Origin of the sequence: Streptomyces sp. MNU89 (assembly GCF_020982505.1) — a bacterium.
Lineage (GTDB): Bacteria > Actinomycetota > Actinomycetes > Streptomycetales > Streptomycetaceae > Streptomyces > Streptomyces xinghaiensis.
In genome coordinates this window covers 391,347-622,032 of sequence record NZ_JAJKLL010000001.1, presented here as the reverse complement: position 1 = coordinate 622,032, position 230,686 = coordinate 391,347, and the positions used below count along the sequence as shown (strand labels likewise).

175 protein-coding genes, 12 pseudogenes and 1 riboswitch (2 of these 188 only partly in view) are annotated in these 230,686 nt (G+C 74.4%); of the genes and pseudogenes, 99 read left to right on the top strand and 88 right to left on the bottom strand.

Annotation, left to right across the window (positions count from 1 at the left end; translation table 11 throughout):
• On the bottom strand, positions 1-180 hold the 5' portion of the coding sequence (locus tag E4N63_RS02700) for an ABC transporter ATP-binding protein (RefSeq protein WP_230239794.1). 1,602 nt of this gene lie to the left of the window's left edge; only the first 180 of its 1,782 coding nucleotides appear in the window; it begins with the start codon at positions 178-180; its stop codon lies beyond the left edge, outside the window.
• The gene (locus E4N63_RS02695; protein WP_125623165.1) at positions 177-2,048 is read right to left on the bottom strand and encodes an ABC transporter ATP-binding protein; all 1,872 of its coding nucleotides are present in this window, start codon (positions 2,046-2,048) and stop codon (positions 177-179) included. The genes E4N63_RS02700 and E4N63_RS02695 overlap by 4 nt, the downstream gene beginning before the upstream one ends.
• Before the next feature lie 102 nt (positions 2,049-2,150).
• Here E4N63_RS02695 and E4N63_RS02690 point away from each other — a divergent pair, with 102 nt between their 5' ends.
• Both E4N63_RS02690 and E4N63_RS02685 read left to right on the top strand, forming a co-directional pair.
• Entirely contained in the window at positions 2,151-2,873 is a 723-nt protein-coding gene (locus tag E4N63_RS02690; protein ID WP_230239793.1) for a L,D-transpeptidase family protein, read from the top strand.
• 157 nt (positions 2,874-3,030) lie between these two features.
• A complete protein-coding gene (locus tag E4N63_RS02685; protein WP_230239792.1) occupies positions 3,031-4,974 on the top strand; it encodes an ABC transporter ATP-binding protein in 1,944 nt (647 codons plus the stop codon).
• Between the two features lie 13 nt (positions 4,975-4,987).
• Here E4N63_RS02685 and E4N63_RS02680 read toward each other — a convergent pair whose 3' ends face one another.
• Positions 4,988-6,073 carry an FAD-dependent oxidoreductase gene (locus E4N63_RS02680; protein WP_230239791.1) on the bottom strand — a complete coding sequence of 362 codons (1,086 nt, stop codon included), beginning with the start codon at positions 6,071-6,073 and terminating at the stop codon, positions 4,988-4,990.
• 65 nt (positions 6,074-6,138) lie between these two features.
• Here E4N63_RS02680 and E4N63_RS02675 point away from each other — a divergent pair, with 65 nt between their 5' ends.
• Positions 6,139-6,561: a secondary thiamine-phosphate synthase enzyme YjbQ gene (locus E4N63_RS02675; protein ID WP_019706154.1), complete on the top strand. Its 423-nt coding sequence runs from the start codon at positions 6,139-6,141 to the stop codon at positions 6,559-6,561.
• 116 nt (positions 6,562-6,677) lie between these two features.
• Here the strand turns inward: E4N63_RS02675 and E4N63_RS02670 are convergent.
• The 5 genes and pseudogenes from E4N63_RS02670 to E4N63_RS02650 form a co-directional block, all read right to left on the bottom strand.
• Positions 6,678-6,899: pseudogene (locus tag E4N63_RS02670) on the bottom strand (helix-turn-helix domain-containing protein); the annotation flags it as partial.
• A gap of 119 nt (positions 6,900-7,018) precedes the next feature.
• Positions 7,019-7,513, bottom strand: coding sequence for an Lrp/AsnC family transcriptional regulator (locus E4N63_RS02665; protein WP_125623169.1), 495 nt, complete (start codon positions 7,511-7,513; stop codon positions 7,019-7,021).
• A gap of 89 nt (positions 7,514-7,602) precedes the next feature.
• Entirely contained in the window at positions 7,603-8,943 is a 1,341-nt protein-coding gene (locus tag E4N63_RS02660) for a HAMP domain-containing sensor histidine kinase (protein ID WP_230239790.1), read from the bottom strand.
• 7 nt (positions 8,944-8,950) lie between these two features.
• Complete coding sequence (locus E4N63_RS02655) at positions 8,951-9,604, bottom strand: response regulator transcription factor (RefSeq protein WP_125623171.1); 654 nt, start codon at positions 9,602-9,604, stop codon at positions 8,951-8,953.
• A 575-nt stretch (positions 9,605-10,179) separates the two neighbouring features.
• The gene (locus E4N63_RS02650; RefSeq protein WP_230239789.1) at positions 10,180-13,026 is read right to left on the bottom strand and encodes an AAA family ATPase; all 2,847 of its coding nucleotides are present in this window, start codon (positions 13,024-13,026) and stop codon (positions 10,180-10,182) included.
• Positions 13,027-14,543: 1,517 nt separating this feature from the next.
• On the opposite strand from E4N63_RS02650, the gene E4N63_RS02645 reads away from it, so the two are divergent.
• The 17 genes from E4N63_RS02645 (at position 14,544) to E4N63_RS02565 (ending at position 60,458) form a co-directional block, all read left to right on the top strand.
• A complete protein-coding gene (locus E4N63_RS02645; protein ID WP_228430353.1) occupies positions 14,544-15,539 on the top strand; it encodes a ParB N-terminal domain-containing protein in 996 nt (331 codons plus the stop codon).
• Positions 15,540-16,199: 660 nt separating this feature from the next.
• Complete coding sequence (locus E4N63_RS02640) at positions 16,200-18,161, top strand: ABC transporter ATP-binding protein (protein WP_230239788.1); 1,962 nt, start codon at positions 16,200-16,202, stop codon at positions 18,159-18,161.
• A 91-nt stretch (positions 18,162-18,252) separates the two neighbouring features.
• Positions 18,253-26,097: a non-ribosomal peptide synthetase gene (locus E4N63_RS02635; protein WP_230239787.1), complete on the top strand. Its 7,845-nt coding sequence runs from the start codon at positions 18,253-18,255 to the stop codon at positions 26,095-26,097.
• Entirely contained in the window at positions 26,094-30,722 is a 4,629-nt protein-coding gene (locus E4N63_RS02630) for a non-ribosomal peptide synthetase (protein ID WP_230239786.1), read from the top strand. The genes E4N63_RS02635 and E4N63_RS02630 overlap by 4 nt, the downstream gene beginning before the upstream one ends.
• A gap of 35 nt (positions 30,723-30,757) precedes the next feature.
• Complete coding sequence (locus E4N63_RS02625) at positions 30,758-35,179, top strand: non-ribosomal peptide synthetase (RefSeq protein WP_230239785.1); 4,422 nt, start codon at positions 30,758-30,760, stop codon at positions 35,177-35,179.
• Positions 35,180-35,253: 74 nt separating this feature from the next.
• Positions 35,254-44,658 carry a non-ribosomal peptide synthetase gene (locus E4N63_RS02620; RefSeq protein WP_230239784.1) on the top strand — a complete coding sequence of 3,135 codons (9,405 nt, stop codon included), beginning with the start codon at positions 35,254-35,256 and terminating at the stop codon, positions 44,656-44,658.
• Positions 44,659-44,669: 11 nt separating this feature from the next.
• Positions 44,670-51,377, top strand: a complete 6,708-nt coding sequence (locus E4N63_RS02615; RefSeq protein WP_230239783.1) for an amino acid adenylation domain-containing protein — start codon at positions 44,670-44,672, stop codon at positions 51,375-51,377.
• Positions 51,374-51,601 (top strand): MbtH family protein, encoded by a 228-nt coding sequence (locus E4N63_RS02610; protein WP_230239782.1) that lies wholly within the window; start codon positions 51,374-51,376, stop codon positions 51,599-51,601. Before E4N63_RS02615 ends, E4N63_RS02610 begins: the two co-directional genes overlap by 4 nt.
• A gap of 89 nt (positions 51,602-51,690) precedes the next feature.
• A complete protein-coding gene (locus tag E4N63_RS02605) occupies positions 51,691-53,025 on the top strand; it encodes a cation:proton antiporter (protein WP_230239781.1) in 1,335 nt (444 codons plus the stop codon).
• A 233-nt stretch (positions 53,026-53,258) separates the two neighbouring features.
• Positions 53,259-54,761, top strand: coding sequence for a tryptophan 7-halogenase (locus tag E4N63_RS02600; RefSeq protein WP_125623740.1), 1,503 nt, complete (start codon positions 53,259-53,261; stop codon positions 54,759-54,761).
• Between the two features lie 10 nt (positions 54,762-54,771).
• Positions 54,772-55,953 carry a cytochrome P450 gene (locus tag E4N63_RS02595; RefSeq protein WP_230239780.1) on the top strand — a complete coding sequence of 394 codons (1,182 nt, stop codon included), beginning with the start codon at positions 54,772-54,774 and terminating at the stop codon, positions 55,951-55,953.
• Between the two features lie 7 nt (positions 55,954-55,960).
• Positions 55,961-57,193: a cytochrome P450 gene (locus E4N63_RS02590; protein ID WP_230239779.1), complete on the top strand. Its 1,233-nt coding sequence runs from the start codon at positions 55,961-55,963 to the stop codon at positions 57,191-57,193.
• A gap of 50 nt (positions 57,194-57,243) precedes the next feature.
• A complete protein-coding gene (locus E4N63_RS02585) occupies positions 57,244-57,519 on the top strand; it encodes a ferredoxin (RefSeq protein WP_230239778.1) in 276 nt (91 codons plus the stop codon).
• Positions 57,519-57,842 carry an acyl carrier protein gene (locus E4N63_RS02580; protein WP_043461134.1) on the top strand — a complete coding sequence of 108 codons (324 nt, stop codon included), beginning with the start codon at positions 57,519-57,521 and terminating at the stop codon, positions 57,840-57,842. The genes E4N63_RS02585 and E4N63_RS02580 overlap by 1 nt, the downstream gene beginning before the upstream one ends.
• Positions 57,843-57,845: 3 nt before the next feature.
• Positions 57,846-59,225 (top strand): AMP-binding protein, encoded by a 1,380-nt coding sequence (locus E4N63_RS02575; protein ID WP_230239777.1) that lies wholly within the window; start codon positions 57,846-57,848, stop codon positions 59,223-59,225.
• A 58-nt stretch (positions 59,226-59,283) separates the two neighbouring features.
• On the top strand, positions 59,284-60,057 hold the full coding sequence (locus tag E4N63_RS02570) for a phosphosulfolactate synthase (protein WP_125623745.1): 774 nt from the start codon (positions 59,284-59,286) through the stop codon (positions 60,055-60,057).
• Positions 60,054-60,458 carry a VOC family protein gene (locus E4N63_RS02565; protein ID WP_230239776.1) on the top strand — a complete coding sequence of 135 codons (405 nt, stop codon included), beginning with the start codon at positions 60,054-60,056 and terminating at the stop codon, positions 60,456-60,458. Before E4N63_RS02570 ends, E4N63_RS02565 begins: the two co-directional genes overlap by 4 nt.
• 54 nt (positions 60,459-60,512) lie before the next feature.
• Here the strand turns inward: E4N63_RS02565 and E4N63_RS02560 are convergent, their stop codons facing one another.
• Both E4N63_RS02560 and hppD read right to left on the bottom strand, forming a co-directional pair.
• Positions 60,513-61,586 (bottom strand): alpha-hydroxy acid oxidase, encoded by a 1,074-nt coding sequence (locus E4N63_RS02560; protein ID WP_230242312.1) that lies wholly within the window; start codon positions 61,584-61,586, stop codon positions 60,513-60,515.
• Between the two features lie 115 nt (positions 61,587-61,701).
• The gene (hppD, locus tag E4N63_RS02555; protein WP_230239775.1) at positions 61,702-62,802 is read right to left on the bottom strand and encodes a 4-hydroxyphenylpyruvate dioxygenase; all 1,101 of its coding nucleotides are present in this window, start codon (positions 62,800-62,802) and stop codon (positions 61,702-61,704) included.
• A gap of 381 nt (positions 62,803-63,183) precedes the next feature.
• On the opposite strand from hppD, the gene E4N63_RS02550 reads away from it, so the two are divergent.
• The 8 genes and pseudogenes from E4N63_RS02550 to E4N63_RS02515 all read left to right on the top strand — a co-directional run bounded on the left by E4N63_RS02550 (position 63,184) and on the right by E4N63_RS02515 (position 72,960).
• On the top strand, positions 63,184-64,533 hold the full coding sequence (locus E4N63_RS02550) for a PLP-dependent aminotransferase family protein (RefSeq protein WP_230239774.1): 1,350 nt from the start codon (positions 63,184-63,186) through the stop codon (positions 64,531-64,533).
• Positions 64,530-65,492: a prephenate dehydrogenase gene (locus tag E4N63_RS02545; protein ID WP_230239773.1), complete on the top strand. Its 963-nt coding sequence runs from the start codon at positions 64,530-64,532 to the stop codon at positions 65,490-65,492. Before E4N63_RS02550 ends, E4N63_RS02545 begins: the two co-directional genes overlap by 4 nt.
• 196 nt (positions 65,493-65,688) lie before the next feature.
• Entirely contained in the window at positions 65,689-66,270 is a 582-nt protein-coding gene (locus E4N63_RS02540; RefSeq protein WP_125623750.1) for a hypothetical protein, read from the top strand.
• Positions 66,267-67,688, top strand: coding sequence for a peptidoglycan-binding protein (locus E4N63_RS02535; RefSeq protein WP_230239772.1), 1,422 nt, complete (start codon positions 66,267-66,269; stop codon positions 67,686-67,688). The genes E4N63_RS02540 and E4N63_RS02535 overlap by 4 nt, the downstream gene beginning before the upstream one ends.
• Positions 67,685-68,461 carry an ABC transporter ATP-binding protein gene (locus tag E4N63_RS02530; protein WP_125623751.1) on the top strand — a complete coding sequence of 259 codons (777 nt, stop codon included), beginning with the start codon at positions 67,685-67,687 and terminating at the stop codon, positions 68,459-68,461. The genes E4N63_RS02535 and E4N63_RS02530 overlap by 4 nt, the downstream gene beginning before the upstream one ends.
• Positions 68,458-69,702 carry an ABC transporter permease gene (locus E4N63_RS02525; protein WP_374112666.1) on the top strand — a complete coding sequence of 415 codons (1,245 nt, stop codon included), beginning with the start codon at positions 68,458-68,460 and terminating at the stop codon, positions 69,700-69,702. Before E4N63_RS02530 ends, E4N63_RS02525 begins: the two co-directional genes overlap by 4 nt.
• 351 nt (positions 69,703-70,053) lie before the next feature.
• Positions 70,054-70,485 (top strand): annotated as a pseudogene (locus E4N63_RS02520) (PPOX class F420-dependent oxidoreductase); the annotation flags it as partial.
• Positions 70,486-71,448: 963 nt separating this feature from the next.
• Positions 71,449-72,960 carry an FUSC family protein gene (locus tag E4N63_RS02515; RefSeq protein WP_230239770.1) on the top strand — a complete coding sequence of 504 codons (1,512 nt, stop codon included), beginning with the start codon at positions 71,449-71,451 and terminating at the stop codon, positions 72,958-72,960.
• Positions 72,961-73,291: 331 nt separating this feature from the next.
• Here the strand turns inward: E4N63_RS02515 and E4N63_RS02510 are convergent, their stop codons facing one another.
• The 5 genes from E4N63_RS02510 to E4N63_RS02490 all read right to left on the bottom strand — a co-directional run bounded on the left by E4N63_RS02510 (position 73,292) and on the right by E4N63_RS02490 (position 78,986).
• Positions 73,292-74,236 (bottom strand): sirohydrochlorin chelatase, encoded by a 945-nt coding sequence (locus E4N63_RS02510; RefSeq protein WP_125625778.1) that lies wholly within the window; start codon positions 74,234-74,236, stop codon positions 73,292-73,294.
• A 106-nt stretch (positions 74,237-74,342) separates the two neighbouring features.
• On the bottom strand, positions 74,343-75,548 hold the full coding sequence (locus E4N63_RS02505) for a BadF/BadG/BcrA/BcrD ATPase family protein (RefSeq protein ID WP_230242310.1): 1,206 nt from the start codon (positions 75,546-75,548) through the stop codon (positions 74,343-74,345).
• Between the two features lie 408 nt (positions 75,549-75,956).
• Positions 75,957-76,634 (bottom strand): uracil-DNA glycosylase, encoded by a 678-nt coding sequence (locus tag E4N63_RS02500; RefSeq protein ID WP_230239769.1) that lies wholly within the window; start codon positions 76,632-76,634, stop codon positions 75,957-75,959.
• Between the two features lie 57 nt (positions 76,635-76,691).
• Positions 76,692-77,798 carry a sialidase family protein gene (locus E4N63_RS02495; protein WP_125625780.1) on the bottom strand — a complete coding sequence of 369 codons (1,107 nt, stop codon included), beginning with the start codon at positions 77,796-77,798 and terminating at the stop codon, positions 76,692-76,694.
• 90 nt (positions 77,799-77,888) lie between these two features.
• On the bottom strand, positions 77,889-78,986 hold the full coding sequence (locus E4N63_RS02490; protein ID WP_125625781.1) for an NADH:flavin oxidoreductase/NADH oxidase: 1,098 nt from the start codon (positions 78,984-78,986) through the stop codon (positions 77,889-77,891).
• A 118-nt stretch (positions 78,987-79,104) separates the two neighbouring features.
• Here E4N63_RS02490 and E4N63_RS02485 point away from each other — a divergent pair, with 118 nt between their 5' ends.
• Complete coding sequence (locus E4N63_RS02485; RefSeq protein ID WP_125625782.1) at positions 79,105-79,485, top strand: helix-turn-helix transcriptional regulator; 381 nt, start codon at positions 79,105-79,107, stop codon at positions 79,483-79,485.
• A 78-nt stretch (positions 79,486-79,563) separates the two neighbouring features.
• Here the strand turns inward: E4N63_RS02485 and E4N63_RS02480 are convergent, their stop codons facing one another.
• Positions 79,564-80,214 (bottom strand): DUF305 domain-containing protein, encoded by a 651-nt coding sequence (locus E4N63_RS02480; RefSeq protein ID WP_125625787.1) that lies wholly within the window; start codon positions 80,212-80,214, stop codon positions 79,564-79,566.
• 154 nt (positions 80,215-80,368) lie between these two features.
• Between E4N63_RS02480 and E4N63_RS02475 the strand changes: the two genes are divergently transcribed.
• Positions 80,369-81,844 (top strand): LVIVD repeat-containing protein, encoded by a 1,476-nt coding sequence (locus E4N63_RS02475; RefSeq protein WP_125625783.1) that lies wholly within the window; start codon positions 80,369-80,371, stop codon positions 81,842-81,844.
• Here E4N63_RS02475 and E4N63_RS02470 read toward each other — a convergent pair.
• The 6 genes from E4N63_RS02470 to E4N63_RS02445 form a co-directional block, all read right to left on the bottom strand.
• Positions 81,835-82,473, bottom strand: a complete 639-nt coding sequence (locus E4N63_RS02470) for a TetR/AcrR family transcriptional regulator (RefSeq protein WP_125625784.1) — start codon at positions 82,471-82,473, stop codon at positions 81,835-81,837. The two genes, E4N63_RS02475 and E4N63_RS02470, sit on opposite strands and share 10 nt — an antisense overlap.
• A 153-nt stretch (positions 82,474-82,626) precedes the next feature.
• Positions 82,627-83,322, bottom strand: coding sequence for an HAD family hydrolase (locus E4N63_RS02465; protein WP_230239768.1), 696 nt, complete (start codon positions 83,320-83,322; stop codon positions 82,627-82,629).
• A 7-nt stretch (positions 83,323-83,329) separates the two neighbouring features.
• Positions 83,330-83,938, bottom strand: a complete 609-nt coding sequence (locus E4N63_RS02460; protein WP_308188631.1) for a phosphatase PAP2 family protein — start codon at positions 83,936-83,938, stop codon at positions 83,330-83,332.
• Between the two features lie 156 nt (positions 83,939-84,094).
• Positions 84,095-85,060: a M56 family metallopeptidase gene (locus E4N63_RS02455; protein ID WP_125627084.1), complete on the bottom strand. Its 966-nt coding sequence runs from the start codon at positions 85,058-85,060 to the stop codon at positions 84,095-84,097.
• A 120-nt stretch (positions 85,061-85,180) separates the two neighbouring features.
• Positions 85,181-85,855 (bottom strand): DUF5134 domain-containing protein, encoded by a 675-nt coding sequence (locus tag E4N63_RS02450; RefSeq protein WP_125627083.1) that lies wholly within the window; start codon positions 85,853-85,855, stop codon positions 85,181-85,183.
• Between the two features lie 186 nt (positions 85,856-86,041).
• Positions 86,042-86,434 carry a VOC family protein gene (locus tag E4N63_RS02445; RefSeq protein ID WP_125623456.1) on the bottom strand — a complete coding sequence of 131 codons (393 nt, stop codon included), beginning with the start codon at positions 86,432-86,434 and terminating at the stop codon, positions 86,042-86,044.
• 116 nt (positions 86,435-86,550) lie between these two features.
• On the opposite strand from E4N63_RS02445, the gene E4N63_RS02440 reads away from it, so the two are divergent.
• Complete coding sequence (locus E4N63_RS02440) at positions 86,551-87,114, top strand: GNAT family N-acetyltransferase (protein ID WP_125623457.1); 564 nt, start codon at positions 86,551-86,553, stop codon at positions 87,112-87,114.
• 35 nt (positions 87,115-87,149) lie between these two features.
• Here the strand turns inward: E4N63_RS02440 and E4N63_RS02435 are convergent, their stop codons facing one another.
• Positions 87,150-87,833, bottom strand: coding sequence for a glycerophosphodiester phosphodiesterase family protein (locus tag E4N63_RS02435; RefSeq protein WP_125623458.1), 684 nt, complete (start codon positions 87,831-87,833; stop codon positions 87,150-87,152).
• Positions 87,834-88,192: 359 nt separating this feature from the next.
• Between E4N63_RS02435 and E4N63_RS02430 the strand changes: the two genes are divergently transcribed.
• The 4 genes from E4N63_RS02430 (at position 88,193) to E4N63_RS02415 (ending at position 92,196) form a co-directional block, all read left to right on the top strand.
• On the top strand, positions 88,193-89,593 hold the full coding sequence (locus E4N63_RS02430; protein WP_125623459.1) for a DUF6421 family protein: 1,401 nt from the start codon (positions 88,193-88,195) through the stop codon (positions 89,591-89,593).
• A gap of 26 nt (positions 89,594-89,619) precedes the next feature.
• Positions 89,620-90,390, top strand: a complete 771-nt coding sequence (locus tag E4N63_RS02425) for an SDR family NAD(P)-dependent oxidoreductase (protein ID WP_230242306.1) — start codon at positions 89,620-89,622, stop codon at positions 90,388-90,390.
• Positions 90,369-91,487, top strand: a complete 1,119-nt coding sequence (locus E4N63_RS02420) for a low specificity L-threonine aldolase (RefSeq protein ID WP_374112664.1) — start codon at positions 90,369-90,371, stop codon at positions 91,485-91,487. Before E4N63_RS02425 ends, E4N63_RS02420 begins: the two co-directional genes overlap by 22 nt.
• An 85-nt stretch (positions 91,488-91,572) precedes the next feature.
• Positions 91,573-92,196 carry a transglutaminase family protein gene (locus E4N63_RS02415; protein WP_125623460.1) on the top strand — a complete coding sequence of 208 codons (624 nt, stop codon included), beginning with the start codon at positions 91,573-91,575 and terminating at the stop codon, positions 92,194-92,196.
• Positions 92,197-92,241: 45 nt separating this feature from the next.
• Here the strand turns inward: E4N63_RS02415 and E4N63_RS02410 are convergent, their stop codons facing one another.
• Complete coding sequence (locus E4N63_RS02410; protein ID WP_125623461.1) at positions 92,242-92,970, bottom strand: 1-acyl-sn-glycerol-3-phosphate acyltransferase; 729 nt, start codon at positions 92,968-92,970, stop codon at positions 92,242-92,244.
• A gap of 326 nt (positions 92,971-93,296) precedes the next feature.
• Here E4N63_RS02410 and E4N63_RS02405 point away from each other — a divergent pair, with 326 nt between their 5' ends.
• The 4 genes from E4N63_RS02405 (at position 93,297) to E4N63_RS02390 (ending at position 96,391) form a co-directional block, all read left to right on the top strand.
• Entirely contained in the window at positions 93,297-93,644 is a 348-nt protein-coding gene (locus E4N63_RS02405; protein ID WP_228430359.1) for a thioredoxin family protein, read from the top strand.
• A gap of 201 nt (positions 93,645-93,845) precedes the next feature.
• Positions 93,846-94,352, top strand: coding sequence for a flavin reductase family protein (locus tag E4N63_RS02400; protein WP_125623463.1), 507 nt, complete (start codon positions 93,846-93,848; stop codon positions 94,350-94,352).
• 235 nt (positions 94,353-94,587) lie between these two features.
• A complete protein-coding gene (locus tag E4N63_RS02395; RefSeq protein ID WP_039820823.1) occupies positions 94,588-95,373 on the top strand; it encodes an electron transfer flavoprotein subunit beta/FixA family protein in 786 nt (261 codons plus the stop codon).
• Positions 95,374-95,428: 55 nt separating this feature from the next.
• A complete protein-coding gene (locus tag E4N63_RS02390; RefSeq protein ID WP_125623464.1) occupies positions 95,429-96,391 on the top strand; it encodes an electron transfer flavoprotein subunit alpha/FixB family protein in 963 nt (320 codons plus the stop codon).
• 175 nt (positions 96,392-96,566) lie between these two features.
• On the opposite strand, the gene E4N63_RS02385 is transcribed toward E4N63_RS02390, so the two are convergent.
• A complete protein-coding gene (locus E4N63_RS02385; RefSeq protein ID WP_268271119.1) occupies positions 96,567-97,550 on the bottom strand; it encodes a LacI family DNA-binding transcriptional regulator in 984 nt (327 codons plus the stop codon).
• A 200-nt stretch (positions 97,551-97,750) separates the two neighbouring features.
• Here E4N63_RS02385 and E4N63_RS02380 point away from each other — a divergent pair, with 200 nt between their 5' ends.
• Positions 97,751-98,722, top strand: coding sequence for an ROK family protein (locus E4N63_RS02380; protein WP_230242304.1), 972 nt, complete (start codon positions 97,751-97,753; stop codon positions 98,720-98,722).
• A gap of 244 nt (positions 98,723-98,966) precedes the next feature.
• Positions 98,967-100,001, top strand: coding sequence for an NUDIX hydrolase (locus tag E4N63_RS02375; protein ID WP_125623466.1), 1,035 nt, complete (start codon positions 98,967-98,969; stop codon positions 99,999-100,001).
• Here the strand turns inward: E4N63_RS02375 and E4N63_RS02370 are convergent.
• The gene (locus E4N63_RS02370) at positions 99,942-100,673 is read right to left on the bottom strand and encodes an MBL fold metallo-hydrolase (protein ID WP_230239766.1); all 732 of its coding nucleotides are present in this window, start codon (positions 100,671-100,673) and stop codon (positions 99,942-99,944) included. The genes E4N63_RS02375 and E4N63_RS02370 overlap by 60 nt on opposite strands.
• Positions 100,674-100,826: 153 nt before the next feature.
• Between E4N63_RS02370 and E4N63_RS02365 the strand changes: the two genes are divergently transcribed.
• Positions 100,827-101,111 (top strand): hypothetical protein, encoded by a 285-nt coding sequence (locus E4N63_RS02365; RefSeq protein ID WP_230239765.1) that lies wholly within the window; start codon positions 100,827-100,829, stop codon positions 101,109-101,111.
• A gap of 73 nt (positions 101,112-101,184) precedes the next feature.
• On the opposite strand, the gene E4N63_RS02360 is transcribed toward E4N63_RS02365, so the two are convergent.
• Positions 101,185-102,564 carry a dipeptidase gene (locus tag E4N63_RS02360; protein ID WP_230239764.1) on the bottom strand — a complete coding sequence of 460 codons (1,380 nt, stop codon included), beginning with the start codon at positions 102,562-102,564 and terminating at the stop codon, positions 101,185-101,187.
• 318 nt (positions 102,565-102,882) lie between these two features.
• On the opposite strand from E4N63_RS02360, the gene E4N63_RS02355 reads away from it, so the two are divergent.
• Positions 102,883-104,040 carry a geranylgeranyl reductase family protein gene (locus E4N63_RS02355; RefSeq protein WP_050364566.1) on the top strand — a complete coding sequence of 386 codons (1,158 nt, stop codon included), beginning with the start codon at positions 102,883-102,885 and terminating at the stop codon, positions 104,038-104,040.
• A gap of 184 nt (positions 104,041-104,224) precedes the next feature.
• On the opposite strand, the gene E4N63_RS02350 is transcribed toward E4N63_RS02355, so the two are convergent.
• Entirely contained in the window at positions 104,225-104,725 is a 501-nt protein-coding gene (locus E4N63_RS02350) for a DinB family protein (RefSeq protein WP_125623471.1), read from the bottom strand.
• Positions 104,726-105,003: 278 nt separating this feature from the next.
• Between E4N63_RS02350 and E4N63_RS02345 the strand changes: the two genes are divergently transcribed.
• The 6 genes from E4N63_RS02345 (at position 105,004) to E4N63_RS02320 (ending at position 113,069) form a co-directional block, all read left to right on the top strand.
• The gene (locus E4N63_RS02345; protein ID WP_227956934.1) at positions 105,004-105,231 is read left to right on the top strand and encodes a hypothetical protein; all 228 of its coding nucleotides are present in this window, start codon (positions 105,004-105,006) and stop codon (positions 105,229-105,231) included.
• A gap of 288 nt (positions 105,232-105,519) precedes the next feature.
• Entirely contained in the window at positions 105,520-107,058 is a 1,539-nt protein-coding gene (locus E4N63_RS02340; protein WP_125623472.1) for an MFS transporter, read from the top strand.
• 219 nt (positions 107,059-107,277) lie between these two features.
• Positions 107,278-107,988, top strand: a complete 711-nt coding sequence (locus tag E4N63_RS02335) for a Crp/Fnr family transcriptional regulator (protein ID WP_125623473.1) — start codon at positions 107,278-107,280, stop codon at positions 107,986-107,988.
• A gap of 153 nt (positions 107,989-108,141) precedes the next feature.
• Positions 108,142-111,315, top strand: a complete 3,174-nt coding sequence (locus E4N63_RS02330) for a hypothetical protein (protein ID WP_230239763.1) — start codon at positions 108,142-108,144, stop codon at positions 111,313-111,315.
• Positions 111,312-112,445: a hypothetical protein gene (locus E4N63_RS02325; protein ID WP_125623476.1), complete on the top strand. Its 1,134-nt coding sequence runs from the start codon at positions 111,312-111,314 to the stop codon at positions 112,443-112,445. Before E4N63_RS02330 ends, E4N63_RS02325 begins: the two co-directional genes overlap by 4 nt.
• A gap of 3 nt (positions 112,446-112,448) precedes the next feature.
• A complete protein-coding gene (locus tag E4N63_RS02320; RefSeq protein WP_228430360.1) occupies positions 112,449-113,069 on the top strand; it encodes a Pycsar system effector family protein in 621 nt (206 codons plus the stop codon).
• Positions 113,070-113,105: 36 nt separating this feature from the next.
• Here E4N63_RS02320 and E4N63_RS02315 read toward each other — a convergent pair whose 3' ends face one another.
• A complete protein-coding gene (locus tag E4N63_RS02315) occupies positions 113,106-114,407 on the bottom strand; it encodes an MFS transporter (protein WP_125623477.1) in 1,302 nt (433 codons plus the stop codon).
• A gap of 17 nt (positions 114,408-114,424) precedes the next feature.
• Here E4N63_RS02315 and E4N63_RS02310 point away from each other — a divergent pair, with 17 nt between their 5' ends.
• Complete coding sequence (locus E4N63_RS02310; RefSeq protein WP_125623478.1) at positions 114,425-115,660, top strand: ROK family protein; 1,236 nt, start codon at positions 114,425-114,427, stop codon at positions 115,658-115,660.
• 63 nt (positions 115,661-115,723) lie between these two features.
• On the opposite strand, the gene E4N63_RS02305 is transcribed toward E4N63_RS02310, so the two are convergent.
• Positions 115,724-116,299, bottom strand: a complete 576-nt coding sequence (locus E4N63_RS02305; protein WP_230239762.1) for an ATP-binding protein — start codon at positions 116,297-116,299, stop codon at positions 115,724-115,726.
• A 183-nt stretch (positions 116,300-116,482) separates the two neighbouring features.
• Positions 116,483-116,812, bottom strand: coding sequence for a hypothetical protein (locus tag E4N63_RS02300; protein ID WP_125623480.1), 330 nt, complete (start codon positions 116,810-116,812; stop codon positions 116,483-116,485).
• A gap of 170 nt (positions 116,813-116,982) precedes the next feature.
• Here E4N63_RS02300 and E4N63_RS02295 point away from each other — a divergent pair, with 170 nt between their 5' ends.
• Positions 116,983-118,119, top strand: a complete 1,137-nt coding sequence (locus E4N63_RS02295; RefSeq protein WP_308188630.1) for a PLP-dependent cysteine synthase family protein — start codon at positions 116,983-116,985, stop codon at positions 118,117-118,119.
• A gap of 69 nt (positions 118,120-118,188) precedes the next feature.
• Here E4N63_RS02295 and E4N63_RS02290 read toward each other — a convergent pair whose 3' ends face one another.
• Positions 118,189-119,043 (bottom strand): DeoR/GlpR family DNA-binding transcription regulator, encoded by an 855-nt coding sequence (locus E4N63_RS02290; protein WP_125623482.1) that lies wholly within the window; start codon positions 119,041-119,043, stop codon positions 118,189-118,191.
• 236 nt (positions 119,044-119,279) lie between these two features.
• Here E4N63_RS02290 and E4N63_RS02285 point away from each other — a divergent pair, with 236 nt between their 5' ends.
• Positions 119,280-121,667, top strand: coding sequence for a hypothetical protein (locus E4N63_RS02285; protein WP_230239761.1), 2,388 nt, complete (start codon positions 119,280-119,282; stop codon positions 121,665-121,667).
• A 32-nt stretch (positions 121,668-121,699) separates the two neighbouring features.
• Here E4N63_RS02285 and E4N63_RS02280 read toward each other — a convergent pair whose 3' ends face one another.
• The 3 genes from E4N63_RS02280 to E4N63_RS02270 form a co-directional block, all read right to left on the bottom strand.
• A complete protein-coding gene (locus E4N63_RS02280; protein WP_230239760.1) occupies positions 121,700-124,147 on the bottom strand; it encodes a right-handed parallel beta-helix repeat-containing protein in 2,448 nt (815 codons plus the stop codon).
• Between the two features lie 157 nt (positions 124,148-124,304).
• On the bottom strand, positions 124,305-125,141 hold the full coding sequence (locus tag E4N63_RS02275; RefSeq protein WP_230239759.1) for an MOSC domain-containing protein: 837 nt from the start codon (positions 125,139-125,141) through the stop codon (positions 124,305-124,307).
• A 67-nt stretch (positions 125,142-125,208) separates the two neighbouring features.
• A complete protein-coding gene (locus E4N63_RS02270) occupies positions 125,209-125,691 on the bottom strand; it encodes a DUF6643 family protein (RefSeq protein ID WP_125623486.1) in 483 nt (160 codons plus the stop codon).
• Between the two features lie 302 nt (positions 125,692-125,993).
• On the opposite strand from E4N63_RS02270, the gene E4N63_RS02265 reads away from it, so the two are divergent.
• Positions 125,994-127,292 (top strand): TerD family protein, encoded by a 1,299-nt coding sequence (locus tag E4N63_RS02265; protein ID WP_230239758.1) that lies wholly within the window; start codon positions 125,994-125,996, stop codon positions 127,290-127,292.
• A 43-nt stretch (positions 127,293-127,335) separates the two neighbouring features.
• Here E4N63_RS02265 and E4N63_RS02260 read toward each other — a convergent pair whose 3' ends face one another.
• Entirely contained in the window at positions 127,336-128,541 is a 1,206-nt protein-coding gene (locus tag E4N63_RS02260; protein ID WP_230239757.1) for a glycosyltransferase, read from the bottom strand.
• Between the two features lie 133 nt (positions 128,542-128,674).
• Between E4N63_RS02260 and E4N63_RS02255 the strand changes: the two genes are divergently transcribed.
• On the top strand, positions 128,675-129,463 hold the full coding sequence (locus tag E4N63_RS02255; RefSeq protein WP_230239756.1) for a glutamate racemase: 789 nt from the start codon (positions 128,675-128,677) through the stop codon (positions 129,461-129,463).
• Positions 129,464-129,465: 2 nt separating this feature from the next.
• Here E4N63_RS02255 and E4N63_RS30400 read toward each other — a convergent pair whose 3' ends face one another.
• Positions 129,466-130,581 carry an O-antigen ligase gene (locus E4N63_RS30400; protein WP_125626859.1) on the bottom strand — a complete coding sequence of 372 codons (1,116 nt, stop codon included), beginning with the start codon at positions 130,579-130,581 and terminating at the stop codon, positions 129,466-129,468.
• 176 nt (positions 130,582-130,757) lie between these two features.
• On the opposite strand from E4N63_RS30400, the gene E4N63_RS02245 reads away from it, so the two are divergent.
• Genes E4N63_RS02245 through E4N63_RS02235 form a run of 3 tightly spaced genes read left to right on the top strand, consistent with a single transcriptional unit; the run spans position 130,758 to position 134,376 of the window.
• Positions 130,758-131,237 carry an NUDIX domain-containing protein gene (locus E4N63_RS02245; protein WP_125626858.1) on the top strand — a complete coding sequence of 160 codons (480 nt, stop codon included), beginning with the start codon at positions 130,758-130,760 and terminating at the stop codon, positions 131,235-131,237.
• A 56-nt stretch (positions 131,238-131,293) separates the two neighbouring features.
• Positions 131,294-132,127: a 3-hydroxybutyrate dehydrogenase gene (locus E4N63_RS02240; protein WP_125626857.1), complete on the top strand. Its 834-nt coding sequence runs from the start codon at positions 131,294-131,296 to the stop codon at positions 132,125-132,127.
• The gene (locus tag E4N63_RS02235; RefSeq protein WP_230239755.1) at positions 132,112-134,376 is read left to right on the top strand and encodes a helix-turn-helix domain-containing protein; all 2,265 of its coding nucleotides are present in this window, start codon (positions 132,112-132,114) and stop codon (positions 134,374-134,376) included. Before E4N63_RS02240 ends, E4N63_RS02235 begins: the two co-directional genes overlap by 16 nt.
• A 123-nt stretch (positions 134,377-134,499) precedes the next feature.
• Here the strand turns inward: E4N63_RS02235 and E4N63_RS02230 are convergent, their stop codons facing one another.
• Positions 134,500-135,900, bottom strand: coding sequence for an MFS transporter (locus E4N63_RS02230; RefSeq protein WP_125622234.1), 1,401 nt, complete (start codon positions 135,898-135,900; stop codon positions 134,500-134,502).
• Between the two features lie 225 nt (positions 135,901-136,125).
• Between E4N63_RS02230 and E4N63_RS02225 the strand changes: the two genes are divergently transcribed.
• From E4N63_RS02225 to E4N63_RS02215, 3 genes are all read left to right on the top strand, one after another.
• Entirely contained in the window at positions 136,126-136,698 is a 573-nt protein-coding gene (locus tag E4N63_RS02225) for a TetR/AcrR family transcriptional regulator (protein ID WP_125622236.1), read from the top strand.
• Between the two features lie 154 nt (positions 136,699-136,852).
• The gene (locus tag E4N63_RS02220) at positions 136,853-138,037 is read left to right on the top strand and encodes an acyl-CoA dehydrogenase family protein (protein ID WP_043466125.1); all 1,185 of its coding nucleotides are present in this window, start codon (positions 136,853-136,855) and stop codon (positions 138,035-138,037) included.
• Positions 138,037-138,795, top strand: a complete 759-nt coding sequence (locus tag E4N63_RS02215) for an SDR family NAD(P)-dependent oxidoreductase (protein ID WP_125622238.1) — start codon at positions 138,037-138,039, stop codon at positions 138,793-138,795. Before E4N63_RS02220 ends, E4N63_RS02215 begins: the two co-directional genes overlap by 1 nt.
• Positions 138,796-139,010: 215 nt before the next feature.
• Here the strand turns inward: E4N63_RS02215 and E4N63_RS02210 are convergent, their stop codons facing one another.
• Both E4N63_RS02210 and E4N63_RS02205 read right to left on the bottom strand, forming a co-directional pair.
• Positions 139,011-139,538 carry a hypothetical protein gene (locus E4N63_RS02210; protein WP_230239754.1) on the bottom strand — a complete coding sequence of 176 codons (528 nt, stop codon included), beginning with the start codon at positions 139,536-139,538 and terminating at the stop codon, positions 139,011-139,013.
• Between the two features lie 181 nt (positions 139,539-139,719).
• Positions 139,720-140,193 carry a hypothetical protein gene (locus tag E4N63_RS02205; RefSeq protein ID WP_230239753.1) on the bottom strand — a complete coding sequence of 158 codons (474 nt, stop codon included), beginning with the start codon at positions 140,191-140,193 and terminating at the stop codon, positions 139,720-139,722.
• Positions 140,194-140,705: 512 nt separating this feature from the next.
• On the opposite strand from E4N63_RS02205, the gene E4N63_RS02200 reads away from it, so the two are divergent.
• The gene (locus E4N63_RS02200) at positions 140,706-141,971 is read left to right on the top strand and encodes a cellulose-binding protein (protein ID WP_230239752.1); all 1,266 of its coding nucleotides are present in this window, start codon (positions 140,706-140,708) and stop codon (positions 141,969-141,971) included.
• Between the two features lie 118 nt (positions 141,972-142,089).
• Here E4N63_RS02200 and E4N63_RS02195 read toward each other — a convergent pair whose 3' ends face one another.
• Positions 142,090-143,016 (bottom strand): F510_1955 family glycosylhydrolase, encoded by a 927-nt coding sequence (locus E4N63_RS02195; protein WP_230239751.1) that lies wholly within the window; start codon positions 143,014-143,016, stop codon positions 142,090-142,092.
• A gap of 175 nt (positions 143,017-143,191) precedes the next feature.
• Positions 143,192-144,415: a PP2C family protein-serine/threonine phosphatase gene (locus E4N63_RS02190; RefSeq protein ID WP_230239750.1), complete on the bottom strand. Its 1,224-nt coding sequence runs from the start codon at positions 144,413-144,415 to the stop codon at positions 143,192-143,194.
• A 929-nt stretch (positions 144,416-145,344) separates the two neighbouring features.
• Positions 145,345-145,559: riboswitch (cyclic di-AMP (ydaO/yuaA leader) on the top strand.
• A gap of 72 nt (positions 145,560-145,631) precedes the next feature.
• Between E4N63_RS02190 and E4N63_RS30905 the strand changes: the two genes are divergently transcribed.
• Positions 145,632-146,630 carry a transglycosylase family protein gene (locus E4N63_RS30905; RefSeq protein WP_308188629.1) on the top strand — a complete coding sequence of 333 codons (999 nt, stop codon included), beginning with the start codon at positions 145,632-145,634 and terminating at the stop codon, positions 146,628-146,630.
• A gap of 97 nt (positions 146,631-146,727) precedes the next feature.
• Here the strand turns inward: E4N63_RS30905 and E4N63_RS02175 are convergent, their stop codons facing one another.
• Complete coding sequence (locus E4N63_RS02175) at positions 146,728-147,576, bottom strand: alpha/beta fold hydrolase (RefSeq protein WP_125622251.1); 849 nt, start codon at positions 147,574-147,576, stop codon at positions 146,728-146,730.
• Between the two features lie 972 nt (positions 147,577-148,548).
• Here E4N63_RS02175 and E4N63_RS02170 point away from each other — a divergent pair.
• Complete coding sequence (locus E4N63_RS02170) at positions 148,549-148,929, top strand: hypothetical protein (protein ID WP_230239749.1); 381 nt, start codon at positions 148,549-148,551, stop codon at positions 148,927-148,929.
• A 139-nt stretch (positions 148,930-149,068) separates the two neighbouring features.
• Here the strand turns inward: E4N63_RS02170 and E4N63_RS02165 are convergent, their stop codons facing one another.
• The 6 genes from E4N63_RS02165 to E4N63_RS02140 form a co-directional block, all read right to left on the bottom strand.
• Positions 149,069-149,455 carry a hypothetical protein gene (locus E4N63_RS02165; RefSeq protein ID WP_019708163.1) on the bottom strand — a complete coding sequence of 129 codons (387 nt, stop codon included), beginning with the start codon at positions 149,453-149,455 and terminating at the stop codon, positions 149,069-149,071.
• Between the two features lie 152 nt (positions 149,456-149,607).
• Complete coding sequence (locus E4N63_RS02160; protein ID WP_230239748.1) at positions 149,608-149,946, bottom strand: hypothetical protein; 339 nt, start codon at positions 149,944-149,946, stop codon at positions 149,608-149,610.
• 98 nt (positions 149,947-150,044) lie between these two features.
• On the bottom strand, positions 150,045-151,529 hold the full coding sequence (locus E4N63_RS02155) for a cell wall metabolism sensor histidine kinase WalK (RefSeq protein WP_125622255.1): 1,485 nt from the start codon (positions 151,527-151,529) through the stop codon (positions 150,045-150,047).
• Positions 151,526-152,233 (bottom strand): response regulator, encoded by a 708-nt coding sequence (locus E4N63_RS02150; RefSeq protein ID WP_125622257.1) that lies wholly within the window; start codon positions 152,231-152,233, stop codon positions 151,526-151,528. The genes E4N63_RS02155 and E4N63_RS02150 overlap by 4 nt, the downstream gene beginning before the upstream one ends.
• A gap of 55 nt (positions 152,234-152,288) precedes the next feature.
• Complete coding sequence (locus tag E4N63_RS02145) at positions 152,289-153,017, bottom strand: ABC transporter permease (protein ID WP_228430363.1); 729 nt, start codon at positions 153,015-153,017, stop codon at positions 152,289-152,291.
• A 143-nt stretch (positions 153,018-153,160) separates the two neighbouring features.
• Positions 153,161-154,075 carry an ATP-binding cassette domain-containing protein gene (locus E4N63_RS02140; RefSeq protein WP_125622261.1) on the bottom strand — a complete coding sequence of 305 codons (915 nt, stop codon included), beginning with the start codon at positions 154,073-154,075 and terminating at the stop codon, positions 153,161-153,163.
• A gap of 214 nt (positions 154,076-154,289) precedes the next feature.
• Between E4N63_RS02140 and E4N63_RS31375 the strand changes: the two are divergent.
• Positions 154,290-154,364: pseudogene (locus E4N63_RS31375) on the top strand (SAM-dependent methyltransferase); the annotation flags it as partial.
• Here the strand turns inward: E4N63_RS31375 and E4N63_RS02135 are convergent.
• The 3 genes and pseudogenes from E4N63_RS02135 to E4N63_RS02125 form a co-directional block, all read right to left on the bottom strand.
• Positions 154,363-154,611: pseudogene (locus E4N63_RS02135) on the bottom strand (SAM-dependent methyltransferase); the annotation flags it as partial. The pseudogenes E4N63_RS31375 and E4N63_RS02135 overlap by 2 nt on opposite strands.
• Positions 154,612-154,892: 281 nt before the next feature.
• Positions 154,893-155,099 (bottom strand): DUF397 domain-containing protein, encoded by a 207-nt coding sequence (locus tag E4N63_RS02130; RefSeq protein WP_230239747.1) that lies wholly within the window; start codon positions 155,097-155,099, stop codon positions 154,893-154,895.
• Positions 155,096-155,992 carry a helix-turn-helix transcriptional regulator gene (locus E4N63_RS02125; protein WP_230239746.1) on the bottom strand — a complete coding sequence of 299 codons (897 nt, stop codon included), beginning with the start codon at positions 155,990-155,992 and terminating at the stop codon, positions 155,096-155,098. The genes E4N63_RS02130 and E4N63_RS02125 overlap by 4 nt, the downstream gene beginning before the upstream one ends.
• A 209-nt stretch (positions 155,993-156,201) precedes the next feature.
• Between E4N63_RS02125 and E4N63_RS02120 the strand changes: the two genes are divergently transcribed.
• The 5 genes from E4N63_RS02120 (at position 156,202) to E4N63_RS02100 (ending at position 162,691) form a co-directional block, all read left to right on the top strand.
• Complete coding sequence (locus E4N63_RS02120; RefSeq protein ID WP_125622267.1) at positions 156,202-156,525, top strand: Rho termination factor N-terminal domain-containing protein; 324 nt, start codon at positions 156,202-156,204, stop codon at positions 156,523-156,525.
• 80 nt (positions 156,526-156,605) lie between these two features.
• Positions 156,606-159,239: a molybdopterin oxidoreductase family protein gene (locus E4N63_RS02115; protein ID WP_230239745.1), complete on the top strand. Its 2,634-nt coding sequence runs from the start codon at positions 156,606-156,608 to the stop codon at positions 159,237-159,239.
• 2 nt (positions 159,240-159,241) lie between these two features.
• Positions 159,242-159,709, top strand: a complete 468-nt coding sequence (locus E4N63_RS02110) for a hypothetical protein (RefSeq protein ID WP_230239744.1) — start codon at positions 159,242-159,244, stop codon at positions 159,707-159,709.
• Positions 159,706-160,251 carry an HPP family protein gene (locus E4N63_RS02105; protein WP_230239743.1) on the top strand — a complete coding sequence of 182 codons (546 nt, stop codon included), beginning with the start codon at positions 159,706-159,708 and terminating at the stop codon, positions 160,249-160,251. The genes E4N63_RS02110 and E4N63_RS02105 overlap by 4 nt, the downstream gene beginning before the upstream one ends.
• A 220-nt stretch (positions 160,252-160,471) precedes the next feature.
• On the top strand, positions 160,472-162,691 hold the full coding sequence (locus E4N63_RS02100) for an NADP-dependent isocitrate dehydrogenase (protein ID WP_230239742.1): 2,220 nt from the start codon (positions 160,472-160,474) through the stop codon (positions 162,689-162,691).
• A 200-nt stretch (positions 162,692-162,891) separates the two neighbouring features.
• On the opposite strand, the gene E4N63_RS02095 is transcribed toward E4N63_RS02100, so the two are convergent.
• On the bottom strand, positions 162,892-163,923 hold the full coding sequence (locus E4N63_RS02095) for a hypothetical protein (protein ID WP_230239741.1): 1,032 nt from the start codon (positions 163,921-163,923) through the stop codon (positions 162,892-162,894).
• A gap of 140 nt (positions 163,924-164,063) precedes the next feature.
• On the opposite strand from E4N63_RS02095, the gene E4N63_RS02090 reads away from it, so the two are divergent.
• The 4 genes from E4N63_RS02090 (at position 164,064) to E4N63_RS02075 (ending at position 167,807) form a co-directional block, all read left to right on the top strand.
• Positions 164,064-164,897 (top strand): TetR/AcrR family transcriptional regulator, encoded by an 834-nt coding sequence (locus E4N63_RS02090; RefSeq protein WP_230239740.1) that lies wholly within the window; start codon positions 164,064-164,066, stop codon positions 164,895-164,897.
• Positions 164,898-165,417: 520 nt separating this feature from the next.
• Positions 165,418-165,678 carry a hypothetical protein gene (locus tag E4N63_RS02085; RefSeq protein WP_043466162.1) on the top strand — a complete coding sequence of 87 codons (261 nt, stop codon included), beginning with the start codon at positions 165,418-165,420 and terminating at the stop codon, positions 165,676-165,678.
• A 19-nt stretch (positions 165,679-165,697) separates the two neighbouring features.
• Positions 165,698-166,375: a response regulator transcription factor gene (locus E4N63_RS02080; protein ID WP_039818088.1), complete on the top strand. Its 678-nt coding sequence runs from the start codon at positions 165,698-165,700 to the stop codon at positions 166,373-166,375.
• A gap of 22 nt (positions 166,376-166,397) precedes the next feature.
• The gene (locus E4N63_RS02075) at positions 166,398-167,807 is read left to right on the top strand and encodes a HAMP domain-containing sensor histidine kinase (RefSeq protein WP_230239739.1); all 1,410 of its coding nucleotides are present in this window, start codon (positions 166,398-166,400) and stop codon (positions 167,805-167,807) included.
• Between the two features lie 42 nt (positions 167,808-167,849).
• Here the strand turns inward: E4N63_RS02075 and E4N63_RS30900 are convergent, their stop codons facing one another.
• The 4 genes from E4N63_RS30900 to E4N63_RS02055 form a co-directional block, all read right to left on the bottom strand.
• On the bottom strand, positions 167,850-168,182 hold the full coding sequence (locus E4N63_RS30900; protein WP_230239738.1) for a peptidoglycan-binding protein: 333 nt from the start codon (positions 168,180-168,182) through the stop codon (positions 167,850-167,852).
• Entirely contained in the window at positions 168,179-168,403 is a 225-nt protein-coding gene (locus tag E4N63_RS02065) for a hypothetical protein (protein WP_230239737.1), read from the bottom strand. Before E4N63_RS02065 ends, E4N63_RS30900 begins: the two co-directional genes overlap by 4 nt.
• A gap of 284 nt (positions 168,404-168,687) precedes the next feature.
• Positions 168,688-169,161, bottom strand: a complete 474-nt coding sequence (locus E4N63_RS02060; protein ID WP_125622281.1) for a hypothetical protein — start codon at positions 169,159-169,161, stop codon at positions 168,688-168,690.
• A gap of 83 nt (positions 169,162-169,244) precedes the next feature.
• Positions 169,245-170,201 carry a hypothetical protein gene (locus E4N63_RS02055; protein WP_125622283.1) on the bottom strand — a complete coding sequence of 319 codons (957 nt, stop codon included), beginning with the start codon at positions 170,199-170,201 and terminating at the stop codon, positions 169,245-169,247.
• A 375-nt stretch (positions 170,202-170,576) separates the two neighbouring features.
• On the opposite strand from E4N63_RS02055, the gene E4N63_RS02050 reads away from it, so the two are divergent.
• On the top strand, positions 170,577-171,608 hold the full coding sequence (locus E4N63_RS02050; protein WP_125622285.1) for a helix-turn-helix domain-containing protein: 1,032 nt from the start codon (positions 170,577-170,579) through the stop codon (positions 171,606-171,608).
• Between the two features lie 27 nt (positions 171,609-171,635).
• Here E4N63_RS02050 and E4N63_RS02045 read toward each other — a convergent pair.
• From E4N63_RS02045 to E4N63_RS02005, 9 genes and pseudogenes are all read right to left on the bottom strand, one after another.
• Positions 171,636-172,754: pseudogene (locus tag E4N63_RS02045) on the bottom strand (glycoside hydrolase family 43 protein); the annotation flags it as partial.
• 218 nt (positions 172,755-172,972) lie between these two features.
• A pseudogene (locus E4N63_RS02040) lies at positions 172,973-173,464 on the bottom strand (CotH kinase family protein); the annotation flags it as partial.
• A gap of 293 nt (positions 173,465-173,757) precedes the next feature.
• A complete protein-coding gene (locus tag E4N63_RS02035) occupies positions 173,758-175,602 on the bottom strand; it encodes a CotH kinase family protein (RefSeq protein ID WP_308188627.1) in 1,845 nt (614 codons plus the stop codon).
• 240 nt (positions 175,603-175,842) lie between these two features.
• On the bottom strand, positions 175,843-176,676 hold the full coding sequence (locus tag E4N63_RS02030; RefSeq protein ID WP_230239736.1) for a polyphosphate polymerase domain-containing protein: 834 nt from the start codon (positions 176,674-176,676) through the stop codon (positions 175,843-175,845).
• Positions 176,673-177,314 carry a DUF4956 domain-containing protein gene (locus E4N63_RS02025; protein WP_125622291.1) on the bottom strand — a complete coding sequence of 214 codons (642 nt, stop codon included), beginning with the start codon at positions 177,312-177,314 and terminating at the stop codon, positions 176,673-176,675. Before E4N63_RS02025 ends, E4N63_RS02030 begins: the two co-directional genes overlap by 4 nt.
• Positions 177,315-177,996: 682 nt before the next feature.
• Positions 177,997-179,145, bottom strand: coding sequence for a PP2C family protein-serine/threonine phosphatase (locus E4N63_RS02020; protein ID WP_185831084.1), 1,149 nt, complete (start codon positions 179,143-179,145; stop codon positions 177,997-177,999).
• A 339-nt stretch (positions 179,146-179,484) separates the two neighbouring features.
• Positions 179,485-180,012 (bottom strand): ATP-binding protein, encoded by a 528-nt coding sequence (locus E4N63_RS02015; RefSeq protein WP_230239735.1) that lies wholly within the window; start codon positions 180,010-180,012, stop codon positions 179,485-179,487.
• A gap of 158 nt (positions 180,013-180,170) precedes the next feature.
• Positions 180,171-180,764: an ALF repeat-containing protein gene (locus E4N63_RS02010; protein ID WP_230239734.1), complete on the bottom strand. Its 594-nt coding sequence runs from the start codon at positions 180,762-180,764 to the stop codon at positions 180,171-180,173.
• Positions 180,765-180,979: 215 nt separating this feature from the next.
• Positions 180,980-181,561 carry a GNAT family N-acetyltransferase gene (locus E4N63_RS02005; protein WP_230239733.1) on the bottom strand — a complete coding sequence of 194 codons (582 nt, stop codon included), beginning with the start codon at positions 181,559-181,561 and terminating at the stop codon, positions 180,980-180,982.
• 351 nt (positions 181,562-181,912) lie between these two features.
• Here E4N63_RS02005 and E4N63_RS02000 point away from each other — a divergent pair, with 351 nt between their 5' ends.
• The 8 genes from E4N63_RS02000 to E4N63_RS01965 all read left to right on the top strand — a co-directional run bounded on the left by E4N63_RS02000 (position 181,913) and on the right by E4N63_RS01965 (position 190,463).
• Positions 181,913-182,752, top strand: coding sequence for a helix-turn-helix transcriptional regulator (locus tag E4N63_RS02000; protein ID WP_230239732.1), 840 nt, complete (start codon positions 181,913-181,915; stop codon positions 182,750-182,752).
• Entirely contained in the window at positions 182,749-182,961 is a 213-nt protein-coding gene (locus tag E4N63_RS01995) for a DUF397 domain-containing protein (protein ID WP_230239731.1), read from the top strand. Before E4N63_RS02000 ends, E4N63_RS01995 begins: the two co-directional genes overlap by 4 nt.
• A 160-nt stretch (positions 182,962-183,121) precedes the next feature.
• Positions 183,122-183,826 carry a hypothetical protein gene (locus E4N63_RS01990; protein WP_230239730.1) on the top strand — a complete coding sequence of 235 codons (705 nt, stop codon included), beginning with the start codon at positions 183,122-183,124 and terminating at the stop codon, positions 183,824-183,826.
• A 201-nt stretch (positions 183,827-184,027) separates the two neighbouring features.
• A complete protein-coding gene (locus E4N63_RS01985) occupies positions 184,028-185,239 on the top strand; it encodes an MFS transporter (protein WP_230239729.1) in 1,212 nt (403 codons plus the stop codon).
• Between the two features lie 224 nt (positions 185,240-185,463).
• Entirely contained in the window at positions 185,464-185,676 is a 213-nt protein-coding gene (locus E4N63_RS01980) for a hypothetical protein (RefSeq protein ID WP_230239728.1), read from the top strand.
• Between the two features lie 270 nt (positions 185,677-185,946).
• Positions 185,947-186,864: an aminoglycoside phosphotransferase family protein gene (locus E4N63_RS01975; RefSeq protein WP_125622307.1), complete on the top strand. Its 918-nt coding sequence runs from the start codon at positions 185,947-185,949 to the stop codon at positions 186,862-186,864.
• 537 nt (positions 186,865-187,401) lie between these two features.
• The gene (locus E4N63_RS01970; protein WP_308188626.1) at positions 187,402-189,465 is read left to right on the top strand and encodes a stealth family protein; all 2,064 of its coding nucleotides are present in this window, start codon (positions 187,402-187,404) and stop codon (positions 189,463-189,465) included.
• Between the two features lie 623 nt (positions 189,466-190,088).
• The gene (locus E4N63_RS01965; protein ID WP_185831085.1) at positions 190,089-190,463 is read left to right on the top strand and encodes a peptidase inhibitor family I36 protein; all 375 of its coding nucleotides are present in this window, start codon (positions 190,089-190,091) and stop codon (positions 190,461-190,463) included.
• Between the two features lie 117 nt (positions 190,464-190,580).
• On the opposite strand, the gene E4N63_RS01960 is transcribed toward E4N63_RS01965, so the two are convergent.
• A complete protein-coding gene (locus E4N63_RS01960) occupies positions 190,581-191,294 on the bottom strand; it encodes a DUF2202 domain-containing protein (protein ID WP_230239727.1) in 714 nt (237 codons plus the stop codon).
• 195 nt (positions 191,295-191,489) lie between these two features.
• Between E4N63_RS01960 and E4N63_RS01955 the strand changes: the two genes are divergently transcribed.
• Together E4N63_RS01955 and E4N63_RS01950 are read left to right on the top strand one after the other, a co-directional pair.
• On the top strand, positions 191,490-192,188 hold the full coding sequence (locus tag E4N63_RS01955; protein ID WP_125622314.1) for a response regulator transcription factor: 699 nt from the start codon (positions 191,490-191,492) through the stop codon (positions 192,186-192,188).
• On the top strand, positions 192,178-193,782 hold the full coding sequence (locus tag E4N63_RS01950) for a HAMP domain-containing sensor histidine kinase (protein WP_230239726.1): 1,605 nt from the start codon (positions 192,178-192,180) through the stop codon (positions 193,780-193,782). Before E4N63_RS01955 ends, E4N63_RS01950 begins: the two co-directional genes overlap by 11 nt.
• A gap of 24 nt (positions 193,783-193,806) precedes the next feature.
• Here E4N63_RS01950 and E4N63_RS01945 read toward each other — a convergent pair whose 3' ends face one another.
• Together E4N63_RS01945 and E4N63_RS01940 are read right to left on the bottom strand one after the other, a co-directional pair.
• The gene (locus E4N63_RS01945; protein ID WP_230239725.1) at positions 193,807-194,319 is read right to left on the bottom strand and encodes a hypothetical protein; all 513 of its coding nucleotides are present in this window, start codon (positions 194,317-194,319) and stop codon (positions 193,807-193,809) included.
• Entirely contained in the window at positions 194,316-196,313 is a 1,998-nt protein-coding gene (locus E4N63_RS01940; protein WP_230239724.1) for a copper resistance protein CopC, read from the bottom strand. The genes E4N63_RS01945 and E4N63_RS01940 overlap by 4 nt, the downstream gene beginning before the upstream one ends.
• A 380-nt stretch (positions 196,314-196,693) precedes the next feature.
• Here E4N63_RS01940 and E4N63_RS01935 point away from each other — a divergent pair, with 380 nt between their 5' ends.
• Positions 196,694-197,494 carry a hypothetical protein gene (locus E4N63_RS01935; protein WP_230239723.1) on the top strand — a complete coding sequence of 267 codons (801 nt, stop codon included), beginning with the start codon at positions 196,694-196,696 and terminating at the stop codon, positions 197,492-197,494.
• Positions 197,488-198,204, top strand: a complete 717-nt coding sequence (locus E4N63_RS01930; RefSeq protein ID WP_230239722.1) for a DUF1775 domain-containing protein — start codon at positions 197,488-197,490, stop codon at positions 198,202-198,204. Before E4N63_RS01935 ends, E4N63_RS01930 begins: the two co-directional genes overlap by 7 nt.
• Positions 198,205-198,321: 117 nt before the next feature.
• Here E4N63_RS01930 and hypE read toward each other — a convergent pair whose 3' ends face one another.
• The 12 genes and pseudogenes from hypE to E4N63_RS01875 all read right to left on the bottom strand — a co-directional run bounded on the left by hypE (position 198,322) and on the right by E4N63_RS01875 (position 209,989).
• Positions 198,322-199,365 carry a hydrogenase expression/formation protein HypE gene (hypE, locus tag E4N63_RS01925; RefSeq protein ID WP_125622323.1) on the bottom strand — a complete coding sequence of 348 codons (1,044 nt, stop codon included), beginning with the start codon at positions 199,363-199,365 and terminating at the stop codon, positions 198,322-198,324.
• Positions 199,362-200,456: a hydrogenase formation protein HypD gene (gene hypD, locus E4N63_RS01920; RefSeq protein WP_230239721.1), complete on the bottom strand. Its 1,095-nt coding sequence runs from the start codon at positions 200,454-200,456 to the stop codon at positions 199,362-199,364. The genes hypE and hypD overlap by 4 nt, the downstream gene beginning before the upstream one ends.
• An 82-nt stretch (positions 200,457-200,538) precedes the next feature.
• Positions 200,539-201,858, bottom strand: a complete 1,320-nt coding sequence (locus E4N63_RS01915) for a Ni/Fe hydrogenase subunit alpha (RefSeq protein ID WP_125622327.1) — start codon at positions 201,856-201,858, stop codon at positions 200,539-200,541.
• Entirely contained in the window at positions 201,855-202,763 is a 909-nt protein-coding gene (locus E4N63_RS01910; protein WP_230239720.1) for an oxidoreductase, read from the bottom strand. Before E4N63_RS01910 ends, E4N63_RS01915 begins: the two co-directional genes overlap by 4 nt.
• 1 nt (position 202,764) lies before the next feature.
• Positions 202,765-203,574 (bottom strand): FAD/NAD(P)-binding protein, encoded by an 810-nt coding sequence (locus E4N63_RS01905; protein WP_125622348.1) that lies wholly within the window; start codon positions 203,572-203,574, stop codon positions 202,765-202,767.
• Between the two features lie 80 nt (positions 203,575-203,654).
• A complete protein-coding gene (locus E4N63_RS01900; protein ID WP_230239719.1) occupies positions 203,655-204,926 on the bottom strand; it encodes a 4Fe-4S dicluster domain-containing protein in 1,272 nt (423 codons plus the stop codon).
• A 70-nt stretch (positions 204,927-204,996) separates the two neighbouring features.
• A pseudogene (locus E4N63_RS31370) lies at positions 204,997-205,380 on the bottom strand (universal stress protein); the annotation flags it as partial.
• 40 nt (positions 205,381-205,420) lie between these two features.
• A pseudogene (locus E4N63_RS31365) lies at positions 205,421-205,672 on the bottom strand (universal stress protein); the annotation flags it as partial.
• Positions 205,673-205,924: 252 nt separating this feature from the next.
• Complete coding sequence (locus E4N63_RS01890) at positions 205,925-206,236, bottom strand: HypC/HybG/HupF family hydrogenase formation chaperone (RefSeq protein ID WP_230239718.1); 312 nt, start codon at positions 206,234-206,236, stop codon at positions 205,925-205,927.
• A gap of 24 nt (positions 206,237-206,260) precedes the next feature.
• Positions 206,261-208,844: pseudogene (locus E4N63_RS01885) on the bottom strand (carbamoyltransferase HypF).
• 6 nt (positions 208,845-208,850) lie between these two features.
• Positions 208,851-209,579 (bottom strand): hydrogenase maturation protease, encoded by a 729-nt coding sequence (locus E4N63_RS01880; RefSeq protein WP_374112662.1) that lies wholly within the window; start codon positions 209,577-209,579, stop codon positions 208,851-208,853.
• The gene (locus tag E4N63_RS01875; protein WP_125625655.1) at positions 209,576-209,989 is read right to left on the bottom strand and encodes an STAS domain-containing protein; all 414 of its coding nucleotides are present in this window, start codon (positions 209,987-209,989) and stop codon (positions 209,576-209,578) included. The genes E4N63_RS01880 and E4N63_RS01875 overlap by 4 nt, the downstream gene beginning before the upstream one ends.
• A 379-nt stretch (positions 209,990-210,368) precedes the next feature.
• On the opposite strand from E4N63_RS01875, the gene E4N63_RS01870 reads away from it, so the two are divergent.
• On the top strand, positions 210,369-211,118 hold the full coding sequence (locus tag E4N63_RS01870) for a universal stress protein (RefSeq protein ID WP_230239717.1): 750 nt from the start codon (positions 210,369-210,371) through the stop codon (positions 211,116-211,118).
• A gap of 75 nt (positions 211,119-211,193) precedes the next feature.
• Here E4N63_RS01870 and dhaK read toward each other — a convergent pair whose 3' ends face one another.
• Positions 211,194-212,186 (bottom strand): dihydroxyacetone kinase subunit DhaK, encoded by a 993-nt coding sequence (gene dhaK, locus E4N63_RS01865; RefSeq protein ID WP_125625653.1) that lies wholly within the window; start codon positions 212,184-212,186, stop codon positions 211,194-211,196.
• Positions 212,187-212,473: 287 nt separating this feature from the next.
• On the opposite strand from dhaK, the gene E4N63_RS01860 reads away from it, so the two are divergent.
• The 4 genes and pseudogenes from E4N63_RS01860 (at position 212,474) to E4N63_RS30380 (ending at position 216,952) form a co-directional block, all read left to right on the top strand.
• Positions 212,474-213,199: a hypothetical protein gene (locus tag E4N63_RS01860; RefSeq protein ID WP_230239716.1), complete on the top strand. Its 726-nt coding sequence runs from the start codon at positions 212,474-212,476 to the stop codon at positions 213,197-213,199.
• A 1-nt stretch (position 213,200) separates the two neighbouring features.
• On the top strand, positions 213,201-213,707 hold the full coding sequence (locus E4N63_RS01855; RefSeq protein WP_125625651.1) for a phage holin family protein: 507 nt from the start codon (positions 213,201-213,203) through the stop codon (positions 213,705-213,707).
• Complete coding sequence (locus tag E4N63_RS01850) at positions 213,674-214,360, top strand: DUF3618 domain-containing protein (RefSeq protein ID WP_125625650.1); 687 nt, start codon at positions 213,674-213,676, stop codon at positions 214,358-214,360. The genes E4N63_RS01855 and E4N63_RS01850 overlap by 34 nt, the downstream gene beginning before the upstream one ends.
• 388 nt (positions 214,361-214,748) lie before the next feature.
• Positions 214,749-216,952, top strand: a pseudogene (locus E4N63_RS30380) (tetratricopeptide repeat protein).
• Between the two features lie 244 nt (positions 216,953-217,196).
• Here the strand turns inward: E4N63_RS30380 and E4N63_RS01825 are convergent.
• Positions 217,197-217,685, bottom strand: a complete 489-nt coding sequence (locus E4N63_RS01825; RefSeq protein ID WP_230239714.1) for an MSMEG_6728 family protein — start codon at positions 217,683-217,685, stop codon at positions 217,197-217,199.
• Between the two features lie 386 nt (positions 217,686-218,071).
• Here E4N63_RS01825 and E4N63_RS01820 point away from each other — a divergent pair, with 386 nt between their 5' ends.
• Together E4N63_RS01820 and E4N63_RS01815 are read left to right on the top strand one after the other, a co-directional pair.
• Positions 218,072-219,760 (top strand): NAD(P)/FAD-dependent oxidoreductase, encoded by a 1,689-nt coding sequence (locus tag E4N63_RS01820; RefSeq protein ID WP_230239713.1) that lies wholly within the window; start codon positions 218,072-218,074, stop codon positions 219,758-219,760.
• A 674-nt stretch (positions 219,761-220,434) separates the two neighbouring features.
• Positions 220,435-220,899 (top strand): ATP-binding protein, encoded by a 465-nt coding sequence (locus E4N63_RS01815; RefSeq protein ID WP_230239712.1) that lies wholly within the window; start codon positions 220,435-220,437, stop codon positions 220,897-220,899.
• Positions 220,900-220,981: 82 nt separating this feature from the next.
• On the opposite strand, the gene E4N63_RS01810 is transcribed toward E4N63_RS01815, so the two are convergent.
• On the bottom strand, positions 220,982-221,752 hold the full coding sequence (locus E4N63_RS01810; protein ID WP_230239711.1) for a class I SAM-dependent methyltransferase: 771 nt from the start codon (positions 221,750-221,752) through the stop codon (positions 220,982-220,984).
• Between the two features lie 58 nt (positions 221,753-221,810).
• Complete coding sequence (locus E4N63_RS01805) at positions 221,811-223,613, bottom strand: serine hydrolase domain-containing protein (RefSeq protein ID WP_230239710.1); 1,803 nt, start codon at positions 223,611-223,613, stop codon at positions 221,811-221,813.
• A 233-nt stretch (positions 223,614-223,846) separates the two neighbouring features.
• Here E4N63_RS01805 and E4N63_RS01800 point away from each other — a divergent pair, with 233 nt between their 5' ends.
• The gene (locus tag E4N63_RS01800) at positions 223,847-224,377 is read left to right on the top strand and encodes a VOC family protein (protein ID WP_125623451.1); all 531 of its coding nucleotides are present in this window, start codon (positions 223,847-223,849) and stop codon (positions 224,375-224,377) included.
• Positions 224,378-224,498: 121 nt separating this feature from the next.
• Positions 224,499-225,038, top strand: a complete 540-nt coding sequence (locus E4N63_RS01795; protein ID WP_125623450.1) for a type 1 glutamine amidotransferase domain-containing protein — start codon at positions 224,499-224,501, stop codon at positions 225,036-225,038.
• Positions 225,039-225,273: 235 nt separating this feature from the next.
• On the opposite strand, the pseudogene tnpA reads toward E4N63_RS01795, so the two are convergent.
• A pseudogene (tnpA, locus tag E4N63_RS01790) lies at positions 225,274-225,598 on the bottom strand (IS200/IS605 family transposase).
• A 77-nt stretch (positions 225,599-225,675) separates the two neighbouring features.
• Between tnpA and E4N63_RS01785 the strand changes: the two are divergent.
• Together E4N63_RS01785 and E4N63_RS01780 are read left to right on the top strand one after the other, a co-directional pair.
• Positions 225,676-226,950, top strand: a complete 1,275-nt coding sequence (locus E4N63_RS01785) for a transposase (RefSeq protein WP_230239709.1) — start codon at positions 225,676-225,678, stop codon at positions 226,948-226,950.
• A gap of 23 nt (positions 226,951-226,973) precedes the next feature.
• Positions 226,974-227,213, top strand: a complete 240-nt coding sequence (locus E4N63_RS01780; RefSeq protein ID WP_125623448.1) for a DUF397 domain-containing protein — start codon at positions 226,974-226,976, stop codon at positions 227,211-227,213.
• Between the two features lie 124 nt (positions 227,214-227,337).
• On the opposite strand, the gene E4N63_RS01775 is transcribed toward E4N63_RS01780, so the two are convergent.
• Both E4N63_RS01775 and E4N63_RS01770 read right to left on the bottom strand, forming a co-directional pair.
• On the bottom strand, positions 227,338-228,084 hold the full coding sequence (locus tag E4N63_RS01775; protein WP_125623447.1) for a leucine-rich repeat domain-containing protein: 747 nt from the start codon (positions 228,082-228,084) through the stop codon (positions 227,338-227,340).
• 94 nt (positions 228,085-228,178) lie between these two features.
• Positions 228,179-228,854: pseudogene (locus E4N63_RS01770) on the bottom strand (pyridoxal 5'-phosphate synthase).
• Positions 228,855-229,291: 437 nt separating this feature from the next.
• On the opposite strand from E4N63_RS01770, the gene E4N63_RS01765 reads away from it, so the two are divergent.
• Positions 229,292-229,792 (top strand): hypothetical protein, encoded by a 501-nt coding sequence (locus E4N63_RS01765; protein ID WP_125623445.1) that lies wholly within the window; start codon positions 229,292-229,294, stop codon positions 229,790-229,792.
• 310 nt (positions 229,793-230,102) lie between these two features.
• Positions 230,103-230,686, top strand: the start of a protein-coding gene (locus tag E4N63_RS01760) for a glycoside hydrolase N-terminal domain-containing protein (protein WP_230242300.1). It continues 1,870 nt past the right edge of the window; only the first 584 of its 2,454 coding nucleotides appear in the window; the start codon lies at positions 230,103-230,105; its stop codon lies beyond the right edge, outside the window.

Sequence of the window (230,686 nt, the reverse complement as noted above, 5' to 3'; positions counted from 1 at the left end):
GCCCACCATGGAGGCGGTCACCGCGACGGCGTTGACCGCCACGAGCAGGGCGAACGCCCGCCGGTGCCGCCGCAGCAGCTCCCGCACATAGCCGCGGACGGTCGCGGGGGAGCCGACCGGCAGGGTGGTCGCCGACTCCGGTGCCGCCGGGTCGTACGCCGGGGGTGCCACACCGATCATGCCGTCTCCTCGATGCCCGTCCGGGCGGTCCGCGCCGCCGGGCCGTTCCGGTGGTGTGCCGCTGCCGCGTGCGGCGGTCTCTCCTCCGCGCCGCGGGTGACGACGGCGCGGTACCCGGGGTGCGTGCGCAGCAGTTCGCGGTGGGTGCCGGCCGCGGCGGCCTCCCCGCCGGGCAGGAACACCACCCGGTCGGCCCGGTCCAGCAGCAGCGGACTGGAGGAGAGGACCACCGTCGTCCGGCCCGCGCGCAGCCTCCGCAGCCCGTCGGCGATCCGCGCCTCGGTGTGCGAGTCGACGGCGCTCGTCGGCTCGTCCAGTACCAATACCTCCGGGTCCGTCACCAGCGAGCGGGCCAGCGCCAGCCGCTGCCGCTGCCCGCCGGAGAGCGAACGCCCGCGTTCGGTGATCCGCGCCTCCCGCGGGTCACCGGAACCGGGCCCGGTGGCCTGGGCGAGCGCGGCCAGGACGTCATCGCACTGGGCGGCGTCGAGAGCGTCCCCCGCGGTGACCGTTCCCCGCGACGGAACGTCGAGAAGCTCCCGGAGAGTGCCGGACAGCAGCACCGGGTCCTTGTCCTGGACGAGGACGGCCGTCCGGGCCTCCTCCAGCGGGAGTTCGTCGAGCGCGGCCCCGCCCAGCAGGACGGACGGCCGGTCCGGTTCCTCCTCCCGCTGCGGGGCATGCCCGCCGAGCCGGTCGGCGAGCCGCCCGGCCACGTCCGGGTCACCGCAGACGGCGACGGTCAGCAGCCCGGCCGGCGCGTGCAGCCCGCTCACCGGGTCGTACAGATCGCCGGTCAGCGGCCCCCCGGCGCCCCCGGCACCCCCGGCGGGGTCCGCTCCACCGGACGCGGTGTCCGGGCCGGCCGGACGGGTCCGGCGCAGCGCCAGCACGCGCGCGGCGCGCTTCGCCGAGGGCTTGGAGAAGGAGTACGCCATCGCGATCTCCTCGAAGTGCCGGAGCGGAAAGAGCAGGAAGGTCACCGCGCCGTAGACGGCGACCAGTTCACCGAGCGAGATCCGCCCCTCCCGGGCCAGCGTGACGCCGTGCCAGACCACCGCGATCAGCAGCAGCCCCGGCAGCAGCACCTGCACCGCGCTGATCAGCGCCCACATCCGGGCGCTGCGCACGGCGGCGCTCCGCACCTCCTGGGAGGCCCGCCGGTAGCGGTCCAGGAACAGCTCCTCGCCGCCGATGCCGCGCAGCACCCGCAGCCCGGCCACCGTGTCCGAGGCCAGCTCCGTGGCGCGGCCCGCCTTCGCCCGCTGGGCGTCGGCCCGGCGGGTGGCGGGCGGCAGCAGTGGCAGCACGGCCAGCACGAGCAGCGGTACGCCCACGGCCACGACCACACCCAGGGACGGCTGGGCCACGAGCAGAACCGCGCAGACGCCGACCGTCGTGACGGCGGCCGCGGTGAAGCGGGAGAGGGCCTCCACGAACCAGCCGATCTTCTCCACGTCACCGGTCGACACCGCGGTGATCTCGCCCGCCGCGACCCTCCGGGTCAGGGTGGAGCCCATCTCGGCGGTCTTGCGGGCGAGCAGCTGCTGCACCCGCGCGGCGGCGGTGATCCAGTTGGTGACGGCGGCGCGGTGGAGCATGGTGTCGGCCACCGCGATCACCGTGCCGAGCAGGGCGATCAGCCCGCCGGCCAGCGCCAGCCGTCCACCGGAGCGGTCCACCACGGCCTGCACGGCGACACCCACCACCAGCGGCACCGTGGCCAGCCCGGCCATGTGGAGCGTGCCCCACCCCAGGGACTTGAGCTGGCCGCCCAGTTGCCGCCTGCCCAGCCACAGCAGGAAGCGCCCGCCGGACCGTACGTCCGGGGAGCCCGGGTCGGTGTACGGAAGATCGTGGATCTGCATGACGTCCCAGGGGGTCGGTGTCGGCGGGCGGGGGCGTGGCAAGAGTCGCGTTCGCGCCCGCTCGGCTTCAACCGGTTTTCCGGCGGGTGGGACGATGGGGCCATGTGCATCACCGGTACCCAGCGGACCACGGCCGCGGCCCTGACGGCCGCCGCCCTCCTCACCGGCTGCGGTGCGGCGGGCGGTGGAGCCCCGCGCGCGGACGGGGAGCGCCCCGCCCGCGGCGCCTCGCCCGCGGCCGACCCGACCCGGCTCCCCGGGGTCGGCGACCGGCTCCACGCCCGGGTCCCGGAGAGCTCCCGGCAGGCCGTCGTCGTCTACGGCGAGGGCCGGGACTCCGCCGACGCCGAGGCCGTGCTGTACACCCGGAAGGGGGAAACCTGGGACCGCACCCGCGCCTGGCCCGCCCACAACGGCAAGCGCGGCTGGACGCCGGACCACCGCGCGGGCGACAAACGCAGCCCCTCCGGAGTGTTCACGCTCTCCGACGCAGGCGGCGTGCTGGCCGACCCCGGCGCGAAACTGCCGTACACCCGCTCCGCGGCCTTCGCCGCTCCCCGCTCCTGGGCGAAGACGCACTGGCACGACTTCGACTACGTCATAGCCATCGACTACAACCGGGTGAAGGGCACCCCTCCGAACGACCCGAACCGCCCCCGGGGCGAGGACAAGGGCGGCTACATCTGGCTGCACCTGGACCACGGCAGCGGCACCTCCGGCTGCGTCAGCCTCCCGAAGACCGGGATGGAGTATCTGCTCCGCACGCTCGACCCGGAGGCGGATCCGGTGGTGGTGATGGGGGAGAAGAACTACCTGAAGGGCTGACGGGCGCGGCCCCGGCCGGGGGCCGGAGGAAGCCGCCGACGCGCCCGCGGCCGTCGGGTTAGGCTCCGAAAGCCGTCGCCGGGCCCGCTCCCGGGCCCGCCGCCCGATCACCCGCGGAGGCTCCGCTGGCCGGAACACCAGCATCGCGAAGGAACCCATGCGCCACCACGACCTGAGCACCGGACCCGACGGCCAGTGGACCCCGCCGGTGCCCGACTCGGAGCGCCCGGTCGAACTGCGGCGCGTGCTGCGCCTGTTCCTCCCGTACCGGGGCCGGCTGGCGGTCGTCGGGCTGCTCGTCGGCGCCTCCTCCCTCGTCTCCGTGGCCACGCCGTTCATGCTGCGCGAGATCCTCGACACCGCGATTCCGGAGGGCCGCACCGGGCTGCTGAGCCTGCTCGCCCTCGGCATGCTGGCCGCCGCCGTGGCCGGGGGCGTCTTCGGCGTGCTGCAGACGCTGATTTCGACGACCGTCGGCCAGCGGGTGATGCACGATCTGCGCACCGCCGTCTACGACCGGCTGCAGCGGATGCCGCTCGCCTTCTTCACCCGCACCCGCACCGGGGAGGTCCAGTCCCGGATCGCCAACGACATCGGCGGGATGCAGGCCACCGTCACCTCCACGGCCACCTCGCTGGTCTCCAACCTCACCAGCGTCGTCGCCACCGTCGTGGCCATGCTGGCCCTGGACTGGCGGCTGACCGTGGTCTCCCTGCTCCTGCTGCCGCTGTTCGTCTGGATCAGCCGCCGCGTCGGACGGGAGCGGAAGAAGATCACGGCGCAGCGGCAGAAGCAGATGGCGGCGATGTCCGCCATGGTCACCGAGTCCCTCTCGGTCAGCGGCATCCTGCTCGGCCGGACCATGGGGCGGGCGGACTCCCTCGCGGACCAGTTCGCCGGCGAGTCCGAACGGCTGGCGCGGCTGGAGATCCGCTCCAGCATGGCGGGCCGCTGGCGCATGGCCGTCATCGGCGTCGTCATGGCCGCCATGCCCGCGATCATCTACTGGGCCGCCGGGATGGCGCTGCGCGGGGGCGGACCGCAGATCTCCATCGGCACGCTCGTGGCCTTCGTCTCGCTGCAGCAGGGCCTCTTCCGGCCCACGGTCAGCCTGCTGTCCACCGGGGTCCAGCTGCAGGCGTCACTCGCCCTCTTCCAGCGCATCTTCGAGTACCTCGATCTGCGGGTGGACATCACCGAACCGGAGCAGCCGGTACATCTGGAGCGGGTGCGCGGCGAAGTGCGCTTCGACGGCGTCGAGTTCCACTACGACCGGGACGGCGCGCCGCCCACGCTCTCCGGCCTCGACCTCACCGTCCCGGCCGGCGGCAGCCTCGCCGTGGTCGGCCCCACCGGCTCCGGCAAGAGCACGCTCGGCTATCTCGTCCCGCGCCTGTACGACGTCACGGGCGGCCGGGTGCTGCTCGACGGCACCGACGTCCGCGACCTCTCCTTCGACACCCTCGCCCGGGCCGTGGGCGTCGTCTCCCAGGAGACGTACCTCTTCCACGCCTCGGTCGCCGACAACCTCCGCTTCGCCAGGCCGGGGGCCACCGACGAGGAGATCCGCGACGCCGCCCGGGCCGCCCAGATCCACGAGCACATCGAGAGTCTCCCGGACGGCTACGACACCCTCGTCGGTGAACGCGGCTACCGCTTCTCCGGCGGCGAGAAGCAACGTCTGGCCATCGCCCGGACGATTCTGCGCGACCCGCCGGTCCTCATCCTCGACGAGGCCACGAGTGCCCTCGACACCCACACCGAGCAGGCCGTGCAGCGGGCGATCGACGAACTCTCCGCACGGCGTACGACGATCACCATCGCCCACCGGCTCTCCACCATCCGCGAGGCGGACCAGATCGTGGTCCTCGCCGGCGGGCGGATCGCGGAACGCGGCACCCACGCGGAACTCATGGCCCGCGGCGGGCGCTACGCGGCCCTCGTCCGGCGGGACGCCGAAACGGCACGGGGCCCGGGCGCCGGGGACGCCCCTGCCACCGCCGGAGAGGGAACCGAAGCCGCCGCCGCGGCCGGTGCCCCCGGTCCCACCGCCCGGAGCGGCCCGGACCCCGCGGCCGCTCCGGTGGCCGCCGGCCCCTGAACGGACGGGCCGCTCAGCCGGCGGCCCGCGCCGGTGTCTCCAGCAGCCGCCGCACCTCGCGCACCGCCGCCCGCCCGTACCGGTTGGCGCCGATGGTGCTCGCCGACGGCCCGTAGCCGACCAGATGGACCCGCGGGTCGCGGACCGAGCGGGTGCCCTCCAGCCGGATGCCGCCGCCCCGTTCGCGCAGGCGCAGCGGTGCCAGATGGTCCAGGGCCGCGCGGAAGCCGGTGGCCCAGAGGATCGAGTCGGCCGCGGCCGTGCCGCCGTCGTCCCAGGCCACGCCCTCCGGGGTGATCCGGGTGAACATCGGACGCGGTTCCAGCACGCCGCTCTCCCGGCCGCGCCGCACCGCCTCGTTCATGACCAGACCGGTCACCGACACCACGCTTCGCGGCGGCAGTCCGGCCCGCACCCGCTCGTCGACCAGGGCGACCGCCTCCCGGCCGCGCCGTTCGTCGAACGGCCCGTCCCGGAAGACCGGCGGGCGCCGGGTCACCCAGAGCGTGTCCGCCACCTCGGCGATCTCCAGCAGATGCTGGACGGCGGAGGTGCCGCCGCCCACCACGACCACCCGCTCACCCGCGAAGTCCTCCGGTCCCCGGTAGCCGGCCGTGTGGAGCTGCCGTCCGCGGAAGGTCTCCGCGCCCGGGTAGTGCGGCAGGAACGGGCGGTCCCAGGTGCCGGTCGCGTTGACCAGCGCCCGCGCCGACCAGTCGCCGTCGTCCCGGGTGCGCACCAGCAGCCGTCCCCCGGCGCCCTCGGACACGGAGGCGACGTCCACCGGCCGGCGCACCCGCAGGTCGAACGCCCGCTCGTAGCGGGCGAAGTAGTCGCCGATGACCTCGGAGGACGGCCGGTCCTCCGGAGCGTCAACCAGCGGTAGCCCCGGCAGGTCGTACATGCCGTGCACCTTGCCGTACGTCAGGGACGGCCAGCGGAACTGCCAGGCGCCGCCGGGCGCGGGGGAGTGGTCCAGGACGACGACGTCGCGGTCCGGGGCGAAGCCGGCGCGCCGCAGGTGGTACGCGGCTGACAGACCGGCCTGCCCGGCGCCGACGACGGCCACGTCCACGTACCGTGTCTCCACATCCGTCATGGCTCGGACAACGCCACGGGGCCCCGGAGTCTTCCCCTCCGGGCCCGGTCGGCCAGGATGGGGGCATGTCCGATGCCTTTCACACCCGCACGATCGACATCGCCACCGGCTCCGCGGAGACGGTCCACGACCTGACGGGGGCCTGCGTGGAATTCCTGCGCACGTCGGCCTCGGGGCGCGACGGTCTGCTCAACATCTTCGTGCCGCACGCCACCGCCGGGATCGCGATCCTCGAAACCGGCGCGGGCAGCGACGACGACCTGCTCGCCACACTGCACGACCTGCTGCCCGCCGACGACCGGTGGCGGCACCGGCACGGCAGCCCGGGGCACGGCCGCGACCACGTCCTCCCCGCCCTCGTGCCGCCGCACGCCACGCTGCCGGTGGTCGGCGGACGGCTGGAGCTGGGCACCTGGCAGTCGGTCTGCCTGGTCGACACCAACAGGGACAATCCGGAGCGTCAGGTCAGGCTGAGTTTCCTGGGCTGACCAAGAGCGCCCCGGGCGGCCGGCCGTTCCTCCGCCTCACGCTGCGGCGCCCCGACGCCGCCGGGCGCGACGCGCCGGACGGTCCGTCGGCGTCGCCCCGGGGGCCGGTCGGGCGGTGGGACGAGATCTCCTCGCAGCCGCCGGGCACGAAGCACCAGCTCCAGTTCGAGGCGGCGGTCCGGGTCGTCCAGGTCCTCGCCCCACAACTCACGGAGCTGTTTCAGCCGGTAGCGCACGGTCCGCGGGTGGACTCCGAGCCGGGCGGCCACCTCCGTGGCGCCCCCTCGTGTTTCCAGCCGGGCCGGCGGGGTCTCGGCGAGACGGCGGGCGTGCGGTCCGTCTCGCTTCGCAAGGCGGCACCCCGGGGCGCCCGGACGAGGCCGACCCCCGGCTCTGCTACCGGTGTCCCCCTGTCCGGCCGCACGGCGCAGCCGGGGCCGCAGGGTGGACGGCAGGCTCAGCCGGCGCGGTCCGCGGCCCGGCGCAGCGACTCCACCAGCGGCCGCGCCCGGTACGGCACCCGCTCGCGCAGCGCGACGTCCGTGCGGGTCCGCACCACGCCCGGGAGCCGGATCAGCCGCTGGATGACGTCCTCCAGGTGGCCGTTGTCGCGGGCGACGACACGGGTCAGCAGGTCTCCGCCACCGGTGACCGAGAACGCCTCGATGATCTCCGGGATCTCCGCCAGGGCGTCGCCGACGTCCACCAGATGCCCCTGGGTGACCTCGATGTGGACGAAGGCCAGCACGGGATGGCCGAGGGCGGCGAACGACAGCCGGGGCCCCTCGTCGTGGATCACCCCGTCCCGCTCCAGCCGGTCCAGCCGGGCCTGCAGCGTTCCGCGGGCCACCCCGAGGATCCGGGCGTACTCCCGCACACTCGTCCGCGGCTGCTCCAGCAGCAGTTCCAGGATGCGGGCGTCGAGCGCGTCGGGGGCCTTCGGCGAAGCCATGGGCCGCGGATCCCTTCCGGTCGGTGACGGAGCCCGCCGACTGTACCCGCCTGCCGCGGGCGGGGGCACGGACCGTCAGCGGCGGGCACTCAGCGGGGCCGCGCCGGGTCGGCCCGCCCTCCGGGCCACGGCGGTCCGGCCGGGAGCCTGCCGCCCTGTGCCGCCGCGAGAGCCGGACGCCGGGTGCCGACCCGGCCCAACCCGTCCGCCCGCAGGGGGAACGCGACCTGCACGACGAGACCGCCGCCGGGCCGGGCCCGGGCGGCGAATCCGGCATCGTGGGCGATGGCGATGGCCCGGACGATGGACAGGCCGAGACCGTGGTGGCCGTCGTCGGCCGTCCGGCCGAGCCGCTGGAACGGCTCGAACAGCCGCTGCACCTGCTCCGGCGGTACCTCGGGCCCGGTGTTGGCGACCGAGACCAGGGAGCGTCCGGTCGCGGTGCCGGTCGTGATCTCGACCAGCCCGCCGGGCACGTTGTAGCCCATGGCGTTCTCGACGAGGTTGGCCACCAGCCGCAGGACGAGGGCCGAGTCACCCGTGGCGGGCGCCGGTTCGAGCGCCGTCCGCACCCGCAGCCCCCGCCGCTCGGCCTCCGGCCGGGAGGTGTCCGCGACCTGCCCGGCGAGGACCGAGAGGTCCAGTGGCTCGCGGTGCTCCAGGCCGTGTTCGCTGCCGGACAGGGTGAGCAGTGACTCCAGCAGGCGCGCCTGCTGTTTGCTGATCTCCAGCAGCCGTTCGAAGTTCGACCGGAACGACTCCACGGTCGCTTCCCGGTCGATGAGGGCCTCCTCCAGCAGCGCGTGCTCCAGGGTGAGCGGAGTGCGCAGCTCGTGCGCCGCGTTGGCGACGAAGCGCTTGTGCGAGTCCAGTGCCGTCTCCAGGCGGCCGAGCAGCCCGTCGACCGTGTCGGCGAGATCCTTCAGCTCGTCGGCGGGCCCGGTGACGCCCAGCCGCGCGTGCAGATTGCGGGCGGAGATCCGCTGGATGGTGCCGGTCATCGTCCGCAGCGGCCGCAGCACCCGCCCCGCGACCAGCCAGCCGAGCAGTATCGAGATCACGGCCGTGATCGCCAGCGCTATCCCCGACTGCACCAGCAGATGGTGCATCTCCGCCTGGTGCTGGCGCAGCGCCTGGTCCCGCAGCTCGCGGGTGACGGCGTCGAGCAGGCCGGAGGAACCGCCGTCCGGGCGGCCCAGGGTCAGACCGCCCTCACCGCCCGGTACCGGCAGGGTGCCGGTACCCGTCCGGGCGAGGACGTACTTGGCGGGGGAGTGACTGACCAGCAGATACGTGATCGTGAGCAGGACCACGCCGGAGGCCACGAACAACACCCCGTACAGCAGGGTGAGGCGGACGCGGACCCGGCGGGGCAGCAGGCGGCGGACGGCTGAGGTGAGGGACGGGGGGAAGCGCGGAGGACGTCGCATGGGCTCCTCAGATCCGGTAGCCGCCCCGGGGAACGGTCTCGATCACGGGTGGATTGCCGAGCTTCGGACGCAGGCGGTTGATCGTCGCCTTGACCGTGGTGGTGAACGGATCGGTCGCCTCGTCCCAGACCCGCTCCAGCAGTTCCTCGGCCGACACCACCCGGCCCTGCGCGGCGAGGAGGTACTCGAGCACCGCGAACTCCTTCGGGGTCAGTGCGAGGCGCTCCCCGGCGCGGGTGGCGATCCGCTGCGCGGGGTCGAGCCGCAGATCGCCGTGGACCAGGACCGGGGGCAGCGCGGGCTGCGAGCGCCGGGCGAGGGCACGGATGCGGGCCACCAGCTCGGCGTAGGCGAAGGGCTTGGGGAGGTAGTCGTCCGCGCCGATGCTGAGGCCCTCCACCCGGTCGGCGATCGTGCCGGACGCGGTCAGCATCAGCACCCGGGCCTGCGCCGGCTGGGCCGCCAGCTTGCCGCACACCTCGTCCCCGTGCACACCCGGCAGGTCCCGGTCGAGCACGACGACGTCGTAGTCGACCACCATCGTGCGCTCCAGCGCGTCCGAGCCGTCGTGGACGACGTCGACCGCCATCCCCTCCCGGCGGAGGACCCGGGCCACTGACTGTGCGAGTTCGGTGTGGTCCTCGACCACCAGCACTCTCATCGCCCACCCCCCGTACGACGCGTCACGGCCGAAGGGCGGGGCCGCCGGAAACCGATCATGATGGAGCAGACTGCCCGATCGCAGGTCACACACCGGTCACAGCATCCGGTGGCGGGTCCCCGGCCACCCGTCGCTCCGGGCGGCGGCGGCCTGCGGGCTGCCCGTCCTCGCGGCCCCGGACGGCAGCCTACCGCCGGCGGCGAGACCCCGTGCGGGGTCCGAGGCCATTTCCCGGTCACAGACTTTCGGACCGCGGTGTGACCGCCCACCTCGTAGACAGGATCCGCAACGCACCACCACACCCGGTTCCGCGACGAGGAGTTGGAGGCCGTGGATACCCAGGGGCAGAGCCGGCAGGGGAAGGGCGGGGAGAGCGGCCGGCGCGCGGCGCCGGTCGCGCCGGGCGGTGTGCCCGTGGGGCGCACGGAACGGTCCACGGCATGACCGCGGGCTCCCTGCTCCCCGTTCTCGTGGCGGTGGCCGTGGCGTTGGCGGTGCTGGTGGCCCTGGTCTCCGGCGGCGCGGCCGGGGCGCGCGGGCGCGGTGGCCCGGGCGCCCCGCATCAGCCGCACCGGCTAGACCGCGTTCAGCTGGTCGCAGGTGCTGCCGCCGCAGGGTCCCCCGGCTCCGTCCGGCGCCCCGCCCGGGGTGAGCTTCCCCGCCAGATCCGCCCGGCGCTGGACGGCGAGCTTGCGGTACGCCCGGGTCAGATGCTGCTCGACGGTGCTGACCGTGATGAACAGCTTGTCGGCGATCTGCCGGTTGGTGTGCCCGCGGGCGGCGAGCGTCGCCACCCGCAGCTCCGCGTCGCTGAGCTCGACGTGCCCCCGCCGGGGGGCACCGGACGGCTCCGGCCGTCCGGCCGGAAGGGCGCCGGCCGCCGCGGCCACCCGCGGGGCGGGGACGCCGCACTCCCGCGCGAGCTGCTGTGCCCGGCGTGCCAGCGACCGGGCCCGGCCGCGCTCCCCCAGTTCGCGGTGGGCGCGGGCCAGATCGTCCTTCACCCGGGCCAGTTCCAGCCGGTGACCGCGCTCGCGCAGGATCTCCGCGGCCTCCTCCAGGAGCGGCATCCGGTGCAGCGGGTCGAGCGTCCCGGCGAGCACCCGCAGGGACACCCCGCGGGTCCAGGCGCGCCCGGGGCCCACCATGGCCAGCTGTTCCTCCGCCAGGGCCCGGGCCGTGGCGGCGTCACCCAGCGCCAGATGGCCCTGGGCGGCATCCGTGCGCCACGGCACCAGCGCGGGCAGGTCGAACCCCCAGCGGGCCATGAGGTAGCCGCACCGGACGAAGTCGTCGAGCGCGGCGTACGGGCGCCCGGCGGCGAGGTGGTGGAAGCCGCGCGCCCGGAGATGGAGCAGGCCGTCGGGCGTGTGGAACGCCGGGTCCGGCACCGGGACGCCGAGCGGGCCGGCCGCCTCGTCGAGCCGGCCCATGGCGGTCTCGGCGTGGACGACGGTGGCCACCGGGCCGGCGACGGCCACTCCCCATCCCTCCGGGGGGACCAGGGCGAGCGCCGAACGGGCCGACTCCGCCGCGGCGGCCAGCCGTCCCAGCCTGAGGTCGATCCGCGCCCGGACGGAGGCCAGCAGCGCCTGCCACATGGGGGCGCGGCGGGCGGCCGCTTCACGGGCCAGGGCCTCGCACCAGAAGGACGCCCTGTCCAGGCGGTCGGTGAGCACGAGGGCGTTCAGGGCGACGACGAGCGCCGTGACGGTGTGGTCGTCCAGCCGGGTGCCCTGCAGGATCTGCTCGGCCCCGGCCACCGCGTCCTCACCCGCCCCGTCCAGCACCGCCCTCATCAGGTTCGCGGCCCGCTGACGGGTGGTGCGCGCCGGGACGGGATCCCGGGGCCCCGCACGGCCGGGCCGTACCCGGACCGGGGCGGTGAACCCCGGGAAACCGTGCACCATCCAGCGCCGGATGTCGTCGGGCCCGTACCGGCCGCCGCCCTCGGTACGGCCGGGGGCGCGGCTCCGCTCCACGGCGCCGAGGACGTCCAGGGCCCGGTCCACGTGACCGAACCAGAGCAGGTGCCCGACGAGTTCCTCGGTGTGCCGGGGACCGAGGCGGCCCTCGAGCGCGGCGGTGGTGAGCTCGGGCAGGTGCTGGGCGGCGGTGGCCGGGTTGACCCGCCATCCGGCCCGGGTCATCGCGGCCCGGATGGCCGGGGACCGCTGCCCGTCGGCGCAGGTGTCGCGGGCAACGCGGAGGCACGCGAGGGCCAGGTCCACCTCGTCGCCGTCCAGGGCCCGTTCGGCCGCCTCCAGGAGGGTGGGCAGTGCCCAGGGCGCGTCGACGGGCTCCGCGAGGATCAGGTGGCGGACCACCGCGGTCGCCGCCTCGCCGTGCTCGTGGAGCACCTGGGCGGCGCGGGCCTCCAGCCGGGCGCGGTGGGCGGGTTCCATGCTCTTCAGCGTCGCCGCCCGGCCCGCCTCGTGGCGGAACCATCCGGTACTCAGCAGTCCGGTCTCGGTCAGCGCACTCAGCCCGCGCCGGGCCGCTTCGCGGCTGACGCCGAGCACTTCCGCCACCAGTTCGGTCCGCGAGGCCTGCGGCCCGAGCACCGCCAGAGCCCAGGCGGTCCGCCGGGCCGATACGTCGCTGCGGTACAGGCAGGTGGTGACGGCCTGTTCGAAGGAGTCTCCGGGCACCGGGGGGACGGACCTGCCCGCGGTCCCCGCGGCCGAGGCACGGTGGTCCTCCAGCAGCGCCCGGGTCAGCAGGGGGTTGCCTCCGCCGAGCCGGTGGAGGTCCGGGACGGGCGGGCACGACCGCCACCCGGACCGGCCGTAGGCGGAGACCATTTCGGCGACTCCCCTCCGCCGGAGCGGGCCGAGCCGGATATTCCGGCACCCCGGCAGGCGCAGTAATTCGACGTGCAGACGCCTGTTCCCGGTGGGGTAACCGCTGTTCTCCCCCAGGAGCACCAGAATGCGCGCGGCGTCCAGCCGGCGGGCCAGGTACTGAACACATTCCAGTGAATAGGTGTCGGCGTGGTGTACATCGTCGATTCCGATCACCACCGGCCTTTCCCTTGATTTTTCCAACAGGATTCCGCAGAGCTGGGGAATCGCGTTCCGCACCACGGCGGGCAGTCCGCCTCCGGCCGGCCGCGCCGGCGCGGTCACCGTGACCAGGTCCAGCAGCCGTGCCGCCCGCTGGGCACCGGGGGCCGGCAGATCGGCGCCGAGCAGCAGCTGTCCCATCACCCCCAAGGGCAGGTCGCGCTCCACCTCCGACGCCGTGGCCTGCAGAAAGAGTGCACCGGCGGCGGTCGCCCGCTCGCCGAAGGCGCGCAGGAGCGCGGTCTTCCCGGTGACCACCGCGCCGCTGACCAGCAGCACTCCGCCGTGCCCGGCCACACAGGAGCCGAGCATGTTCTCCATGATCGATAATTCCGCACCGCGATCCACCAAGTCCATGAGCCGACTTCTCCCCCGCACGGCTGATTCTTGGAGTGTCCAGATGGCGAGCCGGTTCCTCTTTCGGCCCGTACCGGCCACCTGCGTGATGATTCTGCCATATCAAAAAATCGTTCACCAGGATATTTGCCCAATGGTGCGGCATGGCCGTTATAAAGACGTCAAGCGTGATCGGAATTGCGCGTACCGTATCGGCCGGGGCCTGTTCTTATTGCGAGACGGAGGCCAATCGACCGCCGAAAGCGATGCACTGCTCGATATCCGGACGGGCGGCGGAGTGGCGGGCCGGCCGGCGCTGCCGTGCCCGCTCTCCGGCTCCGGACCCGCGGTCGCCGGACCCGCGCCCGGCACGCCCGGGAGGACCGTAACCGGAATCTCCGGAACCCCCGGGGTCACCGCTGCGCGGTGGCCGTCACGCAGGCGCTCCCGCCGCCGCCCGCCCGGCCGCCGCCCGCTCCGGCCGTGGCGCGATTCCCGTTCCTCCGGGTCCCCGCGAGCGCCGGCCCCTGCGCCCTCCGGAGTGAGCGCGTACGGGAGTGTGAGAACACGGGGAGGAATTCCGAATTCCGCCCCGCTCCTCCTCCCCGGGGCTGTGTGCGGGCGGCGCCGAATACGCGGCGCGGCGGTGTGGTCCGCTCCGGCGGGAATCCGCTCGTGCGGAAAGGGGGACATGCCCTTCCGGTCCGCCGGTCGATACCGCTGTGCCGGCCGGCGGCCGTCGCGGGGCCCGGGCGGAGCGCGCCGGGGCGCGTGCCCCGGGGACATTTCCCGGGCCGGAGCGGCGCTTTCCCGGTGGAGCGGCGCGCCGGCTGGGGTGCCGGGGCGGGGACCGGTAGGGGTCGGTAGGGGTGCCCGGCCCTCCGTGGGCTCCGTGGATGAGGGGTACCAGGCCGGAAAGGGCGTTGTTAGGGTGAGCGTGCTCCGCTCGGGGAAAACGTTCCGCTTCACGGGAACGGAAACGAGCTGAGGGGAAAGGAATGGGGGATGGACACCGGCGGGAGGAATTCCGCCGCGGGACAGGGGGACCGGCTTCGCGGACACCGTGATCGGTGGTGTGGGGAAAGCATTTCCGCACACCCGGTACCGCCGGAGAACCAGCGGTCCGGTCGCCGGAGCGCGCACCGCGTTCCCGGTCCCGGCGGACGGCCGGCGACGGAGGACGGACGCGGCGCCCGCCGCGGTGGCGGTACGGAAGCGGAATCCGTGGCGGCCGCAGGACCGGCCGGTGCCGCCCGGTGGCCGGGGGAGCGGACGGGCGGGATCCCGTCCCGCGGGCGGTGTACCGCTGACCGGCGAACTCCGTACCGGGACCTGCCGGTTCCGGCCACGGCCGGGCCACGCGGTGCGGCAACGCGGAAGCCGGGCTCCGCCGGGAGGCAGGGACGCCGTCCGGCTCCGGAACGGCGGGCGGCGACGCCGCCCCGCCGGCCGGAGGGAGGCCCCCGCGATGCGGTGTGCGGCCCGGGGGCCGGCGTACCCGCGCGACGAGTGAGATCGCAACACGAGGGGGAGTTGGGTTGGCACTGACCGGGCACGCGCAGATCGACCAACTGATGGTCGTCGAAGTCGAGATCAGCTCGCTGTCGACGGCCGGCTCGCCGCGGACCTCCGGAGCGGATCCGGAGCACGTGGAAACGCTGGCGGAGGTGCGGACCCCGCTGCCGCCCATCACCGTGCACCGCTCGACGATGCGGGTCATCGACGGGCTGCACCGGGTACGAGCCGCCGAACTCCGGGGGCAACGCAAGATCGCGGCAAGGTTCTTCGAGGGGGACGAGGCCGATGCCTTCGTCCTCGCCGTGGAATCCAACGTCACCCACGGTCTGCCGCTGACGACGGCGGACCGGAAGCGCGCGGCCGGGCGCATCATCGCCTCGCATCCGCAGTGGTCGGACCGGATGATCGCCTCGGTCACCGGCATCGCCCCCGGAACGGTCGCGGAGATCCGCAGGCGCCGGCCCGAGGGCCGGGTCGGCGAGGTGAGCCGTATCGGGCAGGACGGCCGGGTCCGCCCGGTCAACGGGACCGAGGGCCGCAGGCTGGCCAGCCGGCTCATCGCCCAGGACCCGAGCCTGTCGCTCCGTCAGGTCGCGCGGGCCGCGTCCATCTCCCCGGAGACGGTCCGCGACGTACGGAACCGGATGATGCGCGGCGAGGATCCGCTGCCGGGGCCGCGGCGCGGGAACGGGAAGCGGGCGAGCGGCACGGAGGTCCCGGCCGCGGGCCGGGGCGGACTCCGCCCCGCCGCGGTGGCCTGCCGGAACCCGGTCCAGGACCGCGCGGCGGTCCTGGACCGGCTCAGGGCGGACCCCGCGCTGCGGTTCAGCGAGACCGGGCGCACCTTGCTCCGGCTGCTCACCGTCCACATGATGAGTCCCGAGGAATGGGACGCGATCATCGAAAAGGTTCCGCCGCACTGCGGTGGCGTCGTGGCCCGGCTGGCGGGCGAATGCGCCGAGATGTGGGCGGAGTTCGCCCAGCGGGTCGAGCGCAAGGTCGCCGAGACGGCATAGCCGTCCGGGTGTCCGAGTGAGAAATCTGCCCGGTTGGACAGCGGCGGCGGGCATCCGGGCGGGCGCTCCGCCCGCCCGCTCCGCCCGTCCAGCGGGCGGGACTTGCACCACTTCCGGGGCTCTGAGAAAGTCCCTCAGCGCGGCGCCGTCCATCTCACAGCACCGTTTTCCGGTGGCTGCGCCCGCGGAATTCCCTCCGTCCCACGGAAAAGCGCGACGTGCGGCATCCGGCCCCCCGGACCGATAATCCGGGGGGAATGCACGGCCGTTCTCACTCTTCGGTCCGGCCGGTCCCACCCGTTCCTCTTTTCGCCGGCGTGGTACGGCCCTGTTCGTTCCGTCTTGTTCTTCCAGCCCGTCCGGCATACCTGGCCGGCGGTAAATGCAGAACGGTATGGTCCTTCGTGCGGGGGGACCGATGGAAGCAATTGATCGCTGTGTTGTTACCGGCCCCGTTCCGGCCCACCGTCACCGCGGACCGCAGGCCCGCGGACCATTCCGTGACATGGCAGCCAAGAGAGCAGAAGAGCCGACGCAGGAGGTTTCCGTCGCGTGTTGATAACCCAAGGTCCTGGTGGCCCCACTGTCGGGGGGCCGCATTCCGCCGCGGCGCAGAAACAGACGCTCCGACCGGGGACCGTGCGCAGGGCGCTGGCTTATATGAGGCCGCACCGGAGTGCGCTGTTCCTGCTGCTGGCCGTCACCGCGGTGGATTCCCTCATCATCGTGTCCACACCGCTGCTGCTGAAGAAGATCATCGATGACGGCATCCTCAGGGACGACATGGCCGTGGTCACGACCATCGCCCTCGTCGTCGCCGGACTCGCCGTCGTCGACGCCTTTGCGCAGCTCGGGCAGAGCTACATCTCCGGGCGCATCGGACAGGGCGTCAGCCACGATCTGCGGGTCGAGACGTTCAAACACGTCCAGCGGCAGCCGATGGCGTTCTTCACCCGGACCCAGATCGGTCTGCTCGCCAGCCGGCTGAACGGCGACGTCATGCTGGCGCAGCAGGCTCTCAGCACCCTGCTGACCTCGGCGACCAGCGTGCTGACCGTGGTCCTCGTACTCGCCGAGATGTTCTATCTGTCCTGGCTCATCAGCCTGATCGCCGTGGGCATGCTGCCGCTGTTCGTCATCCCGGGCATCTACGTCGGACGGCGCCTCCAGCGCTACTCCCGCGAGCAGATGCAGGCCAACGGCGAGCTGGGCGGCATCATCAGCGAACGCTTCAACGCGGGCGGCGCCATGCTCGCCAAGCTCTACGGCCGCCCGCGCGAGGAGGCGGACGCTTTCGAGACCCGGGCGCGCACCGTGCGCGAGGTAGGGGTGGTCTGGACGGTCTACAGCCGGCTGTCGTTCATCTTCATGGCGCTGCTCGCCTCGCTCACCACCGCGCTCGTCTACGGCGTCGGCGGCAGCCTGGTCCTGAACGACGTCTTCCAAATCGGCACGCTGGTGGCGCTGGCCGCTCTGCTCGGCCGGCTCTACGGGCCGATCACCCAGCTCTCCGCCATGCAGTCCAACGCGCTGACCGCGATGGTCAGTTTCGACCGGCTCTTCGAGATCCTCGACCTCAGGCCGCTCATCGAGGAGAGCCCGGACGCCGTGGCCCTGCCCGCGCCGGACGGCGGGCCCGCGCCGGAGATCGAGTTCGAGGGGGTGTCGTTCCGGTATCCGCGCGCCGGCGACGTCTCCCTGGTCTCCCTGGAGTCCAGCGCGCTCTCCCCGGCCGAGCGGGAGAAGGAGACGGCGGAAGTCCTCCACGACCTCAGCTTCCGGGCGCCGGCCGGCAAGCTCACGGCCCTCGTCGGCCCGTCGGGCGGCGGCAAGACGACCACCACCCACCTGGTGTCCCGGCTCTACGACCCCACCTCGGGCACCGTCCGCATCGACGGCCACGACCTGCGCGACGTCACCCTCGACTCACTGCGCGACGTTGTGGGCGTGGTCAGCCAGGACGCCCACTTCTACCACGACACGATCCGGGCGAACCTCCTCTACGCCCGGCCCGAGGCCACCGAGCGGGAACTGCTCGACGCCTGCCGGTCCGCGCGGATCGGCGATCTCGTCGCCTCGCTCCCGAGCGGCCTCGACACCGTGGTCGGCGACCGCGGATACCGGCTCTCGGGCGGGGAGAAGCAGCGGCTCGCCCTGGCCAGACTGCTGCTGAAGGCCCCCTCCGTCGTGGTGCTCGACGAGGCCACCGCGCACCTGGACTCCGAGTCCGAGGCGGCCATCCAGCGGGCGCTGACCACCGCGCTGCGCAACCGGACCTCGCTGGTCATCGCCCACCGGCTGTCCACCATCCGCGAGGCCGACCAGATCCTCGTCATCGACGGGGGCCGGGTGCGCGAGAGCGGGACGCACGAGGAACTGCTGGCGGAGGGCGGGCTCTACGCCGAGCTCTACCACACGCAGTTCAACCGGCCGGGCACCAACGGCACCGGCCCCGACGGCGGGGGACACGCCCGCGAGGCGCTGGTTCCCGCACCGGTTCCCGGGGACGGCGACCTCACGGCCCGTCAGCCGGTCGTCGGAGGCTCCCTCGCCCTGGGCGGAACCGTGCCGCCGGGGGCCGGCGGCGACCTCGTCGTCCGCCGCCATTCCGAAGAGCACTAGCGCCTTCCGGCCGACCGCGGGGCCGGCCGGAAGGCGCCGACGACCGGCGAAGACCGACGAAAAGCAGCGGGCACCCGCTGAAGGGGGAATGATGAACGGCCAGGAGAATTCCACCCTGCCCCTGTCCGAATGCCAGGAGGGAATCTGGCTGGCACAGCGGATAGAGAGCTCACGAGGGCTCTATCACATCGGGCAGCACATCGAAATCCTCGGCCCCGTGGACACCCGGGTCTTCGAACTCGCGTTGCGCCGGGCCGTCGAGGAAACCGACATTCTGCGGGTACGTTTCGTGGAGGATTCCGCGGGCCGGGTTTCCCAGTGGATCGGCCCCCCGCCGGAATGGAACATGCCGGTCGTCGACCTCAGCGGGGAAAAGAATCCGTGGCAGGCCGCCGGGACATGGATGCGCGGCGAGCTGGGCCGGGTGAACGATCCCACCGAGGGCGGACTCTTCGCTCATGCGCTGTTCACACTCGCGGCCGACCGCCATGTCTGGTACCAGCGCTACAACCATCTGCTGATGGACGGCTTCGCCTGCTCCCTGATGGGGCGGCGCGTCGCCGACCTCTACACGGCGATGCTGCGCGGAGCGCCCTTACGGGCACCCGGATACGCCCCGCTCGGCGAACTGCTGGCCCAGGAATCCGCCTACCGTGCGTCCGAGCAGTGCGCACGCGACCGGCGGTACTGGCACGACCGCTTCGCCGACCGCCCGGATCCGGCGGCCGTTCCCGGCCACCGGCCGGCCGCCGCCCCCGGCGGCGTCGTCCGTGCCACGGGCCATCTGCCGCCCCCCGTGGTGGCGGCCCTGCACGCGGCCGCGGCCGGCGCGAAGGTGAGCTGGCCCCGGTTCCTCGTCGCCGCGGTGGCGGCCTTCACCAGCCGGATGACCGGTGCGGACGAAGCCGTGCTCAGCATCCCCGTCGCCGGACGCACGAGCGCCCAGGCGCGGCGGACCCCCTGCACGATGGCGAACATGCTGCCGTTCCGGCTGCCCGCCGGCCCCTCGGCGAACCCGGCCGAACTGGCGCGGGAGGCGGAGCGGGAGGCCACCGGGCTCCTCGGGCACCAGCGCTTCCGGGGTGAGCGGCTGCGCCAGGAGCTCGACTGGCCGAGTGGGGGCCGGTGGCACTTCGGACCCTCCGTGAACATCCTGCCCCTCGGTGCCAACCTGCGTTTCGGGGAGTGCCGGGGGATCGTCCGCGACCTGTCGAGCCGGCGCGTCGAGGAAGTGGGCGTAGTGGTCAGCGGCTGGTCGGACGACCGGGGCATGGCGGTCGCCCTGGAGGCCAACGCGGCGCACTACGACGAGGACTGGGCGCGTGCGGGCCACCGGTCCCTTCTCTCGTTCATGGAGCGGGTGGTCGCGGACCCGTCGGTACCGGTGGGCCGGATCGGTGTGCTGGACGCGGCCGGACACGGGCGGATCGTCGGGGGCTGGAGTGCGACGGCGGGTGAGCCGCCGGGGCTGTCGGTGCCGGAGCTGGTCGCGGCGCGGGCGCGGACGGCGCCGGACGCGGTGGCCGTTGTCGATGGCGAACGGTCCTTGTCCTACGGCGAGTTGGACGGGGCGGCGGGGCGCCTCGCGGCGTATCTCTCCTCGCTGGGTGTGGGGCGTGGTGAGCGTGTTGCGGTGGTGATGGAGCGGTCTGCGGATCTGCTGGTGGCGTTGCTCGGGGTGTGGAGGGCCGGTGCGGCGTATGTGCCGGTGGATGCGGGTTCTCCGGTGGAGCGGGTGGCGTTCGTGCTGGAGGACGCCGCTCCGGTGGTGGTGCTGTGCTCGGAGGCGACGCGGGGTGCGGTTCCGGAGGACGCGGCCGTGCGGGTGCTGGTGCTGGACGACGCGGCTGTGGTGTCCGAACTCGCTGCCGTGGAGGTGCCGTTGTCCGTCCCGGTGGGTGCCGGGGATGTGGCGTATGTGATGTATACGTCGGGTTCGACGGGGGTGCCGAAGGGTGTGGCGGTGCCGCACGGCAGTGTGGCGGCGCTGGTCGGTGAGCGGGAGTGGTCGGTCGGGCCGGGTGACGCGGTGCTGATGCACGCCCCGCATGCCTTCGACGTATCGCTGTTCGAGGTGTGGGTGCCCCTGGCCGCGGGTGCGCGGGTGGTGGTCGCCGAACCGGGCGCGGTCGATGCCGCACGGCTGCGGGAGGGCGTCGCCGGTGACGGGCTGACGGCGGTGCACCTGACCGCCGGTTCGTTCCGCGTCCTCGCGGCCGAGGCGCCGGAGTGCTTCCGGGGGCTGCGCCAGGTGCTGACCGGCGGTGACGTCGTGCCGCCGGAGGCGGTGGCGCGGGTGCGGGAGGCGTGCCCGGAGGTTTCGGTGCGGCATCTGTACGGGCCCACGGAGACCACGCTCTGCGCGACCTGGCACGAGCTGGATCCCGGTGACGTGCTGGGGGAGGTGCTGCCGATCGGCCGTCCGCTGCCCGGCCGGCGCGCCTTCGTGCTCGACGCCTTCCTCCAGCCCGTACCGCCCGGTGCGGTGGGGGAGTTGTACGTCGCCGGGCCCGGCCTCGCCCGGGGCTACTGGGACCGGCCGGGCCCGACGGCCGAGCGGTTCCTCGCCTGCCCGTTCCTCCCCGGCGAGCGGATGTACCGCACCGGTGACCTGGTCCGCTGGACCGGCACCGGCGAGCTCCTCTTCGTGGGCCGCGCGGACGGCCAGGTCAAGCTGCGCGGGTTCCGGGTGGAGCCGGGCGAGGTGGAGGCGGCCCTGGCCACCCACCCGGCCGTCGCGCAGGCGGTGGTGGTGGCCCGGGAGGACCGTCCGGGTGAGCGCCGCCTGGTCGGCTACGTCGTCGCGGAGGGAACCGGCGCCTCGGACGGGACCGGAGCCCCCGACCCGCGGGCCGTGCGCGAGCATGCCGCCGGTGTGCTGCCGGAGTACATGGTCCCGGCCGCCGTCCTCGTCCTGGACGCGCTCCCGGTCACCGCCAACGGCAAGGTGGACCGCAGGGCGCTGCCCGCCCCGGACTTCGCCGAGCGGGTCTCCGGCCGTGCGCCCCGGACCGCCGCCGAGGAGACGCTGTGCCGGCTCTTCGCCGAAGTGCTGGGCCTGGAGCGGGTCGGCGCCGAGGACAGCTTCTTCTCCCTGGGCGGGGACTCGATCATGGCGATGCAGCTCGCCGCCCGCGCCCGCCGCGCCGACCTGCTCTTCACGCCGCAGGACGTCTTCGAGCACGAGACCCCCGCCGGCCTGGCGGCGGTGGCCGCCGCCGGGTCGCTCCCCGTGGAGTCCGGGCCCGCCGGCGGCCACCGTGCGGGCGCCGGCTCCCTCCTGGCGTCCCTGCGCCCCGGCGAACTCGACGACCTGCGGGCCAGGGCGCCCGGCCTGGTGGACGTCTGGCCGCTGTCACCGCTGCAGGAGGGCATGCTCTTCCACGCCACCTCCCACGACCGGGGCCCGGACGTGTACACCAGCCGGCGCATGCTGGCGCTGGACGGGCCGCTGGACACGGACCGGCTCCGGGCGTCCTGGCAGACGCTGCTGGACCGGCACGAGGTGCTGCGCGCCGGTTTCCACCGGCGCGAGTCCGGAGAGACCGTGCAGGTCATCGCCCGGGACGTGGCGCTGCCCTGGCGGGAGGCCGACCTGTCGCACCTCCCGGAGGACGCCGCCCGGGAGGAACTCGCTCGGCTCGCCCGCGCCGAGCGGGCGGAACGTTTCGACCTCGCGGCCGCCCCGCTGCTGCGGCTCCTGCTGGTCCGTCTCGGCGCGGACCGGTACCGCCAGATCATCACCGCCCACCACACGCTCATCGACGGCTGGTCCATGTCCGTCCTCTTCACCGAGCTGGCCGAGGTGTACGCGGCCGGCGGCGACGGGCGGGCGCTGCCGGCGCCGGCCTCGTACCGGGAGTACCTGGCCTGGCTGGAAGGGCAGGACCGGGACGCGGCACGGGAGGCCTGGCGGGCGGAGCTCGCGGACACGGCGGAGCCGACCCTGGTGGCACCCGAGGACCGGGTGAGCACACCGGTGCTGCCGGAGCCGGTGTCCTTCGAGTTCACCGAGGAGCTCACACGCGGCGTGACGGAGCTGGCCCGCACCCACGGGGTGACCGTGAACACCGTCATGCAGGCCGCCTGGGCCCTGGTGCTGGCACGCCTGGTGGGGCGCACCGACGTGGTGTTCGGCACCACGGTGGCCGGCCGTCCCGCGGACCTGCCCGGGGTCGAGTCGGCGGTCGGCCCCTTCATCAACACCCTGCCGGTGAGGGTCGGACTGGTGCCGGAGCAGCCCGTCGCGGAGCTGCTGGCCGGCCTCCGGGACCGGCAGGTGGCGCAGATGGGCCGGCAGTTCACCGGGCTCCGGGAGATCCGCCGGCTCGCCGGCCCCGGCGCCGTCTTCGACACGCTCGTCGTGTACGAGAACCTGCCCCGGACGGCGCGGGACACCGCCTCCCCGGCCATCCGTCCCGTCGGGGAGCCCACGGACATGGGCCACTTCCCGCTGGCGCTGATCGTGGTGCCCGACGAGCGGCTGCGCGGCCACCTCGTCCACCGCCCGGACGTGGTCGGTCGGGGCCGTGCCCGGGAACTGGTCTCCTGGCTGACGCGGGTGCTGGAACGGATGACGGCGGACCCGGCGTCCCCGGTGGGCCGGGTCGGCGTCCTGGACACGGCAGAGCGCGCCCTCGTCCTGGACGCGTGGAACCCCCCGGCCACGGCGGAACCGGACGTGCCGGCACCGGAACTGTTCGCCCGTGCGGCCGCGGCCGTGCCCGGCGCGGTGGCGGTCGAGGACGGCCGCCGCTCCCTGACCTACCGCGAACTCTCGGCGGAGGCCGGGCGCCTGGCGCGCCACCTGGCCGGCGCGGGCGTGGGCCCGGAGACCCGGGTCGGCGTCATCGCGGACCGTTCGGCGGAACTCGTCACGGCCCTGCTGGCGATCTCCCTGGCGGGCGGCGTCTACGTGCCCATGGACCCGGGCCACCCCCCGGCCCGGCTGCGCCTGATGCTGGACGATGTCGCCCCGCCGGTGCTGCTGTGCACCCGGCCCACCCGCGCCCTGGTGCCGGAGGCGTTCCCCGGCCGCATCGTGGTCCTCGGCGAGGCCGGCGCCGCCCGCGCGGCGGCCGGGCGTACCGGCGGTGACGGCCCGGGCGCCTGGCGCCCGCCACGGCTGAGCCCGGCGAACGCGGCCTATGTGATCCACACCTCCGGGTCGACCGGAACCCCCAAGGGCGTGGTCACCTCCCACCGCGGACTGGCCAACCTCGTGGCCGTCCACATCGAGCGGTACGCCCTCGGCACCGGCAGCCGGGTGCTGCAACTGCTCTCGCCCGGCTTCGACGTCTCGATGGCCGACATCTGGCCGGTGCTGTGCGCGGGCGGGCGGCTGGTGCTGGCCCCGCCGGGACGGCTCCACGCGACCGGTGAGGAACTGGTCCGGCTGATGCGCGACCGGCGGATCACCCGCGTCGCGATGACCCCGACCCTGCTGGCACAGCTCCCCCCGGAGGACCTGCCCGACCTGCGCACGCTGGTCCTCGGCGGCGAACCCGCGCCCGAGGACGTGCGCCGGCGCTGGTCGGCCGGCCGGGAGATGTACAACGAGTACGGGGTCACCGAGGCGACCGTCACCTCCACCCTGCACCGGACCCCGGACGGCCCCGGCACGCCGCCGATCGGCCGCCCCGTCGGCAACACCCGGGCCTATGTGCTCGACGGCTTCCTGCAGCCCGTACCGCCGGGCACGGCGGGCGAGTTGTACCTCGCGGGCGCGGGCCTGGCCCGCGGCTACCTGGGGCGGGCGCGACTGACGGCCGAGCGGTTCGTGGCCTGCCCGTTCGTCCCCGGGGAGCGGATGTACCGCACCGGTGACCTCGCGCACTGGACCGCCGACGGCCGGCTCGTCTACGCGGGCCGCGCCGACGCCCAGGTGAAGGTCCGCGGCTTCCGCGTGGAACTCGGCGAGATCGAGGCGGCCCTCTCCGCTCACCCGGCCGTCGAACGGGCCGTGGTCGTGGCCCGCGAGGACCGTCCGGGCGAGCGCCGCCTGGTCGGCTACGCGGTCCCGTACGGGGGTGCGGTGGACGGGCAGTCCCTGCGCGAGCACCTCGGCGGGACGCTCCCGGAGTACATGGTGCCCGCGGCCGTGGTGACCCTGGACGCGCTGCCGGTCACCGGGCACGGAAAGATCGATACGAAGGCCCTGCCCGCCCCGGACCTCACCGGGAACGCCTCCGGACGGGCACCGGAAAGCCACGCCGAGAAGATCCTGTGCGCCCTGTTCGCCGAGGTGCTGGGAGCCGAACGGGTCGGACCCGACGACAACTTCTTCCGGCTCGGCGGGGACTCGATCACCTCGATGCAGCTGGTGAGCCGCGCCCGGCGCGAGGACGTGGTCTTCACCTCCCAGGACGTGTTCGAGCACGAGACCCCCGCGGGACTCGCGGCGATCGCCCGGTTCGGCGACCGTGCCGGGGCCGGCCCGGACCACGGCGTCGGCGAGGTGGAGTGGACCCCCGTCATGCGGCAGCTCGGTGAGCGGGTGACCGGCGGCGCGTTCGCCCAGTGGGTGGTGCTCGGGTCCCCGGCCGGGCTGCGGCAGGATGCCCTGGTGGCCGCCGTGGCCGCGGTCCTCGACACCCACGCCATGCTGCGCCTCCGCGTGCTCCCGGGCGAGGACGGGCCGCGCCTGCTGACCGGCGCACCCGGATCGGCCGACGCCGCGGGCCTGGTCACGCGCGTGGACGCCGCCGGGACCGCGGCCTCCGGCCTGGACGCGCTCGCCGGACGAGTGGCGCGCGACGCGGTGGCGCGCCTGGACCCGGGCGCCGGCGCGGTGTTCCGGGTGGTGTGGGTGGACGCCGGACCGGAGCGGACCGGGCGGCTCGTGCTGGTGGCGCACCACCTCTCCGTGGACGGAGTGTCCTGGCGCATCCTCGCCCCCGACCTGCGGGCCGCGTACGAGGCGGCCGAGGCCGGCCGGAAACCGGGACTCGAACCCGTCGCCACCTCCTTCCGGCGATGGGCCGGCCTGCTCGCCGCCCAGGCCGCCCAACCGACCCGGACCGCCGAACTGGCGTCCTGGACCGCCCTCCTCGACGGCGTCCGGCCGCCCCGCGGCATCGGTGCGCCGGACCCCGTACGGGACACCGCCGCGACGGTGCGCCGCCGGACCCGGGTGGTGCCCCCGCGGCAGGCGCGGACTCTGGTGAGCCGCGCCCCGGCGGTCTTCCACTGCGGTGTGCACGACATCCTGCTCGCCGCCCTCGCCGCCGCCGTCGCCCACTGGCGGCAGGACAGCGGCACCGCGCTGCTCGTCGACGTCGAGGGCCACGGGCGCGAGCCGCTCGACGGCACCGACGTGCTGCGCACCGTGGGCTGGTTCACCGGCGTCCACCCCGTGCGGCTGGACACCTCCGGCACCGACCCGTCCGAAGTGGCGGCCGGCGGCCCGGCGGCCGGCGCGCTGCTGAAGGCGGTCAAGGAGCAGGCGCGCGCGGTGCCCGGGGACGGGCTCGGCTACGGGCTGCTGCGCCACCTCAACCCCGCCACCGGCCCGGTGCTGGCCGGACTGCCGAGCCCCCGGATCGGCTTCAACTACCTGGGCCGCTTCCCGGCCGGCACACGGTCCGACGCGGTGAAACCGTGGCAGATGGCCGGCGAGACGGCGATCGGCGGCTCCGCCGACCCCGGCATGCCGGCGGTGCACGCCCTCGAAGCCGGAGCGGCCGTCCGGGACACCGCCGACGGCCCCGAACTCGTCATCACGCTCAGCCGGCCCGCAGCCGTGCTGGACGACGCGTCGGCCGACCGGCTGGGACGGCTCTGGCTGGACATGCTCGCCGGGCTGGCCGCTCACGCCGTCGACCCCGGAGCGGGCGGACACACCCCCTCCGACTTCCCGCTCCTCGACCTCGCGCAGGACGAGGTCGAGCAATTCGAAGCGATAGCAGCCCAGCTCGAAGGAGGTCTGTCGCTGTGAACTCACCGGCCGCGGCCAAAGGGTCCGCACTCGCGGAGGTCTGGCCCCTCTCGCCCCTGCAGGAAGGGCTGCTGTTCCACGCCGACTTCGACGCCCAGGGGCCCGACGTCTACACCGTGCAGACGGTCCTGGCCATCGGCGGACCCCTGGACGCCCGCCGCTTCCGCGCCGCCTGGGAGACGGTGGTGGCCCGGCACGCCGCGCTCCGCGCGAGCTTCCACCGGCGCAGGACCGGCGAGGCGGTGCAGATCATCCCCCGGGAGGTGACCCTGCCCTGGCACGAGACCGACCTGTCGGACCTGACCGCCGCCGACGCGGAGACCCGGGTCCGGCGGCTGGCCGGGAGCGAGCGTGACCGCCGGATCGACCCGGCGGTGGCACCGCTGCTGCGGCTGCTCCTCGTCCGGCTCGGCGAGGACCGGCACCGCCTGGTGATGACCAGCCACCACCTGCTGATGGACGGCTGGTCCATGCCTCTGCTGCTCAACGAGCTCACCGCCGTCTACGCGGCCGGTGACCAGGCGGCCCGGCCGGCGCACCCGGCCTCGTACCGCGAATACCTGGCGTGGCTCGGCCGGCAGGACAAGGAGACGGCCCGGGACGCCTGGCGGACGGAACTGGCCGGGGCCGACGAGCCGACGCTGGTCGCCGGGCCGGGGAACACGGCCCGGGTCGGGGCGCCCCCCAGAAGAAACGCGTTCCGGATCCCGGAGAAGACGGCCGGTGCCATCGGGGACCTGGCCCGCCGGCACGGGCTGACGGTGAACACCGTGCTCCAGGGGGCCTGGGCCCTGGTGCTCGCACGGCTCACCGGCCGGACCGACGTGGTGTTCGGCGCCACCGTCGCCGGGCGGCCCCCGGAACTGCCGCGCGTCGAATCGATGATCGGGCTGTTCATCAACACCCTGCCCGTCCGGGTCCGGCTCGACGGCTCCCGGTCCCTGCTGGAACTCCTCACCCGGGCGCAGGAGCACCAGTCCGCGCTCATGCCTCACCAGCACCTCGGGCTCGCGGAGATCCAGGGCCTCGCCGGTCCCGGCGCCGTCTTCGACACGCTCATGGTCTACGAGAACTACCCGCGCCCGCCCGCCGCGGAGTCCGCCACGGCCGAGACCCTCACGCTCACCGTGGCAGAAGCCCGCCAGGCCACCCACTACCCGCTGACGGTCGGCGTCCTGCCCGGTGAGCGCTTCCGCGTGGACGTGACCTACCGGCCGGACCTCGTCGGTGAGGAGATCGGCGAGGCAGTGGGCGGATGGCTTGTGCGGATCCTGGAGCAGATGGCCGCGGACCCGTCGGTGCCGGTGGCACGGCTGGACATGCTGCCCGCGGACGCACGCGGGCTGGTGCTGGAGGGCTGGAGTGCGACGGCGGGTGAGCCGCCGGGGCTGTCGGTGCCGGAGCTGGTCGCGGGGCGGGTGCGGGAGGCGCCGGGTGCGGTGGCGGTGGTGGATGGTGAACGGTCGCTGTCGTACCACGAGTTGGGTGCGGCGGCGGGGCGTCTGGCGAGGTTTCTCTCTTCGCTGGGTGTGGGGCGTGGTGAGCGTGTTGCGGTGGTGATGGAGCGGTCTGCGGATCTGCTGGTGGCGTTGCTCGGGGTGTGGAGGGCCGGTGCGGCGTATGTGCCGGTGGATGCGGGTTCTCCGGTGGAGCGGGTGGCGTTCGTGCTGGAGGATGCGGCTCCGGTGGTGGTGCTGTGCTCGGAGGCCACGCGGGGTGCGGTTCCGGAGGACGCGGCCGTGCGGGTGCTGGTGCTGGACGACGCGGCTGTGGTGTCCGAACTCGCTGCCGTGGAGGTGCCGTTGTCCGTCCCGGTGGGTGCCGGGGATGTGGCGTATGTGATGTATACGTCGGGTTCGACGGGGGTGCCGAAGGGGGTGGCGGTGCCGCATGGTGGTGTGGCGGTGCTGGTCGGTGAGCGGGAGTGGTCGGTCGGGCGGGGTGACGCGGTGCTGATGCACGCGCCGCACGCGTTCGACGTGTCGCTGTTCGAAGTGTGGGTGCCGCTCGCCGCCGGAGGCCGTGTGGTCGTGGCGGAGCCCGGCGTGGTGGACGCCCAGCAGGTGCGTGAGCACATAGCCGGCGGTGTGACCGCGTTGCATGTGACGGCTGGTTCGTTCCGGGTGCTGGCGGAGGAGTCCCCGGAGTGTTTCCGGGGGCTGCGTCAGGTGCTGACGGGCGGTGACGTGGTGCCGGTTGCCTCGGTGGCGCGGGTGCGGGAGGCGTGCCCGGAGGTTTCGGTGCGGCATCTGTACGGGCCGACGGAGACCACGCTCTGCGCGACCTGGCACGAGCTGGGTCCCGGGGATGTGCTGGGGGAGGTGTTGCCGATCGGCCGTCCGCTGCCGGGGCGGCGGGTGTTCGTGCTGGACGCCTTCCTGCAGCCGGTGCCGCCGGGTGTGACCGGTGAACTGTACGTAGCCGGTGCGGGGTTGGCGCGTGGCTACTGGGAGGGGCCGGGCCCGACGGCGGAGCGGTTCGTGGCCTGTCCGTTCGTCCCCGGTGAGCGGATGTACCGCACCGGCGACCTGGTCCGCTGGACCCGGGACGGGGAACTCCTCTTCGCCGGCCGCGCCGATACGCAGGTCAAGCTACGCGGTTACCGGATCGAACCCGGCGAGGTGGAGGCCGTACTGGCCGCGTACCCGGGCGTCGCGCAGGCCGTGGTGGTGGCCCGGGAAGACCGTCCGGGTGAGCGCCGCCTGGTCGGCTACGCGGTGCCCGAGGGGCCCGAGGGCGTGGACCCGCAGGCTGTGCGCGAGCATGCCGCCGCGGTGCTGCCGGAGTACATGGTCCCGGCCGCCGTCCTCGTCCTGGAGGCGCTGCCCGTGACCCGTAACGGCAAAGTCGACCGAGCGGCCCTGCCCGCCCCGGACTTCACCGAACGGGTCTCCGGCCGTGAGCCGCGGACGGTGGCGGAGGAGACGCTGTGCCGGCTGTTCGCCGAGGTGCTGGGTGTGGAGCGGGTCGGCGTCGAGGACAGTTTCTTCTCGCTCGGCGGCGACTCGATCATGTCGATGCAGCTGGCCGCCCGCGCCCGCCGCGCGGACCTGCTCTTCAAGGCCCAGGACGTCTTCGAGCACGAGACCCCCGCCGGCCTGGCCGCCGTCGCCCACAGCGCGGCCCGGGAAGCCTCCGCGCCGGACACCGGCGCCGGTGAGGTGCCCTGGACACCGGTGATGCGCGAGCTGGGCGAGCACGCCGTCCGGCCGAAGCTGACGCAGTGGATGACCGTCGGAGCACCGGGGGACCTCGAACAGGACGTTCTGGTGAGCGCCCTGAACGCGGTCGCCGACACCCACGACATGCTCCGCGCCGCTGTCGTGCCGGGCGAGGCGGGGCCGCGCCTGGTCGTCGGGGAACGCGGCTCGGTGGACGCGGCCGAACGGATCGGCCGGGTGGACGCCACCGGGGCGGCGGACGGCGACCTGGACGGCATCGCGGGCCGCGCCGCGCGGGAGGCCGCGGAGGGACTGGACCCCTCGGCGGGCGTGCTGTTCCGGGTGGTGTGGGTGGACGCCGGACCGGACCGCCCGGGCCGGCTCGCGCTGGCGGCGCACCACCTCGCGGTCGACGGCGTCTCCTGGCGCATCCTGCTGCCCGACCTGGAAGCCGCGTACGAGGCGGTCGCGGCCGGGCGGAAGCCGGAACTCGATCCGGTGCCGACCTCGTTCCGGCGGTGGGCCCGCCTGCTGGCCGAGCAGGCGGTACGGAAGGAGCGGACCGCCGAACTGGAGGAGTGGGTCGCACTTCTCGGTGAGCCCGAGGTCCCGCTGGGGCACGGCCCGCTGGACCCGGCGCGGGACACCGCCGCGACCGTGCGCCGCAGCTCCTGGACGGTGCCCGCGGGACCGGCGCGGACCCTGGTGAACAGGACACCGGCGGTGTTCCACTGCGGGGTGCACGAGGTGCTGCTGGCCGCCCTGGCCGGAGCGGTCGCGCACTGGCGGGGCGGCAACGCCCCGGGGCTGCTCATCGACATCGAGGGGCACGGCCGCGAACCGGTCGGAGACGCCGATCCCGCCCGCACGGTGGGCTGGTTCACCGGCGTGCACCCCGTCCGGCTGGAGCTGTCCGGGGTACGGACGGCCGAGGTGCCGGCGGGCGGCCCGGCGGCGGGTGAGCTGCTGAAGACGGTCAAGGAGCAGGCGCGGACCGTACCGGGCGACGGACTCGGCCACGGGCTGCTGCGCCACCTCAACCCCGGCACCGGGCCCGTCCTGGCCGCCCTGCCCCGCCCGCAGATCGGCTTCAACTACCTCGGCCGGTTCGCCGGCACCGGGACCGGCGGGACGGCCGCCTGGCAGCCCGCCGGTGACGCGGCCCTCGGCGGTTCCGTGGACCCGGACATGCCCGTCCTGCACGCCGTCGAGGCGGGCGCCGTCGTCCGGGACACTCCCGCCGGGCCGGAGCTGACCCTCACCCTGAGCCGGCCCGTCGCGCTGCTGGACGACGCCTCGGCCGACCGGCTGGGCCGGCTCTGGCTGGACATGCTCGCCGGTCTGGCCGCGCACACCGCCGACCCGGCCGCGGGCGGGCACACCGCCTCCGACTTCCCCCTTCTCGACCTGGCCCAGGACGAGGTGGACGAACTCGAGGCCGGGTTCGCCGACGACCTTTCGTAACCCGCTCGCAGCAAGCCGCTCTGAGGAGAGAAGCGATGACCCGATCCCTTGTCGAGGACGTGTGGCCGCTGTCGCCGCTGCAGGAGGGGCTGCTGTTCCACGCCGCCTTCGACGACAGGGGGCCCGACGTCTACCAGGGGCAGCGGATGCTCGATCTGACCGGCCCGGTGGAGGCGGGCAGGCTGCGGGCGTCGTGGGAGGCGCTGCTGGCCCGGCACGCGGCGCTGCGGGCGGGCTTCCGCCGGCGCAGGTCCGGGGAGGCCGTGCAGGTCATCGCGCGGGAGGTGGAACTGCCCTGGCGCGAGGCCGATGTCTCGGGACTGGCCGGGGACGAGGCGCGGGCCGAGATGGAGCGGCTGGCCGCGGAGGAGCGGGCCGAGCGGTTCGACCCCGCGGTGGCGCCCCTGCTGCGGCTGCTGCTGATCCGGACCGGCGAGGAGCGGCACCGGCTGGTCGTCACCAGCCACCACGTCCTCATGGACGGCTGGTCCATGCCGGTGCTGCTCGGGGAACTGTCCACGGTGTACGCGGCGGGCGGGACCGCGGACGGCCTCCCCCCGGTCGCGTCCTACCGGGACTACCTGGCGTGGCTGGGACGCCAGGACAAGCAGGCGGCGCGGGCGGCGTGGCGGGCAGCGCTGGCCGGTGCCGACGAACCGACGCTCGTGGCACCGGCCGATCCCGGCAGGACGCCCGTGATCCCGGAGAGTCTGATCACCGACTTCCCCGAGGACCTGAGCCGGCGACTGGTGGAGTTCGCCCGCGCCCGGGGACTGACGGTCAACACGGTGATGCAGGGCGCCTGGGCGCTGGTGCTGGCGCGGCTGGCGGGCCGCACGGACGTCGTCTTCGGCGGCACCGTGGCCGGGCGGCCCGCGGAATTACCGGGTGTCGAGTCGATGGTCGGCCTGTTCATCAACACCCTTCCCGTGCGCGTGCCGCTCGACGCGGAGCAGCCGGTGGCGGAGATGCTGGCCGCACTGCAGGAGCGCCAGTCGGCGCTGATGGCCCACCAGCATCTCGGGTTGTCCGAGGTCCAGCAGCTCGCCGGTGCCGGGGCGGTGTTCGACACGCTCGTCGTGTACGAGAACTATCCGCGTCCACCCGCCGGTCCCCCGGCCCCGGACACCTTCACCCTGGGCTTCGCCGAGGGGCGGGAGACCGCGCACTACCCGTTCACGCTGGTCGTGGTGCCCGGCGACCGCATGCGCTGCAAGCTCGACTACCGGCCCGACCTCTTCGACCGGGACACCGCCGGGTCGGTCTTCCGGCGGCTGGAGCGGGTGCTGGAGCAGATGGTCGCGGATCCGTCGGTACCGGTGGGCCGGATCGGCGTGGTGGACGGCCTGGAGCGCGGGCTGGTGCTGGAGGGCTGGAGTGCGACGGCGGGTGAGCCGCCGGGGCTGTCGGTGCCGGAGCTGGTCGCGGGGCGGGTGCGGACGGCGCCGGGTGCGGTGGCCGTTGTCGATGGTGAACGGTCCTTGTCCTATGGCGAGTTGGAGGACGGGGCGGGGCGCCTCGCGGCGTATCTCTCCTCGCTGGGTGTGGGGCGTGGTGAGCGTGTTGCGGTGGTGATGGAGCGGTCTGCGGATCTGCTGGTGGCGTTGCTCGGGGTGTGGAGGGCCGGTGCGGCGTATGTGCCGGTGGATGCGGGTTCTCCGGTGGAGCGGGTGGCGTTCGTGCTGGAGGACGCGGCTCCGGTGGTGGTGCTGTGCTCGGAGGCGACGCGGGGTGCGGTTCCGGCGGACACCGCCGCGCGGGTGCTGGTACTGGATGCCCCGGCTGTGGCGGTCGAACTGGGCGCCGTGGAGGTGCCGTTGTGTGTCCCGGTGGGTCTGCGGGACGTGGCGTATGTGATGTACACGTCCGGCTCGACGGGGGTGCCGAAGGGGGTGGCGGTGCCGCACGGCAGTGTGGCGGCGCTGGTCGGCGAAGCCGGCTGGTCGGTCGGGCCGGGTGACGCGGTGCTGATGCACGCCCCGCACGCGTTCGACGTATCGCTGTTCGAAGTGTGGGTGCCGCTCGCCGCCGGAGGCCGTGTGGTCGTGGCGGAGCCCGGCGTGGTGGACGCCCAGCGGGTGCGCGCGGAGATCGCGGACAGGGGTGTCACGGCGGTGCACCTGACCGCCGGTTCGTTCCGCGTCCTCGCGGCCGAGACGCCGGAGTGCTTCCGTGGTCTGCGGGAGGTGCTGACCGGTGGTGACGTGGTGCCGGTCGCCGCGGTGGCGCGGGTGCGGGAGGCGTGCCCGGAGGTCTCCGTGCGCCATCTGTACGGCCCCACGGAGACGACACTGTGCGCGACCTGGCGGGTGTGGAGGCCGGGCGGGGAGCGCGTCGGTCCGGTGCTGCCCATCGGGCGTCCGCTGCCCAGCCGCCAGGTGTTCGTCCTGGACGCCTTCCTCCAGCCGGTCCCGCCGGGCGTGACCGGCGAACTCTACGTCTCGGGCGCCGGGTTGGGGCAGGGCTACTGGGACCGGCCGGCTCTGAGCGCCGAGCGGTTCGTCGCCTGCCCGTTCGTCCCCGGGGAGCGGATGTACCGCACCGGCGACCTGGTGCGCTGGACCGACGACGGGGAACTCCTCTTCGCCGGACGGGTCGACGCGCAGGTCAAGATCCGCGGGTCCCGGGTGGAGCCGGGCGAGGTGGAGGCGGCCCTGGCCACGCATCCCGCGGTCGCCCAGGCCGTGGTGGTGGCCCGTGAGGACCGGCCGGGCGAGCGTCGCCTGGTCGGCTACGTCGTCCCGGACGGAGACGCGGAGAAGCCGGCCGGGGACGCCGTGCGCGAGCACGCCGTCGAACTGCTGCCCGAGTACATGGTGCCCGCGGTGGTGCTGGTGCTGGACGCGCTGCCCGTGACCCGTAACGGCAAGGTCGACCGAGCGGCCCTGCCCGCCCCCGACTTCGCCGGACGAGTGTCCGGACGGGAGCCCCGGACGGAGAACGAGACCGTGCTGTGCGGGCTCTTCGCCGACGTCCTGGGTCTGGAGCGGGTCGGTGCCGAGGACGGCTTCTTCTCGCTGGGCGGTGACTCGATCTCCTCCATGCAGCTCGTCGCCCGGGCCCGCCGCGCAGGACTGGTGCTCACACCGCGGCAGGTGTTCGACGAGAAGACCCCCGAGCGGCTGGCGCTCGTGGCGCGGAGGCCCGGGACCGCGGGCCGCGGAGGGGGGAACGCACGGGACACGGGCGCGGGCGAGGCGCCCTGGACACCGGTGATGCGGGAACTGGGCGAACGGGCCGCCCGCCCGCGGTTCGCGCAGTGGGCGGTGGTCGGCGCCCCCGCCGGGCTCGACCCCGAGACCTTGGCGGCCGGGCTGGCCGCCCTCCTCGACCATCACGCCATGCTGCGGGCCCGGGCGGTACTCGACGGCGGGGAACCCCGCTTCTCGGTCGGCCGACCCGGGCCCGCCGATGCCGCCGCCCTGGTCGGCCGGGTGGACGCCACCGGAGCGGAACCCGGCGCGCTGGACGGGATCGCCGCCCGGGCGGCGCGGGAGGCCGCCGAGCGGCTGGACCCCTCGGCGGGCGTGATGGTCCGGGCGGTGTGGGTGGACGCCGGACCGGAGCGGACCGGCCGGCTTGCGCTGGTGATCCACCATCTGGTGGTCGACGGCGTCTCCTGGCGCATCCTGCTACCCGATCTGCGGGCCGCGTACGAGGCCGCGGCGGCGGGCCGGAAGCCGGAACTCGACCCGGTGGGCACCTCGTTCCGGCGGTGGGCCGGCCTGCTGGCCGGACAGGCGGCCTCCGGGGACCGGCTGGCCGAACTGGACGACTGGGCCGCCCTGCTCGGCGGCGACCGGCTCCCCGTCGGGCGGCGCGCGCTGGACCCGGCGCGGGACATCGCGGCGACCCTGCGCCACCGGTCATGGGTGGTGCCGCACCACGAGGCGGCCGTCCTCACCGGCAGGACACCGGAGGCGTTCCACTGCGGGGTGCACGACGTCCTGCTGGCGGGACTCGCGGGCGCGGTCGCACACCGGTACGACGGCGGCACCGGTGCCGGGCTCGTGGTGGACGTGGAGGGCCACGGCCGCGAACCGCTGGAGGGAGCCGACCTGTCCCGCACGGTGGGCTGGTTCACCCGGTCCCACCCGGTCCGGCTGGACGTGTCCGGCATCGGAACCGGCGAGGTCCCGGCCGGGGGCGCTGCGGCCGGGGAACTGCTGAAGACGGTCAAGGAGCAGGCGCGCGCGGTGCCGGGCGACGGGCTCGGCCACGGGCTGCTGCGCCACCTCAACCCCACCGCCGGCCCCGCCCTCGCCGCCCTGCCGGGCGCGCAGATCGGCTTCAACTATCTCGGCCGGTTCGCCGCCGGCCCGCGGGAGGAACCGGTCGCCGCCTGGCAGTTGGCCGGTGAGACGGCGATCGGCGGCTCGGCCGAGCCGAGCCTGCCCGCCCGCACGCCGTCGAGGCGAACGCGGCCGTCCGCGACACCCCCGGCGGCCCCGAGCTGACCCTCACCCTGAGCTGGCCCGCCGGGATTCTGGACGAGTCCGAGGCTGAGGAACTGGGGCGCTCCTGGCAGCGGATGCTGAGCGGCCTGGCCGCCCACTCCGCCCGCCCCGAGGCCGGTGGGCACACCCCGTCCGACTTCCCGCTCGCCGGCCTGACGCGGGACGGCGTGGCGGAACTGGAGGCGTGCGTCCCGGAACCGGCGGACGTGTGGCCGCTGTCGCCGCTCCAGGAGGGCATGCTGTTCCACGCCACCTTCGACCAGGAGGGGCCGGACGTCTACCAGAGCCAGCGCCTGCTGGGGCTCGACGGGCCGCTGGACACCGCCCGGCTCCGGGCGGCCTGGGAGGAGCTGCCGGCCCGTCACCCGGTCCTGCGGGCGGGCTTCCACCGCCTGACCTCCGGCGAGGCGGTGCAGGTCGTCGCCCGGCGGGCGGAACTGCCCTGGCGCGAGGCCGATCTGTCCGGCCTGCCGGAGGCCGAGGCCCTGGCGGAGGCGGAGCGGCTGGCCGCGAACGAACTGGCGGAGCGCTTCGACCTGGCGAAGCCGCCGCTGCTGCGGCTGCTGCTCGTCCGGCTCGCCGGGAACCGGTACCGGCTGGCCATCACCAGCCACCACATCCTGATCGACGGCTGGTCGATGCCGGTCGTCCTCAACGAGGTGTCCGCGCTGTACGCGGCGGGCGGAGGCACGGACCCCGCCCTGCGGCCGGCCGCCTCCTACCGGGACTACCTGGCCTGGCTGGCGGGGCAGGACAAGGAGGCGGCCCGGGCCGCGTGGCGTGCGGAACTGTCCGGGGTCGCCGAACCGGTACTGGTGGCCCCGGCGGACCCGGGCCGGGCCCCCGTGGTGCCGGTCGTGAGCTCCGCGGAGCTGTCCGCGGAGAGCACCCGGGCGCTGACCGGGCGGGCACGCGCCCACGGGCTGACGGTGAACACCCTGGTGCAGGGCGCCTGGGCGCTGGTGCTGGCGCGGCTGACGGGCCGTACGGACGTGGTGTTCGGCGGCACCGTCGCCGGACGGCCGCCCGAACTGCCCGACGTCGAGTCGATGGTCGGCCTGTTCATCAACACGCTGCCCGTGCGGGTACGGCTGGACGGAGCCCAGCCGGTGCGGGACATGCTCCGGGAGCTGCAGGAGCACCAGTCGGCGCTGATCGCGCACCAGCACCTCGGGCTGCCGGAGATCCAGCAACTCGCCGGGCCGGGTGCGGTCTTCGACACGATGCTGATGTTCGAGAACTACCCGCGGAACGCGCCCGCGCTCTCCGGCCCCGGCGGAACGGACGGCGGAGTGGCGATCAGGCAGCTGAAGACGCTGGCCGGCACCCACTACCCCCTGGCGGTGGGGGCCGTTCCCGGAGAGCACCTCCGCGTCCACGTCACCTACCGGCCGGATCTGTTCGGCCACGAGAGCGCCGCCCGGATCGCACGGGGCGTCGTGCGGGTACTGGAGCAGATCGCGGCGGACCCGTCGGTGCCGCTGGGACGGCTGGACGTGGTGGACCCGGTCGAGCGCGGCCGGACCGTCGAGGGCTGGAGCGCCTCGGCCGGCCGGCCGCCGGGGCTGTCGGTGCCGGAGCTGGTCGCGGTGCGGGCGCGGACGGCGCCGGACGCGGTGGCCGTTGTCGATGGCGAACGGTCCTTGTCCTACGGCGAGTTGGACGACGGGGCGGGGCGCCTCGCGGCGTATCTCTCCTCGCTGGGTGTGGGGCGTGGTGAGCGTGTCGCGGTGGTGATGGAGCGGTCTGCGGACCTGCTGGTGACACTGCTGGCGGTGTGGAGGGCCGGTGCGGCGTATGTGCCGGTGGACGCGGGTTCTCCGGTGGAGCGGGTGGCGTTCGTGCTGGCCGATGCCGCTCCGGTGGTGGTGCTGTGCACGGAGGCGACGCGGGGTGCGGTTCCGGCGGACACCGCCGCCCCGGTGGTGGTGCTGGACTCTGCGTCGGTGGCGGCGGGGGTCACCGCCCGGGAGCCCTGGCCCGGCGTTCCCGTGGGTGCCGGGGATGTGGCGTATGTGATGTATACGTCGGGTTCGACGGGGGTGCCGAAGGGGGTGGCGGTGCCGCATGGTGGTGTGGCGGCGCTGGTCGGTGAGCGGGAGTGGTCGGTCGGGTGCGATGACGCGGTGCTGATGCACGCCCCGCACGCGTTCGACGCCTCGCTGTTCGAGGTGTGGGTGCCCCTGGCCGCGGGTGCGCGGGTGGTGGTCGCCGAACCGGGCGCGGTCGAGGCCCAGCAGGTGCGTGAGCACATAGCCGGCGGTGTGACCGCGTTGCATGTGACGGCTGGTTCGTTCCGGGTGCTGGCGGAGGAGTCCCCGGAGTGTTTCCGGGGTCTGCGTCAGGTGCTGACCGGTGGTGACGTGGTGCCGCCGGGGGCGGTGGCGCGGGTGCGGGAGGCGTGCCCGGAGGTGTCCGTCCGTCATTTGTACGGGCCGACGGAGACCACGCTCTGCGCGACCTGGCACGAGCTGGGTCCCGGGGATGTGCTGGGGGAGGTGTTGCCGATCGGCCGTCCGCTGCCGGGGCGGCGGGTGTTCGTGCTGGACGCCTTCCTGCAGCCGGTCCCGCCGGGCGTGACCGGTGAACTGTACGTAGCCGGTGCGGGGTTGGCGCGCGGCTACTGGGACGGTCCGGGCCCGACGGCCGAGCGGTTCGTGGCCTGCCCGTTCCTCCCCGGTGAGCGGATGTACCGCACCGGCGACCTGGTCCGCTGGACCGAGGACGGGGAACTCCTCTTCGCCGGCCGCGCGGACGAGCAGGTGAAGATCCGGGGCTACCGGGTCGAACTCGGCGAGGTGGAGGCGGCCCTGGCCACCCACCCCGCTGTCGCCCAGGCGGTGGTGGTGGCCCGGGAGGACCGTCCGGGTGAGCGCCGCCTGGTCGGCTACGCGGTGCCCGAGGGGCCCGAGGGCGTGGACCCGCAGGCCGTGCGCGAGCAGGCCGCCGCGGTGCTGCCGGAGTACATGGTCCCGGCCGCCGTCCTCGTCCTGGAGGCGCTTCCGGTCACGGAGAACGGCAAGGTGGACCGCAAGGCGCTCCCCGCCCCGGAGTTCGAGGGCGCCGCCTCCGGCCGTGAGCCGCGGACGGTGGCGGAGGAGACGCTGTGCCGGCTGTTCGCCGAGGTGCTGGGTGTGGAGCGGGTCGGCGTCGAGGACAGTTTCTTCTCGCTCGGCGGCGACTCGATCATGTCGATGCAGCTGGCCGCCCGCGCCCGCCGCGCGGACCTGCTCTTCAAGGCCCAGGACGTCTTCGAGCACGAGACCCCCGCCGGCCTGGCCGCCGTCGCCCACAGCGCGGCCCGGGAAGCCTCCGCACCCGGCGCGGACACGGGCACGGGCGCCGGTGAGGTGCCCTGGACACCGGTGATGCGCGAACTCGGCGACCGGGCCGCCCGGCCCGGCCTCGCGCAGTGGGCGATCGTCGGGGCACCGGCCGGACTGCGGCGCGACGCCCTCGTGGCCGCCGTCGGCGCCGTGCTGGACACGCACGACATGCTGCGGGCCCGGGTGAGCGGGGACGGAACGGAGCGCGTGCTGGCCGTCGGCGAGCGCGGCTCGGTGGACGCGGCCGAACGGATCGGCCGGGTGGACGCCACCGGGGCGGCGGACGGCGACCTGGACGGCATCGCGGGCCGCGCCGCGCGGGAGGCCGCGGACGGGCTCGACCCCACGGCAGGCACGGTGTTCCGGGTGGTGTGGGTGGACGCCGGCCCCGACCGCACCGGCCGGCTCGTCCTGGCGGCACATCACCTTGTCGTCGACGGCGTCTCCTGGCGCATCCTGCTGCCCGACCTCGAAGCAGCGTACGAGGCCGTGGCGGCCGGGCGCGAGCCGTCGCTCGACCCGGTGGAAACACCGTTCCGCCGATGGGCCGGCCTCCTCGCCGAGCAGGCGGTCTCGGAGGAGCGGACCGCCGAACTGGACGCCTGGACCGCTCTGCTCGGCGAGGCCGCAGCCCCACTCGGGCGGCGCGCCCTGGACCCGGCGCGGGACACCGCCGCGACCGTGCGCCGCAGCTCCTGGACGGTGCCCGCGGAACAGGCCGGGATGCTGGCCGGCCGGGTGCCGGCGGCCTTCCACTGCGGGGTGCGCGAGGTGCTGCTGGCCGCCCTGGCCGGAGCGGTCGCCCGCTGGCGCCCGGACACCGGCTCCGCGACGCTGTTCGACATCGAGGGGCACGGCCGCGAACCGGCCGGCGGGGCGGACCTGTCCCGCACCGTGGGCTGGTTCACCAGTACCCACCCGGCCCGTCTGGACCCGGCGGGCGTCGACTTGGACGCCGTGCTCACCGGCGGTGCCGCGGCCGGCGGGCTGCTGAAGACCGTCAAGGAGCAGCTCCGGGCGGTGCCCGGCGACGGACTCGGCCACGGGCTGCTGCGCCACCTCAACCCCGGCACCGGGCCCGCCCTGGCGGCACTGCCCGGGCCGCAGATCGCGTTCAACTACCTGGGGCGGTTCGCCGCCGGACCGCGGACCGGCGGGGACACCGCGGTCTCCGCCTGGCAGATGGCCGGTGACGCGGCGATCGGCGGCTCCGTCGACCCGGACATGCCCGCCCGGCACGCGCTGGAAGTGGGCGCGGCCGTCCTGGACACCGCCGGGGGACCGGAGCTGACCCTGACGCTGAGCTGGCCGGGACAGGTGCTCGACGAGACGGAGGCGGACCGGCTGGGCCGGCTCTGGCTGGACCTGCTCGCCGGCCTGGCCGCGCACACCGCCGACCCCGCCGCGGGCGGCCACACCCCCTCCGACTTCCCGCTCGTGGATCTCACCCGGGAGAGTGTGGAGCGGCTGGAGGCCGAGGTGCCGGGCCTGGCGGACGTCTGGCCGCTCTCCCCGCTGCAGGAAGGACTGCTCTTCCACGCCGCCTTCGACGACCGCGGCCCGGACCTCTACGAGGGGCAGCGCGTCCTGGCCCTGGACGGGCCGCTCGACGCGGACCGGCTGCGGTCCGCGTGGCGGACGCTGACGGACCGGCACCCGGTGCTGCGGGCGAGCTTCCACCGCCTGGAGTCCGGTGAGGCCGTGCAGGTCATCGCGGGGGAGGTGGAACTTCCCTGGCACGAGGCCGACCTCTCCGGGCTGCCGGAGGACGAGGCGCGGGCGGAACTGGACCGGCTGGTCCGGGAGGAGCGGGCCCGGCGGCTCGACGTCACCCGGGCACCGCTGCTGCGCCTGCTGCTGGTCCGGCTCGGCCGGGACCGGCACGTCCAGGTCGTCACCAGCCATCACATCGTCACGGACGGCTGGTCCCTGCCGGTGATCATCGGTGAGCTGTCCGCGCTGTACGAGGCGGGCGGCGACGGCGACCGGGCCCTGCCGCCGGCGACCTCGTACCGGGAGTACCTCGCCTGGCTGGAGCGGCAGGACAAGGAGGCGGCCCGGAAGGCGTGGCGCGCGGAGTTCGCCGGCCTGGACGAGCCGACGCTGGCCGTGCCCGGGGACGCGGCCCTGGCCCCGGCGGTGCCGGACCGCGTCCCGTTCGCGTTCCCGGAGGACCTCACCCGCGCCGTGGACGCCCTGACACGCGCCCACGGGCTGACCGTCAACACGGTGGTCCAGGGCGCGTGGGCGCTGCTGCTGGCGCGGCTGGCGGGCCGGACGGACGTGGTGTTCGGTGCGACCGCGGCGGGGCGGCCCGAGGAACTGCCGCGCGTGGAGTCCATGGTCGGCCTGTTCCTCAACACCCTGCCGGTGCGGGTCAACCCGGCGGGGGAGGAGTCCGTCGCCGCGATGCTCACCGGCCTGCGGGACCGGCAGGTCGCGCTGATGTCCCATCAGCACGTCGGTCTCCCCGAGATCCGCCGGCTCGCCGGTCCGGGTGCCGTCTTCGACACGCTCGTGGTGTACGAGAACTACCCCCGCCCGGCTCTCCGGGAGCCCTCACCCGGCACGCTGACCATCCGGCCCGGCGGCAAGCCCGAGGACACCGGTCACTACCCGCTGACGCTGATCGCGGTGCCCGGCGAGCGGATGCGCGGCGAACTCGTCTACCGGCCCGACGTGTTCCCGCGCGCCTGGGCCGAGGACCTGGTGGCCTCGCTCGCCCGGGTCCTGGAGCAGATGGCCGCGGACCCCTCCGCGCCCGTGGCGCGGGTCGGCGTACTGGCGCCGGAGCAGCGCGCGCTCATACTGGACACCTGGAACCGGACCGCGGTGCCGGCCGCCGCCGCGCCGCTGCCGGAGCTGTTCCGCCGGCAGGCGGAGCGGTCGCGGGACGCGGTGGCCGTGGCGGACGGCGAGCGGACGCTGACCTACGGCGAGCTGGAGGCCGGTACGGGCCGGCTGGCCCGCCACCTGATCCGTGCGGGTGTCGGCCCGGAGGACGCGGTGGCCGTCATGGTGCCGAGGTCCGCGGCGCTGGTGACGTCCGTGCTGGCGGTGTCCGCGGCCGGCGGGGTCTTCGTACCGGTGGACCCGGCCCACCCCGCCGAGCGCCTCGCGTTCGTGTTCCGCGACACGGAGCCGGCGGCGGTGGTGTGCACCCGGGAGACCCGGGAGGCGGTACCGCCGGACTTCCCGGGCCGGCTGGTCGTCCTGGACGACCCGGAGACCGCCGAGGCCGTCGCCGCCTGCCCGCCCGGCCCGCTGACGGACGGGGAGCGCCGCGCGCCGCTGGACGTCCGCAACGCCGCCTACGTCATCCACACCTCCGGATCGACCGGTGTGCCGAAGGGTGTGGTGGTGTCCCACCGGGGACTGGGCAACCTGGCCCGGGCACAGATCGAGCGGTTCGCGGTGGAACCCGGCTCCCGGGTGCTCCAGTTCGCCTCGCCGAGCTTCGACGCCGCCGTCTCCGAACTCTGCATGGCGCTGCTGTCCGGCGCCGCACTGGTCCTGACCGGCCCGGAGGGTCTGCCGCCGCAGGTGCCGCTCGGCGAGGCGCTGCGCGCGACGGGGGCCACCCATGTGACGGTTCCGCCGAGCGTGCTGGCCACGGAGGAGGAACTGCCCGCGGGTCTGGAGACCCTGGTGGTCGCCGGCGAGGCCTGCCCGGCGGCCCTGACGGACCGCTGGTCCGCCGGGCGGCGGATGGTGAACGCGTACGGCCCCACCGAGGTGACGGTGTGCGCGGCGATGAGCGCGCCGCTGTCACCCGGCGGTGACGAGGTGCCGGTCGGACGCCCGATGGCGAACACGCGGGCCTACGTCCTCGACGGCTTCCTGCAACCCGTACCGCCGGGGGCGGTGGGCGAGCTGTACGTCACCGGCCCCGGACTGGCCCGCGGTTACCGGGGGCGCCCGGACCTGACGGCGGAGCGGTTCGTCGCCTGCCCGTTCGTCCCCGGGGAGCGGATGTACCGCACCGGTGACCTGGCGCGCTGGACCGGGGACGGCCAACTCGTCTTCACCGGCCGCGCCGACACCCAGGTCAAGGTGCGCGGCCACCGGATCGAACCGGGAGAGGTCGAGGCGGTGCTGTCCGCGCATCCCGGGGTCGCCGGGGCCGTGGTCGTGGCGCGCCGGGACGGCCCCGGCGGCGACCGCCTCGTCGCCTATGTCGTCCCGGCCCCGCCCCGGCCGGGCGACGGCCCCGCCGAGGCGCGGCCTGTCGAGGAACTGCTCGGCGCGCTGCGCGAGTTCACCGCTGAGCGCCTTCCGGACCCCATGGTGCCGTCGGTGTTCGTACCGCTGGACCGGCTGCCGCTCACCGCGAACGGCAAGGTGGACCGCCGGGCGCTGCCGGCCCCCGACTACGACGGGAAGGTCTCCGGACGGGAGCCGCGGACGGCGGCCGAGACGGTGTTCTGTGGCCTGTTCGCCGAGGTGCTGGGGCTGGAGCGGGCCGGGGCCGACGACAGCTTCTTCGAACTGGGCGGCGACTCCATCTCCTCGATGCAGCTCGCGTCCCGCGCCCGGCGCGCCGGCTACGTGGTGACGCCCCGGCAGGTCTTCGAGGAGAAGACGCCCGAACGGCTGGCCGCCGTGGCCGGACCGGCCGGCGCCGCCGCGGAGGACGTGGAGGACGTCGGCACCGGCGAGGTGCCCCGGACCCCCGTCATGCTGGCACTCGGCGAACGCGCCCTCCGGCCGCGGTTCGCGCAGTGGGCGGTGGTCGGCGCACCGGGCGGCCTGGGACGCGACGTGCTGACGGCCGGCCTGGCCGCCGTCCTCGACCGCCACGACATGCTGCGGGCCCGGGTGGAGACCGGCGACGACGGGGAGCCGCTTCTCGTGGCCGGCGAGCCCGGCACGGCCGACCCCGCGGACCTGGTCACGCGGGTGGACGCCGGCGGCGCGGACGACGGCTCGCTGGACGCTGTCGCCGGCCGCGCCGCGCGGGAGGCCGTGGAACGGCTCGACCCCCGCGCGGGCGTACTGCTGCAAGCTGTCTGGGTCGACGCCGGGCCCGGAAGGACCGGGCGGCTGGTCCTCGTCGTCCACCACCTGGCCGTCGACGGGGTGTCCTGGCGGGTGCTGGTACCGGACCTGGCCATGGCCTGCGAGGCCGCGGCGGCAGGACGCGAACCGGTGCTCGACCCCGTCGGAACCTCCTTCCGGCGGTGGGCGAACCTGCTGGCCGCCCAGGCCGGCGACCCCGGCCGGGTCGCCGAACTCCCGGCGTGGACGGCCCTGCTGGGCGATCCGGACCCACTGCCGTTCACCCGCGCACTCGACCCGGCCCGGGACACCGCGGAGACCCTGCGCCGCCGGTCCTGGACGGTCCCCGCGCGGGATGCCGCCATCCTGGCCGGCCGCACCCCGGCCGCGTTCCACTGCGGGGTGCACGAGGTACTGCTGGCCGGACTGGCGGGCGCCGTGGCACGGACCCGGCAGGACGGCGGCACCGCCCTCCTGGTGGAGGTGGAGGGCCACGGCCGGGAACCGGTCGAGGGCACCGACCTGTCCCGCACGGTGGGATGGTTCACCAGTACGCACCCGGTCCGGCTCGACGCCGCCGGCGTGGACCTCGCCGGTGCGGCCGCGGGCGGCCCCGCGGCCGGCGCGCTGCTGAAGGCCGCCAAGGAACAGGTGCGGGCGGTGCCCGGCGACGGACTCGGCCACGGGCTGCTGCGCCATCTCAACGCCGGTACCGGACCGGTGCTCGCGGCCCTCCCCGGCCCGCAGATCGGCTTCAACTACCTGGGGCGTTTCACCGCCGGCAGCCGCCGGGGCCCGGTCGGCCCCTGGCAGCCGGCCGGTGACACGGCCATCGGCGGCTCGGCCGATCCCGGCATGCCCTGCGAGCACGCTCTCGAAGCGGCCGCGGCCATCGTGGACACTCCCGAAGGCCCGGAGCTGACGCTTACGCTGAGCTGGCCCGCCGCCGTGCTGGACGAAGCCGCGGCGGAGCGACTGGGCCAGGCATGGCTGGACCTGCTGGGCGGCTTGGCCGCCCACACCGCCGATCCCGCCGCCGGCGGCCACACGCCCTCCGACTTCCCCCTCCTCGACCTCGCGCAGAACCAGATCGAGGAGCTCGAAGCCGGGCTCGCCGATGAGAAGGCACAGCCGACGCACCGCAAGCTCTGGTGAGGAGAGACACGATGACCCGATCCCCTGTCGAGGACGTGTGGCCGCTGTCGCCGCTGCAGGAGGGGCTGCTGTTCCACGCCGCCTTCGACGACCGGGGCCCCGACGTCTACACCGTCCAGTCCGCCCTCGCGCTGGAAGGCCCGGTGGACCCGGGGAGGCTGCGGAGGTCGTGGGAGGCGCTGCTGGACCGGCACGCCGCGCTGCGCGCCTGCTTCCGCCAGGTGAGCGGGGCACAGATGGTGCAGGTCATCGCACGGGACGTGGCGCTGCCCTGGCGCGAGGAGGACGTGTCGGGACTCCCCGCGGCCGACGCGCTCGCCGCCGCGGACCGGCTGGCCGAGAGCGAACGGGCGGAGCGCTTCGACCCGGCGGTGGCGCCCCTGCTGCGGCTGCTGCTCGTCCGCCTGGGCGAGAACCGCCACCGCCTGGTGATGACCAGCCACCACATCCTCATGGACGGCTGGTCGGCCCCCGTCCTGATCGGAGAGCTCTCCGCGGTCTACGCGGCGGGCGGCGACGCCGCCGGCCTGCCCAGGACCACCTCCTACCGCGAGTACCTGGCCTGGCTCAACCGGCAGGACAAGGAGGCCGCGCACGCCGCCTGGAAGGCGGAACTCGCCGGGGCCGGCGAGCCGACGCTGGTCGCCCCCGCCGTCCCGGACCGGCTCCCCGTCTTCCCCGGGAACGTCAGCGGCGACCTCCCGGAAACGCTGACCCGCGGCCTGGCGGAGCTGGCCCGCACGGCCGGCGTGACCGTCAACACCGTGGTGCAGGGCGCCTGGGCCCTGGTGCTGGCGCGCCTCGCGGGCCGTACGGATGTGGTCTTCGGAGCCACCATGGCGGGGCGGCCCCCGGAACTGCCCGGGGTGGAATCGATGGTGGGGCTGCTCATCAACACCCTGCCGGTACGGGTACCGCTCGACGGTGCCCAGCCGGTGCGGGAGATGCTCCAGCGGCTCCAGGACCGGCAGTCCGCGCTGATGGCCCACCAGCACCTGGGCATCCTGGAGATCCAGAAGACCGCGGGACCGGGAGCGGTGTTCGACACGCTCCTGGTGTACGAGAGCTTCCCCCGGCCGCCCGCCGCACCGGCACCGGGCCGCGACGCCCTGGTCATCAGGCCCGACGGGTTCTCCCGCGAGGCGGCGCACTACCCGTTCACCCTGGTCGTCGCGCCCGGCGACCGCATGCACCTCAAGCTCGAACACCGGCCGGACCTCTTCGACCGCGCCACGGCCGAGTCCGTCCTCGGCGCACTGACGCGGGTGCTGGAACGGATGGTGGCGGAACCGTCCGTGCCCGTCGGGCGGATCGGAGTGCTCGACGGGCCCGCGCTGGGCACCGCCCGGGAGGAGCGCGGCGGGGCACCGGTGGTGCCGGGGCTGTCGGTGCCGGAGCTGGTCGCGGCGCGGGCGCGGACGGCGCCGGACGCGGTGGCCGTTGTCGATGGTGAACGGTCCTTGTCCTATGGCGAGTTGGAGGACGGGGCGGGGCGCCTGGCGGCGTATCTCTCTTCGCTGGGTGTGGGGCGTGGTGAGCGTGTTGCGGTGGTGATGGAGCGGTCTGCGGATCTGCTGGTGGCGTTGCTCGGGGTGTGGAGGGCCGGTGCGGCGTATGTGCCGGTGGACGCGGGTTCTCCGGTGGAGCGGGTGGCGCTGGTGCTGGCCGATGCCGCTCCGGTGGTGGTGCTGTGCACGGAGGCCACGCGGGGCGCGGTGCCGAAGGACGCCGCCGCGCGGACGGTGGTCCTCGACGACCCCGGAACGGTGCCGGAACTCGCCGCACACGAAGGCGAGCTGGTGGCCGAGGTGAACCCCGGGGACGTGGCGTATGTGATGTATACGTCGGGTTCGACGGGGGTGCCGAAGGGTGTGGCGGTGCCGCACGGCGGTGTGGCGGCGCTGGTCGGCGAAGCCGGCTGGTCGGTCGGGCCGGGTGACGCGGTGCTGATGCACGCCCCGCACGCGTTCGACGCCTCCCTGTTCGAGGTGTGGGTGCCACTCGCCGCGGGTGCGCGGGTCGTCGTCGCCGAACCGGGCGTCGTGGACGCCGGGCAGGTACGCCGCCATGTGACCGGCGGTGTGACCGCGCTGCATGTGACGGCTGGTTCGTTCCGGGTGCTGGCGGAGGAGTCCCCGGAGTGTTTCCGGGGGCTGCGTCAGGTGCTGACGGGCGGTGACGTGGTGCCTGTTGCCTCGGTGGCGCGGGTGCGGGAGGCGTGCCCGGAGGTTTCGGTGCGGCATCTGTACGGGCCGACGGAGACCACGCTCTGCGCGACCTGGCACGAGCTGGGTCCCGGGGATGTGCTGGGGGAGGTGCTGCCGATCGGCCGTCCGCTGCCGGGGCGGCGGGTGTTCGTGCTGGACGCCTTCCTGCAGCCGGTCCCGCCGGGCGTGACCGGTGAACTGTACGTAGCCGGTGCGGGGTTGGCGCGCGGCTACTGGGACGGTCCGGGCCCGACGGCCGAGCGGTTCGTGGCCTGTCCGTTCGTCCCCGGCGAGCGGATGTACCGCACCGGCGACCTGGTCCGCTGGACCCGGGACGGGGAACTCCTCTTCGCCGGCCGCGCGGACGAGCAGGTCAAGATCCGGGGCTTCCGGGTGGAGCCCGGCGAGGTGGAGGCCGTACTGACCGCGTACCCGGGCGTCGCCCAGGCCGTGGTGGTGGCCCGTGACGACGGCCCGGGTGAGCGCCGCCTGGTCGGCTACGTGGTGCCCGAGGGGCCCGAGGGCGCGGACCCGCAGGCTGTGCGCGAGCAGGCCGCCGCGGTGCTGCCGGAGTACATGGTCCCGGCCGCCGTGCTGGCGATGGCCGCGCTCCCCGTGACCGCCAACGGCAAGGTGGACCGCAGGGCGCTGCCCGCCCCGGACTTCGCCGAGCGGGTCTCCGGCCGCGCGCCCCGGACCGCCGCCGAGGAGACGCTGTGCCGGCTCTTCGCCGAGGTGCTCGACCTCGAACGGGTGGGCCCCGACGACAACTTCTTCGACCTGGGCGGCGACTCGGGGCTGGCCATGCGGCTCGCCGGGCGGGTCCGCGAGGAGTTCGGGGCCGAGCTGGCCGTCCGCCAGTTCTTCGGCTCGCCGACCCCGGTCGGTGTGGCCCGGCTGCTGGCCACGAAGGCCCGCCCCGTGCTCGAAGCGGCCGGCCGGCGGGAGGACGTCCCCGTCACCGCCGGCCAGTTGCGCACCTGGCTGATGTCCCGGCTCGGTGACGAGGCGGGCGTGCACCGGATCCCCGTCGCGCTGCGCCTCGGCGGCGAACTGGACCACCGGGCGCTGTGGGCCGCGCTGGGGGACGTCGCGGCGCGGCACGAGATCCTGCGGACGACGTTCGACGGGACCCGGGGCGGCGACCTGCGCCAGCGCGTCCTGGACACCGACGCCGCGCGCCCCGCACCGGCCGTCACGGCGGCGACCGAGGAGGAACTGCCGGACCTGCTGGCCGCCCACGCCGCGCACGCGTTCGACCTCGGCCGTGAGACACCGTGGACGCAGCACCTCTTCACCCTGTCGGACACCGAGCACGTGCTGCTCCTGGTGGTACACCGGATCGCCGCCGACGACGCGTCCGTGGACGTCCTCGTCCGCGACCTGGCCACCGCCTACGGCGCGCGCCGCGAGGGCCGGATGCCCGAACGGGCCCCGCTGCCCGTGCAGTTCTCCGACTACGCGCTCTGGGAGCGGGAGCTGCTGCGGGGCGAGCGGGAACCGGAGAGCCTGGTCAACGATCAGCTCGGGTACTGGAAGGACGCCCTGGCGGGCCTGGACGCCGAGCTCCTCCTGCCGGCCGACCGGCCGCGGCCCTCCGTGGCCTCGCACCGGGCCGGCTCCGTACCGCTGCACATCGACGCGGACCTGCACACCCGCCTGGCCGACTTGGCCGACGACGCCGGCACGACGACGTTCACGGTGGTGCAGGCCGCGCTCGTGACACTGCTCGCCCGGCTCGGCGTCGGCACCGACGTCACCGTCGGAACGATGATCCCGCGCCGGGACGAGGCCGGTCTGGAAGGGCTGGTGGGGCCCTTCGCCGGGCCCCTGGCGCTGCGTACGGACGCCTCGGGCGATCCCGCCTTCCGCGACCTGCTGGGCCGGGCGCAGGCGGGCGGCCAGGAGGCGCGCGAACACCGGGACGTGCCGTTCGAGCGCGTGGCGGACGCGCTGCGGCTGCCTCCCTCGCTGGCACGCCACCCGGTGTTCCAGGTCGTCCTGGAGCTGGACGACAGCGTCGAGGAGGCGTGGGACCCCTGGGAACTGCCCGGGCTGCGCACCAGCCGCCTGGAAGTGGGCCCCGAGTCCACCGAACTCGACCTGTCGGTCGTCCTCACCGAGCTGTACCGGCCCGACGGGGACCTCGGCGGCATCGAGGGCCGGCTCCGCTATGCCGCGGAACTCTTCGACCGGGCCACCGCGGAGGCGCTGGCGCGGCGGCTGACGAAGGTCCTGGAGCAGGTGGCGGCCGACCCGGACCAGCGGCTGAGCGCGGTGGACGTCCTGCTCGGCGTGGACGAGCACCGGCGGCTCCTGGAGACGGGGCACGGCGCGGCGGCGGACGTTCCGTGGCCCACGGTCGTGGCGGCTGTGACCGCGCAGGCCGCACGGACCCCCGGCGCCGTCGCCGTCAGCGGCCCGGACGGCTCGCTGACGTACCGGGAGCTGCGCTCCGCGGCGGACCTGCTCGCCCGGCGGCTGACCGCCCTGGGCGCTGGTCCGGACACCACCGTCCTGGTGGCGCAGCCCACCACCACCGCGCTGGTGGTCGCGCTCCTCGCGGCGTGGGAGGCCGGGGCCGCCTGCCGCCTCGCCGATCCGGCGCGGCCCCTGGACGGCGTGGGCCCGGACTCCGGACGGACGCCGATCGCGGCCCTGGTGTGCGACGCGGCGCAGGGCGGGCGGATACCGGACGGTCCCGGCCTGCCCGTCGTGGCGACCGGCGGTCCGGCCCCGGCCGGACCGGACGCCGCACCCGGCAGCGGCACACCCGACGCGGCCGCGGCCGACGGCGGCGCACCCGGCGCCGCGGCGGCCGGGCCCGTCGCCGCCGTACCGGACTGCGCGCCGCCGCTGCCCGGTCACCCGGCGCTCCTCCTTCCCGGCCCGGCCGGCGCCGACCTGGTCGTCGAACACCGCACACTGGCCGGCCACGCCGCGCACCGGGTGCGGGCATCGGCGCTGGCCGGCTCGGAGACGGTGCTGGACACCCGCGCTCCCGTTTCCCTGCTGCTCGTCCCGCTGCTCGCGGCGCTGTGCGCGGGGGGCAGCGTCCGCCTGGGCCTGCCGGACGGGGACCGGCAGCCGGCGGCCGGAGCCCTCACGCGCCGGGAGCGCGCACGGCGGCTGCTGGTCACCACCCGCGCGCTGCTGCCGAGCGCGCTGCCGGAGCCGCCGGACGGCGGACCGTCCGCCTCCGTGCCCGGCGCGGGCGGCCCGGGAACCCGTGAACAGCCCGCCCTCGCAGCGGAGTTCGCGGAGACCCTGGTCATGGACGCGGGCGGGCCGGCGGAGGCGGACGGCGCCCCGGACGCGCCCGGGCGCCCCCACGGGGCCGTCACGGTGTCCTGCCACGGCGCGGCGGAGACGGGCGGCGCCTGGCTGGAGAGCCGCACCGGCCCCGGCGAGGCCGCCCCGGTGGACCTCCGGGTCGGCAGGCCCGTGGCGAACACCCGCGCCTTCGTGCTCGACGACCGCCTCCGGCCCGTGCCGCCGGGCGCGATGGGCGACCTCTATCTGGCGGGAGCCCCGGTGGCGCGCGGCTACGCGGACCGTCCGGGCCTCACCGCCGAACGGTTCGTCGCCTGCCCCTTCGGCCCGCCGGGGGAACGGATGTTCCGTACCGGTGAGCGGGCCCGGCGCACCCGCACCGGGCTGCTCGCGGTGAGTTCCGGGGACGCGGACCGGGAGCGTGCGGCCGGAGCCCGCCGTGCCGGCGGCAGCCGCGGCGACCTGGGTGTGCTGCTGCCGCTGCGGCCCGGGGGCAGCCGCCCGCCGCTGTTCTGCGTCCATCCCGGTATGGGCCTGAGCTGGGGCTACGGTGCTCTGCTGCCGTATCTCCCGGCGGACCTGCCGGTGTACGGGGTGCAGGCGCGCGGACTCGCGCGGCCGGAGCCGCTGCCGGGCAGTGTCGAGGAGATGGCCCGCGACTACGCGGACGAGATCCGCTCCGTGCAGCCGTCCGGCCCCTACCACCTCCTGGGCTGGTCCATCGGTGGCGTCATCGCCCAGGCCGTCGCCGTCCGGCTGGAGGAACTGGGCGAGGAGGTGGCGCTGCTGGCGCTGCTCGACGCCTATCCCGGCAGCGCCGCCACGTCCCGCTTCCGGGACGGGGACGGGCAGCGGGAGGACGGCTACTCCGTGCTCAGGGACGGCGGGGAGGGCGCCATGGCCGACCTCTACCGCTCCACGGGCCTGAGTGACCGGGTCCGGGCGAACCTGGAGAAGGTGCTGCGCAACATGTCCGGTTTCGCGCCGGACCACACACCGCGCCACTTCGGCGGGGATCTGCTGCTCTTCGTCGCCACCGCCGACCGGCCCGGTGAGCCGCCGGTACGGCAGGCGGTGGAGAGCTGGCGTCCCCACATCGGGGGCGGAATCGAGCCGCACGAGGTGCGGGCCGGCCATTACGACCTGCTGCGGCCCGCGCATCTGCCGGGCATCGGACACGTCGTCACGGAAAAGCTCCGGGCGGCTGAGGAAAAGACATCGGAAAGGACCGAGTCATGACCAATCCGTTCGACAACGAGAACGGCACCTTCCTGGTTCTCGTCAACGAAGAGGGGCAGTACTCGCTGTGGCCCGCGTTCGCCGAGAAGCCCGAGGGATGGACGACCGTTCACGAGGAGGGCAGCCGCCGGGAATGCCTCGAATTCATCGAGGAGACCTGGACGGACATGCGCCCCAAGAGCCTGGTCGAGGAAATGGACCGGCGGGAGACCGCAACACCCTGACAACAGCCCTCTGACACAAACCGGACAACTCCCCGGCAGACAACACAGGGTGGCCGCACCGGTGGCCGTCTCCTCCGGAAAGGGAACAGGTGGACACCGAAGCACTGGTGACCGTGGCCATCGGCGACGTCGCGCTGATCGTCATCGCCTCCCGGCTGCTCGGGGCGGCGGCGCGCCGGTGCGGTCAGCCGGCCGTCGTCGGCCAGATCGTGGCCGGCATCGCCCTGGGGCCCACCCTGCTCGGCCGGCTGCCCGGCGATCCGACCGCGCGGCTCTTTCCCCCGGACGTGCTGCCGTTCCTCACCGTGCTGTCCCAGATAGCCATCGTCCTCTTCATGTTCGTGGTCGGCTACGAGACCGACCGGCGGCAGCTCCGCCGGGGCGGCGGGGCCGCGGCGGCCGTGGCGCTCGCGGCGCTGCTGGTCCCGGCTGCACTGGGGGCGGGCGTGGTCGGGCTGTTCCCCGGAGCGTTCTCCGCGGTGCAGCCCCAGCACGCGGACGGCCGGGTGTTCTGGCTCCTCATGGCCGTGGTCATGTCGGTGACCGCCCTTCCCGTCCTCGCCGCCATCGTCCGGGAGCGCGGCCTGGCGGGCACCCCCGCGGGCACCGTGGCCACGAGCGCCGCCGGGATCATGGACGTCGCTGCCTGGCTCGTCCTGGCCGCGGCGCTGGCCGGCACCGGGCATGCCACCGCCCGGTCGTGGCCGGTGACCCTGCTCCTGCTGTCCCTGTTCACGGCCGCACTGTTCCTCCTGGTCCGCCCGCTGCTCGCCCGGTGGCTCGAACGGTCCGGCGCCCTGGCGGCGCATCAGCTGACCATCGCGCTCGGTCTCGCGCTGGGCAGCGCCTGGGTCACCGCCGAACTGGGGCTGCACCCGGTGTTCGGCGGTCTGCTCGCGGGCCTCGCCATGCCCCGCCCGGGCGGGGTGCCGGACGCCGGTGTGCTGCGGCCGATGGAGCAGACCGCCGGACTGCTGCTGCCGTTGTTCTTCGTGACGACCGGGCTGTCGTTCGACGTCGGCTCGCTGGACGCCGACGGCGGGGTCCTGCTGGGGCTGATCCTGGCGGTGGCCGTTTCGGGGAAGCTCTTCCCGGGGTACGCGGCCGCCCGGATCAGCGGCATGGACCCGCCCCAGTCGGCGGTGGTCGCCGTGCTGGTGAACACCCGCGGGCTCACGGAGCTCATCGTGCTCGACGTGGCGCTCGACGCCGGGGTCATCGGGCCCGGGCTCTTCACCGTGCTCGTGCTCATGGCCCTGACCACCACCTTCATGACGGGCCCGCTGCTGGCCCTGGCCGGACGCCGGTGGGGGTTCCCGCCGCCACCGGCGGAACATCCCGGGAAACATCCGCGGAAGAATTCCGTGAAGCGCCGGGAGAGTTTTCACGGGAAACACCGGGAGGGCGCCGCGGAAAGCTCCTGACGGCCCGCTCCGGCGGTGCGCGCGGAAGATTTATCCGGAATCCGTGGACAGCGGCCCGCCGCGGTGGAAGGCGGAATATCGAAATCCGCCGGGCGATCCCGTGATCCGTGATTCCGCCTCGCGCGCCGGCCGGTTGGACACCGCTTGACTCCGGCGCGGGGCGAAATCAGACTCGATCCGGCAACCAGAAATACAGGGCGGGAATGACCCGCCGGGTGACAAGGGGAGGAGGGATGGCCTTGCCGGATTCCGAGGAATTCGATGTGGTGGTCGTCGGCGGAGGGCCCGCCGGATCGACGCTGGCCGCGTTGACGGCCATGCAGGGACACCGGGTGCTGGTCCTGGAGAAGGAGTTCTTCCCCCGTCACCAGATCGGGGAGTCGCTCCTGCCGGCCACCGTGCACGGCGTGTGCCGGCTGACCGGCGTGGCGGACGAGCTCGCCGCGGCGGGCTTCCCGCGCAAGCGCGGCGGCACGTTCAAGTGGGGCGCCAACCCCGAGCCGTGGACCTTCTCCTTCTCCGTCTCCCCGCGCATGACCGGGCCGACGTCCTACGCCTACCAGGTCGAGCGGGCCAAGTTCGACGAGATCCTGCTCAACAACGCCCGCCGGGTGGGCGCCGAGGTGCGTGAGGGCTGTGCCGCCGTCGACGTCGTCGAGGACGAGGAGCGGGTCCGGGGCATCCGGTACACCGACGCCGACGGCCGCGAGCACCGGGCGTCGGCCACGTTCGTCGTGGACGCCTCCGGCAACGGGAGCCGGCTGTACCGGCGGGTGGGCGGAACCCGGGAGTACTCGGAGTTCTTCCGCAGCCTGGCCCTGTACGGCTACTTCGAGGGCGGCAAGCGGCTGCCGGAACCGAACTCGGGCAACATCCTGTCGGTGGCGTTCGAGAGCGGCTGGTTCTGGTACATCCCGCTGAGCCCGGATCTCACCAGCGTCGGTGCCGTGGTCCGCCGGGAGATGGCCGACAAGATCCGGGGCGACTCCGACAAGGCGCTCGCGGCACTCATCGCCGAGTGCCCCCTGATCTCCGAGTACCTTGCGGACGCGCGGCGGGTCACCGAGGGCCCGTACGGGAAGCTCCGGGTCCGCAAGGACTACTCGTACCACCACACGACCTTCTCGCGTCCCGGCATGATCCTGGTCGGCGACGCCGCCTGCTTCGTGGACCCGGTGTTCTCCTCCGGCGTCCACCTGGCCACCTACAGCGCCCTGCTGGCGGCCCGCTCCATCAACAGCGTGCTCGCCGGGCTGGTCGGTGAGGACCGGGCCCTGCGGGAGTTCGAGTCCCGCTACCGCCGCGAGTACGGCGTCTTCTACGAGTTCCTGCTCTCCTTCTACGAGATGCACCAGGACGAGAACTCCTACTTCTGGCAGGCCAAGAAGGTCACCCGGGCCAACCGCCCGGAGCTGGAGTCGTTCGTCGAGCTCATCGGCGGGGTCTCCTCCGGCGAGCGGGTCCTGACGGACGCCGAGGTGCTGGCGAAGCGCTTCAGCTCGGGCTCCGCGGAGTTCGCCGCGGCCGTCGACGAACTCGCGGGCAGCGAGGACGGCAGCATGGTGCCGCTGTTCAAGTCCTCGGTGGTGCGCGAGGTCATGCAGGAGGGCGGTCAGGTCCAGATGCGCGCCCTGCTCGGCGAGGAAGCCGAACCCGAGGCCCCGCTGTCCGCGGACGGCCTGGTGCCGTCCCCCGACGGCATGTTCTGGCTGCCCGCCCAGGGCACCGGAGAGTAGAGGGGGACCCATGGCACGGCCGTCGGACGTCTCCCCGCACAACCGGCGCGACCGGTTGGACCCGCTGCCCGAACTCAGCCGGCTGAGCGCCCGCGCACCGGTCTCCGAGGCCGTCCTCACCGAGGAGCCCGCCACCACCGGCTGGCTGGTCACCGGACCCGAGGAGGTACGGGCGGTCCTCGGCGACGCGGACCGGTTCAGCACGGCCCTGGCCGCGGGCGGCGGACCCGGCGCCCGGCGGCCGGCCCAGCCGGGCAACCTCATCCAGTACGACCCGCCCGACCACTCCCGGCTCCGGCAGATGCTCACACCCGAGTTCACGGTCCGCCGGATGCGCGCCCTCGAACCGGCCGTCGAGGCCATCGTCGAGGACGCCCTGGACTCCCTGGAGAAGGACGGCCGGCCCGCGGACTTCATGCGGCACGTCGCCTGGACCGTGCCGGGCCTGGTGATGTGCGAGCTCTTCGGCGTCCCCCGCGACGACCGGGCCGAACTGGCCCGGGTCCTCAAGGTCAGCCGGCCGGCCTTCCGCGGACGGCGGCTGCAGGTCACCGCGGGCGCCAACTACCTCGCGTACATGGCCCGGCTCGTGGAGCGCAAGCGCCGCGAGCCCGGTGACGACCTGCTCGGCCGGGTGGTGCGCGAGCACGGCGCGGACACCGATGACGAGGAACTCGTCGGGCTCAGCGCGTTCGTGATGGGCTCCGGCGTCGAGAACATGGCCAGCATGCTGGGCCTCGGCATCCTCGCCCTGCTGGAGCACCCGGCCCAGCTCGCCCTCCTCCGTGAACGGCCCGGACTGATCGACGGCGCGGTGGAGGAACTCGTCCGCCACCTCTCGGTCATCCCGACCGCCTCGCCCCGCGTCGCCCGCGAGGACGTGACCCTCGGCGGCCGGGCGATCAAGGCGGGCGACCGCGTGGCCTGCTCCCTGCTCGCGGCCAACCGCGCACGGCGTCCGGGGCAGCCGCCGGACCGCCTCGACATCACGCGCGAACCCATCGCCCATGTGGCGCTCGGCCACGGCGTCCACTACTGCGTCGGCGCGTCGCTGGTCAGGATGGAGCTCAGAGCCGCCTACCCGGCGGTACTGCGCCGCTTCCCCGCACTGCGGCTCGCGGTGCCCCCCGGGGAGATCCGCTTCCGTCCGCAGGCGCCCTACGGCCTGGAAACACTGCCCATCGCCTGGTAGGGGAGCCATGCCACCCACGACCGCCACACCCACCACACCCACCACATCCACCGCGCCCGCCTACACCCGCCGCGACCGCTTCGACCCCGCCGCGGAACTCCGCCGGCTGACCGCCGGGAAGGCCGTCACCGCGATCGACGTCGGCCCGGGAACCGGCGGGGTGCCCGTCTGGCTCGTGACCGGCCACGCCGAGGTGCGCCAAGTCCTCGGCGACCACCGCCGGTTCTCCACCCGCCGCCGCTTCGGGCCGCGCTCCCCGTCCGGCCGCGTCGACGGCCCCCGGCCCGACGAGATGGCCGGCCAGCTCATGGACTACGACCCGCCCGAGCACACCCGGCTCCGGCAGATCCTCACGCCCGAGTTCACCGTGCGCCGGATGCGGCGGCTGGAGCCGCTGGTCGAGGGCATCGTCACGGAACGCCTCGACGCCATGGAACGCGGCGGGCCCCCGGCCGACCTGGTGCGGTCCTTCTGCTCGCCCGTGCCCGGCGCGGTGCTGTGCGAGCTGATCGGGGTGCCCCGGGACGACCGCGGCGGCTTCCTGCGCCGCTGCCACGCGTTCCTCGCCCCCGGACGCGGCCGGCAGCGGCGGGCGGCGGCCGGCGACGCGCTGTCGCGCTACCTCGCCGACATGGTGCGGCGCGCCCGCAGGGACCCCGACGACGGCTTCCTCGGCGCACTGGTCCGCGACCACGGCGACGAGATCACCGATCAGGAACTGCGCGGTGTCTGCGTCCTGCTGGTCCTCGCCGGTCTCGACAACGTCTCGGGAATGCTCGGCCTGGGCACCCTGCTGCTCCTGGACCACCCGGCCCAGCTCGCCGCCGTGCGAGACGACCCCGGAGCGGTGGACGGCGCGGTCGACGAACTGCTCCGCTATCTGACGGTGCCGCACGCCCCCACGCCGCGCACCGCCCTGGAGGACGTCACCGTCGGAGACCGGCTCATCCGGGCGGGGGAACACGTCATCTGCTCGCTGCCGATGGCCAACCGCGACCCCGCCCTGCTCCCCGAGCCCGACCGGTTCGACATCACCCGGGAGCCCGCCGCCCACGTGGCCTTCGGCCACGGCGTCCATCACTGCCTGGGCGCGGCACTGGCCCGGATGGAACTGCGGACCGCGTACCCGGCGCTGCTGCGCCGCTTCCCCCGGCTCGCCGTGGCGGTGCCCGGCGAGGAGGTTCCGTTCCGTGTCCACGCCCTCGCGCACGGCGTGGACCGGCTGCCGGTGACCTGGTGAGGAGCCGCGAGAACGCCGCGGAGGCGGCGGAGCCCGGAGAGGAGAGCCGGATGACCCTGCGGATCGACCGCCGCCGATGCGCCGGCTCCGGGCTGTGCGCGGTCCAGCTCCCCGACGTGTTCGACCAGTCGGAGGAGGACGGCAAGGTGCTGCTGAGCACCCCCGAGCCCGGCCCCCGGCTGGCCGGGGCGGTCCGGGCGGCCGCCGCGCGGTGCCCGTCCGGCGCGATCACGCTGCACGGCGGCGGCCCGGCCGGGGAACGGCCCCGGGACGGGAACGGAACCGGCCGCCCGGGCGGCCGGGCACAGGACACCGAGGAGGCGTGATGGACAGCAGTGCTCCGGAGACGGAGACCAGGGCGGCCGTACGGGAGGTGGTCGCCCCCCTGTGGTGCGAGGCGCTCGCCGTGCCGGAGGTGTCCGACGACGACGACTTCTTCGCGCTGGGCGGCCACTCGCTGGCGGCCCTGCACGTGATCAGCACCGTCGAGCAGACCTACGGGGTGGAGCTGGCCGGCCCGCGCGACATCTGGGAGAACCCGACGCTCGGAGCGTTCGTCTCCGCCGTCGCCGCGGCGGTCGCCGGCCGTGTGCCCGCGCCCCCGGCGGACGGCCGCGCGGCCGCCGCCTCCACCGGGACCGGCGAGTAGGCCGTGTCCGCGGACCGCGCACCGGGGCTGCTGCCGGCGCTCTGCCGGGGCGGCGCCCGCATCGAGGTGGCCGGCGAACGGCTGGAGGGCGACGAACTGGCGGCCGCCGCCGGCGGGGTCGTCCGCTCCGTGGCCGGAGCCCGCAGAGTGGGCGTGGTCGCGCGCCCGAGTGTCGCCACCCTCGTCGCCGTGGCCGGCGTGCTCCTCGCGGGCGGCACGGCCGTCCCGCTGAACCCGGCCGCCTCCGCCCGGGAGCGCGAGCACGTCCTCCGCGACGCCCGGGTGGACCTCGTCCTGGACGAGATCGACCTCACCGCCCGTGACACCCCGCCGCCCGGCCCGCCGGCGGACGGGACCCCCGCGCTGATCCTGTACACCTCCGGCTCCACCGGGCCGCCCAAGGGCGCCGTCATCCCGCGCCGGGCGGTCGCCGCCAACCTGGACGCCATCGCGGAGCTGTGGGAGTGGACCGCGGACGACGTCCTCGCCCACGCGCTGCCGCTGTCGCACGTCCACGGACTGGTCTTCGGCGGGCTCGGCCCGCTGCGCACCGGCTCCCCGCTCGTCCACACCGGCCGCTATCTCGTCCCGGTACCCGGTGCGTCCCTCTACTTCGGCGTCCCCGCCCTGTGGGCGTCGCTGGGCTCGGCCGACCTCGCGGAACTGCGCGGTGCCCGGCTCCTGGTGTCCGGGGCGGACGTCCTGCCCCGCAGGGTGTCGGAACGCGTGCGCCACCTCTCCGGCCACCGCATCCTCAACCGGTACGCGATGACGGAGACCCTCGTGATCGCCTCGCCCCGGATCGCGGACCTCCGCGGGCCCCGGGCCGCGGAGGCCCGGTCGGTCGGCCGGCCGGTGCCGGGGGCACAGGTGCGGCTGGCCGGACCGCACGGGCACGACGGCCCCGGCGGGCAGGACGGCACGTCCGGCCCGGGCCGGGAGGTCCTGGTACGCGGCACCGGGCTGTTCTCCGGATACCTCGGGCGGGGACCGGCCGTGGACGGCGAGGGCTGGTTCGGCACCGGGGACCTGGGGGAGTGGCTGGAGGACGGAACCCTCCGGCTGACCGGCCGCGCCCACACCGACCTGATCAAGAGCGGCGGTTACCGCGTGGGAGCGGGTGAGGTCGAGGACGTGCTGCTCGACCACCCCGGCATCGCCGAGGCGGCCGTCGTCGGCCTGCCCGACGAGCGGCTCGGTCAGCGCGTCGCGGCCTGGGTGGTGGCGACGGAGCCGCTGGACCGCTCCCGTCTCGCCGCCTTCCTGGCCGCCCGGCTGCTGCCGTACAAGCTGCCGCAGGAGGTCCACGTGGTGGACGGCCTGCCGCGCAACGCCCTGGGCAAGGTCCAGAAACGCCTGCTGGCCGCCGAACGCCGGCCCTGACGCCGCAGACCGGACGGCCGCCGGACGGGCGGCCGACGAGGAGGGATTCGGTCCAACCATGACGCATTCGCTGGAGTTACCCGTCCGTGAGCCCAAACCGCGCACCCGGGGGCTGACGATGGTCATCGACAACGGGGCCCCGGTCCGGTGGTTCGAGGACACCGTCGCCAGCTCGGGGGAGTTCATCGACCTGGTGAAGTTCGGCTGGGGGACCGCGCTGGTCACCTCGGGCATGAAGGAGAAGACGGAGGTTCTCGCGCAGCACCGCATCCCCTACATGTTCGGCGGCACCCTCTTCGAGAAGCACGTGCTGCAGGGCAGGTTCGAGGAGTACCGCGCCTTCTGCCTGGAACAGGGCTGCGCCTGTGTGGAGGTGTCCAACGGCACCATCGACCTCGGCCACGAGGAGAAGGCCCGCTACATCGAGCGGCTCGCCCCGGACTTCGAGGTCGTCTCCGAGGTGGGGTTCAAGGACCAGCGCCGGTCGGAGATGTTCGCGCCCAGCCAGTGGATCAGCAGCATCCAGCGCGACCTGGACGCGGGGGCGCGCTCGGTCATCCTGGAGGCGCGGGAGAGCGGCACCAGCGGGATCTGCCGCCCCGACGGCGAGGTGCGGTTCGGCCTCATCGAGGACGTCCTCGACGCCGGGCCCCCGGCGGACCGGCTGATCTTCGAGGCTCCCAACAAGGAACTGCAGACCTACTTCATCAAGAGGGTGGGCGGAGACGCCAATCTGGGGAACATCGCCCTGACGGACGTCATCGCGCTGGAGACGCTCCGGCTCGGACTCCGCTCCGACACCCTCCTCGACCATTCCGGGGCGGTCCGGTGAGGAATTCCCGGGACGCCTTTCACATCGCCGTGCCGGCCCGCGATCTGGACGCCGCGGCGCTCTTCTACAACAAAATGCTCGGCTGCCCGGTCGCGCGCCGGTACGCGGACCGCATCACCTTCGACTTCTTCGGCGACCAACTCGTCTGCCACTATTCCCCGGACGACCCCGTGGTGGAGAGCCCCACGCTCTATCCCCGGCATTTCGGGGTGACCTTCCGGGAGCGCGAGGATTTCGACGCGCTGCTGCGGCTGGTGAATCTGCGGAAGGTGCCGGTGTTCCAGGAGGTCCGGTCCCGTTTCGGGGGAACGGTCGAGGAACACAGCACCGTGGTGCTCGTCGACCCCACCGGGAACCTCCTGGAATTCAAGCACTACGCCGATCCCCGGATGATGTACTGACCGCGGCCGGGCCGCCCGAGGCGGGCGGCCCGGCCCGGGCACCGGTCCGCCGGCCTACGGGCCGGCCGACGGGAGGCGCACCGTACGCAGCCGACGGGCCCCGGCGGTCCCGGCGCAGCCCGCCAGCCCGAGCGCGTCGCCCAGTTCGCAGGCCAGCAGGTCGAGCACCCTCCGGACACCGTCCTCGCCGCCGGCGGCCAGGCCCCACATCGGCGGGCGTCCCACCAGGACCCCTGATGCCCCCAGGGCCAGCGCCGTGAGCACGTCCGTCCCGCTGCGGACCCCGCCGTCCACCATGACCTCGCAGGCCCCGCCGACGGCCTCCACCACCGCCGGCAGGGCATCGAGGCCGGGCAGGGCGCCGTCGAGCTGCCGGCCGCCGTGGTTGGACACCACGACCGCGTCGACACCCGACTCCGCCGCCCGCGCCGCGTCCTCCGGCGCCAGCACCCCCTTGAGCACCAGCGGCAGCCGGGTGGCGGCCCGCAGCTCCTCCACACAGGACCAGGTGAGCGCCGGCGAGAACGCCCTCGCGGTGTGCGCCGCCACCGCCGAACCCCCGGCGGGCCGGTGCGCCACCGAGGCGGCACCGGCGTCCAGGTGCGCGGCCCGCACGTCGGCGGGGAGCGCGAACCCGTTCCGCACATCGCGCAGCCGGCGGCCCATCCAGGGCACGTCGACGGTGAGCATCAGCGCCTCGCAGCCCGCGTCCTCGGCTCGGCGCGCCAGCTCCAGCGAACGCCCGCGCTCCCGGAGCCAGTAGAGCTGGAACCAGACGGAGCCGCCGGCCGCCGTGACCTCCTCGACGGGGACGCTGCTCAGCGTGGCGACGGTGAACGGCACCCCCGCCGCCTTCGCCGCCCGCGCGGTGGCGAGCTCGCCGTCCGGATGGACCATGCGGTGATAGGCGACCGGGGCGATCGCCACCGGCATCCGGACCGGCCGGCCCAGCAGCACCGCCTCCGTGCCGCACCCCGAGACGTCCCGGAGCACCCGCGGGGTGACGAAGACCCGGCCGAAGGCCTCCCGGTTGGCCGCCAGCGCGCGCTCCCGGCCGCTGCCGCCCGCGATGAAGTCCCGTATCCCGGGCGGGAGCACGGCCGCCGCGGCCCGCTCGGCGTCGTCCAGGCCGCACCACGGCTGCGGGGCCGCCGCGCCGGGGAGGGTCCCGCCCGCGCCCGGATCCCGCCGGCCGCCCGGGCCGGGGAATCCGGGCGGAACGGAGGGCGCGGCGGCCCGCTCGTCACCGTGCGGCACGCTGACCCGTCCGCTCCAGCTCGACCGCCTCGTACAGCGCCTTGATGTTGGAGCTGCCGAAGGTCCGCGCTCCCTGGCGCTCGATCACCTCGTAGAAGATCGTGCGCCGCGGGTGGGTGGAGGCGGTGAAGATCTGGAACAGCTGGCCTCCGTGGTCCTCGTCCACGAGGAGATGGGTGGCCCGCAGATCGTCCAGGGTGTGGGTCTTCAGCCCGATCCGCTCGCCGAGCAGGTCGTAGTAGGTCCCCGGGGTCCGGAGGAATCCGACCCCGCGGCCCGAGAGCGCGCGCACCGCGCCGACGGCGTCGTCGCTGGAGAAGGCCAGGTGCTGGACGCCCGGTCCGTGGTGGCTCTTGAGGAAGTCGTCGATCTGCCCGGGCTGCGCCTCCGGGTCCGGCTCGATGAGCGTCAGCGTCACCGCACCGGTCTCCGCGCTCTGCACGACCCGCGACTCCATCGCCTGGGCGCCGACGACGATGCGCTCCTGGTAGATCTCCCGGAATCCCAGGGCCCGCTGGTAGAAGCGGGCCGTTCCGTCGAGGTCGCCCGCGGTGAGGCAGACCGCGATGTGGTCGATGTCGAGCAGGCCCACCCCGGCGAGGGCCCCGGGCTCCTCCCGGCGCTGCGCCGGTACGAAGCCGGCGGGGAGCCCGGGGCCCTCGCCGGGGGCGCGTTGCACCAGGGTGTGCACCACGTCGCCGAAGCCGCCGATGGCCGCCGTGACGGCGGGGCCGCCGCCCTCGTGCCGGACCGGTTCCCGGACCGGGCGGGCGCCGGCCGACACCGCCGCCTCGAAGGCCGCGGTCACGTCGGCGGTGCGCAGCGCGATGTCGGCGACTCCGTCGCCGTGCGCGGCCACGTAGGCGGCGGCGGGGTGATCCGCCGGGTCCGCCGCGGTCAGCACCAGGAGGACGCGGCCCTGGCGCAGGGCGATACCGCGGTGACCGGCGGTTCCGCCGGTGCCGGCGACCGTGAAGCCGTACTGGCCGGTCCAGGCGGCCACCGCCGCCTCCAGGTCGTCGACGTACATCTCCACATAGTCGATCGCGAGGTCGTTGAGGGGAGCCGTTGCGGGTAAATCCGTCATGGGAGTCCTCGTACGGAGAAGGTGCGGATTCAGAGCCCCGCACGCCTTGCCGCGGAATGGCAGAGGAATATCCACGTCCCCGGGAAAGATCCGAACCGTCATCGAAAACGGCCCCGTGTATTCCTCTTCCGGGGGTCCCCCTCACCGCGGGCCGCGAGGCCGGGCATTTCGTTTCTGCGGCCCGATGGTACGGGCGCCGCGGCGATTTCCGCACCTGTCAAGGGAAAGCCCGGCAAACGGCCGCCGGTGTTCCTCGCCGCCGCGTGGATATCGGCCTCGCGCGGACATTGCCGGGGATCGCGCAACGGACGATGCTGAGGGCGCGGCACGCGCCGCGCCCCGTAACGCCCCCACGCTCTCACGCATGTGACAAGGACTCAGATGACGGAAATCCTGCAATCGGAGACCGCCCCGGCCGGGCTGTCCGCGGACGCGCTGCACGCATCGCTCGGCGATGTGTCGATGGAGTCCATGAACCTGCTGAACCAGATCGCCGACACCCATCCCCGCGCGGTCTCCTTCGCCGCGGGCCGGCCCTACGAGGGCTTCTACGACGTGGCCCGGTTACCCGAGTACCTGCGGGTCTTCTGCGACCACCTGCGCACCGAACGGGGGATGGACGAGGCGGAGGTCGCCCGCACCCTGTTCCAGTACGGAGCCACCAAGGGAATCATCACCTCCCTGGTGGCCCGGAGCCTCGCCGTGGACGAGGGAATCGAGGCCGGCCCCGGCTCCGTGGTGGTCACCGTCGGCTGCCAGGAGGCGATGTTCCTGGTGCTGCGCGCGCTGCGCGCCGACGACCGCGAGGCGCTGCTGGCCCCGAGCCCGACCTACGTCGGCCTGACCGGCGCCGCGCTCCTCGCCGATCTGCCCGTGCTCCCCGTGCGCACCCGCGAGAACGGCATCGACCCGGACGACCTGGTGGAACGGCTGCGCCGGGCACGCGCCGGGGGCATGCGGGTCCGCGCCTGCTACGTCACGCCCGACTTCGCCAACCCCTCCGGGGCCAGCATGGACCTCGCCGCCCGGCACCGGCTGCTGGACATCGCCGCGGCCGAGGACCTGCTGCTGCTGGAGGACAACGCCTACGGACTGCTCGGCGGGACGGCCGGCCGGCTGCCCACCCTCAAGTCTCTCGACCGCCGTCGGCGCGTCGTCTATCTCGGCTCGTTCGCCAAGACCTGCATGCCCGGCGCACGCGTCGGCTATGTGGTCGCCGACCAGCGGGTCACCGGCGGCGGAACGCTGCTCGCCGACGAACTGTCGAAGATCAAGAGCATGCTCACCGTCAACACCTCCCCGATCGCGCAGGCCCTGATCGGCGGCAAACTGCTCTCCCACGGCTGCAGCCTCGCCGAGGCCAACCGCCGGGAGACGGAGGTCTACCGGCGCAATCTCCGCCAGGTGCTCGACGGGCTGGCCCGGCGGCTGGGGAACGTCCCCGGCGTCGCGTGGAACGCGCCCGCGGGCGGGTTCTTCGTCGTGCTCACCGTGCCGTTCACCGTGGACGACGGCCTCCTGGAGTACGCGGCCCGCCGCCACGGCGTTCTGTTCACCCCCATGCACCACTTCTACGGTGCCTCGGCCGGGTTCCGCCAGCTCCGGCTGTCCGTCAGCACGCTGACGCCCGACCGGATCGAGGAGGGCCTGGACCGGCTGTCCGCGCTCGTCACCGAACGCCTCGCGGAGCACGGGGCCGCCGGCGGGCCGGTGCCGGGGGGTGGGTCGTGAGCCTCCGCACCCTCGCCGTCATCGGCACCGGCCTGATCGGCACCTCGGTCGCCCTCGCGGCCCGTCGGCAGGGGGTCACCGTGTATCTGTCGGACCGGGACGAGTCCGCCGCCCGCACCGCCGAGGACCTGGGCGCCGGACGGGCCGCGCCGCCGCCGGAACCCGTGGACCTCGCCGTGGTCGCCGTACCGCCCAGCCTGGTCGCGCCCGTGCTGGCGGAGTCGCAGGCACGGCGGCTGGCGCTCAGCTACACCGACGTGGCGAGCGTCAAGTCCCGTACGGAACGGGAGATCCTGGCCACCGCACCCGACCCGACCCGCTACGTCGGCGGCCACCCGATGGCCGGCCGCGAGTGGTCGGGCCCGCGGGCGGCCCGCGCGGAACTGTTCCGGGAACGCACCTGGGTGCTCACCCCCACCCGGCTGACGTCCAAGCGGGCCTTCGACCGGACCCTCGACCTGATCGCGCTGTGCGGCGCCGTCCCCCGGGTGATGCGCGCCCGGGCGCACGACGAGGCGGTGGCCCTCACCTCCCACGCCCCGCACCTGGTCGCCAGTTTGATGGCGGCACGCCTGCGGGACGGCTCCGCGGAGGCCGCCCACCTCGCCGGCCAGGGGCTGCGCGACGTCACCCGGATCGCCCGCGGCGACTCCCGGCTGTGGAGCGACATCCTGGAGTCCAACGCCGCCGCCGTCGCCGAGATCCTCACCCGGCTCCAGGAGGACCTCACCGGAGTCCTGGCGGCCCTGCACGACCTCGCGTCCCCGGGCCCCGCCGTCCCGGGCGGCACCGGACCCGGCGGGGGAGGCGTGGTGCCCGTCCCGGGCAGGCACGCCCTGGTGGACCTGCTCGACCGGGGTATCGCCGGGGTGGGCGGCCTCGACGGCGCGGGCGGCGGCCGCCGCGGTGCCCCGGGCCGCCCGGAGGCCCCGGTGTTCCCGGTGGCGGGCGGACGGTGAGGCGGCGGGCGTGAGGAGGGCTGCGGAGGCAGGGCCGCGGGACGGTGAGGGGCGTGGGACGGCGAGGGGGCGCCGGGCGGTCCGGGCCCCCGCGGACCGGAGGAGATCCACCGGCAGTCTGCACCGGCCGGGGTAACGCCGCGGTGACAGTGCTTGTGTCCGCCGTGTGACCGGCGCCCGCGTACAACTTGGCCCCATGTTCACCACAACCAAGCCCACCGTGGCCAAAACCCTGCTGGCGGCGTCGGTCCTGCTGACCGGCGCCCTCCTCAGCGGATGCTCCGACGACTCGTCGGCCGCCTCCGCCGACGACACCAAGTCCGACGCGAGCGCCTCGCCCGGCAGCCCCTTCGAGCAGGCGCTGGCCTTCTCGCAGTGCATGCGCGACAACGGGGTGGCCGGCTTCCCCGACCCGCAGCAGCAGGAGGGCGGCGGCATCGCGCTGAGCCCGGGCGACGGCAACGTCGACCCGAACTCCGAGTCCTTCAGGTCCGCGCAGGAGGCGTGCCGCGACAAGATGCCCCAGGGACAGCTCGGCGGGGGCGGCGGCAACGGCGAACCGCTGGACTCGGCGAAGGTCGCCGCCTGGGCGAAGTGCATGCGCGAGAACGGCCTCCCCAAGTTCCCCGACCCCGAGATCAACGGCAACAACCTCGGGATCGACTTCGCCGGCTCCGGCATCAACCCGGCCGACGACGAGTTCCAGCAGGCCCGGGCGGCCTGTCAGGACAAGTGGCCCGGCGGCGGCGTGACGATCTCGGGCGGCGGCGCACAGTGACGGCACCGGACGGGACACAGGAGCGCGAGCGGGACGAGGGGGCGGACCGTCCGGGCCCGTCCGGCGATCCCTCCGCGGCCCTGGAACTGCGCACCCCCGGCGAGGTGGCCGACCGCCCGGCGGCCGGGGCCGACACCCGGGAGACCCCCGGGGACCCCGGGCCCCGGGAAACGGCCCGGGACCTCGAAACCCGGGAGAAGCCGGCGGAGACCGCCGCCGGCAGCGGCGACGACGGCGGGGCCGCGGCCCCGCCGGCGAACCACCGCAGAAGCCGTCCGCTGCGCACCTCGATGATCGTGGCCGCCGCGATCACCGTGGTCGCGGCGGCCGGCGCCGCCACCACCGGGGCCCTCGGCGGCGACGGAGCGGGAGAGGCGAACGCCGCCCCATCCGCCCCGCCGAAGACCGCCGAGATCCGGCGCACCACCCTGACCCGCACCGAGACGGTCGACGGAAACCTCGGCTACGGCGAGGCCTCGGCCGTCCAGGCCCCGGCCGGAGCCGGGAGCGGGCAGCCGGCGCAGAACGGCACCGGCGGCGACGGCGGGACCGCCGGGATCATCACCTGGGTGCCCGAGGACGGCGACGTCATCAAGCGCGGCGGCACCGTCTACCGCGCCGACGAGGAGAAGGTCCCGCTGCTCTACGGCTCCACGCCCTTCTACCGCGCCCTGGGGCCGGGCAGTGAGGGCGGCGACGTCAAGATCCTGGAGAAGAACCTCTCCGAACTCGGCTACACCGGCTTCACCGTCGACGACGCGTACACGGAGACCACCGCCGAGGCCGTCCGGGACTGGCAGGACGACCTCGGCCGCGAGGAGACCGGCAGGGTCGGGCCCGGGGACGCCGTGGTGGCGCCCGGTGCCCGGCGCGTCGCCGACGTGAAGACCTCCCCCGGCGCCCTGCTCAACGGCACCGTCCTGACCTGGACCGGCACCGAACGCATCGTCACCGTCGATCTCGACGTGCGGTACGAGGACCTCGTCGAGAAGGGCACCAAGGCCACCGTCACCCTCCCGGACGACAGCACCGTCCGGGCGGAGGTCACGGATGTGGGCACCCTCTCGGGCTCCGGAGAGGCCGGCGACGCCGGCTCCGGCGGTCCCGGGAACGGCGGCGGCGGGAACGAGGACCCCACCCTGCCCGTGGAGCTGGAGATCGGGAAGCAGAAGGGGCTCGGCCGCTACCAGGCCGCCGGCGTCGAGGTCACGCTGAAGGCGGAGACCCGCGAGAACGTCCTCGCCGTCCCCGTCAACGCGCTGGTGGCGGAGCGCGGCGGCGGCTACGCCGTGGAGGTCGTCGACGCGGACGGCACCGTGGAGCGGCGTGCGGTGAAGCTCGGCATGTTCGCGGACAGCCTGGTGGAGGTGTCCGGCAAGGGCATCACCGAAGGCCTGGTCGTGGGGGTCCCCAAGTGACCGATGCAGCCAGCCCGGTGGTCGAACTGTCCGGGGTCCGCAAGACGTACGGGGACGTGACGGCGCTGCGGGACGCCGGGCTCGTCATCCGGCGCGGCGAACTGCTGGCCGTCGTCGGCCCGTCGGGCTCCGGGAAGTCCACGATGCTCAACATCATGGGCACCCTCGACCGCCCCACCGCCGGCACCGTGCGCATCGACGGGCACGACATCGACCACCTCAGCGACCGCGAGCTGTCCGCGCTGCGCGCCGGAACGATCGGTTTCGTCTTCCAGCAGTTCCACCTCGCCCCCGGCATCCCGGCCCTGGACAGCGTCGCGGACGGGCTGCTCTACAGCGGCCGCCCGCGCGCCGAGCGGCGCAGGCTCGCCGAGCGCGCCCTGCGCCGGGTCGGCCTCGGCCACCGGCTCCACCACGAGCCGCACCAGCTCTCCGGCGGTGAGAAACAGCGGGTGGCCATCGCCCGCGCGGTGCTCGGCGACCCGCCGCTGCTGCTCGCCGACGAGCCCACCGGCGCGCTGGACTCCCGCTCCGGCCTGGTGGTGATGGAGCTGCTGCACGAGCTGCACCGGGCCGGTACCACGGTCGTGGTGATCACCCACGACCGGGACATCGCGGCCTCCCTGCCGCGCGAGGTCCGGATCCGCGACGGCCGGATCGAACACGACTCGGACGGCGCCGGACCCGCGCTCGCCGCCGGCCCGGACGGCGGCGGGGCCCTCACGCCGGCCCCGGTGCCCGCCGCCCTGACCGCGGGGGAGGCCGTGCGATGACCACCGTGAAGGAGCCGGCGCGCCCGGCTCCGTCTCGCCCGGCACCGCCCCGCCCCAGGCCGGCCCGGATGAACCCGGCCGACGTCCTGCGGGTGGGCGGCTCCGGACTGCGTTCCCGGCCCCTGCGGGTGTTCCTGTCGGCGCTCGGCATCGCCATCGGCATCGCCGCCATGGTCGGCGTGGTGGGCATCTCCACCTCCAGCACCGAGGACCTCAACCGCCGGCTCTCCGCGCTGGGCACCAACCTGCTCACCGTCACCCCCGGCCAGTCCTTCGGCGGCGGCGCCGCCCATCTGCCGGACCAGTCCGTGGAGATGATCGGGAACATCCCGGAGGTGGAGTCGGTCTCCGCCCTCGGCAAGACCGGGGCCAAGGTCTACCGCAACGACCACATCCCCGAGGAGGAGACCGGCGGCCTCAACGTCTACGCGGCCCGCACCGATCTGCCGGACACCGCCGGTGCGGAGATCGTCGACGGCCGGTGGCTGAACGCGGCCAACCAGCGGTACCCGGCCGTGGTGCTCGGCCCCACGGCCGCGGAGCAGCTCGGGGTGTTCCGGGCCGGGACCGGCACGAAGGTGTGGATGGCCGGGCAGTGGGTCACCGTCGTCGGCCTGCTGGCCCCCAACGAACTCGTCCCGGAGCTGGACTCCGCCGCGCTGACCGGCTGGACCTTCGCCGAGGAGGAACTGGGCTTCGACGGCTACCCGACGACGGTGTACACCCGTGTGGAGGAGGCGGCCGTCACCGGCGTACAGGCGATCCTCGGTGCCACCGCCAACCCGGAGAACCCCAGCGAGGCCAACGTCTCCCGGCCCTCCGACGTGCTCGCCGCCAAGCAGGCCACCGACGACACCCTCAGCGGACTGCTGCTGGGGCTCGGCGCGGTCGCCCTGCTCGTCGGCGGTGTGGGGGTGGCCAACACCATGGTCATCTCGGTACTCGAACGCAGGTCGGAGATCGGTCTGCGCCGCGCCCTGGGGGCCACCCGAGGCCAGGTCCGCAACCAGTTCCTCTGCGAGGCGCTGCTGCTGTCCGCGCTCGGCGGCATCGGCGGGGTCCTGCTCGGCATCGCCGTCACCTCCGGCTACGCCACCTACCAGGGCTGGCCCTCGGTGGTGCCGGTCTGGGCGATGGCGGGCGGGGTCGGCGCGACCCTGGTGATCGGCGGCCTGGCCGGCTTCTATCCCGCGCTGCGCGCCGCGCGACTGCCTCCCACGGAAGCCCTGTCCACCACGTGACCACACGGACCACGGTGCCCTCGTCCGCCTCACATCCCCCGCGGGCGGCGAGGGCACCGTCTTGCGCGTACGGAACCGCCGCCCGCCGCCCGTCCGCCGGGGACCTACGGCCGGGACAATGGGAGAATGCGTGTCCCCTTCCGTACCGCGGAACGGCCCACGGAGCGGAATCCGGAAATCCGTTGTCCGCGCGCACAGGAAAACCCCCGGCGGTGGCGGGAAAACCGCGACGGCACCGGGCGAAAAACCTCCGGACAGCAGCGTACAGCCCGCCGAACTCCCCTGAAATGTCCAGCCGTTACGGCCTCTCGGACCTGTTCCGCCGTCCTGTCGGCCCCGTATTCTCACCGCATGACCGAGCCCATGGGAAAAACCGGCGACAGTGCCCTGTACGAGCTTCTGCAGGCGCACCACATCGGCACGCTCGTCACCCTCAAGCGCGACGGCCGTCCCCAGCTCTCCAACGTCGGCTACGCCTACGATCCCCAGTCCCGCGTCATCCGCCTCATGGTGACCTACAACCGGGCCAAGACCCGTAATCTGCGCCGCGATCCGCGCGCGAGCTTCTACGTCACCAGCAGCAACGGCTTCTCCTACATGGTGGCCGAGGGCGAGGCCGAACTGACGCCGATCACCACCGATCCGCACGACGCGGTCGCCGATGAACTGGTCCGGGTCTTCCGCGGTTTCCAGGGTGAGCACCCGGACTGGGAGGGCTTCCGGGCCGCGATGGTGGCGGAGCGGCGCCTGGTGATCCGGCTCGCCGTGGAACGGGTGTACGGGGCGGCCGGTCGGCGCGTCCTGGCGGGCAGCCGCCCGGCACCCGCGGACGGTGCCGGGCCCGGCGGGCCGGGGCCGCAGCTCGGCCGCGGGCCGGGGCCGCAGCACGGCGGGGGCCGGGCCTCCAGATCGGCCGGGGCCGATGCCGCAGCACGGCGGGGACCGGGCCCGCAGATCGGCGGAGGGCCCGAGGGCCGGGCGGCATCATGGTCGGCTGACCCGCCCCCGCTCCCTTTCCGGCGCTCTCCGCCCGCCCACCGCACCGCCTTCCGCAGCCCCACCCGTCACTGCCGGAATTCCACCGGTGACGGTGTATTGGGTGACCTGTTTGAATTCACCGGGCCGCACTTGGAAACGCGCCCGCCGCGTATTCACCGACGGGGGCGGCCCGACTGCCGGATTCACCCGATGCCGGCGCCGGATACCCGATACGCGGCCCCGGTGTTTCCGGTCCCCTCCGCATTCCGCTCTCTCCGCGCAAGCCGTGTTCTCTCTCCGTGCGCCCGGACCGGGCATCACGCATCCACGTGCGCATTCCGCCGGCCGTTTCCCCGCGCCGGGACGGGGAGCCGGCCCGGAGAGCGGCCCGGCCGGGGAAGCATTCCCGACGGGGCGGGACCGGAGGCGCCCGGGTGTGAGGAGGCCGACGCGGCCACTCCCGTGACCGGCTGCCGGGGCACCGCTCGGGTTGGCCCGCCGACCGCCCGCGCCGCCGCCCGGGTGACCACCGGCAGCCCGGCCCCGCCTGTTTCCGCCCGGCCCTGCCCGTTTCCGCCGCGCCCGCACGGTTTCGCAGCCATTGGCACGCCCACCGCCGGTGATCTCCGCCCCGGGCTGTGCCATTGGCCCAGTGGACCGGGCCTCGCTTGAGCACATGGGTGCGGGGATGCTCTCATGGATGCGTCGATGGCGCTGCGGACTTCCGCGGCGCCTTTTTCGTGCCGGGGCGTCGGGAGGGCGGAAAGAGTGCTGAAGAGGATGTTCGTGGCTCCGGATCCGGAGCGGCTGCGCCTGCGCAGCGCGCTGCGGGCCGTCCTGGGCATCGGTCTCGCGGTGAGCCTGTCCCTGCTCACCGGCCACGAGCTCCCCGCCGTCATCGCCGGCGGTCTGACGGCGCTCCTCGCCCTCTTCACGGTCACCGACACGACCGTCCGCCGGCAGGCCGCCACCACCGCCCTGTTCCCGGTGGCCGGCTTCCCGGTTCTCGCCCTGGCGACCGTGCTGCACGACCAGCCGTTCCTGCGCGACGCGGCGTTCCTCGCGGTCGCCGGCGCCGGCGTGTACGCACGGCGCTGGGGCCCGCGGGGCCATGCCCTGGGCACCTTCGCGTTCATGACCTTCTTCGTGGCGCAGTTCCTGCGGGCGCTCCCGGGCCAGCTTCCCGGCCTGTACGCCGCCATGGCCCTCGCCCTGCTCGCCTCCTCGGCGGTCCGCTTCGGCCTCTGGTGCTACGAACGGCGGATGGCCCCGCCCGTCCCGCCGCCCCCGCCGGGAGGCCGCGGCCTCGCCCGGACGAGCACCCGGCAGGCCGTCCAGGTGGCGGTCGCGGGCGGGCTCGCCCTCGGCCTGGGCCAGGCGCTGTCGCAGGAGCGGTGGTACTGGGCGGTGGGCACCGTCTGGTGGATCTTCGTCAACACCGCCTCGCGCGGCGAGACCCTGGTCCGCGGCTGGCGGCGCGTGGTGGGCACCGTCACGGGGGTCGCCGCCGGGCTGTTCACCGCCGTACCGCTGCACGGCGAGCCCGCCCCGACCGCCGTCCTCGTGGCCGTCTGCGTCTTCGGCGTCTTCTACACGGCGCCGCTGTCCTACAGCTGGATGATGTTCTTCGTGACCGTCATGGCCGGGCTGCTCTACGGCCTGCTCGGCGTACTGGACGAGGCGCTGCTCGCCCTGCGGGTCGCGGAGACGCTGGTCGGCGCGGTGGCCGTCGTGGCGGCGGTGGCCGTCGTCCTCCCCGTCACCACGCACGCCGCCACGGACGCCTGGATCCAGCGCTCCCTGCTGTGTGTCCGGCAGTGCACGACGGAGGCCTCCCGGCGGCTGGCCGGTGACGGCGGCGCCGACCCGGCGCCGCACGCCGCCGCACTCGAGGGGCTCCTCGCCCGGGTGCGCGTCTCCGTGGCCCCGCTCCTCCATCCGCTCAACCCGTTCACCGCCCGCAGGGAACGGGCCCGCCGGATCGTCGCCCTGCTCGACGAGTGCGCCGAGCGGCTGCGGGACCTCTCCGAGCTCGCCGCCGACCCGGAGGCCTCCCATGACTCCCGGCTGACCGACGCCTGCCGGCGGGTGGAATCGGCCGTGGCCGCGCTCGTGACCCCCGGAGCCGCGGTGGTGGCCGCCGGGCCCGCCGTCGCGGAGACACCGCAGCACCCGGGCACCGAACGGGCCCTCGCCTGTCTGCAGGGTCTGGAGGCGGCGCTCGTTTCGCTCGCCGCGCCGCTGCGGAGTTCTCCGCGCGCGCCGCTGGCCTCCTCCTGAGCCGCGCTGAGGCACGGGGGGCCGGGAGCGGCCGGGACACGGCGCTCAGGGGGTTCCGAACGCCTTTGTGCCCCGCTGAAACGGTGTGCCGGGTGCCGGTCTTCTCCGGGCCGCGTCGCCGGGGCCCTCCGGTGGTGACGCGACGGCCGACGCCCCCGGGGGACGGACGGGCGGGCCGGGCCGCGCCCCGGCGGGCCGGGTGAGCCGGCGCGGCAGCGGGAAGGGCACGTCGCTTCCCGGACACGGAGAAGGGCGGGGCCGTTGTACGGCCGCCGCCCCCCGGAATGCGGGACCGGGCCGCCGCCTGCGCGGGGCCCCGTGTCCCGGCCGGTCAGCGCAGGGGCTGCGCCTGCTGCGGTGTGATGCCCAGGACGGCCGCGTACTGCGAGAGCACCAGCCTGCCGATCGCCGGATAGGCGCCCAGGGACTCGCCCGAGGGGCAGCCGGCCTCGGCGGCGGCCGCCTCCAGCAGTCCTTCGGGAAGCTCGGGCCCGATCAGGTACGGCGCGAGCGCGAGCTGTGCCGAACCGGAGCCCCGCAGTTCCTCGGCGGCCTTCGCGATGGAACCCTCGACGTCCAGCGCGGCGGCGAGCACCGGCACCGCGAGCCGGGCGGCGAGGAGCATGCCGGTGATGCCGGCGGCCTGGACGGCGTCCTCACCGCCGACGGTGGCGAGGATGATGCCGTCGGCGGCCGTGGCGACGGTGAACAGGCGCGCCCGGTCGGCGCGGGCGAGCCCGGCCTCCGACAGGCGCACGTGCAGGGCCTCCGCCAGGAGCGGGTGCGGGCCGAGGGCCTCGGTCAGCTCGGCGGACGTGCGGCTGTCCATGACGGCCTGCCGGATGCGGCGGACCAGCGCGCTGTCCGGGCCCGCGAGCAGCGGCACCACGACGGCGTCGGGGGCGTCCTCACCGATGACCGGGGTCCGTCCGCCCTCTTCCTCGGCGCCTTCGGCCGCCGCGGTGGCGCGGGCCAGCCGGGCGGTGCGGTCGGCCGCGGCCTGGGAGAGCACGGCCGGCAGCGCGGGGAACTCGTCGTCGCCGCCGTCGATGTATCCGATGTGGGCGTGCAGGCCCGGCAGTTCGGACCGGGCGATGCTGACGACCTCTTCCGCCAGGCTGCGGGAGGCCGCGTCGGGCGTGCCGGGCACCGCCAGCACCAGCGCGGGGGCACCCTCGGGCGCCGCCAGCGGCTCCGGTTTCCGGTGCCGACCGGGCTGGCGGGGACGCGGCATTCGTACGGGCAGGCCGGGTGCGGGCCCTGTGGGGGTGCTCATGGCGCCGCATGTTAACCCTTTGGAGGGCTTTGGTGTTCGGGGAGGGTGCGGCCGCGTACTCTTCGTCCGTTTTCGTCCGGTGGTTTGTGTTGTTACCCGGAGTAAGTCAGTCGGGTGCGGGCGGCCGCGGCCAGAGGGCCAGCATGTTTCCGTCGACGGGGAGCCGCAGGGTGCCGCCGGCGAGTGCACCGGCGATCCGCAGAGCACCGTCGAGCGGGCCGCCCTCGGCCTCCACCGGGCACGCCTCCGGCACGAGCCGGGACAACTCCTCCCGGACCGGCACGAGCAGCGGCGGCCCGATCCCGAAGAGGCCGCCGGTGAATGCCACCGGGCAGCCGGCGGCGGGCGGGCAGACGGCGGCCGCGGTCTCCGCGATCCCGCGGGCCGCGTCTTGAAGGATTCCGGCCGCCACCGGGTCCGTCCCGGCGCAGGCGGCGACCTCCGGCGCGAACGAGGCCAGGACGGCCGCGCGGTCCGTCCGCGGATAGAGCAGGGCGGGGAGGCCGTCGGCCGGGCCGAAGACCGCCTCCAGCCGGTCCAGCAACGCCGCCGAGCCGCCCCGGCGCCCGTCGTGCGCACGCAGGGCCGCCTCCAGGCCGGCACGGCCGATCCAGGCGCCCCCGCCGCAGTCGCCCAGCAGATGGCCCCAGCCGTCGGCCCGCCGCCAACGGCCGCCCGGCCCGGAGGAGTACAGGGCTCCGCCGGAGGCCGGAGCGGCCTCGGGAGAGGCACGGCCGCCGGGAGGGGTGTCCGTGCGGCCGGGCGGACGGGGAGCGGGACGCCCGCCGGGCCCGTCGGAGACCCGGGGGCCACGGACCGGCCCGGAGCCGTGGTGTGTCGCCGGAGGAAGAGAGAGGCCACCGTCGCCCGGGGGCGCGTCCAGGTCCGCGCCGAGGGCGATCACACCGGTGCCCGCCGCGACGACCGCGCCCGTCCGCTGACCGAGGGCACCCGCGTAGGCCGTGACGGCGTCGGCCGCCAGCGCCAGCCGGCGGACGCCCAGTTCGGCGGCGAGGGCCTGCGGCAGCCGGGCCCGCAGATCATCGCCGAGCGTGGCCATTCCGGCCGCGCCCACCGCCACCGCTGCCACGGACCCTCGGGCCTCCGGCCGCCGCCCGGCCTCCCCGGCGCCGGCACGGGCCAGCAACTCCCCTGCGGCGGGCAGCAGGCAGGCGAGCAGATGCCCGGCGTCGATGCCCCGGGGGCCGGTCCGGACGGGTTCGGCCCGGATCGCTTCCCCGACCTGCCCGCCGTCCTCCGCGCGGGCGATGGCCACGCGCAGTCCGGAGCCGCCGGAGTCGACCCCGATCACCCAGCGGGCCGCACCGCCGGTGCCTTCCGGCTCACCGGGCGGCGGGCGGTGGCCCCCGCGGCCGGGGACGCCAGGGGCCGCGTCGGCCCCTCGGGATTCACTCACGCTCCGCTCCCTTCCCCGCGGCCGGCGACCGCAGCGGCGCCGGAGGGCACGCCGGCGAGCGCCGTGAACCGCCGGCTCGGCCTGCGGGGGACACGCGGGAGGAGCAGAGCCGGGCTCCGTACGCGGCGCGGCAGGAGGCGGCTCCACGACCGCGGAGGGCAGGCCGCCCGCCCTCGGCGCACCACACCCGGAACCGCATGGCCAGCCGGAGGACCGGAGGCCCGTACCGGCCACACCGGGCGGGCCGGCGGTGGCTGCCGGGGTGCCGTGCGCGGCAGCGGACCCCCGCGCCCGCGCCGCACGTCAGGGCAGACGCCAGTCGACCGACCGGCCGCCCTGTTGTACGAGGAGGTCGTTGGCGCGGCTGAACGGGCGGGAACCGAAGAAGCCGCGGTCGGCGGACATGGGGGAGGGATGCGCGGATTCCACCGCCGGGAGCGGGCCGAGCAGCGGGCGCACAGTGCGCGCGTCCCGTCCCCACAGAATCGCCACCAGCGGGCGGCCCCGCTCCGCGAGGGCCCGGATGGCCTGTTCGGTGACGGCCTCCCAGCCCTTGCCGCGGTGCGCCGCGGGTCTGCGCGGGGCGGTGGTCAGCGCCCGGTTGAGCAGGAGCACGCCCTGCCGGGTCCAGGGGGTCAGATCGCCGTTGGAGGGCCGCTCCACTCCGAGGTCGCTCTGCAGCTCCCGGAAGATGTTCTCCAGGCTGCCGGGGAGCGGACGGACCTCGGGGGCCACGGAGAAGCTCAGCCCCACCGCGTGCCCGGGTGTGGGATAGGGGTCCTGCCCCACGATCAGGACCCGTACCTCGTCGAAGGGCTGCTGGAAGGCGCGCAGCACATTCGGCCCGGCGGGCAGGTAGGTGCGCCCGGCGGCGATCTCCGCGCGGAGGAAGTCCCCCATCGCGGCGATCTGCCCGGCGACCGGGTCGAGGGCTTTCGCCCAGCCCGGTTCGACGATCTCGTTCAATGGTCGTGCAGCCACGGGCGGTCACTCTACTGGCTCCCCACACAGGCTCGTTGCCGCTCCCGGCAATCCGGCTCAGCCGATCACCGCGGCCCGGACACAGAGCACATCCGGGAGGTGGGAGGCGAGTTGGCGCCAGCTCTCGCCCTCGTCGGCGCTCGCGTACAGCTCGCCGTTGCGGTTGCCGAAGTAGATCCCGGCCGGGTCGGCGCCGTCGGACCACATCGCGTCCCGCAGGACCGGGCCGTAGTGCGCGGCCTCGGGCAGGCCCGTGCCGAGCGGTTGCCAGCTCCTGCCCGCGTCCTCCGTGCGGAAGACCCGGCAGCGGCGCCCGGCCGGCACCCGGTCCGCGTCGGCGTTGAGCGGGAAGACGTAGGCGACGTCGCCGCGGCGGGGGTGCGCGACGACGGGGAAACCGAAGTCCGAGGGCAGGGAGTCGCCGATGGAGGTCCACCGGGCCCCGGCGTCGTCACTGCGGTAGACGCCCCAGTGGTTCTGCAGATAGAGCCGGTCCGGGTCGGCGGCATCGCGGGCGATCTTGTGGACGCACTGCCCGAACTCCGGGTGGGGGTCGGGCATGAAGACGGCCGAGATCCCGGTGTTCGACGGATCCCAGCTCGCACCGCCGTCCAGCGAGCGGAACACGCCCGCGGCGGACACCGCGACCGTCACCGCGCGAGGGTCGCGCGGGTCGGTGAGGACCGTGTGCACGGCCTCCCCGCCGCCGCCCGGCGCCCACCGGTCGCGGGTGGGGTGCTCCCACAGGGGGCGGACCAGCTCGAAGGTCTCGCCGCCGTCCTCCGAGCGGAAGAGCGCGGCCGGCTCGGTGCCGGCGTAGACCACGCCGGGCTCGGCCGGGCCGGCCGGCTGCAGCTGCCAGACCCGCTCCAGTGAGGCGCCGGTGTCCTCCGGGAAGCGGACGGCCGGGCGCTTCGGCTCCTGCCAGGTGGCGCCGAGGTCGTCGGAGCGGAAGACGGACGGGCCCCAGTGCGAACTGTCGCCGCCGACCAGCAGCCGCGGGGTGCCGCCGGGCCGCTGGTCGATGCCGATGGAGTAGACCGCCTGGGCGTTGAAGTGCGGGCCGTCGAACTCCCACTCCCCGCCCTTCCCGCCGGCGGAGCTCCGCCGGCGGGCGAGGAAGAGTCCTTTGCGGGTCCCCACGGCGAGCAGGACTTCGGTCATCTCGGCACCTCCGGAACGTGGTCGTGTTGCGTGGGTCACAGTCTGCACCGGCCCACTGACAACGGCGTTCCGCCACGGCGCCGTACCAGGTCAGCCCGCCCGCAGATACGGAACGGGGACGGGCGCGGCGGCACCCAGTTCCCGTGCCGCGCGCCGGGCGAAGTAGGGGTCGCGGAGCAGTTCCCGGCCCAGCAGCACCGCGTCGGCCCGGCCGGCGGTGAGGATCTCCTCCGCCTGGCGCGCCCCGGTGATCTCGCCGACCGCCGCGACCGGCATCCCGGTTCGGGTCCGCACCCGCTCGGCGAAGGGCACCTGGTAGCCGGGCCCGGTGGGGATGCGCACCCGCGGGGCGTTGCCGCCGCTGGAGACGTCCAGGAGGTCCACCCCGTGTGCCCGGAGGTCCGCGGCCAGCCGCACGGTGTCGTCCACCGTCCAGCCCGCGCTCCCGTCCGCCCCGTTCTCCGCGAGCCAGTCCGTCGCCGAGACCCGGAAGAGGACGGGCAGGCCGTCGGGCCACACCTCGCGCACCGCGTCCACCACCCGCAGGGCGAGCCGGATGCGGTTCTCGTAGGAGCCGCCGTAGGCGTCGGTGCGCCGGTTGCTGTGCGGGGACAGGAACTCCCCGATGAGGTAGCCGTGTGCCCCGTGCACCTCGGCCACCCGGAAGCCGGCGGCCAGGGCCCGCCGGGCGGCCTCGGCGAACTGCCGCACCACCTCGTCGATCTGCCGGACCGACAGCTCGGCGGGCACCGGATGTCCCTCGTCGAACGGCAGCGGGCTCGGCCCGAGCGGCCGCCAGCCGCCCTCCGGGGCGGACAGCGGTGCGCCGCCCTGCCACGGCAGGGCGGTGGACGCCTTGCGTCCGGCGTGGGCGAGCTGGATGCCGGGGACGGTGCCCTGGTCCTCGAGGAGACCCGTGATGCGGCGGAACGCCTCGGCCTGGCGGTCGTTCCACAGGCCCAGGTCCCCGGGGCTGATCCGGCCCTCCGGGCTGACGGCCGTGGCCTCGACGAGGATGAGGCCGGTGCCGCCCACGGCGCGCGAGGCGTAGTGCGTGGCGTGCCAGTCGCCCGGCACTCCCGCGCCGGGTCCGGTGTGCGGCGCGGAGTACTGGCACATCGGGGCCATCCACACACGGTTGGGGACGGTCAGCGAACGCAGGGTGAACGGGGTGAACAAACGGCTCACGGCAGCCTCCGGGCGGAGTCGGCGGTCGGGACGGCTCGTACGATAGGCATCGTAGTACGGTGGATGTCAAACTACGAGAGTCTTCGTACAATGAGGAGCCCCGTTCCGAGGAGCCGCCGTGACCACCCCCGCCCCGAGCCGCACCCTGGACCATCCGCCACGGGACGCGATCCGGCTCGAAGACGTGCTGCACGCGCTCTCCGACCCCATGCGGCTGCGCATCGTCCGGAGTCTCGCCACCGCCGAGGAGGAGCTGTCCTGCTCGCTCTTCGACCTCCCGGTGAGCAAGTCCACGACCACGCACCACTTCAGGGTGTTGCGCGAGAGCGGCGTGATCAGCCAGTGCTACCGGGGGACGGCCAAGATGAACGGCCTCCGCCGCGACGATCTCGACGCACTCTTTCCGGGCCTGCTCGACAGCCTGCTCCGGGCCGCCGCTCTCCAGGCGGGCCGGCTCCACGGGGACGGGCGCGGCGAGGGCCGGCGCGGCGAGGGCTGACGCGGCGGCGGGGACGGACGGGGCGGCGGCTCCCGCTCTCCGCCACCGCCCGCCGGGAAAGCCGGCCCGCCGGGGGTGTCACAACTCCCGCATCCGCCCGATCTCCGCGGTCTGCTGGACGCTCATCTCGGTGGCCATCTCCTCCACTAGCACGTCGTTCCCCTCCTTGAGCACCTCGGTGGCCATGGTCACCGCGCCCTGGTGGTGAGTGGTCATCAGCTTGACGAAGAGCTCGTCGAAGGCGTCCCCGCGGGCGGCCGAGAGCCGGTCGAGCTCCGCCTGCGTGGCCATGCCGGGCATCGCACCGTGGTCGTGCCCGTGCCCCTCCTTCTCCTCGCGCGGCTCGCCCCGCTGGTCGAGCCAGCCCTCCAGCGCCCCGATCTCTGGGCCCTGCGCCGCCGCGATCCGCCGCGCGATCCCCTTGACGCCCTTCGAGTCCGCGTGTTTGTCCGCGAGCGCGGCCATGGTCAGGGCCTGCCGGTGGTGGACGATCATCATCCGCACGAAGCGCACATCGGCCGCGTTGGGGACGGAGTCCTCGCGGCCGGCCTTCCTGGCCTCGTCCGCCGAGAGGGTCTCGGCCGCCTCGCCCGGTTTGCCCGGCGCGACCACGGAGGGCCCGCCGTCCGCCTTCGCCGGGGCGGAACCGTCCGCCTCGCAGGCCGGGAGGGCCAGTACCGCGGCCGCCGCGGTGGACGCGAGGAGCAGCGAACGGGCGCGGCCCGTCATCCGGCGGTGGAACACGGAACCTCCAGGGTCGGGTCGGAGTGGACACCGGCTACGAACACATCTTCGTTAATCACTGTTGATATGTACATGTGGGCGGCGATACTGCGGAGTTGACACACCGTTCGCCGTTGAACGGTAAACGAGGGAGGTCTCAGTGACGTCGTTGCACATACCCCGCGTGCGGCGCAGACGCCTGGGCGTGGCGGTGGCGGCCTTCGGGCTGATCGCCTCATTCCTGGCCGCAGGTCCCGCGGCCGCGACACCCGACCCCGGTGACGCGCCCGACGGGAAGCGGATGTCGAAGGAGCTCGCGGCCGACACCCGCGCGGCCATGGAGAACGGCGACATCCCGGGTGTGGACGAGATCGTCCACAGCAAGAACATCAAACACCTCGCCAGTGTCGGCAAGGGCGCCCTCGGCAGCCTGAACACCGATCTGGCGTTCCAGGGCCGCTATGCCTTCGCCGGCAACTACGACGGCTTCACCATCTACGACATCGGCAACCCGCGGTCCCCGAGGACCGTGAGCCAGGTGCTCTGCCCCGGCGGCCAGAACGACATCTCCGTCTCCGGGAACCTGCTCTTCCTCTCCACCGACTCCTCGCGCAGCGACAACTCCTGCAACAGCACCTCCCAGCCGGCCAGCGAGAAGTCCTCCTGGGAGGGCATGAAGATCTTCGACATCAGCGACAAGCGGAACCCCCGCTACGTCGCCGCCGTCGAGACCGCGTGCGGCTCGCACACCCACACGCTGGTGCCCGAGAAGCGCAATGTGTACGTCTACGTCTCCTCGTACTTCCCGAGCGAGGACTTCCCCGACTGCCGGCCGCCGCACGACGGCATCTCGGTGATCAAGGTCCCGCGGAAGGCACCGGAGCGCTCGGCGGTCATCGACTTCCCCGTCCTCTTCCCGGACGGCGGCAACTCCGGCTCCGAGGGCAGCAGTTACGAGACCACCGGCTGCCACGACATCACGGCCTTCCCGAAGAAGCGGCTGGCCGCCGGGGCCTGCATGGGCGACGGCATCCTGATGGACATCTCCGACCCGGCGCGCCCCAGGGTGATCGACCGGGTGCGGGACAACACCAACTTCGCGTTCTGGCACTCGGCCACCTTCAGTGAGGACGGCGACAAGGTCGTCTTCACCGACGAACTGGGCGGCGGCGGTGCCGCGACCTGCAACGCCGAGGTCGGACCCGACCGCGGCGCCAACGGCATCTACGACCTGAAGCGCCGGGGCCACCACCGGGAACTGGTGTTCCGCAGCTACTTCAAGATCCCGCGCCACCAGGCGGACACCGAGAACTGCGTGGCCCACAACGGTTCGCTGATCCCGGTCAAGGGCCGCGACATCATGGTCCAGGCCTGGTACCAGGGCGGCGTCTCGGTCTGGGAGTTCACCGACTCGTCCCGGCCGAAGGAGATCGGCTACTTCGAGCGCGGCCCCCTCTCCGCCGACACCCTGACCCTGGGCGGCTCCTGGTCCGCCTACTACTACAACGGCCACATCTACTCGAACGACATCGCCAAGGGCTTCGACGTCCTGCGCGTCGACGACCGCCGCACGGCCGGCGCCGCGCGGGTGCGGATGCACGAGCTCAACGTGCAGACGCAGCCCGACTACCGCTGAACCGCGGCACGCGGAAGCGTCCCGCCGGGCGGCTCCTCGCCCGGCGGGACGCCGAGTTCCCACTCCAGCCCGAAGCGCTGGAACAGCTCCGAGCGCAGCAGCGCCGGGGGCAGCGGCGCCCCCGGCAGCAGGACCGCCACCACCGCGCCCATGAGAAGGGCGCGCAGCAGCGGATAGTCCGAGTCCGGGTGCCTGGAGCCGTAGCGGACGACGGTGTCGCGGAGCAGCACGGCCAGCCGCTGCTGCTCCGGGCACTGAACGAAACCCTCGGCGGTGAGGATGCCCGCCATGTGGGTGCGCATCAGCGTGGGGTGGTCGCGGGCGATGCCGAGGATGGCGTCGATGGCCCGGGCGAGCAGTTCCTCGCCGTCCTCGGTGCGCGGCTCCCGGCGCAGCGCGGCCTCCAGCGTCAGGTGCATCAGCCGGTGCACGGCGGACTGGAGCAGCTGCCGCTTGCCCGGGAAGTAGTACGAGACGAGTCCGCGGGCCGAGCCCGCCCGGTCGGCGATGTCGGCCAAGGTCGTCGCCTCGTAACCGCGCTCGCCGACCAGTTCGACCGTCGCCTGGAGCAGCCGTTCGCGGGAGCGACGGCGCAACTCTTCATTGACCGATGCGCTTCGCGGGGACATGCTGTAACTCCTGCGTTGACTGGCTCCGGGCCAATATACTCAGTGTGGTGCAGCCTCTGACCTGTTCAGAGGCGTTTCCGAGACCGCCGCCGTTTTCGGGCGACGCGGGGGATCGCCCGAAAACGGCGGTTTCGGAAGGATTCCGGGCCGGCCTCAGCCGAGCCGGCCGAGCACGGGGCGCAGCCCGTCGGGGCGTTCGGCCACCGGCAGCCGCTCCACCAGTTCCAGGGCGCAGCCCGCCGCCGTCGCGCCGCCGTCCGCCCGTACGTCGTCGCCCACCATCAGCGTCTCCCGGGGCGTCACGTCCAGCGCCTCGCAGGCGGCCCGGAAGAGCCGCTCATCGGGTTTGGCCACGCCGTGCTCGTACGACAGCACGTAGGTGTCCACGAAGCCGTCCAGACCGTGCTCCCGGAAGACCGGGCGCAGATCCCAGCCGATGTTCGACACGACGGCGATCCGCGTGCCCCGCTCGCGCAGCGCCCCGAGCACCTCGGAGGCGTCCGGATAGGGGGTCCAGGCACCCGGTTCCATGTGCCGGTCGTAGAGGGCCTCGTACGCCTCCGGCCAGGGCAGCGCCGCCTCCCGCGCGAGTCCGGTGAAGAGTTCCCGGTGGTGTTCGGCGGCGCAGTCCCGCACTTCCCAGAGCGGGGCCAGACGCTCGGGCATGCCGTGCGGGGACGATCCCCCGGGCAGCGCGCCCGCCCTGGCCAGTTGTTCCGCCCAGTGCGCCAGCTCCGCCTCCGGCACCGCGATCCCGAGCCGGTCCAGGGTGACGCGCAGCCAGCGCTCCACGGTCTCGATGCGGAAGAGGGTGCCGGAGAAGTCGAAGAGCACGCCGGTGATCGCCATGCGGTGATCATTCCCCCGCCGTCCCCGGCGGTTCAAGGGTTTCCGTACGTTGCGCCCCGTACCGGTGATGGGCGGCGACGGCCGCGGAGGCCGCGGCCGCTCCCAGCAGCCAGCCGCCCACGACGTCGGAGGGCCAGTGGACCCCCAGGTAGACGCGGGTGAAACCGACCCCGGCGACGGACACGGCGGCCGCGGCCGCCGCGGCCCGCATCAGCGCTCCCCGCACGCCCGCCCGGTGGGCGAGCCACAGCAGCAGGACGCAGACGAACGCGGCCGTCATCGCGTGTCCCGACGGGAACGCCGCGTAGTGCGCCGAGTCCACCGGCTCCCTCCACCGCGGGCGCGGACGGTCGACGAGGAACTTCAGGCCCTGCTGGAGGACCGAGCCGATCAGCAGGGTCACGAGCAGCCACAGCGCGGTCGTCCGTCCGCCGCCCCGGCGGGACAGCAGCAGAGCCAGGACGGCCAGCAGCAGCGCGAGCCGCATGGTCCAGGGATCCCAGACCCAGTCGGTGAGCACCCGGTTGACCTGGGTGAAGCCGGGGCTCTCCCGGGCGGATTCGTGCAGCCCGGTGGCGACGGTCCGGTCGAGCGCGAGCAGCGGGCCCCACTCCACGGCGACCAGCGCCAGCAGGACGGTGGCGGGGAGGGCGCACAGGCCCGCGGCCCAGAGATGGCCGGTCGCGCGGTGGGGGCGGCGGCCGCTGGGGGCCGGGACGGTGGGGAGGACGTCCGCATGAACTGCATCCTGGCCGCGATCGGCCCCCGGAAACTACTTCAGCGCGCTGAGTCCCGGTACAAAGGCGAGCAACAGCGGCACCACGGGGACCAGCGCGGCGGCGGCCGTCAGCCGCAGCCGGCGGGCGGGGCTCAGCCGCGGACGGGCCGACAGCAGCCGGTTCACCCGGTCGGGTACCTGCGCCAGCGGCGTGGGGACGGGGCCGAACACGCCCCGCTCCTCGTTGAGTTCGACCAGGGCCAGGGCGGTCGTCAGCCGCCCGTGGCGGCGTGAGGCGACGTCATCGGCCGCCAGTTCGACCAGGCGGTGCACCTCGTCCCGGAAGGAGGCGAAGACCGGAACCCGCGGAAAGCCCGTCGCCAGCGCGCCGGAGCAGTACAGCAGCCAGTCGTGGTGCGCCCGCGCGTGACCCTGTTCATGGGCCAGGACGGCGTCCAGCCGGCGGCGGCCCAGCCGGCGCAGCGCGGCCGTGGTGATGACGAGCCGCGGCGTGGTGCCCGGCAGCCACCACGCCTCCGGGCGTTCGCCTTCGAGGACGACGAGACGGTCCTCCGGCTCGGGCGCTCCCGGGGAGGCCTGGTCCAGGGAGGGCTCACCGGGCAGCCGGGGGGAGCGCGCGAGCAGCTCCGCACGCCGGCGCCTGCGCTCCGCGCGGGCCCCGCGCACCTCGCGGGCGAGCATCGCGGCGCTCCACAGCCCCCCGCCGGCCAGCGCGACCGCCACCGCACCGGACCAGGGACCGTACGCGCCGAAGGCGTAGGCCTCGACGACGCCGTGCGGCGCGGGCGCGAAGACATGACCGCGCACGAGCTCCCAGGCGGCGGAGCCGGTCAGCGCCATCGCGAGCACGGCGCACAGCAGCACGGCGGCCACCACGCACTGCCACACCCACAGGGCGACCACCGGTTCCCGGTCCGGCCACTCGGCACGCCGCAGCAGACGGGGGGCCAGGGCCGCGGTGAGCCCGCCGAGGACGATCAGCGCGAGCGGGAGCATCATGGCCGCCAGCCTACGAGCGCGGAGTGCCCCGCCGGTACGGCGCCGGCCGCGGAGTGACGCACGCCACCGGCGCGATCCGGTGGCGAGCCGGGTGAAAGGGACACCCGGGGGCCGCTCTCCTCAGAGCGTCATCAGCATGGCGGCCATGGCCATCGCCATCACCAGCCGGCAGACGGTCAGCAGGTCCCCGGACCCGGACCCGCCGCTCCCCGGCGAGCGGCCGGCCGCTCCCCGCACGACGGACACCGGGCCCTCCGGACCACCGGCCGCGGCCGCCCCGGGGGCGCCGGCCGCTGCCGTGCCGCGGACCGCGGCCGGCAGCGGCGCCAGGCGCAGCCCGGTCCACAGCGCGTACAGCGCGAAGTACCCCAGGAGTGCCCCGGTGAGCAGCGGCAGTCCGCCCGTCTGCTGTGTGGCGGCCCCGTGCCCGGCGTGCCCCGACGCGTGCGGGGCGGCGGACATGGCGAGCCCCATGTGGACCATCGCGGCGGAGCTCACCGCGTGGTGGCCGTGGTGCAGGCCCGCGCTCCCTCTCCACGGGGAGGCCGCGGCCAGGGCGAGCGACACCGCGCAGGAGAGCCCGAACACCCCGGCGAACGCCGCCGGCAGCCAGCCCTGACCGCTCACCGCCGCGACGGGCACGGCCATCGCCGCCATACCGAGCCCCATCAGGGCCTCGCCCCCCGCCTCCCCGCGCCGCGCTGACGGGCCCGCGCGCATCCGCAGCAGGCAGTAGACGGCGCTCACCCCGCAGAGAGCGGTCAGCAGCCAGCCGATCAGCGGCGGTCCGTGCACGGCTCACCTCCCCGGTGCCGGTACGCCGGGAAGGCTGCCCGGTGCCGCCGCTCCGCACGGGAGCGCACGAAGGCAGCGACGGGCGCACCGGGGGCATACGGAGTTCGGGGAGCGGCGGGGAGCGGAACGCGCGCCGGGGAGGGCGCGCACGGCGGGACGCGGCCCGGCCCGCGGGCCGGGCCCGCGTCAGATCCCCGGCCGGTACCGCATCGGGTGGTCGGCGGGGATCTCGACCACGCAGATCCGCACCCCGTCGGGATCGGCGATCCACATCTCGATCAGCCCCCAGGGTTCCTTCAGCGGTGGCCGCAGGATCTCCACGCCCCGGGCGGACAGCTCCTCGTGGGCCGCGGCCGCGTCCTCGACCTGCAGCCACAGCCGCAGTCCGGGCGCGGGAGCGGTCTCGGAGCGCCCGGAGACCTCCAGGAAGCCGCCGCCGAGGAAGTAGACCGTGCCGCGCTCGGGTCCCGTCCCGAACTCCCGGTGGACGGCGAGCCCCAGGGCGTCCCCGTAGAAGGCCCTCGACCGGTCGGGATCGGTGGGACGCAGCAGAATCCGGCTGCTCAGTACATGCACCATGCCGGTGACCCTACGCACCACCACCACCACCGACCGCCCGGACCGCTGTCGCGGATTCCGGCCCCCTTGCTAGCCTCGTCGGAGCCTGCGGGCCCGTACGAGAGAGAGCGCACGCCATGGACCAGCTCACCGGAACCACCGCCTCCCAGCCCGCCGCCGGACTCGCGTTCCGCACGGCGGCCGAGGCCGACGTGCCCGCGCTGGTCGGGCTGGTCGAGTCCGCCTACCGCGGCGAGTCGAGCCGCGCCGGCTGGACCACCGAGGCCGATCTGCTGGAGGGGCAGCGCACCGATCCCGAAGGGGTCGCCGAGGTCGTGACGGGCGCGGACAGCCGGATGCTCGTCGCCGAGCGGGACGGCGCCCTCGTCGCCTGCTGCCAGCTGGAGCGCCGCGGTGATCTGGCCTACTTCGGCATGTTCGCCGTCCGCCCCGCCCTCCAGGCGGAGGGGCTGGGCCGGGTGGTGCTCGCCGAGGCCGAGCGGACCGCGCGGGAGGAGTGGGGCGCGCGGGAGATGCAGATGACGGTGCTCACCGCCCGGGAGGACCTCATCGCCTGGTACGTGCGGCGCGGATACCGCCGTACCGGCCGCACCAGCCCCTTCCCGTACGGGAACGAGCGCTTCGGCATTCCGCGGCGCGGCGATCTCCGCTTCGAACTGCTGGTGAAACCCCTCGGCTGAGGGCGCCGCGCCCGCGCCCGGGCGCGGCGCCCCGCTCAGGCGGTGAAGCGGCAGGTGCGCTTGATCTCCGGGAAGTCGGTGGTGCCGCCGTCGAGGCCGAACGCCCGGGCGAGCCGCAGATGGTCCTGGGTGTTGACGGTCCAGCCGATGAGCCGCAGGTCGGCCTCCCGGGCCTTCTCGACGATCTCCAGGGTCAGCCGGCGGATGTTGAGCACCAGCGTCGTCGCGCCGGCGGCCACCGCCCGGCCGACGACCTCGGTGCCGTAGCGGCTGGCGACGAGGGCGGTGCGGACGCCGGGCACCAGCCGGGTGATCTCCAGCAGCGCCTCGTCGTGGAAGGAGAGCACCTCCACCCGGGCGGTGAGGTCGCGGCGGTTCATCACCTCGGCGAGGGCACGGGCCGCCGCCACATCCTTGATCTCGGCCTGCAGGGGCGCCCGGACGGCGTCCAGGACCTCCTCGAAGACGGGGATGCGCTCGCCCTGGCCCGCGTCCAGCTCGCGCAGTTCGGCGAGGGTGAGGTCGCCGATGGGTCCCTTGCCGTCGGTCGTCCGGTCGACCTCGGCGTCGTGCATCACCACCAGGGCGCCGTCCTTGCTGAGATGCAGGTCCAGCTCGATGACGTCCATGCCCGCGCGGTCGGCCCGGACGAAGGAGCGCAGGGTGTTCTCCGGTTCGACGCCCATGACTCCGCGGTGTCCGATGGCGAGGAAGGTCACGAGTCCTCCAATCCGCGGGGACGGGGGTCGTCCCCGGAGAGGGACAGCCACCCACGGCTGCCCCCGTGAACCAGCACGCAGCCTAATGGCAGCGGGCCGGTTCGCACCGCTGTGCGTCGGAGGTCTCCGCGCTCCTCACCCATGTGTGTCAGGACGGTGCGCCGGGCTGACGTCCGGGCGGGTGACCCACGCCTCTCCAGCGGCAGGAGTGAGTGATGTGACCGTGGGTACTGTCCAACACGGGAAAACTTGCGGCCGTGCTCTACATTCGCCGAATGTCTTCCGGTGGCCCCGGTTGATCAGCAGATTCTTTAGCGGGTACCGTAGCGAAGCGAAATTTCTCTGGTTAAGGGGTAGTGATGACGGAAATTCTTGTGCGTGAAGAGCGGGAAGCCTCAGCTTCCACGGTTGAGCGGGTGATCGACCATCCGGCGTGGCCCGTGCTCCGGGCCGCCGTGGAGGAGATCCGTTCCCGGCAGTCGAAGGACGGCTCGATCGACTTCACGGACGGGAACACCCCCGGCCGCTCCGCCGTCGAGGCGGCCGTCGGCCGGGTGGCCGGGGCCGTGGAGGAGCTGTCCCCGCTGCTGCCGCACGACGCCGAGTACCACCGGGCGCTCGTGGCCGACCTGCGCCGCTGGGCGGACGGCGGCTTCGGTGTGCCGGACTTCCTGGACTCGCTGCTCGCCTTCCGTCCCGCGGAGGACCGCGCGGACGGCCGGCAGCACCTGGTCGTCTTCCCCATGTACACCCAGAACGGCAACCCGGACCGCAACCTCGAAGCCGTCGTCTTCCGCGTGGTCTGGCCGGACTGGCTCGCCGGCCTGGAGCGCGAGCGCTTCGACAACCCGCTCTTCCTGGGCATCACCTTCGAGGGCTTCACCGCGGGCTACGACACCAACTCCGCCGTGCTCTTCCCCGAGACCGTCGCGGTCCGCGAGGTCCCCGACCGCTTCTCCTGGGGCGCGATCTTCTGCGACCGCGAGGCGGCCCGCTTCCGCGCCGTCACCGAGGCCGCGGTCGGCATCCTGGGTGTGGACGTCCCCGAGGACGTCCGCGCCATGCTGACCGACCAGGACCGCTGCCAGCAGGCGTTCGTCCTCTGGGACATGATCCACGACCGGGCGCACAGCCACGGCGACCTGCCGTTCGACCCGTTCATGATCAAACAGCGGCAGCCGTTCTGGATGTACGGCCTGGAGGAGCTGCGCTGCGACCTCACCGCCTTCCGGGAGGCCGTGCGCCTCGCGGAGGAAGGGCTGCCGCAGGGCCGCGACGTGCAGTACGCCGTGATCTTCGACCGGATGTTCCGCTTCCCGGTCACCGGCGACCGCGTCAAGAACTACGACGGGCTCGGCGGCCAGCTGCTCTTCGCCTACCTCCACCGGCACGACGTCGTACGCTGGACGGACAACACCCTGCACATCGACTGGGACCGGGCCCCGCAGGTCACCCAGCAGCTCCTCGGCGAGATCGAGAAGCTCTACCGGGACGGCATCGACCGGCCCAAGCTCGTGCACTGGTTCGCGGCCTACGAGCTCGTCTCGGCCTATCTGGCCCCGCACCCCGGGTCCGTCTGGAACAAGGGCCCCGACGCGCTCGACCTGTCGCTGCCGCCGCGCAAGCTGGTGGACGAGGTGCTTCCGGACGAGTTCCCGCTCAGCATGTTCTACGAGGCGCTCGCGAAGAAGCTGCGTGGTGTGATCGCCTCCACGAAGGGCATCACCGCAGCGGGAACCCCGGGAACGGCGGCCGCGTGAGCGGTACGGACGAGGAGGCGACGACGATGAACGGCAGCGTGGAGGAGACCGCGGGCACCGGCCCGCTGGAGGGCGCCGTGGTGGCGGTGGCCGGCGCGGCCGGCCCCGCGGGCCGGGCGACCCTGCTGCGGCTGGCCGAGGCGGGGGCCACCGTCGTCGCCGCCGACGCCGACGTGGAGCGGCTCGCCGAGGCGGTGGACGCCGCCCGCTACGCGCACGGCGGGGCCGTGGTCACCGGCGAGACCGTGGACCTGCTCGACCTGGAGGCGACCCGCGCCTGGGCCGACCGCACCGAGAAGGAGTTCGGCCGGATCGACGGCCTCGTCCACCTCGTCGGCGGCTGGCGCGGCAGCAAGACCTTCGCCGCCACTCCGCTCGCGGACTGGGATACCCTGCACAACCTGCTGATCCGCACGGTCCAGCACACCTCGCTCGCCTTCCACGACGCACTGCGCCGCAGCCACAAGGGCCGCTACGTGCTCGTCAGCGCGGCCGGCGCCAGCAAGCCGACGGCCGGCAACGCCGCCTACGCCGCGGCCAAGGCCGCCGCGGAGGCGTGGACCCTCGCCCTCGCCGACGCCCTCCGCAAGGAGGGGGACGGCGAGGGGCTGCCCGCGGCCGCTGTCATCCTGGTGGTGAAGGCGCTGGTGCACGACGCGATGCGTGCCGAGCGCCCCCACGCGAAGTTCGCGGGCTTCACCGACGTCGGGGAACTGGCCGAGGCCATCGCCGGTGTCTGGGACGAGCCCGCCGAGGAAGTGAACGGAAAGCGCCTGTGGCTGACCCCGCAACCCTGACCGAGGCCGGTGACCCCGGCGCGTCCGGAACCGCCCGCCCCGACGCCGTACGCCGCCACGACCCCGCGGCGCGCGGCTTCGCCAGCGACAACTACGCCGGCGCGCACCCCGAGATCCTGGCGGCGCTGGCCCTCGCCAACGGCGGTCACCAGACCGCCTACGGCGAGGACGCCTACACGCGCCACCTCCAGGAGGTGTTCCGCTCCCATCTGGGGCCCCGGGCCGAGGTGTTCCCCGTCTTCAACGGCACCGGCGCCAACGTCGTCGCCCTCCAGGCGATGACGGAGCGCTGGGGCGCCGTGATCTGCGCGGAGAGCGCGCACATCAACGTGGACGAGGGCGGCGCCCCCGAGCGGGTCGGCGGGCTCAAACTGCTGGGCGTGCCCACCGAACACGGCAAGCTCACCCCCGCGCTGATCGACCGCGAGGCGTACGGCTGGGACGACGAGCACCGGGCGCAGCCGCAGGTCGTCTCGATCACCCAGACGACCGAACTCGGCTCCTGCTACACCCCGGAGGAGATCCGGGCCGTCTGCGACCATGCCCACGAGCGCGGGATGACGGTCCACCTCGACGGCTCCCGGATCGCCAACGCCGCCGCGTCGCTGGGCGAGCCGCTGCGCGCGTTCACCACGGACGCGGGCGTGGACACGCTGTCCTTCGGGGGCACCAAGAACGGGCTGCTCTTCGGCGAGTGCGTGGTCGTGCTCAACCCGGACGCGGTGCGCGCCATGAAGCATCTGCGCAAGCTGTCGATGCAGCTCGCCTCCAAGATGCGCTTCGTCTCGGTGCAGTTCGAGGCGCTGCTCTCCGGCGACCTCTGGCAGCGGAGTGCCGCGCACGCCAACGCGATGGCGCAGCGGCTGGCGGCGGGTGTACGGGAGGTCCCCGGCGTGGAGATCGTCCACCCGGTGGAGGCCAACGCCGTCTTCGCCCGGCTGCCCCGTGACGCCGCCGAGCGGCTGCAGAAGCGGCACCGCTTCTACTTCTGGGACGAGGAGGCCGGAATCGTCCGCTGGATGTGCGCTTTCGACACCACCGAAGCGGATGTGGACGCCTTCACGGCCGCGCTGGCGGAGGAGATGCACCGGAGCTGACCGCTGACAGCCCCGCATCGCATAGGTATGCGTCCGGCCGCAAGTCCATTGACGCGCGGCCGGACGTGTCCCTACGCTGCGGGCCATGCCCCCACCCGACCTGCGGCCCGACTCCCCGGACCCCTCCGCGTATCTGGCCGCCGACGACGCCATCGACCACACGCACCCCCTGGTGCGGGAGACCGCCGCCCGGCTGCGCGCCGGCGCCGGCACCCCGGAGGCATACGCCCGTGCCGCCTTCGCGTTCGTCCGCGACACCGTCCCGCACTCCGCCGACACCGGGGACGACCGCGTCACCTGGCGCGCGTCCGACGTGCTGGAGCAGCGCACCGGCATCTGCTACGCCAAGTGCCACGCCCTGGCGGCCCTGCTGCGGGCCGAGGGCATTCCGGCCGGGCTCTGCTACCAGCGGCTGGACGGTGCCGTCCACGGCCTCGTCGCGCTCCGGCTCCCCGGGCGGCCGCACTGGGCCCGCCAGGACCCGCGTGGCAACAAGCCGGGTGTGGACGCCCGGTTCTCCCCGGCCCCGGAGACGGAACGGCCGGCGTGGACCGTGCGGCCCGGAAGCGGCGACACCGACTACCGCACCCTCTACGCGACCCCGCCGCCCCCGGTCCTGGACGCCCTGCGGAAGGCCGCCGACCGGGAGGAGCTGTTCCGCCTGCTGCCGGCCGAACTCCCCGACGACGCCGGCCCGGGTCCCCGCTGACGTTCGCGGGGACCCGGGCCGGTGGTGCGGCGCGGTGGTGGCGGTTCAGCCGTCGTCGCGGGAGCGGACCTGTGCCGGGGTCGGCGCCGTGCCGCCGAGATGCGCCGGCACCCACCAGGTGTCCTCCGGGCCCCTGGGCCGGACCGGATAGGCCCGCTGCGCCGCCTCCAGCAGCTCCTGCACCCGGACCTTGACCCGCTGGGTGACGTTGGCGGCCGGATCGTCCGGGTCGGCCGCCAACGGCTCCCCCACCCGTATGGTGATCGGGATGTGGTTCCGGCCCATGTCGCGCGGCCGGCCCTTGGTCCAGATCCGCTGAGTGCCCCACAGGGCCATCGGCAGCAGCGGGACCCCCGCCTCCTGTGCCATCCGGGCCGCACCCGACTTGAAGTTCTTCAGCGTGAACGACTGCGAGATGGTCGCCTCGGGGAAGACCCCGATGATCTCACCGGAGCGGAGCGCCTTCAGCGCGTTCGCGTACGCCTGTTCGCCCTGCGCGCGGTCCACCGGAATGTGCTTCATCGCGCGCATCAGCGGCCCCGACACCTTGTGCCGGAAGACCGACTCCTTCGCCATGAACCGCACCAGGCGCTTCGCCGGCCGGGCCGTCAGCCCGCAGAAGACGAAGTCGAGATAGCCGATGTGGTTGCTGACGAGCACCGCGCCCCCCTGCCGCGGTATGTGCTCGGTGCCCCGCATGTCGATGCGGAGGTCCAGCGCCTTGAACATGGTGCGCGCGAGACCGATCACCGGCGGATAGACGAGTTCTGCCATGCGGGGGGCCCTTCTGTGCCCGGGAGGTTCTCCCGGAGAAGTTACGGAGCCGTAGGTTTCCGGCTGCGGCCGATCGTGCCCGATACCGCCGCCCGGCGGCCACCCCGCGGGGCGTCTCTCCGGGAGATCCTCGTCACGTCCGGTCCGCCGCTCTCCGCCCGGGCTCCTTCCCCGGTCATACGGCGCGTACGCGCGGGAAGGCGCTCGGAGGCAGGCGCACGGCGGCCGAGCGGGAATCGGCGCGGCGGTCCGTACGCTGCACACGCACGGGCGGCCCGGGCGGCGGGCCGCGCTACGGCGGCGGCCGCGGCAGGGAGGACGGAACGGTGCGGGAGCGGAGCGGAAGAGCACGGGAGCAGGGCGGCGCGCGGCGCCTGGGGCCGGAGGACCTCGGCGCCGGGCTGGGGGAGCGGGCCACCCTCGTCCAGTTCTCCACGGCCTTCTGCCAGCCGTGCCGGGCCACCCGGCGGGTCCTCGCCGCGGTGGCGGACATGGTCGGCGGTGTCGCGCACATCGAGGTGGACGCCGAAGCGCGGCTGGAACTCGTCCGGGCCCTCGGTATCGAGAGCACCCCCACCGTGCTCGTCCTCGACCCCGCCGGGCGGATCCTCCGCCGTGCGACCGGTGTCCCGCGGCGCGCGGACGTCATCGCCGCGCTCGGGGAGGCCGTGTGACGACCAAGATCGTGACTCTGGTCCCATCGGCCGGTGCGGCCTTGACGCTGCCCGCCGCGTCTCGACAAGGTGGCGGGATGCGGCCGAGAACCCCCCACCTCCGGACGCCGGCGGACCCCGCCCGGCGCGCCCGCGCGCTCCGTTCCGACGGCTGACCCGCCCCCTTCTCCCGGCCCTGTCCGTACAACCCAAGGACCCCTGATGACGGCCTCGTCCGACCTCGACACGTCCCCGGTCGAGGCCACCGGCCTCCTGCGCTCCGCCTTCCGCCGGCACGCCGCCGGTGTGGCGGTCATCACCGCGTACGCCCGCCGGCCCGCCGGGTTCACCGCCACCTCGCTGACCTCCGTGGCGGCCGAACCCCCGCTGCTGTGCTTCGGGGTGGGCACGGCCTCGTCGAGCTGGCCCGTCATAGCCGAGGCCGGGCACATCGGGGTGCACATCCTGGGGGAGCACCAGCAGGAGCTGGCGGAGACCTTCGCGCGCCGCGGCGCCGACCGCTTCGCCCCGCCCACCCGCTGGTCGTACGGGCCGCACGGAGTCCCCGTGCTGGAGGGCGTGCCGGCCTGGCTGGTGGGCCGGATCATCACCCGCGCGCCCGCGGGCGACCACCACCTGGTCGTCGCGGAGGTGGTCGGGGGAGACGCCGGCGGCGCCGGCCGGCCGCTGGTCTACCACGACGGCCGGTTCAACGGCCTGCGGGGCTGAGCGGCGGGTCCCGGCTGTGCCCGCGCACCGGCCCCGCGTACCCGTGCGGTGCGGTTGCACACCGTAGCGGAGGTCACAGCTCACCGCCCTTGCACGCGGGCGCCCGGCTGGGTGTACTGGCGAGTAATATATTGCCGGGAGCGCGGGATGTCCCGGACGGGGTCCGGCCCGAGGAGGCGCCTATGCTGCCTCCCACAAGGCAGTTCATGAGAGACGATGCGGTAGGAGAGCCGGCGTGAGCCTGAGGATCGTTGTCTGTGTGAAGTACGTGCCCGACGCCACCGGCGACCGGCACTTCGCGGAGGACCTGACGACCGACCGCGACGCGGTCGACGGTCTGCTGTCCGAGCTCGACGAGTACGCCGTCGAGCAGGCCCTCCAGATCGCCGAGGACGCGGACGACGCGGAGATCACCGTGCTCACCGTCGGCCCGGAGGACGCCAAGGACGCGCTCCGCAAGGCGCTGTCGATGGGTGCCGACAAGGCCGTCCACGTCGAGGACGACGACCTCCACGGCACCGACGTCGTCGGCACCTCCCTGGTGCTGGCCAAGGCCGTCGAGCACGTCGGCTACGACCTCGTGGTCTGCGGCATGGCTTCCACCGACGGCACCATGGGTGTGCTCCCGGCCCTTCTCGCCGAGCGTCTCGGCGTTCCGCAGGCCACCCTGCTGTCCGAGGTCTCCGTGGAGGACGGCAAGGTCACCGGCCGCCGCGACGGCGACGCCGCCACCGAGCAGCTGGAGGCCGCCCTGCCGGCCGTGGTCTCGGTGACCGACCTGTCCGGCGAGGCCCGCTACCCGTCCTTCAAGGGCATCATGGCGGCCAAGAAGAAGCCGGTGGAGTCCCTGGACCTGTCCGACCTGGGCATCGAGGCGGACGAGGTCGGCCTCGAAGGGGCCTGGACCAAGGTCGAGGACGCCACGCCGCGCCCGCCGCGCACCGCGGGCACGATCGTCAAGGATGAGGGCGAGGGCGGCAAGCAGCTCGCCGAGTTCCTCGCCGGCCAGAAGTTCATCTGAGCCGAGCTTCAGCACCCACCCCGATCCAGACTCGTATCCGCAGGAGAGCATTCCCATGGCTGAAGTTCTCGTCTACGTCGATCACGTGGACGGCTCCGTCCGCAAGCCGACCCTCGAACTGCTGACCATCGCCCGCCGCATCGGTGAGCCCGTCGCCGTGCACCTCGGTGCCGGTGGCGACACCGCCGCCCCGGTGCTCGCCGAGTACGGCGCCGTGAAGGTCCTGACCGCCGACGCGCCCGAGTTCGCCGACTACCTCGTCGTGCCGAAGGTCGACGCGCTGGAGGCCGCGGTCGCCGCCGTCTCCCCGGCCGCCGTCCTGGTGCCGTCCTCCGCCGACGGCAAGGAGATCGCGGCCCGCCTCGCGGTCCGCATCGGCTCCGGCATCATCACCGACGCCGTCGACGTCGAGGCCGGTGACGAGGGCCCGGTGGCCACCCAGTCGGTGTTCGCCGCCGCCTTCACCACCAAGTCCCGCGTCAGCAAGGGCACCCCGGTCATCACCGTCAAGCCCAACTCGGCCGCCCCGGAGGCCGCCCAGGCCGCGGGCACCGTCGAGCAGCTCGCCGTCACCTTCGGCGACAAGGCCACCGGCACCAAGGTCACCTCGCGCACCCCGCGCGAGTCGACCGGCCGCCCGGAGCTGACCGAGGCCGCGATCGTGGTCTCCGGCGGCCGCGGCGTCAACGGCGCCGAGAACTTCCCGGTCATCGAGGCGCTGGCCGACTCCCTCGGCGCGGCCGTCGGTGCCTCCCGCGCCGCCGTGGACGCCGGCTGGTACCCGCACACCAACCAGGTCGGCCAGACCGGCAAGCAGGTCTCCCCGCAGCTCTACATCGCCGCGGGCATCTCCGGGGCGATCCAGCACCGCGCCGGTATGCAGACCTCGAAGACCATCGTGGCCGTCAACAAGGACTCCGAGGCCCCGATCTTCGACCTGGTGGACTACGGCGTCGTCGGCGACCTCTTCCAGGTCCTCCCGCAGCTGACCGAGGAGGTCAAGGCCCGTAAGGGCTGACCTCCGCGTGGTTTCCGCGAGGCCCCGGCGCACCGTCCGTGCGCCGGGGCCTCGCGTCCGCCCGGGGGCCGGGTGCCGGACGGCGGGTACCGGATGCCCGCGGCGGGGCGGGCCGGCGTCGCGGCGGCAGGGCACCGCTCGGCCCGTACCTCCGGGAGCCCTCCGCCCCGCCGGGCTACGACGGCGGCAGTTCCCCGGAGCCGCGGGGGATCAGCCGGGTCGGGAGGGTCGTCACCTCGGGCGGGTCGTCCGCCCCGTCCAGCCGGCGGAAGAGCCGGTCCGCGGCCGTACGGCCCAGCTGCGCGGCGTCCTGCGCGATCACGGTCACCCCGGGGTCGAGCAGATCGGCCAGCTCGAAGTCGTCGAAGCCGACCAGGGCCACCGGCCGGGTCCGGCCGCTGAGTTCGCGCACGGCCGTGACCGTCACCCGGTTGTTGGCCGAGAAGAGCGCCGTGACCGGCCGCGCCCCGTCCAGCATCGCGCGGGCGGCGGCGCGGACCCGTGCCGGGTCGGTCGGGCCGAGTGAGACCCATGCCTCGTCCACCGGCAGCCCGGCTCCCGCCATCGCCGCGCGGTAGCCGCGCAGCCGCTCCCTGGCGGTGTGGATGCGCGGCAGGTCGCCGATGAAGCCGATCCGGCGGTGGCCGTGGGCGATCAGATGGGCCACGCCCTCGCGGGCACCGGCGTAGCTGTCGGTCAGCACGACGTCCGCCTCGATGAGACCCGGCGGCCGGTCGACGAAGACGGTGGCGATCCCGGCCGCGATCTCCGGCTCCAGATAGCGGTGGTCGTCGCTGGCCGGGACGACGATGAGCCCGTCGACGCGGCGGGCGCAGAAGGCCAGGACGAGTTCGCGCTCCCGCTCCGGGGCCTCGGCGCTGGAGCCGTGGATCAGCAGCGCCCCGTGGGCGCGGGCGGCCTCCTCCACGGCCCGGCTGAGCGGGCCGTAGAACGGGTCGGCGAGATCCTCCAGGACCAGCCCGATGCTCGCGGTGCGGCCCTTGCGCAGGATGCGGGCGCTGTCGTTCCGCCGGAAGCCCAGGGCCTCGATCGCGTTCTGCACCCGCTGGACGGTGTCCGGGGTGACCCCCGGCTCGCCGTTGACCACGCGGGAGACCGTTTTCAGTCCCACCCCGGCGCGTGCGGCGACATCCTTCATGGTGGGCCGGGTGCCGTAGCGGCGCTCGGGGGTGCGGGTGCTGTCGGCCACGTGGCGGATCCTCGGTCGGCTGCGGAGTGGTGGCTGGCAGCATACGGCCTGGACAACGTTGTCAAATGCAAGGAGACTGATGCGTGATGCCCGACGTCCCAGGCCCGCCCACCGGCGCGCGGCCCCTGCCCACCGGAGAGACCCCGCCGATGCACAACGACCTCGTGGCCGCCCTCGACATCGGTGGAACGAAGATCGCCGGAGCGCTCGTCGGCGGAGGGGGCGAGATCCTGCGGCGGTGCCGGCGCCCCACCCCCGCGCGGGAGGACGGTGCCACCGTGATGGCCGCCGTCCGGGCCGTCCTCGACGACCTCGCCGCCGACGCACCGCTCTGGGAGCGGGTCACCCGCCTCGGCATCGGCAGCGCGGGGCCGGTCGACGCCTCCACCGGCATGGTCAGCCCCGTGAACGTGCCCGGCTGGCGCGATTTCCCCCTGGTGGACGAGGTCGGGCTCGCGGTGGGCGCGCTGCCCGTGGTGCTCGTCGGCGACGGTGTCGCCATGACGGCGGCCGAGCACTGGCTCGGGGCGGCCCGCGGCCGGGCGAACGCCCTCTGCATGGTCGTCTCGACCGGCGTCGGCGGCGGACTGGTCCTGGGCGGGCGGCTGCATCCGGGCCCGACCGGCAACGCCGGGCACATCGGCCACATCAGCGTGGACCTCGACGGGGACCCCTGCCCCTGCGGCTCCCGCGGCTGCGTCGAACGCATCGCCAGCGGCCCCAACATCGCCCGCCGCGCCCTGGAGAACGGCTGGCGGCCCGGCTCGGAGGGCGACGCCACAGCCGCCGCCGTGGCACGTGCCGCGCGGGCCGGCGATCCGGTGGCGTCCGCCTCCTTCGAGCGTGCGGCGCAGGCCCTGGCCGCCGGGATCGCCGCGACCGCCACCCTGGTGGAGATCGAGACGGCGGTCATCGGCGGGGGAGTGGCGGGAGCGGGTGAGGTGCTCTTCGCACCCCTGCGCCGCGCCCTCTCGGACTACGCCACCCTCTCCTTCGTCCGGGGCCTGGAGGTCGTCCCGGCGCGGATGGGCGCCGACGCCGGGCTGGTCGGCGCGGCGGCGGCCGCGCAGGCGTTCTCGGACGGTGCGGTGGGGGCCCGGCCCCCGGCGTCGTCCGTCTGACACCGGCCCGCCCGCGTGACGCCGGCCCGGCGTCCGCGGGGAGCCGCCCGAGCTTTGTTGCCGACGCTTGACCCGGGGCCGGGATGAACGGCCGGAGCCAGGGGAAATGTCCCCGCATACGCCGACGGCATGGCCCATCTCCACCGGGGCCGTGACGGCCGTTCCCTGCGCCGACACGAACAAGTGTTTCCATGGCAGGGTGGTGCGGGCAGTCCCACCGTGGGCCACATCCGAGGGGGAAAGCGTGATCGTCTGGCTGAACGGCGCGTTCGGCACGGGCAAGAGCACCGCGGCGCGCGAGCTGATGGACCTGATCCCCGGCAGCCTGCTCTACGACCCGGAGCCGGTCGGCGACGGCCTGCGGACGATCCTGCCCCGCAAGCGCCTGGACGAGGTCGCGGACATCCGCGACCTGCCGGCCTGGCGCCGGCTCACCGTGGAGACCGGCGCCGCCGTCCTCGCCGAGGCGCCCGGTGTGCTGATCGTTCCGATGACGCTCCTGCGGCAGGAGCACCGGGACGAGATCTTCGGTGGCTTCGCCTCCCGCCGGATTCCGGTCCGGCATGTTCTGCTGCACACAGAGGAAACGATCCTTCGCCGACGGATAGCCTCCCGCGAGGACGTCCCCGGCGACCCCGGTGCCTCCGCCTCCGTCCGAGCCCGCTGCCTGGCGCAGATCCCGCCGTACCGTGCGGCACTGCCCTGGCTCACCGAGGACGCCCATCTCGTCGACGCCACCGGGCTGACCCCGCGCGACACCGCCGAGCGCGTCGCCGAGGCCCTGCGGGCCGGCGCCGGCGCCTGCGAGATCGTCCAGACACCGCGGCCCGCCGCCGAGACCCTGGCGGCCGGGGTGCTGCTCTTCGACGACCGGGACCGCGTGCTGCTGGTCGACCCCACCTACAAGCCCGGCTGGGAGTTCCCCGGCGGCGTCGTGGAGGCGGGCGAGGCACCGGCGCGGGCCGGCGTGCGGGAGGTCGCCGAGGAGATCGGCATCGAACTCGACCGGACGCCCCGGCTCCTCGTCGTGGACTGGGAGCCGCCCGCGCCGCCCTCGTACGGCGGTCTGCGCATGATCTTCGACGGCGGGCGGGTCGCCGAGGACGACGCCCGCCGGCTGGTGCTCCCGGCGGCCGAGTTGCGCGCCTGGCGCTTCGTCACCGAGGAGGAAGCCGGGGCGCTGTTGCCGCCGGAGCGCTTCCGGCGGCTGCGCTGGGCCCTACGCGCCCGGGAGCGTGCCACCGTGCTCAACCTCGAGGACGGCGTGCCGGTCGGCTGACGCCCGCAGCAGGCGCCCGGCGCCGGCGGTCAGCGGGTCGCCGTGCCCGAAGCACGCGGTTTCGCAGTCCAGCGCGGCCAGCCGGTGGAAGGACTCCAGGGCGCGGGCCCGGTCCGTGTTGAAGACCCCGAGGATCGCCCGCCCCTCGTGGCCGGCGACGGCGTCGCCGGTGAACAGCACACCGTGCCCCGGCAGATGGATGCCGATGCTGCCGTCGGTGTGCCCCGGCGCCGCCACCACGCGGGCGCCGCCGCCGAACGGGAGGACGTCGCCGTCCGCGAGCTCCCGGTCCACGGGGGCGGGCGGCGCCGGCGGCACCGTCAGCGCGTGCTCGAACAGCGGGCGCTCCCAGTCGAGCAGAACGGGCGGCGCGGCCTCGGCCTCGCCCCGGACGACGGGCGCGTCCAGCCGGTGCGCGGAGAGCCCGGCCCCGCAGCGGGCGGCCAGTTCCGCGGCCGCGCCGGTGTGGTCGGGGTGCCCGTGGGTCAGCACGATCCGCCGCACCTGCTCCGGGCGGAATCCGAGGTCACGGACGGCCGCGATGATCGCGGGACCGTCGTGCGCGCCGCCCGCGTCGATCAGCGTCAGCTCGTCGCCGTCCCGCCAGAGGTACGCCTGGCCGATCCGGAAGCGGAACATGTGCAGCTCGGGAAGTACTTCGACGACGTCCATGCGGGCCACCGTACGGAGCGCGGCGGCCGTCGGCGCGGAGCTGCGCGGCGGGCGAACGGGATCCGCCGAAAGCGCAATTCCCTTGCCGCGCGGGCATGTTGCGTGTCCGGAACAGAACCGGCCCCTCCGCCCGGGCCGGGCTGTGGTCCGCTCATGGACATCGCGGTGTATCTCCTCGTCCCGCTGCTCATGCTGGTGGGCTGGGGCATCGAGCGCAGGATCGAGCTGACCGGCCGCAGGCTGGCCCGGATCGAACGCAAGGTCGACCTGGTGATGGAGCGGCTGGGCATCGAGGAGGCGGATCCCGGGCTGGACCGGGTCCGCGCGCTGGCGCGGGACGGGAAGCGGGTCGAGGCGATAAAGGCCTACCGCCGGTACACGGGCGCCGGGCTGAAGGAGGCCGTGGACGAGGTGGACCGGCTGGGGAACCGCCCCTGAGGGGTCCCGCGGGGACGCCGCCCGTCCGCCCTCCGCCGGTCGTGCGCGCGCCCGGCGGAGGACGGCCGGGGGCTCAGGCCCTCCGCGTCGCCGCGTAGTTGCTCAGGAACAGCGCCTCGGTGAGGGAGAGCCGCCGCAGCTCCTCCGGCGAGACGCTCTCGTTCACCGCGTGGATCTGCGCCTCCGGCTCGCTCAGGCCGATCAGCAGGATCTCCGCCTCCGGGTACAGCGAGGCGAGGGTGTTGCAGAGCGGGATGGAGCCGCCCTGCCCGGCGATCTGCATCTCCTCGCCCGGATAGGCGGCGCTCATCGCCTCGGCCATCGCCGCGTAGGCGGGGCTGCCGGTGTCCGCGCGGAAGGGCTGGCCCTGGCCGCACTGCTGCACCGTCACCCGCGCGCCCCACGGGGTGTGCGCCTCCAGATGGGCGGTGAGCAGCTTGGTGGCCTCGGTGGCGTCGGTGCCCGGCGGCACCCGCAGGCTGACCATGGCGCGGGCGCTCGCCTGGACGGACGGGGTGGCGCCGATGACCGGCGGGCAGTCGATGCCGAGCACGGTGACCGCCGGGCGGGCCCAGATGCGGTCGGCGACCGAGCCGGAGCCCGTCAGCTCCACGCCGTCCAGGACGCGGGCGTCGGCGCGGAAAGCGTCCTCCGGGTACTCCAGCCCGTCCCAGCTGCCGTCGGCGCCGAGTCCGTCCACGGTGGTGGAGCCGTCCTCGGCACGGAGCGAGTCCAGCACCCGGATCAGCGCGGCCAGCGCGTCCGGCGCGGCTCCGCCGAACTGGCCCGAGTGGAGGTTGCCCCGCAGGGTGTCGACCTGGACGGTCACCAGCGTCATGCCGCGCAGCATGGCGGTGACCGTGGGCAGGCCGGCGCGGAAGTTGCCGGTGTCGCCGATGACGACGGTGTCGGCGGCGAGCAGCTCCGGGTGGGCCTCGGCGTAGCGCTCCAGTCCGCCGGTGCCCTGCTCCTCGGAGCCCTCGGCGATGATCTTGACGGTGACGGGGACACCGCCGTTCTCCTTGAGGGCGCGCAGGGCGGTGAGGTGCATGACGAGGCCGCCCTTGCAGTCGGCGGCGCCGCGCCCGTACCAGCGGCCGTCGCGCTCGGTCAGCTCGAACGGCGGTGACAGCCAGGCGGATTCGTCCAGCGGCGGCTGCACGTCGTAGTGCGCGTAGAGGAGGACGGTCGGCGCGCCCTCCGGGCCGGGCAGCAGGCCGTACACGGACTGGGTGCCGTCGGGGGTGTCCAGGACGGCGACGTCCTGGAAGCCCTCGGTGCGCAGGGCGGCCGCGATCCAGGCCGCCGCGGCCTCGCACTCGCTCTTCGGGAACTGCGTGGCGTCCGCGACCGACCGGAAGGCGACCAGCTCGGCCAGCTCGGTCCGGGCCCTGGGCATCAGGCCCGTGACGGCGTCGGCGAGGGGGGACGGCTGCGGAGACCGCGATGGCATGGGGGCGCTCCTCGTGGGTGCGGTGGGCTGGACGGGCCGTCCGCCGCGGGCGCGGTCGCGCGGTGGGCGTCAGGCGCTGCCGATCCTCCCACAGAGGCCGCCACCGGCCATGCGCCGTAGGATGCGGACCGGAGAGCCGGGACGACAGTTCGAGCGGGAGCGAAGGCACAGGTGAGCAGCGACAACAGCGCGGGCGGCAGCACATCCCCGGAGGGCACGGGCCCCGGCGGTCCGGCCTCGGGAGGCACGCCCGCGGAGGGCACGGCTCCGGACGGCGCGGCCCCGGAGCGGGGCGGCGGAACAGAGGTCTGGGACGTCGTGGTGGTCGGCGCCGGGCCCGCGGGAGCCTCGGCGGCCTACGCGGCGGCCGTCGCGGGACGCCGGACGCTGCTGCTGGAGAAGGCGGAACTGCCCCGCTACAAGACGTGCGGCGGCGGCATCATCGGCCCCTCGCGCGACGCCCTGCCGCCCGGCTTCGAACTGCCCCTGCGGGACCGGGTGCACGCGGTGACGTTCTCCCTCAACGGCAGGCTGACCCGGACCCGCCGCTCCAAGACCATGCTGTTCGGCCTGATCAACCGGCCCGAGTTCGACCAGGCGCTGGTGGACGCGGCCGAGGCGGCCGGCGCACGGGTCCGGACGGGTGTTCAGGTCTCCCGGGTGGAGCAGCACGGCACGGCGGTGCCGGACCGGCGCACGGTGGCCGTGGTGCTGAGCGGCGGCGAGACCGTGCTCGCCCGCGCGGTCGTCGGGGCGGACGGCAGCGCCAGCCGGATAGGCGCCCACGTCGGGGTGAAGATGGACCAGGTCGATCTCGGACTGGAGGCGGAGATCCCGGTTCCGGAGACCGTGGCCGAGGACTGGGCGGGCCGGGTCCTCATCGACTGGGGGCCGATGCCCGGCAGTTACGGCTGGGTCTTCCCCAAGGGGGACACCCTGACGGTCGGGGTCATCTCGGCGCGCGGCGAGGGAGCCGGAACCAAGCGCTATCTGGAGGACTTCGTCGGCCGCCTGGGCCTGGCCGGTTTCGAACCCAGCATCTCCTCCGGCCATCTGACCCGCTGCCGGGCCGACGACTCCCCGCTCTCCCGGGGCCGCGTCCTGGTCTGCGGCGACGCCGCCGGGCTGCTGGAGCCGTGGACCCGCGAGGGCATCTCCTTCGCACTCCGCTCCGGCCGGCTCGCGGGGGAGTGGGCGGTCCGGATCGCCGAGGCGCACGACGCGGTGGACGCCCGCCGCCAGGCGCTCAACTACGCCTTCGCCATCAAGGCCGGACTGGGCGTGGAGATGGGCGTCGGCGCGCGGATGCACGCCGTCTTCGCCCGCCGCCCGGGGCTGCTGCACGCGGCACTCACCGGATTCCGGCCCGCGTGGAACGCCTTCGCCAAGGTGACCCGCGGCTCGACCTCGCTCGGCGAGATCGTCCGGAGCAACGGGGTCGCGCGGCGCACGCTGGCGGCCCTGGACAAGGGCTGAGCCGCAGGCCGGGCGCGGGGTGCGGGCGCGGGTACGACGGTGCCGGGCGGGGGCCCGTGGTCCTCGCGCCGGCGCGCCCGGCCCGCCGTCCGGCGCGACGGCACCGGAGGCGTCCGGTCCCTCCGCTCGGGCCCGGTCGGTGAGGGGCAAGACCGGGTGCTCCGGCGCGATCCGCAGCAGCTCCTCACGGGGGACCCGGGAAGTCACCCGTGGCGCCGTCGATCAGTTCACGGAGGATGTCCATGTGTCCGGCGTGCCGCACGGTGTCCTCCAGCATGTGGATCAGGACCCAGCGCAGGGACACCTCGTTGCCGTTCCAGGAGGTGCCCAGGGCGTCGAGCGGGAGTTCGCGGACGGTGCGGTCGGCGGCGGCCCGGGCGCGGCCGTAGAAGTCCACGATGGCGGCGGTGGTCTCGTCCGCCGCGATGGTCATGTCCTCGTTCTCGAAGGGATCGAACCAGAGCGGTTCCGCCTCCCGCCCGAACGTGTCGCAGAACCAGCCGTACTCGACGCAGGCCAGATGCTTCACCAGGCCCAGCAGGCTGGTGCCGGAAGGCGTCATGGGGCGGCGCACCTGCTCGTCGTCCAGCCCTTCGAGTTTCCACAGCACCACATCGCGGTGCCGGTCGAGACCGGTGTGCAGACTCTGCTTCTCGTCGCCGGTGAACGGCACGCGTCGGATCATGCCGCGGAACGTAACAGCCGGGGCCGACAACGCCGGTGGCCGGAGGTGGCGGCCGGTATGCCGGTACCCCGCCGGCCGTGCGCGGTGGTCCGCGGAGGTGCGGGGCGGGCGTGCCGGCCACGTCGGCACCGGGGCCCGGGGCCCGCGCCGTCCGGGATCGCGGATGTCCGACGGGCACGATAGAAACGTGGTGCGCGCGGAGGCGGCGGGGCTCCTGGCTGACGGGCGCGCCGCGCCGGAAGCGTCGGCGGGGGCCGGGGACGGGAACGGGGGAAGTCTTGCTGAAGCTCTATTACCGGCTCGTGTACTGGAAGAGGCGTGCCGGGCGGGCCGCCGGGCGGCGCAGGCCACCGGCGCGGCAGCGGTACGCCGCCGGGGGCCTGCGGGTGCGGATACACCGGCTGCGGCCGCTGTGGGTGTTCGCCGCCATCGTGGCCGTGGTCCTGGTGGCCTCGGCGGTGGTCGGCGAGTGGACCCGGCCGGAGTACGGGACCGGGATGCCGTAGCGCGGACGGTGCCGCCCGGCCCGGCCGGCCCGGGGCTGCGCTTGCTCCCGGGCCGCGGCCGGACCGTCCCGGCCGCGGCCCGGCGCTGCTCCCGCGGCCGTACCGCCGCAGCCACCGCCGTGCCGTCACGGACCGGCCGCGCCCGCGCGGATACGGTGGGGCTGCCGCCTGCAAGGGCCCGCCCCCCGGGTGTCCGGAAATACCGGGCGGGGGCGGCGCGCCGTCGCGCACCGGCCGCCGGGAGCGGCCGGCCACGGCATCCGTACCGCCTGCCCCGGGGAGTGCCGCATGACCCAGCCCGGAGATCTGCGCCCGGGCTCTCCGGCCGGGCGGCTGGTGCTGGCCGCCGCCGTGCTGGGCTCCGGCATGGCGATGCTGGACGGCACCGTCGTCACGGTGGCGCTGCCGAGGATCGGCGCCGAGTTCGGGGTGCCGCTGTCCGTGCTGCAGTGGACGGTCAACGCCTACATGCTGACGCTCGCCGGTCTGATGCTGCTCGGGGGAGCGCTCGGCGACCGGTACGGCCGGCGGCGGGTGTTCGCACTGGGCGTGGTCTGGTTCGCGGTCGCCTCCGTGCTCTGCGGACTGGCCTGGACGGACACCGTGCTGATCGCCGCGCGGGCTCTGCAGGGCGTCGGGGGAGCCCTGCTGACCCCGGGCTCGCTGGCGCTGATCCAGGCGTCCTTCCGCCCGGAGGACCGGGCGCGGGCGGTCGGGCTGTGGTCCGGGCTCGGCGGGGTGGCCATCGCGGTCGGCCCGTTCCTCGGCGGCTGGCTGGTGGACGGTCCCGGCTGGCGCTGGATCTTCTACATCAACGTGCCGCTCGCCGCCGTCGTCCTCCTCCTCACCCGCCGGGTGCCGGAGAGCCGCGACCCGCTGGCGTCCGGGCGGTTCGACATCACGGGGGGCGTCCTGGCGGCCCTGTCGCTCGCCGGCATCACCCACGCGCTCATCGAGGCCTCCGGCGGCCCGGAGGGAGTCATCGCCGCCGCGACCGCCGCCGGTGGCGTGCTGTGCGGTGTGCTCTTCGTCCGGCACGAACGCCGGACACCGCGTCCGATGCTTCCCCTGTCGCTCTTCCGGTCCCGGCTCTTCACCTGGGTCAACGTCGTGACGCTGTGTCTGTACGCGGCGATCGGCGGGGTGTTCTTCCTGCTGCCGACCCAGCTGCAGAACGCGGTCGGCTACGACGCGATGGAGGCCGGGATCGCGTCGCTGCCGGTCACCCTGCTGATGATCGCGCTGTCCGGACCGGCGGGAGAGCTGGCGCAGCGGACCGGCCCCCGGCTGCCGCTGACGGCGGGGCCGCTGGTCGCCGCGGTGGGCGTGCTGCTGCTGGGCCGGGCCCGGCCGGGCAGTTCGTACTGGCCGGACGTGTTCCCGGCGACCGTTCTGCAGGGCCTGGGGATGAGCCTCTTCGTGGCGCCGCTGACGGCGACCGTGCTGGCCGCCGCCGACACCGGACGGGCCGGGACCGCCAGCGGGGTGAACAACGCCGCGGCCCGGATCGCCCAGCTCCTCGCCGTGGCCGCGCTGCCCCTGGCGGTCGGCCTCTCCAGCGACGAGTACCGCGTCCCGGAGGCCATGGACCGGGCCTTCGCCGCCGCCCTGCCGCTCTGTGCCGGGCTGATGGTGCTGGGCGCGCTGATCTCCCGGCTCACCATGCCGACGGGGCGGCTGGCCGGGGACGGCGAGGAGCCGGAACGGCCCCAGTGCACCGCGCACTGCGGGCTCACCAGCCCGCCCCTGGAACCCGGCCGGCCGGACGGCGGCCGCCCGCCGGCACCGGACGGGGGGCCCGGGCCGCCCCGGGGCCCGGAGACGTGACCGGGCCGGACGCCCGCGCGTGCGTCTCCGGCCGGAGTGCCGGCCCGGCGACAGGGCGGGCCGACCCGCGAAAGAAGAAGATCCACAACTTGGACAACCGTGCTGTCAAGGGCTTTTGACTACCTGTCGGGCACTCGGTAGCGTTCCGGCGCACACGGCCCGGCGGCCGCGGGAGGACCCGCGCGCCCCGCGCGCGCAGCACCGGATGGGGGTGGCCCGGTGGGCCTTTTCGAACAGGGGCGCTCCTTTCTGGACGCCCTTCCCGCGCAGGACCGGACTGCGCTGATCAGGCTCGGCACCCCACGCCGTTACGCCCCGGGGGACGTGCTGATGCGCGAGCGCGACCGCACGTCCTTCGTCGTCGCCATCCTCAGGGGCTGGGCCACCGTCTCCGTCGACACCGAGCGGGGTGGCCGGCTGATCCTCGCCGTCCGGGGGGCCGGATCGGTGGTCGGTGACCTCGCGGCCGTCGACCGCGGCCCGCGCAGCGCCACCATCACCGCTCTCGGCCCGCTCGACACCCTCGTCATCCCCGGCGACCGGTTCCGCGGCTTCCTGGCCACGCACCCCGCCGCCAACGGCCCGATCATGCGGCAGCTCAGCTCCCGGCTGCGCAGCTCCGACGGCGAACGCCGGGCCCTGGCCTCCGAGAACGTTCTGCGGCGGCTGGCCGCGAGGATCGTCGAACTGTCCGACCGGGCGGGCGCCTCGGCCGAGGGCGGCGGGGTGGTCATCGCCCTGCCCATGCCCCAGCACGATCTCGCCGCCGCGATCGGCACCACCCGGGAGGCCGTCGCCAAGGCCCTGCGGCTGCTGCGCGAGCAGGGCGTGGTGAGCACGGCGCACCGCCGTCTGGTGGTGGAGAACCCCGCGCTGCTGCGGCTCCTCGCCCGCGGCGAGTCCACCGGGCAGTCCGGACAGTCCGGATAGCCGGATCCGGCCGCCGGGCCGCCGGGCCCGGCGCGAGCGGCACGCGGGGCGGCAGCGGCGAGATGCGTCCAACTGTGTAAACGGCTACGGACGGGGAGCCGTGCCCGGGCCAGTCTGGTCCCGTCGAGCACGCCACGCAGCCGAGGAGTACCAGTGGGGACCAGACAAGCCGTCAACCGGCTGATCGTCAGTGTGGACGCCGAGGGCTCCTCCCAGCGGGACCTGCGGGGCAAGCTCCATCTGCGCGACATGGTGTACCGGCTGGTCGAGGACGCGCTGTGCGCGGTGGACCTGCCCGCGGACCGGGTGCACCTGGAGGACCGCGGCGACGGGGTGCTGCTGGCGACCGACCCGGCGACGCCGCCGGAGGCCATGGTCGGCCTGTGGCTGGAGGAGATCTACCAGGGGCTGCGCGAGCACAACCGGGGCGGCCGCCCGGACGCCCGGCTGCGGCTCCGGATCGGCATGCACGCGGGGCCGGTGGCCGACGACGGCCGCGGACTGGTCGGCACGGCCGTCGACCAGGCGTGCGGGCTGTGCGACAGCGCCGCCGCGCGCCGGGTCCTGGCGGCGGCGCCCCGCTCCGACCTCGTGTTCGTCGTCTCCGACTGGCTGTACCAGTCGGTCGTCGCCGAGGGCGGCCGGTTCGTCGAGCCCGAGCACTACCGGCCCGCGCCGGTGGAGGTCAAGCAGGCCGGGCTGACCGCCTGGTTCCACGTCCCCGGACTGCCGGTCCCCCCGCTGCCCGCGGCGGGACCGGCCCTGGCCACCGGGAACCCTTCGGGGGAGGGGTCCCGGACGGGCGCGCCCGGCGGTACCGGTGAGACCGGTCAGGAGAAGGATCGGCAACCGGTACCGCCGGAACCGCGCCGGGAGGCGCCCAAGTACGTCTTCGAGCAGATCGACGGGGACAACACCGTCCTCGACGGCAACACCTTCGAGGCCGGCTCCACCGCGGTCGAGCAGGGGCGGAAGCGGCGCACGGGCGGGGCGGGGCCCGGTGAGCGAGGAGGAAGCGGGCGCGGCACCCGCCGCCGGAGGCAGGGACGCCGCGGCGGCCCCGGCCGGGACGAGCGGGGCGAGGACAAGGCCGGCGCCTCCCCGGAGCGGCCGCGCGCCCTCCAGGGGCCGCGCGGCCCGGCCGGCGGCGGAGCGGACGCCGTGCAGGCGGTGCGCGAGGCCCGCGCCAACTTCACCGTCCACGGCGCGAACACGGTCGTGGACAGCGCGGCGGGTGCCGTCCACGTCGGCGACGTCTACCAGTTCGGCGGCCGCCCCTCCCTGGTCTCCGGCGCCGTACCGCGGGACGAACTGCGCGCCCTGCGCCTCGTCTTCGCCGAACCCCCGGGCTACCGGGAACTCCGCGCCCTGCTCACGGAACGGCGGATCATCGCGCTCTGCGGCGACCCCGGCACCGGCCGCGGCTACGCGGCGCTCTCCCTCCTCGACGAGCTCACCCGCGGCACCGTCGAACGCATGGACCCGCGCACCGAGCTGGACCGGATCGCCGACACGGACATCCAGGACGGCCACGGCTACCTCACCGAGATCGCCGTGGACGGCTTCCCCGCCCGGGCCGGAGCCGGCGACACCCCGGCCGGAACCACCGGCGAGGACCACCCGGCACGGAGCGCCGCGGGGGCCCGCCCGGCCGAGATCCACCTCGACCGGCTGCGCGACCTGCTCACCGCACGCGACGCCTACGCCGTCCTCGTCGTGGACGCGGGCGACTTCGCCGACGAACTGCTGCGCGGCCGCTACGGCACCCTCTTCCGGCCGCCGGACGCGGAGAGCGTGCTCCGCCGCCATCTGCGCCCCCTCCTCGGCGCCGGCGGCACCGAAGCCGTCCAACGCGCGGTCGCCGCCTCCTGCGGCGAGGACGTGACCGGGGCCCTCGGGCTGGAACAGCTGCGCCCCCACGAGGCCGTCACCCTCGCCGGCCTGCTGGCGCGCCACGCCAAGGACGAACTGACGGACGACGGGCTGCGCGCCGAGTGCGCCGGGTTCGCCGCCCGCCAGGCCCGGGCCTGGTTCGCCGGCGCCGGCCGCGGCGGCAGCCTGGGCACCGCGCTGACGACCCTCCGTCCCGCCGCCTTCCGGGGCGCGCTCGCCGTGTACAACGGCGCCCCGTACAGCGTCGCGGCCGAGGCGGCCGAACAACTGGCCTGGGAGTTCGCCGCGACCTGGGCGCCCGAGGAGGTGCCCGGCCGGCCCCTGTTCACCGACAACCTCCAGGCCCGGCTGACCGCCGCCCGCGCGGTGCTGGAGGACGGCGCGGCACCGGTCGGGGACGTCGAGGTGCCGGTGCGCACGGTCCGTTTCCAGGGCCGCGCGCTGTCCTCGGCCGTCCTCGGCCACATCTGGGACCAGCACCACAACGCGCGCGGCCCGCTCTCCCGCTGGCTGCGCACCCTGTGCGACGACTCCCGGCCCGCCGTCTGGGTGCCGGCCGCGGTGGCCACCGGCGCGCTGTCCTGGCGCGACTACCCGTACGCGCTGGCCGAACTGGTGCTGCCGATGGCCGCCGCCGACTCCGCGTCCCAGCGGATGGCCGCCGCCACGGCGACCGCCGAGGGCGCCCGCCACGAGGCGGTCCGGGGGGCGGCCCGCGCCCTGGTCCGCGGCTGGGCCCGGGGCACGGACCCGCTGCTGCGCCGTACCGCCGCGCTGGTGCACGGCTACGGCTCCGTGGAGGAGTCGCTCACCGCCGGCCTCGACGAGCTGGGCCGGCTGGCCGGTGCCGCCTCGGACCGGGACGGCGGCGCGGCGGAGCCGGAGACGGACTGGGGCCTGCTGGAGGACACCGCCTACAGCGTCGTCCGGCTGCTCGCCAGCCCCGCGCCCGGCACCGTCGTCACCCGCATCGGGCGCTGGCTCGGCGACGGACGGGCGAGCCGCCGGGACCTCGGCCTGCTCTGCGTGGTGGGTGCCGTGTCGATGCGGGCCTGGGCGCTGTGGGGGCTGGAGGACCGGGCGGAGCTGGAGCCGTATCTGAGCCGGCCGCTGGTGGCCGCCCTGCTGGCGGTCGAACAGGGCGAGCGCCACCGGCTGGCCGATCTGGTGCGGTTCGCGCTGGACAACGGCCGGTCCCGCGACGCCGTGCTCACCGCGCTCACGGACTGGATCCGCCGTGGGGAGCGGGACACGGCGCTGCTGGAGGAACTCTGCCGGTTCCTGCCGCTGGTGGCCGCCGACGAGCCCGGCCGGGAACGCCTGCGCCATCTGGCGGCCCGGCTGGAGCGGGACCCCGACGAGTCCGTCGACCCGGCGGTGACCGCGCGGGTCCGGGAAGCAATGGCACCAGGGGAAGGGAACACCGCACCATGACCGTCCAACCGCACCAGTCCCGCACAGGAATGCCCGGGCTGCCCGCGCAGGCCCCCGGCGGGCCGGTATCCGCCCACAGACCCCGGCCCGCCGGGGCCGGCCCGTCGCAGGACCTCGCCGGCCCGTTCGTCCGCGAGTACACCCCGAAGTGGCCCTACCGGCACCCGAGCGCCCAGGTCGCCTCCGTGCTCTACTACCGCATGCGCTCCACGCGGGTGGTGAACCCCGAGGGCGACCGCGGGCACTGGCTCCACTTCTTCTCCCGGCCCTACACGGTGGTGGACGTCCAGCTCGGCTGGCACGTCGCGCAGTTCGAGGTGAAGCTGCCGACCGCCGACAGCGCCCTGTTCTTCCCGGCCCGGGTCAAGGTCCGCTGGCGCGTGCGCGACCCGTACACGGTGGCGGCCAGCCAGGTGTCGGACGTGGCCCAGCTGATGATCCCCGAACTGGAGTCGCGGCTCCGCGAGGTCACCCGGCGGTACGCCGTCCACGAGGTGAAGGCCGCGAACGAGGCGGTCGGCGAAGCGCTCGGCGGCAGCGACCCGGGCAGCGCGTTCGGCCTGGAGCTCGAGGTGTTCGCGGACATCAGCCCGGACGAGCTGACGGTCCGGCACACCGAACGGGTGGTCGAGGCCCGGCATCTGACGGTGCTGGAGCGGATCGACCAGGACCTGCGGCGGCTGAAGGACGAGGGCGAGCGGAACAGCATCCGGGAGTGGACCGCGCACTTCCAGGGTGCCCTGGAGCGCGGCGAGACCGCCCTCATGGCCGAGATGATGGCCCGGAGCCCGCAGGACCTGCCCAAGATCCACGCCATGCTGCGGAACGAGCAGCGCGAGGCGCGCCAGGACTCGATGGAGCTGATCGGGCGGCTGATCGACGGCAATCTCCTGGAGACCTGGCAGCTCGGTGACCAGGCGCAGGCCGTGGTGGAGTTCCTGCGCACCGGCACCCGGCGGGTCGTCGAGACGGCCGGGGACGCGTCGCACCGCGTCCTGGACGCCGGCGGCGGCGCGGCCGGCGGGCGCGAGCCGGCGCGGCCCCGGCCCTTCTGGGAGGCGGAGCGGGAGGACGGTCCGGGCGGCGGCAGCGGCCCGGGCGCCGGCCCGGCACGGCCCGGCGGGGGGTGACGGATGACGACGACGCCACCGGCGGGTGCGGGCGGGAGCCCGGCCGGCACTCCGGCGCCCGGGGACCCGCCGGCCGGGCTCCCGGGCACCGGTTCCCCGGACGCCCGCGGTGAGCGCCGGCCGGCCGGGCCCGGCGCGCACCTCGTCGCCGAGCGCCTGCTCAACACGGTGCGGGAGGAAATGGGCCGGGCCGACACCAAGGCGTCGATCCTGCTCTCCGGGGCGATGGCGGTCCTCGTCATGGTGCTGACCTGGTACGGGGACGGGCTGCCGGCCCTGCCGTCGGCCGCCGCCGCGGCCGGGGTGCTGCTGTGGACCGCGGGGGTGGTCATGCTGGCGGCCGTGGTGGTGCCGCGCAGGCGCCCGCCCGGCCGCCCGGTGGCCGCGGCGGCCGCCGCCGACGGAACCTTCTTCGCGGACCTGACACGGTTCCCGGGCGGTGCGTCGGCGGAGGCGCTGCTGCCCCGGGTGGCGCGGGCGGGCCGGGAGCCGCAGCGGTGGATGGTGGAGCAGTCGTGCACCCTGGGGCTGATCCTGGCGGTGAAGTACCGGTGGCTCCGGCGGGGTGTGCTGTGCCTGGCGGCCGGCGGAGTGCTGCTGCTGGCGGTCCGGCTGCTGCAGTGAGTTCCGCCCCGGCGGCCAGCCCCGGCGCGCCGGGGTTCACGGCCCGCCGGGGGAGGCCGGGGCCTCAGCTCCCGGGCCGTTCGCGGGCCCGGCGTCCGGGTTCACCGTCCGTCCGAGGAGCGGGGCGGCCAGCGCGGACAGCCCGGCCAGGACCGCGACGGTGGTGAGCGCGGCGGGCAGCGAGTACCAGTCGGCCAGGAAGCCGATGGCGGGCGGGCCGAGCAGCATGCCGCCGTAGCCGAGCGTGGAGGCGGTGGCCACGCCCCTCGGGCCCGCGAGCGCCCCGGCCCGTTCGACGGCGACGGGGAAGACGTTGGCCAGCCCCAGCCCCGTCACCGCGAAACCGAGCAGGGCGAGCCAGACGGTGGGCGCCAGCGCGCCGAGCAGCATCCCGGCGGCGGCTGTCGCGCCGCCGGCCACGAGGGCGCGGGTCCGGCCGAGCCGCAGCAGCTGCGCGGTGCCCGTCAGCCGGCCCGCCGTCATGGCCAGGGCGAAGAGGGCGTAGCCCGCGGCGGCGACACCCGGGTGGGCCGCCAGGTCCTGCTGGAGGTGGAGCGCGCCCCAGTCCGCGAGCGCGCCCTCGCCGTACGCGGTGCAGAAGGCGATGAAGCCGAAGAGGAGCACCGCCCGGCGGGTGCGGGTGGTGTGCCGGGGAGCGCGTGCGGCCGTGCGGGCGCCGGAGTGCGCGCCAGGCGTCTGGGAGACGGCGCGCTCCGGAACGGGAATCGGGTGCGCCAGAAGGACGCGCCCCGCGGCCGCTGTGACGAGCAGGGCGACGAGGCTGAGCGCGGCCAGATGCCGGGCGGCGGAGAGCTGCCCGGCGACCAGGCCGCCCAGGCCCGCCCCGACCATGCCGCCGAGGCTGAACGCGGCGTGGAACGACGGCATCACCGGGCGGCGCAGCGCGGCCACCAGGTCCACCGCCGCGCTGTTCATCGCCACGTTGACGGCCCCGTACCCGGTGCCGAACAGCAGCAGCACCAGCCCCAGGGCGAGCACGGAGTGGGTGAGGGCCGGCAGCGCGACGCTCAGCGAGAGCAGGGCGGCACTGGCGACCGTCACCCGCGCGGTGCCGAAGCGGTCGCACAGGCGGCCGGTGACCGTCATGGTGGCCACCGCGCCCGCGGAGACGCCGAGCAGGGCCAGGCCGAGGTCGCCCGCGGTGGCGCCGGTCTGCTCCTTGACCGAGGGGATGCGGACGACCCAGCCGGCGAAGACGAAGCCGTCCAGGGCGAAGAAGAGGGTGAGCGCGGTACGCAGCCGGTTCGGTACGGGGCCGGCGGTGTCGCCGCCCTTTCCGCCCGAACGGAGCGTCCGTATTTTGTTCAGGGTCGGCACAAAGTGAGAATAGGGGGGTGACCCCATCTCGGACAACACGGCTGGAGAGAGGCCGCAACGCCCTCGGCCCGGCGCTGGAGCTCGTACACACCGGACGGGCCCCCACCCGTGCCGTCCTCACGGCGGAGCTCGGGGTGACGCGGGCGACCGCCGGAGCCGTCGCCGCCGAGCTGGAGGCGCTGGGGCTGATCACGGTGGACTCCCGGCCGGGCGGTGCCGCCGGAGCGCAGGGCAGGCCCTCGCACCGGCTGGCCGTCGACGCCGGGGGCCCGGTGGTGCTGGCGGCGCAGGTGCACGCCGACGGTTTCCGGGCCGCGCTGGTCGGGCTCGGCGGCCGCATCGTCGCCACCGCGCCCGGCTGCCAGGACGTACCGGCCGACCCCGGGCACGTCCTCGCGGCCGTCGTCGAGGCGGGGGCCGGGCTGCTCGCGGAGAGCGGCCGCCGCTGCGTGGGCGCCGGGCTGGCCGTCCCCTCGGCGGTGGCCGAGCCGGAGGGCACCGCCCTCAACCCGCTCCATCTCGCCTGGCCCGTCGGCGCACCGGTCCGGGAGCTCTTCCGCGAGGCGGTACGGGACGCGGGCATCCTCCCCGGCACTCCCGGCTCTCCCGGCGGCCCGGCCGTCTTCGCCGGCAACGACGTCAACCTCGCGGCGCTCGCCGAGCACCGGCACGGCGCCGGCCGCGGCGCCCGCGATCTGCTCGTCGTGGCCACCGGCCACCGCGGTGTCGGCGGTGCGCTCGTCCTCGACGGGCGCCTGCACACCGGGAGTTCCGGCCTCGCCCTGGAGGTCGGGCATCTGACCGTCAACCCGGACGGCCGCCCGTGCCACTGCGGCAACCGCGGCTGCCTCGACGTCGAGGCCGACCCGCTGGCCTTCGTCACGGCCGCCGGGCGCGACCCCGGCCCGGAGGTCTCCCTGCTCCAGCGCTCCCGCGACCTGCTCCGCACGGAGTACGGCGACCCGGCCGTACGGAGCGCCGCCCATCTGCTCGTCGCCCGTCTCGGACTCGGACTGGCCGGGCTCGTCAACATCCTCAACCCGGACCGGATCGTGCTCGGCGGCCTCTACCAGGATCTGCTCAAGGCCGACCCTGAGCGGCTGCGGGCGGTGGTCGCCGAACGCAGCCTCTGGGGCCGGAGCGGCAGTGTGCCGGTGCTGGAGTGCGCGCTGGACCACAACAGCCTGGTCGGCGCGGCCGAGCTGGCCTGGCAGCCGGTCCTGGACGACCCGCTGGGCACTCTCGCCGGGTGAGGAACGGGACGGGCGCCCGGCGCGGGGACCGGCCGGGCCCGGGGCCCGGCGGCCGGGAGCCGGTCAGCCCGGGGCGCGGGCGCCGGCCGCGGCGGGTTCGCGCGGGGCCACCGGGGTGTGCCGGAGCGGTGCACCGGCACCGGCGCCGGACAGCGGAGCGGCGGCCGGTCCCGCCCCGGCGGGCCGCTGCGCGGCGCGGGCCGGCCTTGCTGCGGGCGGGGGTGCGCCGGGGCCGGCGGAGACCGGGGCGTGCAGGGAGAACCACACGGCCTTGCCGCGGCCCCCGTCCCGTTCCCGCACCCCCCAGCTCTCACTGACGGAAGCGATCATGGAGAGCCCCCGGCCGTAGGTGGCGGAGGCGCCGGCGGCGTGGACGCGGGGCACCCGGGGATCGCTGTCCTGCACCGAGACCGTCAGCCGCTCCGGCAGCAGAAGGATCTCGACCGTGCAGTTCTTGTCCGGCTGGGCATGGCGGTGGACATTGCTGAGCAGCTCGGTGACTCCGAGTGCCGCCGCGTCGATCAAGGGGTCGAGACGCCAGTACCGAAGATGCGCCGAGACGATTCTGCGTACCTGGCCGATACGCGACGGCAGGGCCTGGAGCTCCACCGTGCAGTGCCCGCGTGGCTTGCTGATCACGGCTGCGACTCCCTGAGAGGTTCGGGGACCGAAACGCATCCAACGGAACGCACCCAAGCCTGGGTGTGACTGCTGTATGTGCCCGGCGGGGCCCGCAGAGAAGCGTCACCGCCGGTTAACCCTCGGTTACGTCCCACCAGCCTGGACCCGGGCCCGCTCGGCCGCAACTCGCGCCGCCGCACGTCACTCGCGGGCGGCGTCGCCTCCGGCCGTGCGCACCGCGTCGAAGAAGCTCCTAGCCGAGGGCGGCCCGTCCTCGCCGGGCTCCGGGTCGCGCGCGCCCAGTTTGAGCCGGTAGCGGTTGCCGTTGACCGTGGCCAGCGCCTCGTCGCCGTTCGCGAACCACGGCTTGTCGGCCCGCACCAGATGCACCGGTGCGCTGTCGATCTCCGTGCCCTGGCTGTTCATCAGCGTCAGCTTGCCGTCCCGGATCTGCACCTGCCCGGCCCGGGTCAGGGAGCGCAGCCGGTGCCCGATCCCCACCCGTGTGGCCTTGAACTGCGGTTCCGCCATCCGTACCGCCCCCTCAGGTCCCGACCGGACCGCTCCGTCCGCCCCGCTCGATTGCGCCCTGCCGGTCAGTGTGCCCGCGACCGGCCCCGGACACCAGCCCCGGCCTATGATCGAGCCGACCCGGCGCCGGCGCGTCCGGGCCCGGGACGTGAACGCGAGGAGCGGCGCTGGTGGGCACCACGGAGCGGGAACGGGCCGGCTGTCCGGCCGTCACCCTCGACACGGACCGCAGCGACCCCGGGTACCGGGCCTGGCTCAACGACGCCGTGCGGAAGGTCCAGGCCGACGCCAACCGCTCGGCCGACACCCATCTGCTGCGCTTCCCGCTGCCCGCCGGCTGGGGCATCGACCTGTACCTCAAGGACGAGTCCACCCATCCGACCGGCAGTCTCAAACACCGGCTGGCCCGCTCGCTCTTCCTGTACGGACTGTGCAACGGGTGGATCCGGCCGGGCAAACCCGTGATCGAGGCGTCCAGCGGCTCCACCGCCGTCTCCGAGGCGTACTTCGCCCAGCTGATCGGCGTGCCCTTCATCGCGGTGATGCCGCGCACCACCAGCCGGGAGAAGATGCGGCTGATCGAGTTCCAGGGCGGCCGGTGCCATCTGGTGGACGACCCGCGGACGGTGTACGAGGTCTCGGCCACGCTCGCCGCCGAGTCCGGGGGCCACTACATGGACCAGTTCACCTACGCGGAGCGGGCCACCGACTGGCGCGGCAACAACAACATCGCCGAATCGATCTACGACCAGCTCCGCATGGAGCGCTATCCCGAGCCCGCCTGGATCGTCGCCACCGCCGGTACCGGCGGCACCTCCGCGACCATCGCCCGGTACATCCACTACATGCAGTACGACACCCGCGTCTGCGTCCCCGACCCGGAGAACTCCTGCTTCTTCCGGGGCTGGACGACCGGCGACGCGGACGCCCGCTGCGAGGCCGCCTCCCGCATCGAGGGCATCGGCCGCCCCCGGATGGAACCCAGCTTCGTCCCCGGCGCGATCGACCGGATGATGAAGGTCCCGGACGCCGCCAGCGTCGCCGCCGTCCGGGCCCTGGAAGGCGCCATCGGCCGCAAGGCGGGCGGCTCCACCGGCACCGGGCTGTGGAGCGCCCTGAAGATCGTGGCCGAGATGGCCGCCGCCGGGGAGCGGGGCAGTGTCGTGACCCTCATCTGCGACGCGGGCGACCGCTATCTCGACAAGTACTACTCCGACGCCTGGCTGGAGGAACAGGGCCTGGACATCGCCCCGTACAGCGACGCGATCACCACACTGCTCGCCACCGGCGAGTGGCGGGGCCGCTGACGGAACACCCGCCGCGGGGCGGGGGCTTCCGTACGGCCCCCGGGCCCGGCCCGTCCCCGTACCCGGCGGTCAGCCGTCCGCGGCGCGCCCCGTGTCGTCCTCGCCCGCGACGATCAGCTCCGGCAGCCGTTCGGCGATCTCCGCCCGGGCGGCCGGCGACAGGCCCGGATCCGTCACCAGGACGTCCACCTCCTCCAGCGAGGCGAACGAACTGAGCCCCACCGTGCCCCACTTGGTGTGGTCCGCGACCACCACCACCCGCCGCGCCGAACGCACCAGCCGGCGGTTGGTCTCCGCCTCGGCGAGGTTGGGCGTGGACAGCCCGGCCTCCGCCGAGATGCCGTGCACCCCCAGGAGGAGCAGGTCGAAGTGGAGGGACCGGATGGCCTGGTCGGCCACCGGGCCGACCAGCGAGTCCGAGGGGGTGCGCACCCCGCCCGTCAGCACCACCGTGGCCGGCGCCTGCCGGGGCGCGCCCGGGCGCGTGGACGCGGCCGTGCCCCGAGCGGTGTGGAAGACGTCGGCCACCCGCACGGAGTTCGTCACCACCGTCAGGTCCGGGATGTCCAGCAGCCGGCGGGCCACCGCGAACGTCGTCGTCCCGCCGGACAGCGCGACGGCACTGCCGGGGGCCACCAGCCCCGCCGCGGCGCGGGCGATCTCCTCCTTGGCGGTGGGCTCCAGCGTGGACTTCGCCTCGAAACCCGGTTCGTGCGAACTGGCCTCCGCGACCGGCACCGCCCCGCCGTGCACCTTCTCCACCATGCCCTGCCGGGCGAGCGCGTCCAGATCGCGGCGGACCGTCATGTCCGACACGTTGAGCCGCCGGGTCAGCTCGTTCACCCGGACACCGCCCCGCCGCCTGACCTCGTCGACGATCAGTGCCCGCCGCTGCTCAGCCAGCAGGTTCTGGCTCTCGCTCACTTCAGCCCCCGTCCCTTGTCAGCGGGCGGATGCCGGCCGCCCCGTCGCGCCGGCCATCCTCCCACGGCAGGCGGCCCGGCGCCGTGCCGAGCGCCGCCCGCGGCCTGTGGCCTGTGGCCTGTGGCCGGAGCGTGTGCGTCCGGTCACGATCCGGCCTCACCTCCGCCGCGCCGCCCGCGAACTCCCGCCGCCGGGCGGGATCCTGGTGCGCGCAGCGGACGGATCGGGAGATCACCATGGCGGTCACACACCCGGACACGGCCGGACCGGAGGACCGGGACGGCGCACCGGCGGACGCGGAGGGCGGGGAGGGGGGACTCGCCCTGGAACTCCTCGTGCACGGCGTCGGCGGTGCCACGCCGCAGGAGGTGCTGGACGATCCGCGGACCGTGCGCGTCACGGGCGACAACACCGCGGGCATACACCGCCGGGCCGACGACGCCGGGGCGGAGCGGCAGCCCGGGCGCCACGGCGGCGAGCCGGTCCCGGAGGCTTACTGCTGGGGCGGCCTCACCTCGGGCAACGGCGCCCGCGCGCTGTGGCTGCTGTTACTGCCCTTCATGGTCGTCAACCTGGCGCACTGGACGCGTCCCTCCGCCACGGGCAGCAGGACACTGATCCGGCTGTACGGGCTGCTGATCCGCCTGGTCGCCCTCAGCCTGACCGTGCTGCTGACGGCCGCGGCCTGCGAGGTCGCCCTCGACCTGGTGGCCTGGCAGTGCGCCGGCTCCACGGACTGCGCGCGGAGCCGCACCTGGCTGGGCTTCCTCTCGCCCGAACAGGGCGGCTGGTGGAGCCAGCCCGGCCGCCGCCTGGCGCTGGCCGCGCTCATCCCCGCCGCGCTGACCGGACTGCTCTGGTGGCTCTCCCACCACACCTGGAGCGCCTACGAGTCGGCGCCCCCGCCGGTGCACGAGCCCTTGCGCGAGGGCGACCCGGGCGCCGCCCACCAGCCCGCCCTGCGGCTGCCCGGCTTCTGGTACGGCCGCCGTCTGGTGGCCCGGCTGCGCGCCGCGCACACCGCCGCGGGCTTCCTGACCGTGGCCGCCGCGCTCTCCGCGGCCGCCACCCGGTACGACCGCAAGCCCGGCGGCGGCTACTGGCTGGACCTCTTCGGCTGGTGCCTGGAGGTGTCGCTGGTGCTCGCCGGCCTCTTCGTCGTCTGGGTGGTGAGCTCCCGGGGACGCACCGAGTCCGTACCGGACGACCGGCTGGACCGCGCCGTCGTGCGCTTCCTGCCCGGCACCGCGCTGGGGCTGCTGGTGCTGGCCGCGGTGCACGCGGCCTGGTCGCGGCCCGGCTGGCGGTCCGGCGGCCTGCTGCCGGGGGACGAGACCTTCGGCGTCATCGCCCTTGGCCAGGGAGCGCTGGTGCTCGCCGCGGCCTGGGCCGGCCACCGGCTCCACCGCACCGACCCGGACAGCCGTTCGGCGCTGCACGGCGTCCGCGGAGCCGCCGTCGCCGTGTTCGCCTGCGCGCTGGGCGGCGTGATGTCCGGGGGCGTCGCCCAGCGGGTCGCCGACTGGCTCGACGGCCCCGGTACCCCCGGCATGAACGACGGCTACATCAGCGGGCCGCCGACCGTGCTGTCCTGGCACGCGGCGGTGATCCCCCCGCTGCTGGCCGTCCTCGTCGTGATCGCCGCCTACTTCGCCGGCCAGACCTGGCGGCTGCGGCGCGAGCAGATCGAGGCGGTCCGCGCGAGCCACCCCGGGGAACCGGAGGACACGGCGCGCACCCGCAGGATCGCCGGGGTCACCGCCACCGCGCGGCTCACCGACTGCGCCCCCTGGTTCCTCGGCGCCACCGCCGTGGTCACCCTGCTGCTGGGCGGGGTGGCGGTCGCCGGGGCGTGGAGCACCGGCGAGGTGCCCGGCCGCGCCGCCGACGGCTCGCCCGGCGTGGTCCAGGCGATCGCCGAGACCTCACAGGCGCTCGGCTCCTGGCTGATGGGCCTGGGCTTCCTCCTCTTCCTCGCCGGCGGCCGCCGCGCCTACCGCGACGCCGCGGTCCGCCGCACCATCGGCATCCTCTGGGACGTCGGCACCTTCTGGCCGCGCGCCGCGCACCCCTTCGCGCCCCCCTGCTACGCCGAGCGCGCCGTCCCCGACCTGACCTGGCGGATGGAGACCTGGACCCGCGGCACCGGCGGCCGGATCGTCCTCTCCGGCCACTCCCAGGGCAGCGTTCTGGCGGCCGCCGCGGTCTGGCAGCTCAGCCCGCACACCCGCCGCCGGGTCGCGCTCCTCACCTACGGTTCACCGCTGGAGCGGCTCTACGGACGCTGGTTCCCCGCCTACTTCGGGCCCGGGCCCCTGCACGCCCTGCACCACGAGATCGACTGCTGGCGGAATCTGTGGCGGGAGACGGACCCCATCGGCGGGCCCGTCCTGCTCCCCGGCCCCGCCTGCGCCGACGACCCCCCGGGGCCCGACGTGGACCGCGGCCCGCTCAAGGACCCGCTCGCCTACGGCCGCACCCCCGAACACCCGCTCCCCGCGCCGATCCTGGGCCACTTCGAATACCAGGCCGACCCCGTCTTCGCCGAGGAGCGGGCGGCGCTGCTGGACCGGCTCCCGGACGTGCCGAGGCCCCGCGCCGCCGGAGCGGCACCGGGCGGCTGAGCGGGGCCGGGGCGGCGGCGCCCCGGCGCCGCTCAGCCGGGGTCCGGCAGGTCCTCCGGGTACAGCAGTGTCAGCTCGTCGGTGGTCGGCTCGGACAGCTGGGCGACCCGGCCCGCGTGCCGCTCCACCATCGCCTCGAACGTCTGCCGTGCCGTGCGCCCGTTGCCGAACGCGGGGCCCTTGGGCAGCACGGTGAAGTACTTGAGCAGGGCCTCGGCCGCGCCCTCGCCGATCCGGTACTCGTGCTCCTCCGCCTGCTGCTCCACGATCCGCAGCAGCTCCTCGGGCGCGTAGTCGCCGAAGGTGATCGTCCGCGAGAAGCGGGAGGCGACGCCCGGGTTGACGGTGAGGAAGCGCTCCATCTCGGCGGTGTACCCGGCGACGATGACCACGACGGAGTCCCGGTGGTCCTCCATCAGCTTCACCAGGGTGTCGATGGCCTCACGGCCGAAGTCGCGCCCCGAGTCCTCCGGGGACAGCGCGTACGCCTCGTCGATGAACAGCACGCCGCCGCGTGCCCGTTCGAAGGCCTCCTGGGTGCGGATGGCCGTGGAGCCGATGTGCTCGCCGACCAGGTCCACCCGGGACACCTCGACGAGGTGACCGCGCTCCAGCACCCCGAGGGAGTGCAGGATCTCGCCGTAGAGGCGGGCGACGGTCGTCTTGCCGGTGCCGGGGGAGCCGGTGAAGACCAGATGGCGCCGGACGGAGGCGGCCTTGAGCCCCGCCTCCTGCCGCCGCCGGCCGACCTCGATCATGTCCGTGAGGGCGCGCACCTCGCGCTTGACGCTCTCCAGGCCGACCAGGGTGTCGAGTTCGCCGAGCACCTCGTCCGCGGGCCGGGCGTCCGGGGCGGCCGCCGCCGGTGCCGCCGTCCCGGCGGCCGGGACCGCCGGGACGGTGGCCGTGCGCCGCTCGGGCGCCGGGCCCAGCAGGCCCGCGGACACGTCCGCCGTTCCGGACACCGGTGCCGTGCCGGTGGCCGCCGTCGTCGGGGCGGCGGGCGGGACCGCGCTCTCGTCGCTGGTGCAGTCCTCACTGACCGGGCCCGCCTCGGCGAACTCGTAGCCGCCGCGGGCGCACCGCTCGGTGCGGCAGCGGGTGAGCGTCGTCCGGCAGCCGTCGATGATGTGGAAGCCGTAGCCGCCGCTGCCGGTGACCCGGCAGGAGGTGAAGGTGCCGCGGCCCTCGGCGGAGACGTAGAAGCCCGCCTCCGTGGGGGAGTTGACCGTGGTGCGCTCGACGGTGGGGTCGGCGCCCTTGGTGACGATGACGCCGGTGGCGGTGGAGTCGACGGTGCAGCCGGAGAGGACCCCGCCGGTGCCGTGGTCGCGGAACCAGGCGCCGGTGGCGGCCTCCCGGATGCGGCAGTCGTCGAGCTGCACGGTGGCCCCGTCGCTCACGGAGACGGCCGTGTTGCGCACCTGGGAGAGGTCGCTGTCCACCACGTCGGCGCGGGAGCCGCGGTCGAGGACGAAGAGGGCGTCGGGCACGTCGTGCAGCCGGCAGGACTCCAGGACCACGGCGGCGCCGTCGCTGACCCACACCGCCGGGTAGTCGCCGGTGCTGTCGTGGATCTCGCACTGGTGGGCGTCGACCCGGGTGCCGGGGTCCCAGACGGACAGCCCGTTGCGGCCGAAGCGGCGCACCTTGGTGCGGGTGAGGGTGAGGACGGAGCGCGAGCGGAGGTCGACCGCGTTCTCCGGGATGTCGTGGATGTCGCAGTCGGAGAGGGTGAGGGAGGCGTCGGTGTCGAGGGTGACCCCGTCTCCGGAGGTGCGGTGGACCGTGCAGTCGGTGAGGTGGCCGGTGGCCCGGGAGGCGATGCGCAGGCCCGCGCCCTTGATCTCGTACACCTCGCAGCCGAACGCCTCCAGGGAACTGCCCTCGCCGGTGAGGGAGATGCCGGAGCCGGAGGCGTGGTGGACGCGGCAGCGCTCCAGCCGGGGGTGCGCCCCGTCGTGCACGGAGACGCCGGACTGCCCGGCCGCGACCACCTCGCAGTCCTCGAAGACGCCGCCCGCGCCGCCGAGGACGCTGAAGCCGGTGCCGCCGGGGTTGTCGACGGTGCAGCGCCGCACGGTGGGCCGGGCGCCGCCGCGGACCTCGATGCCGGCGGCGGAGCGGGTGGCGACCCGGATGCCGGTGATCTCGGCGGTGCCGTCCTCCACGAGCAGCGCGGGGGCGGACGAGTCCTGCCCCTCCAGGTGCAGGTCGTGCACGGCGGCGGAGGCGCGTACGGTCAGCGCCACTCCGTCGATCGGGGCGATCCGCACCGAGCCGCGGCCGCCGTCGGCGCCGCGGAGCGTGACCGCGTGCTCGACGACGAGGTTCTCCCGGTAGGTGCCGGGGGCTATGGAGAGCACGTCGCCGTCCCCGGCGGCCTCCAGGGCCGCGGCGAGAGAGGCGTACTCGCCCGTCCGGCGCCGCCACCGCGACGTGCCGGTGTACGTCACCTGGACCGTGCCCTGTGGTGCCATGCTGCTGCCGTGCCCCCACCTCGTGCGTGCGTCTGTTCGCCGGATCCGGCTGTGTGTTCCGGCGACCCACCGTAGCGTGCGCGGGGAACGGGAGTTGACCGGTCCGGAGTGCGCGCGGAACCGGATCCGGCCGACGGCCGGGCGGCGGCCTCCGCGGTCACCCGGAGCGCCGGGCGACGACCCGCACCGGATCGCCCAGCCGGAGCGTACCGGTCCCCTCCGGGATCAGATTCTGGCCGAACAGCAGCCGGCCGCCGGCGTTCCGCTTCCGCGCGAGGGTGCGCAAGGGCTCCCTGCCGCGCTCGGCGGTCCGCTGGTCGGTGGTCGTGATCACGCAACGGGCGCAGGTCTTGACGACCCGGAACACGACCTCGCCGATCCGCACGGCGGCCCAGTCGTCCTCCTCCCACGGCTCGGTGCCGCCGATGACGGCGTTCGGCCGGAAACGGTTCATCGGCAGCGGCCCCTCGTGCGCGTGGTCGCCCTCCGCGATCCAGGCGTTCAGGGCGCGCAGAGACGCGGTGGTGGTGAGCAGCAGCGGATAGCCGTCGGCGAAGCTGACGGTCTCCCCGGGCCGTCCGTACGCCGGGTCGACCGGGCGGCGGTGCGCCGGGTCGTCCAGGTACAGCAGCCGGGTCCCGGCGCCCAGGCGGGCACCGAACCAGGCGTCGGCCGCCGGACCGGCGGGCACCGCCTCGACCTTGTCCCCGAAGATCTTCACGGGCACGGTCGGGCCGGAGTCCGGCACCGCGGCGCGGAGCTGCTCCCGGCCCGGCGCGGTGACCTCGATACCGCCGTCCCGCAGGGGCACCGCCCGGAGGCGTGCCAGCCCCGGAACGCTCCGCTGGGTGAGCACGGTGCCGTCCGCGCCGGTCAGCAGCCATCTGCGGTCCCCGGCAAGCCCCCACGGCTCGACCACCGCCTCGTCAGGGGCGTGACCCGCGAGTGATTTGACGGGATGGACGTGCAGCGCGCGGAGGGAGGGGGTCGCCATGGGGAGCAGTGTGCCACCCGTGCCGTGCCGTGTCCGGACGGTCAACCGGGCGCCCCGGCCGGTGCCGTCAGTAGCCGCGGCCCTGGTAGTACGGGCGCTGCTGGCCGTACGGATCCTCGTACGGGCCGGGCGCCGGACGCGGGGCCGCCGGGCGCGGGGCGGCCGGACGGGGAGTCGCCGGGCGCATCGCGTCGTAGCCCGTGCCGCCGCCCTGACCGCCCTGGTACTGCTGCGGTCCGGGGTAGCCGCGCGGGGCACCGGCCTGCTGCGGGATGTACGGCGCGGGGGCCTGCTGGAGCGGCGCCTGCTGCTGCGGTCCCGGGTAGCCGTAGCCGTATCCCTGCGAGGGCTGGGAGGGGGCGGCCGGCAGCGCGGGGAGCGCCGACGGCAGCGCGGGCAGATTGCTGCCGGTGTCGTATGCCGCGGGCACACGGATCGGCGCGATCTGCGGGGTACCCCGCTCTGCGACGAGGCTGTCGTAGATCGGGGTGTCGGGGAAGGCGGACGCGGAGTAGTAACCGCCGCCATAGGTGGAGCGGGGGGAGGTCATGCTGCATAAGTTAAGCCCATGATGTGCCTATTGGGGAGAGCAGTAAGGGGGTTGTTTCGCGAGTTCGGAGCGGCTGCGGAGCAGCAAGGGGAAGGAACCGGACGAAAACCTCCACCGGGCCGCCCCGCGAGGGATGAAGACCTGGTTCCGCACCGGTGACGGAGGGATGACGGGAAGACCCCGGGGGAGTCGCGGTACCGCATCACGGCGGCCGGTCATAGGTTGTTCCCGGACGAAGTCGTGCCGCGGACGCGGTCCGGCAGAAGACAACGAAGAGATCCGAGAGATCGAGGGGGAGCGGCATGGCGATGCGCAAGGGCACCAACGTCCCGGTTCCGGCACCGGCGGTGCGGGTGGAACTGGGCTGGCGCACGGGCCCCGGCGTGCCGGACGCGGACGCCTCCGCCCTGCTGCTTCAGGGGTCGGGGAAGGTCCGCTCCGACGCGGACTTCGTCTTCTACAACCAGCCGGCGCACGCCTCCGGAGCCGTCCGGCACACCGGCAAGCGCCCCTCCGGCGACCTGGTGACCGACACCCTGGAGGTCGATCTCGCCCGGACCGAGCCGGCCGTCGAGACCATCGTCCTCGCCGCCTCCTCGGACGGCGGCGCCTTCGGGCAGGTGCCGGGGCTCCACATCCGGGTCCTGGACGCGGCGAGCGGCGCGGAGATCGCCCGCTTCGACAGCGAGGACGCCACCGTCGAGACCGCCTTCGTGCTCGGAGAGCTCTACCGCCGCCAGGGCGCCTGGAAGTTCCGCGCCGTCGGGCAGGGGTACGGCTCCGGACTGGAGGGGCTGGCCACCGACTACGGGATCACCGTCGACGAGCCCGGCCCGCCGCCGCGGCTCCCGCCGCGCCGCCCCCGGCGCCGCCCGCGCCCGCCCCGCCGCCCCGCAGAGCGCACCGGTGCACACCCGGCGCCCGCGCCGGCTCCCGCGCCCCCGGCTCCTCCGGCCGCGCCCGTCAGCCTCTCCAAGGTGACGCTGACCAAGGCGTCGCCCACCGTCTCGCTCAGCAAGCAGGGCGGCACCTCGGGCGCCCTGCGCGTGAACCTCAACTGGGAGACGCGCAAGCAGTTCAAGGGCTGGGGCAGCAAGCTGGGCCGGGCGATGGCCATGCATGCCGACCTCGACCTCGACCTGTGCGCGCTGTTCGAACTCCGGGACGGCAGCAAGGGCGTCGTCCAGGCCCTCGGCAACGCCTACGGCTCACTGCACCGGCCGCCGTTCATCCACCTGGACGGCGACGACCGCACCGGTGCGGTGACCACCGGCGAGAACCTCACCATCAACCTCGACCACAAGCACGACTTCCGCCGCATCCTGATCTTCGTCACCATCTACGAGGGCGCCCGCAGCTTCGCCGATCTCCACGCCACGGTCACCCTCCAGCCGCAGCACGGCGCCCCCGTCGACTTCTCCCTCGACGAGTGCACGGTGCCCTCCACCGTCGCCGCCCTGGCCCTGCTCACCAACGAGGGCGGCGACCTGACGGTGCGGCGGGAGGCCCGCTATCTGGTGCCGGAGCGCGGCGTCAGCCCCCAGCGCACCGTCGACTACGCGTACGGCTGGGGCATGAACTGGACCCCCGGCCGGAAGTGACGGACCGGCAGCCCCTGCCCGGATCCGGCCGCCACCCCGCTCCTCACGGCCCGGCACCCTCCTCGGCGGTGCCGGGCCGCGCCGTACACCCGCCCCTTCCAGGCCGCCCCCGGCCCCGCGCGTGCCGTACCGCCGACTCCACGGTCATCGTCAGATAGAGCACCGCCGTGAACGGCAGCAGCAGCGACACCTTCGGCGGCTGCCCGTAGTAGCGCAGCATCGGCAGATACGTCCCGGCCATCACCGCCCACGCCAGTCCGCCCGCCACCGCCGCCCCCGGGGCCCCGGCGGCCAGGCCCGCCAGCAGCGCGACCGGCGGCACCGCGTAGACCAGCAGCAGTCCCAGCACCGTCAGCATCAGCAGCGCCGGATTGTGCCGGAGTTGTGTGTACGCGCAGCGGGCCACCATCTCCCGGATGTCCCGCAGCCGCGGATACGCCCGCACGCTGCGCACCCGGTCGGCCAGCCCCAGCCAGATCCGCCCGCCACCGTCCCGCACGGCCCGCGCCACGGCGACGTCGTCGATGACCGCGTCGTGCACCGACTCCGGATAGCCGGCCCGCTGGGCGGCCTCGTCGCGGAGCAGCATGCAGCCGCCGGCGGCCGCGGCCGTGCGGGAGTCCGGCCGGTTGACCCGGCGGAAGGGGTAGAGCTGCGCGAAGAAGAGGACGAAGGCCGGGACGGTCAGCCGCTCCCAGGGGGTCACCGTCCGCAGCCGCGCCATGAGGGAGAGCAGGTCGAGCCCCGAGTGGCTCGCGGCGCTCACCAGGTCGCGCAGGCTGTCGCGGTGGTGGGTGATGTCCGCGTCGGTCAGCAGCAGGTACTCCAGGCCCGGCATCAGGGACCGGGCCGTCGCCACCCCGTGCCGCACCGCCCACATCTTCCCCGTCCAGCCCGGCTCCGGCTCGCCGGGGGAGACGATGGTCAGCGGCAGCCCGCCCCGGCGCACGGAGAGCGGCGGACGGGCGGCCAGCGCCCGCGCGATGTCCCCGGTGCCGTCGGTGCTGCCGTCGTCCACCAGGACGATCTCGGCGTGCCCCGGATAGTCCTGGGCGAGCAGGGAGGTGAGGCTGTCCGGCAGCACGGCGGCCTCGTTCCGCGCCGGTACGATCACGGCGACCGGCGGCCACCGGGCGGGCTCCCTGCGCTCCGGCAGCCGGACGTCGGTCCGCCAGAAGAACCCGCGGCCCAGCAGGAGCCACCCCCAGGCGGCCAGGGACAGAACGGCGATCGAGGTAAGGATGGTCACTCCGGGAAGTCTGCCGGAAGCGGAGAGTCGCGGCGGTGACCCGCTCCGCGTTTCGGTGCCGGTCATCCGAGTGCCCGGAGCGGCCACCGGACTCCCTTGCGGGGGCGCGGCGCCCATCGCATAAGGTTGCCCGGTGAAGATCGCGCTCTTGGACTCCGGCCTGGGCCTGCTGGCGGCCGCGGCCGCGGTGCGCGCACTGCGGCCCGACGCGGCCCTGGTGCTCTCCTCCGACCCCGCCGGCATGCCGTGGGGCCCGCGCACCCCCGAGGACGTCACCGCCCGCGCCCTGGCCTGCGCGAGAGCGGCGGCCGCGCACCGTCCGGACGCGCTGATCGTCGCCTGCAACACCGCCTCCGTGCACGCGCTGCCCGCCCTCCGCGCCGAACTGGAGCCCGGCCTGCCGGTGGTCGGCACCGTGCCGGCGATCAAGCCCGCCGCGGCGGCCGGCGGCCCGGTGGCCATCTGGGCCACCCCCGCCACCACCGGCAGCCCGTACCAGCGGCGCCTGATCCGGGACTTCGCGGACGGCGTGCCCGTCACGGAGGTGCCCTGTCCCGGGCTCGCGGACGCCGTGGAGCGCGCCGACGAGACGGAGATCGACGCGGCCCTGGCCGCCGCCGCGGCGCTCACCCCGCCCGATGTCCGGGCCGTCGTGCTGGGCTGCACCCACTACGAACTGGTCGCCGAGCGCATCCTGGCCGCCGTCCGGCGACCGGGCGGGCCGGCGGTCACCCTGTACGGCTCGGCCGGTGCCGTGGCCGCGCAGGCGCTGCGCCGCATCGGCGCCGGGCCCCGGCTCGAAGCCACTGAGGGGGACGGGCTCGTGGTGCTGCAGAACGGCCGGGAGACCGGCCTGCCGGTGGCCGCGCCGGCCTATGCCGAGGGCCGGCTCCTGGGCGCGGTGAGCCCGGCCCGCGGCTGACCTCAGCTCCCGGGAGCGCCCTCCGCGGGCATCCCGTCGCCCTCCCGGTGGACCGCCGGCAGGGCACCGTCGGGGGCCGCCGCCGCGGCGGGTCCCGGTGCCGTCCCGTACGTCAGCGGGCGGGAGGTGGCGACGCCCGCGAGGAGCCCGGCCGCGACCGTCACCTGCGGGAAGCTCAGCGCGTTGCCGACACCCGCCAGCGCGGCCAGGACCGTCAGCGAGGCGCCGGCGGTCAGGACGACCGGGGTGGAGCGCGGCGAGCGGCCCAGGGCCACCAGCGTCCAGCAGAACGCGGCCCCCAGCAGTGCCACTCCCGGGAGGCCCTGTTCCGAGGCCAGTTGCAGCGGTGCCGAGTGCGGCTTGCCGTCCGATCCAGGGGTGTTCCGCACGGTCTCGCTCAGGGCGCCGAAACCGTCCGGTCCGACGCCGAGCACGGGCCGCTCGGCCGCCAGCCCGAGGGCGTCCCGCCAGAGCAGCACCCGGTGCTCCGTCAGCCGCCCCTCCACGGTGGCCGACAGCCCTTCCGGCAGCGCGCCCCCGGCCGTGGCCAGCGTGCCGCCGGCCACCAGGGCCGCCGCCAGCGCGCAGCCCGCGAGCACGGGCGCCCGGCGCCGCGCCGGGGCGACGGCCGCCGAGCACAGCAGGACGACCACGATCACCGCGCAGCCCACCGGCGAGCCCAGCAGCAGCGCGGCCACGGCGGTCCCCGCCGCCGCGAGCCGCAGCACCGTCCGGGTCCCGGTGCGGCGCGCGGCCCAGGCCGCACAGCAGGCGCTGCCGGCGGCGAGTGCCAACTGGGCGGCCTCCGCCCCGCCGTGGCCGGGGGGCACCATGACGACCGCACCCGGCAGGCTCCCCGGCGCCGCGAGGGCCGCGAAGGCGCCGGCGAGCGCCGCCGCCGCGGGCACGGCGACCGGCAGCAGCGCACCGCCGATCCGGCCGAACGCGTATCCGGCGGCGACCGCCAGCAGCGCGAGCAGCATCCCCTCGGGGCGCGCGTCGCGCCCGGCGGAGGTGATGAGCGCCCAGGCGGCGCAGCAGCCGAACACCACCACACCGGCGGTGTCCGAGGCGCTGCCGCGCGGCTCCTCCGTGAGACGTCCCGTGGACGGAACCATCCCGTCGACCCCCCAGCTCGGACGGGCACCGTTCACGGCACGGGGCCGCGCGCGGGCTTGTGGTGCGCCACACCGTAACGGCTGCGGTGGCGGGGTGTGGAGGTGTCCGGCGGGAACGGCGTCCGGACATGTGCCACCGGCAAAGCCGTGGGCCGGGCAGAGCCTAGGCTCGCCCCATGCCGACACCCGATTTCATCCGCGCCCTGAGGGCCACGGCCGGACAGCAGCTGCTCTTCCTCCCCGGCGTCAGCGCCATCGTGTTCGACGACGCGCGGCGCGTGCTGCTCGTCCGGCGTGCCGACACCGGGCGCTGGTCCATCATCGGCGGGATCATCGAGCCGGGGGAGCAGCCCGCGCGGACGGCGGTGCGCGAGGTGTACGAGGAGACCGCGGTCCGGTGCGTGCCGGAACGGCTGGTGCTGGTGCAGACGCTCGAACCGGTGCGCTACCCGAACGGTGACCTGTGCCAGTTCGTGGACACCTCCTTCCGCTGCCGCGCCACGGGTGGCGAGGCCCGCGTCAACGACGACGAGTCGCTGGAAGTGGGCTGGTTCCCGGTGGACGGCCTGCCGGACCTGGAGGACTTCGCCGTGAGCCGGATCAAGCAGGCCCTCGGCGACGGTCCGGCGTGGTTCGACCCCATGACCGGCGTCTGAAGTGTGGGTCCGGGCCACATCGGTGCGCGCGGCCCGTCCTGCCTAAGGTGCCGGGCATGACCGTGCCCCCCGCAGCGGACCTCGCCGCCGTCCCCGCCTCCGCGACCGCCCCCGCGAGGCTCTCCGTCGACATCGACCTCACCGGCCGCACCGCCCTCGTCACCGGCGCGGCCGGCGGCATCGGCCGCGCGTGCGCCCTGCGGCTCGCGGCGGCCGGGGCCGGGGTCCGAGCCGTGGACCGGGACGCCGCCGGCCTGGAGGAGCTCGGTGCCCGGGCCGGAGGACTGCCCGGCAGCGTGGAGCCGCGGGTCCTCGACCTCACCGATCTCGACGCGGCGGAGCGCGCGGCCGCCGGCACCGATGTGCTCGTCAACAACGCCGGCCTGCAACTGGTCCGCCCCATCGAGGAGTTCCCGCCCGAGGTGTTCTCCACCGTCCTCACGGTGATGCTGGAGGCCCCCTTCCGCCTGATCCGCGGGGCACTGCCGCACATGTACGGGCAGGGGTGGGGCCGGATCGTCAACATCTCCTCGGTGCACGGCCTGCGCGCGTCCCGCTTCAAATCGGCGTACGTGGCCGCCAAGCACGGCCTCGAAGGGCTCTCCAAGGTGGCCGCGCTCGAAGGTGCCGCGCACGGCGTGACGTCCAACTGCGTCAACCCCGGCTACGTCCGCACCCCGCTCGTCGAGCGGCAGATCGCCGACCAGGCCGCCGCCCACGGGATCCCCGCCGAACGCGTCGTCAGCGACATCCTGCTCGCCGACTCGGCCCTCAAGCGGCTGGTCGAGCCGGAGGAGGTCGCCGAGGCCATGGCCTATCTGTGCGGCCCGCAGGCGTCCTTCATCACCGGTGCCGCGCTCCCCCTCGACGGCGGATGGACCGCGCACTGACCCCCTCCGGACCGGGCGGTGGCGGAGACGGCGAGCCGCTGTGCCACCGGCCACGCCCTGTCCCTCCCCCCTTCCCGGCTGTTCCGGCCCGCGGGCCGGACCCGGCCGCCGGGCGCGGTGCCCCGGGGCCGGATGCCGGTACGCCGGACGGGGACGGGGACGGGGCGCTCAGGAGGCCGGAGCGGGGCCGGGGGCGGGGACGCCGGCGGCCGTCCCGTGGCGGCGGTGTCCCGTTCCGGCGGAGGTCCGGCGGCGCACCGGGCTGGCGCGCGGGGACCCGCCCCGGGTATCCCTGGGTCCATGCCCGGATCCCAGCCCCGTCCCGCCGGGGCCGCCGAAGCCCCCTATCTGGAGCTGCTGTCCCGCGGCGCGCCCGTCGAGGAGTACGAGCAGCCGCTGCAGCGCGCCCGCGCGGACGGCGCCGGACCGGAGGAGCTGGCCGCCCTGGAGCGCGGCAAGCTGCTCGCCCTGCGGGTGCGGACCGAGCTGGAGGGGCGCCGGCGGCGCGAGGCGGAGCTGTCGGCCCTCTTCGAGACCGCGCACGACCTGGCCGGGCTCCGCGACCTGGACGCCGTGCTGCAGGCCATCGTGCAGCGCGCCCGGTCGCTGCTGGGCACCGAGTGCGCCTATATGACGCTGAACGACCCGGAGGCCGGCGACACCTATATGCGAGTCACCGACGGTTCGGTGTCCGCCCGCTTCCAGCAGCTCCGGCTCGGCATGGGGAGGGGCTGGGCGGGCTCGTCGCGCAGACCGCGCGCCCGTACGTCACCGACAGCTACTTCGACGACCCCCGCTTCGAGCACACCCGGACGATCGACTCGGGGGTGCGCGACGAGGGCCTGGTCGCGATCCTCGGCGTCCCGCTGATGACCGGCAGCAGCGTGATCGGGGTGCTGTTCGCCGCGGACCGGCGGGCCCGGGTCTTCGAACGCCAGCAGATCGCCCTGCTCGCCTCCTTCGCCGCGCACGCCGCCGTCGCCATCGACTCCGCGAACCTGCTGTCCGAGACGCGGTCCGCGCTCGCCGAGCTGGAGACCGCCCACGGCGTCATCGGCGACCGCAGCGCCGTCATCGAGCGCGCCTCGGAGGTCCACGACCGGCTGACCGAGCTGGTGCTCCGGGGCGGCGGGGTGCGCGACGTCGCGGACGCGGTGGCCGAAGTGCTGTCCGGGGCCGTGGAGTTCACCGAGGCCGGCACCTCGACGGACCCGGCCGTGGAGCGTTCCCGCGCCGCCGGGCGCGCCGTGCGGCACGGCGACGACTGGGTGGCCGCCGTCTCCGCGGGCGGGGAGCTCTTCGGCGCACTCGTACTGCACGGGCACCCGGAGCTCGATCCCGTCGACCAGCGCACACTGGAGCGCGCCGCCATGGTCACCTCGCTGCTGCTGATCGCGCGCCGCTCGGCGGGCGAGGCCGAGCAGCGGGTACGGGGCGAACTCCTGGACGACCTGCTGGACGCCCCGGACCGCGATCCGAGCCTGCTGCGCGAGCGCGCGGCGCGGCTGACGGCCGACCTCGACGCACCGCATGTCGTGCTCGCGGCCCGTGTCGAGAGCGACGGCGGTTCCGGCGGCGGGACCGGCGGGGCAGCAGGCGGTGGCGCGGCCGCGCGGCGGACCGCCGACCGGCAGCGCCTCTGGTCGGCGGCCTCGCACCTCGCGGCGACCCGGCACGGCCTGGCCGCCGCCCGCGACGGCGGCACGGTGCTGCTGCTCCCGGCCGGACCGGAGGAGAGTGCCGCCGAGACCGCCCGGCAGACCGCCAAGCAGCTCGGCACCGCCGTGCGGGGCACCGTCACCGTCGGCGCGTCCGCGCCCGTACCGGCGCCCGTGGCGCGTCCGGGCGCTGTCGCCACCGCGTACGCCGAGGCCCGGCGCTGCCTGGAGGCGCTGCTTCTGCTGGGGCGGGCCGGTCAGGGCGCCACCGCCGAGGACTTCGGGTTCCTCGGGCTGCTGCTGGCCGACTCCCGGGACGTCGCGTCCTTCGTCCGCCGCACGATCGGACCGGTCACCGACTACGACGCGCGGCGTGGCACCGAACTGGTGCGCACCATGGAGGCGTACTTCGCCTGCGGCATGAGCCCGGCCCGCACCAAGGACGAGCTGCACGTCCACGTGAACACCGTCGCGCAGCGGCTGGAGCGCATCGGACGGCTCCTGGGCGCCGGCTGGCACTCCCCGTCCGGCGCACTGGAGGTGCAGCTCGCCCTGCGCCTGCACCGGCTGGCCGGGGCGATCGGCAGCTGACACCGCGGTCACGCCCCCGGTGCGCCGCCGCGGAGGGCACCGGGACGGGAAAGCGCCTCCGCACCCCCCGTCCCAGGGATGCGGAGGCGCCGTCCCACGCCGTCTTGCGCGCCGCGCCGCCGGTCAGGCCGTGCCGGCCGCCGCCCCGGATGCCGCGGCGGCACCCGCCGGCTCCGCGGGGGCGTCGCCCTCCGGGTCGAGTTCCGCCAGGTCGCGGTGGCGGGTCTCCTTGGCGATCCAGACCGCCAGCAGCGTGATCAGCGCGGCGGCGATCACGTAGAGCGCGATAGGCGTCGAGCTGCCGTAGTCGTTGAGGAGCGCCGTGGCGATCAGCGGCGCCGGGGCACCCGCCAGCACCGACGAGAACTGCGCGCCGATGGAGGCGCCGGAGTAGCGCATCCGGGTCGCGAACATCTCGGCGAAGAACGCCGCCTGCGGGGCGTACATCGCGCCGTGGAAGACCAGCCCCACCGTGACCGCCAGCAACAGGCCGGCGAAGCTCCCGGTGTCGATCAGCGCGAAGAACGGGAAGACCCAGAGGCCCACACCCGCGGCGCCCAACAGGTACACGGGCCGGCGGCCGAAGCGGTCCGACAGGGCGCCCCAGACGGGGATCGTGGCGAAGTGCACGGCCGAGGCGAGCAGTACGGCGTTGAGCGCGGTCTGCTTGCTCAGCTCCACCTCGGAGGTCGCGTAGACCAGGATGAAGGCGGTGATGACGTAGTAGCTGATGTTCTCGGCCATCCGGGAGCCCATCGCGATCAGCACGTCCCGCCAGTGATGGCGCAGCACGGCGATCAGCGGCATGCTCTCGGCGACGGGCTTCTCGGCGGCCTTGCGGGATTCGGCCCGCTCCATCGCCTGCTGGAAGACGGGGGACTCGTCGACGGCCAGCCGGACCCACAGCCCGATCCCGACCAGCACCCCGGAGAGCAGGAACGGGACGCGCCAGCCCCAGGACACGAAGGCGGCGTCCGACAGCAGGCCCGTCAGCAGTGCCAGCACACCGGTCGCGATCAGCTGTCCGGCGGGAGCTCCCGTCTGCGGCCACGAGGCCCAGAAGCCGCGCCGTTTGGCGTCACCGTGCTCGGAGACCAGCAGGACGGCTCCGCCCCACTCGCCGCCCAGTGCGAAGCCCTGGACCAGCCGCAGCACGGTCAGCAGCAGGGGGGCTGCCGTGCCGATGGTGGCGTGGGTGGGCAGCAGGCCGATGGCGAAGGTCGAGCCGCCCATCAGCAGCAGGCTCAGCACCAGCAGCTTCTTGCGGCCCAGCTTGTCGCCGTAGTGGCCGAACACCAGGGCGCCGACGGGGCGGGCGGCGAAGCCCACGGCGTAGGTGACGAAGGCCAGCAGGGTGCCGACGAGCGGGTCGGAGCCGGGGAAGAAGAGCTGGTTGAAGACGAGCGCCGCGGCGGCACCGTAGAGGAAGAAGTCGTACCACTCGATGGTGGTGCCGATGAGACTCGCGGCGACGACGCGCTTGAGCGAGCTGGAGTTCGGTGGGGCGGGTGCCGTAGCAGCCATGGGTCACCACTTCCGTGGGCGGTTCGGGGACGATCGTGTCGCCACACCGTAGGAACGCGCAGGTCACCGGCCCATGTGGTGGGACACCACACTTCGGTGGTCAGGGGTGCGCGCGACACCCATGCCATCGGCCGGGCACGGCGTCCGCCCGGACGGAGACCCGCTGCGGACGGCGCCGGCGGCCGGGCCCGGCCCGCCGCCGGAGGCACCGGATACGCTGACGCCATGCCGTCCGCCCGCCGCACCGCCCGCCAGAGCGATCTGCTCCGGCGCCTGGTCGCGCTGGTGGCGGCGGAGGGCTTCGCCTCCTTCACCCTCGACGATCTGGCCGTGCGGCTGCGCTGCTCCAAGACGACGCTGTACCAACTCGCGGGCAGCAAGCAGGAGTTGGTCCGGGAGGCGGTGAAGTACTACTTCCGGGCGGCGACCGAGGCCGTCGAGAAGCAGGTCGCCGACACCTCGGCCCCGGCGGACCGCGTGGTGGTCTATCTGAAGGCCGTGTCCGAGCAGCTCAGGCCGCTCTCCCGGCGCTTCCTCGACGACATGGCCGAGTTCGCCCCCGCCCGCGAGGTCTACGAGGCCAACACGCGCCACGCGTCCGCCCGGGTACGGCAGCTGATCACCGAGGGGGTGGCCGCGGGGGCTTTCCGCGATGTCCACGCCGCCTTCGTGGGCGAGGTCGTCGCGGCCACGATGCAGGAGATCCAGCGAGGCGGGGTCACCGCGAACACCGGGCTGAGCGACGCCGACGCGTACGCCGAACTGGCCTCGCTCATCGTGCACGCCGTCTCTTCCTGACCCGGCTTCTTCCCGACCCGGCGGGGACCGGCGCCCGGCCCCGGCCGGTTCTCCCGGCCGTATCACCGGCCGCGGGCAGGCTCCCCGCTGGCCGGGACCGTACCCGTAGCGATACTCTCGTATCGGCTCCAGTATCACTCAAGGGACGGCAACCATGCCCGCAACGCGAACGCTCCCCACAAGGGAAGCCGCCGACCTCATCGGTCTCACCCGTGAACTCGCCGAGAAGGAACTCGCCCCCCGCGCCGCCGAGTGGGAGGCCAACGAGAAGTTCCCCCGCGACGTCTTCCGCACCCTCGGCCGCGCCGGCCTGCTGGGCCTCCCCTACCCCGAGGACTTCGGAGGAGGCGAGCAGCCCTACGAGGTCTATCTGCAGGTGCTGGAGGAGATCGGGGCGGTCTGGTCCAGCATCGGCGTCGGCGTCTCGGTCCACGCGCTCTCCTGCTTCGCCCTCGCCGCGTACGGCACGGACGAGCAGAAGGAGGAGTGGCTCCCCGGGATGCTCGGCGGCGAGACCCTCGGCGCCTACTGCCTCTCCGAGCCGCACGCCGGATCGGACCCCGCGGCCATGCGCACCCGCGCGGTCCGCGACGGCGACCACTACGTGCTCAACGGCAGCAAGGCCTGGACCACCCACGGCGGCTACGCCGACTTCTACACGGTCATGGCGCGCACCTCCGAGGACAGGTCGCACGGGATCTCCTGCTTCCTCGTCCCGGCCGACACCCCCGGGCTCTCCGCCGACCCGCCCGAGCGCAAGATGGGCCTGACCGGCTCGGCCACCGCGACCATGCGCTTCGACGGCGTACGGGTCCCGCGGCACCGCCGTATCGGAGCCGAGGGCCAGGGCCTGCCGATCGCCCTCGCCGGCCTCGACTCCGGCCGGCTCGGCATCGCGGCCGTGGCCACCGGCCTCGCCCAGGGTGCCCTGGACCACGCCCTGCGCTACGCCCAGGAGCGGGAGACCTTCGGCAAGCCGATCATCGAGCACCAGGGGCTGGCCTTCGTCCTGGCCGACATGGCCGCCGCCGTCGACGCCGCCCGCGCCGTCACGCTGGCCGCCGCCCGGCTGAAGGACCTGGGGCTGCCGTTCGGCCGTGAGGCGTCGGTGGCGAAGATGGTCGCGACGGACAACGCCATGAAGGTCACCACCGACGCCGTCCAGGTGCTCGGCGGCTACGGCTACACCCGTGACTTCCCCGTGGAGCGCTACATGCGGGAGGCCAAGGTGATGCAGATCTTCGAGGGCACCAATCAGATCCAGCGCATGGTGATCAGCCGCGCGCTGAAGAAGGACAGCCGCGGCATCATCACCGTGCGGAACAAGGAGCAGCAGTAATGCGTATCGAGAACACCGCCGCCATCGTCACCGGCGGGGCCTCCGGCCTGGGCGCGGCGACCGCCGCCGCCCTGGTGAAGGAGGGAGCGAAGGTCTTCGCCCTCGACCTCCCCGGGAGTATCGAGAAGGCCCCGGAGACGGCGGGTATCACCTATGTGCCGACCGATGTCACCGACGGCGACGAGGTCCGGGCCGCCGTCACGGCGGCGGCGTCCTCCGGCGTCCCGCTGCGCACCGTCGTCAACTGCGCCGGCATCGGCCCGTCCATGCGCATCCTGGGCAAGAAGGGCGTGCACGACCTCGGCCTCTACGCCAAGATCGTCCAGGTCAATCTGATCGGCTCCTTCAACGTCCTCGCGCTCGCCTCCGAGGCCATCGCGCAGACCGGGGCCGACGAGAACGGCCAGCGCGGCGTCATCGTCAACACCGCCTCCATCGCCGCCTACGAGGGCCAGGTCGGCCAGGCCGCCTACGCCTCCTCCAAGGGTGGCATCGTCGGGCTGACCCTGCCGGCCGCCCGCGACCTCGCCCAGTACGGCATCCGCGTCTGCACCATCGCGCCGGGCATCGTCGAGACGCCCATGCTGGCCACCGTGTCCGAGGAGTTCCGGGCCGGGCTCGCCGCCGGCGTGCCGTTCCCGCAGCGCCTCGCCGCCCCCGAGGAGTACGCCAAGCTCGCCCTCGCGATCATCGACCACGACTACCTCAACGGCGAGACGATCCGCATGGACGGCGCTCTGCGCATGGCCCCGCGCTAGCACGCACCGGCCGCACCATCCCCGCGACCGGCCGGACGCACGGTCGCAAGGCGCCGCCGCACCCCCTGGCGTTCGGGTGCGGCGGCGCCTTTCCGTTTCCGCGGTGTCTGCGGTGTCCTCCCGTCCGGCCGGTCCGTGAGCGACGGCCCGCTCCCGGCCGGGGGACGGCCGGGACGGTGTGGCGCTGCTGCACGCGCCGGCGAAGGAGGGGCCGGTCAGTCCAGACTGGCCGAGGTGTCGACCCGTGTGGCGACGATGTAGTTCTCGTCCTGCCAGTCCGTGAAGAGTTCGTCCTCCCAGTCCAGGCCGAGTTCCTTCTCCGCCTCCGCGACGTCGAACGCCTTCCGCACTGTGCCGGTGACCCGCACGGTGTCCCCGTCATCGATCCTGCCTTCCTTGACGGCCGGCACGGAGACGACCGGGAGGTCCTTCGGGGCGTCGCCCCGGGTGCCGGCGATCGTGAAGAAGTGGCTGTCGATGACGTCGTGGACCGTGGAGGTGATGGTGACCCGCCTGCCCGCCCAGGTGTCCACGTCGTTCCAGAAGCCGGCCTCCGCCAGATCCCCGTACACGAATTCGTATCCGTCGCCGTCCCCGGGGGACTCCTCGACGCGCACGGAGGCTTCGGGCCTGGCGTTCCCGCCTTCCTCGCCGCATCCGGTCAGGGGGACGGCGCCCAGGGCCAGGGCGAGGAGCAGGGGGGTGGTCGTCCGCGCACGGCGGTGTCCTGGTGTGAGTCGCATGCTCGTCGGTCCTCTCGCCGGGAAACTCTCGGGCCTCGCGCACCCCGCGGGGCCGCCCCCATCCGGGCGGCGAAACGGGCACAGGGTGCGTCCGGCCCTTCTCCGGAGGTGCGGCGGATGTCTCTCCTCGGCTCTCCGGCTTGCCGCCGGGCAGCCCGTCTCGCGGGCGGCGGGAACTCCGCTACTCGCCGACGTCTTCGGCGATCTTGTCGGCCTTCACATACGGCTCGCCGGAGAAGTCCTGATAGAGCGGCTCCGCGAGATCCACCCCGAGATCCTTCTGGACCCGCGAGAAGTCGAACCTGTGTACGATCCCCTCGACCTGGACCGGGTCGTCCTGGTCCACCGGGGGCATACCCTCCTCGATGACCAGCAGCGGATCCGCGTCGCCGAAATCGCCACCGCCGATGGTGAACGCCCACGGTGAGATCACATTTTCGACGCGGGCGCTGAACGTTCCTCTCTCCCCGGTGACCGACTCGGGATCGCCGCGCTCGAACGCCTCCTGGACCTCGCCGACGCTCAGACCCGACTCCCCTCCCGCCGTGTCGTCGCCGCCGCATCCGGCGAGCGCGGCCGCCGCGAGGAGCAGGGCCGCTGCCGACCGGGCCGACCGGCGGCCCGGAAAGAACTGCCTGCCAGGGACACCTCGCACAACTGCCTCCCCTCTCCTCGGAAGTCGTTGCCGGCACCGGGTTACCCTCACTCCTCCCGTGAAACAGTCATGCCGCAATCGTGACCAAGGGCGAGAAACCGGACTTGCCCCGGTCTCGGCCGAACACCCGGGCGGCGGCTCCCGGCCGTACAGGAGCGTGTACGGAGCGGCACGGCAACCCGGTCCGCCGCGGACCGCCCGGCGAGCCGTGCCGCTCGCCTCCGCGGAGTGCCCTGCTGCCCGGCTTCCCCCCGGACACCGTCCTCGGAGCGCGGGCGCGGGAGCACGGCACGGCGTGACGGGCCTGTTCGGCGGGGGGTTGTGAGGTGGCCAACGCCCTTGTACCGTGCGAGTGTTCTGGGCCGTGGTTGGAGTCTGGGGGCAGCTGCGACCACGTCGCGGTCCGGGACGTTTCCCACCATCTGGCGTGCAGCGGCAACTTCACGGCTCCATGTCGTCGGCCAGGGAGCCGTTCCCTCGGCTGCGCGCCTTCCTCATGGAGGTTCCCCCACATGCGCTTCCATCGATACCGGCCCCGGGCATGGGCCGCCGCGGTCTTCGTGGCCGTCGCGAGCTTAGGCGCCGCCACCCTCAGCCCACAGGCGGTGGCCGCACCCGGCCCCGGAGCCGCCACGCAGTTCGCGGCCGACGTCGAGGACGACGGCACCGACTGCAACGTGCCCGACCCGGGCTCCACACCGTCCAACTCCCTGCTTCCCGACCCGTTCACGAAGCTGGACGGCTCGCGCGTGACCGCGAAGTCCGACTGGCGGTGCCGGCGGGCCGAGATCAAGAAGATGGCGGAGAAGACGGTCTACGGCACGAAACCCGCCAAGCCGCAGAGCGTCTCGGGATCGGTCTCCCGCAGCGACATCACCGTCAACGTCTCGGACAACGGCAGGAGTTCCAGCTTCTCGGCCCGCGTCGAGCTGCCGAGCGGTTCCGGGCCCTTCCCGGCCGTCATCGTCTACGGGGGCTTCGGCGCGGACACCGCCACCATCAAGGCCGCCGGTGCCGCCGTCATCAGCTTCGACCCGTTCGCGGTCGGACGGGAGGGCACGCCCCGCAACAACAAGCAGGGCGCCTTCTACAGCGTCTACGGCTCCAACAGCAGCACCGGGCTGCTGATGGCCTGGGCCTGGGGCGTCAGCCGGATCATCGACGTCATCGAGCAGTCGGACGGCAGCGTCCTCAAGGCCGAGGGCACCGGCGTCACCGGGTGCTCCCGGTACGGAAAGGGCGCGTTCGTGGCCGGTGCGTTCGACCAGCGCATCGCCCTGACCATGCCGATCGAGTCGGGCACCGGCGGCGCTCCCATCTTCCGCGGCATCCCGCGGGAGAACGGCGCGCAGCCGCTGAGCAGCGGCTACGGAGAACAGCCGTGGCTGGGTGACGCCTTCGGCTCCTACGCGAGCGACCCGTCCAGGCTGCCGGTGGACACCCACGAGATCGTGGGCATGGTCGCGCCGCGCGGACTCTTCATCATGGAGAACCCGCACATCGACTGGCTGGCCGCCGGCTCCGGGAGTGTGGCGGCCCTCGGCGGAGCGGAGATCTACAAGGCGCTCGGTGCCGGGAGCAACATCACCTACTGGTCCGACATCCAGGACGGCAACCACTGCGCCAGCCGGTCCGAGTGGCGCGGCCCCCTGCAGCAGCACATCCAGAAGTACATGCTGGGGACGGGCAGCAGCTCGGGCACGATCAGGATCTCCAGCAAGAAGCCGGGCAACCTCTCGCAGTGGAGGAACTGGCAGACCCCGACCCTGACCGACTAGCCCCCGACCGGGCCGCGGGAAGGCGGGAACGGCCCGTCCCCGTGACGGGCCGGCCCTGGAGCGAGTCCGGAGCCCGGCGTGCGAACGCCGGGCTCCGGTGTTTCGGTGTTCTCCGGTCTCAGGCCTCCGACACGGCCAGCCGCCGGGTGAAGGACTTGCCGCCGTCGCGGGATTCATACACCCCGCTCCCGGTGGCGGCCAGGACGCGGTCGGCGTCGACGGCCGTCAGCGCCTGCGGCTGCCCGCCGGGCACGGTCCCGGCCTTCTTCCAGCTCTTGCCGCCGTCGGTGCTGCGGTGCACCACCCCGGCGGGGGCGATCCCGTACAGGGCGTCGCCCTCCGCCCAGGAGAGGTGCGTCAGCACGGGCTCGCTCCCGCCGCCGAAGGTTCTGCCGCCGTCGGTGCTCCGCGCGACGCCGCTCTGGGTGGTGGCCAGGACGGTGCCGGGGTCCTCGGGGCTCACGGCGATGTCCAGGGCCGCCAGTTCGGCGCGCTCGTCCCACTTCTTGCCGTCCTCGCTGACGCGCAGCAGACCGGCCGTGCTGTCGTAGCCGTAGACGGTGCCGTCGACCTCTTCGAGGGCGTGGAAGTCGGCCTTGCCCGCGAGGGAGAGGGAGGTCCAGGTCTTCCCGGCGTCGGTGCTCCGGATCAGCCCGCGGTTGGCGTGGTCGCCGCTTCCCTCCGCGGGGTGGCCGCTGCCGAGGAAGGTGTCCTTCCCGGCGACGGTGAAGCCCATGTAGTCGGCGGTGTCGCCCACGCGCTCGGAGGAGCCGTCGTCGTTCACCGCGATGACTCCGTGGTGCGTGGCGACGTAGAGCCTGCCGTCGCCGGGATTGACGCCGAGCCCGTGGATGTGGCTGATCCCGCCGACCGAGGCCTCCGGGCCGTGGGAATCCTCGGCGGACCCGGTGGACTCCGCGGAGGACGAACTGCCGTGCCCCTCCGGGCTCGAGTCGTCGGAGCAGCCGGTCAGGACGGCGGCCAGCAGGATCGCGGCGGCGGAGGCGGCGACAGCCGCGGAACGGGGACGGGAACGGGCTGGCATGCGGAAATCCTCGGGTCGGAACGGCGTGGGCTGCGTGCGGTCCGGCGTGCGGCGCACCCGGTGGTGAACCGGGCGGAGCCGCCCACCACCTCCTCCAACGTACGGCGTGGGCCGTCGGTGCCGCCCGGAGGGCGAGGGAGTGCGGGGTGGGAACTGGCGGGCCCGCGCGCCCGCCTCAGGGAACCAGTTCCTCCTGGCGGTCGCCGGCCCACTCGGCCAGCAGCACGGTCGCGTCGTCGTCGAGCCGGCCGTCGTGGTGCTCGAGCACCGCGTGCATCAGACGGCGCAGGGTCTCGTGCAGGGGAAGCCGCCCGTTGTCGTGGTGATGCATGACGAAGTCCACGAAACGGGCCATACCGAACTGCTTGCCGTCGGCACCGCGGGCCTCGGTGATGCCGTCCGTGTACAGCAGGAGGCGGTCGCCGGGCTCCAGCTGGTCCTCACAGACGGTCAACGGCAGGCCCAGGGAGGCGCCCATCGGGCCGGCCGGGGGACAGGCGAGCTGGGTGGGCCGGCCTCCCGCACGGATGACCACCGGCAGGTGATGGCCGCGGTTGACCCAGGCCAGCCGCCCGGTCTCCAGATCGAGGTCGGCCAGGATCCCGGTGATGTAGCGGCTGGTCCCGAACTGCTGGTTGAGCGTCTCGTCCACCATCCGGCTGGACTCCGCCAGTGAGGCGCCCTGGCGGCGGGCGTTGCGGCAGGCGGACACCGCGACATTGGCGGTGATCCCGGCGGTGGTGTCGTGCCCCATGGCGTCGAAGATGCCCAGGTGCAGATTGGTGCCGGTGAGGGCGTAGTCGTAGGCGTCGCCCCCGACCTCGTAGGCCGGTTCCAGGGCGGCGCTGACGGTGGCGTTGTGGCCGGCGAACGCGGGGGGCGGCGTGAGGTTCCACTGCATCTCCGCGGCCACGTTCATCGGCCTGCTGCGCACGAGACGGGCGTACGAGTCGCTGAAGGACCGCTTGCTGAGCAGCAGCAACGCCACCAGCGAGGCCAGATTGCGGACCGCGTCCCGGCTCTGCCCGTCCTCCGCGGCGGTGTCCCCGCGCATCATGCCCAGGCGCTCCACCCCGTCGGTGACCGGGGCCCACCACCGGCACCGGCCGGCCGCCGTCTCCGGGGCGGGTTCGGTGAGGATGGACACGTTCTGGTAGGCGCGGCCCGGCAGTGTGCCGTCGACCGCGACTTCCGCTCCGCCCTCGCCCGCGTCCGCTCCCCGGCCGGTCAGCTGCCGCATCACCTTCTGCTGGAGGTCCACCGCGAACAGCGCCACGTCGTGCAGGCCCACGGTCTCGGCGTGCGCGGCCACGACCCCCGGCAGCTGCTCCAGCGCCGTGGTGTGGCCGGCCTGCATCAGGTCGGTGAGCACCTTTCCCACCCGGACCGCGTCGGTCACGGTGTCCGCCTCCTTCCGGTCACGAGACTCCGCGGCGGTGCGGCGGCTCCCGGACGTCATCGGCCGGTTCCGCCCTTGACCGCGGAGATAGTTCCGTTTACCCATCGCCCCGGATGTCACCCGGTGCTTCCGGAACGGCACGCCACCGGGAGGGCCGGGACCGGCGCTGAGCAGCAGGTCAGAGCTCTTCTTCGGCCTTCTCCGTCCCCGTTACCGGCCACTGCGGCCCGCGGATCCGGAGCAGGCGCGTGTACGAACGGTCGCTGCACCGTCGGGATGCGTGACGGGAGCGGAGGAGCGGGTGCACCGGAGCGGCGGGCCGCCGCCCGGCGGCGGCATCCCGTGCGCAGGATCCGGCGACCCGGCCGCCCGGTCCGGGCGGCACGGCAGCCGCCACCGCGGCCTTCACCCGGTCTCGCGTCTCCCCGCCTCCGTCACCGCCACGCCCACGGCATCGCCGGGCCGGCCTGGTGGGCCAACGAGCCGCCGTACCCTGCTCATTGGCGACCGGCCCGCTCGGGCCCCCCGCGCCCGCATGCCGGGACCGGGGGAATCGGGCGGAGAAGAGCCGTCTGTGCGATGAATTTCCGATTCGAGGGTGTTCGGGGGGTAAGTCAACTCGGTGTGGAATGGGGCCGATCTGAGTCAAACCTCTCCGGCGCTGTGTCCCGGATCACATTCCCTGCTCTCCGTCCGCATGTCCTGAAGAGGCCTTCGGCCGCGACATTCCCCGATTCTCCTTCCACCGCCGAGATTTGAGCGCGCGAAGGGTTCCGGCCCTTTCACGCTCCGGTGAAGATCCGGTGCGCACGGTGTCCGCAATAGCGGTATCGGCCGCGGTTCGGAATGGGGTCGCTTTCTCTCACCTTGTCTTTACCAAATCGCTGTGTTTATGTGTCCTCGCCTCCGCTCGATGGCGAGGGCTCCACCGCCGGAACACGCCGAGTCCTGCCGCCCGGCCGGTGGAGAAACAGCAGATCAGCGCGGCAGGAGCGGGGAAACCACAGACTGCCGTACCGCGCGCTCCGCACGGTACGGCTTGGGGTGAAGCCAATTCCCGAATACGCCCCGGGCGTCAGGGGAATTGGCCGGGCAACTCCAGCCCGAATCCGACAGCTAACCTCGCAGGCGTCGGAGAGGACGCACAACTATGTCTCGTGGCCGCCACCGCCGTCCGCGCACTTCAACGATTTCCCGTCAGATCTCCCGCGTTTCCGTGGTCCTCACGGCCGGCGGCGCGGGTGTTGCCGCCCCCCTGCTGACGGCGGGCAGCGCGAACGCCGCTCCCGTCGCCGTCTGGGACGAGGTCGCCGCCTGCGAGAGCAGCGGCGACTGGGCCGCCAACACCGGCAACGGCTACTACGGCGGACTGCAGTTCTCCCAGTCCAGCTGGGAGTCGGTCGGCGGCACGGAGTACGCGTCGCGCGCCGACCTCGCCACCAAGGACCAGCAGATCGCCGCCGGCGAGAAGCTGCTCGCCGTCCAGGGCCCGGGCGCCTGGCCCACCTGCGGCCCCAAGGCCGGACTGTCCCGGGACTCCGGGGCACCGGACATCGACACGGCCGCGCAGCCCAAGGCGGCCTCCCCGGCCAAGCCGAAGGCCGCGCAGCCCAAGGCCGCCCCCGAGGCCGAGCGGAAGCGGACCGGCCCGGAGTCCTACACCGTCGTCAGCGGCGACACCCTCCACCGGATCGCCACCGCGTACGACGTCGACGGCGGCTGGAAGACCGTCTACGAGACCAACCGGGAGACCGTGGGCGACAACCCGCATCTGATCTTCCCCGGCCAGGAGCTCTCCCTCGACGCCTCCCGGCCCGGTGCCCGGCACAGCGGCGATGCGGCGCAGCAGGCGAAGCCCGCGGCCCCCGCCCCGTCCGCCTCCGGGAAGTCCTACGCGAACAACCTGGACGGCTGGATCCGCGAGGCCCTGGACATCATGAAGCAGCACGGCATCCCCGGCACCTACGAGGGGATCCACCGCAACATCATCCGGGAGTCCAGCGGCAACCCGAACGCCATCAACAACTGGGACATCAACGCCCAGAAGGGCACCCCGTCCATCGGCCTGCTGCAGGTCATCAAGCCGACCTTCGACGCGTACCACGTCCCGGGCACGGCCAACAGCCAGTACGACCCCGTCGCCAACATCGTCGCGGCCTGCAACTACGCGGCCGACCGCTACGGATCGATCGACAACGTCAACGGCCCGTACTGACCGCCCTGTCCGGATGTCCGGACCGGCGCACAGACCGCGCCGCGCACACAGAGGCCGGAAGGGCATGCACCCTTCCGGCCTCTCGCGTGTCGCGGGATCAGTTCCCGAGGAAGTTCATCAGCGCGTCGGTGACCTCCTCCGCATGGGTCCACAGCAGGCCGTGCGGTGCGCCCTCGATCTCCACGTACTCGGCGTGGGGGAGCAGCTTGCGCAGGGGCCGGGCGGTGGAGTCCACGGGCAGGATGCGGTCCCCGGTGCCGTGCAGGATGAGCGTGGGCAGGGCGAGCTCGGCGATGCGGGCCACATCGGCGCGGAAGTCGGTCGTCCAGGTGGCCACGCAGGCGAGTGAGGCGTGCGGGGAGGCGCCGGCCGCGGTGTTCCAGCTCGCCCGGACGGCCTCCTCGCTGATCCGGCTGCCCAGGTTCTCGTCGAGGTTGTAGAAGGCCTTGTAGAACTCGGTGAAGTAGGCGTAGCGGTCCTTGCCCACCGCGGCCGCGATCTCCTGGAAGACCTGGCCGTCCACCCCGTCCGGGTTGTCGTCGGTCTTGAGCAGATAGGGCTCCAGGCAGGCCAGGAAGGCGGCCTTGGCCACGCGCTCCGAGCCGTGGGCGGCCAGGTAGCGGCCGACCTCGCCGCTGCCCATGGAGAACCCGGCGAGGACCGCGTTGCGCAGGTCCAGGGTGGTCATCAGGGTGTGCAGGTCGGCGGTGAAGGTGTCGTAGTCGTAGCCGGTGGTGGGCCGGCCGGAACGGCCGAAACCGCGGCGGTCGTACGTGATCACCCGGTACCCGCCCTTCAGCAGGGCCGGGAGCTGCTTCTCCCAGGAGTCGCCGTCCAGCGGGTAGCCGTGGATCAGGACCACCGGCTGTCCGGCGGGGTCGCCGTGGTCCTCGTAGTAGAGCTCGATGTCGGTGCTGTTCTCACGGCCGACGGTCACTAGGGGCATCTGTGCGTCTCTCCTGACGTGGTGTCCGATGGAGGTAATAACGGGAGAGTAGGCAGAAAGGGTTGCCCGGCCGTGGAGGCGCACCACCGGGCGGAGACACACCGTGCCCCCGGCCGCGCGGCGGCGGCTGTCCCGGCGGGCACGCGGAGCGTTCCCCGGGCCCGGCCGGCTGCCCGGAAGGGAACCGCTCCGGGCCGTACGTCGTGGTAGGCACCGGGAGACGGCTTCGCGGACACGCGGGGCCGAAGGGCGGGAACGGGAGGGACGGCGTGGTCGCGAACGGCGCGGTGCGGATCGACGGGAACAGTCTGCTGCTGGGCGGCGGGGTGAGGGTCCGCTTCATCCGGACCCTGCGCCTGCCGGAGACCGGAACGCATCCGCTGCCGCCCGGCCTCGGCGAGTTCCCCGTGCGCCGCGTCGAGGACCATGCCGGCACCGTGCCGCAGGCGATGCGGGAACGCGGCGGGGTGCTGCTCCCCGTGTATCTGCGGGAGGCGATGTGGCTGAGCTTCGCGGGCAGCGCGGAACCGGCCGCGCTCCAGGTCGGCGTCGGCAAGGTGTGCGCCGTCTCCGGCGAGCCGTGGACCGGCGGGCTGCGGCGCAAGCCGCAGAACTATGTGGTCCTGCCCCGGCAGCCCTGGCTGGACGGCATCAACTCCGGCAAGGGGAAGGTGCGTCAGTTCGTCGCCGTACCGCTGGGCATGGGCGCCACGGTGGAGGGCCAGGTGACGGGCGAGGAGACCTGGGGCGGCGTGCAGCTCCAGTCCTTCCCCCTCTCCGGCCCGGCGCTGGCGGCGTGGCGCGAGGAGCAGCGCCGGCGCGCCGAGCGCCAGGCGGTCGTACGCGCCCGGTACCGGAGCGCGGCGCCCCCTCCCGGCTCCGCCGGAGCCGGCGGGCCCGCTTTCGCCGCCGCGGCCGCACCGCCGGAGCGCCCCCGGCCCCCGGCGCGGCGGCCCGCGTGCGGCGGCGGCCATGGGCCTGGGCGTCGGCGGCTCGATGCGCCAGGAGGTGTACCGGGACGACCGGCCGCTCTCCGACTGGTCGGAGGAGCCGGCCGGCCGCGTCTTCGTCCACCTGGTGACCCCGCCGGAATGGCGCCGCATCACCGGCGAGGAACCGCCCCCGTCCCCCGTGGACCGCGCCGCGTACACCCGCGCCGGCCTGCCCTGGTACGACTACTACGACGAGGACGCGGCCGACCTGGCCCCCACGGACACCCTGGGCGGGGTCAAGCCGGTGGGCGAGTGGCTGGGCGACGACCACACGCCCTGGCAGCCCCCGTCGCCGCACCAGACCCACCCGCTCGGCGACGCGCCGCAGCCGGGTTCACCGGTGCAGGACGGGGACTGGTGAGGACGGGCGGCGGGCGCATCCCGCGACTGACGGGAAGCCCGCCGCTCCTCACCGGGCAGAAGCGCAGTTCGGCTCGCGCGTCGTCACGGCGCGTCCGGGAGCCGGTCCGCGCCCTTCCGTCCGGCGGACCGTCCGCGAGTCAGCACTCCCCGCGCCAGCGGACCTTGACCAGCCGGACGCTGTCGCCGAAGTAGCCCTCGTACTGGCCGGGCCCCGGGTTGTAGTGCACGCATATCGAGTGCGGGCCGGAGCCACCCCAGGTGTACCAGGTCATGGTGACGTGGTCGGCTCCCGGGTAGGCGTATCCGTTGTTGAAGAACTTGTTGATCGACACACTGCCGGACCAGTTGCCGGCAGTCCTGATGCTGGGCGTGCCGACCGGGTACGCCTCGCCGTTGGACCAGCCGCAGAAGTAACCCTTGGGACAACCGGGCGGGTTCGGTTCGGCGGAGGCCGGTAAGGCGGTGCTCCCCACCATGACGGTCGCCGCCGCCAGGGTCAGCGCGGCGCGGATGCTTCTTCGCACAACTCCTCCTCGATCCATCCTCGATGGGACGATTCGGGCCCATGCTGGCCCCCCGACCGAGTGAGCACAACGGGAAACCGGCTGTATGGGCCGACTTCCGTTGCGGAAAGCGGCCCGGTGGGCCAAGGGGCTGCCACGGGCCCCCGGCGGGATCAGTACAGGAGATCTTCGGGACGCCTGGAGAGGCGGTGCAGACGGCGTCCCGCGCTCACCATGGCGTGCAGCAGCCGGTGGCCTTCCGCCGGGGAGACGAGGCCGTCGACCGCTGCCTGGCTCATGAGGTCGCACGTCTCCTTGGCCGTGATGCCCCGGCGGCGCGCGAACGCGCCGGCGGACCGGTCGTCCGTGATCCACAGGGAACCGCGGAACTCGGACCGGCGCGTGATCAGTACGCAGGTCTCCGCCTCACCGAGGTGCTTGGTCGGCATGAAGGCGTTGGCGCGCACCTCGGTGGGATCCTGCTGGCGTCCGGGCGCGACGCTGTTCCCCATGCGAGGAATCGGTCCGGCGTGGTCGCCCGGCACGGGCTCCGGAACTGCGGGCTTCCGAGCCGGGAAGCGCCGTCCGGCCGGGCCGGCCCGGCCCCGGGCTACGGGGCCAGGGGCAGCAGGACCCGGACGGTGGCTCCCGCGCCGGGGGCGGTGTGGATCTCCACTCGGCCCCGGTGCGCCGACACCAGCGAGTCGACGATGGCGAGGCCGAGACCCGCCCCGCCCCCCTCGGCCCGGCCGCGGGCGCTGTCCGCACGGTAAAAGCGGTCGAACGCACGGGCGGCCTGCTCCGCCGACATGCCCGGCCCCTCGTCGCGCAGTTCGAGAACCGCCCGGCCCTGCTCGGTACCGACGCCGATCCGTACCGGGGTGCCGGGCGCGGTGTGGGCGATGGCGTTGCCGACGAGGTTGGAGGTCACCTGGCGCAGCCGCGCCTCGTCGCCGAGGACCGGCGCGCCGCCCGGACGACCGCCGCCGGGCCCCGTGAGGGTGACCGGGCGTCCGGGATCGAGCGCGCGCAGGTCGTGCAGCGCGTCGGCAGCCAGGGTGCGCAGGTCCATGGGGGTGAGCCGGAGCGGCAGGTCGGCACCGGCGGCGCCCTCGTCCAGGCGGGCGAGCAGCAGCAGGTCCTCGACGAGCCGTACGAGCCTGCCTGCTTCGCGCTCGATGCGGCCCATGGCGGCGTCGACGTCGGTGCGTTCGGGCATGCCGCCCATCCGGTACAGCTCGGTGAAGCCCTTGACGCCGAAGAGGGGCGTCCGCAGTTCATGGCTGGCGTCCGCGAGGAAGCGGCGCATGCGCTGCTCGGTCGCGTCCCGGGCGGCGTCGCCCACTTCGATCCGGTCCAGCATGCCGTTGAGCGCGGCGGACAGACGGCCCAACTCGGTCCGCGTCGAAGCCGGTTGAGGGACACGGTGCGTCAGGTCGCCGCCGGCGATGGCCGCCGCGGTCGCCTCGATCCGGCGCAGGGGACGCAGCCCGGCGCGTACGGCGAACCAACCGACCACGCCGAGCAGCATGAGCACCAGGGAATCGATGACCAGCACCCGGACGCCGAGCTGCCGGATCGTCGCGCCGACCTGCGAGAGGGAGCCGGCGACGACGACACTGCCGCCGTGCGCGGCGCCCTCGCCCGGTGCCTCCCCGCCGGCCCCCACGATCGGTTCGGCGATCACCCGCCACGCGTCGCCGCCGCCGGCGGACGGGGCCTCGAAGGGGCGGCCGCCGCGTGCGCCGACCGCCGCCGCGTCGAGCGCCGGCAGCCCGGGGGCGTTTCCCTCGGCCGACCGCACGACGCGCAGCACCCGGCCCTCCGCGTCGAGGTAGGCCAGGTAGAAGTCCCCGGACGGCGCCCGCTCCACGGGGCCGCCCGCCACGCCGGACGGTACGGGTACGCGGGCGGCCACCGCGGCGGCGGCGCGCAGCCGGTCGTCCACCTGGTGCACCAGGTCCCGCCGGAGCAGGGTGACGAGCACGGCGGTGCTGGCGAGCAGGGCCGCCACGAGCAGCAGCACGGAGATCGTCAGCAGCCGGCCGCGCAGCGAGAGCCGGCCGCCCCGGCCGCGTACCGAGGGCCCCTTCACGGCCGGGGCTTGCGCAGGACGTAGCCGGTGCCGCGCACCGTACGGATCAGCCGGGGCTCCCCGCCCGCGTCGATCTTGCGGCGCAGATAGCTGATGTAGGAGGCGACGATGGAGTCGTCGCCTCCGAAGTCGTAGTGCCACACGAGTTCGAGAAGCCGGGCCTTCGACAGCACCTGTCCGGCGTTCTCCATCAGCACGCGCAGGAGGCTGAACTCCGTGGGGGAGAGGTGTACCGGCTGCCCGGCCCGCGTCACCTGGTGGCTGTCCGGGTCCAGTTCCAGGTCGCCGACGGTCAGCCGGCCGTCCTCCTGCAGGCCGCTGGTGCGGCGCAGGACGGCCCGGATCCGCAGGATCAGCTCCTCCAGGTTGAACGGCTTGGTGACGTAGTCGTCGCCGCCCGCCCGCAGTCCGCCGATCCGGTCCTCGGGCGCGTCGCGGGCGGTGAGGAACAGGACCGGCGGATGGCTCGCCGCCACCGGGGAACGCCCGTCGCGCAGTTGGCGCACGACCTCGAAGCCGTCGATGTCGGGCAGCATCACGTCGAGCACGATCAGGTCGGGGCGCCGCTCGCGCACGGCGGCCAGGGCCTGGGTGCCGGTCGCGGCCGGGAGGACGTCAAAGCCGGCGATCCGCAGGCTCGCGGACAGCAGTTCCCGCAGCGTCGGCTCGTCCTCCACCACCAGGAGCCTGGGTGATGCCGTCATCCGTCCCGTCCCGTCCCGTCCCCGACCGGTCGTTCACTTCCGGGCTCGCGGCCCGCTACGCGTCGCGCCTGCGGAAGACCGCGAACGCGGCGGCCAGCAGGGCCGCGACGCACGCCGCCATGACGGCGAGTCCGGACCAGGGTGCCAGCAGCGCCGGGTCACGGTAGCCGGTGATGATCTGACCTCCGGCGACGGGCGGCCAGTACGTCGCCAGCCAGTCGCCGAGCGCCCCGGGCAGTGCCGGCGCGAACGCCTGCACGATCAGCAGCACACCGAACAGGGTCGTCACCGTCGCCGTCGTGCTGCGGATCACCGTACCGAGAGCGAGCCCGAACAGACCCGCCAGTGTCAGATACAGCCCGCAGCCCACGACGCCGCGCAGTGCCGTGCCGTCCGACAGTTCCAGATACGGAGCACCGGCCGCCTCCAGCGACGCCTGCCCGATCAGAAACCCGCCGAGGGACACCAGCAGCCCGACCGGAAGCGTCACACCTACCAGCGCCAGGGCCTTGGCCGCCAGGACGCGGACCCGGTTCGGCACGGACGTCAGCGTGCCGACGATCGTGCGGGCGCCGTACTCGGAGGTGATCACCAGGCCGCCCAGCAGACCGAGCGCGATCTGTGCGAGCAGATAGCTGCGCAGGCTGATGGCCAGGGGGTCGAAGGCCGCCCGGTCGGCGCTCGTCATCGCCGCGTACTCCTCCCCGGCGGACGTACTGCTCAGCGCGGCGAGCCCCATGCAGAACGCCAGGGTCCCGAGGACCACGTAAAGGGTGGACCGCATCGTACGGATCTTGATCCACTCGGCGCTGAGGCAGTGCCGGAACGTCGCCCGGCCCGCCGTGCCCGGGGCCGCGGGCAGCCTCTCCTGCCGCGCCGGTGCCGTCGCGTCCCCCGCCGCCGGCCGTGGCCGTGTTCCCGTCCGGCTCATCGGCTCGCCTCCCTTTCCGCCCGGTACTCCTGCACATCGCGGGTCAGCTCCATGAACGCCTCTTCCAGCGAGACCCGGCGGCTCGTCAGCTCGTGCAGCTCCACATCGTTCGCCGCGGCCAGCGCCCCGATCTCCGCCGTGTCCAGACCGGTTACCACCAGGGTGTCCACACCCTCCTCGCGCACCGTCGCGGCAGCGGGCAGCGCCCGGCGCAGCGATCCGGCCCGGGGGCTGCGGACCAGCACCTCGCGGTCGGAATGCGCTGCGATGAAGGCCTTCATCGTCATGTCCGCGATCAGGCGGCCGCGTCCGACGACGATGAGATGGTCCGTGGTCAGCTCCAGCTCACTCATCAGATGGCTCGACATCAGCACGGCGCGGCCTTCGGCGGCCATCCGGCGCATGAGGTGACGGATCCACACGATGCCCTCCGGGTCGAGACCGTTGAGGGGCTCGTCGAAGATCAGAACCGGTGGATCGCCCAGCAGGGCCGCGGCGATCCCCAGCCGTTGCCGCATCCCCAGCGAGAAGGCCCCGGCCCTGCGTCGGCCCGCGTTCCCCAGGCCGACGTCGTCCAGCACCTCGTCCACCCGGCTGCGCGGGATCCCGTTGCCCGCCGCGAGAGCCAGCACGTGGTGGTACGCGGTGCGGCTCGGCAGCACCGCCCCCGGGTCCAGCAGCGCGCCGACCGCCCTCAACGGCGCGGGCTGCGCGGCGTGGGGACGGCCGCCCACTGTGGCCGTCCCCGAATCGGCGGATTCCAGACCCAGGATCAGACGCAGCGTGGTTGACTTCCCCGCGCCGTTGGGTCCCAGGAAACCGGTGACCTCCCCAGGACGGACGGTGAACGTCAGGTCATCCACGGCGAGGATCTCGCCGTAGCGTTTGGTCAGTCCGCGAACTTCGATCATCAGGGCTCCAGAACCGGTGGTGTGTGCCGTGCAGGCGATCGCCGCCTGCACGGCCCCACACTCGTCCGCCCGTCTGTGCCGGACCTGCACGTGGATGGGAGCACTGTGGGAGCCGGAAGCCCTGACCCTCGGAAAAGTCCGGGCCAAGAGGCGCGCCGCACCGCGAGTTCACAGAAACTCACAGAAACCGGGCGTGCGTGGCAGGACCGCAACCGAACTGACGGGCCCCTACGACCTGATCCACGACTCCGGGTGCTTCCACCACCTGCCGCCCCATCGCTGCATCAGTGGAGGGCGTTGCGGCCCGGACCGCAGCCCAGATCGAGAGCCCGGCCCGGGACGATCAGGCCCCGGTCGAGGTACGAGACCAGGTTCTCGTCCGGCTTGGGAACGAAGAACGGGACGGGGTGCGAGCGGTCGGCGTAGAAGCCGTCCCACCAAGAGGCCCCGCCGGCGGTCCACCGGTCGGCCTCCGGCGCGAACAGGCCGTCCAAGAGCTTCAGTACGTCGTCGACCGTGCGGATGTTCCGGTCCATCAGATCCCCCTTGTCCGGGGGCAGAACGCTAGGCGGGAAGACCGTTCATGCCCAGACCGGGCCGTGTTGCCCGGCGGCGTGAGCGGGCGGTGAGGAGGTCTGCGAGGGTGCGGCCAGGGCCTCACCCCGGCCCGTACGCGCCCGGTTGTTCCCGCCCTTGCCGAGGGCTCCGAAGCGGGGTCTCCGCGCGGCGCCGGAGCGGGTTTCCGGGGAACTTCCGGACGGAGAAGGGGCGTCACGGACCAACGTCCGCGACGCCCCGGAATGCCGGGTTGCTGTGATCAGCGCCCGGCGGCGAAGTCCACGAAGGCGACCCACGGGGCGCTGCCGAACGACAGGCGTGCCCCCTGCGCGTTCTTGGAGTCCCGGACATGGACGGTGGCGGGCTCCACGGCCACCTCGACGCACTCTCCGCCCTCGCCGCCGCTGTAGCTGCTCTTGAACCAGACGAACCTTGTGGTATCCGACGCGGACGCCGCTGCGTTCATCGTTCCCTCAGCATCTTCTCGATCAGGGCCAGGGACTCGCGCGGGGTGAGCGCCTGGCCCCGAATGCCTCCATAGCGAGCCGCCATGATACGGACCTGATCTTGATCTGTAACCAGGCGGCTGACTCCCTGGACTTCCAGATAGGCCACCGGGTTCTTGCCCTTGGGGGTCAGGAGAACGAATGGGCCGTCGTGGCCGGCGTAGTCCTCGCAGCTCAGTGGCAGCACCTGAATCGACGTGCTGCGGAGCTGTCCGAGGTGGTGAAGATGCCTCAGCTGCGCCAGTTGGACCTCCCGTCCTCCGATCCGGCGGAGCAGCACGGACTCGTCCAGGACGGCCGTGACGATCGGGGAGGGCCACCTTGTCAGCAGTTCCTGTCGTGCCAGCCGCGCGGCAACGCGCTGTTCGATGACCTCTTCGGGTAGCAAGGGCTGCCGCAGACTGAAGGTGAGCCGCGCGTAGTCCTCCGTTTGCAGCAGCCCCGGCACCGTCAGCGTGCTGAAGAAATTGAGTTCTACCGCCTCTGCCTCGATACGGGCGTAGTCGCGGAACCAGGCCGGGTGGCGTACACGGGCGCGGGTCTTCGCCTTGACCACGTCGTCTGTCACACCCGCCAGCAGGCCGCCCGCGTCCAGGGCCTGGTCCGCCGCCTCCAGGAGTTCCGGTTGCGGGACGCGTCGGCCGCGTTCGACCGACGAGATCAGGTCTTCGCCGTAGCGCAGCCGTTCGCCCAGTTCCCTCTGCGTCAGGCCCGCCCGTTCGCGCAGCAGCTTGATCTGCTTGCCGAGTGCGCGGAAGAGGTCTGTCGTGCCGTCGCTGTCCTCCAGCGGGTCCTGGTGGTGTTCCGTCTCCGGGTGTTCTCCTGCCTCGGGCCGGGATTCCAGTTCTGCCATGGTGGTTGCCCCCTCTCCCATCGCTCAACCGATCCGCGCGCGTCCGGTTACTGCCGCCGGGGCGGACATCGGCCCGGCTTGCCGGTACATCCGCCGCCTGTACTGGAGGCAGGGTGCGGTGCGTCCGGAGTCCGTCCGCCCAGGGGTTATCGACCCTGCCCGGGGTACGCGGGGACCAGACGTACAAGAGCTCCGAAGGAGGACAAACCATGCCGGGCAAGTCCGGATCCAAGCGTGAGCGGCAGTACGAGCACATCAAGGAGAGCGCCGAGGAGCGCGGCGCCGCCACCGGGCGGGCCAAGGAGCTGGCGGGCCGCACGGTGAACAAGAAGCGGGCGCAGGCGGGGGAGACCAAGTCGTCCAGCGGTTCCGGCGGCTCCAGCCGTTCCGGCGGTTCGAAGGGCTCCGGCGGTTCCAAGAGCTCCGGCAGCTCCAAGACGCGGGACGAGCTCTACGCGGAGGCCAAGAAGCGGGGTGTCGAGGGGCGCTCCTCGATGAACAAACAGGAACTGGCCCGGGCGCTCGGCCGCTGACGTTCCTCAGCCGTCAGCGGGCCCCGGGCCGGCCGGGCTTGCCGTTGCCCGGTCGGGCAACGGCAAGCCCGGCCGGCGGTATGCGGAGTGTGGAGCGGCGGCGGCCGGGTACGCGTCGGCCCCGACGCACACCCCCGAAGGAAGAGGCCGCCGTGAGCGACAGGATCGCCGACGTCTGGGGCACCCGCACCCCGCACGCGCGGGACACACCTTGGCCCGTCCGCGTCGACTCCCACCTCGACGCGGACGTGGCCGAGCAGGACGTGGACCGGTGGGTGCAGTCGGCGTGCGTGCTCTGCAGCAACGGCTGCGGCTGTGACATCGCCGTCAAGGACGGCCGCATGGTGGGCGTGCGTGGCCGTGCGGCCGACACCGTCAACCACGGCCGGCTCGGGCCCAAGGGGCTGTACGGATCGTGGCAGTGGAGCCGCACCGACCGGCTCACCCGTCCTCTCGTCCGGGACACGGACGGAGAGCTGGCCGAGAGCGACTGGGACACGGCGATGGAGCGGATCGTCACCCGTTCGAAGGAGCTTCTGGCGACCGACGCGGGCGGGCTCAGCCACGCCTTCTACACCAGCGGCCAGCTCTTCCTGGAGGAGTACTACACCCTCTCCGTGCTCGGGAAAGCCGGGCTCGGCACCCCGCACATGGACGGCAACACCCGGCTGTGCACGGCGACCGCCGCGGCCGCGCTCAAGGAGAGCTTCGGTTCGGACGGACAGCCCGGCAGCTACAGCGACATCGAGGCCACCGACGCCGTCTTCCTCTACGGCCACAACATGGCCGAGACCCAGACCGTGCTGTGGGCGCGGGTCCTCGACCGGGTGCACGGCCCGAACCCGCCCCGTGTCGTCGCTGTCGACCCCCGTACGACCAAGGTCGCCGAGGCGGCACGGGAGACCGGCGGGGTGCACCTGGCGCCGCTGCCGGGCACCAACCAGGCGCTGATGAACGGCCTCACCCGGGAGATCGTCCACAACGGGTGGCTGGACGAGGACTACATCGCCCGGCACACTCTCGACTTCGACGAGCTGCGCTCCACCGTCGAGCCGTACACCCCCGAGCACGTCGCGGAGATCTGCCGGGTCCCGGCGGCGGACATCCGCCGCGCGGCGGAGATCTTCGGCACCTCGGAACGGGTGCTCTCCACCGTCCTGCAGGGCTTCTACCAGTCGCACCAGGCCACCGCCGCCTCGTGCGCCGTCAACAACCTGCATCTGCTCCGCGGGCTCATCGGCCGCCCCGGATGCGGCATCCTCCAGATGAACGGCCAGCCCACGGCGCAGAACACCCGCGAGTGCGGCGCCGACGGCGATCTCCCCGGCTTCCGCAACTGGAACAACTCCCGCCACGTCCAGGAGCTGGCGGAGCTGTGCAAGGTGGACCCGATGGCCATCCCGCACTGGGCGCCGCCCACCCACGCGATGCAGATCTGGCGCTACTGCGAGCAGGGGTCCGTCAAGCTGCTCTGGATCTCCGGCACCAACCCCGCCGTCTCCCTGCCGGAACTACCCCGCGTCCGGGAGATCCTGCGGCGGGAGAACCTCTTCGTGATCGTGCAGGACGGATTTCTGACCGAGACCGCCCGCTTCGCGGACGTGGTGCTGCCGGCCGCGATGTGGGGCGAGAAGCAGGGCACGTTCACCAACGTCAATCGCACGGTCCACCTGTCCGGGAAGGCGGTCGAGCCGCCCGGCGAGGCCCGCGCCGACCTGGACATCTGGCTGGACTACGCCCGCCGGATGGACTTCCGCAACCGGGACGGAGCCCCGCTCGTCCCGTGGTCCGATGCCGAAGGTGCCTTCGAGGCGTGGAAGGAGTGCACCCGCGGCCGGCTCGTGGACTACACCGGGCTGTCGTACGAGAAGCTGCGCGGCGGCAGCGGCATTCCCTGGCCGGTCAACGAGGCGGCACCGGAGGGCACCGACCGCCTCTACGCGGACGCGGAGTTCCCCACCCGCGTCGATGCCTGCGAGACCTACGGCCACGACCTGCTGACCGGGGGCGCGATCGACGAGCAGACGTACCGGGCCAAGCGCGCCGAAGGCCGGGCCTTCCTCAAGGCCGCACCGTATGTGCCGCCGCCCGAAACCCCCGACGAGAGCCATCCGTTCGCCTTCACCTCCGGCCGTACCGTCTACCAGTTCCACACCCGCACCAAGACCGGCCGATCCCGCGCACTGCGCAGGGCCGCCCCGGACGTGTGGATCGAGCTGTCCCGGGACGACGCCGCACGGCTCGGCGTACGGGAGGGCGACCGGGTGCGGGTCGAATCCCCCCGGGGTGCGATGGAGGGCGCGGCGCGGATCGGCCGGGGCCGGGACGGGGTGGTGTTCGCCCCGTTCCACTACGGCTCCTGGGAGGCACCGGGAACGGACGGCGCGGCACCGGACGGGCACCCCCGCGCCGCGAACGAGCTGACCCTCACCGAATGGGACCCCGTCTCCAAGCAGCCGCTGTTCAAGCTGGGCAAGGCCCGGGTCACCAAGGTCGCCGACGGCACCGGACCGTCCCCCGGGCCCACCACCACGGCCTCCGCACCGGCCGAGCCGGACGGTGTCCCGCGCACCACGGGTGGTCCGGGCGACGAGACGTCCGAGCGGATGGACGCCGCCCCGCCGCCGCGCCCGCCCGTGCCGGCGGCGCAGGCGTCCTCAGGGCGGCCGGCCCCCGGCACGACGCCCGCGACCGCCCCGTACCGGGAGGACTGACCATGCACCTCGCCACCTACGTCGGCCTGCAGCACGAGTCGTCGAGGACGCTGGCCGGTGCCTTCCGCCAGGTCGCCGACGGCCACGCCGCCGAGCCGGACGTGTACGTCATCTGCCACCAGCTCGCCGAACGGAGCGACGCGCATGTCGGGAAGCTCGCGCCGATCGCCCGCCGGTACGGCGAGCGGCGCATGGACGAACCCGAACGCCTGCACGCCGAGGAGATGCCGGAGACCCGCTCGGGCCCCGTCGGCCTCCTCCGCGACCTCCAGGACCTCTACACGCTCGTCTCCTTCGCGGACATCACCTGGACCGTCCTCGGCCAGGCCGCCCAGGGCACGCGCGACCGCGAACTGCTCGGCGTGGTCGAGTCCTGCCGGACGGACACCCACCGCCAGCTGCTCTGGCTGAACACCCGCATCAAGCAGGCGGCGCCCCAGGCCCTCATCGCCGCGGAGGACACCGCATGAGCGAGCAGCAGCCGGGCGGGCTGCTCGGCACGGCGGAGAAACGTGCCGGACGGCTCGGAGGCGGCGCGTACGCCTTCGTCCTCAGCCTCGCCGTTCTGGCCGGGTGCGGACTGGTCGGGCTGCTGGTGGAGCAGCCGTTCCTCTTCCCCAGCCTCGGCCCGGTGGCGATGCTGTTCTTCGAATCGCCCCGCCTGCCCTCGGCCGCGCCCCGCAACACCCTCGCCGGGCACGGCGTCGCGATCCTGGCGGGAGCCCTCTGCCTGCTGCTGTTCGGGCTCACCGACGACCCGCCCGTCATCCAGCAGGGCCTGACCGCCGCCCGCATCGGGGCCGCCGCGCTCTCCGTGGCGCTGACCGCGCTGGTGCTCAAGCTGCTCGCAGCACCCCACCCGCCGGCCGGCGCCACCACACTGATCGTCAGCCTGGGCCTGCTGACCTCGGCCTCCGAGCTGGTCACCATGGCTCTCTCGATCGTCCTGCTGACGGTCCTCGGCGTGGCGCTCAACCGCCTGTTCGGGGTGCGGCAGCCGCTGTGGACCTGAGACGCGGGCTCGGTGCCGGGACGCCACCCCGTCGTCCGCGATGCAGGCCGGTCCGGCCTGCGCCCGGCCGCGTACGCCCGGCCGCCCACCGCCCCCCTGCCGGGAACGGCGGAGGGGAACCCCGTTGCCGCACCGGGCAGGGCCCTGTCGAGGGACCGGGAGTCAGGAGATATCTTGATGTCGAGCAATGTTATCGACGTGACGTGGAGCGGAGCACCAGGTGACTGACTCGACCATCATCTACACGCACACCGACGAGGCCCCGGCCCTGGCGACCTACTCGTTCCTGCCGGTGGTCGAGGCCTACGCCTCGAAGGCGGGGGTCACCGTGGAGAGCCGTGACATCTCCCTGGCGGGCCGGATCATCGCGGTCTTCCCGGAGTACCTCAAGGAGGACCAGCGGATCGACGACGCCCTCGCCGAGCTCGGCGAGCTGGCCAAGACGCCCGGTGCCAACATCATCAAGCTGCCGAACATCTCGGCCTCCATTCCGCAGCTGAAGGCCGCCGTCGCCGAGCTGCAGGAGAAGGGATACGCGCTGCCGGCGTACCCGGACGACCCCAAGACCGACGAGGAGCGCGAGATCCGCGCCCGCTACGACAAGGTCAAGGGCAGCGCCGTCAACCCCGTGCTGCGCGAGGGCAACTCGGACCGCCGCGCCCCCGGTTCGGTCAAGAACTACGCCAAGGCGCACCCGCACCGCATGGGCGCCTGGTCGGCCGACTCGAAGACCAATGTCGCCACCATGGCCGAGAACGACTTCCGCTCGACGGAGAAGTCCACCGTCATCGCCGAGGACGGCTCGCTGCGCATCGAGCTGGTGGGCGAGGACGGCTCCGTCACCGTCCTGCGCGAGTCCGTACCCGTACTGGCCGGCGAGGTCGTGGACGCCGCCGTGCTGCGCGCGGCGGCGCTGCGGTCCTTCCTCGCCGACCAGGTGAACCGGGCCAAGGCCGAGGGCGTGCTGTTCTCCGTGCACCTCAAGGCCACGATGATGAAGGTCTCCGACCCGATCATCTTCGGCCACGTGCTGCGCGCCTTCTTCCCGAAGACCTTCGCCCAGTACGGTCCGGCGCTGGCCGCGGCCGGCCTCAGCCCGAACGACGGCCTCGGCGCCATCTACAAGGGTCTCGACGCGCTGCCCGAGGGCGCGAAGATCAAGGAGTCCTTCGAGGCGGAGCTGGCCGACGGCCCGGCACTGGCCATGGTCGACTCCGACCGCGGCATCAGCAACCTGCACGTCCCGAGCGACGTCATCGTCGACGCCTCCATGCCGGCCATGATCCGCACCTCCGGCCACATGTGGGGCCCGGACGGCGAGGAGGCCGACACGCTCGCCGTCATCCCGGACAGCAGCTACGCGGGCGTCTACCAGACCGTCATCGACGACTGCCGCGCGAACGGCGCCTTCGACCCGTCCACCATGGGCTCGGTGCCCAATGTCGGCCTGATGGCGCAGAAGGCCGAGGAGTACGGCAGCCACGACAAGACCTTCGAGATCCCGGTGGCGGGCACCGTGCGCGCCGTGGACGGCAAGGGTGAGACGGTGCTGGAGCAGAGCGTCGCCCCCGGCGACATCTTCCGCATGTGCCAGACCAAGGACGTGCCGATCCGCGACTGGGTCAAGCTCGCCGTCACCCGCGCCCGCGCCACCGGCGCCCCGGCCGTCTTCTGGCTGGACGAGAGCCGCGCCCACGACCGCAACCTCATCGAGAAGGTCCGGGCCTACCTGCCGGAGCACGACACCGAGGGCCTGACCATCGAGATCATGTCGCCGGTCGAGGCGACGGCCTACTCGCTGGAGCGCATCCGCCGCGGTGAGGACACCATCTCCGTCACCGGCAACGTCCTCCGCGACTACCTGACGGACCTCTTCCCGATCCTGGAGCTGGGCACCAGCGCCAAGATGCTTTCGGTCGTCCCGCTCATCAACGGCGGCGGGCTCTTCGAGACCGGCGCGGGCGGCTCGGCGCCCAAGCACGTCCAGCAGCTCGTCAAGGAGAACTACCTGCGCTGGGACAGCCTGGGCGAGTTCTTGGCCCTCGCGGTGAGCTTCGAGCACCTGGCGCAGACCACGGGCAACCCGGGCGCCCAGGTGCTCGCCGACACCCTCGACCGCGCCACCGCCACGTTCCTCAACGAGGACAAGTCGCCCAGCCGCAAGATCGGCGGTATCGACAACCGCGGCAGCCACTTCTACCTGGCCCTGTACTGGGCCCAGGAGCTGGCGCGGCAGACCGACGACGCGAAGCTCGCGGAGGCGTTCGCGCCGTTCGCCGAGACGCTGGCCGCCGAGGAGCGGACGATCGTCGACGAGCTCGCCGCGGTGCAGGGCTCCCCGGCCGACATCGGCGGCTACTACCAGCCCGACCCGGCCAAGGCCTCGGCGGTCATGCGCCCGTCGAAGACCCTCAACCAGGCGCTGGCAAGCCTGAGCTGACCCGGCGGCCGTGGCGCCGGGGCGGGACCTTCCGGGTCTCCGCCCCGGCCCGCACCCGTAGGACTCCGCCCCGGCCGACATCCCGCCCGGCCGGGGCGGTGGTGTGCGCGGGGCGGTGTGGTGTGTGCGGCCGCGGACACCGGGACGTCCGCCGCGGAGGGGACGCGGCGGACGTCCGGGCGCCGGCGTCGCGGGGCCGGTCAGGCCGCGGCGGTCCGCGGCTCGGCTGCCGACGCGCCGGGGCGGGTGCTCCTGTTGCGGCGGTCGGCGATCAGGAGCAGCACCAGACCGACGGCGACCCAGCCGGCGAGGACGAGGGCCGGGCCGGTCGCGCCGGTGCCGTCGAAGAAGGCGTTGGCGCGCAGCAGGCTGCCCGAGGCGCCGGGCGGCAGGAGCTGGCCGAAGGCTGCCCAGCCGGAGGGGAGCCAGTAGGGACCGCTGCCGAGGCCGGACAGGGGGTTGCCCAGAAGCATCATGACGGCGGCTCCGGCGCCCAGGCCGGCGAAGCCCGCGAGCGCTTCCAGGCCGATGAACGTCATGGACAGGGCCGCCATGCCGAGGCTCAGGGCGAGGGCCGTGATCCAGTAGCTGCCGTCCAGGGACCCGGTCCCGTACTGGAGGAACGCGGTGACGGCGGCTCCGGCGAGCAGGGAGAAGAGGACGACGCCGGCGAAGCGGGTGCGCAGGCCGGCGTGGCCGGGGAAGAGGCGGGTGAGGACGACGGCCGGGAAGATCCCGCCGAAGATCAGCGGCAGTCCGGCGGCGGCGAAGCCGGCCCCGCGGGGGTCGTCCTCGGGGTAGGGCACGAGGTCGTGGACGGCGGCCGGTATCCGCTGCCGGTCGGCGACGGAGTTGCCCAGGGCGGTCAGGGCGCCGGTGGCCGTCGGGGCCCCGGCGGTGGCCGTGTAGAGGTCGATCCGGTCGGCGGTGAGCGCCAGGCCGCCCGCGATCTCGCGCTCCTCGACCGCGGAGGTGAGGGCGGGGAGGCCGCCGTAGACGGTGACGTCCCACTCGGGTCCGTCGAGCTTCTCCTGCAGCGCCTGCGCGGCGGGCCGCGGTCCGGTCACGCCGACCGGGATCCGGTGGGGGCCGCCGTTGACGCTGGGGAGGGCGAAGGCGCAGAGCATCAGGACGACCACGGCGGTCAGGCCGAGCAGGACGGCCACCAGCTTCCGTGGTGTGCCCGGCCCGTCGTCGTCGGTCCGTGCCGGGGGTGGGGTGTGCTCGGACATGAGGCCTCTTTCCGGCCCGCCCGCCACGCGTCGGCCGCGGAAGGGGCGGGGCAGGGTGATGGTGGGAAAAACGGCGTGCCGCGGAAGCCGGTCCGGACGGAGGCTCCCGTGATACCTGATTACAAGGTACTCTTATTCATGTGTCAAACCTCAATGATGCCTCAGCCCAAGCGGTTCCCGACGAGGTGGTGCGCGCCGCGGTGCGCGTCTCGCGCGCCCGTGGCGTCCCGGTCGCCGGCGTTCCCCTGATCGCGGTCGCCGAGGAGGCCGGGATCTCCCGGAGCACCCTGATGCGCCGCCTCGGCGGCAGCCGCCGCGCCCTCGACGAGGCGGTGCGCGCCGCGGGGGTCGATCCCGGGGGGCAGCGGTCGGTCCGGGAGCGCGCGGTGGAGGCGGCGGCCGAACTCGTCAGCGAGCAGGGGCTCGTCGCGCTCACGCTGGAGCGGGTGGCCGGCGCCGCGCAGTGCTCCGTGCACAGCCTCTACGCGGTGTTCGGCGGCCGGGACGGCCTGCTGCAGGCCGTCTATGAGCGCCACAGCGCGATCCTCGACGTGGAAGCCGTCCTCGCGGGCCCGCGCGAGGACCTGCCGGAGACGGTCCGGACGATATACCGCCTGCTGGTCGAGGTCCTCAACCGCGAACCGCGGGTCATGCCGGCCATGCTCGCCGATGCCCTCTCACGCCCCGACGACCCGGCCGTCAGCGGCATCTTCCAGCACGTCTTCTCCCGCGTGATCGACGGCGTGGGGCAGTGGCTCACCAGCGAGATCGCCGCCGGCCGCATCCGCGACATGCCCCCGCTGCTCCTCGTGCAGCAGATGACCGGCCCCCTCTTCGCCCACTTCGTGATGCGCTACGCGGGCGCCCACGTGCCGGGCGTCACCCTGCCCACGTCCGAGGAGGCGGTCGAGGTCTTCACGCGGAACTTCCTGAAGGCCGTGGCCGTCCGTCCCCCGGACGACGGCGGGACCTGACGCGCCGCGGAGGGCCGGTGTGCCGGCCGGCCGGGACGCACCCCGAATGTCCCGTGCGCCGGCCTCTCGCACCCGGACGCGGCCCCGCTGTGTTAACTGCGTCTTACCGCACGTTCTCCCTGGATTTTTCCGCTCCAACCCGCCCCATGGCGCGCGGTTTTCTTCGGCATGATGAGAACCGCCGCTCAGGGTGCGGTCACCGAAACCCTCCATCGGACGCATCCTCCGCACCGTCCACCAGGGAAGCGCCACCCCCGTGCGCCGGCTTCCCGCTCCGGACGGACGGCACCCGGCCGGAAGACGCACCCGGCCCCGGCCCGGTCCCCAACCGCCCCTCGGGGGCCGGGCCCCCGGGGGCGGCACCGCGCGACCGCTGGACTTCACCACCGCCCGGGCGCTCCCGGCGGAGGTGGCGACGAAGGGACGGTAAGGCCATGTGCGAGGGTGCCGCGGAGACCGGCGGCCGCCCGGCCCCGCCCCCGGAACGCCGCAGAGGCACCGGGGGAAGGGGCGTCCCGGGATGACCAAGTGGATCGTCAGCATTCCCACGCTGCGCGACGAACCCGGCGAACCCGGAGGCCGGATACCCGGTGTCCAGCTCTATGTGGTGGAGGCCTCGCACCCCCGGCTCGCCCGGCGCGTGGCCCTCGACCGTGCCGCCGGAGCCCCGGCCCTCCGCCACCGGCGGGGAGCGGCGCTTCTGGTGGAGAAACTCGTCATCTCCCCCTGGAACGGCCCCGATTGCAGTGTTTCCCCGCCGACCGCCGGTCTGCCCCGCTGAGTTCGTCTACCGTTCCGGCATGCCCACGGTACTTGTAGTCGAGGACGACGACCTCGTCCGTGACGTGCTCACCCGCTCCCTCACCGCCGCGGGCTACGACGTCACGGCGGTCGGCACCGCCATCGAGCTGATGCGCCGCATCACCCCGCCCGTTCCCGATCTCGTCGTACTCGACCTCGGACTTCCCGATCTGGACGGCAGCCAGGTGCTGCGGATGCTGCGGGCCGTCAGCCGCGTCCCCGTCATCATCGCGACCGCGCGGAACGAGGACGCGGAGATCGTCCGGCTGCTGCGCGACGGCGCCGACGACTACCTGGTGAAACCGTTCTCCAGCGAACAGCTGGCCGCCCGCGTGCACGCCGTGCTGCGGAGGTCCGGACAGGCCCCTCCCTCCCGGCTCCAGGTGGGCGACCTCGTCCTCGACCTCCAGGCGCGCGGCGTCACCCTGGAGGGGAAGACCATCGAACTCAACCGGCGCGAATTCGACCTGCTCGCCTACATGGCCCGGCGCGCGGGCGCGGTCGTCACCCGCCGCGAACTGCTGACCGAGGTCTGGCGCGGCAGCGACGTCTACGAACGCACCATCGACGTCCACCTCTTCTGGCTCCGCCGCAAGCTGGGGGAGACCGCCGCCGCCCCCCGCTACCTGCACACCGTGCGGGGCGTCGGACTCCGGCTCGAAGCGCCCCGGTCATGACCTCACGGGGGTGGCGGACGCCATGACGCTGCGAGGCTGGCACGCCCGGCTCTCCCTCGGCATCTCCCTGCTCACCGCCCTCGCCTTCGCGCTGCCGCTGGCGTTCTTCGCCCGCCAGCAGGCGGCCGAACGAGCGCAGCAGACCTCCGAACGGCGGGCGGCGACCCTGGTCACCGTCCTCGGCGCCACCCAGCAGCGGAGCGAACTCGCCGCCGCCTGGCGCAGCTCCGGCGACGACGCGCTGTCCACCTGCGTCCGCCTCGGCGGCGGCGTGGTGGGCCGCTGCCCCGCCCCGGCCGTGTACGCCGAGCGGGCGGCGGAGCAGCGGCGCGCCCTGTGGGTCCGGCCACCGGGCCGCGAGGAGGTCCTGCTGCTGCCGGTCTCCCTGCCGGACGGCGGGACGGCCGTGGTCGAGTCGGCGGTACGGGAGGAGGAGCGCTCCGAGGGCGTGCTCACGGCCTGGCTGCTCCTCGCCGGGGCCGTGGCCGCGCTGACCCTGATCTCGGTGACCGGCGCCGACCGCATGGCGCGCCGGCTCAACCGCTCCGCCACGGAGCTGGCGCGGGCCGCCGCGGCGGTGGGCGAGGGGGATTTCCGCGGGCGTGTCGCGGTCGAGGGCCCGGTCGAGGTCCGGCGCGTGGGCCGGGCCTTCAACGCCATGGCCGACCGCATCGACGAACTGATGCGCGCCGAGCGGGAGTTGCTGGCCGACCTCTCGCACCGGCTGCGCACACCGCTGACGGCCCTGCGGCTGGAGGCGGACCTGCTCGCCGTTCCCGCCAACTCCCGTCTCCGGGCCGGGCTGACGGCTCTGGACCGTGAGGTGACGAGCCTGATCAGCACCACCCGGAGCGGACCGGCCCGGGAGCGGCTGCCCGGCCGCTCGTCCAGCGACCTGCCCGCGGTGGTGGGCGGCCGGATGGAGTTCTGGTCGGCGCTGGCCGAGGCGCAGGGCCGGGAGTGCCGGGTGTGGCTGGGACGCGGTCCGCTGCCGGTGGACCTCCCCGCGGACGACCTGACCGCGGCGCTCGACGCGCTGCTGGGCAACGTCTTCCGGCACACGCCGCCGGGCACGGGCTGCGGGGTGCAGGCGGGTTTGCTGTCGGGCGCCCCCCGCCTCGTGGTGGAGGACGCCGGACCGGGCATCGAGAGCCCGGCCCTCGCGGCGGCCCGCGGCGCGAGCGAGGGCGGGTCGAGCGGCCTGGGGCTGGACATCGCCGCCAAGGCGGCCGAGGCCGCCGGGGGACGCCTGGTGGTCGACCGGAGCCCGTGGGGCGGGGCCCGGGTCACGATGGTCTTCGGGCCCGTACCGGACGGCGGGGCCGTGGACGCGAGCGGCAACGGTCACCGGTGGACGGGACGGAACGGTCACCGGAACGCGAGCGGCCGCCCGCCCCGGAACGCGACCGGCGGCGGCACGGCGGAGCCCTGAGCCGCCGCCGGAACCCGGGCCGGCCCCCGCTCGCGGGGCCCGTCAGGTCTCGGCCTCCAGGGCGCTGCGGGTGGCCGGCCCGTACACGCCCGGCGGGTCGGCCTCGATGCGGCGCATGGACTGGTAGTTCTGCACCGCGGCCTCGGTCGGCTGGTCGTAGGACCCGTTCAGGGGAGCCGTTTGGACCCCGACCTCGCGCAACTGCTGTTGCAGGCGCAGCACTTCGGCCCCCTCGTCGCCGCGCCGCATGGTCCGGTCGGCGTCCCCGGTGCCCGCCGTACCCGACGGACTGCCGGCCTCCGGCGGGGACGGCGGGGCGGAACTCGGCGCGATCCGTGGTGGCGGGGCCGTCGGCGGGACGGTGGTGGTGATCACGGGCCCGGGGAGGGCCGGGCTGTCACGGTCGTGGTGGCGGACGGAACCGGGCTGGGCTTGGCCTGGATCGTCGGGGACTCCGGCGGGTCGATCGGGGCACCCAGCATCCGGACCAGGGTGAACGCCAGTAGCGCCAGGGCCGCGACTCCGGCGGCCGGCAGCAGGCGCCCGCGCCACCGCCGGTGCGACCGCTCCGCGTTCTTGTGCCGCCCAACAGGCATCGTTGCCAGCCTTTCCTTCGCTGAGGCGGCAGGTCCGCTGCCACCCGCGAGTCGGCGCTCCCCCTGTCTTCCGCTCCGGCCGGCGGCCGGTGGACTCGTTGGTGATTGTAGGCGGCAGCGACCCTCCGCCCGCGGCGAGTTGAAATTTTCAGCCGCCGCCGGCGCGGTGCTCCCGGGCGGCGCGGCCGGTCACCGTCCCGGCCGCGGCAGGGGACGCGGGGACGCCCCGGCAGGCGGACTCCGCCGTGCCGGGGCGCCGGACGGGCCGGGCCCGCGGGGAGGGATCAGGTGAGCCAGTTCCCGTTGCACGCGGCGTTGGACACCCACCGGTGGGAGCTGATGGCGTTGTCGGCCTTCGCCCCGCTGGTGAAGTAGTTGTCGCTCAGGTCGCTGACGTAGTACTCGGACTTGGCGATGCAGGCGTAGCCGCCGCTCCAGCCGGTACCGGTGCCGTTGTAGACCGCGACGGCGCTCCCGGACGTCCCCTTGTGGAGGATCGAGCTCGCGCTGTTGGTGTCGCCTCCCTGGAACGAGCCGCCGCTGTCACCCCAGTTGGAGTCGTCGCCGTAGGCCTTTCCGAGGAAGCCGCTGCAGCCGTAACCGGAGTACGCGTAGAAGTAGCCGGAGGTCGCGGAGGGCCAGGCGTCCGCGCAGCCGGCGAGCGCACCGGTGGGGGCCGCCTGCGCGGTGGTCGCGGGAACGGCCGCTCCGAGAGCCGCCAGGGCGAGCGTGGCGAGGACGGCGGGGATTTTGCGCATGGTGTGGTGCTCCTTCTGCTGGTGGGTCTCCGTGGATCGGTGCGCCCCGCGGCTGGACGGCCGGGGGAGTCCTGGGGGATCGATCAGTCCGCCGCGCCCGGGAGGGCCCTCGCCCGCTTCAGCGCGGTGAGGCCCATGCGCCGGTGGGCGGCGATCTCGTCGCGGTACCGCCCGAGCTTCTCCGCCCGGTACTCGCGGTCGAGCGCGCGTGCGGTGCGGTACAGGGGCGTGCCCGTCGCGCAGGTGGCCTCGGCGACGGCGAGCTCCACTTCCGCGGCGTGCGCTTCGGCGGCGTCCATGCCGCGGGTGAGGGCGGGCAGCTTCTCGCGGATCTCGGGCGGCCCGGCGTACGGGTGACCGGCCTCCCGCATACAGGACGCCCAGGCCCGGAGCGCGCGCCGGAAACGTTCGTCCGCGAGGATGCCCGGGGTGTACAGGGGTGCCACCCCGGTGGCGGTCTTCTTGGCGCGGAACCAGGCCGGGAAGTCGCCGTACAGCCGCTCCGCGGCGGTCTCCAGACAGCCGCCGCGGAGGGTCTGGACGGTGCCGCCCGCCGGGAGTTCGACGCTGACCACTCCCTGCTCCGGGGTGCCGTCGAGCGCCTTGTTGTAGCGGATGAGTTCGGCCCTCGGCAGGGACCGGGCGTACGCGGTGTTCCGGTCGGCGAGCCGGGCCTTCTCCGCCTCGGCGGCGAACCGCCCGCCGTAGCCGTGCCGCTCCGCCCGGTCCACGTCGTGCAGGACGTAACCGTGGCCCTGCCGCTCGGCGGCGCCGGCGACGCGCCCGGCCCAGTAGCGGAAGCCCTTCTTCCTCATGCAGGACTCGATGAGCCGTTCCTCGCCCCGCTCCACCACGGCCTGCTCGGCCGGGGTCAGTTCCCGGGGCATCGTGCCGGCCGCCCGGACGGCCGCCGGGCCGTCCGCCGCCGCGCCGGCGTCCGCCCGGCCGCACCCCGACAGCACGGCCGTGGTGGTGAGAACCACCCCCGCGCATGCGGCCGCCAAGCCCTTGCCCACCGCGGCGCGAAGCCGTGGAACCATGTGCCACCCCCCGGAGTGAACAGCCCGGACCCGTGTCACGCCCGTGAGGCGTGGGGTCACTGGTGCCTGCGGGACGAGTCTCGGGGAGGGCGCGCCCCGGCTGCTGAGCACCCAGCGCCAGCCCCTGCGCACCCAGCGCCAGCCCCGGCCGCTGCTCTCCTTCCGGAACGGCCCGCGGCCCGTGCCCGGCCGCCACGCTCTCCGGCCACCGCTCCGACCGGCGCGTTTGCCGACCGGGCCGCGTGGGCAACCCACGACCGGTCACTGTGGTCGCTCGCCGGTCATCGTGCGGCGCGGCCCGACCCCCCGCGTCCGCCGGCGGACCCGCGGCCCCGGTCACCGACGACAGCACCGTGGTCCGGACAAGGGAGCGGAATGATCGTGACACGCTTGACGACCGAGGGCCTTCCCGCAGCCGAACGCTTCACCTGGTGGTACGAGAAGGCGCGGGCCGCGCTGCTGCCCGTCGTGGTGCGCAGCGGCCATACCGGCGACTTCCACGCGAGCGCCGACGTCCTGGAACTCGGCAGCGCCCGGATCACCGCCCTGACCGTTCAGCCGCTGAGCATCGCGCGCACGCCCGAACTGATCCGCGGCGCGGACCCGGAGTGCTATCAGCTCTCCCTCCCCCTGAGCGGGAGGATGCAGCTCTCCCAGTCCGGCCGGAACGCCGAACTGCGCGGTGGCGACCTGGTGTTCTACGACTCCTCACGGCCCTTCCACGGCCGGGTCTCCGCCCCGTCCGGACGCGCGAGACACATCGTCGCGCAGATCCCCAAGCGTCTCGTGCCGCTGCCGGCCGGGGCCGCGGACCACATGACCGCCGTCCGCATCCCCGGGGACAAGGGTTTCGCCGAGCTGCTCGTCCAGTTCCTCACCCAGGTGACCGGCCGGGCCGACCAGTACGGTCCCGCCGACACCGCCGGACTGTCGGCCGTCTTACGCGACTTGTTCGCGGCCACCGTCACGCAGTGCCTCGCCGAGTCCGCGGACCTCCCCGACGAGAACCGCCGGCAGGCCCTCACCCTGCACATCCACACCTTCATCCAGCAGCATCTGGGCGACCCGCTGCTGACAGCGGCCCGCATCGCCGGCGCCCACCACATCTCCCTCCGCTCCCTGCACCGGCTCTTCCAGCAGCAGAGCACCACGGTCGCCGCCTTCGTCCGGGGCCAGCGCCTCGAACACGCCTGCCGGGACCTGGCCGACCCGCGCCAGCGGTCCCGTCCCATCCGGGCCATCGCCGCCGGCTGGGGATTCACCCGCCCCGGCGACTTCACCCGCAGCTTCCGTGCCACCTACGGCCTGCCGCCCAGCGCCTACCGGCAGCTGGCCCTGGCCCCGCGCGGTGCGGGCACCCCGCCCGGCGGGCCGGCCGCGGCGGCCCCGGAGGCGGCCGCGACCTGACCCGGTCGTGCCCGCGCGCCCCTACCGGGCGGCCAGGCGGTCGTACTCGGCCCGGGTGACCGGGACCACGGTGCCGTGGCGTGGCGAAGCGGGGAGGTCGTAGGACGGGGAGATGCTCCAGCGGCCGGAGGCGAGATCGGTGGTCTCGAACGGCACGTAGCCGCGGCCGCCGAACTCGTCGATGAACAGGTACCACTTCTCCTCGGTGTTCGACTTGAACACCGCCGGGCCCTCGCCCTGGCTGATCCCCGGGCCCGCCGCGCCCTCGCGTCCGATGCAGTCGGCCACCGGGCTCCACGAGGTGGCCAGCAGGTCGGTGGAGCGCTCCTGGGTGATGAACTTGCCGCAGGGGGCGGACGAGCTCTGGTTCCGCTCGTCCTTGGTGAACCGGTGGTAGACGCCCTGGTGCCGGATCACGGTGGAGTCGATCACCGAGTGGCCCGGGTCGTGCCAGACCCGGGCCTCGCTGAAGGTGGTGAAGTCCTTCGTGGTCGCGTACATCATGCGGTTGTGGCTGCTGCCGGTGTGCTGCGGGTCGTCGGCCGCGTACAGCTTGGACGCCAAGAAGACGACGTACTGGCCGCGGCTCTCGTCCCAGTACGCCTCCGGGGCCCAGGTGTTGCCGGCCGTGGGCGGGGAGACCCGGACGGACCGCTGCGGGGACCAGTTCACCAGGTCGGCCGACTCCCACACCATGATGGAGCGGCTGCCGTGGCGCTGGGCGCGGTCCCAGTCGCCGTTGCCGTGGATCCGCAGGTCGGTGGCGATCAGGTAGAAGCGGTCGCCCTGCGGGGAGCGGATGAGGAACGGGTCCCGCACGCCGCGGTCGCCGAGCGTGGAACGGAGCAGCGGGGCGCCGCCGTTCAGCTCCCGCCAGCGCAGGGGGTCGTTGCCGTCGCTCAGCGCCATGTGCACCTGCTCGCCGTCGGCGGTGCCCTCACCGGTGAAGTACGTGAAGACGTATCCGGCGTACGGCTCGGCGGCGGACGTGCCCCCGGCGCCCGGCGGGGAGCCGGCGAGCGGGCCGGGACCGGCGGCGGCCGGGGGCCCGGCGGTCGCGGTGAGGAGCGCGAGGAGGAGGGTGAGGGTGCCGGTCAGCACGGCGGCACCGAGGCCGCGGCGCGGTGAACGGGGGGTCCCGGGCATACGTCCCACTTTCCCGAACCAGTGTGTGTGGGGGAGGGTTGCGGAATGGCCGTGCGCAGAAGCAGCGACGCGCAGTGGGGCGCGGGCGCGCCATCGCTGTCCGCCAGTATGCGCTTACTGGGGTGTCGGTCAACACCGCGCCGGGCGTGCCCCGGTGGCGGTGGTGCGGGCCGCCGCCACCGGGAACCGGGGGCCGATCCGTGGGCCCGGGGACGGGATCAGTACCGCTGGGCCCCCGAGCCCGGGACCACGCCCGTACCCCGTTCCGGGGCGGGCTCCGTGCCCGGCTGCCAGCCGGAGGCGTCCAGCCAGGCGACGCGTCGCGTCATCCAGTCGCGCATGAACTCCACCTGCCCCTCCCAGGTGTCGGCGGTCGGGGTCTGGAAGAAGCCCACCACGGGATCGGTGAGGTTCGGCCACCGCTCGAAGTTGCGCCGGGCGGCGTCGCCGAGCGGTGCGGCCAGCGCGTCGATCCGGCTGTTCAGCCGCTCGTCGGACAGCGGCCCCCGGCGCAGTTCCTGCCAGCGCGCCTCGGCCTGCCGGGCGAACGCCGGGTCGGCCATCAGCCGGACGAACCAGTCGTTCGCCACCGGCTGCCGGGTCTGCTCGAACTGCCGGCCCTCCGTCAGATGGTTCTCGAAGTAGCCGCCGGTGCCGAAGGAGAGGTCGTAGTCCCACAGCGGACCGGCGGTGATCCTGCCGCCCCGGTCCTTGTGGAAGTACTGGCTGCATGGACAGCGCGGCGAGCAAGCCGACCGCGCCGCCGGTTCGTCTTCTGCGCACCGTTCGACACCTCACTTCATGACGTCAGGGGAAAAGGGTGATGGGGGACGCGGGGACGGGCGATGGAGGGCCCGGGCGCGCGGACCCCGCCGGGAGGGGTGCGGATACGGCGGAGGGCCGCCGGCGCTTGCCGACGGCCCCGGTGCCGATGTGTGCGATGTGTGCGATGTGCGGTGTTCGCCGCAGGTGCGTGCCGGTGTGGTGCGGCGGTGCCGGTACCTCAGCCGGAGGAACCCTGCCGCCGCTCGGCCGCCTCACGGAGATGCGGCAGAAGCGGTGCCGCCTTCTCCTGCGCTCCCGGTGCGGTCGGCCACGGCGGCGGACTCGTCTCGCCGACCTCCCAGCCGGAGGAGTCGATCCAGGCGGCCCGCTGCACCAGCCAGTTCTGCATGAGCGTCAGCTGCTCCTGCCAGGTCTGGGTGGTCTGGGTCTGGAACGGCCCGACCGTCCTGGTGTTGAGGTTGGGCCACTTCTGGAAGTTGCGCTGGGCCCCGTTGGCCAGTGGCGAGGACAGCTGCGTGACCCGGTTGCGGAGCTGCGCGTCGGACAGCACGCCGCGGCGCAGTTCCTGCCAGCGGGCCTGCACCTTCTGGTTGAACGACGGGTCCTGCATCAGCTTCAGGAACCAGTCGGTGGTGCCGAAGCCGAAGAACGGCTGGAACTGCCAGCCGTCGACCGGGCTGCCGTTCGGTATGGCGTTGAACCCGAGGTCGTAGTCCCACAGCGGCCCGGCGGTGAGCTTGCCGCCCCGGTCCTTGTACATGTACATGCTGCGGAGGTAGGAGTCGCCCTGCCGTCCCATCTCATTGAGAATGATCAGGTTCACGAAGGAGTCGACGTCGATGTAGGCGGGGTATCCGGTCTGCGGATCGGAGGGATTGGCGCTGCGCAGCGCGTTGTGGAGCTTCTGGACGTACTGGGTGATCCACGTCTGCTGCTCGGGCTGGAGGTCGTCCGGTTCCGTGACCTCCAGATCCGACCAGCACTCCTGCCCGGTGCACGGCAGCTTCGGCTCCTCGGCCGCCCAGGCGTCGAACTTCATGACGTAGCCGCCGGTGACGGCGGGCTCGGTGAGGTCGCTCTTCTTGAGCTTGGCGATGTCCAGGCGGTCCGGTGACACCTTGATGTTCTCGTCCAGCAGGTACACGCCCTGGTAGTCGTCGGCGCCCATCGGCTGCCCGTCCAGGTTCAGATACACCTCGACGAACCGGTGGCGGGGCGTCTGCAGCCCCATCTCCTGCCCCAGGGTGTACGCGAAGGCGTCGCGGACCAGGGTCTTGTCGGGGAACGGGCCGCGGAGCACCCAGTCGGACTCGGCGGGCATGCCGAGCACCGGGTAGTCGGCGTCCTTGTCCTCGTTGTCGCGGAACTCGATCCGGTACGGGGCCTTCTCGAAGGTCGCCGAGGACTGCCCGCGCAGGTGGAAGGCGGCCCGGGTGGACACCGCCGGTGCCGCGCCCAGCGAGGTGGACCCGCCCTGCGGCTCCATGACCATGGCGGCGACGTCCGCCCACTCGCGGTCCGGCTTGCCGCCGCCGTAGGCGTCCAGCACGAGGAGCGGCAGGTCGTGGTTGGCGTCGACACTGCGCGCGACGTACACGGCCGTGCCGGGCTCGCCGCTCGCGGCCCCGTTCACGAAGGCCTGGGCGCGGAGCTGCGTGGTGCTCGTGAGACGCAGCGGGCCCGAGTACACCGTCGACGAGGCGGTCGGCAGCTGACCGTTGGTGGTGTAGCGGATCTGGGCGTTGGCGATGGTGGTGCTCAGGGAGACGGACACCTCGTTCTGGAAGGTGCCGCCGGGGGTGGAGAAGGTGATGTCCCCGGTGAGGTCCTCGGCCGACTGCTTGCCGGCGGCGATGTCGGCCTTGGTGGGAGCGGGCGCCTTGGCCGCGTCACCGCCGGACGTGTCCCCGAGCCCGGCTTTCTGGGCTGCCCGGGCCTCCTGGGCCCAGGATCTGTCGGGTGGCGCGGGATCACCCTCCGCGCCGGCGGGGCCGGTCATGCCGGTCATGACGAGGGACACCGCGGCCAGCAGGCCCACCGCGCCCATCCGTGTTCTGCGCACAGAGCAACACCTCGATCTTCGCGAAAGGGCACGGCGTGCCGGCGGCAGACGCCGTTGGCTGCCGCCGGGCCCGCGTTCCTTTACCTGTGTGTGCGTACGTGTGAGTGCTTCCACGTGCTGGTACGTGCTGGTACGTGCTGTGCCGGTACGTGCCGCCGGGCGGCGGAGCGGGGCACCCGGCCCCCGAACCCCCGCCCGGGCCACACGCGTTGACGGCGGCCCGCGTCCCCGGCCGGGACCTCAGCCGACCGCGCCGGCGCCCGACAGCTCCATCGCCGGCGGGTACGCGTCGTCGGCGCCGGACGTCACCTCCTGGAAGTCCCGGCGCAGCGTGCGGCGCCAGGGCGTGGCGGGCAGGTACGGGCGCAGCGCGGCGAGGCCGGTGGCGTACTTCGAGATGCGGCTGGGCCGGTACTTGTTCTGCCACAGCAGCCGGTCGACGGGAGAGGCCGTGGAGCCCGTCTTGGTCTCCACGATCGCCATGTGCGGCAGGCGCAGCTCGCGGTCGCCGTCCTGCCACATCAGCCCGGTGTCGATGGTGACGCGGCTGTTGGTGCCCGGGAGGTAGAGGGTGGCGCGGTGGTACCGGGTGGTCAGCGTCGGCACGAACGTGAACCGGTGACTGCCGTCGATGCGGTTCCGGGCCAGGGTGGTGTCGACGAACCGCCGCCCGGGGACGAGCGTGTCGGAGTCGTCCGGGGCGTAGGGCAGGCGCGCCTTGACGGTGTTGTCGCGGGAGCCGCGGGTCTTCACCTCCAGCCAGCACTCGTCCGACTGCTCGTAGACCCGGGTGCGGACCTTGAACCGGCGGCGCCGGCGGTGCGCGGTCAGGCGGTAGCTGATGAGGTCCGGGGTGTCGAAGTACAGCGACCGGTAGGCGAAGCGCCGGTCGCCGTCGATCTCCAGGACCCTGGTGTCGGCGGGCAACCGGGTCAGCAGGGTGCTCAGCGCGTCGGCCGGCAGCACGTACTTGCGGTCGACGCGGGTCTGCAGCATGGCGCAGGCGAGGAGTTCGTCCAGCCCGATGGACGGCAGCTCGCCGAGCGCGGCACCGAGCGGTGCGGGGGCATTCACGGCCGCACCGTCAGCGGGGACGCGCCCGTTCCGGCGGTGGGCGCCGGCCCGGTCCGGGCCGCGGTGTCGCCCTTGGCGCCGCGGCCCGCGGGGAGGCTGCGGTAGCGGACGTCCACCACGGTGGTGTCGTTGACCAGGTCGAGCCGCTGCACGGTGGCCGAGTGGACCCGGGTGCCGAGGGTGTTCTCCAGGTGCGCCACCAGCGCGGTGTGGTCGGGAAGCGCCGTGTCCAGCACCATCACCTGGCGTCTGTAGCTGCGGAACAGCCGCGGATGGTCGCCCACGTAGAGCACGGCCAGGATCAGCGCCATCAGCCCGACGGACCGCCAGGCGTTGCTGGTCGCCATGGCGCCGAGGACGCCGAGGGCCAACGCGGAGAAGTAGTAGGCGACTTCGTGCTGGTCGAGTTCCGTGGAGCGGAGCCGGATGATCGACAGGACGCCGAAGAGAGCCATGCCCAGGCCGAGCCCGGTATTGGAGCCGCTGTTGGCGAGGGAGCTGGCGACCGCGAGCACACCGACGTTGACACCGAGAAAGGCCACCACCAGGTCCCGGCGGCGGTGGCGTGGGAAGTAGAGGCCGAACACCAGGAGGCTCACTGCGGCGATATCGCAGAGAAACAGGACAGGTTGGGCCATGGCGGGTCCTTCCGGTGATGTGGGGGGTGTACGCGCGGTGAACCAGCACCGGCCTGGCGATGACAAGAACGGTAAATGTGGTAAGACTGCGGCCGCCATCCACTTCCGGCCCATCATGATCCGGGAAACACGCAGGTCACGTTCGGGATACCGGCGGCCGCCCGGGCCGTTCGGCTCCCCGCCCGCGAGGCGTCGCGGCAGCTCAGGCCATGGGTCGGCAGGTCGGACGCCCCTGTGGCGGGGATCACGTTCCCAGGTGACCGGAACTGTTGGTCGCGCTGCGGTTACCGGAAAGTTTCCGGCGGGAAACGAGGACTTCTGTCGCTCTCTCAGCCCCTGGACGGCCCAGCTCAGCCGCTTCGCTCAAGGCGCGGACCTGGCCGAGAAGAGGACTCCGGTGCTCACCGGAAAGGCTGCGCCCCGTCCAGTTACCGGAAATCTTCCGGAACGAAATTGCGCTCGGGAAACGGAAGTTGGGGCGAACGGACACCGGTGTGGCCACAGGGGCGGGAACGTCAGGGGTGACACCCGATCCGCTGCCCCGGAGGTCCGCGGCGGTCCCCGGCACACGAGTGACGGCGACCGCTGACCGGGACAGCGGTCGGCACCATGGAGGGGCACTGGCGGGTCAGTGTCACCGACGGGGGCGGGATGAAGCCGGCTGAACGAGGGGTGGGCCGGCCTACCGGCCGTGCCCTGGGCGCGCCACCGCGTCGTGCCGCCGTCCGCCCCCTGTGACGGCGGCGTCCGCGTCCAGGGTGACGGCGAAGAGTGCGGCGTCGTCCTGCAGATTGCCCCCGGTGTGCTGGAGGACGGCGGCAAGGAGGGCGTCGAGCACCGCGTCCGGATCGGGCGGGAAAGGCCGTGACAGCACCGGAACGGGGTCGAAGAAGACGCCGTCGGCGTCACGGGCTTCATCGATGCCGTCGGTGAACAGCACCAGGGTGGCTCCGGCGGGCAGGTCGAACCGGTCGACCGGGACATCGTCGCCGCCGAGGGCGGCCAGACCCAGCGGCAGTGACGGTGTGGCCGGCTCCAGCGGGCTCACCCTGCCGTCGTGGACCAGCAGCGGCGCGGGGTGGCCCCGGTTGGCGATGCGCACCACGGAACTGTCCGTGGAGAGTTCCGCGATGACGGCCGTGGCGAACGACTCGTCTTCCTCCCCGGTCGCTTGCCCGTTGGCCCGCATCCGGTCCTCCAGCTGCCGGACGACACCCGGCAGATCCGGACGGTGTTCCGCGGCCTCGTGGAACGAGCCGAGCAGGGCGTTGACCGTACGGACCGCCTCCAGCCCTTTGCCGCGCACATCGGCGATGAGCATCCGGACGCCGTGGGAGGTCTCCGTGATCGCGAAGAGGTCACCGCCGATGGCGGCCTCCTCATGGGCGGCCTCGTACCGGGAGGCCACGGCCAGCCGCCCCACCCGGCGCGGTGGATCCGGGAGCACCGCGCGCTGGACCGCCGCCGCCACCTCGCGGCTCGTCCGCAACTGCCGCCGGTCCCGGGTCAGCAGCGCATTGAGGACGGCCGCGGTGCAGGTGAGAACGACCAGGCTGATGAGTGCCACGACGCTTTCCTGGGTCGGCTCCCTCTCCAGGTACACCACCTCGGTCCCCACCAGGGTCGCCGCCACACCGGTGGCGATCGTCCCGCGCAGGGAGAGAAGCAGCGCGGCCACGCCCGGGGCGGCCGCGAGCAGGGGGAACACACTGATGCTCCCCGGGGTGGCCACGTCGAGCACGAGCGCGACCGCGATCACCGCGGCCGGCAGCCACCGGAGCCGCCGACGCCTCTCCATCGCTTCCATCGCTTCCGTGCGGTCCTTGCGCATCCCGTGTCCCTGAGGTGATCGTCCGGCGGGTTCTGAAACCTCCTGCGAGGACTGACACCTACCATGCGGCGGAGGCGCGCCGCAGATCTCGCCGTGCCGCCACGACACGCAAGCGGCCTCTTCCCGAGGGCCCGAAGTGCCACGATGACGCCCGCCCCGGCCGGTTCCCGCGGCCCGCGCGAGCCGAGCCGGGAATCCGGCAGGCCGCACGCATGGAGTACCCACGCGGGCGAGCCGGCCGGTCCCCGCCGCGGACACGGTCGCTCCCGCGGTGTACGCACGCACGAACCCGGATGCGGGAGCCGCCGTCCGTGGCCCTCCTCGGCGCCGAGCCGCCGATCACTCAGCCGGACCCCGCTTGCCCACCGCCAGCCGCGCCCAGACCGTCTTGCCCGGGGCACCGGTGCGCCGGGTGACGCCCCAGCCGTCCGCGAGCCGGGAGACGAGGAGCAGGCCCCGGCCGGACTCGGCGTCCCCCGGCGGTTCGGCGGCGGACCGCGGCGGCACCTGCTCGGCGCGGGTGTCGGTCACCTCCACCCGCAGGGTGCCGATGCCCTCCGTGAGGACCACCCGGAAGTCCCGTCCCGGTACGCGGCCGTGGCGGACGGCGTTGGATACCAGCTCACCGGTGATGAGGGTCAGCGTCTCGTTGACCCGCGAGGTGTACGGGTGGCCCCACTCCTGCAGCCGGTGCGAGACGAGCCGCCGCGCGAGCCGCGCCCCGCGCGGGGTGGCGGTGAAGTTCATGGCGAACTCCCGGAGGGGGCGGGGCGTTTCCCGGGAGGCCGGTACGGATCCGGCGGGGGCCGCAGCGGCGGTGCCACCGGTGGTGAGCGGCAGGCTGGGATGCGGATGTGCGCTGTTCATGGCCCCCACGGTTCCTCCCCGCAAGGCCCGTGACGAGCAGGAACGCGCTGACTTCTCAGAGCCGTAGGCGGGCACCGGGCAGGAGTAGGCGGAGTGGGCGCCGTACGGCGGAGGGCTCACGGTGAACGGGGGGCGGACTCCGGGGTGTTGGAGACGGCTCAGCTGTCGACCTCGTACTGGCCGACCTCGAGGAAGTAGCTCAGCGCTTCGGGGGTGCCGTCGTCCAGGGCGGCGCTCGCCGCCGCGCGCAGGGCGTCGCTGCTGTCGGGGTCGGCGAGGATCCGGAAGACGGCGACGCGGTCGTCTTCGGCCTGGGCGAGGCGGAGGCCGGTTTCGAGGAAGGCGCGCACGGCCTCGGGGCTGCCGTCGTCGAGGGCCTCGTTGGCCTCGCGGACGACGGCCCTGCCGCTGTCGGGGTTGGCGAGGATCCGGAAGACGGCGACGCGGTCGTCCTCGGCCTGGGCGAGGCGGTAACCGGACTCCAGCCAGGTGCGCATCTCCTCCACGGTGCCGTGGTCGAGGAGTTCGTTGGCCTCCTGGGCCACGCGCCTGCCGCTGTCGGGGTCGGACAGGATGCGGAGGATCGCGATGCGCAGGTCGTCCGCGTCCATGTCGTCGTAGGGGGAGCCGACGTCCGACGCCACGGTGGCCGTCGGTGGCGTCGCGGCGGTGGCCGGGGACGGCGTGGCGAGCAGCAGGGCCGGGGCGAGGGCGCCGGCGGCCACGGCGAGGGTCGCGCGGGTCAGTCTCAAGGGTCAACCACCTTGTGTCGTAGGCGTGGAGTGCGGCGGGAGGCATCCTTCCAGGGGGACCGGGACGGGCCACTGCCCGGATCACGCAGTGTTCACCGGTGCCTCTTTGCCGACCGCCGACCCAGCCGGGGTGACGGGGCCGCCGGCCGCCGACCCCCGGGCTTTGCCCGGCCGCCCGGTCCGGAGGGGCGGAGAGAGCCGGTCGGCGGCCGGCGTCAGCCGCGTGCCCCGCGCCATTCCTCCGCCAGCAGGCCGTAGATCAGCTCGTCGTGCCGCCCCTCGGGGAAGGCCAGGGCTTCACGGAGTACGCCTTCCTGCGTGAAGCCCAGGCGCCGGGCCATCCTCCGGCTGGGCTCGTTGGTGGGATCGATGCGCAGTTCCACCCGGTGCAGGCCGACCGGTCCGAACGCCTCGTCGAGCAGGGCCGACATGGCCCGGGTGGCCAGGCCGCGCCCTTCGGCGGAGGCGTCGAGCCAGTAACCCGCCTCGCCCGTCCCGGCGGTGCCGTTGATCTCCAGGCCCACCGCGCCGACCAGCCGCCACCCGCCCTCCGCTTTCACCCCGATGGCCAGCGGCAGGCGCGTTCCGTCCACCCAGGCCCGCCCCGCCTCGGCGAGATTCCGCCGGGTGTCCTCCGGCGTGGGCCGGCCTTCGGCGCTCGGGTTCCAGCGGGTGATCCGCTCGAAGTTCGCCGTGAACACCTCGTGATACGCGGCGGTGATCGCGGGCGTGCGGGGGATGAGGGCGGCGTCGTCCCCGAGGGGGAAGGTGAACATCGACGTGGTGACGGTGGACACGCGGACTCCCGGGCGGCGGCGATGACGGTCGGCCCCACGCTAGAGCCCTGGTCACGGATGCCGCCAACTGGTCAAGGGCCGCACGAGCTGCGCCATGGCCGGAGCGGACCGAGATGCCCCGGGCCTGCTGTCACAGCTCTCCTTTGAAGCCCGGGGAGGACTCCGGCGCGTGTGGTCACCCACGGGTGGGAATTTCCACTGTTCATAGGACATGCCGGTTAGTTCGCTTCTACGGTGACGGCGCGGTAGGCGCCTACACGCGGAATGTGTCCGCGCCCGACCGCAGGTGTACGCACCGTGAGGCGTGTCCGGGCGTACGGGGGTGCGTTGGCGGCTGTGGAGGTGAACGGCATGAGCGAGCAAGAGCCGGATGAGGGTACGGAGTTGGTCTGCGAGCAGGGCGCGGGGACGCTGTGCGTGTTCGGACGCCAGCTGAAGCGGTTCCGGGTACGGGCGGGCATCGAGCGGCCGGACTTCGGCGCCGCGACGGGATACTCGGCGTCGACCATCGCGTCCTTCGAACAGGGTCGGCGGGTCCCACCGCCCCGCTTCATCGACAAGGCCGATGAGCTGCTGGACGCGGGCGGGGTCCTGCAGGAGATGAAGGAGGAGGTGGAGGCCCAGTTTCCGGCGTTCTTCCGCGGGGCTGTGAAGTTGGAAGCTGAGGCTGCGGAACTGCATGCCTACGACACTCACGTCATCAATGGCCTGTTGCAGACGGAAGAATACGCACGAGCCGTGCTCTCGATGCGCCGACCCGCCCTGGACGAGCCGGTGATTGAACAACTCGTCTCAGCGCGTGTAGCCCGGCAGAGGGTCTTCTCCCGGCGGCCTGCGCCTCTGGTGAGCTTCGTCGTCGAGGAAGCCGTCTTGCGGCGCCCCATCGGAGGTGAGCCGGTGTGGCGCGGCGAACTGGAACACATCCTCTTGATCGGGCACAACAGGAACGTTGAGGTCCAGGTCATGCCGACAAAGAGACAGCAACACGCCGGTCTTGCCGGGCCGTTCACGCTGATCGAGACGCCGCAGGGGCGTCGCTTCGCCTACGTCGAAGTGCACAAGACCAGTCACCTGTATACGGAGCTGAAATCGGTCCGCGAACTCACGGCAAAGTATGGGATCATCCGTGCCCAAGCGCTCACTCCGAGTGAGTCGATGGCCTTCATTGAAAGGTTGTTGGTAGACCCATGAGCGATCGTGAGTCGGCTCCGAGCACGGCAAGACGGGTGTGGGGTAAGAGCAGCTACAGCAGTGGTGAGGGCGGACAGTGCGTCGAGGTCGCGGGGTCCCCCAGCGCTATCCATGTGCGGGACTCCAAGGACATAGCCCGGCCCGGCCTCGCCGTGGGCCCGGGCGCCTGGGCGTCCTTCGTCGGCTTCGCGTCCCGCGTGGAGGTCTGACACTCGCCGTACCCGTGCCCTGCATCCTTGGACGGGTGCAGGGCACAGGCGTGCCCGGATCACCGCTGGGCGAGATCGTCCACGGAACAGCCTGCGGATAGCTCCCCGAGAAGGACAGCCCCGTTGCCGTCCGGTGACACGGGCGCGCGAAGATCCAGGTATGGCGAGCACAGCAAGACCGCAGGTGAGGCGCCGGAGGGTCCGGGCGGGAGCGGCCGTGGCCGTGGTGGCGGGCCTGGCCACGGCGGGATGGTACGGCTACGAGAGGGTCGCGAACCCGATGGCTTCCCTGTCCCGGGCCGATGCGGTGGACGCAGCCAGCCGCACGGCAGAGGTGGAGGGCGAACGCCGCCTGGAGAGGGCCGTCGGTGTCCTGCCCGGAGCGCCGCGGCAGTTCGGTACTGCGGCCACGGACCGCTGCCTCCGTCACGTTCCCTTCGAGGGCGAGCCGGCAGGCCCGCTGAGCTGCCAGTGGCGGCTGGAGCGGTACGTCGTCTTCGACGGCGACCTGCGAACGGTGGGCGAGGAGTGGGGGAAGGCTCTGGGCGGTGACCGGTGGACCGGCTCACGGGTGCCGTTCGCCTCCGACTACAGCTCCACCTCCGAACGGTACGAGTACCGCGATCCCCGGACCCGCGACCGTCTCGTCGTCACCCTGGTCCAGGACCGGGGTGAACTCGGCCTCCTGGAGGCCCCGCCCCGTTTCGAGGGCGCCGAGCAGTACGAGCGGGAGCGGCGGACGTTCGCCGGACGGGAGGCCGCGGAACGCGCGGTGGCAGAAGGCCGGCGAGTCGCCAGCATCTCCCTGGTACGCGCCTACTACCGCCAGAACGGCAGTGCACCCTTTGACCCGCCGTACTGGTGATGCCCGGCAACCCCTTGCAGGGGCCGGGGTGTCGCACGGTCGTCCGGGCGGTATGTCGCCGTGGTTCCGGGGGCCGCCGGCCCTTGAGGTCGCTCCGGCGTTGGCCGTAGGGTCTGGGCATGTCAGCCGCCGTCCTCCGTGACGGCGGGCCGTTGGGAGTCCGGCTCCCGGGTGGGTGGGCTGCCTGGAAAGGCATGCCCCGTGCAGGGCTATCTCCACGTCCTCAGGACTTCCGCTCTTCGCGTCCCGCTGCTGGCCACGGTGCTCGGCGCCCTTCCCATCGGCATGCTGGGCCTGGCCCTGCTGCTGTACGTGCACCGGCTGACCGGCTCGCTCGCCGCCGGTGGCCTGGCGGCGGCAGCGTTCGGCCTGGGGAACGCCGCCGGGATGGCGGTGCAGGGGCGGCTCATCGACCGGTACGGCCAGGCGAGGATCCTCGCGCTCGTGGGCACCGCCTGCGCGGCCTGGGGCGTCCTGCTGGTCGCCGCCGCGCCCGCCGTGCCCTGGCAGGGGTTCGCCGTCGCGGCCAGTGCCGGGATGGGGTCGTGCGTTCCGGCGACCACCGGCAGCATGAGAGTGCTTCTGGCCGAATCGGTCCGGGGGGCCGAGGCCCGCACGGCCGGGTACGCGCTGCTGGCGGTGCTGTTCCAGCTCGCGCTGCTGACCGGGCCGCTGGTCACGTCGCTGCTGCTGGTCCTGGCGGGACCTGGCGCGGCCGTGGTGACGGGCGGTCTGCTGTCCGGTGGGGCGGCCTTGCTCTTCTCCACGACACAAGCCTCCCGGGACTGGAGCCCGGCCCGAACCGCCGTCCGGCGTGGCGGAGTTCGCAGAAACCGTGGTCTGGCCGTCCTGCTGCTGCTCGCCGCGGGATCGGGACTCTCCGCCGGTATCGTCCTCGTCGCCGTGCCGGCCGCCGCCCTCGCCCTGGGCACCGCTGCGGACAGCGGGGTGCTGATCGCGACGGTCTCGGCAGGAGAGATCGTCGCGGGGCTGGCCTTCGGCGCCCGCCGGTGGCGCTGGTCAGCGGCACGGCTGCTGCTGGTCGCCCTGGCGGGTTCGGCGGTGACGGCCGGCCTGGCGGCGTGGGCTGCGAGCAGCCTCGCCCTGCTGTTCCCCGCTCTCTTCCTGGTGGGCGTGTGCGGCGGCCCGTCCGCCATCGCGTCCTCCGCGCTGCTGGACACGCTGGCTCCGCGGTCTGCGCTGACCAGGTCGTACACCCTGCTGGTGAGCGCCTGGCTGGTGGGCGGCGCGGTGGGCAACGCGGTGGGCGGAGCCGTCACGGAGAGCCTTGGGCACCGGCAGGCTTTCGCGCTCAGCGCCTGCTGGATCGCCGTCCTGCTGGGCACGGGAGCGCTGTTCCGCAGGACTCTGGAGCCCGCTCCCGGTGCCGTGGAGGGGGAGAGGCGTCCTTGAGAGCGGGCGGGACAGCCGGTGGTCCGGGGCCGCCGCTCCTGCGCCGCGTCCGTCACCCGTGCGCAGCCCCGTCTCCGGGTGCGACTTCTGGCCAACACAGCCTTCGAATTGGCTGTGAGGCATTTTGTGAGATGTGTGTGCGCAAGGTGATGATGAGTGGGCTGCGCCGAGATCATCCGCAGAGGGCCGGATGTGCTGGACGAGTACGGGGAAGGGCTGACCGGATGCATACAGCCTCCACGGCAGCAGGTGAACTGCTCACCACGGACGAGATCGGTCTGCTGCGGCGCGCACTGCTGGAGTGGGGAGGCCCGGCCCGATGCAGCGATGAGCTTGCTTCCGGTATGGGTTTCGCCGGTATGCAGGATCTGCTCGACCAGTGCCGCAGGCTGCGTGCCGAACTCGGAGACGGCGCTCCTATATCCCCGGTCGACTGAGCACGCCTTCTCCTGGCCGTGGAGATCGTTTTCGTGAGCGACCTCTCCGGCTCGGGGGCCGAATGGCCGACCACAACAGGGTTCGCTGACGACTGGACCATCCGAACCCTTCGCGAGATCCAGCGGAAGCTGTCCGGCACGGTTGGGTCGTATTACGGAAGACTGCCGAGCACGTCGGCTGAGTAATCACGCGGGGAGGCCGGTTCGTGACGGCAGGACCGCCGGACCGGGGGAAGAGGGGGCGGACGGCCCCGGCTACCGTTGCCTCCCATGACGGATACCAAGATCGAGATCACCGCCGAGCTGGTCCGGGACCTGCTGCGTGATCAGCATCCCGACCTGGCCGACCGTCCCGTGCGTCTCGGCGCGCGGGGCTGGGACAACCAGCTGTGGCGGCTCGGCGCCGACCTCGCCGTCCGGCTTCCCTGGGCGACGCGGTCCGCGGACGAGCTGCTGCGCAAGGAGTACGCGTGGCTGCCCGTTCTCGCCCCGCGCCTCCCACTGCCCGTCCCGGTTCCCCAGCGTCTCGGCGAGCCCTCCGGGCGGTTCCCGCGCCCCTGGATCGTCACCACCTGGGTGCCGGGCGTGTCCGGTGACCGCGTCCCCGTCACACGGGCCGCGGAGGCGGCCGATGCCCTCGCCGGCTTTCTGACGGCTCTTCACCAGCCCGCCCCCGGCAACGCTCCCGCCGGCGGTCATGGCCGCGGAAAGCCGCTGGCGGACCGTGCCGAGCAGTTCGCCCGGCAGCTCGCCTCGGCCACCGAGCGGGGGCTCGTCACCGACCCGGACGCCGTCCGCGCGGTCTGGGACGACGCCGTCGCCGCACCCGGCTGGGCAGGCCCCGCCCTGTGGCTCCACGGCGATCTGCACCCGGCCAACGTCCTCACCATGGACGGCACCTTCAGCGGCGTGGTCGACTTCGGCGACCTCTGCGCGGGCGACCCGGCCTGTGATCTCGCCGCCGCCTGGACGCTCCTGCCGGACGGCGCGGCCGACCGCTTCCACGCCGCCTACCAGCCGGTTCCCGACGCCGCGACCCTGCGCCGCGCCCGGGGGTGGGCGGTGCTGCAGGCCCTCAGCGGCATCCTCGTCGGAGAAGCGGGCATTCAGGGCGACCCCGGTGGCAAGCCCACCTGGGGCCCACCGGCCCAGGCCGCACTGCGACGCCTCACCGCAACGGTCCGCTGAGGCAGCAGACACTGCGTGCAGCGCGGGTGCGGGGTTGCGGGCCGGTGGGCCCGGGGCGGGACCGGTCGGCCCTGTTGGCCGGTGCCGGAACATGATGTTCTTGGTGTGGCACCGAGGAGAGCACCGGACGCGGAGCAGCGGACACCGAGCCGCGCACCGCGCAATCAGGGCCCGCGAGAAGCGGACAGCCCCTCGGAGGCCCGTGTACCCAGCGGTACCCCGTCCGCTGGGTACACGCGTTCCACCGGTTCGTGCTCCCGGTGCCTGATGCCGGTGCTCCGCCCGGTACCGACCGTGCCCGCTGAGGCCGAGCCCGTCCGGTCCGGCCGCCGGTCCTGCTGCCCTCGCCGGCCGTGTACCGCCATTCCCCTGCCGGTGGGCGGCCGTTCGTCCCGTGACCGGGGGCATCGGAGGCCCGGCGGGAGGGCACCCGCAGCAGGACGTTGCCGTGAACGGCTTTCCGCGGAGAGCCGTTCGAGCGGGCCGGGGCCGACCGCGAGGGCCGGACTCCGGCCTCTGTCAGGGGAGTTGGTTGCCGTGCACGACATCGATACGACACCGCCGGACGCGACGCTCCGGGAGGGCGCCTCCTCCTCGCCGGGCACGGAGGACGACGAACCGCAGGCGCAGGACACCCCCGGCGCCTCCGAAGTACCTGGAACGACCGATGCACGGGAAGCCCTGGACACCCCGGACGTACCGTCCGCGACCACCCGGGCCGGCAACCGCAATCCCGAGGTGTCCTGGCCCGTCCGGCTCTACCGGCGCTCCGTCCCCGTACGCCTCAGACGGGCCGTCGTGGCCCGTACGTCCCCCGCCGCCCGGGCCCGCGCCAAGCGGTGGTTCACCACGGTGCCGTCCCCCGGGGACGCCCTCGGCCGGATCCGTGCCGCCCACGCCGTCCGACGCCACCCCGACCTGTTCCGCGGGCCGGACCGGTCGCTGCGCATGGCCGGCGGCGCACCGAGAGCCGTCCTGGTGACGCCCGACCCGACCCCCCTGGGGGCCCGCAACGTGAACGCCGCCCGGGTCCGCGAGGCCCTCGACGCCGCCGGGGTGGACCACTTCAGCGTGCGGGGCCGCCGCGACACCTCCGCGGTCGTCGCCGTCGCCGCCGCCGACCGCGCACGCGCCCACCGCGCGCTGGCGCGGGCCTGCGCCGACGCCCCGGGTTACGTCACCGCCGTGGAGGCGGGGGAGCGCCTGCGGCGGACCGCCCCCGGCTTCCGCGCCGCGACCTGGCGCGCGGTCGCGGAGGCCGACGTCATCCGGCTGACCTGGTACCACGGGGACCCGGAGGGCCGCCTCGTCCTCGGGCCCAAGTACGGCTGCGACGTGGAGTTCTGGGCCGCCGGCGAGGAGACCGGGGACACCCTGACCGCACCGCGCCACAACCGGACCGCCGAAGTGGTGCCCCGCACGGACGACCCCGTCGAGGTCTCCGAAACCCTCTTCACCGCACTCGCATCCCCGGCCCGGCCGCTGCCGCCGGTGCGCACCCGCAAGGAGTTCGCCCGGCCCGCCCCCGAGGACGTCCGGTTCCCCGTGGACGCCGTCTACACCTGGGTCGACGGCCACGACCCCGACTGGCTCGCCCGCCGCGCGGAGACCGCCGGACACGCCTACCACGAGGAGGCGGCCAACGCCGCCCGTTACGCCAGCCACGACGAACTCCGCTACTCGCTGCGCTCCCTGCACCTCTACGCCCCGTGGCTGCGGACCATCCACCTCGTCACGGACCGCCAGGTGCCGTCGTGGCTGGACACCGATGTGCCCGGGCTGCGCATCGTCGACCACACGGAGATCTTCAGCGACCCCGGGCTGCTGCCCACCTTCAACTCCCACGCCATCGAGAGCCAGTTGCACCACATCGAGGGACTGTCGGAACACTTCCTCTACTTCAACGACGACGTCTTCCTCGGACGCCCCACCCGCCCGCAGGACTTCTTCCACGCCAACGGGCTCACCCAGTTCTTCCCCTCCCCGGCGCTGATCCCGCCGGGCGCCCCCAACGAGCGCGACGTGCCCGTTTCCGCGGCGGGCAAGAACAACCGGGCGCTCATAGAGGAGATGTCGTCCACGGTCATCGGACACAAGATGAAGCACACCCCGCACGCGCTGCGGCGCTCCGTCCTGTACGAGATCGAGGAACGCTTCCCGGAACAGCACCGCGCCACCGCGAGCCGCCGCTTCCGCAGCCTCGACGACCTGTCGGTCGTCTCCTCCCTCCACCACTACTACGCGTTCCTCACCGCCAGGGCCGTGCCGGGGCAGCTCCGCTACGCCTACCTCGACATCTCCGACCCGGTGGTGGGCGTGCGGCTGGACCGGCTGCTGGCCCGGCGGGACCGGACCGTCTTCTGCCTCAACGACACCGTGTCCGGCGAGGAGGACCTGGAGGCGCAGCGGGAGCTGCTCTCACCGTTCCTGGAGGCGTACTTCCCCGTCCCGGGGCCGTACGAGCGCGGAGCCGTGTCCGGCAGGGCCTGGATCGGGCGCGAGGCCGGGGCCGGGCCGGTGGACGGCCCCGCGGACGGTCCCGCGCACCGACAGGCGGACGGCCCCGAGGCGGACGGTACGGCACACGGCCGCGCGGCGTGACGAGGCCGTCGCGGCACCAGCCGGTACCGAGCCGGCCGACGCATTGGGGGAGTCCCAACCGGGTTCTCCCGAAGGGCCGGTCGGCCCTGTCGGCGGGCGCGAGGACGTGATGTCCTGTGGGTGGCACCGAGGAGAGCGCCGGGCACGGAGAAGCGGAGCGGAGTTCGCGCACCGTGCAATCAGGGCCCGCGAGAAGCGGACAGCTCCCCGGCGGCCCGTGTACCCAGCGGTCCCCCCGTCCGCTGGGTACACGTCTGTCCGCCTCACGGGCGCTGGGCTCCGTTCGCCCAGTGCCTCACGGGTGATCTGCTGTTCGTCGACCACCGGGAGAGCCGCGTCGGCGAGGGGCGCCCGTGCGGCGGGGGCAACAGCCGTCGGCGCGCCGGGAAATGATCCCGTTCGCGCCGTGTGCTCCGCATTCCGCCGAAGGTGGGGATTCGACGCCCTTCGGGGTTTTTCGGTGGTGAAGCGCCTGATGATGGAGCGGCCCGGCCATACACGGCACAGCACACATTTCCTCGGGGGATTCGCCGGCAGCGCGGTGGCAACCCATGGCCGGACGCTCCTCGTTCCTCCGTCAATCCGCGGCGGTACGGCACCCCGACCGAGAAAGGGGAACATCCATGGAGAAGCGTCGTCGGACCGCGAGGATCTCCGCGGTGCTCGCGGCGGTCGCGGTGCTCGGCACCCTCACGGGGACCGCCCAGGCCGAGACCACCGAGGCCCGGGAGTCCGCCCGCCAGCACCGCGCCGAGCAGCTCTGCCCCTCGGGGTACGTCTGCTTCTGGAGCCGGCCGTATTTCCGGGGCGTCATGCGGGTCTACAAGAACCCCCGCTTCCACATCTGCGGCTGGGTTCCCGGCTACCAGGCCCGGTCCGTCGTCAACCGGGACAACCAGACCTGGTCCTTCTACGGGGATGTCAACTGCGGGGCCCATGTGGTGACCCTGTCCCCGGGCCAGTTCGCCGCCAACGTCCTCGTCCGTACGTGGAAGTGACGACGGAGATCTGAAGGAGCCGGGCCGGGTCGGCCGGCGGGTGTGAGGGCCGGGGCGACTGCCCTGGCCCTCCGTTTCCGTTTCCTTCTCCGGCCCGCGGGCGCGGGCCGTTCCCGGTCAGCCGAGCCAGCGGTTGAAGGCCGCCAGGTGGCGTTCCGAGCCGGCCAGCAGGTTCTCGTAGACCTGCTTGGCGTCGGGGGCGTCGTCGATCGCGTCGATCGCCTTGGTGAGGGCCTCGATGTCCTCGGTCTCCACCGTGACGCCCGCCTTGAGGGCGCCGTCCTCGTTCTTCTCCCCCTGGGCGAGCAGGCGGTCGTAGGTCGCCTGAATCGTCTTGTCGGTGAACTCGCCCGCCGCCTTGCCCGTGGTCGGGTCGGCCACGTCGTAGCGGTCGAGCAGCGTCCGGACGGCCTCGAGGTGGTTCGTCTCGGGCTGGGCGATCCGGTCGAAGACCCGGACGTCGTACTTCTCGCCGAAGGCCGTGTACAGATCGTGCGCCAGCTTCTCCTCCTCGGCCGCCCAGACGAGGGTCTTCTTCTGCGCCTCGGTCAGGGTGCCCTGCTCCGCGGTGACGGAACCGGCCGCGAGGCACGATCCGTCCCTCGTCCCCATGCCCTGGCCCTGCCTGTTCTCCATGCCCTGGCCCATCCCGTGGCCCCGGCCCATGCCCGGGCCGCCCTGCTGCGGGCCCGGCTGCGCGCTCTGCGAGGTGGTTCCGCCGGACGCGCCCGGTCCGTCGTTCGCCGCGGCGATCACCGGCCCGGCGGCCAGGGTGCCACCGATCACGACGGCACCGGCGACGGCGGTGGCGAGCTTGACGCTGCGCTTCATGGCGCTCCTCCTCGGATTTCCGGGGGCGGAACCCTTCCGTCCCGTTGATCCCACCGTCGTCCCGGGCGCGGCAGACGGTGTGGCGGGGGTGTGGAGACGGCATGGAGTCGGGAGCCGCGAAACGGGTCGCCAACCGGGGGAGGGAGGGTCATTCGGCCCTGGCAGCCCGGTGGGGCGGCACGTATACGTGGGCTCATGGCCACCACTGTGCTCGTCGTCGAGGACGAGAAGGAGATCCGTGAGCTGCTGCGCCGCTACATGGAGCGCGCCGGGTACGCGGTCGTGTCGACCGGTTCGGGCGCCGAGGCGATCCGCCTCCTCGGCGACCGGGGCGTCGACATCGCCGTGCTGGACCTCGGGCTCCCGGACGTGGACGGCAGCGAAGTGCTGCGCGAGGCGAGGGAGCGGGGCGGGACACCGGTGGTCGTGCTCACCGCGCGCGACGCGGTGGAGGACCGCATCCGCGGGCTCCGGCTGGGCGCCGACGACTACGTCACCAAGCCCTTCAGCCCCACCGAGGTCGTGCTGCGGGTCCAGGCCGTGCTCAGCCGCGCGCGGCACGAGAGCGGCTGGTCGGACTCGGCCGCCACCTCCTACGGACACGGGCGCCTGCTGATCGACGAGGACCGGCACGAGGCGCAGATGGACGGCACCAAGGTGGAACTGACCCCCACCGAGTGGGGACTGCTGACCGCCCTGGCGTCCGTGCCCGGCCGGGTGTACTCGCGGTACGAACTGGTCAACCGGGTGCGCGGCTACGAGTTCTCCGGGTACGAGCGCACCATCGACTCGCATGTGAAGAACCTGCGGCACAAGCTCGGGCCCGCGGGGACGCAGGTCGTCGAGACGGTCATGGGCGTCGGATACCGGCTGGGGCTGAGACGTGACACCTGACGCGGGACCGCGGCCGGCTCCCGTTTCCGGGGCCGGGCTCTCCGGGACCGGAGCCGACGGCGCAGCCCCGTCCGGGAAGGACACCGGCCGGGGTGCCGGACCGCTCGGGCGGCGGCTGTTCGCGGCGTTCGCCGTCGTCGCGCTGGCCTCGATCGCCCTGCTCACGGCCGCCGCCCTCATCGGCACCGAGCGGGGGATCGGCACCGCGCGCCAGGCCGACCGGCAGCGGGTCGCCGACCGGGTGGCCGCCGCCGCGGCCGACGCCTACCGGCGCGCGGACGGCTGGGAGGGCGCCGATCTGGGCTCCGCCCGCACCATCGCCCTCGGCGCCGAGGCGGTGCTGACCGTCCGGGACGCCGACGGCCACATGCTGCTGTCCCCGGGCGGGCACGGGGCGGCCCGGGACCGGCCAGGGCCGGGGCAGATGCACGGCGCGAACCGGGACGGGACCGGGGACACGCCGGACAGCGCGGACCCGGCCACCGGTGCGGAGACGAGCGCCGCTCCGGACCCGAGCGCCACGCCGGGCCCGAGCTCCGGGCAGGGGCCCGGCACCTCCTCCGGCCGGGCCGTCACCGCCGACATCCGGGCGGACGGCCGCACCGTCGGCTCCGTCCACCTCGGCTTCCCCGCCGCGAGCGGGACGGAGGGCCGCGACATCGCCTGGGGCTGGATCGCCGCCGCCGCGCTCGCCGCCCTCGCCCTCGCCCTGGCCGTCAGCTGGTACGTCACCCGGCGGCTCACCGGCCCGGTCGTACGCGTCGCGCACACCGCCCGCGCCATCGCCGCCGGGGACCGCACCGCCCGCTCCCGGGTGGACGCACCCGGCGAACTCGGCGAGCTCTCCCGCGCGTTCGACACCATGGCCGACGACGTCACCCGCGCCGAGCGCGCCCGGCGCCGGCTGGCCGCCGACGTCGCCCACGAACTCCGCACCCCGCTCGCCGCCCTCCAGGCCGGCCTGGAGGAACTCCGCGACGGCTACGCCGAGCCCGCGCCCGAACGGCTGGCCGCCCTCCACGACCAGACCCTGCGCCTCGGCCGCATCGTCGGCGACCTCGCCGAACTCTCCGCCGCCGAATCCGCCCGGCTCTCCCTGCGCCGGACCACCCTCGACGTCACCGAACTGGTGCGCGGCGCCGTCCGCGACCGCGAGCCCGAACTGCGCGCCGCCGGTCTCACCGTGCGGACCCGCCCGGCCGCCGGGCCGCTCCCCGTCCACGCCGACGGCGACCGGCTCCACCAGGCGCTGGGCAATCTGCTCAGCAACACCGCCCGCTACTGCCGCCCGGGCGACACCGTGACCGTCACCGCGCGGGCCGAGCCCCGGAAGGGCGATGGGGACGGCGCGGTGGTGATCGAGGTCGCCGACGACGGGCCGGGCATCCCGGCCGCCGAACTGCCGTATGTCTTCGAGCGGTTGTGGCGGGGAAGCGCCGCGCGGGACGTCGGCGGCAGCGGGATCGGCCTGGCCGTGGTCAAGGAGCTGGTCACGGCGCACGGCGGCACCGTGGAGGCGTCCTCGGGCCCGGAGGGCGGCACGGTCATCACGGTCCGGCTCCCGGCGGCCCCGCCCGGGACGGCGCGGAGCTGAGCCGCCCCGCGCCTCCGCACGGGCTCAGCCGGTGCCGGTCTTCTCCGGCGCCGTCCCCGGGACCGGGCGGACCTCCACGGTGACCGTCTTGGTGACCTGGTCGAACTCGGAGGTGCGCACGGTGACGGCCATGGTCCACTTCCCCGGCAGCGGCAGCCGCAGATCGTCGTTGATCCAGTAGCCGCCGGCGTCCTCCAGACGCGCGTCCAGCGGGCCGATGCCCTTTTCCTCGAGGGTGAAGGAGACACGCACCTCCGGAACGCCGACGAGGCCGCCGCCCGCGAGGACGAGCACCTGCACCCGGTTGGTGCCGACCCGGGCCGGATCGACGGTGACGTTCGCGACGGTCTCCACACCCGGCGCGGCGGCGTCCCCGGCCTCCGTGCCGGTGTCCAGCGGCACGTCCACCACGGCGACGGCCGCGCCCCGGGCGGCGATCTCCTCGCTGGCGTCGAGGACCGCACGGGCGGGCTGGGTGCCGGTCAGCACCGCCGTCACGGCCAGGATCACGGCCCCGATGGCGAGTTCGGCGATCACGGAGCGGCGCAGGCCCTCCCGGACGGAACCGCCGCCGCGGGATGATGGGGGAACGGCACCGGAGGGGCGGCCCCGGGAGACGGGGCCCGCGGTGCGGTCCGGCGCCGTGCCCCCGGCCGCCGTGGTCTCCTCTCCCGTGCGCTCGCCTGCCGGTCCGGCGTCCGCCGGGGCGGTGGCTCGCGGGCCGGCGTCTCCGGGGCCGTTGTCTCCCCGGTCGTGGCCGGCCGGCGGGGAGTGGGCCGCCCGGACCCTCCGGCCCCGACCCCGGCGCCCACGGCCACCAGTTCCGGCTCCGGCTCCGGGGCGGCCATCGGCACGGGGGCGGTCTCCGACGGGCCCGGCCCGCGCAGCCCCGCCGTCAGCCGGCGCGAGACGCCCGCCACGACCAGCAGGAGCAGCACGATGACCGCCTTCGTGAGCAGCAGCTTCCCGAAGAAGGTGGTCAGCAGCAGATCCCAGGCCCCGACCTGGCGCCAGGACTGGACCAGGCCGGTCAGAACCAGGACGGTCACCGAGACGAACGCCAGGGTGGAGAAACGCCCGGCGGCCCTCGCGTACCCGTTCCCCTCCCGGCTCCCGGTCACGTCCCCGGCCCCGTCTTCCGCCGACGGGCCGCCGCGGCGCAGCACGGTGACGGAGAGGGCGGCGAGACCGCCCACCCAGACGGTCATCGCCACCAGGTGCAGACCGGCCACCGTGACGGCGAACGGAGCCTGCGGGCCGACCGAGGCGTGCTCGACCGTCACCCAGGTCGCCGCCAGCCCCACCGTCAGCAGGGCCGCCGCGATGAGGACGAGAGCCGGCGGCCGCCGGTCGTGCGGCGTCCCGTCGGCAGTGTGCGGCCCGCCGGGTCCGCCGGCCGGGTCCTGTGGGGTTCCGGTGGCGGCGCGGGCCGCTGCCGGGGCCGCTGCGCCGTGCCCGGCCTGGTCCGCCGCGTCATCCCCGCCGTCCGCGGCACCGGACTCCGCCGTGCCGGCCTCGGCCGTGCCGGCTGCTCCGGCGTTTCCGGCCTGGTCCACGGCGTCGGCCCCGGCATCCACGGCAGCGCCCCCGCTGCCCGGCGAGCCGTCTCCCTCCCCGCCGGCCGCGCCGTCCGGTGCCGTGTCCGGCCCGGCGGCGGTACGGCCCGGGGCCCGCGCGGTCTTCGCCGTCACCCCGCGGAAACCGGCGGCGGGCAGCGCCAGGCAGGCGCCGGCCACCGCGAGCAGCAGCAGCCGGAACAGCAGCGCGGCCCCCGGGCGGCTGCCGAAGGTCGCGGGCAGCGCCGACAGGTCGAGGGCCCGCAGCGGGCCGTCACCGTTCTCGTAGGGGCCGCGGAGCAGGAGCAGCGCGACGGTGGCGAGCGCCAGAACCGACCAGCCGGCGGCCACCAGGCGGCGCAGCGGGCGCGGCACCGGGCCGTATGGCAGGCACAGCAGAGCGAAGGCGAAGCCGCCGACGAGCAGGGCCAGTCCGCCGTACGCGGCGTAGCGGGCGACGCCGTAGAGCCGTTCCGTCGTGCCGTTCCCCGCCGTGTCGGCGGGGACGACGGCGGTCGTCCCGGACGGTTCGCCGATGGAGAAGGTGTACGCGCCCGAGGCCGGGTGGCTGTCGGCGGAGACCACATGCCAGGCCACGGTGTACGTGCCGTCGGGGAGACCGTCGCGGAGGCCGATCCGGATCGCGGTGCCGTCGCCACGGGTGTGCCGCGGATCCCCCTTCGCCACCTGGGTGTTGGAGGGGGAGATGACGCGGATCGTGCGGTTGGTCATGCTCACCTTCTCCGTAAAGGTGAGGGTGATGTGGCGCGGAGCCGCCTCGAGCACCGTGTCCTCGGCCGGATCGGCGGACCGGAGGGCGGCGTGGGCGGACGCGGGGCCGGCGCCGCCGAGCAGCGCCGCCAGCACCGTGCCGACCAGGACCAGCACCGCGGACAGCCGCCGGGCGCGGGAGCGCGAGGAGGCCGGGGCGGCCTCCGGGGGCGAGGTCTTACGGGCAGGGGCGGTTGGTGTCACCGGGGGCGCATCTCCGTGTGCCCGCCGCCGCCCGTCGAGATCTCCGATCACGCCGCTCTCTCCGTCTCTCCGCACGTCCGGTCCCCACCCGTCCTCCCGTTCCCGGGTCCCTCACACTGTGTGAGAATTCCGGGACCGTAGTCCCGGGTCCGGTAGCGAGTACGTGGCGGGGACGGCGGATGCTCAGCGAGAATGCCATGGGGTACCCAGCGGGGTGAACGGACGGTGCTCCGCCCCCGTATCCCTCTCGGCGCACGATCCCCCGGACCCGCGGAGCGAGTGAATACCTGATGGCTCATCAGCCGAAGCCGCCGGCCGGGCCCTCGCGCCGCCCGGCCGCCGACCCGGTGCCGTGGCCGTCGGGCCGTCCGCGGGCCGTGGTGTTCGCGCTCACCGGCACGGTGCTTGCGGTCGCCGGGCACCACGCCGTCCTGGACGTCCCGGTGCCCTGGGGGACGGCAGCGCTGCTGGGCGCCGCGCAGTACGCCGCCGTACGGCCGCTGGCGCGCCGCCGCCGGGCGCTGCCCGCCGTCGTCGCGGCCACCCTCGCGGCACAGGCCGTGCTGCACACCGCCCTGTCCCTCGCCGCCGGCTGCGGCCCGGCGGCCGGGCACACGGCGCGCGCGGCACACGCAGCGCAGGCAGCGGACGGCGGCGGGCTTCCGGCACACGGAGCCGACGGCGCGCTCGCTGTGGCCGCCGGCGTCCACCTCTGCCACCCGGCCCCGGCCGCCATGACGGCGGCGCACGTCCTCGCTGCGCTGGCGGTGGCGTGGCTGCTGCACCGCACCGACACGACGGCGGCCGCCGCGGCCCGCGCGGCCCGTGCCGTGCGGCGGGCCGCCGGGGAAGCCCTCGCCGCCCTCCTCACCCGGTGCCCGCGCCCCGCGGGGCCCACCGGCCGCGCGCCGGAGCCGGCGGACACCGCCGTCCCGGCCGAACCGCCCTCGCCGGCACGGGAGTTCCTGGCGAGCGCCGTGGTCCGCCGGGGGCCGCCGGACAGGGAGCACAACCGTGGTTGTCGTTTTCCCCGCGCCGGTCGCCCCGCCGCGCTCCGGCCGTTCACTCGAGGAGCTCCCCCATGTCCGTCCACCCGCGCCCGCTGTCCGCGCACCCGCGCCCGCACACCCTCCGACGCGTCACGGCCGCCGCGGCCCTCACGCTCGGCGCCGCCGTGCTGACCGCCGGTCCGGCCCACGCCCACGCCCACGTCACGGCCGCTGACGCCCGGGCCCTCGCAGAGAACGTCACCCTCGCCTTCACCTCGGAGGCGGAGAACCCCGAGGCCGGCTTCACGGAGCTGCGCGTCGAACTGCCGGACGGCATCGAACCCTCCGCCGTCCAGCTGAAGAAGGCCCCCAAGGGCTGGAAGCTGAAGACCACCGACGGCGGCTACCGCCTCGCCGGGCCCGAGACCCCGGCGGGCGCCGACGCCGAGTACGAGATCACCGTCCGCCAGCTCCCCGACGCCCGGAAGCTGGCCTTCAAGACCGTGGAGACCTACGCGGACGGCACGGTGGCGCGCTGGATCGAGACCTCGGACGCCGGACACGGGCACGGCGACGGGCACGACTCCGGGCAGCCGGCCCCCGTCCTCGAACTGCGGCCCGCCGCCCCGGGCGCCGAGCCGATCGACCCCGGTGACTCCGGCGCCGAGGACTCCGATGACAAGGCCGGGGCCGCGACGGAGGCGGCCCCCGAGCCGTCCGCCACCGTGGCGGAGGACACCGCCACGGCGGCCGACGGGGCAGAGACGGAGCAGACCGTGGCGGCCGGGGAGGACAGCGGCTCGTCCGTCCTCCCGCTGGCCGCCGGAGCGGTGGGCGTGCTCGCGCTCGGCGGCGGCGCGTGGTGGTTCCTCCGCCGCCGGAACGCCGCGGACGCGAGCTGACCCCGGCGCACGCGCCGCCCGTCCGGCACCGGGGCGGACGGACGGCGCGTGCGCGGGCCCCCCGGTGCGACGTTCACCGTCTGTTCGGCGGCAGCTCGGCACGGCCCTCCGCAACCGTCAGCAGATGCGCGGCAGTTGCTCGCCGACCGGCATGTCCACGACGCGGCGGGCACCGACCAGGGTGCGCATGAGAACGCGGCCCGCCGGGCCGGCTGTCGCCTCGCCGATCCGGACGGCGCCGGTGCCCTCCGCGCGCGAACGCATCGCCGCCAGGGCCGCCTCGGCGGCGGACGGGGCCACGAAGGCGACCATGCAGCCCTCGTTGGCGACATGCAGCGGGTCCAGACCCAGCAGGTCGCAGGCCGAGGCGACCGGGCCGGGCACCGGCAGCGCGGACTCGTCGATCTCCACGGCCACCCCCGAGTCACGGGCGATCTCGTTGAGCGTGGCCGCCAGACCGCCCCGGGTCGGATCGCGCAGGGTGTGCAGCCGGGCGCCGACCGGGGCCAGGGCCTCCACCAGCCGGTGCAGCGGACGGGAGTCGGAGGCGATGTCGGCTTCGAAGCCCAGCCCCTCGCGGGTGCTGAGAACGGCCGTGCCGTGCAGGCCGATGGGCCCCGACAGCAGCACCGCGTCCCCCGGGCGGGCGCGGGCCGCCGACGGGGCCAGGCCGGGGATGCGGGTACCGATCCCGGTGGTGGTGATGAAGATCTTGTCGGCGGCGCCGCGCCCCACGACCTTGGTGTCCCCGGTGACGACCGGCACCTCCGCCTCGCGCGCCGCCTTGCCCAGCGAGCCCGCCACCGACCGCAGTTCGGACAGCGGCAGCCCCTCCTCGATGACGAGCGCCACCGACAGGGCGAGCGGACGGGCCCCCATCACCGCCAGGTCGTTGACGGTGCCGTGCACGGCGAGCGAGCCGATGTCGCCGCCGGGGAAGAACAGCGGATGGACGACGAACCCGTCGGTGCTCATCACCAGTTCCGGCCGGCCGGGCAGTGGCGCCGCGTCCTCCAGCGGCCCCTCCGGCGGGCCCGCCGGGAAGCCGCCGACGGCCGGCAGCAGCAGGCTCTCCAGCAGCTCCGCGGTCAGCCGGCCGCCGGCGCCGTGGCCGAGCAGCACGCGCTCGTGTTCCTCATGGGGGTTCGGGCAGCTGCTCACAGCGGGCTCCTGGTCCGTCCGGCCGCGTGGAACGCGGCGCAGGTGCCCTCGGCGGACACCATGGGCGCGCCGAGGGGTGGCGGGGTGCAGCGGGTGCCGTAGGCGGGGCAGTCGACGGGCAGGGCGGCGCCGGTCAGGATGGAGCTGGCCAGGCACTGGGGGTCCTCGGCCGGGTGCAGGTCCTCCACCTTGTGGCGGAGGGCCGCGTCGTAGCCGGCGAACTCCGGGCGGAGCCCGAGACCGCTCTCCGGCAGCGGGCCGATACCGCGCCAGGTCCGGTCCGTGACCTGGAAGACGTGCTCGACGATGCTCCGGGCGGCGGTGTTGCCGTCCCGCCGCACGGCCCGCGCGTACTGGTTCTCGACGTCGGACCGGCCGCTTTCGAGCTGCCGGACCGCCATGAGGATGCCCTCCAGCAGATCGAGCGGTTCGAACCCGGTGACGACGACGGGCACCCGGTAGCGGGCCGCGATCGGCTCGTACGCGGAGCAGCCCATCACCGCGCAGACGTGCCCGGCGGCGAGGAACGCCTCCACCTCGCAGTCCGGGTCGTCCAGCAGCGCCGTCATGGCGGGCGGCACGAGGACATGGCTGACCAGCACCGAGAAGTTGCGCAGCCCGAGCCGGGAGGCGTGCAGCACGGCCATGGCGTTGGCCGGGGCGGTGGTCTCGAACCCGACCGCCAGGAACACGACCTCGCGGTCCGGGTGGAGCACGGCGAGCCGGACGGCCTCCATGGGCGAGTACACGACCCGCACATCCGCGCCCCGGGCGCGGAGCGACAGCAGATCGGTGTCCGAACCGGGGACGCGGAGCATGTCGCCGAAGCTGGCGAGGGTCACGCCCGGCCGGGCGGCGATGGCCATGGCCCGGTCCAGCGTCTCCAGCGGCGTCACGCACACCGGGCAGCCGGGGCCGTGCACCATCCGCATCCCGGCGGGCAGCAGCTCGTCGATGCCCTGCCGGACGAGCGTGTGGGTCTGGCCACCGCAGACCTCCATGATCTGCCACGGGCGGGTGGCGGTGCGGCGCAGCTCCTCCAGCAGGCGGCGGGCCAGGGCCGGATCACGGTACTCGTCCAGATACTTCATGGTGCCTCGCTCGTCGGATGAGTTCCGCGCGCCCGGGCGCGCGGCTCGTGTGTGCTGTCGCGGTCCGCGGTGCCCCGCCCCCTCACTCCCGGTCCACGGTCAGGTCGAGGAAGTGGGTGGCGCAGGAGATGCACGGATCGTGGTTGCGGATGGCCCGTTCGCACAGCGCCGTCAGCTCCTCGTCCGTCGGATCGCCGCCGTCCAGCGCGGCCTGGGCCACGCTGCGCAGATCGGCCTCGATGGCGCCCTGGTTCTGCGCGGTGGGCGGCACCAGCCGCGCCGCGGTGACGGTGCCGTCCGCGTCCAGGACGTAGGTGTGGTGGAGCAGCCCGCGCGGGGCCTCCGTCGCCCCGTGCCCGGTGCCGGCGCGCGGCGGCACCTCCACGTACGGGCGGCGCGGCGGCTCGTACGCCTCGATGACGCGCAGCGCCTCCTCCACCGCGTGGACGGTCTCCACGCCGCGCACCAGCACGCTCCGGAACGGGTTGCGGCAGATCTCCCCGAGCCCCGCCTCGTCCGCCGCCTCGCGCGCCGCGCCCGTCAGCCACCGGCCGCTGATCGCGTACCGGGCGAGGGGCCCGGTGAGATGGCGGCGGCCGTCGAGCCGGGAGTACAGGGCGGTGGAGTGCGGCAGCTGCTCCTCCGTGACGTGCTCGCCGAACTCGGCGACGGGGAAGGAGCGGAGCGGGCCGCCGCCGGCGGGCAGCACGGTGGGCGTGCCGCTGTCGATGGCGTACCCGCCGGGTTCGGCCAGGGCGAGCAGATCGGCGTCGATCGCCGCGTCGGGGAAGTCGAAGCCGGACGCCCAGCGCACCGTCTCCCGGGCGTCGTCGAGGGACCGCCGCAGCCGCTCGGCGAGCGGCTCCAGTTCGGAGCGGGCGGGCACGCGGTGGAACCCGCCGAGGCGCACGTTGACCGGGTGGACGGCGCGGCCGCCGAGAAGTTCCAGGATCGCGTTGCCGGCCTGCTTCAGCCGCAGGCCCCGCTCGACCTCCGGGCGGTGGGTGCGGGCGAGTTCGATCGCGCCGTCACAGCCGAGGAAGTCGGGGGCGTGGAGCAGGTGGATGTGGAGGGCCTGGCTCTCGATCCACTCGCCGCAGTACAGCAGCCGGCGCAGCGCGGCGAGCTGCCCGCCGACCGTGACACCGCAGGCGTCCTCGATGGCCCGGCAGGCGCTCATCTGGTAGGCGACGGGGCAGATGCCGCAGATCCGGGCGGTGATGTCCGGTGGTTCGGTGTGGGCGCGGCCGCGCAGGAACGCCTCGAAGAAGCGCGGCGGTTCGTAGATGCGCAGCCGGGCCTCGGCCACCCGCCCGTCGTGGACGCGCAGCCGCAGCTCGCCCTCGCCCTCGACGCGGGCGAGGGCGCCGACGTGCAGCACGCGGGAGCCGCGGTGGGTCATGACGCCGCCTCTTTCCTCTGCTTCTGCTTCCGGTCCCGCTTCCGCTCCCGTGCGTCCCCGGATGCCCGCTTCTCCCGCGCTCCGCCGGTGGCGGTGCCGCCCGCCCTCAGGCTCTCGAAGGCGGCGGCGGTGAAGGTGCGCAGGAAGCGTTCGACGGCGCGGTCGTCCATGCCGTCCCGGCGGAGCAGCGGGATCAGCTTGTCCGGGGCGGCGTCGGCGGACGGGCCGAAGCAGCCGTAGCAGCCGCGCCCGTACGCCGGGCACAGGGCTCCGCAGCCGGCGTGGGTGACCGGGCCCAGGCAGGGGGTGCCGTGGGCCACGGTCACGCAGACCGTGCCGCGCCGCTTGCACGCGAAGCAGACGCTGTGGCCGGGGATGCCGGGCTTGCGCCCGGCGAGGAAGGCCGTGACGACCTCCAGCAGCTGGCCCCGGTCCACCGGGCAGCCGCGCAGTTCGAAGTCGACCTTCACATGGTCCGATACGGGGGTGGAGCCGGCCAGCGCGTCGATCTGCTCCGGGCGGGCGTAGACGGCCGCGCGGAACTCCGCCACATCGGCGAAGTTGCGCAGCGCCTGGATGCCGCCGGCCGTCGCGCAGGCACCGATGGCCACCAGGTGGCGGGAGGCGGCACGGATCTCGCGCACCCGTTCGGCGTCGGCGGCCGTGGTGACGGAGCCCTCGACCAGTGCGAGATCGTACGGGCCGGGCAGCACCGCCCGGGTCGCCTCCGGGAAGTAGCCGATGCGCACCTGCCCGGCCAGCGCCAGCAGTTCGTCCTCGCAATTCAGCAGGGTGAGCTGGCAGCCGTCGCAGGAGGCGAGCTTGTACACGGCGAGGGTGGGGAGTCCGTCCGCCCGCGCGGCGGTCCCGGCAGCGCCGGCCGTGGTGGTGCCGTCCGTGGTCATGTCACAGCTCCCTGGTGGCGAGGAGGGGTGCGGCACGGTCGTAGCCGAGGACCGCTCCGTCCCGGCAGAGCAGCAGCGGCCCGAGCTGGCAGTGCCCGCAGTGCCCGGTGCCGCAGCGCATGGTGCGCTCCAGCGAGACCAGCACGCGCTCCGGCCGCAGCCCGCGGTGCACCAGCTCCCGGGCGGTGGCCCGGATCATCACCTCGGGGCCGCAGACATACGCCGTGGTGCCGGGCGGGTCGAAGCGCGCGTGCCCCAGCAGGCCGGTGACGAGGCCGACTTCGCCGGCCCAGATGGCGTCCGGCCGGTCGACGGTGAGCGCCGTGCCGCCCGGGCCGGCGGCCGCCCACACGGCGGTCTCGTCGCGGTAGACCAGATCGCCGGGGGTGCGGGCACCGATGAGGACGTGGACGCGCCGGAACCGGTGCGGGGCGCGGAACACCTCGTAGACCAGCGGCCGCAGCGGCGCCAGACCGATGCCGCCGGCGACGACGAGCACGTCACCGCCCGCGGCCCGGGAGGTGTCCCACACGGTGCCGAAGGGGCCGCGCACCCCCACGGTGTCGCCGGGGCCCAGCTCGTAGAGGGCGGTGGAGACGGCGCCGACGGCCCGGACCGTGTGCATCAGCCGGTGGCGGTGCGGCAGGATGCCGCTGACCGAGACGGGGATGTCGCCGACGCCGAACGCGTACAGCATGGCGAACTGGCCGGGACGGAACGGCGGCAGGGCCTGGTCCAGCGGTTCGAGGACGAAGCTCGCGGTGTCGGCGGTCTCCGCGCGGCGGCGCACCACCCGGTAGGGGAGCGGCACGGCGGACGGGCCGGGGTCCCTGTCGGGGCCGGTGGCGGTTCCGGGACCCGTCCCGGGGGAGAAGCCGGTGGCCGAGGTCTTCACGGGAGTCCTCCGTCCGTGCGGTGCGCGGCGGCCGTGGGGACTCCACTGCCGGTCCGGCCGTCGCCGCCGGGCCCGTCCCGGCCGCTCTCCGCTTCGCGGGCCCGCGCGTGGAACTCCGCGGCCTCCTCGGTGATGTCGATCCCGGCCGGGCACCAGACGACGCAGCGGCCGCAGCCCACACAGCCGGAACTGCCGAACTGGTCGTACCAGGTGGCGAGTTTGTGGGTCATCCACTGGCGGTGGCGGCTGCGCACCGAGGACCGCACCGGGCCGCCGTGCATGAAGGAGAAGTCCAGGTCGAAGCAGGAGTCCCAGCGGCGCCACCGCTCGGCGTGGTCGCCGGTGAGGTCGGTGACGTCCTCCGTGGTGGTGCAGAAGCAGGTCGGGCAGACCAGGGTGCAGTTGCCGCAGCTCAGACAGCGCTCGGCGATGTCGTCCCAGTGCGCGGAGTCCAGGCTGTCGCCCATCAGCCGCCGCAGGTCGACCGGCGGCATGGCACGGCCCATCCGGCGGGACGCCTCGGTCACCCGGTCCCGGGCGGCCGCCGCCGTGGGCCGGCCGGCGGGCCGGTGCGCCACCTCCTCCAGGACGGCCGCCCCCTCCTCGCTGCCGACGCGGACGAGGAAGCGGTGCTCCGCGTCCCCGTGGCCGTCGGTGTCCCCGCCGCCGTCCGCGGTGAGCTCCGTCAGCGCCAGGTCGTAGCCGTTCTCGGCCGCCGGGCCGGAGCCCATGGAGACGCAGAAGCAGGTTTCGCCCGGCTCGGTGCACTCGACGGCCACGATGAACGCCCGCTCGCGCCGGGCACGGTAGACCCCGTCCGGGTGGCGGCCACCGGCCAGCACCCGGTCCTGCACGGCGATGGCCCGCAGATCGCACGGCCGGACGCCGAGGAAGGCGAACGACGGCCGCGCGGCGCCCTCCCCCTCCCCGGCGGTGACGGTGAGGCCGCCGTCCGGCGCGCGGTCGGCGCTCCACTGCCGCACCCGTTCCGGATGCAGATACGTCTTCCAGGACTGCGGGCCGGCGCTGTGCGCGAAGGCCGCGCCGTCGGTGCGCCGGCGCAATCGGTAGCGTCCGGCCGCCAGTTCGACCCCCCAGCCGTAGGGCAGCCGGTCGCCCGAGTCGATCTCGGCGAGGACGACGGCCCCGTCGCGCACCGTCGGCCCGATCACGGTCCGGCCGCGCGCGGCCAGCGCCTTCACGAGCGCGTCGAGCCCGTCCCGGTCGAGGACGGCTGGGGCGCCGATGTCCGTTCCGGTCTCCGCCATGATTCCCCCTCGGGGGTGTGGTCGGGTCTTGCTCGGTCCGGGGCCGTGCGGCGGTCCGCCGCCCCGCGTCTCAGTGCCGGTGTGCCGCGAACGCCGCCCGCGGGGGCCGAGGGGCCCGTACCGGGGGACCGCAGCGCACCGCGCCGTATGCCTCGTACACCTCGGCGCGGTACGGCTCCGCGCCGTCCGCCCCCGGGCCGGTGCCCGGTGCGCCGTGGCCGCCGTGCGGCAGGGCCGGTTCGCCGGGGACGACGACCACCGGGCAGCGGGCGTGCCGCAGGCAGTCCCGCGCCACCGGGCCGCCGCCCGCGTCCGGGGGAACCGGCCCGGGGCCCGGCCCCGGCGGCGGGCGCCGCCCCAGGGCGAGCAGCAGGGCCTCGTCCGCGTACCGCAGGAGCACCGCCGCCGGCGGGCCCTCGGCGAGGACCGCGCGGACCCGGCTTCCGCGCCCGGCCCGAGCCCGGCGCGGAGGGCCCGCTCCAGGACTTCGCCCGCGCGGCCCGCGACTCCTCCGCCGACGGGCGGGAAGCGGCCGGCGCGTACGGCGCGCGGCGGACGGCGGCCGGCTCCCAGGCGTGGACGACGACGAGACCCGCGCCCAGCGATGGGGCCCGGGCGGCGGCCCACCGCAGCGCGGCGACCGAACCGGCCGACCCGTCGACGCCGACGACGACGCGCGGCGCCCGATGGCCCCCCGGCGGCCCGGGCGGCAGGGATGACACGGGGGTGCGGCCGGATGCGGTCATGGTGGCGGCTCCCGGAGGTCGGGGCGTGACGCGCCCAGTCTCGCCCCCCGCGCCCGACGGCCGTGAGGGCCGACGGGGCACGGTGACCGGGACGTTCGGCCCCTGCGGGCCACGGCCCGGCTCAGCGCGGACCGACCCCGCGGCCGGAGCCCCGGCTGCCCCGGGCACCCTCACCCGCGCGGCTGCCTTCACGTGCTTCCTCCCCACCGGCCGGTCGACGGCCATGACACCGGCTGACACGGCCGCGGTTCGTCACCGTGCCCGTTCCGGTGCCGCAGGCCGTGCCGACGGCAACGTCGGGGGCGGCTCCGGGAGGGGCTCGCCCAGTTCGCCCGCCACCGCGTCCGTCATGGCGCGGAGGACGTCGAGGGTGCGGCGGGCCTCGTCCTCGTCGACGACGGTGATGGCGAAGCCGACGTGCACGATGACGTACATGCCGGGCACCGCCTCCGGGGTGTACTCCAGGCAGGCCTCGCGCCGTACACCGCCGAAGTCGACGGTGGCCATGCGCAGGCCCGCGTCCTCGCGGACGTCCATCACCCGGCCGGGGATGCCCAGGCACATGGGGATCACGCTCCTCTCAGGCGTTCACGCTCGCAGCAGGGCCGCGGCGACGGCCGCCTGGCCGTAGCTGATGCCGCCGTCGCCGACCGGGACGGCGCTGCCGGTCAGCACCCGCAGCCCCCGGTCGCGGAGCAGCGCGGAGACCTCGGTGAGCAGACGGTGGTTCTGGAAGCAGCCGCCGGCCAGGCAGACCGTGCGCGGCGCGCCCTCCGCCACGGCCCGTTCGACCAGGGCGGCGGTGGCCGCGGCGACCGCGGTGTGGAACGCGGCGGCCAGGTCCGGCACCGGGACCCCCGCGGCCTGCCGCTCCAGCAGTCCGGTGAGGACGGGTACGGGGTCGGAGACCCACAGCCCGCCCGTCCGGACGACGCGCCAGGAAGGCGGCTCGGCACGGACCGTACCGGCCGCCGCCTCCAGGGCCACGGCGGCCTGGCCCTCGTAGGAGACCGTGTCGCCGAGACCGAGCAGTGCCGCCGCCGCGTCGAACAGCCGCCCGACGCTGGACGCGCGGGGGGAGTTGAGGCCGCGGGCGATCATCGCCCGGACGACGGCCAGGTGGCGCGGGTCGACCCGGCCGGTGAACGGGCGGGCGAGTGCGGGGCGGCAGGGGCGCGCCCAGGGGTTCGGCGCCGTGGAGGTAGCCGAGGGCCATCCGGGCCGGGTTCCGTACCGCCGCCTCGCCGCCCGGCAGCGGGGCCGTGCCCCAGCGGCCGACGCGGCGGCAGCCGGTCAGGTCGGCGACCAGGATCTCGCCGCCCCACAGCGTGCCGTCGTCGCCGAGCCCGAGGCCGTCGTAGGCGACGCCGGTGACCGGCTCCGTCAGGCCGTGCTCGGCGGCGACGGCGGCGATGTGCGCGTGGTGGTGCTGGACCGCGACGAGGGCGTCCGGCAGCAGGGCCCGCGCCCACTGGGTGGAGAGATAGCCGGGATGCAGGTCGTGCGCGACCGCGCGCGGGGCGATGCCGGTGAGCCGCGTCAGATCGGCGTACGAGGCCGCGAACGCCTCCTGGGCGCGGGCGTCCCGGAGGTCGCCGGTGTGCGGCCCGAGGACCGCGCGGTGACCGGAGGCCAGGGCGAAGGTGTGCTTGAGCTGAGCCCCGGCCGCGGCCAGCGGGACGCCGGCGGGCACGGGCAGCGGCAGCGGCGCCGGGGCACAGCCGCGCGCCCGGCGGACGGTCAGCGGCCGGCCGCGGGCGACGAGCACGACCGAGTCGTCGTAGCGGGCGCGGATCGGCCGGTCGTGGAAGAGGAAGCCGTCGGCGACGGAGGACAGCAGCCGGACGGCCTCGGCGTCGTCGGTGGCGATGGGCTCGCCGGCGAGGTTGCCGCTGGTGACGACCAGCGGCCGGGCCAGGTCGTGCAGCAGCAGATGGTGCAGCCCCGACGTGGGCAGGAACAGCCCGATCCGGTGCGTGCCGGGGTGGACACCGGGCGCCATCGGGCCCGGCGGGGCGCCCGGCGGCTCTCCACGGCGGCGCCCGGACCCGGCCGGACGGGGCCGTGCCGCCCGGCGCGGAGGGAGGGGCGGGGTGCCGGCGGCGAGCGGCGGCGCGGTGTGGGCGCGGCACAGGACCACCGGCGCGGCCGGGGAGGTGAGCACGGCCTGCTCGGCGGGGCCGACCCGGGCCAGCCGCCGTGCCGCGGCCAGGTCGCGCACCATCACGGCGAGCGGCTTGGCGGGGCGGTGCTTGCGCCGCCGCAGCTCGGCCACGGCCGCCGCGTTCCGCGCGTCGCACACCAGTTGGTAGCCGCCCAGCGCCTTGACGGCCACGATGCCGCCGCCCGCGACGACGGCGACCGCCCGCCGCAGCGCCTCCTCGCCGCTCGCGGACACCGGCCCGTCGGCCGCCCGCCACGCAAGCCGGGGCCCGCACTCGGGGCAGGCCAGCGGCTCGGCGTGGAAGCGCCGGTCGGCGGGGTCGGCGTACTCGGCCGCGCACCGTGCGCAGAGCGGGAAGCCGCGCATCGTGGTGCGTTCGCGGTCGTACGGCAGGTCCTCGATGACGGTGGCGCGCGGGCCGCAGTCGGTGCAGTTGATGAAGGGATAGCGGTGGCGGCGGTCGGCGGGGTCGAACAGCTCGCGCAGGCAGGCGGCGCAGGTCGCCGCGTCGGGCGGGATCTCCCGGACGGCCGCCTCATCGGCGCCGGCGCCGGTGCCGTCATCCACAGCGTCGTCGTCGCCGTCCGCCGCCCTGTCAACGAAATCCGGGGACACGGCTGTTGAGCCGGGCGCCGGGCGGGCCGTCCGGTCCCGGCCGCGGTCGCGGGCCCGGCCGCCGTCCGCGCCGTCCGTGTGCGGAGTGCTGTCGCGGACGGCGAAACCCGAGCCCGGGTCGGGGGCAGGTCCGGTCAGCCCGGTGACGCGGACCCGGCCGACCCGGGCGAGCGGCGGGGCGTCACCGCGCAGCTTTTCGATGAACGCGTCCAGCGTCTCCGGGGGCCCGGCGGCGGTCACGACCACCTGCCCGTCGGCGTTGCGCACCCAGCCGTCCAGGCCCAGACGGGTGGCGGTGCGGTGGACGAACGGGCGGAAACCGACGCCCTGCACGGTGCCGGACACCTCGACGCGCCGCGCGGCCCGCGCGGTCCCGTCCGCCGTCCCGGACACGGTGGTTCACCCCGCCGTCGTCCCCGGCGCCCCGGCGTCCGCTCCCGCCGCAGCCGGGCCGGGCACGGCACCGGCCGCAGGGGTGTCCCCGGCCACGGCGGTGGCCCGGGCCGCGGAGGCGCTTCCGTCCGGTCCGGGGCCCGGCGGCCGGTCCGGGCCGGGGCCGTCCGCGGACCCCGGGCGTTCCGCGGGCCGCGCCGGCCCGGCGGGGATCCCGCGCGGGCCGTCCCCGGCGCATCCGGTCCCGGCGCCGCTCCCGATGTCGGCCTCGATCCGTGCGGTGAGCGGCTCCACGGCCGCGGCGACCGGAGCGGACAGCCCGGTGCCCAGGGTGCTGTCCGCGCCCTCCACCGCGTACACGACGAGACGGGTGGGAAGCGTGCCCAGCGCGCGGGAGAGTTCCACCGCCTCGCCGAGCCCGAGCCCGTGGGAGCTGGCCGCCCCGTCCCGCCACAGCCGGCGCCGGTCCAGCTCCAGCCGGTGGACCCGGCCCGGAGACGGAGGGTGCGCGTGGGCGGCGTCCACCACCACGGCCAGCTCCGCGCCCTCCCACAGGCCGATCAGCCGCCCGGGATCGCCGTCGCACTCCCGCAGTTCGGTGCCGGGCGGTAACGGACTCCCCTCCGCGCGCTCCCGGAGCCGTCCGACGACCCGCCAGGCCACCCCGTCGTCGCTCCGGAAGTCGTTTCCGACGCCGATGACGACGGTCCGGCCGGAGCCGCGCCGGCCGGTCATGGCGCCGCGGCCTCCGCCCGTGCCGGGACGGCCGGCGGGAGCCCGGCGGGCGCCGGGGAGCCGAGGGCCTCGGCGAGGCCGGCGCTGACGTCGAAGACCCGGGCGAGCCGCGTCAGGCGCATCACCCGCAGGATGTGCCCGTCGCTCGCCACCAGGCGCAGCCGGCCACCGCGGGACAGGACACGGTTGCGGGCCCGGCAGAGCATGGCCAGGCCCCGGCAGTCGAGGAATGTCACCGCCCGCAGGTCGACCACCAGGTCGGGGGCGGCGGAGGCGGTGAGCGCGTCGAGGCGCACGGAGAGGGCCGGCGCGGTCAGGATGTCGATCTCCCCGCGCAGTTCGGCGACGACGACGCCGTCGATCCCCCGTACGCGCAGGCCGTCCGCCGTGCGACTCCCGGCCTCCACCATGGTCGTCCACCTGTCTCTCGGCCCGGTTGTACCCCGCGTACAGCCGGCGCGTCTTCAGCTAAGAACAGCGGCCCCGCCCGGGGAAGGGCCCTATGGCCCCGGTCGTCCCGGGACGCCCGGCCCTGCGGACCGGCGTGAACCCGGGGCCGTGCGCCCCCGGCTGGGGCCGGTCAGCCTCTCCCGGACGGCGCGTGCGCGGTGCGAGAGTACGGGTGCCGGGAGCGCTCCCGCGCCCGTAACCGCGGGTTCGGGGCCGAGGTCACACCGGCCGCACCCGGCACCGGCCGGCCGGTACGCGCGGCGCCCCGGCGGGCACACCGCCCGGGTCACCCGCCGGGCACCCCCGGCCATACCGGCCCCGCAACGGAGAGGAGCGGACATGACCCCGCGGCGCGTGGTGGTGGGGGTGGACGACTCGGTCGCCTCCGTGCGGGCCCTGGACATGGCGGCCCGGGAGGCCGAGCACTGCGGAGCCCTCCTGGAGATCGTTCACGCCGTCCCCGCACTGGACCGGGCCGGGCCCATTCTGGAGTCGGCCGTCAGCCGGGTGATGGAGCGTCACCCCGAACTGCCCGTGACCGGCACCCCGGTCGTCGGCGATCCCGCGCGGGCCCTGGTGCGCCGCGGCCGCAACGCCGTCCTCACCGTCGTCGGCCACCGCGGCCTCGGCGGCGCGGCCGGACTGCTGCTCGGCTCCGTCAGTCTGCGCGTGGCGGCCGGCACCCGCGGGCCGCTGCTCGTCGTCCGCGGCAGCCGGCTCCCCGGCGAACGGCGTCCCGAGCGCCGCGGAGTGCTCCTCGGCGCGGACGAGGCCACCGACGCCGAGGCCGCCGTCTACGCCTTCCGCGAGGCCGAGCGGCGCGGCACCGCCCTGCGGATACGGCAGACCGGCCCGCCCGCGCCGGCCCGCTCCCGCGCCGGGCGCCGCCGGGCCCACGACCGCAGGCGCGGACTGCTGTGGGACACCGGGCGGGCCGATGTGGTCGTCGTCCCCGCCCACCGCAGGCCCGGCCCCTTCGGGCCGCGGCTGAGCCCGGTCGCCCAGGCCCTGCTGCGCCGCTCGCACTGCCCGGTCATCCTGGTCCCGGTGACGGCCCCGGCCCACCGGAGCATCGGTACGGCGGCCTGAACCGGCCGCCGCGCGAGCCGGGTTGAGCAGGGGGCGGCGCCGCCCGGGAGCGGCGCCGCCCGTCCGTCCGGCGGCTCAGCGTCCCCAGCGCAGCCCGGGGGTCGCCACCGGGGCGTCCCACAGCCGCAGCAGTTCCTCGTCCGCCCGGCAGAGCGTCACCGAACAGCCCGCCATGTCCAGCGAGGTGACGTAGTTGCCGACCAGCGTGCGGGCCACGTCCACCCGGCGCTCCCGCAGCACCCGGTGCACCTCGGCGTGGAAGCCGTAGAGCTCCAGCAGCGGGGTGGCGCCCATGCCGTTGACGAGCAGCAGCACCGGCTCGCGGGGGTCCAGGTCCTCCAGGACGGCGTCCACGGCGAAGTCGGCGATCTCCCCGGACGTCATCATGGCGCGCCGCTCCCGGCCCGGCTCGCCGTGGATGCCGATGCCCAGCTCCAGCTCGCCGGGCGGCAGGTCGAAGGTGGGGCCGCCCTTGGCCGGGGTGGTGCAGGCGCTGAGCGCCACCCCGAAGCTGCGGGAGGCGTCGTTGACCCGCCGGGCCAGGGCCTCCACCCGCTCCAGCGGCGCACCCTCCTCGGCGGCGGCCCCGGCGATCTTCTCGACGAAGAGGGTGGCCCCGGTGCCGCGCCGCCCGGCGGTGTAGAGGCTGTCGGTCACGGCCACGTCGTCGTTGACCAGGACACTGGCCACCTGGATGCCCTCGTCCTCGGCGAGCTCCGCCGCCATCTCGAAGTTGAGGACGTCCCCGGTGTAGTTCTTCACGACGAACAGCACTCCCGCGCCGCTGTCCACGGCCGCCGCGGCCCGCACCATCTGGTCCGGAACGGGGGAGGTGAACACCTCGCCCGGGCAGGCCGCGTCCAGCATTCCGTGGCCCACGAAGCCGCCGTGCAGCGGTTCGTGCCCCGAGCCGCCGCCCGAGACCAGGCCGACCTTCCCGGGGACGGGCGCCTCCCGCCGGACGATCACGCGGTTCTCCACGTCGACGGTCAGCTCGGGATGCGCGGCGGCCATCCCGCGCAGCGCGTCCGCGACCACGGTCTCCGGAACATTGATCAGCATCTTCATCACACGTCTCCCAGGCGGCTCGACACCGGTCGTCCCCACCAGTGTGCTGAACCGGGGCGTCACCGCACCGGAAGTCGGCGATCCCGGTGGTTCGCGAGACCTCCGGCACCCGGCCGGCGGGCGGGGCCGCTGCGTGGCGTGGGCGTTCCTCACCTGCGGTGATGACCGTCCGGCCGAACCCGCCTTGCGGATTTGCCTGTTTTGTCCGTATCGGGCTGGTTACCCGTCGGACCGAGAGCTGACGGGGGTCGAACGCCCTGTAGGGCGACAGGCGAAGGGAGGCACCCATGAGCGACTCGGCACGTGCCAGTCATGCGAGTGCCGGACCCGGTCGGCAGACCGGGGAGACAGCCGGACACGAGGCCGCAGCCACGGCCGGAGAGGCCCGACAGGCCGCCGGAGAGGTGCGCGCCACCGCCGGACACGAGGCCAAGGCGGTCGCGGACACGGCACGCGAACAGGCCGGCTCTGCCTTCGGCGACCTGCGCGACCGCGCCAGGAGCGAGGCGGACAGCCAGGTCCGGCGCACCGCGGACACCGTCCGGCAGTGGGCGGACGACCTGGCGGGCATGGCCGGCAATGCCCGGGAGGGCTCACCGGCCCGCACCATGGCCGAGAAGGCGTCGGACGGCGGACGCCGCGCCGCCGACTTCCTGGAGAAGCGCGGCGCCGGCGGGATCACCGAGGAGATCCAGTCGTTCGCGCGGCGCAAGCCGGGCGTCTTCCTCGGCGCGGCGGCCGCCGCGGGACTCGCCGCGGGCCGGATCGCCAAGGACCTCAAGTCCGCGTCCTCCGGGACGGAGAGCGGGGGCGAGGCGACCGAGGCGGACCGGACCGGCCCGATGCGCGACCGGGCCGCCGGAGCCGGCGGCCGTACCGGACCGTCCGGGGAGAGCCCGGCGCCGTCCCGCGGCACCCGCCCCGAGACGCGGGACCCGGGCGTCCCCGGGCGGACGACCGCACGCGAAGCCGACGGGCCGGGCCTGCCGGGCCGGCCGCCGGAGGTGGGCTGAGATGACCCTGACCACAGCACGGGGAACCGGAGCGGCCCCGGCCGCGGAACGCGACCGCGAGGACGTCCTCCGCGACCCGGAGACCGGAACCGCCGAACGCGCCGCACGGCGGCCCGGGGAGGACGAGCCCTCGATGGGCGAACTCGTCTCCCGGGTGACCGACGACTTCCGCAGACTGCTGAGCCAGGAGATCCAGCTGGCCAAGGCGGAACTCAAGGCCGAGGGCGCCAAGGCGGGCCAGGCGGCCGGGATGTTCGGCGGCGCGGTGTTCGCGGGCTACATGGTTGCCCTGTTCCTCTCGCTGACCGCCGTGTTCGCGCTGTCCAACGTCATGGACCCGGCCTGGGCCGCGCTGATCGTCACCGCCCTGTGGGCGGTCGCCGGCGGCGTGCTGGCCCTGGTCGGCCGGGCCCGGACGCGGGAGTTCTCCCCGGCGCCGGAACAGACCATCGAGACCCTGAAGGAGGACGCGGAATGGGCACGTCACCCGACTCACCCGACCGGATAAGGGCGGGCATCGAATCCACCCGCAAGGAACTGGCCCACGACGTCGACGAGCTGGCCGACCGCGCCAGCCCCCGCCGGGCGGTCGAGCGGCGGCGCGAGCGGATGCGGCAGGCCGTGTCCGGCGCCCGGGAACGCGTGATGGGCAGCAGCTCGCACGGCAGGGAACAGGCGCGGGAACGGACCCGGCACACCGCCCACTCCGTCCAGGAGACCTCCGCCGACGCCGCCGAATCCGTCCGGAGGACCGCCGAAGAGGCCGGACACCGGGCCCGCGGGGCGCCGCACGAGGCCGCCCGCCGCACCGAGGGCAACCCGGTGGCGGCCGGAGTGATCGCCTTCGGCGCCGGGATGCTGGGCGCGTCGCTGCTCCCCGACTCCGAGACCGAGCAGCGGACCGTCTCCCGGTTCGCCGAACGGACCGGCGGCGCCGCAGGCCCCGTGAAGGCGGCGGCCGAAGAGTACGCCGGACGCCTCAAGGCGGGCGCGGGGGAGACCGCGCGGCACGCCGCGGAGGAAGTGGCGCGCTCGGCCATGGGCGCCGCCCGGCACACCGGGGAGGAGGCCCGCGGACAGGCAGGCCACGTCACCGGCCGGGCCCGGGAATCGGGCCGCAAGGTGGCCGGCGAGGCCAAGGACCGCGGCAGCGGTTCGTAGCCGCGGACGGGCGCCCGGGCCACCGTCCGGGCGCACCACGACACGGTGCGGGCGGGTCCGTACGGGCCCGCCCGCCGTCGTGCGCCCGTCCCTCGGAGACCGCGTGCGGAGCGCGGGGCGGTGCGTGTCCGTCCGGCGCCGTGCGCCCGCCGGGGCAGCGGGACGGCGGGCCGCCCGGCACCCCCGCGGCCGGGACGCCGCGGCGACGTACCGCCCCACGGTGTCACGGCGCCAAGTCACCTTGTCCTTCGGGGAGTTGCCGCCCGGCTACCGTGGACGGCCCCGGACTCCCGCCGCCGACCGGCACGGCGCCGTACACAGTCCACACACGGCTCGTCATACTGGAGTCCGCCGAGGAGGGCGCGAATCGACGGGGGCGGCGATCGCAGTGGAGAAGACCGGACTGGTCCGCGGCCGCTACAGACTGCTCGAACGGATCGGGCGCGGCGGCATGGGCGAGGTCTGGCGCGCCCTGGACGAGTCGCTGGGCCGCCAGGTCGCCGTCAAGTGCCTCAAGCCGCTCGGACCCGAACTCGACGAGCAGTCCGCCCGCGTGCTGCGCGAACGCTTCCGCCGCGAGGCCCGGGTGGCCGCCTCCCTCCAGCACCGCGGGATCACGGTCGTCCACGACTTCGGCGAGGACGACGGCGTGCTCCACCTCGTCATGGAACTCCTCGACGGCCGCCACCTCGGGCAGGTGCTGGAGGACAACGGCCACCACCCGCTGCCCCTCCCGGACCTGGTGGACGTCACCGAGCAGATCGCCGCCGCCCTCGCCTACACCCACCGGCAGGGCGTGGTGCACCGCGACCTCAAACCGGCCAACATCGTCCGGCTCGCCGACGGCACCCTGAAGATCTGCGACTTCGGCATCGCCCGCCTCGCCCGCGACATGGACCCCGGCTCCCGCCTGACCAGCGCCGGAATCGCCATGGGCACCCCGCACTACATGTCACCCGAGCAGATCTCCGGCGGCTCCGCCGACCACCGCAGCGACCTCTACTCGCTGGGCTGCGTGCTCTACGAACTGGCCACCGGCACCCCGCCGTTCGACCAGGAGGACGCCTGGTCCGTCCTCGTCGGCCACCGCGACACCCCGCCCCGCCCGCTCCGCGACCACCGGCCCGAGCTGCCCGAGCCCTTCGAGAGGCTGGTGCTCGACCTGCTCGCCAAGGACCCCGGCGACCGTCCCGGCGACGCCGCCGAGCTCGGCGACCGGCTCGCCGCCGCCCGCTACGCCCACCCGGCCGGCACCCCGTACCGCTCACCGAGCCGTACGAGCCGCGGCTGCCGGCCTGGACCCGTGGCATGACCACCGGCTCCAAGGCCGTCGGCGCCCGCGCCACGCCCCCCGACGTCTCCACCGGGCTCACCGGCCCCTGGACCGGCCGCACCGGACCCACGGCCACCGGCCCGCCGCCGCAGGCACCGGGGCGGCCCCCGCCGCCGTCCGGCGCGGCCGCCGCTCTCGCCCGCCGCCACGAGTCCGGGCTCACCCTCGCCCGCCACGGCCGCTGGGCGGAGGCCGCCACGACGCACCGCGCCGTGGCCGCCGAACGCGAGCAGATCCTCGGCCCCGACCACCCGGACACCCTCGCCAGCCGCTACGAGGCCGGCACCGCCCTGCTCGGCGCCGGACGCCCCGCGGAGGCCCTGACCGAGTTCGAGCGGGTAGCGGAGCTGCGGCAGCTCGCCCTCGGCCCGGACCATCCCGCGACCCTCCTCGTCCGGCAGGACCAGGCCCACGTCCTCGGGCGGCTCGGCCGGCACTTCGAGGCACACCAGCTCTACGCCGCCGTGCTCGCCGCCCGCGAACGCGCCGACGGCCCCGGCCACCCCGACACCCTGCGCTGCCGCCACAACCTCGCCGTCACCCTGGGCCGGCTGGGGCGGGCCGCGGACTCCTACCGGACGGCCTCCGAGGTCGCCGCCGCCCGCTCCCGCACCCTCGGCCCCGACCACCCCGACACCCTGATCACCCGCTACGAGGTGGCGCACGCCCTCGGACAGCTCGGCCGCTGGGCGGACGCGCTCCGCGTCTACCGGGAGATCGCCGCAGCCCGGCGGCGCGTCCTGGGCCCGCTCCACCCGGACACCCTCGCGGCCCGCCACGAGGAGGGCGTCAGCCTCGGCCGGCTGGGCCGTGGCGCCGAGGCCCTGGAGCTATACCGCGACCTGGTGGAGCAACGGACCCGGGCCGGCGGCCCGGAGGACCCCGACACCCTCCGCGCCCGGCACGGGGTAGGCGTCAGCCTCGGCCGGCTGGGGCGGTGGCCGGAGGCGCTGAGCGAGGCCCGCGAGGTCTGCGCCGTCCGGGAGCGGGTGCTGGGCCCCGGGCACCCGGACACCCTCTCCGGCCGCCGGGAGATCGCCGTCTGCCTGGGCCGGCTGGGCCGCTGGGAGGACGCCCTCGACGTCTACCGGCGGGTCGCCCGCGACCGGGAGAACGTCCTCGGCCCCGGCCATCCGGACTCCCTGGCCAGCCGGGGCGACGAGGCCCACTGCCTGGAGCAGCTGGGACGGTCGGCGGAGGCCGTGGAGATCTACCGCCGCCTGGCCGGGCTCCGCGGCCGCGGGCCCGCCCCGGGCTGACGGCTGCCGGGGCGGAACGCTGTTCCGGGGCTTCCGAGGGCTCCCGGGCTTCCGGAGACCTCGCGTCCGGGGCCGGTGGCGGCCGTGAGCGGGTACGGGCCGGGAGGGCGGCCGCGGACGGAGACACCCCGCGTGCGGCGCGGGGAACGGCGCCGCGCTCGCCGGGGCGGTTTCACTCCGGGACGGAAGGTGTCCGGCGCGCGTCGTGCCCGCGCCGGGCGCGGCCGCACCGGCGCGGGAGCGGCTACGCCACGCCGGGCCCGGCCGCCCCGTACCGGTCCGAGACGGGCCACACGTACGGCAGATCCCCCGGGACCCCGGGGAACAGCGGTCCGTACCGCTCCGGGTCCTTCCGTACCAGTGCCGACCGGTGGCTCAGGTGAAAAGCGGGATCGCCCAGCCACGGCGGCAGTTCGCCCGCCGCCCCGAGCTCCTCCTGGGACCGGGCCGCCGTGCGCCCCGTGGCGTGGGACAGATCGGTGACCAGGGTCGCCGCGCAGGTGTCCCGGCGGCCGTCGGCACACCACACCCGGACCATGTCCAGGCCGTACCGGACCAGCGCCTCCTCGTAGCCCGCCCACATCCGGACGGCCGGGTGATGACGCCAGCCGTATCCCGGCACGGTGAGGCCGCGCAGCACCTGGATCGTCTCGACCCGCTGCTTGCCCAGCCGCCGCGCGTCCAGCACCCGGGCGCTCTCCAGGAACTCCGCACAAGGGAGGAAGGTCTGCATCCGCCACCTCACCCGCCGGCACCCGTACGACCACGACCGGGACCACGACCGGGGCTGCAGTCACGGTGACCGCAGTCCCGGTGCCGTGCACCGCACCACAACGGCCCCGCTGCGGCCACGCCGGCCCAGTCGGGGGACCGGCCCGGCGTACAGCGGTGCGTCCGCGCGTACGGCCCGACCCGCGCACCGCGCACCCGGCGCGGCACCGCGCCCCGGCTCAGGCCCGTGCGACGCAGAGGGCGACCGCACAGGGCGACCTCACGGCGCGACCGCACGCCACCCCGGCGGGGGGCCGGGCCCGTACCGCGCCCGCCTGCGGTGATCCTCGCAGCCCGCACCGCGTTCCGCGACCGCTGGGAGCCGTGCCGGGCGTGGTAACAAGAGCCATGCCGACCACACCGGAACCCACCGCACCGAGTCCCCGGGAGCCCGCCGCGTCCTCCGCACCGGCGGCCCCGGCCCGGGGCGCCTACGACGCCGTCATCGTCGGCGGCGGGCACAACGCCCTGGTGGCCGCCGCCTACCTCGCCCGGGCCGGCCGCAGCGTGCTGCTGCTGGAGCGGCTGGACCGGGTCGGCGGCGCGGCCGTCTCCACCCGCCCCTTCGCCGGGATGGACGCGCGCCTCTCGCGCTACTCGTACCTGGTCAGCCTGCTCCCCGGGAAGATCGTCAACGATCTCGGGCTGGACTTCGCCGTCCGGCACCGCTCCGTCTCCTCGTACACCCCCGCCGTCCGCGACGGCCGGCCCACCGGGCTGCTCGTCGGCGGCGGCACCGCCCGCACCCGCGCCTCGTTCGCCCGGCTCACCGGCTCCGACCGGGAGTTCGAGGCGTGGCAGCGCTTCTACGGCATGACGGGCCGCGTGGCCGAGCGGGTGTTCCCCACCCTCACCGGGCCGCTGCCCACCCGGGGCCAACTGCGGGCCCGGATCGACGACGAGGCGGCCTGGCAGGCGCTGTTCGAGCAGCCGCTCGGCGTCACGATCGAAGAGACGTTCGCCGACGACCTGGTGCGCGGCGTCGTTCTCACCGACGGCCTCATCGGCACCTTCGCCGACGCCCACGACCCGGGCCTCGCCCAGAACCGCTGCTTCCTCTACCACGTGGTCGGCGGCGGCACCGGCGACTGGAACGTGCCCGTCGGCGGCATGGGCGCGCTCACCTCGGCCCTGGCCGGCGCGGCCCGCACGGCGGGCGCCGAGATCCGCACCGGACACGAGGTGACGCGCCTGGAGACGGACGGCACGCACGCCGAGGTGACGTACCGCCGCGCGGACGGCACGGGCACGGTGGCGGCGCGGCACGTCCTCGTCGGCGCCTCCCCCGAGGAACTGGCCGCGCTTCTCGGCGACGAGCCGCCCGCGGCCGAACGCGCGGAGGGCTGCCAGCTCAAGGTCAACATGCTGCTGCGCCGGCTGCCCCGGCTGCGGGACCCGGAAGCCGACCCGCGCGAGGCGTTCGCCGGCACCTTCCACATCGCCGAGGGCTACGGCCAACTGGCCGAGGCCCACCGGCAGGCGGCGGCGGGGGAGGTCCCCGGGGCACCGCCCAGCGAGATCTACTGCCATTCCCTCACGGACCCGTCGATCCTCGGGCCGGAGCTCGCGGAGAGCGGCCACCACACCCTCACCCTCTTCGGCCTGCACACCCCGGCCCGGCTCTTCGAGGGCGACCCAGCGCAGGACGGCGGCGTGAGCAGTGGCGCGCGGGATGCGGGCGCGCGGGGTGGGGGCGGCACCGGGGACTCCGTCCGGGACCGGCTGCTCCGGGCCACCCTCGCCCAGCTCGACGCCCACCTGGCCGAGCCGCTCTCCGACTGCCTCGCCACCGACGCCGAGGGCAGGCCCTGCATCGAGGCGAAGACACCGCTCGACCTCGACCGTGAACTCCGGCTGCCCCGCGGCCACATCTTCCACCGCGACCTGTCCTTCCCGTACGCCACGGAGACCACCGGCCGCTGGGGGGTCGAGACCCGGCACGCCAATGTGCTGCTGTGCGGGGCGGGCGCGGTGCGCGGCGGCGGGGTCAGCGGCATTCCCGGCCACAACGCGGCCATGGCGGCCCTGGGCCGCTGAACGGCCGCACCCCCGGCGGCCCTTGGCCTTCCTTCCTCCCCGCCCTGTCCGCCGCCGTTCCGTCCTCGCCGCCGTCCGTCCGGAATCCGCCCCGTCGCACGGGCGGTGAAGGAGGCGCACCGGACCGGTCCTGCGGCAACTCCCGTGCTCCCGTGCGCCGTTGACTCCTCCGGCGGCGCACGGAGGGAGCACGTTCCGGAACGGCCGGATGGAGGTCAGCCGTCCGGCAGGGCCCGCTACGGTCCGGCGCCGCCCCGTACGGGATTCCGGATACCGCCGCTGAGGCGTCCGTCCGCGGCCCGGGCCCCTCCCGTCCCGCACCGCCGCCCGGGTGTGACGTTACGTGCTCACATCGTCGCATTCCGTTGGGGGTGCGGGGGGTTCACGTCCGGCACTCATGGGCCCTTCCGTGCACCCCTCTGTGTGCGTGAACCCCCTTTGAACACTGCCGCCCGCGCGGTATCGGCCGTTCACTGGTAGCCATGAGACGGCGGGCCGCACTCCGCCGGTGACCGAAGGGCAGGGCGATGAACTCGCGCGAGTTACGGGAGCCTCCGGTGTGCACGGCGCGGACGGCATCCCTCGTACCCCGGGAGCCGCACGGCGCCCGGGCGGCCGTCCACCCGGCGGAGAGATGCCGGCGGATCGGCCTGGCTGCCGGTGCACCGGAGTCGGTGGGAGCGGCGCGCCGGGCGGTCGCGGAGACGCTCCGCGAGTGGCGACTGCCCTCGCTGGCCGATGACGTGACGCTGTGCGTGTCGGAGCTGGTCGGCAACGCCGTGGAGCACGCCGCGCCGCACCCGGAGCCCCCGGCCGGGCACGGAGCGGCCGGGCACCGAAGGCCGTCCGGGCACGGACCCGCCGGTGACGGCCACCACGGGATCGGCGTGACGCTGCGGGCCTGGCCGGAGTGGCTGTTCCTGGAGGTCACCGACGGGGACCCCCGGCCGCCCGCCCCTCCCGCGGTGCAGGTCTCGCCGCACGAACTGCCCGCGGCCCTGCCGGGCTTCCCGCTCGCCGACCGCGGCCGGGGCCTGTTCCTCGTCAACACCCTGGCCGACGCCACCTGGTGGGCGCCCCGCGCCCGAGGCGGCAAGAGCGTCTTCTGCCGCTTCGATCTGACCGACAGGGCCGTCTGAGCGGCCGGTCGAAACGCGGACCGCCGGGGCCGTCCGGGCGGTCGTGGGGGCGGGTGGTCGTCAAGGCGGGGAGGCCGGTCCGTCACCCGGCGAGCCGGGCCTTCCAGATCTCCTCACTCGGCCACCGCCGGGCCCAGCCGGCGGAGACCTCCGCGTACTCCCGGTGCGCGGGGCGGGGCGCCCGGACCTCGATCAGGTCCTCGACCACGAAGCCGTGGGACCGCAGCAGACGCAGCATCTCACCGTGCGGCAGCACGAACTCGACGCGCCCGCCCCAGTCCAGGCGGTCCATGCCGAACAGCGGGCGGAGCAGCGCCGCGGACGCCTGCTCTCCGGGGCGCGCGCAGAGCGCGAAGAGCGGCGAGTACCGCAGGAACACCAACTGGCCGCCGGGAGCGAGGACCCGCGCCGCCTCGGGGATCCACCGCCGGGGATCGCACCAGAGCGAGGCACCGTACTCGCTGACCGCCAGGTCGAACGCCCCGTCCGCGAACGGCAGCCGCTCGGCGTCCCCCAGGACCAGCGGGAAGCGGAGTCCGAACTCCTCCTGCATGGCGTGGGCGGTCGCGAGCTGCCGCTCCGAGAGGTCGATGCCCACCGGCTGCGCCCCCGCCCGGGCCAGCCCGGCGGAGACGTAGGCGGTGCCGCAGCCGAGTTCGACGGCACGCGCCCCGGTCATCTCGCCGGGGAGCACGGAGACCTCCGACTCCGGAGTGCCCCACAGGCCCCAGCGGATCTCGGTGCGCGCCCAGTGGTCACGGGCCAGCGGTCCGTGCGCGGCGGCCGCTTCCTCGTCCCAGTAGCGCCGGTTGAGCTCCAGGTGTCCGGCGCGGTCGCCGTCGCGGAGAGGCATACGGGCATTCGACCGGGGACCCGGACGCCTCCGCAACCGGATTCCCCGCAGCGGTGGTTCAGTCCGCCGACGGCGCCCAGCCCACCGCCTCGATGCGCTCCGCGTCGGCCCGGCGGGAGCCGTCGAAGACGGTGCGGCGGCCGTCCGTCACCCGGATCCCGTCCGCGTAGACACCCCGCCCGACGTACCGGACGTCCGTCTCGCAGCGCCAGCGCAGCCGCACGGGGCCGCCGCGCCACTGCGCCAGGCCGGCGGACGCCCGGTGCCAGACCCGCCCCGACCAGCCGCCCACCGCGCCCTCCGGATGCTCCGTCGGGGCCTCGTCCCCGGGCCCCTCGGTGGTGAACGGCACCGGCCGCCAGCTCTCCCCGCCGTCCGCCGAGGCCTCCAGGTGCAGCCGGTCGGCGTTCGGCTCGGTGTCCCACCACAGGGAGAAGGCGAGCCGGGGCGCGGTGCCGGTGAGGGTCAGCTCCGGCAGGGTGAGGGTGGTCGTCGCGCCGTTCTCCATGCCGGTGAACCAGGCCGTGCGGCCCTCGGGCGGACGGACCGGCACGGCCCGCGCCAGATGCGTCGCCGCCGCCACCCTCGGCGCGCTGCCGGAGCGCCAGGTGCGCACCGGGTGGACGGAGTTGCCCAGCAGGACGAGGAAGGAGTCGGACACCGGGTCGAGCACGAGGGAGGTGCCGGTGAAGCCGGTGTGCCCGGCGCTGCGCGGGGTGGCCATCGCCCCCATGTACCAGTGCTGGTAGAGCTCGAAACCCAGGCCGTGCTCGTCGCCGGGGAAGTCGGTGTTGTGGTCGGTGAACATCAGCTCGACCGACTCCCGCTCCAGGATGCGGACGTCGCCGTACGCGCCGCCGTTCAGCAGGGTGCGGCACAGCACGGCCAGGTCCCAGGCGCAGGAGAACACCCCGGCGTGCCCGGCGACGCCGCCGAGCGACCAGGCGTTCTCGTCGTGCACCTCGCCCCAGACCAGTCCGCGGTCCAGGCCGCTCCACGGCGCCCGGGCGTCCTCCGTCGCGGCGATCCGCGGGCGCCAGGAGGCGGGAGGGTTGTAGCGGGTGCGGCGCATGCCCAGCGGCCCGGTGACGTCCCGCCGCAGCAGGGCGTCCAGCGGCCGGCCGGTGACCTCCTCCAGAACGAGCTGGAGGGAGATGAGGTTGAGGTCGGAGTAGGCGTAGGCGGTGCCGGGCGGGCTCACCGGCCTTTCGTCCCAGAGGAGTTGGAGCTTCCCCTCCCGGGTGGGCTCCCGGTAGAGGGGGATCCAGGGCCGGAGGCCGGAGGTGTGGGTGAGGAGCTGCCGTACGGTCACCTCCTCCTTGCCGCCGCCGGCGAATGCCGGGAGGTACGAGGCGACGGGCGCCGCCGGCTCCAGTGCCCCGCGCTCCATCTGCTGCACCGCGAGGACCGAGGTGAACAGCTTGGAGAGGGACGCCAGGTCGAAGACGGTGCCGGCGGACATCGGGATCCGCTCGTCCGGCGGGAACTCCACCCCGCTGTCGGACTCCTCGTCGTACGCCGCGTAGCGGACCGCGTAGCCGATCGGCTCGTGCAGGGCGACCGTCCGGCCGCGCCCGGCGAGGACCACGGCGCCGGCGTACCAGGGGTGCTCGGGGGACGGGCCGAGGAAGCCGCGGGCGTCCTCCACCAGCCGGTCGAGGTGCGGCCGGAGCAGCCCCGCCTGCCGGGCGGAGCCCCGGCGCAGGACGGGGGCGCGGCCACTGCCGGAGAGGAGGGGCGCGGCCTGGGCCGGCGCGGAGGCCAGTAACAGCGCCCCGCCGAGCGACAGCGCGCCGCCCGCGAACCGGCGCCGGGAGAGTCCGCCGTCCACCGTGCCGCCGTCCACCGTGTCGTCCGCCATCGCAGCTCCTCTGGAGAAAATTTCCGGACGGTCGGCCACCAGCTGAAACTTTCTTCCCGTGTTCATGTCACTGTCAACCCCGCCGGGCCGTACGACACCCGCGCCCCTCCGGACGCCACCCGTTTCCTCCGGACGGCCGCCGGGAACGCGGGGCGCGGAAGCAGGCGCCCCGCCCGCATACTGGCGGTGACGGGGTCCACCGCCGCGACCCCCGGGACGAGAGGAGAAGCGGTATGCCGCAACCGGAGGGCGCTGAACTCCAAGCCGTCCGAGACCGCCGCGAGCGCTTGCGGAAGCGCTGGCTGCGCGAGCCCGGCGACCGGCCGCCGACCACGGTGCGCGGTATCCACCACGTGGCGTTCATCTGCCGCGACGTCGAGGAGACCATCCGCTTCTACCAGGGGTTCCTGGGCTTCCCGCTCGTCGAGATCGTGGAGAACCGCGACTACCGCGGCTCCACGCACTTCTTCTTCGACCTCGGCCACGGCAATCTGCTCGGCTTCTTCGACTTCCCCGGCCACGAGCACCCGCCGGCCACCGAGACCGTCGGCGGTATCCAGCATCTCGCCCTCTCCGTGGGCGACGAACAGTTCGCCGCCGCCCGCGCGGCGCTGGACCGGGAGAACGTGGACTATGCGGGCCCCGACCGCGGCGTCGAGGAGAGCCTCTACTTCCGCGACCCCAACGGGGTGCCGATCGAGCTCTACCGGGAACGCCTCGGCATCTTCGACGGCAGGCCGGTCACCGGCCCCGGCACGGTCTGAGCACCCACCGGCCGCGCCCTCCCTCCCGCCCTCTCCCTCCGGCTGTTTCGCCCGCATACGCCCGGGTACGCGGCGAGTGCACCGCGCAAGCGACGCAAGAGTTCGAGAGGACGTGGGAAACGTGAAGGTTGCCTTCCTCGTGGCCACGGAGGGTGTCGAACAGATCGAGCTGACGGAGCCGTGGCAGGCGGTGAAGGACGCCGGCTGGACACCGGAGCTGGTCTCCACCTCCTCCGGTGAGATCCAGGCGTTCAACCACCTGGACAAGGCGGACACCTTCCCCGTGGACAAGGCCGTGTCGGACGCCTCCGCCGACGACTACGCCGGCCTGGTCCTGCCGGGCGGTGTCGCCAACCCCGACTTCCTGCGGCTCGACCGGAAGGCCGTGGCCTTCGCCAAGAGCTTCTTCGACGCGGGCAAGCCGGTCGCGGCGATCTGCCACGGCCCGTGGACCCTGGTCGAGGCCGGAGTGGTGCGCGGACGCACCCTCACCTCCTGGCCGAGCCTGAGGACGGACATCGAGAACGCGGGCGGCACCTGGGTCGACGAACAGCTCAAGGTCTGCTCCGCCGGCCCCAACAAGCTGATCACCAGCCGCAAGCCGGACGACCTCAAGGCGTTCGGCGAAGCGATCACCGACGAATTCGGCAAGGCGGGCTGACCGGCGGCTGCCACCACCCGTACACCGGTGCGGGCGGTGGCCGCCGCGCGCGCCGCACCGCCGGCCCTCGCGCCGGGCTGCCCCCGTGGGCGGCCCGGCGCCGCTGTCTCCCGGACCGCCGCGGGCCCTCCGGGCCCTGTCCGGCGCCGCCCGCCGTCGTTACCGGGACTCCTACAGAATGCCCTGGTGTTCACGCCGGGGATGAATGCATCTCAAGGCTGCTCTGACGTGTACTTCAGGGCGGCCGTTTTTGCTGCTCGATGTACTGGCGGACGATTTCCAACGGTGCTCCGCCGCACGATGCGGAGAAATACGAGGGCGACCACAGGTGTCCGTGCATGATGGCGTGGTTGTTCCGGCCGGTGAACTCTCCCCCAGCCTTCGGCCGGGAGGTGCCCCCAGCCGGATCTGGCGGGCGGAGACGACCTTGAGGCTGTTGACCCGTTTGGAGACGGTGACCTTCGGCGGGTGGTGCACCAGGAGGTGGACGTGATCGGGTTCGCCGTTGAACTTCCTCAGCCGCGCCGGTACTTCGTCACGAAGACCGAATGCATGGGCATTGCCGAAACGACGTGCCTGCCCGGTCTGTAATCATTCTGCACCCGTCCATGAGACCGATCGTCGTAGGATCCTGGGTGTGCAGCTCCGCTACAACTTCCGGGCCTACCCGGACGCCTCCCAGCGCTGTGCGCTGGCGCGTGCGTTCGGGTGTGCCCGCGTGGTGTGGAACGACTGCCTGCGCGACCGGAAACAAGCGCACGCGGCGGGGCTGCCGTACGTGACGTCGGCGGAACTGTCCCGGCTTCGCATCACCCAGGCCAAGCGCACCGGCGAGCGCGCCTGGCTCGCCGATGTGTCGGCGGTCGTCCTGCAGCAGTCTCTGCGGGACCTCGACACCGCCTACAAGAACTTCTTCGATTCGATCAAGGGCAAGCGGCAGGGCCGCAAGGTGGGGCCGCCCCGGTACAAGTCGAAGAAGGACACCCGGCAGTCGATCCGCCTGAACACCAACGCCTTCTGTCTGAAGGGCGACGGCACGGTGTACGTGGCCAAGGTCGGCGACCTCAAGGTCGTATGGTCCCGCCGGCTTCCGGCCGCACCCACGTCCCTGACCATCACCCAGGACCGTTGCGGCCGGTACTTCCTCAGCTTCGTCGTGGACACCGAGCCGGACATCCTCCCCGAGACGGAAGCAGAGTCCGGTATCGACCTCGGCCTGTCCGCCTTCGCCGTCCTGTCCGACGGCCGGAAAATCGACAGTCCCCGCTTCCTGCGCCGGGCGGAGAAGAAGCTCAGGCGTCTGCAGCGGGAGCTGTCCCGTAAGGCCAGGGGATCGAAGAACCGGGCCAGGGCCCGCATCAAGGTCGCACGCCAGCACGCCAGGGTGGCCGACCGGCGCCGGGACTGGCACCACAAGGCATCCACACAGATCATTCGCGACAACCAAGCGGTGTACGTGGAAGACCTCGCGGTGTCCGGCCTCGGGCGCACCCGGCTCGCCAAGTCCGTGCACGACGCGGGATGGACCGCGTTCGTCGGCATGCTGGAGTACAAGGCGGCCAGGCACGGCCGCACCTTCGCCAGGGTGGACCGTGCTTTTCCGTCCTCCCAGGTCTGCTCGGCCTGCGGATTCCGCGACGGCTCCAAGCCCCTGCACGTCCGGCAGTGGACGTGCAGGGCCTGTGGCACCGTGCACGACCGCGACCACAACGCAGCCCGCAACGTCCTCTTCGAGGGACGCCGCCTCGTCGCCGCCGGACGGGCGGAGACATCAAACGCCTGTGGAGCGCCGGTAAGACGGGCACCCGTGCCCGCACAGCGCGGTGAAGCAGGAAGCCCCCGGAAGGGTCGGACGACCCAGGCCGGAATCCCTGGACTACAGACCAGGGAGCACGTCAAGCTGACCGGGTGAAACGGACCGGGAGGAGCAGGGGCATGGCGGACACTCCCACACGGCGGGCGGCCACGGAGCACGGGAAGCCGCAGCTCGATCTCGACAACGCGGTCTGGCAGTCCAGCGGCCAGGGGACGGGCGATGTCCAGATCGCCTTCGTCGAGGGCTTCGTCGCGATGCGCGACCGCCGCGACACCGAGGGCCCGGCCCTGGTCTTCACCCCGGGGGAGTGGCGCGCCTTCGTCCTGGGCGCCCGCGACGGCGAGTTCGACCTCGGCTGAGAGCGGCGGAGGCGCCGGAAACGGGAGGCGCCGGAAACCGGAGGCGACGGAGCCGGGGCGGGCCGGAACCGGCGCCGTCCGGGCCGGGCGTCCGCCGGCCGGGCCGCCCCGACGGGGCGGTGGCTCAGAGCAGTACCGCGCAGCCCCGCCGGGCGAGCTCCCGTACCACCGGGCCGTCCTCGCCGACGCCGGTCCAGCGCAGGTCCAGCTTCTCCAGGGACGGCAGCCCGGCGAGCCACCCCGGCAGCCGGCGCAGCGGATTGGCCCGCAGATCGAGCCGGCGCAGCAGCGGCAGCCCCGCCATGCCGTCGGGGAGGCCCGTGAGGCGGTTCTCGCGCAGGTCGAGTTCGCGCAGCTCCGCCAACGCGCCCAGGGTGCCGGGTAGTTCGGTGATCCGGTTTCCGCGCAGCCACAGCTCGCGCAGATTCCGCAGTTCCCCGGCGGACTCGGGCAGTGTCGTCAGCGCGCCGTGCTGTGCGCGCAGTTCGACCAGGCCGGTCATGACGCCGAGGTCCGGTGGCAGCGCGGTGAGAGGGTTCTCGCCGGCGTTGAGGTAGCGCAGTGCGGTCAGCCGGGTCAGTGAACGGGGAAGCACTGTCAGCCGGTTGTCGTGGAGATACAGGAAGCGGGTCAGGCCGGTCAGCCCGCCGATCTCCTCCGGGACGGCCGTGAGGGCGTTGTGCCCGAGATCCAGGGTGTGCAGCCGGCGCAGTCCCGCGATCCGGGGAGAGAGCCCGGTCAGTCCGTTGCCGGCGAGGATCAGGACGCGCAGCCCCGTACGGTCCCAGACCTCCTCCGGAACGGTGCCGAGTCCGCGATTCCACAGATTGAGCGATTCCGTGCCCGGACCGGCCGGCTCCGCTACGGCCATGGGCCGGCCGGCAGTACGGAGCGGTGTTCGTGCCCGGTGGTGACGGCGGCCGGGGGTGGTTCGGGCGCGGCCGGTCCGGCCACCGCGGATCCGGTCAGGGCCACAGCAGCTCCTTCCGCCAGCCGTCCGCCTCCCGGCGGTAGTTGAGCCGGGTGTGGCGGCGGCCCCGGTCGCCCTGCCAGAACTCCACCGCCTCGGCGCACGGTGTACAGCGTCCATTCCGGAGCTGCCAGGTCCGGTTCCCGCTCCAGCCGCGCCAGCGACTCCTCCACGGCGGCATCGCGGGCCGCCGGCGATGCCAGCGGCTCGCTCTGCCGGCCGAGCAGGGCCTCCGCGCGGGCACCCGCGCCCCGCGCGCGGAAGTCCGCGGCGCTCCGCTCGGGGGACTCCGCCACCACCGGGCCGCGCACCCGGATCTGCCGCGCCTGCGGCTGCCAGTAGAAGGTCAGCGCCGCGTACGGCCGTTGGGCCAGCTCCCGGCCCTTGGGGCTGCGCGCGTGCGCCGCGAACTGCCAGCCCGCCGCGTCGGCGTTCTTGAGGATCAGCACCCGGGCCGACGGGACGCCGTCCGCGCCGGCCGTCGAGAGCGTCATGGCGTGCGGTTCGGGGACGCCGGCCCGGATGGCCTCCAGCAGCCAGCCGGTGAACAGCTCGTGCGGTGCCGGTGGCGTGTCCGCGGGGTCGAACCGGGGCAGTTCGCCCTCGAACACCCCCAGTCCGCGCAGGAGTTGCCGAAGGTTTGCCGTCGTCACGCGTCTCCTCCCGTTCATGGTGGACGGACACGGACCCTAGCCGCATGGGCCCCGGAGCGGCACCGGCGGGTGGGCCGTGTCCCTCCCGGCCGTACCGGCCGCCCGGAGGCCGAGGCCGGGGTCCGGCGTTCCAGGCCAGGGGGCCGGTGGCCCGACCCCCTGGCACGGGGCGCGCGGCGGGCGACACGCGCCCTTCCGGACAGCCGTCCGCCTCCGCCCCGGCCCGCCCCGGCCCGGTCCCGGCCCGGTCGCCCGGCCGGCCGGACCGCCGCCCCTGCGCCGTCCGGCCGCGCATCACCCGTTCGGGCGGAGAGAGCGCACCGGGGCGGCGGTCCGGGCGGCCCGCGGAGGCCGTATCCGGGGCCGGTCGCCCGGCCGCCGCACCTGATCCCGGTGCGCGTCGTCCGGCCCGGCCGCCCGTGCCCGCGTGAACGGCCGCCCCGTACCATGGCCGCATGTCCTTCCTCCGCCGCCGCAGCGCAGCCACGCCCACCGGACCGGACTTCGACGTCCTCGCGATGGATCCCGGTGACTGGCCGGGCAATCTCGGTGCCGGGCTGCTCCCCGCGCCGGACGGAAGCTGCCAGGGCGTCTTCCTGCGCTACGACCTGTTCGGCGGCCGCGGCCCGGCGATGATCATCGGCAACCTGCCGGAGGGTTCCCCGGCCCGGGAGACCGGGGAGGACCAGGTGCCCTTCGAGGTGGCCCAGCTCCTCGAAGCGCTGGACAACGACGAGCCCGTGCGGGTGACGGAGACCGAGGACACCCCGGTGATGCACGAGGACAACCTCCTCATCGTGCGCCGGCTGAAGTTCTCCGAAAGCCGGATCTCCTGCGCCCAGTTCGACCGCAGCGACGGCGTGCTCGTCACCATCGCGAGCTGGGACCGGCCCATCACGGACGACCTGTACCGGCTCCTCAAGCCGCTGCCCGCGGAGATGTTCCAGGCGGGCTGAGCCCGCGGCACTCCGCCGGGTCTCCCCGAGATCCGCGGTCCCCGCGGGGAGTTCGCGGCCGGACACGGCTCGCGGACGCGGTGCGGCCGCGCCCGGAAGCGAGTGAGGCGGCCGGTCCGTGGCGGAGAGCGTCTGGCCCGGTGAAGCCCGGGCGGCGCGGGGCCGCCCGCCCGCCCCTCGCTCCACGCCTTGTTGTCACGTACCGCACGGACCTCTAGCGTGACCCGGCATGTCACCAGGCGCGCACCGGTCGCAGGAGCCCTCCTCCGCCCCCGGCGGCCTGCCCGGGCCCGGCACATCCGGGCACGGCATGTCCGGTTCCGGTCCCCGGGAAGGGGCCGGGGAGCCCGTCCTCCGGTACGACCGTCCCGCCGCCGACTGGGAGCGGGAGGCCCTGCCCATCGGCAACGGCGCGCTCGGGGCGATGGTCTTCGGAACCGTCCCGACAGAGCGGCTCCAGTTCAACGAGAAGACGCTGTGGACCGGCGGCCCCGGCTCCACCGCCGGATACGACCACGGCAACTGGACCGCCCCGCGCCCCGGGGCACTGGAGGAGGTCCGGCGCCGGATCGACGCGTCCGGGTCCCTCGACCCGGAGGCGGTGGCGGCGCTCCTCGGCCGCCCCCGCCGCGGCTACGGTGCGTACCAGCCCTTCGGCGATCTCTGGCTCGACCTGCCGCCCGAGGTGCACGGCGCCCCCGTCCGCTACCGGCGCGCACTCGGCCTCCGCACCGCCCTGGCCACCGTCCGCCACACCGACGCCCGGGGCGTCACCCACCGGCGCGCGTTCTTCGCCTCCCACCCGGCCGGTGTGCTCGTCGGACGGCTCAGCGCGGACCGGCCGGGGAGCACCGGTTTCACCCTGCGCGTCACCACACCCGAGGACGACCGGGA

What these genes read in the sequence shown, in the direction of transcription:
- E4N63_RS01990 (WP_230239730.1), top strand. Translation starts at nt 183,122, where the DNA reads ATGGCGAGCACAGCAAGACCGCAGGTGAGGCGCCGGAGGGTCCGGGCG.
- E4N63_RS02695 (WP_125623165.1), bottom strand. Translation starts at nt 2,048, where the DNA reads ATGCAGATCCACGATCTTCCGTACACCGACCCGGGCTCCCCGGACGTA.
- E4N63_RS02280 (WP_230239760.1), bottom strand. Translation starts at nt 124,147, where the DNA reads ATGGCACCACAGGGCACGGTCCAGGTGACGTACACCGGCACGTCGCGG.
- E4N63_RS02170 (WP_230239749.1), top strand. Translation starts at nt 148,549, where the DNA reads ATGGGCCTGGGCGTCGGCGGCTCGATGCGCCAGGAGGTGTACCGGGAC.
- E4N63_RS02360 (WP_230239764.1), bottom strand. Translation starts at nt 102,564, where the DNA reads ATGCCATCGCGGTCTCCGCAGCCGTCCCCCCTCGCCGACGCCGTCACG.
- E4N63_RS02690 (WP_230239793.1), top strand. Translation starts at nt 2,151, where the DNA reads ATGTGCATCACCGGTACCCAGCGGACCACGGCCGCGGCCCTGACGGCC.
- E4N63_RS01960 (WP_230239727.1), bottom strand. Translation starts at nt 191,294, where the DNA reads ATGAAGCGCAGCGTCAAGCTCGCCACCGCCGTCGCCGGTGCCGTCGTG.
- E4N63_RS02350 (WP_125623471.1), bottom strand. Translation starts at nt 104,725, where the DNA reads ATGATCCGACGCGTGCCGTTCACCGGCGACGAGAAGCAGAGTCTGCAC.
- E4N63_RS02665 (WP_125623169.1), bottom strand. Translation starts at nt 7,513, where the DNA reads ATGGCTTCGCCGAAGGCCCCCGACGCGCTCGACGCCCGCATCCTGGAA.
- E4N63_RS02200 (WP_230239752.1), top strand. Translation starts at nt 140,706, where the DNA reads ATGCGCTTCCATCGATACCGGCCCCGGGCATGGGCCGCCGCGGTCTTC.
- E4N63_RS02050 (WP_125622285.1), top strand. Translation starts at nt 170,577, where the DNA reads ATGATCGTGACACGCTTGACGACCGAGGGCCTTCCCGCAGCCGAACGC.
- E4N63_RS02440 (WP_125623457.1), top strand. Translation starts at nt 86,551, where the DNA reads ATGGACCAGCTCACCGGAACCACCGCCTCCCAGCCCGCCGCCGGACTC.
- E4N63_RS02685 (WP_230239792.1), top strand. Translation starts at nt 3,031, where the DNA reads ATGCGCCACCACGACCTGAGCACCGGACCCGACGGCCAGTGGACCCCG.
- E4N63_RS02015 (WP_230239735.1), bottom strand. Translation starts at nt 180,012, where the DNA reads ATGAACAGCGCACATCCGCATCCCAGCCTGCCGCTCACCACCGGTGGC.
- E4N63_RS02680 (WP_230239791.1), bottom strand. Translation starts at nt 6,073, where the DNA reads ATGACGGATGTGGAGACACGGTACGTGGACGTGGCCGTCGTCGGCGCC.
- E4N63_RS02455 (WP_125627084.1), bottom strand. Translation starts at nt 85,060, where the DNA reads ATGATGCTCCCGCTCGCGCTGATCGTCCTCGGCGGGCTCACCGCGGCC.
- E4N63_RS02465 (WP_230239768.1), bottom strand. Translation starts at nt 83,322, where the DNA reads ATGGCGATCACCGGCGTGCTCTTCGACTTCTCCGGCACCCTCTTCCGC.
- E4N63_RS02400 (WP_125623463.1), top strand. Translation starts at nt 93,846, where the DNA reads ATGACGGCCTCGTCCGACCTCGACACGTCCCCGGTCGAGGCCACCGGC.
- E4N63_RS02610 (WP_230239782.1), top strand. Translation starts at nt 51,374, where the DNA reads ATGACCAATCCGTTCGACAACGAGAACGGCACCTTCCTGGTTCTCGTC.
- E4N63_RS02195 (WP_230239751.1), bottom strand. Translation starts at nt 143,016, where the DNA reads ATGCCAGCCCGTTCCCGTCCCCGTTCCGCGGCTGTCGCCGCCTCCGCC.
- E4N63_RS02635 (WP_230239787.1), top strand. Translation starts at nt 18,253, where the DNA reads ATGAACGGCCAGGAGAATTCCACCCTGCCCCTGTCCGAATGCCAGGAG.
- E4N63_RS01820 (WP_230239713.1), top strand. Translation starts at nt 218,072, where the DNA reads ATGCCGACCACACCGGAACCCACCGCACCGAGTCCCCGGGAGCCCGCC.
- E4N63_RS02275 (WP_230239759.1), bottom strand. Translation starts at nt 125,141, where the DNA reads ATGGCGACCCCCTCCCTCCGCGCGCTGCACGTCCATCCCGTCAAATCA.
- E4N63_RS02380 (WP_230242304.1), top strand. Translation starts at nt 97,751, where the DNA reads ATGCACAACGACCTCGTGGCCGCCCTCGACATCGGTGGAACGAAGATC.
- E4N63_RS02495 (WP_125625780.1), bottom strand. Translation starts at nt 77,798, where the DNA reads ATGACCGAAGTCCTGCTCGCCGTGGGGACCCGCAAAGGACTCTTCCTC.
- E4N63_RS01975 (WP_125622307.1), top strand. Translation starts at nt 185,947, where the DNA reads ATGACGGATACCAAGATCGAGATCACCGCCGAGCTGGTCCGGGACCTG.
- E4N63_RS01780 (WP_125623448.1), top strand. Translation starts at nt 226,974, where the DNA reads ATGGCGGACACTCCCACACGGCGGGCGGCCACGGAGCACGGGAAGCCG.
- hypD (WP_230239721.1), bottom strand. Translation starts at nt 200,456, where the DNA reads ATGAAGTATCTGGACGAGTACCGTGATCCGGCCCTGGCCCGCCGCCTG.
- E4N63_RS02510 (WP_125625778.1), bottom strand. Translation starts at nt 74,236, where the DNA reads ATGAGCACCCCCACAGGGCCCGCACCCGGCCTGCCCGTACGAATGCCG.
- E4N63_RS02060 (WP_125622281.1), bottom strand. Translation starts at nt 169,161, where the DNA reads ATGCGCAAAATCCCCGCCGTCCTCGCCACGCTCGCCCTGGCGGCTCTC.
- E4N63_RS02215 (WP_125622238.1), top strand. Translation starts at nt 138,037, where the DNA reads ATGCGTATCGAGAACACCGCCGCCATCGTCACCGGCGGGGCCTCCGGC.
- E4N63_RS02525 (WP_374112666.1), top strand. Translation starts at nt 68,458, where the DNA reads ATGACCACCGTGAAGGAGCCGGCGCGCCCGGCTCCGTCTCGCCCGGCA.
- E4N63_RS02150 (WP_125622257.1), bottom strand. Translation starts at nt 152,233, where the DNA reads ATGACGGCATCACCCAGGCTCCTGGTGGTGGAGGACGAGCCGACGCTG.
- E4N63_RS01825 (WP_230239714.1), bottom strand. Translation starts at nt 217,685, where the DNA reads ATGCAGACCTTCCTCCCTTGTGCGGAGTTCCTGGAGAGCGCCCGGGTG.
- E4N63_RS02425 (WP_230242306.1), top strand. Translation starts at nt 89,620, where the DNA reads ATGAACGGCAGCGTGGAGGAGACCGCGGGCACCGGCCCGCTGGAGGGC.
- E4N63_RS02270 (WP_125623486.1), bottom strand. Translation starts at nt 125,691, where the DNA reads ATGACCTCCCCCCGCTCCACCTATGGCGGCGGTTACTACTCCGCGTCC.
- E4N63_RS02430 (WP_125623459.1), top strand. Translation starts at nt 88,193, where the DNA reads ATGACGGAAATTCTTGTGCGTGAAGAGCGGGAAGCCTCAGCTTCCACG.
- E4N63_RS01910 (WP_230239720.1), bottom strand. Translation starts at nt 202,763, where the DNA reads ATGACCACGGACGGCACCACCACGGCCGGCGCTGCCGGGACCGCCGCG.
- E4N63_RS02145 (WP_228430363.1), bottom strand. Translation starts at nt 153,017, where the DNA reads ATGCGGTCCACCCTTTACGTGGTCCTCGGGACCCTGGCGTTCTGCATG.
- E4N63_RS02000 (WP_230239732.1), top strand. Translation starts at nt 181,913, where the DNA reads ATGAGCGAGCAAGAGCCGGATGAGGGTACGGAGTTGGTCTGCGAGCAG.
- E4N63_RS01800 (WP_125623451.1), top strand. Translation starts at nt 223,847, where the DNA reads ATGCCGCAACCGGAGGGCGCTGAACTCCAAGCCGTCCGAGACCGCCGC.
- E4N63_RS01805 (WP_230239710.1), bottom strand. Translation starts at nt 223,613, where the DNA reads ATGGCGGACGACACGGTGGACGGCGGCACGGTGGACGGCGGACTCTCC.
- E4N63_RS02240 (WP_125626857.1), top strand. Translation starts at nt 131,294, where the DNA reads ATGACCGTGCCCCCCGCAGCGGACCTCGCCGCCGTCCCCGCCTCCGCG.
- E4N63_RS02640 (WP_230239788.1), top strand. Translation starts at nt 16,200, where the DNA reads ATGAGGCCGCACCGGAGTGCGCTGTTCCTGCTGCTGGCCGTCACCGCG.
- E4N63_RS02540 (WP_125623750.1), top strand. Translation starts at nt 65,689, where the DNA reads ATGTTCACCACAACCAAGCCCACCGTGGCCAAAACCCTGCTGGCGGCG.
- E4N63_RS01875 (WP_125625655.1), bottom strand. Translation starts at nt 209,989, where the DNA reads ATGGTGGAGGCCGGGAGTCGCACGGCGGACGGCCTGCGCGTACGGGGG.
- E4N63_RS02130 (WP_230239747.1), bottom strand. Translation starts at nt 155,099, where the DNA reads ATGAACGCAGCGGCGTCCGCGTCGGATACCACAAGGTTCGTCTGGTTC.
- E4N63_RS01890 (WP_230239718.1), bottom strand. Translation starts at nt 206,236, where the DNA reads ATGTGCCTGGGCATCCCCGGCCGGGTGATGGACGTCCGCGAGGACGCG.
- E4N63_RS02230 (WP_125622234.1), bottom strand. Translation starts at nt 135,900, where the DNA reads ATGGCTGCTACGGCACCCGCCCCACCGAACTCCAGCTCGCTCAAGCGC.
- E4N63_RS02675 (WP_019706154.1), top strand. Translation starts at nt 6,139, where the DNA reads ATGTCCGATGCCTTTCACACCCGCACGATCGACATCGCCACCGGCTCC.
- E4N63_RS02410 (WP_125623461.1), bottom strand. Translation starts at nt 92,970, where the DNA reads ATGGCAGAACTCGTCTATCCGCCGGTGATCGGTCTCGCGCGCACCATG.
- E4N63_RS02235 (WP_230239755.1), top strand. Translation starts at nt 132,112, where the DNA reads ATGGACCGCGCACTGACCCCCTCCGGACCGGGCGGTGGCGGAGACGGC.
- E4N63_RS02025 (WP_125622291.1), bottom strand. Translation starts at nt 177,314, where the DNA reads ATGGCCCAACCTGTCCTGTTTCTCTGCGATATCGCCGCAGTGAGCCTC.
- E4N63_RS02580 (WP_043461134.1), top strand. Translation starts at nt 57,519, where the DNA reads ATGGACAGCAGTGCTCCGGAGACGGAGACCAGGGCGGCCGTACGGGAG.
- E4N63_RS02085 (WP_043466162.1), top strand. Translation starts at nt 165,418, where the DNA reads ATGACCAAGTGGATCGTCAGCATTCCCACGCTGCGCGACGAACCCGGC.
- E4N63_RS02480 (WP_125625787.1), bottom strand. Translation starts at nt 80,214, where the DNA reads ATGACGGGCCGCGCCCGTTCGCTGCTCCTCGCGTCCACCGCGGCGGCC.
- hppD (WP_230239775.1), bottom strand. Translation starts at nt 62,802, where the DNA reads ATGACGGATTTACCCGCAACGGCTCCCCTCAACGACCTCGCGATCGAC.
- E4N63_RS02220 (WP_043466125.1), top strand. Translation starts at nt 136,853, where the DNA reads ATGCCCGCAACGCGAACGCTCCCCACAAGGGAAGCCGCCGACCTCATC.
- E4N63_RS02390 (WP_125623464.1), top strand. Translation starts at nt 95,429, where the DNA reads ATGGCTGAAGTTCTCGTCTACGTCGATCACGTGGACGGCTCCGTCCGC.
- E4N63_RS02055 (WP_125622283.1), bottom strand. Translation starts at nt 170,201, where the DNA reads ATGGTTCCACGGCTTCGCGCCGCGGTGGGCAAGGGCTTGGCGGCCGCA.
- E4N63_RS02110 (WP_230239744.1), top strand. Translation starts at nt 159,242, where the DNA reads ATGCACCTCGCCACCTACGTCGGCCTGCAGCACGAGTCGTCGAGGACG.
- E4N63_RS02300 (WP_125623480.1), bottom strand. Translation starts at nt 116,812, where the DNA reads ATGGCGGAACCGCAGTTCAAGGCCACACGGGTGGGGATCGGGCACCGG.
- E4N63_RS02075 (WP_230239739.1), top strand. Translation starts at nt 166,398, where the DNA reads ATGACGCTGCGAGGCTGGCACGCCCGGCTCTCCCTCGGCATCTCCCTG.
- E4N63_RS02615 (WP_230239783.1), top strand. Translation starts at nt 44,670, where the DNA reads ATGACCCGATCCCCTGTCGAGGACGTGTGGCCGCTGTCGCCGCTGCAG.
- E4N63_RS02385 (WP_268271119.1), bottom strand. Translation starts at nt 97,550, where the DNA reads ATGAAGGATGTCGCCGCACGCGCCGGGGTGGGACTGAAAACGGTCTCC.
- E4N63_RS01880 (WP_374112662.1), bottom strand. Translation starts at nt 209,579, where the DNA reads ATGACCGGCCGGCGCGGCTCCGGCCGGACCGTCGTCATCGGCGTCGGA.
- E4N63_RS01995 (WP_230239731.1), top strand. Translation starts at nt 182,749, where the DNA reads ATGAGCGATCGTGAGTCGGCTCCGAGCACGGCAAGACGGGTGTGGGGT.
- E4N63_RS02340 (WP_125623472.1), top strand. Translation starts at nt 105,520, where the DNA reads ATGACCCAGCCCGGAGATCTGCGCCCGGGCTCTCCGGCCGGGCGGCTG.
- E4N63_RS02245 (WP_125626858.1), top strand. Translation starts at nt 130,758, where the DNA reads ATGCCGACACCCGATTTCATCCGCGCCCTGAGGGCCACGGCCGGACAG.
- E4N63_RS02570 (WP_125623745.1), top strand. Translation starts at nt 59,284, where the DNA reads ATGACGCATTCGCTGGAGTTACCCGTCCGTGAGCCCAAACCGCGCACC.
- E4N63_RS02285 (WP_230239761.1), top strand. Translation starts at nt 119,280, where the DNA reads ATGGCGGTCACACACCCGGACACGGCCGGACCGGAGGACCGGGACGGC.
- E4N63_RS01860 (WP_230239716.1), top strand. Translation starts at nt 212,474, where the DNA reads ATGAGCGACTCGGCACGTGCCAGTCATGCGAGTGCCGGACCCGGTCGG.
- E4N63_RS01870 (WP_230239717.1), top strand. Translation starts at nt 210,369, where the DNA reads ATGACCCCGCGGCGCGTGGTGGTGGGGGTGGACGACTCGGTCGCCTCC.
- E4N63_RS02620 (WP_230239784.1), top strand. Translation starts at nt 35,254, where the DNA reads ATGCTGAGCGGCCTGGCCGCCCACTCCGCCCGCCCCGAGGCCGGTGGG.
- E4N63_RS02080 (WP_039818088.1), top strand. Translation starts at nt 165,698, where the DNA reads ATGCCCACGGTACTTGTAGTCGAGGACGACGACCTCGTCCGTGACGTG.
- E4N63_RS02415 (WP_125623460.1), top strand. Translation starts at nt 91,573, where the DNA reads ATGCCCCCACCCGACCTGCGGCCCGACTCCCCGGACCCCTCCGCGTAT.
- E4N63_RS01775 (WP_125623447.1), bottom strand. Translation starts at nt 228,084, where the DNA reads ATGGCCGTAGCGGAGCCGGCCGGTCCGGGCACGGAATCGCTCAATCTG.
- E4N63_RS02590 (WP_230239779.1), top strand. Translation starts at nt 55,961, where the DNA reads ATGCCACCCACGACCGCCACACCCACCACACCCACCACATCCACCGCG.
- E4N63_RS01900 (WP_230239719.1), bottom strand. Translation starts at nt 204,926, where the DNA reads ATGGCGGAGACCGGAACGGACATCGGCGCCCCAGCCGTCCTCGACCGG.
- E4N63_RS02140 (WP_125622261.1), bottom strand. Translation starts at nt 154,075, where the DNA reads ATGATCGAAGTTCGCGGACTGACCAAACGCTACGGCGAGATCCTCGCC.
- E4N63_RS02600 (WP_125623740.1), top strand. Translation starts at nt 53,259, where the DNA reads ATGGCCTTGCCGGATTCCGAGGAATTCGATGTGGTGGTCGTCGGCGGA.
- E4N63_RS02225 (WP_125622236.1), top strand. Translation starts at nt 136,126, where the DNA reads ATGCCGTCCGCCCGCCGCACCGCCCGCCAGAGCGATCTGCTCCGGCGC.
- E4N63_RS02120 (WP_125622267.1), top strand. Translation starts at nt 156,202, where the DNA reads ATGCCGGGCAAGTCCGGATCCAAGCGTGAGCGGCAGTACGAGCACATC.
- E4N63_RS02065 (WP_230239737.1), bottom strand. Translation starts at nt 168,403, where the DNA reads ATGCCTGTTGGGCGGCACAAGAACGCGGAGCGGTCGCACCGGCGGTGG.
- E4N63_RS02365 (WP_230239765.1), top strand. Translation starts at nt 100,827, where the DNA reads ATGGACATCGCGGTGTATCTCCTCGTCCCGCTGCTCATGCTGGTGGGC.
- E4N63_RS01765 (WP_125623445.1), top strand. Translation starts at nt 229,292, where the DNA reads ATGTCCTTCCTCCGCCGCCGCAGCGCAGCCACGCCCACCGGACCGGAC.
- E4N63_RS02105 (WP_230239743.1), top strand. Translation starts at nt 159,706, where the DNA reads ATGAGCGAGCAGCAGCCGGGCGGGCTGCTCGGCACGGCGGAGAAACGT.
- E4N63_RS01980 (WP_230239728.1), top strand. Translation starts at nt 185,464, where the DNA reads ATGCATACAGCCTCCACGGCAGCAGGTGAACTGCTCACCACGGACGAG.
- E4N63_RS02585 (WP_230239778.1), top strand. Translation starts at nt 57,244, where the DNA reads ATGACCCTGCGGATCGACCGCCGCCGATGCGCCGGCTCCGGGCTGTGC.
- E4N63_RS01955 (WP_125622314.1), top strand. Translation starts at nt 191,490, where the DNA reads ATGGCCACCACTGTGCTCGTCGTCGAGGACGAGAAGGAGATCCGTGAG.
- E4N63_RS02650 (WP_230239789.1), bottom strand. Translation starts at nt 13,026, where the DNA reads ATGGACTTGGTGGATCGCGGTGCGGAATTATCGATCATGGAGAACATG.
- E4N63_RS02660 (WP_230239790.1), bottom strand. Translation starts at nt 8,943, where the DNA reads ATGCGACGTCCTCCGCGCTTCCCCCCGTCCCTCACCTCAGCCGTCCGC.
- E4N63_RS02320 (WP_228430360.1), top strand. Translation starts at nt 112,449, where the DNA reads ATGACGACGACGCCACCGGCGGGTGCGGGCGGGAGCCCGGCCGGCACT.
- E4N63_RS02370 (WP_230239766.1), bottom strand. Translation starts at nt 100,673, where the DNA reads ATGGACGTCGTCGAAGTACTTCCCGAGCTGCACATGTTCCGCTTCCGG.
- E4N63_RS02115 (WP_230239745.1), top strand. Translation starts at nt 156,606, where the DNA reads ATGCGGAGTGTGGAGCGGCGGCGGCCGGGTACGCGTCGGCCCCGACGC.
- E4N63_RS01915 (WP_125622327.1), bottom strand. Translation starts at nt 201,858, where the DNA reads ATGACCCACCGCGGCTCCCGCGTGCTGCACGTCGGCGCCCTCGCCCGC.
- E4N63_RS02550 (WP_230239774.1), top strand. Translation starts at nt 63,184, where the DNA reads ATGACGGAAATCCTGCAATCGGAGACCGCCCCGGCCGGGCTGTCCGCG.
- E4N63_RS02265 (WP_230239758.1), top strand. Translation starts at nt 125,994, where the DNA reads ATGGCGATGCGCAAGGGCACCAACGTCCCGGTTCCGGCACCGGCGGTG.
- E4N63_RS02655 (WP_125623171.1), bottom strand. Translation starts at nt 9,604, where the DNA reads ATGAGAGTGCTGGTGGTCGAGGACCACACCGAACTCGCACAGTCAGTG.
- E4N63_RS01855 (WP_125625651.1), top strand. Translation starts at nt 213,201, where the DNA reads ATGACCCTGACCACAGCACGGGGAACCGGAGCGGCCCCGGCCGCGGAA.
- E4N63_RS30400 (WP_125626859.1), bottom strand. Translation starts at nt 130,581, where the DNA reads ATGGTTCCGTCCACGGGACGTCTCACGGAGGAGCCGCGCGGCAGCGCC.
- E4N63_RS01810 (WP_230239711.1), bottom strand. Translation starts at nt 221,752, where the DNA reads ATGCCTCTCCGCGACGGCGACCGCGCCGGACACCTGGAGCTCAACCGG.
- E4N63_RS02125 (WP_230239746.1), bottom strand. Translation starts at nt 155,992, where the DNA reads ATGGCAGAACTGGAATCCCGGCCCGAGGCAGGAGAACACCCGGAGACG.
- E4N63_RS02595 (WP_230239780.1), top strand. Translation starts at nt 54,772, where the DNA reads ATGGCACGGCCGTCGGACGTCTCCCCGCACAACCGGCGCGACCGGTTG.
- E4N63_RS01850 (WP_125625650.1), top strand. Translation starts at nt 213,674, where the DNA reads ATGGGCACGTCACCCGACTCACCCGACCGGATAAGGGCGGGCATCGAA.
- E4N63_RS02020 (WP_185831084.1), bottom strand. Translation starts at nt 179,145, where the DNA reads ATGCGCAAGGACCGCACGGAAGCGATGGAAGCGATGGAGAGGCGTCGG.
- dhaK (WP_125625653.1), bottom strand. Translation starts at nt 212,186, where the DNA reads ATGAAGATGCTGATCAATGTTCCGGAGACCGTGGTCGCGGACGCGCTG.
- E4N63_RS02325 (WP_125623476.1), top strand. Translation starts at nt 111,312, where the DNA reads ATGACCGTCCAACCGCACCAGTCCCGCACAGGAATGCCCGGGCTGCCC.
- E4N63_RS02470 (WP_125625784.1), bottom strand. Translation starts at nt 82,473, where the DNA reads ATGTCCCCGCGAAGCGCATCGGTCAATGAAGAGTTGCGCCGTCGCTCC.
- E4N63_RS01965 (WP_185831085.1), top strand. Translation starts at nt 190,089, where the DNA reads ATGGAGAAGCGTCGTCGGACCGCGAGGATCTCCGCGGTGCTCGCGGCG.
- E4N63_RS02625 (WP_230239785.1), top strand. Translation starts at nt 30,758, where the DNA reads ATGACCCGATCCCTTGTCGAGGACGTGTGGCCGCTGTCGCCGCTGCAG.
- E4N63_RS02210 (WP_230239754.1), bottom strand. Translation starts at nt 139,538, where the DNA reads ATGCGACTCACACCAGGACACCGCCGTGCGCGGACGACCACCCCCCTG.
- E4N63_RS02095 (WP_230239741.1), bottom strand. Translation starts at nt 163,923, where the DNA reads ATGTCCGAGCACACCCCACCCCCGGCACGGACCGACGACGACGGGCCG.
- E4N63_RS02175 (WP_125622251.1), bottom strand. Translation starts at nt 147,576, where the DNA reads ATGCCCCTAGTGACCGTCGGCCGTGAGAACAGCACCGACATCGAGCTC.
- E4N63_RS02445 (WP_125623456.1), bottom strand. Translation starts at nt 86,434, where the DNA reads ATGGTGCATGTACTGAGCAGCCGGATTCTGCTGCGTCCCACCGATCCC.
- E4N63_RS02160 (WP_230239748.1), bottom strand. Translation starts at nt 149,946, where the DNA reads ATGGGGAACAGCGTCGCGCCCGGACGCCAGCAGGATCCCACCGAGGTG.